The organism is Streptacidiphilus jiangxiensis (assembly GCF_900109465.1).
Lineage (GTDB): Bacteria > Actinomycetota > Actinomycetes > Streptomycetales > Streptomycetaceae > Streptacidiphilus > Streptacidiphilus jiangxiensis.
In genome coordinates, this window is sequence record NZ_FOAZ01000016.1 from 67,299 (window position 1) to 256,139 (window position 188,841).

Annotated in this window: 182 protein-coding genes and 3 pseudogenes (1 of these 185 cut by a window edge); 96 read left to right on the top strand and 89 right to left on the bottom strand. The window is 72.9% G+C overall.

All coding sequences use genetic code 11. The annotated features are described in order from the left end of the window. The 3 genes from BMY61_RS44340 to BMY61_RS46485 form a co-directional block, all read left to right on the top strand. Positions 1-1,818, top strand: partial view of an amino acid adenylation domain-containing protein gene (locus BMY61_RS44340; RefSeq protein WP_052438535.1) — the end only. 11,742 nt of this gene lie to the left of the window's left edge; only the last 1,818 of its 13,560 coding nucleotides appear in the window; the start codon falls outside the window, past its left edge; its stop codon occupies positions 1,816-1,818. A 175-nt stretch (positions 1,819-1,993) separates the two neighbouring features. Further along, positions 1,994-4,768: a SpoIIE family protein phosphatase gene (locus BMY61_RS27400; RefSeq protein ID WP_042445020.1), complete on the top strand. Its 2,775-nt coding sequence runs from the start codon at positions 1,994-1,996 to the stop codon at positions 4,766-4,768. A gap of 166 nt (positions 4,769-4,934) precedes the next feature. Then, the gene (locus BMY61_RS46485; protein ID WP_177240391.1) at positions 4,935-5,108 is read left to right on the top strand and encodes a hypothetical protein; all 174 of its coding nucleotides are present in this window, start codon (positions 4,935-4,937) and stop codon (positions 5,106-5,108) included. 78 nt (positions 5,109-5,186) lie between these two features. On the opposite strand, the gene BMY61_RS27405 is transcribed toward BMY61_RS46485, so the two are convergent. From BMY61_RS27405 to BMY61_RS27410, 3 genes are all read right to left on the bottom strand, one after another. Continuing rightward, positions 5,187-5,453, bottom strand: coding sequence for a hypothetical protein (locus BMY61_RS27405; RefSeq protein WP_042445018.1), 267 nt, complete (start codon positions 5,451-5,453; stop codon positions 5,187-5,189). Position 5,454: 1 nt separating this feature from the next. After that, a complete protein-coding gene (locus BMY61_RS46490) occupies positions 5,455-5,610 on the bottom strand; it encodes a hypothetical protein (protein ID WP_161791224.1) in 156 nt (51 codons plus the stop codon). A gap of 141 nt (positions 5,611-5,751) precedes the next feature. After that, positions 5,752-6,447, bottom strand: coding sequence for a GAF domain-containing protein (locus tag BMY61_RS27410; protein WP_042445016.1), 696 nt, complete (start codon positions 6,445-6,447; stop codon positions 5,752-5,754). Between the two features lie 286 nt (positions 6,448-6,733). Here BMY61_RS27410 and BMY61_RS27415 point away from each other — a divergent pair, with 286 nt between their 5' ends. The 3 genes from BMY61_RS27415 to BMY61_RS27425 all read left to right on the top strand — a co-directional run bounded on the left by BMY61_RS27415 (position 6,734) and on the right by BMY61_RS27425 (position 12,756). After that, the gene (locus BMY61_RS27415) at positions 6,734-8,638 is read left to right on the top strand and encodes an APC family permease (RefSeq protein ID WP_042445014.1); all 1,905 of its coding nucleotides are present in this window, start codon (positions 6,734-6,736) and stop codon (positions 8,636-8,638) included. Positions 8,639-8,807: 169 nt separating this feature from the next. Continuing rightward, positions 8,808-9,623 (top strand): ATP-binding protein, encoded by an 816-nt coding sequence (locus tag BMY61_RS27420; protein ID WP_052438534.1) that lies wholly within the window; start codon positions 8,808-8,810, stop codon positions 9,621-9,623. Positions 9,624-9,732: 109 nt separating this feature from the next. Next, positions 9,733-12,756 (top strand): ATP-binding protein, encoded by a 3,024-nt coding sequence (locus BMY61_RS27425; protein ID WP_236655939.1) that lies wholly within the window; start codon positions 9,733-9,735, stop codon positions 12,754-12,756. 45 nt (positions 12,757-12,801) lie between these two features. Here the strand turns inward: BMY61_RS27425 and BMY61_RS27430 are convergent, their stop codons facing one another. After that, entirely contained in the window at positions 12,802-13,302 is a 501-nt protein-coding gene (locus tag BMY61_RS27430; protein WP_042445013.1) for a VOC family protein, read from the bottom strand. A gap of 237 nt (positions 13,303-13,539) precedes the next feature. Between BMY61_RS27430 and BMY61_RS27435 the strand changes: the two genes are divergently transcribed. Further along, complete coding sequence (locus tag BMY61_RS27435) at positions 13,540-15,246, top strand: aspartate:alanine exchanger family transporter (RefSeq protein WP_042445011.1); 1,707 nt, start codon at positions 13,540-13,542, stop codon at positions 15,244-15,246. A 19-nt stretch (positions 15,247-15,265) separates the two neighbouring features. On the opposite strand, the gene BMY61_RS27440 is transcribed toward BMY61_RS27435, so the two are convergent. The 3 genes from BMY61_RS27440 to BMY61_RS46495 form a co-directional block, all read right to left on the bottom strand. Further along, positions 15,266-16,126: a hypothetical protein gene (locus tag BMY61_RS27440; RefSeq protein ID WP_143094540.1), complete on the bottom strand. Its 861-nt coding sequence runs from the start codon at positions 16,124-16,126 to the stop codon at positions 15,266-15,268. A gap of 328 nt (positions 16,127-16,454) precedes the next feature. Further along, on the bottom strand, positions 16,455-16,802 hold the full coding sequence (locus tag BMY61_RS27445) for a hypothetical protein (protein WP_042445005.1): 348 nt from the start codon (positions 16,800-16,802) through the stop codon (positions 16,455-16,457). A 25-nt stretch (positions 16,803-16,827) separates the two neighbouring features. Further along, the gene (locus tag BMY61_RS46495) at positions 16,828-16,995 is read right to left on the bottom strand and encodes a hypothetical protein (protein WP_161791223.1); all 168 of its coding nucleotides are present in this window, start codon (positions 16,993-16,995) and stop codon (positions 16,828-16,830) included. A 275-nt stretch (positions 16,996-17,270) separates the two neighbouring features. Here BMY61_RS46495 and BMY61_RS27455 point away from each other — a divergent pair, with 275 nt between their 5' ends. Then, complete coding sequence (locus tag BMY61_RS27455) at positions 17,271-18,806, top strand: PucR family transcriptional regulator (protein WP_042445001.1); 1,536 nt, start codon at positions 17,271-17,273, stop codon at positions 18,804-18,806. A gap of 40 nt (positions 18,807-18,846) precedes the next feature. On the opposite strand, the gene BMY61_RS27460 is transcribed toward BMY61_RS27455, so the two are convergent. The 3 genes from BMY61_RS27460 to BMY61_RS47930 form a co-directional block, all read right to left on the bottom strand. Then, positions 18,847-19,911 (bottom strand): hypothetical protein, encoded by a 1,065-nt coding sequence (locus BMY61_RS27460; RefSeq protein ID WP_042445000.1) that lies wholly within the window; start codon positions 19,909-19,911, stop codon positions 18,847-18,849. 102 nt (positions 19,912-20,013) lie between these two features. Then, positions 20,014-20,163: a hypothetical protein gene (locus BMY61_RS45285; protein WP_177240392.1), complete on the bottom strand. Its 150-nt coding sequence runs from the start codon at positions 20,161-20,163 to the stop codon at positions 20,014-20,016. A 184-nt stretch (positions 20,164-20,347) separates the two neighbouring features. Continuing rightward, positions 20,348-22,180, bottom strand: a complete 1,833-nt coding sequence (locus BMY61_RS47930; protein WP_052438533.1) for a carbohydrate binding domain-containing protein — start codon at positions 22,178-22,180, stop codon at positions 20,348-20,350. A gap of 230 nt (positions 22,181-22,410) precedes the next feature. Here BMY61_RS47930 and BMY61_RS27470 point away from each other — a divergent pair, with 230 nt between their 5' ends. After that, complete coding sequence (locus BMY61_RS27470) at positions 22,411-23,109, top strand: SDR family oxidoreductase (protein ID WP_042444998.1); 699 nt, start codon at positions 22,411-22,413, stop codon at positions 23,107-23,109. Positions 23,110-23,187: 78 nt separating this feature from the next. Here the strand turns inward: BMY61_RS27470 and BMY61_RS27475 are convergent, their stop codons facing one another. From BMY61_RS27475 to BMY61_RS27485, 3 genes are all read right to left on the bottom strand, one after another. After that, entirely contained in the window at positions 23,188-23,970 is a 783-nt protein-coding gene (locus tag BMY61_RS27475; RefSeq protein ID WP_042444996.1) for an alpha-ketoglutarate-dependent dioxygenase AlkB, read from the bottom strand. Next, on the bottom strand, positions 23,951-25,180 hold the full coding sequence (locus BMY61_RS27480; RefSeq protein ID WP_042444994.1) for a hypothetical protein: 1,230 nt from the start codon (positions 25,178-25,180) through the stop codon (positions 23,951-23,953). The genes BMY61_RS27475 and BMY61_RS27480 overlap by 20 nt, the downstream gene beginning before the upstream one ends. 110 nt (positions 25,181-25,290) lie before the next feature. Then, positions 25,291-25,788, bottom strand: a complete 498-nt coding sequence (locus tag BMY61_RS27485; RefSeq protein ID WP_042444993.1) for a hypothetical protein — start codon at positions 25,786-25,788, stop codon at positions 25,291-25,293. Between the two features lie 208 nt (positions 25,789-25,996). On the opposite strand from BMY61_RS27485, the gene BMY61_RS27490 reads away from it, so the two are divergent. Continuing rightward, positions 25,997-26,485 carry a hypothetical protein gene (locus BMY61_RS27490; protein WP_169791847.1) on the top strand — a complete coding sequence of 163 codons (489 nt, stop codon included), beginning with the start codon at positions 25,997-25,999 and terminating at the stop codon, positions 26,483-26,485. Between the two features lie 372 nt (positions 26,486-26,857). On the opposite strand, the gene BMY61_RS46505 is transcribed toward BMY61_RS27490, so the two are convergent. Continuing rightward, positions 26,858-26,986, bottom strand: coding sequence for a S1 domain-containing protein (locus BMY61_RS46505; RefSeq protein ID WP_161791222.1), 129 nt, complete (start codon positions 26,984-26,986; stop codon positions 26,858-26,860). Positions 26,987-27,522: 536 nt separating this feature from the next. Here BMY61_RS46505 and BMY61_RS27505 point away from each other — a divergent pair. Continuing rightward, complete coding sequence (locus tag BMY61_RS27505) at positions 27,523-28,779, top strand: DUF2716 domain-containing protein (RefSeq protein ID WP_042444989.1); 1,257 nt, start codon at positions 27,523-27,525, stop codon at positions 28,777-28,779. Positions 28,780-28,790: 11 nt separating this feature from the next. On the opposite strand, the gene BMY61_RS27510 is transcribed toward BMY61_RS27505, so the two are convergent. The 3 genes from BMY61_RS27510 to BMY61_RS27520 form a co-directional block, all read right to left on the bottom strand. Beyond that, positions 28,791-30,194: an RICIN domain-containing protein gene (locus BMY61_RS27510; protein ID WP_042444987.1), complete on the bottom strand. Its 1,404-nt coding sequence runs from the start codon at positions 30,192-30,194 to the stop codon at positions 28,791-28,793. A 176-nt stretch (positions 30,195-30,370) separates the two neighbouring features. Beyond that, positions 30,371-33,019 carry a rifamycin-inactivating phosphotransferase gene (gene rph, locus BMY61_RS27515; RefSeq protein ID WP_042444985.1) on the bottom strand — a complete coding sequence of 883 codons (2,649 nt, stop codon included), beginning with the start codon at positions 33,017-33,019 and terminating at the stop codon, positions 30,371-30,373. A 158-nt stretch (positions 33,020-33,177) separates the two neighbouring features. Then, positions 33,178-37,200: a glycoside hydrolase family 3 C-terminal domain-containing protein gene (locus BMY61_RS27520; protein WP_075004089.1), complete on the bottom strand. Its 4,023-nt coding sequence runs from the start codon at positions 37,198-37,200 to the stop codon at positions 33,178-33,180. 247 nt (positions 37,201-37,447) lie between these two features. Between BMY61_RS27520 and BMY61_RS46510 the strand changes: the two genes are divergently transcribed. Next, positions 37,448-37,948 carry a hypothetical protein gene (locus tag BMY61_RS46510; RefSeq protein ID WP_052438531.1) on the top strand — a complete coding sequence of 167 codons (501 nt, stop codon included), beginning with the start codon at positions 37,448-37,450 and terminating at the stop codon, positions 37,946-37,948. A gap of 49 nt (positions 37,949-37,997) precedes the next feature. Continuing rightward, positions 37,998-38,276: a DUF7336 domain-containing protein gene (locus BMY61_RS27530; protein WP_042444984.1), complete on the top strand. Its 279-nt coding sequence runs from the start codon at positions 37,998-38,000 to the stop codon at positions 38,274-38,276. A 109-nt stretch (positions 38,277-38,385) separates the two neighbouring features. Here the strand turns inward: BMY61_RS27530 and BMY61_RS47935 are convergent. Both BMY61_RS47935 and BMY61_RS27535 read right to left on the bottom strand, forming a co-directional pair. Further along, a pseudogene (locus BMY61_RS47935) lies at positions 38,386-38,550 on the bottom strand (helix-turn-helix domain-containing protein); the annotation flags it as partial. Positions 38,551-38,625: 75 nt separating this feature from the next. Further along, the gene (locus BMY61_RS27535; RefSeq protein ID WP_042444982.1) at positions 38,626-39,345 is read right to left on the bottom strand and encodes a G1 family glutamic endopeptidase; all 720 of its coding nucleotides are present in this window, start codon (positions 39,343-39,345) and stop codon (positions 38,626-38,628) included. A 281-nt stretch (positions 39,346-39,626) separates the two neighbouring features. Between BMY61_RS27535 and BMY61_RS27540 the strand changes: the two genes are divergently transcribed. Together BMY61_RS27540 and BMY61_RS27545 are read left to right on the top strand one after the other, a co-directional pair. After that, positions 39,627-41,090, top strand: coding sequence for a recombinase family protein (locus tag BMY61_RS27540; protein ID WP_161791221.1), 1,464 nt, complete (start codon positions 39,627-39,629; stop codon positions 41,088-41,090). Between the two features lie 370 nt (positions 41,091-41,460). After that, complete coding sequence (locus BMY61_RS27545) at positions 41,461-42,693, top strand: S53 family peptidase (RefSeq protein WP_075004090.1); 1,233 nt, start codon at positions 41,461-41,463, stop codon at positions 42,691-42,693. 91 nt (positions 42,694-42,784) lie between these two features. Here the strand turns inward: BMY61_RS27545 and BMY61_RS27550 are convergent, their stop codons facing one another. After that, complete coding sequence (locus BMY61_RS27550) at positions 42,785-43,765, bottom strand: ArsR/SmtB family transcription factor (protein WP_042451540.1); 981 nt, start codon at positions 43,763-43,765, stop codon at positions 42,785-42,787. 83 nt (positions 43,766-43,848) lie between these two features. Between BMY61_RS27550 and BMY61_RS27555 the strand changes: the two genes are divergently transcribed. From BMY61_RS27555 to BMY61_RS45315, 3 genes are read left to right on the top strand one after another with little or no spacing between them, the layout of a single operon-like run. Further along, the gene (locus BMY61_RS27555; protein WP_143094542.1) at positions 43,849-44,631 is read left to right on the top strand and encodes an alpha/beta hydrolase; all 783 of its coding nucleotides are present in this window, start codon (positions 43,849-43,851) and stop codon (positions 44,629-44,631) included. Then, positions 44,628-45,428, top strand: a complete 801-nt coding sequence (locus BMY61_RS45310) for an alpha/beta hydrolase (protein ID WP_042451539.1) — start codon at positions 44,628-44,630, stop codon at positions 45,426-45,428. Before BMY61_RS27555 ends, BMY61_RS45310 begins: the two co-directional genes overlap by 4 nt. Positions 45,429-45,454: 26 nt before the next feature. Beyond that, entirely contained in the window at positions 45,455-46,009 is a 555-nt protein-coding gene (locus tag BMY61_RS45315; RefSeq protein ID WP_042451537.1) for a hypothetical protein, read from the top strand. A 29-nt stretch (positions 46,010-46,038) separates the two neighbouring features. Here BMY61_RS45315 and BMY61_RS27570 read toward each other — a convergent pair whose 3' ends face one another. Continuing rightward, positions 46,039-47,022, bottom strand: coding sequence for an ArsR/SmtB family transcription factor (locus tag BMY61_RS27570; protein ID WP_042451536.1), 984 nt, complete (start codon positions 47,020-47,022; stop codon positions 46,039-46,041). Positions 47,023-47,142: 120 nt separating this feature from the next. On the opposite strand from BMY61_RS27570, the gene BMY61_RS27575 reads away from it, so the two are divergent. Next, positions 47,143-48,444 (top strand): MFS transporter, encoded by a 1,302-nt coding sequence (locus tag BMY61_RS27575; RefSeq protein ID WP_042451535.1) that lies wholly within the window; start codon positions 47,143-47,145, stop codon positions 48,442-48,444. Positions 48,445-48,489: 45 nt separating this feature from the next. Next, positions 48,490-49,035, top strand: a complete 546-nt coding sequence (locus BMY61_RS27580; RefSeq protein WP_042451653.1) for a hypothetical protein — start codon at positions 48,490-48,492, stop codon at positions 49,033-49,035. On the opposite strand, the gene BMY61_RS27585 is transcribed toward BMY61_RS27580, so the two are convergent. The 5 genes from BMY61_RS27585 to BMY61_RS27605 form a co-directional block, all read right to left on the bottom strand. Next, positions 49,022-51,307: a GNAT family N-acetyltransferase gene (locus BMY61_RS27585; RefSeq protein ID WP_075004091.1), complete on the bottom strand. Its 2,286-nt coding sequence runs from the start codon at positions 51,305-51,307 to the stop codon at positions 49,022-49,024. The genes BMY61_RS27580 and BMY61_RS27585 overlap by 14 nt on opposite strands. Beyond that, positions 51,304-52,584 carry a lysine N(6)-hydroxylase/L-ornithine N(5)-oxygenase family protein gene (locus tag BMY61_RS27590; protein ID WP_042451534.1) on the bottom strand — a complete coding sequence of 427 codons (1,281 nt, stop codon included), beginning with the start codon at positions 52,582-52,584 and terminating at the stop codon, positions 51,304-51,306. The genes BMY61_RS27585 and BMY61_RS27590 overlap by 4 nt, the downstream gene beginning before the upstream one ends. A gap of 10 nt (positions 52,585-52,594) precedes the next feature. Continuing rightward, positions 52,595-54,043, bottom strand: coding sequence for a pyridoxal phosphate-dependent decarboxylase family protein (locus tag BMY61_RS27595; protein WP_042451533.1), 1,449 nt, complete (start codon positions 54,041-54,043; stop codon positions 52,595-52,597). Between the two features lie 152 nt (positions 54,044-54,195). After that, positions 54,196-55,014, bottom strand: a complete 819-nt coding sequence (locus BMY61_RS27600; protein WP_042451532.1) for a siderophore-interacting protein — start codon at positions 55,012-55,014, stop codon at positions 54,196-54,198. Beyond that, positions 55,014-56,048 carry an ABC transporter substrate-binding protein gene (locus BMY61_RS27605; RefSeq protein WP_042451531.1) on the bottom strand — a complete coding sequence of 345 codons (1,035 nt, stop codon included), beginning with the start codon at positions 56,046-56,048 and terminating at the stop codon, positions 55,014-55,016. Before BMY61_RS27605 ends, BMY61_RS27600 begins: the two co-directional genes overlap by 1 nt. A 226-nt stretch (positions 56,049-56,274) precedes the next feature. On the opposite strand from BMY61_RS27605, the gene BMY61_RS27610 reads away from it, so the two are divergent. Next, on the top strand, positions 56,275-57,318 hold the full coding sequence (locus BMY61_RS27610; RefSeq protein ID WP_082015229.1) for a FecCD family ABC transporter permease: 1,044 nt from the start codon (positions 56,275-56,277) through the stop codon (positions 57,316-57,318). Then, a complete protein-coding gene (locus BMY61_RS27615) occupies positions 57,315-58,424 on the top strand; it encodes a FecCD family ABC transporter permease (protein WP_082015228.1) in 1,110 nt (369 codons plus the stop codon). Before BMY61_RS27610 ends, BMY61_RS27615 begins: the two co-directional genes overlap by 4 nt. Here BMY61_RS27615 and BMY61_RS27620 read toward each other — a convergent pair. Next, on the bottom strand, positions 58,396-59,277 hold the full coding sequence (locus BMY61_RS27620) for an ABC transporter ATP-binding protein (protein ID WP_052438961.1): 882 nt from the start codon (positions 59,275-59,277) through the stop codon (positions 58,396-58,398). The two genes, BMY61_RS27615 and BMY61_RS27620, sit on opposite strands and share 29 nt — an antisense overlap. A 33-nt stretch (positions 59,278-59,310) precedes the next feature. Continuing rightward, positions 59,311-59,904, bottom strand: coding sequence for a transglutaminase-like domain-containing protein (locus BMY61_RS27625; protein WP_042451530.1), 594 nt, complete (start codon positions 59,902-59,904; stop codon positions 59,311-59,313). A 133-nt stretch (positions 59,905-60,037) separates the two neighbouring features. Here BMY61_RS27625 and BMY61_RS27630 point away from each other — a divergent pair, with 133 nt between their 5' ends. Further along, entirely contained in the window at positions 60,038-60,676 is a 639-nt protein-coding gene (locus BMY61_RS27630) for a class I SAM-dependent methyltransferase (protein WP_042451529.1), read from the top strand. A gap of 59 nt (positions 60,677-60,735) precedes the next feature. Then, entirely contained in the window at positions 60,736-61,962 is a 1,227-nt protein-coding gene (locus tag BMY61_RS27635) for a saccharopine dehydrogenase family protein (protein ID WP_042451644.1), read from the top strand. A 117-nt stretch (positions 61,963-62,079) separates the two neighbouring features. On the opposite strand, the gene BMY61_RS27640 is transcribed toward BMY61_RS27635, so the two are convergent. Then, positions 62,080-62,892 carry a L,D-transpeptidase family protein gene (locus BMY61_RS27640; RefSeq protein WP_042451528.1) on the bottom strand — a complete coding sequence of 271 codons (813 nt, stop codon included), beginning with the start codon at positions 62,890-62,892 and terminating at the stop codon, positions 62,080-62,082. A gap of 137 nt (positions 62,893-63,029) precedes the next feature. Here BMY61_RS27640 and BMY61_RS27645 point away from each other — a divergent pair, with 137 nt between their 5' ends. Then, entirely contained in the window at positions 63,030-63,803 is a 774-nt protein-coding gene (locus BMY61_RS27645) for an SDR family oxidoreductase (RefSeq protein WP_042451527.1), read from the top strand. Positions 63,804-63,827: 24 nt separating this feature from the next. On the opposite strand, the gene BMY61_RS27650 is transcribed toward BMY61_RS27645, so the two are convergent. The 3 genes from BMY61_RS27650 to BMY61_RS27660 form a co-directional block, all read right to left on the bottom strand. Further along, the gene (locus BMY61_RS27650; protein WP_042451526.1) at positions 63,828-64,373 is read right to left on the bottom strand and encodes an isochorismatase family protein; all 546 of its coding nucleotides are present in this window, start codon (positions 64,371-64,373) and stop codon (positions 63,828-63,830) included. A 29-nt stretch (positions 64,374-64,402) separates the two neighbouring features. Continuing rightward, the gene (locus BMY61_RS27655) at positions 64,403-65,749 is read right to left on the bottom strand and encodes an MFS transporter (protein WP_236656165.1); all 1,347 of its coding nucleotides are present in this window, start codon (positions 65,747-65,749) and stop codon (positions 64,403-64,405) included. Between the two features lie 299 nt (positions 65,750-66,048). Then, positions 66,049-66,519 (bottom strand): MarR family winged helix-turn-helix transcriptional regulator, encoded by a 471-nt coding sequence (locus BMY61_RS27660; protein ID WP_042451525.1) that lies wholly within the window; start codon positions 66,517-66,519, stop codon positions 66,049-66,051. Between the two features lie 130 nt (positions 66,520-66,649). Here BMY61_RS27660 and BMY61_RS27665 point away from each other — a divergent pair, with 130 nt between their 5' ends. Next, on the top strand, positions 66,650-67,750 hold the full coding sequence (locus BMY61_RS27665; protein ID WP_042451524.1) for a calcium:cation antiporter: 1,101 nt from the start codon (positions 66,650-66,652) through the stop codon (positions 67,748-67,750). Positions 67,751-67,987: 237 nt separating this feature from the next. Here the strand turns inward: BMY61_RS27665 and idi are convergent, their stop codons facing one another. Continuing rightward, entirely contained in the window at positions 67,988-68,554 is a 567-nt protein-coding gene (gene idi, locus BMY61_RS27670) for an isopentenyl-diphosphate Delta-isomerase (RefSeq protein WP_042451520.1), read from the bottom strand. A 193-nt stretch (positions 68,555-68,747) separates the two neighbouring features. Between idi and BMY61_RS27675 the strand changes: the two genes are divergently transcribed. From BMY61_RS27675 to BMY61_RS27690, 4 genes are read left to right on the top strand one after another with little or no spacing between them, the layout of a single operon-like run. Next, positions 68,748-69,503 carry a phosphocholine cytidylyltransferase family protein gene (locus BMY61_RS27675; protein ID WP_042451518.1) on the top strand — a complete coding sequence of 252 codons (756 nt, stop codon included), beginning with the start codon at positions 68,748-68,750 and terminating at the stop codon, positions 69,501-69,503. Beyond that, entirely contained in the window at positions 69,491-70,552 is a 1,062-nt protein-coding gene (locus BMY61_RS27680; RefSeq protein ID WP_042451517.1) for an iron-containing alcohol dehydrogenase family protein, read from the top strand. Before BMY61_RS27675 ends, BMY61_RS27680 begins: the two co-directional genes overlap by 13 nt. A gap of 13 nt (positions 70,553-70,565) precedes the next feature. After that, positions 70,566-71,354, top strand: coding sequence for a CDP-alcohol phosphatidyltransferase family protein (locus BMY61_RS27685; protein WP_042451515.1), 789 nt, complete (start codon positions 70,566-70,568; stop codon positions 71,352-71,354). 5 nt (positions 71,355-71,359) lie between these two features. Further along, complete coding sequence (locus BMY61_RS27690; RefSeq protein WP_174514521.1) at positions 71,360-72,247, top strand: glycosyltransferase family 2 protein; 888 nt, start codon at positions 71,360-71,362, stop codon at positions 72,245-72,247. A gap of 12 nt (positions 72,248-72,259) precedes the next feature. Here the strand turns inward: BMY61_RS27690 and BMY61_RS27695 are convergent, their stop codons facing one another. The 3 genes from BMY61_RS27695 to BMY61_RS27705 form a co-directional block, all read right to left on the bottom strand. Beyond that, entirely contained in the window at positions 72,260-73,537 is a 1,278-nt protein-coding gene (locus tag BMY61_RS27695; RefSeq protein ID WP_082015225.1) for an MFS transporter, read from the bottom strand. A gap of 189 nt (positions 73,538-73,726) precedes the next feature. Continuing rightward, positions 73,727-74,485, bottom strand: a complete 759-nt coding sequence (locus BMY61_RS27700) for an SDR family NAD(P)-dependent oxidoreductase (protein ID WP_042451514.1) — start codon at positions 74,483-74,485, stop codon at positions 73,727-73,729. Between the two features lie 37 nt (positions 74,486-74,522). Continuing rightward, entirely contained in the window at positions 74,523-74,906 is a 384-nt protein-coding gene (locus tag BMY61_RS27705; RefSeq protein ID WP_052438960.1) for a nuclear transport factor 2 family protein, read from the bottom strand. 100 nt (positions 74,907-75,006) lie between these two features. Here BMY61_RS27705 and BMY61_RS27710 point away from each other — a divergent pair, with 100 nt between their 5' ends. From BMY61_RS27710 to BMY61_RS27720, 3 genes are all read left to right on the top strand, one after another. Further along, entirely contained in the window at positions 75,007-75,495 is a 489-nt protein-coding gene (locus BMY61_RS27710) for a MarR family winged helix-turn-helix transcriptional regulator (protein ID WP_042451512.1), read from the top strand. A 134-nt stretch (positions 75,496-75,629) separates the two neighbouring features. Continuing rightward, positions 75,630-76,010, top strand: coding sequence for an ArsR/SmtB family transcription factor (locus BMY61_RS27715; RefSeq protein ID WP_042451510.1), 381 nt, complete (start codon positions 75,630-75,632; stop codon positions 76,008-76,010). Beyond that, entirely contained in the window at positions 76,007-76,501 is a 495-nt protein-coding gene (locus BMY61_RS27720) for an SRPBCC family protein (protein ID WP_042451508.1), read from the top strand. The genes BMY61_RS27715 and BMY61_RS27720 overlap by 4 nt, the downstream gene beginning before the upstream one ends. A 30-nt stretch (positions 76,502-76,531) precedes the next feature. Here the strand turns inward: BMY61_RS27720 and BMY61_RS47155 are convergent, their stop codons facing one another. From BMY61_RS47155 to BMY61_RS27740, 4 genes are all read right to left on the bottom strand, one after another. Then, positions 76,532-77,497, bottom strand: a complete 966-nt coding sequence (locus tag BMY61_RS47155) for a glycine betaine ABC transporter substrate-binding protein (RefSeq protein ID WP_052438959.1) — start codon at positions 77,495-77,497, stop codon at positions 76,532-76,534. A gap of 76 nt (positions 77,498-77,573) precedes the next feature. After that, positions 77,574-78,371, bottom strand: a complete 798-nt coding sequence (locus BMY61_RS27730; protein ID WP_063773310.1) for an ABC transporter permease — start codon at positions 78,369-78,371, stop codon at positions 77,574-77,576. Continuing rightward, complete coding sequence (locus BMY61_RS27735; protein WP_218162003.1) at positions 78,368-79,063, bottom strand: ABC transporter permease; 696 nt, start codon at positions 79,061-79,063, stop codon at positions 78,368-78,370. The genes BMY61_RS27730 and BMY61_RS27735 overlap by 4 nt, the downstream gene beginning before the upstream one ends. Further along, the gene (locus tag BMY61_RS27740; RefSeq protein WP_042451506.1) at positions 79,063-80,208 is read right to left on the bottom strand and encodes an ABC transporter ATP-binding protein; all 1,146 of its coding nucleotides are present in this window, start codon (positions 80,206-80,208) and stop codon (positions 79,063-79,065) included. The genes BMY61_RS27735 and BMY61_RS27740 overlap by 1 nt, the downstream gene beginning before the upstream one ends. Positions 80,209-80,510: 302 nt before the next feature. On the opposite strand from BMY61_RS27740, the gene BMY61_RS27745 reads away from it, so the two are divergent. From BMY61_RS27745 to BMY61_RS27755, 3 genes are read left to right on the top strand one after another with little or no spacing between them, the layout of a single operon-like run. Continuing rightward, positions 80,511-81,170: a hypothetical protein gene (locus BMY61_RS27745; protein ID WP_042451625.1), complete on the top strand. Its 660-nt coding sequence runs from the start codon at positions 80,511-80,513 to the stop codon at positions 81,168-81,170. A gap of 31 nt (positions 81,171-81,201) precedes the next feature. After that, positions 81,202-81,831, top strand: a complete 630-nt coding sequence (locus BMY61_RS27750; RefSeq protein WP_042451504.1) for a TetR/AcrR family transcriptional regulator — start codon at positions 81,202-81,204, stop codon at positions 81,829-81,831. A 2-nt stretch (positions 81,832-81,833) separates the two neighbouring features. Then, positions 81,834-82,364 (top strand): hypothetical protein, encoded by a 531-nt coding sequence (locus BMY61_RS27755; protein ID WP_042451503.1) that lies wholly within the window; start codon positions 81,834-81,836, stop codon positions 82,362-82,364. Here BMY61_RS27755 and BMY61_RS27760 read toward each other — a convergent pair. Then, positions 82,354-83,133, bottom strand: coding sequence for a class I SAM-dependent methyltransferase (locus BMY61_RS27760; protein ID WP_236656163.1), 780 nt, complete (start codon positions 83,131-83,133; stop codon positions 82,354-82,356). The two genes, BMY61_RS27755 and BMY61_RS27760, sit on opposite strands and share 11 nt — an antisense overlap. Before the next feature lie 68 nt (positions 83,134-83,201). On the opposite strand from BMY61_RS27760, the gene BMY61_RS27765 reads away from it, so the two are divergent. Next, positions 83,202-83,519, top strand: a complete 318-nt coding sequence (locus BMY61_RS27765; protein WP_201777601.1) for an HPr family phosphocarrier protein — start codon at positions 83,202-83,204, stop codon at positions 83,517-83,519. A 10-nt stretch (positions 83,520-83,529) separates the two neighbouring features. Here BMY61_RS27765 and BMY61_RS27770 read toward each other — a convergent pair whose 3' ends face one another. Beyond that, on the bottom strand, positions 83,530-84,753 hold the full coding sequence (locus BMY61_RS27770) for a serine hydrolase domain-containing protein (protein WP_042451499.1): 1,224 nt from the start codon (positions 84,751-84,753) through the stop codon (positions 83,530-83,532). A gap of 166 nt (positions 84,754-84,919) precedes the next feature. On the opposite strand from BMY61_RS27770, the gene BMY61_RS27775 reads away from it, so the two are divergent. The 3 genes from BMY61_RS27775 to BMY61_RS27785 all read left to right on the top strand — a co-directional run bounded on the left by BMY61_RS27775 (position 84,920) and on the right by BMY61_RS27785 (position 87,348). Continuing rightward, positions 84,920-85,945 (top strand): SMP-30/gluconolactonase/LRE family protein, encoded by a 1,026-nt coding sequence (locus BMY61_RS27775; RefSeq protein ID WP_082015222.1) that lies wholly within the window; start codon positions 84,920-84,922, stop codon positions 85,943-85,945. A gap of 99 nt (positions 85,946-86,044) precedes the next feature. Beyond that, positions 86,045-86,950: an ABC transporter permease gene (locus BMY61_RS27780; RefSeq protein WP_042451495.1), complete on the top strand. Its 906-nt coding sequence runs from the start codon at positions 86,045-86,047 to the stop codon at positions 86,948-86,950. Between the two features lie 26 nt (positions 86,951-86,976). Then, a complete protein-coding gene (locus tag BMY61_RS27785) occupies positions 86,977-87,348 on the top strand; it encodes a hypothetical protein (protein ID WP_143094543.1) in 372 nt (123 codons plus the stop codon). 20 nt (positions 87,349-87,368) lie between these two features. Here BMY61_RS27785 and BMY61_RS27790 read toward each other — a convergent pair whose 3' ends face one another. Further along, complete coding sequence (locus BMY61_RS27790) at positions 87,369-88,418, bottom strand: cytochrome c oxidase assembly protein (protein WP_052438957.1); 1,050 nt, start codon at positions 88,416-88,418, stop codon at positions 87,369-87,371. 141 nt (positions 88,419-88,559) lie between these two features. Here BMY61_RS27790 and BMY61_RS27795 point away from each other — a divergent pair, with 141 nt between their 5' ends. After that, complete coding sequence (locus BMY61_RS27795; protein ID WP_042451491.1) at positions 88,560-89,387, top strand: exodeoxyribonuclease III; 828 nt, start codon at positions 88,560-88,562, stop codon at positions 89,385-89,387. On the opposite strand, the gene BMY61_RS27800 is transcribed toward BMY61_RS27795, so the two are convergent. The 4 genes from BMY61_RS27800 to BMY61_RS27815 all read right to left on the bottom strand — a co-directional run bounded on the left by BMY61_RS27800 (position 89,312) and on the right by BMY61_RS27815 (position 93,150). Further along, complete coding sequence (locus BMY61_RS27800) at positions 89,312-90,022, bottom strand: lysoplasmalogenase (RefSeq protein ID WP_042451489.1); 711 nt, start codon at positions 90,020-90,022, stop codon at positions 89,312-89,314. The genes BMY61_RS27795 and BMY61_RS27800 overlap by 76 nt on opposite strands. Continuing rightward, positions 90,019-90,930, bottom strand: coding sequence for a sterol desaturase family protein (locus BMY61_RS27805; RefSeq protein ID WP_042451487.1), 912 nt, complete (start codon positions 90,928-90,930; stop codon positions 90,019-90,021). The genes BMY61_RS27800 and BMY61_RS27805 overlap by 4 nt, the downstream gene beginning before the upstream one ends. Positions 90,931-90,973: 43 nt before the next feature. Further along, positions 90,974-92,245, bottom strand: coding sequence for a choice-of-anchor A family protein (locus BMY61_RS27810; RefSeq protein WP_042451485.1), 1,272 nt, complete (start codon positions 92,243-92,245; stop codon positions 90,974-90,976). A 122-nt stretch (positions 92,246-92,367) separates the two neighbouring features. Then, positions 92,368-93,150, bottom strand: coding sequence for a hypothetical protein (locus BMY61_RS27815; RefSeq protein ID WP_143094544.1), 783 nt, complete (start codon positions 93,148-93,150; stop codon positions 92,368-92,370). Positions 93,151-93,326: 176 nt separating this feature from the next. Between BMY61_RS27815 and BMY61_RS27820 the strand changes: the two genes are divergently transcribed. Then, the gene (locus BMY61_RS27820; protein ID WP_042451480.1) at positions 93,327-93,854 is read left to right on the top strand and encodes a hypothetical protein; all 528 of its coding nucleotides are present in this window, start codon (positions 93,327-93,329) and stop codon (positions 93,852-93,854) included. Between the two features lie 71 nt (positions 93,855-93,925). Here BMY61_RS27820 and BMY61_RS27825 read toward each other — a convergent pair whose 3' ends face one another. The 5 genes from BMY61_RS27825 to BMY61_RS27845 all read right to left on the bottom strand — a co-directional run bounded on the left by BMY61_RS27825 (position 93,926) and on the right by BMY61_RS27845 (position 99,244). After that, positions 93,926-95,170: an amidohydrolase family protein gene (locus BMY61_RS27825; protein ID WP_236656161.1), complete on the bottom strand. Its 1,245-nt coding sequence runs from the start codon at positions 95,168-95,170 to the stop codon at positions 93,926-93,928. Then, a complete protein-coding gene (locus BMY61_RS27830; protein WP_042451479.1) occupies positions 95,167-96,477 on the bottom strand; it encodes an amidohydrolase family protein in 1,311 nt (436 codons plus the stop codon). The genes BMY61_RS27825 and BMY61_RS27830 overlap by 4 nt, the downstream gene beginning before the upstream one ends. Before the next feature lie 52 nt (positions 96,478-96,529). Continuing rightward, a complete protein-coding gene (locus BMY61_RS27835; RefSeq protein ID WP_042451477.1) occupies positions 96,530-97,420 on the bottom strand; it encodes an SDR family NAD(P)-dependent oxidoreductase in 891 nt (296 codons plus the stop codon). Positions 97,421-97,423: 3 nt separating this feature from the next. Then, a complete protein-coding gene (locus BMY61_RS27840) occupies positions 97,424-98,233 on the bottom strand; it encodes an acetoacetate decarboxylase family protein (protein WP_042451475.1) in 810 nt (269 codons plus the stop codon). Between the two features lie 84 nt (positions 98,234-98,317). Continuing rightward, on the bottom strand, positions 98,318-99,244 hold the full coding sequence (locus BMY61_RS27845; protein WP_075004092.1) for a DMT family transporter: 927 nt from the start codon (positions 99,242-99,244) through the stop codon (positions 98,318-98,320). Between BMY61_RS27845 and BMY61_RS27850 the strand changes: the two genes are divergently transcribed. Next, a complete protein-coding gene (locus tag BMY61_RS27850) occupies positions 99,243-100,673 on the top strand; it encodes an aminotransferase-like domain-containing protein (RefSeq protein WP_042451469.1) in 1,431 nt (476 codons plus the stop codon). The genes BMY61_RS27845 and BMY61_RS27850 overlap by 2 nt on opposite strands. Before the next feature lie 188 nt (positions 100,674-100,861). Here BMY61_RS27850 and BMY61_RS27855 read toward each other — a convergent pair whose 3' ends face one another. Then, positions 100,862-101,860: an alpha/beta hydrolase gene (locus BMY61_RS27855; protein ID WP_042451466.1), complete on the bottom strand. Its 999-nt coding sequence runs from the start codon at positions 101,858-101,860 to the stop codon at positions 100,862-100,864. Positions 101,861-102,082: 222 nt separating this feature from the next. Further along, complete coding sequence (locus tag BMY61_RS27860) at positions 102,083-102,754, bottom strand: NAD(P)-dependent oxidoreductase (protein ID WP_042451465.1); 672 nt, start codon at positions 102,752-102,754, stop codon at positions 102,083-102,085. A 107-nt stretch (positions 102,755-102,861) separates the two neighbouring features. On the opposite strand from BMY61_RS27860, the gene BMY61_RS27865 reads away from it, so the two are divergent. From BMY61_RS27865 to BMY61_RS27875, 3 genes are all read left to right on the top strand, one after another. Further along, positions 102,862-103,329, top strand: a complete 468-nt coding sequence (locus BMY61_RS27865) for a MarR family transcriptional regulator (RefSeq protein WP_042451463.1) — start codon at positions 102,862-102,864, stop codon at positions 103,327-103,329. A 115-nt stretch (positions 103,330-103,444) separates the two neighbouring features. Then, entirely contained in the window at positions 103,445-104,149 is a 705-nt protein-coding gene (locus BMY61_RS27870) for a TetR/AcrR family transcriptional regulator (protein WP_082015221.1), read from the top strand. Positions 104,150-104,154: 5 nt separating this feature from the next. Beyond that, complete coding sequence (locus BMY61_RS27875; RefSeq protein ID WP_042451614.1) at positions 104,155-104,604, top strand: pyridoxamine 5'-phosphate oxidase family protein; 450 nt, start codon at positions 104,155-104,157, stop codon at positions 104,602-104,604. Here BMY61_RS27875 and BMY61_RS27880 read toward each other — a convergent pair. Next, positions 104,570-105,382 (bottom strand): GntR family transcriptional regulator, encoded by an 813-nt coding sequence (locus BMY61_RS27880; RefSeq protein ID WP_425314714.1) that lies wholly within the window; start codon positions 105,380-105,382, stop codon positions 104,570-104,572. The two genes, BMY61_RS27875 and BMY61_RS27880, sit on opposite strands and share 35 nt — an antisense overlap. A gap of 209 nt (positions 105,383-105,591) precedes the next feature. On the opposite strand from BMY61_RS27880, the gene BMY61_RS27885 reads away from it, so the two are divergent. After that, complete coding sequence (locus BMY61_RS27885; protein ID WP_052438956.1) at positions 105,592-106,077, top strand: NUDIX domain-containing protein; 486 nt, start codon at positions 105,592-105,594, stop codon at positions 106,075-106,077. Positions 106,078-106,308: 231 nt separating this feature from the next. On the opposite strand, the pseudogene BMY61_RS47945 reads toward BMY61_RS27885, so the two are convergent. Further along, positions 106,309-106,446: pseudogene (locus tag BMY61_RS47945) on the bottom strand (ClpX C4-type zinc finger protein); the annotation flags it as partial. A gap of 229 nt (positions 106,447-106,675) precedes the next feature. Here BMY61_RS47945 and BMY61_RS27895 point away from each other — a divergent pair. Continuing rightward, complete coding sequence (locus tag BMY61_RS27895) at positions 106,676-107,509, top strand: SDR family NAD(P)-dependent oxidoreductase (protein WP_236656159.1); 834 nt, start codon at positions 106,676-106,678, stop codon at positions 107,507-107,509. 70 nt (positions 107,510-107,579) lie between these two features. Next, entirely contained in the window at positions 107,580-108,050 is a 471-nt protein-coding gene (locus BMY61_RS27900) for a MarR family winged helix-turn-helix transcriptional regulator (RefSeq protein WP_042451461.1), read from the top strand. Positions 108,051-108,060: 10 nt separating this feature from the next. On the opposite strand, the gene BMY61_RS27905 is transcribed toward BMY61_RS27900, so the two are convergent. The 3 genes from BMY61_RS27905 to BMY61_RS27915 all read right to left on the bottom strand — a co-directional run bounded on the left by BMY61_RS27905 (position 108,061) and on the right by BMY61_RS27915 (position 112,170). Further along, positions 108,061-108,657 (bottom strand): TetR/AcrR family transcriptional regulator, encoded by a 597-nt coding sequence (locus BMY61_RS27905; RefSeq protein ID WP_042451459.1) that lies wholly within the window; start codon positions 108,655-108,657, stop codon positions 108,061-108,063. Positions 108,658-109,007: 350 nt separating this feature from the next. Next, on the bottom strand, positions 109,008-110,636 hold the full coding sequence (locus BMY61_RS27910; protein ID WP_042451457.1) for an amidohydrolase: 1,629 nt from the start codon (positions 110,634-110,636) through the stop codon (positions 109,008-109,010). A 46-nt stretch (positions 110,637-110,682) separates the two neighbouring features. Further along, positions 110,683-112,170: an APC family permease gene (locus tag BMY61_RS27915; RefSeq protein ID WP_063773309.1), complete on the bottom strand. Its 1,488-nt coding sequence runs from the start codon at positions 112,168-112,170 to the stop codon at positions 110,683-110,685. Positions 112,171-112,320: 150 nt separating this feature from the next. On the opposite strand from BMY61_RS27915, the gene BMY61_RS27920 reads away from it, so the two are divergent. The 8 genes from BMY61_RS27920 to BMY61_RS27955 all read left to right on the top strand — a co-directional run bounded on the left by BMY61_RS27920 (position 112,321) and on the right by BMY61_RS27955 (position 120,418). Continuing rightward, positions 112,321-112,932 (top strand): TetR/AcrR family transcriptional regulator, encoded by a 612-nt coding sequence (locus BMY61_RS27920; protein WP_042451453.1) that lies wholly within the window; start codon positions 112,321-112,323, stop codon positions 112,930-112,932. A 132-nt stretch (positions 112,933-113,064) separates the two neighbouring features. Continuing rightward, the gene (locus tag BMY61_RS27925; RefSeq protein ID WP_042451451.1) at positions 113,065-114,237 is read left to right on the top strand and encodes a hypothetical protein; all 1,173 of its coding nucleotides are present in this window, start codon (positions 113,065-113,067) and stop codon (positions 114,235-114,237) included. Beyond that, positions 114,230-114,454 (top strand): hypothetical protein, encoded by a 225-nt coding sequence (locus BMY61_RS27930; RefSeq protein ID WP_042451449.1) that lies wholly within the window; start codon positions 114,230-114,232, stop codon positions 114,452-114,454. The genes BMY61_RS27925 and BMY61_RS27930 overlap by 8 nt, the downstream gene beginning before the upstream one ends. Then, complete coding sequence (locus tag BMY61_RS27935) at positions 114,451-115,128, top strand: hypothetical protein (protein WP_042451447.1); 678 nt, start codon at positions 114,451-114,453, stop codon at positions 115,126-115,128. Before BMY61_RS27930 ends, BMY61_RS27935 begins: the two co-directional genes overlap by 4 nt. 39 nt (positions 115,129-115,167) lie before the next feature. Then, positions 115,168-116,079, top strand: a complete 912-nt coding sequence (locus BMY61_RS27940) for an Lrp/AsnC family transcriptional regulator (protein WP_042451445.1) — start codon at positions 115,168-115,170, stop codon at positions 116,077-116,079. A 159-nt stretch (positions 116,080-116,238) separates the two neighbouring features. Then, the gene (locus BMY61_RS27945; protein ID WP_042451443.1) at positions 116,239-117,702 is read left to right on the top strand and encodes an APC family permease; all 1,464 of its coding nucleotides are present in this window, start codon (positions 116,239-116,241) and stop codon (positions 117,700-117,702) included. After that, positions 117,699-119,363 carry an amidohydrolase gene (locus tag BMY61_RS27950; RefSeq protein ID WP_042451441.1) on the top strand — a complete coding sequence of 555 codons (1,665 nt, stop codon included), beginning with the start codon at positions 117,699-117,701 and terminating at the stop codon, positions 119,361-119,363. The genes BMY61_RS27945 and BMY61_RS27950 overlap by 4 nt, the downstream gene beginning before the upstream one ends. 140 nt (positions 119,364-119,503) lie before the next feature. Next, positions 119,504-120,418, top strand: a complete 915-nt coding sequence (locus BMY61_RS27955; RefSeq protein WP_201777600.1) for an oxidoreductase — start codon at positions 119,504-119,506, stop codon at positions 120,416-120,418. A 66-nt stretch (positions 120,419-120,484) separates the two neighbouring features. On the opposite strand, the gene BMY61_RS27960 is transcribed toward BMY61_RS27955, so the two are convergent. The 4 genes from BMY61_RS27960 to BMY61_RS27975 all read right to left on the bottom strand — a co-directional run bounded on the left by BMY61_RS27960 (position 120,485) and on the right by BMY61_RS27975 (position 124,213). After that, positions 120,485-121,750: an MFS transporter gene (locus BMY61_RS27960; protein ID WP_236656157.1), complete on the bottom strand. Its 1,266-nt coding sequence runs from the start codon at positions 121,748-121,750 to the stop codon at positions 120,485-120,487. Next, on the bottom strand, positions 121,747-122,334 hold the full coding sequence (locus BMY61_RS27965) for an ArsR/SmtB family transcription factor (RefSeq protein ID WP_042451438.1): 588 nt from the start codon (positions 122,332-122,334) through the stop codon (positions 121,747-121,749). The genes BMY61_RS27960 and BMY61_RS27965 overlap by 4 nt, the downstream gene beginning before the upstream one ends. Before the next feature lie 80 nt (positions 122,335-122,414). Then, complete coding sequence (locus BMY61_RS27970; RefSeq protein WP_042451436.1) at positions 122,415-122,933, bottom strand: mycothiol transferase; 519 nt, start codon at positions 122,931-122,933, stop codon at positions 122,415-122,417. Further along, the gene (locus BMY61_RS27975) at positions 122,930-124,213 is read right to left on the bottom strand and encodes an MFS transporter (protein ID WP_063773308.1); all 1,284 of its coding nucleotides are present in this window, start codon (positions 124,211-124,213) and stop codon (positions 122,930-122,932) included. Before BMY61_RS27975 ends, BMY61_RS27970 begins: the two co-directional genes overlap by 4 nt. A gap of 97 nt (positions 124,214-124,310) precedes the next feature. Between BMY61_RS27975 and BMY61_RS27980 the strand changes: the two genes are divergently transcribed. Next, the gene (locus BMY61_RS27980; protein ID WP_042451434.1) at positions 124,311-124,856 is read left to right on the top strand and encodes a CGNR zinc finger domain-containing protein; all 546 of its coding nucleotides are present in this window, start codon (positions 124,311-124,313) and stop codon (positions 124,854-124,856) included. Between the two features lie 88 nt (positions 124,857-124,944). On the opposite strand, the gene BMY61_RS27985 is transcribed toward BMY61_RS27980, so the two are convergent. Continuing rightward, on the bottom strand, positions 124,945-126,528 hold the full coding sequence (locus BMY61_RS27985) for an MFS transporter (RefSeq protein ID WP_042451432.1): 1,584 nt from the start codon (positions 126,526-126,528) through the stop codon (positions 124,945-124,947). Between the two features lie 136 nt (positions 126,529-126,664). Between BMY61_RS27985 and BMY61_RS27990 the strand changes: the two genes are divergently transcribed. After that, positions 126,665-127,039: a DUF488 domain-containing protein gene (locus BMY61_RS27990; protein ID WP_042451430.1), complete on the top strand. Its 375-nt coding sequence runs from the start codon at positions 126,665-126,667 to the stop codon at positions 127,037-127,039. A gap of 135 nt (positions 127,040-127,174) precedes the next feature. On the opposite strand, the gene BMY61_RS27995 is transcribed toward BMY61_RS27990, so the two are convergent. Beyond that, positions 127,175-128,449: an MFS transporter gene (locus tag BMY61_RS27995; RefSeq protein WP_052438955.1), complete on the bottom strand. Its 1,275-nt coding sequence runs from the start codon at positions 128,447-128,449 to the stop codon at positions 127,175-127,177. A gap of 71 nt (positions 128,450-128,520) precedes the next feature. On the opposite strand from BMY61_RS27995, the gene BMY61_RS28000 reads away from it, so the two are divergent. Further along, positions 128,521-129,504 (top strand): ArsR/SmtB family transcription factor, encoded by a 984-nt coding sequence (locus BMY61_RS28000; RefSeq protein ID WP_201777599.1) that lies wholly within the window; start codon positions 128,521-128,523, stop codon positions 129,502-129,504. Positions 129,505-129,539: 35 nt separating this feature from the next. Here the strand turns inward: BMY61_RS28000 and BMY61_RS28005 are convergent, their stop codons facing one another. Next, complete coding sequence (locus BMY61_RS28005) at positions 129,540-130,382, bottom strand: ATP-grasp domain-containing protein (protein WP_042451429.1); 843 nt, start codon at positions 130,380-130,382, stop codon at positions 129,540-129,542. 106 nt (positions 130,383-130,488) lie between these two features. Between BMY61_RS28005 and BMY61_RS28010 the strand changes: the two genes are divergently transcribed. After that, positions 130,489-132,024 carry an FAD-dependent monooxygenase gene (locus BMY61_RS28010; RefSeq protein ID WP_042451427.1) on the top strand — a complete coding sequence of 512 codons (1,536 nt, stop codon included), beginning with the start codon at positions 130,489-130,491 and terminating at the stop codon, positions 132,022-132,024. Between the two features lie 7 nt (positions 132,025-132,031). Here BMY61_RS28010 and nadE read toward each other — a convergent pair whose 3' ends face one another. Further along, complete coding sequence (gene nadE, locus BMY61_RS28015) at positions 132,032-132,862, bottom strand: ammonia-dependent NAD(+) synthetase (RefSeq protein WP_042451425.1); 831 nt, start codon at positions 132,860-132,862, stop codon at positions 132,032-132,034. A 182-nt stretch (positions 132,863-133,044) separates the two neighbouring features. On the opposite strand from nadE, the gene BMY61_RS28020 reads away from it, so the two are divergent. Further along, a complete protein-coding gene (locus tag BMY61_RS28020; protein ID WP_052438954.1) occupies positions 133,045-133,593 on the top strand; it encodes an LURP-one-related/scramblase family protein in 549 nt (182 codons plus the stop codon). A 227-nt stretch (positions 133,594-133,820) separates the two neighbouring features. On the opposite strand, the gene BMY61_RS28025 is transcribed toward BMY61_RS28020, so the two are convergent. The 3 genes from BMY61_RS28025 to ligD form a co-directional block, all read right to left on the bottom strand. Continuing rightward, positions 133,821-135,479 (bottom strand): NAD-dependent malic enzyme, encoded by a 1,659-nt coding sequence (locus BMY61_RS28025; protein WP_042451423.1) that lies wholly within the window; start codon positions 135,477-135,479, stop codon positions 133,821-133,823. Positions 135,480-135,571: 92 nt separating this feature from the next. After that, positions 135,572-136,348 carry a nitroreductase gene (locus BMY61_RS28030; protein WP_063773307.1) on the bottom strand — a complete coding sequence of 259 codons (777 nt, stop codon included), beginning with the start codon at positions 136,346-136,348 and terminating at the stop codon, positions 135,572-135,574. A 116-nt stretch (positions 136,349-136,464) separates the two neighbouring features. Next, positions 136,465-137,490 (bottom strand): non-homologous end-joining DNA ligase, encoded by a 1,026-nt coding sequence (gene ligD, locus BMY61_RS28035; protein ID WP_042451593.1) that lies wholly within the window; start codon positions 137,488-137,490, stop codon positions 136,465-136,467. Positions 137,491-137,576: 86 nt separating this feature from the next. Here ligD and BMY61_RS28040 point away from each other — a divergent pair, with 86 nt between their 5' ends. Further along, positions 137,577-138,641 carry an ATP-dependent DNA ligase gene (locus BMY61_RS28040; RefSeq protein WP_042451421.1) on the top strand — a complete coding sequence of 355 codons (1,065 nt, stop codon included), beginning with the start codon at positions 137,577-137,579 and terminating at the stop codon, positions 138,639-138,641. On the opposite strand, the gene BMY61_RS28045 is transcribed toward BMY61_RS28040, so the two are convergent. Further along, entirely contained in the window at positions 138,608-139,999 is a 1,392-nt protein-coding gene (locus BMY61_RS28045) for an MFS transporter (protein WP_052438953.1), read from the bottom strand. The two genes, BMY61_RS28040 and BMY61_RS28045, sit on opposite strands and share 34 nt — an antisense overlap. A gap of 108 nt (positions 140,000-140,107) precedes the next feature. Between BMY61_RS28045 and BMY61_RS28050 the strand changes: the two genes are divergently transcribed. Then, positions 140,108-140,539 carry a protein-tyrosine phosphatase family protein gene (locus tag BMY61_RS28050; protein WP_042451420.1) on the top strand — a complete coding sequence of 144 codons (432 nt, stop codon included), beginning with the start codon at positions 140,108-140,110 and terminating at the stop codon, positions 140,537-140,539. Here the strand turns inward: BMY61_RS28050 and BMY61_RS28055 are convergent, their stop codons facing one another. Continuing rightward, positions 140,540-142,897: an ArnT family glycosyltransferase gene (locus BMY61_RS28055; protein ID WP_082015218.1), complete on the bottom strand. Its 2,358-nt coding sequence runs from the start codon at positions 142,895-142,897 to the stop codon at positions 140,540-140,542. It abuts the gene before it with no gap. 294 nt (positions 142,898-143,191) lie between these two features. On the opposite strand from BMY61_RS28055, the gene thrS reads away from it, so the two are divergent. The 4 genes from thrS (at position 143,192) to BMY61_RS28075 (ending at position 147,674) form a co-directional block, all read left to right on the top strand. Further along, positions 143,192-144,427 carry a threonine--tRNA ligase gene (gene thrS, locus BMY61_RS28060; RefSeq protein ID WP_042451418.1) on the top strand — a complete coding sequence of 412 codons (1,236 nt, stop codon included), beginning with the start codon at positions 143,192-143,194 and terminating at the stop codon, positions 144,425-144,427. 269 nt (positions 144,428-144,696) lie between these two features. Beyond that, complete coding sequence (locus tag BMY61_RS28065) at positions 144,697-145,668, top strand: serine protein kinase RIO (RefSeq protein WP_042451416.1); 972 nt, start codon at positions 144,697-144,699, stop codon at positions 145,666-145,668. Between the two features lie 136 nt (positions 145,669-145,804). Further along, positions 145,805-146,605, top strand: a complete 801-nt coding sequence (locus tag BMY61_RS28070; RefSeq protein WP_042451414.1) for a hypothetical protein — start codon at positions 145,805-145,807, stop codon at positions 146,603-146,605. A 79-nt stretch (positions 146,606-146,684) separates the two neighbouring features. Then, positions 146,685-147,674 carry a hypothetical protein gene (locus BMY61_RS28075; RefSeq protein WP_218162004.1) on the top strand — a complete coding sequence of 330 codons (990 nt, stop codon included), beginning with the start codon at positions 146,685-146,687 and terminating at the stop codon, positions 147,672-147,674. Between the two features lie 17 nt (positions 147,675-147,691). Here the strand turns inward: BMY61_RS28075 and BMY61_RS28080 are convergent, their stop codons facing one another. After that, positions 147,692-148,219: a histidine kinase gene (locus BMY61_RS28080; protein ID WP_143094546.1), complete on the bottom strand. Its 528-nt coding sequence runs from the start codon at positions 148,217-148,219 to the stop codon at positions 147,692-147,694. Between the two features lie 8 nt (positions 148,220-148,227). Further along, positions 148,228-148,530, bottom strand: a complete 303-nt coding sequence (locus BMY61_RS46515; RefSeq protein ID WP_174514520.1) for a hypothetical protein — start codon at positions 148,528-148,530, stop codon at positions 148,228-148,230. Positions 148,531-148,726: 196 nt separating this feature from the next. On the opposite strand from BMY61_RS46515, the gene BMY61_RS28090 reads away from it, so the two are divergent. Further along, the gene (locus tag BMY61_RS28090; RefSeq protein WP_042451411.1) at positions 148,727-149,173 is read left to right on the top strand and encodes a nitroreductase family deazaflavin-dependent oxidoreductase; all 447 of its coding nucleotides are present in this window, start codon (positions 148,727-148,729) and stop codon (positions 149,171-149,173) included. A gap of 20 nt (positions 149,174-149,193) precedes the next feature. Here the strand turns inward: BMY61_RS28090 and BMY61_RS28095 are convergent, their stop codons facing one another. Next, on the bottom strand, positions 149,194-149,793 hold the full coding sequence (locus BMY61_RS28095) for a hypothetical protein (protein WP_042451409.1): 600 nt from the start codon (positions 149,791-149,793) through the stop codon (positions 149,194-149,196). Between the two features lie 114 nt (positions 149,794-149,907). On the opposite strand from BMY61_RS28095, the gene BMY61_RS28100 reads away from it, so the two are divergent. Beyond that, positions 149,908-150,264 carry an MmcQ/YjbR family DNA-binding protein gene (locus BMY61_RS28100; RefSeq protein WP_042451584.1) on the top strand — a complete coding sequence of 119 codons (357 nt, stop codon included), beginning with the start codon at positions 149,908-149,910 and terminating at the stop codon, positions 150,262-150,264. Here the strand turns inward: BMY61_RS28100 and BMY61_RS28105 are convergent. Next, positions 150,251-151,690 carry an outer membrane protein assembly factor BamB family protein gene (locus tag BMY61_RS28105; RefSeq protein WP_161791291.1) on the bottom strand — a complete coding sequence of 480 codons (1,440 nt, stop codon included), beginning with the start codon at positions 151,688-151,690 and terminating at the stop codon, positions 150,251-150,253. The two genes, BMY61_RS28100 and BMY61_RS28105, sit on opposite strands and share 14 nt — an antisense overlap. Before the next feature lie 87 nt (positions 151,691-151,777). On the opposite strand from BMY61_RS28105, the gene BMY61_RS28110 reads away from it, so the two are divergent. Next, entirely contained in the window at positions 151,778-152,923 is a 1,146-nt protein-coding gene (locus BMY61_RS28110) for an alpha/beta hydrolase (protein WP_042451407.1), read from the top strand. 12 nt (positions 152,924-152,935) lie between these two features. Here BMY61_RS28110 and BMY61_RS28115 read toward each other — a convergent pair whose 3' ends face one another. After that, positions 152,936-153,433 carry an adenosine-specific kinase gene (locus tag BMY61_RS28115; protein ID WP_201777598.1) on the bottom strand — a complete coding sequence of 166 codons (498 nt, stop codon included), beginning with the start codon at positions 153,431-153,433 and terminating at the stop codon, positions 152,936-152,938. Positions 153,434-153,727: 294 nt separating this feature from the next. Between BMY61_RS28115 and trpS the strand changes: the two genes are divergently transcribed. The 3 genes and pseudogenes from trpS to BMY61_RS28130 form a co-directional block, all read left to right on the top strand. After that, positions 153,728-154,762, top strand: coding sequence for a tryptophan--tRNA ligase (trpS, locus tag BMY61_RS28120; RefSeq protein WP_042451404.1), 1,035 nt, complete (start codon positions 153,728-153,730; stop codon positions 154,760-154,762). Positions 154,763-154,979: 217 nt separating this feature from the next. Continuing rightward, on the top strand, positions 154,980-155,567 hold the full coding sequence (locus tag BMY61_RS28125) for a hypothetical protein (RefSeq protein ID WP_143094548.1): 588 nt from the start codon (positions 154,980-154,982) through the stop codon (positions 155,565-155,567). Positions 155,568-155,775: 208 nt separating this feature from the next. Then, positions 155,776-156,622, top strand: a pseudogene (locus tag BMY61_RS28130) (protein kinase domain-containing protein); the annotation flags it as partial. 224 nt (positions 156,623-156,846) lie between these two features. Here the strand turns inward: BMY61_RS28130 and ggt are convergent. Then, on the bottom strand, positions 156,847-158,682 hold the full coding sequence (gene ggt, locus BMY61_RS28135; protein WP_042451400.1) for a gamma-glutamyltransferase: 1,836 nt from the start codon (positions 158,680-158,682) through the stop codon (positions 156,847-156,849). 421 nt (positions 158,683-159,103) lie between these two features. Between ggt and BMY61_RS28140 the strand changes: the two genes are divergently transcribed. Continuing rightward, positions 159,104-159,919: a PP2C family protein-serine/threonine phosphatase gene (locus tag BMY61_RS28140; RefSeq protein ID WP_042451398.1), complete on the top strand. Its 816-nt coding sequence runs from the start codon at positions 159,104-159,106 to the stop codon at positions 159,917-159,919. Between the two features lie 257 nt (positions 159,920-160,176). Continuing rightward, positions 160,177-161,172: an MASE1 domain-containing protein gene (locus BMY61_RS28145; protein WP_042451396.1), complete on the top strand. Its 996-nt coding sequence runs from the start codon at positions 160,177-160,179 to the stop codon at positions 161,170-161,172. Positions 161,173-161,180: 8 nt separating this feature from the next. Here the strand turns inward: BMY61_RS28145 and BMY61_RS28150 are convergent, their stop codons facing one another. Beyond that, complete coding sequence (locus BMY61_RS28150) at positions 161,181-161,717, bottom strand: NUDIX hydrolase family protein (RefSeq protein ID WP_042451394.1); 537 nt, start codon at positions 161,715-161,717, stop codon at positions 161,181-161,183. 163 nt (positions 161,718-161,880) lie between these two features. On the opposite strand from BMY61_RS28150, the gene BMY61_RS28155 reads away from it, so the two are divergent. From BMY61_RS28155 to BMY61_RS28210, 12 genes are all read left to right on the top strand, one after another. After that, the gene (locus BMY61_RS28155; RefSeq protein WP_042451392.1) at positions 161,881-162,489 is read left to right on the top strand and encodes a TetR/AcrR family transcriptional regulator; all 609 of its coding nucleotides are present in this window, start codon (positions 161,881-161,883) and stop codon (positions 162,487-162,489) included. Between the two features lie 198 nt (positions 162,490-162,687). Continuing rightward, positions 162,688-163,374, top strand: coding sequence for a signal peptidase I (lepB, locus tag BMY61_RS28160; RefSeq protein WP_236656155.1), 687 nt, complete (start codon positions 162,688-162,690; stop codon positions 163,372-163,374). A gap of 94 nt (positions 163,375-163,468) precedes the next feature. Then, positions 163,469-164,176 carry a cholesterol esterase gene (locus BMY61_RS28165; RefSeq protein WP_174514519.1) on the top strand — a complete coding sequence of 236 codons (708 nt, stop codon included), beginning with the start codon at positions 163,469-163,471 and terminating at the stop codon, positions 164,174-164,176. 106 nt (positions 164,177-164,282) lie between these two features. Continuing rightward, a complete protein-coding gene (locus BMY61_RS28170; RefSeq protein ID WP_236656148.1) occupies positions 164,283-164,810 on the top strand; it encodes a DUF6114 domain-containing protein in 528 nt (175 codons plus the stop codon). Then, positions 164,807-165,574 (top strand): DUF6230 family protein, encoded by a 768-nt coding sequence (locus BMY61_RS28175; RefSeq protein WP_042451390.1) that lies wholly within the window; start codon positions 164,807-164,809, stop codon positions 165,572-165,574. The genes BMY61_RS28170 and BMY61_RS28175 overlap by 4 nt, the downstream gene beginning before the upstream one ends. Continuing rightward, complete coding sequence (locus BMY61_RS28180) at positions 165,568-165,987, top strand: DUF6114 domain-containing protein (RefSeq protein WP_236656146.1); 420 nt, start codon at positions 165,568-165,570, stop codon at positions 165,985-165,987. The genes BMY61_RS28175 and BMY61_RS28180 overlap by 7 nt, the downstream gene beginning before the upstream one ends. Next, positions 165,984-166,619, top strand: a complete 636-nt coding sequence (locus tag BMY61_RS28185; RefSeq protein ID WP_042451388.1) for a hypothetical protein — start codon at positions 165,984-165,986, stop codon at positions 166,617-166,619. Before BMY61_RS28180 ends, BMY61_RS28185 begins: the two co-directional genes overlap by 4 nt. Further along, entirely contained in the window at positions 166,616-167,302 is a 687-nt protein-coding gene (locus BMY61_RS28190; protein WP_042451385.1) for a DUF6230 family protein, read from the top strand. Before BMY61_RS28185 ends, BMY61_RS28190 begins: the two co-directional genes overlap by 4 nt. Positions 167,303-167,423: 121 nt before the next feature. Further along, complete coding sequence (locus BMY61_RS28195; RefSeq protein ID WP_075004094.1) at positions 167,424-168,497, top strand: helix-turn-helix domain-containing protein; 1,074 nt, start codon at positions 167,424-167,426, stop codon at positions 168,495-168,497. Positions 168,498-168,619: 122 nt separating this feature from the next. Next, positions 168,620-168,997, top strand: a complete 378-nt coding sequence (locus tag BMY61_RS28200) for a hypothetical protein (RefSeq protein ID WP_042451381.1) — start codon at positions 168,620-168,622, stop codon at positions 168,995-168,997. Positions 168,998-169,113: 116 nt separating this feature from the next. After that, complete coding sequence (locus BMY61_RS28205; RefSeq protein ID WP_042451380.1) at positions 169,114-169,653, top strand: hypothetical protein; 540 nt, start codon at positions 169,114-169,116, stop codon at positions 169,651-169,653. 9 nt (positions 169,654-169,662) lie between these two features. Next, entirely contained in the window at positions 169,663-170,010 is a 348-nt protein-coding gene (locus BMY61_RS28210) for a DUF6204 family protein (protein ID WP_042451378.1), read from the top strand. Positions 170,011-170,029: 19 nt separating this feature from the next. Here the strand turns inward: BMY61_RS28210 and BMY61_RS28215 are convergent, their stop codons facing one another. Further along, the gene (locus BMY61_RS28215) at positions 170,030-170,581 is read right to left on the bottom strand and encodes a GNAT family N-acetyltransferase (protein WP_042451376.1); all 552 of its coding nucleotides are present in this window, start codon (positions 170,579-170,581) and stop codon (positions 170,030-170,032) included. A 9-nt stretch (positions 170,582-170,590) separates the two neighbouring features. Further along, positions 170,591-171,250: a carbonic anhydrase gene (locus BMY61_RS28220; RefSeq protein WP_042451374.1), complete on the bottom strand. Its 660-nt coding sequence runs from the start codon at positions 171,248-171,250 to the stop codon at positions 170,591-170,593. A gap of 98 nt (positions 171,251-171,348) precedes the next feature. On the opposite strand from BMY61_RS28220, the gene BMY61_RS28225 reads away from it, so the two are divergent. Continuing rightward, positions 171,349-171,834 (top strand): peroxiredoxin, encoded by a 486-nt coding sequence (locus BMY61_RS28225; RefSeq protein WP_042451372.1) that lies wholly within the window; start codon positions 171,349-171,351, stop codon positions 171,832-171,834. Here BMY61_RS28225 and BMY61_RS28230 read toward each other — a convergent pair. Further along, positions 171,818-172,627 (bottom strand): hypothetical protein, encoded by an 810-nt coding sequence (locus BMY61_RS28230; RefSeq protein ID WP_042451370.1) that lies wholly within the window; start codon positions 172,625-172,627, stop codon positions 171,818-171,820. The two genes, BMY61_RS28225 and BMY61_RS28230, sit on opposite strands and share 17 nt — an antisense overlap. After that, positions 172,624-173,544: a hypothetical protein gene (locus tag BMY61_RS28235; RefSeq protein ID WP_143094550.1), complete on the bottom strand. Its 921-nt coding sequence runs from the start codon at positions 173,542-173,544 to the stop codon at positions 172,624-172,626. The genes BMY61_RS28230 and BMY61_RS28235 overlap by 4 nt, the downstream gene beginning before the upstream one ends. 209 nt (positions 173,545-173,753) lie before the next feature. Between BMY61_RS28235 and BMY61_RS28240 the strand changes: the two genes are divergently transcribed. Further along, on the top strand, positions 173,754-174,764 hold the full coding sequence (locus BMY61_RS28240; RefSeq protein WP_052438951.1) for a hypothetical protein: 1,011 nt from the start codon (positions 173,754-173,756) through the stop codon (positions 174,762-174,764). Between the two features lie 190 nt (positions 174,765-174,954). Continuing rightward, on the top strand, positions 174,955-175,956 hold the full coding sequence (locus BMY61_RS46520) for a hypothetical protein (protein WP_161791290.1): 1,002 nt from the start codon (positions 174,955-174,957) through the stop codon (positions 175,954-175,956). A 61-nt stretch (positions 175,957-176,017) separates the two neighbouring features. Here the strand turns inward: BMY61_RS46520 and BMY61_RS28250 are convergent, their stop codons facing one another. The 4 genes from BMY61_RS28250 to BMY61_RS28265 all read right to left on the bottom strand — a co-directional run bounded on the left by BMY61_RS28250 (position 176,018) and on the right by BMY61_RS28265 (position 179,824). Continuing rightward, entirely contained in the window at positions 176,018-177,523 is a 1,506-nt protein-coding gene (locus BMY61_RS28250; protein ID WP_201777597.1) for a UbiD family decarboxylase, read from the bottom strand. 63 nt (positions 177,524-177,586) lie between these two features. Further along, on the bottom strand, positions 177,587-178,069 hold the full coding sequence (locus BMY61_RS28255) for a hypothetical protein (protein ID WP_042451365.1): 483 nt from the start codon (positions 178,067-178,069) through the stop codon (positions 177,587-177,589). A gap of 175 nt (positions 178,070-178,244) precedes the next feature. Further along, positions 178,245-178,913 carry an SCO2400 family protein gene (locus BMY61_RS45330; protein WP_042451363.1) on the bottom strand — a complete coding sequence of 223 codons (669 nt, stop codon included), beginning with the start codon at positions 178,911-178,913 and terminating at the stop codon, positions 178,245-178,247. A 131-nt stretch (positions 178,914-179,044) separates the two neighbouring features. Next, positions 179,045-179,824, bottom strand: coding sequence for an AraC family transcriptional regulator (locus tag BMY61_RS28265; protein ID WP_236656136.1), 780 nt, complete (start codon positions 179,822-179,824; stop codon positions 179,045-179,047). Between the two features lie 55 nt (positions 179,825-179,879). Between BMY61_RS28265 and BMY61_RS28270 the strand changes: the two genes are divergently transcribed. After that, on the top strand, positions 179,880-181,067 hold the full coding sequence (locus tag BMY61_RS28270) for an MFS transporter (protein ID WP_042451562.1): 1,188 nt from the start codon (positions 179,880-179,882) through the stop codon (positions 181,065-181,067). Here BMY61_RS28270 and BMY61_RS28275 read toward each other — a convergent pair. Further along, positions 181,058-181,486, bottom strand: a complete 429-nt coding sequence (locus BMY61_RS28275; RefSeq protein ID WP_042451361.1) for a large conductance mechanosensitive channel protein MscL — start codon at positions 181,484-181,486, stop codon at positions 181,058-181,060. The genes BMY61_RS28270 and BMY61_RS28275 overlap by 10 nt on opposite strands. A 32-nt stretch (positions 181,487-181,518) precedes the next feature. Beyond that, positions 181,519-183,924: a LuxR C-terminal-related transcriptional regulator gene (locus BMY61_RS28280; protein ID WP_042451360.1), complete on the bottom strand. Its 2,406-nt coding sequence runs from the start codon at positions 183,922-183,924 to the stop codon at positions 181,519-181,521. Between the two features lie 394 nt (positions 183,925-184,318). Between BMY61_RS28280 and BMY61_RS28285 the strand changes: the two genes are divergently transcribed. From BMY61_RS28285 to BMY61_RS28300, 4 genes are all read left to right on the top strand, one after another. Continuing rightward, the gene (locus tag BMY61_RS28285; protein WP_075004096.1) at positions 184,319-186,502 is read left to right on the top strand and encodes an ATP-binding protein; all 2,184 of its coding nucleotides are present in this window, start codon (positions 184,319-184,321) and stop codon (positions 186,500-186,502) included. 21 nt (positions 186,503-186,523) lie between these two features. Further along, positions 186,524-186,736, top strand: a complete 213-nt coding sequence (locus BMY61_RS28290) for a PTS glucitol/sorbitol transporter subunit IIA family protein (RefSeq protein WP_042451356.1) — start codon at positions 186,524-186,526, stop codon at positions 186,734-186,736. Positions 186,737-186,818: 82 nt separating this feature from the next. After that, the gene (locus BMY61_RS28295) at positions 186,819-187,418 is read left to right on the top strand and encodes a DUF1707 SHOCT-like domain-containing protein (protein WP_236656134.1); all 600 of its coding nucleotides are present in this window, start codon (positions 186,819-186,821) and stop codon (positions 187,416-187,418) included. 128 nt (positions 187,419-187,546) lie between these two features. Next, positions 187,547-188,737, top strand: a complete 1,191-nt coding sequence (locus BMY61_RS28300; protein WP_143094551.1) for a hypothetical protein — start codon at positions 187,547-187,549, stop codon at positions 188,735-188,737. The last annotated feature ends 104 nt before the right edge of the window (positions 188,738-188,841 follow it).

Here is a 188,841-nt window from a genome sequence, read left to right on the forward strand (position 1 = left end):
GGACTGTTCTCCCTGGTCGCCGAGGAGGACCCGAGCTGCCTGCGCGGCGTCGCGCAGGTCTGGACGGGCGGCGACGTCGTCTCGCCCGTCGCGGTCGGCCAGGTGCTGGCGGCCTGCCCCGGCACCGTGGTCGTCAACGGCTACGGCCCCACCGAGACCACGACCTTCGCGGCCACCCACGCCGTCACCGACGCCCCCTCGGGCGCGCTGCCGATCGGCCGCCCCCTGGACGACATGCGCGCCTACGTCCTCGACGCGGGCCTGCGCCCGGTGCCCGCAGGCTGCGTCGGCGAGCTCTACCTCTCCGGCGCCGGCGTCGCCCGCGGCTACGCGCAGCGGCCGGGCCTGACGGCCGAGCGGTTCGTCGCGGACCCGTACGGGCTGGCGGGGGAGCGCATGTACCGCACCGGCGACCTGGCACGCCGATCCACCGACGGCCTGCTGGAGTACGCGGGCCGCGCCGACACGCAGGTCAAGCTGCGCGGCTTCCGGATCGAGCCGGGCGAGATCGAGGCCGTCCTCGCCGCCCACCCGGCCGTCGGCCGGGCGGCGGTCGTCGTCCGCGAGGACACCCCGGGGGTCAAGCGCCTCGTGGGCTACCTCGTCCCGGCGGGGGAACTCGACACGGTCGAGCTCCGTGCACACCTCACCGAGCGGCTGCCCGAGTACATGGTCCCCTCCGCGCTCGTGGTGCTGGACGTGCTCCCGCTGACCGGCAACGGCAAGCTGGACCGTCGCGCGCTGCCCGTCCCCGAGACGCCCGTCGGGTCCGGCCGTGAGCCGAGCAGCCCGCAGGAAGAGGTGCTGGCGACGCTGTTCGCGGAGGTGCTCGGCCTGCCCCGGGTCGGCGTGGACGACAGCTTCTTCGAGCTCGGTGGCCACTCCCTGCTGGCCACCCGCCTGGTCGGCCGCATCCGCGCGAGCCTCGGGGAGGAGCTCGCCCTGCGTGACGTGTTCGAGGCACCCAGCGTGGCGGCGCTCGCCGAGCGGTTGGCGACCGGCGCCGAGCTGGGGGAGAAGTTCGCGGAGCTGATGCCCCTGCGCCGCGACGGCGGCCTCCCGCCGCTCTTCTGCGTCCACGCCGGCTACGGTGTCGGACTCGGCTACAGCCGGTTCCTGCCCTACCTCCCGGACCGGCCCGTCTACGCCCTGCAGGCGCGCAGCCTCACCCGCACCGACGGCCTGCCCGCCACCGTCGAGGAGATGGCGGCCGACTACGTCGCCGACATCCGCGAGGTCCAGCCGCGCGGCCCCTACCACCTGCTCGGCCACTCCTTCGGCGGCCTGGTCGTGCAGGCGATGGCCACCGCACTGGAGGCAGCGGGCGAGGAGGTCTCCCTGCTCGCCGTCCTCGACGCCTACCCCTACGCCGACTACACGGTCAAGGGCACCGAACGCGACGAGCAGGAGACCCTCGCGGTCTTCCTGCAGATGTTCCAGGCCTCCGGCGCCACACCGGACGGCACCCCCGACGGGGCTCCGCTCACCCGCGAGGGGGTCATCCAGTCCCTGGTCGAGAGCTCCTTCAACTCCTTCTCGGCGCAGGACCTCCTCGCCATGGGCGAGGCCTGGGAGCGCCACGTGGCGATGATGCGCACCTTCGAGCCGGCCCGCTTCACCGGCGACGTGCTCTTCTTCACCGCCCTGCGTCGGCGTCCGGAGGGCACGCCCTCCTCCTCGGCCTGGTCGGCCCACGTGGACGGCACCATCACCGACATCCCCGTCGACGCCACCCACCACGGTCTGATGGACCCGCAGTCCGTCCCCGTGATCGCCCAGGCCCTGCGCGATCACCTCGCCGACAGGGGCCGCGACTGACAGCCACCGAGTGGTCCGCAGCCGGGCGTGTCCGGCTGCGGACCGCTGAAGCTCCGAGCCTCCCGGCGCCGCGCACGCTTCTGCGGGCCTTGTGCGGGCCACGAACCCGCAGCCGATGCGATCCGCCGCGGCGGCCCGGTGGCCCCTGGGAACGCGGCAGTGTTTCATAGGGCGTATGGCCCGGTTCCGGGGCCGACCCCCGGCCTCCACGGGCCCCGGTCCCAGCGGTGGGCAGCCGAGGGACAGGGTCCGCCTGCGCCCGGGGCGGGATCAGGAGAGCGACGGGCGCGCCTACCGCCGATCTCGACCTGAGTCGCGTCGCCGGGCGCTCCTCGGCATGCGCAGTGTCGCCGGGCAGGTCTTCGTCCTGCAGGTCGTGATCATCCTGCTGCTGGTGGTGGCCGCGGGCGTCGAGGTCTTCGTCCAGGCGCGGGAGGACGCGACCAGCGAGGCCCGCAACCGGTCCCTGGCGGTCGCCCAGACCTTCGCCAACTCGCCCGGGATCGTCGCCGCGATGCAGTCCGCGCACCCGACCGCGCTTCTCCAGCCGCGCGCCGAGGCCACCCGGCTGGCCACCGGCGTCGACTTCGTCGTGGTCACCGACGACCACGGGATCCGCTACACCCACCCCATCCCCAACCGGATCGGCAAGAAGTTCGTCGGTGACATCGGCCCGGCCCTCGCCGGGCAGACGGTCACCGAGACCATCCACGGCACCATCGGCCCGCTGGTCCAGGCGATCGTCCCGGTCTTCGACAGTCACCACAAAGTGATCGGCGCGGTCTCCGCCGGCATCACCATCAACCAGATCAGCAGCACCTCGCAGCGCCGCCTGCCCGTCGTCCTCGCCGCCGGGGGGATCGCGCTCGCGCTCGCCACCTTCGGCACCTGGCTGGTCGTGCGGCGACTCAGACGTCAGACCCACGGGCTCGGCCCGGTGGAGATGACGCGCATGTACGAGCACCACGACGCCGTCCTGCACGCCGTGCGGGAGGGCGTGATCATCATCGGTGACGGCGGCCGGGTGCTGCTCGCCAACGACGAGGCGTGCCGGCTGCTGGAACTGCCGCTCGGCGACCACGACGGCCGGCTCGTCACGGACCTGGGCCTGGACCAGCGGCTGACGGACCTGCTCGCCGGCGGACAGGCCGTCACCGACGAGGTCGTCAGCGCCGGTGAGCGCCTGCTCGTGGTCAACGTCCGTACCACCGAGGGCGCCGGAGGGCCGACCGGTGTCGTCGCCACGCTGCGCGACTCCACCGAACTGCGCGTCCTGTCCGGCAAGGCCGACCAGGCCCGCAAGCGACTCAAGCTGCTCTACGAGGCCAGTGCCGCCATCGGCACCACCCTGGACGTCACCCGCACCGCCGAGGAGCTGACCGGGGCGGTCGTCCCGCGGTTCGCGGACTTCGCCAGCGTGGACCTGGCCGAGTCGCTGCTGCACGGCGACGAGCCCGTTCCCAGCCAGGTGGTGGACCTGCGCCGTACGGCGCTGCACGGCATCCGGCCCGACTCGCCGCTCTTCCCCGTCGGGACCTCGATCCCGGTGGCGCCCGGCACACCCCATGCCCGCGCCCTGGACGGGCACCCGGTCCTCGACGCGGACCTGACCGCGCCGCAGTCCCACTGGCGCCGGACCCGCCCCGCCTGGGCCGACCGGCTCGTCGGGCAGGGCATCCACTCGCTGATCACCGTGCCGCTGCTGGCCCGCGGCACCCTGCTGGGCGTGGCGCACTTCTACCGGACAGCCACGCACGAGGCGTTCGACTCCGATGACCTGTCGCTCGCCGAGGAGCTCGCGGCCCGCGCCGCGGTGTGCATCGACAACGCCCGCCGCTTCACCCGCGAACACGGCTTGGCGGTCACCCTGCAGCACAGCCTGCTGCCCGGCGGCCTGCCCGAGCAGAGCGCCCTGGACGTGGCCTACCGCTACCTGCCCGCCCACGCGGGGGTCGGCGGCGACTGGTTCGACGTGATCCCGCTGCCCGGCGCGAGGGTCGCCCTGGTGGTCGGCGACGTCGTCGGCCACGGGCTGCACGCCGCGGCCACCATGGGCCGCCTGCGCACGGCGGTCCACAACTTCTCGACCCTGGACGTGCCCCCGGACGAGTTGCTCGGCCACCTCGACGTCCTGGTCAACCAGATCGACCTGGACCGTGCGGCCACCGACGGCGAGATGTCCATCACCGGCGCGACCTGCCTGTACGCGATCTACGACCCCGTCTCACGGACGTGCACCATGGCGCGGGCGGGGCATCTGCCCCCGGCGGTCGTCCGACCGGACGGCTCGGTCGACTTCCCCGACCTGCCCGCCGGGCCTCCGCTCGGCCTGGTCGGCCTGCCCTTCGAGACGACGGAGGTGGAGGTGCCCGAGGGCAGTCGACTGGTGCTCTACACCGACGGCCTGGTGGAGGACCGGACCAGGGACATCGATGTCGGCCTCGACCGGCTGCGAGCCACCCTGGCCAGGTCCCCGGGCACTCCGGAGGAGACCTGTCAGGCGGTCCTCGACGCGCTGCTGCCCGCCCACCCCACCGACGACATCGCCCTGCTGGTGGCCCGGACCCGGGTGCTGCCGGCCGACCGGGTCGCCACCTGGGAGTTCCCGCCCGACCCGGCCGCGGTGGCGCCGGTGCGAGCCCAGGTGACCGAGCGTCTGACGGCCTGGGGGCTGGACGACCTGGCCTTCGCGACCGAGCTGATCATCAGCGAGCTCGTCACCAACGCGATCCGCTACGCGACCGGACCGTTCCGGGTGCGGCTGCTGTGCGACCGCGTCCTCACCTGCGAGGTCTGCGACGGCAGCAGCACCTCGCCGCACCTGCGCTACGCGGCCACCACCGACGAGGGCGGCCGCGGGCTGTTCCTGGTCGCCCAGCTCTCCGAGCGCTGGGGAACCCGCTACAGCCCTGACGGCAAGGTGATCTGGGCCGAACAGGCCCTCCCGTGACGCGGGCACGGGACACCCCGCGCCCCTGCTCACAGGTGCACGGCTGACAGCTGCGGTGTGGTCCCGACAGCGGAATGGAACCTTCCGGCGAGCCGGGGAGTCATGGTTGGTGGACGGGTTGTCCTCACCTGGACGGGGGCCGGTTGTGAGAGTACGTGTCTGGAGTTTGCGCCGCCCACTGGCGGCACTGCTGCTGGCCGGAGCGGCGACCGCCGCGATCGTCGGCGTCGCCCACCACTTCGAGCCCGGTCCGGACCACACGGGCGGCCTCCAGCGGCCGGCCGCGGTCCAGGGCTTCACGCACGTCCAGCAGACCGACCCGGACTACAGCGGAGGCTGACCCTCTGTCAACGCGGCCCGGGTCGCGCTGTCGCGCAGCACGCGCCCGCGACATCGACCGGGGCATCGGACCGCCCGCCTACAGGAGCTTGGTCCGTTGCGTCGAGCCGCCCTTGGCCGGCGCTTTCCCTGCGCGCCGCGGTCGGCGGGGACGCGGTGGGGCCGCGCCCTCGGCGAGGTTGATGCCGGACCGCGCGGCGTTGTCGGCGCAGTGCTCAGGCTGGCACTTCGAGCAGAACACCTGGGACGCCGGCCCCGTCGGGTACTGCATCGACGTGGGCGGCAGGTAGTGGGCGCCGCAGTCCTGGCACAGGTAGATCGGCCTGGCGATGTCGTCGTCGTTCATGTCAGGCGATCCTTCCCGAGCCACCGCAGCTGCTGCAGGGACTGAAGTAGCGGTGTTCCTTGGCGACGATCCTGCCCTCGGGGTCGGCCTCGTAGGTGTACTCGATCTTCTCGGTGCCGCCTTGACCGCCACACGAGGTGCAGGGCCTGTCGCTCATCGGAACCTCCGAAGGTGAGGTTCCGTCCACGCTACCGGGCACGGACGCGACCCTGCAGTCACTCGGACGGGTTCATGCCGCATCCGTCGCATCGGAGCGCCACAGGCCGGGGCCCGCGCGGCGACGGCGGGGCACGTCAGGCTAGGACGGGGGCACCTTGGGAAGCAGCCGGGCCAGGGTGTCGCCGACGAACCGGCCGTAGATCCGCATGAGGTGCAGGTCCCGTTCGGAGCGCTCGCGTGCCCAGGAGGTGTGCGTCGACACGACGCCGATCAGCCGGCCGTCGCCGTCGACCACCGGCGTGGACTGGACGGCGCGGATTCCGGCGGCGCGGAAGACCGCCCAGTGCGGCTCCAGCAGCGGCTCCTCCCGGACGTCGCCGACGACCGTCTGGGTGCCGTTCACCGCGGCCCGGCCGCACACCGAGCCGTCGTCGCGCACGAGGGCGAAGTGCTCCAGGAACCCGGGACTCAAGCCGCTCTGGGCGACCAGGACCAGCGACCCGTCACGCGGGTCCACGATCTGGACGTTGGCGAACTCGGCCGACATGAGCGTCATCGAGTCGTCGAGGACGTGGTGCAGGGCGGTCGGCAGGCGCGTCGCCTCGTGCAGCGCCGCCACGGCGGCCCGCAGGGTCCGGGCCCCGGCGAGCTGCTCACCGTGGTGGTCCACGAGTCCGGGGAGCGGATCGGGGGTGCGTGCGATCGCGCTGGCGGAGGTCAGCGACCCGTATGGGGCCGTGGCCTGGTAGGGGGCTGTCACGTAGTGCAACGGCTCCGCCAGGTACTGGCTTCGGCTCATGAACACGCGGACCACGCACCATCGGTCATCGGTCATCGGTCGCGGGCTACCTCTCGTGGGGCCAGACTACGTCCGCGACGGGACCCCCGCGAGGGCTGATCCACCACCGGGGCCGCGCGGCCGCCGCACCGTGAACCGGGGCCGCCTGCCTCCCAGGCCGCCCGCTCGGCGGCGTCGAGCAGGACAGGACTGGCGGTGCTTCGTACGCTCGCAGTGGGCGCGATGCGCGCCGGCCCTGACGCGGGAGGTGCCTTTCGTGGCTGCCGGATCCACCGGGCCCGCGGCTCGGCACGAGGAGCGCAGCGCCCGGCTGCGGGCATGGATGCTGGAAGGCCTGTCCGACATGGCCAAGCACCAGCAGGGTGCGGACGCCGCGCCGGAGCCGGCCCACAAGGGCGCCCGGTGGTGGCGGGTCATGTGTCTCACCGGCGTCGACTACTTCTCCACCCTCGGTTACCAGCCGGGCATCGCCGCGCTGGCTGCAGGCCTGCTCTCGCCGGTGGCCACCGTCGTCCTGGTCGTGGTGACGTTGGCAGGCGCCCTTCCGGTCTACCGGCGGGTGGCGGTGGAGAGCCCGCACGGCGAGGGCTCGATCGCCATGCTGGAGCGGCTGCTGTCGTTCTGGCAGGGCAAGCTCTTCGTGCTGGTCCTGCTGGGCTTCGCGGCGACCGACTTCCTGATCACCATTACCCTGTCGGCGGCGGACGGGGCCGCCCACCTCGTGGAGAACCCGCACCTGACCAGCACCCTGCACGGTCGGCAGGTGCTGATCACGCTCATCCTGGTGGCCCTGCTCGGCGCGGTCTTCCTCAAGGGGTTCACCGAGGCCATCGGCGCCGCCGTGGTCCTCGTCGGTGTCTACCTCGCCCTCAACGTGGTGGTCGTGATCACCGGACTGGTGAAGATCTTCCAGGCTCCGCACGTGGTCACCGACTGGTCGCACGCCCTGACCACCTCGCACGGCAACGTGGCGGCCATGATCGGCTTCTCGCTGCTGGTCTTCCCCAAACTGGCCCTGGGCCTGTCCGGCTTCGAGACCGGCGTCGCGGTCATGCCGCACATCGAGGGCCACCCGGACGACACCGAGGAGCGGCCGGCCGGGCGGATCCGCGGCACCAGGAAGCTGCTGACGACCGCGGCGGTCATCATGAGCGTCTTCCTGATCGCCACCGCCTTCATCACCACGCTGCTCATCCCGCAGCAGGACTTCCAGAACGGCGGCCCCGCCAACGGCCGCGCGCTCGCCTACCTGGCCCACGAGTACCTGGGCTCGGCCTTCGGCACCGTCTACGACTTCTCCACGATCCTGATTCTCTGGTTCGCCGGGGCCTCGGCCATGGCGGGCCTGCTCAACCTCATGCCCCGCTACCTGCCCCGCTACGGCATGGCCCCGCACTGGGCCCGGGCGGTCCGTCCGATGGTGCTGGTGTTCACGCTGATCGCGTTCCTGGTCACCTGGCTCTTCGACGCCAACGTGGACAAGCAGGGCGGCGCCTACGCCACCGGTGTCCTGGTGCTGATCACCTCCGCCGCGGTCGCCGTCACCATTGCGGCCCGCAAGGCGGGGCAGCGCAACTGGACCATCGGTTTCGGCGTCATCGCCGCCGTCTTCGTCTACACCACCGTCGTCAACGTGATCGAACGCCCGGACGGGGTGAAGATCGGTGCCTGCTTCATCGCCGGGATCATCCTGATCTCCGCGCTGTCCCGGCTCAGCCGCGCCTTCGAGCTGCGGGTCACCCAGGTCAGCATGGATCCGCTGGCCGAGCGCTTCGTCCAGGACATGGCCCACCGCACCATCCGGCTCATCGCGCACGAGCCCGCCCGGCACGACCTGGCCGAGTACCAGCAGAAGCTGCGCGAGGCCCGCCTGAACAACAACATCCCGGAGGAGGACGACGTCGTCTTCGTCGAGGTGACGGTGCTGGACCCCTCCGACTTCGAGAGCGAGGTGCGGGTCCGCGGCGAGGTGATGTGCGGACGCTTCCGGGTGCTCTCCCTGGAGAGCGCCTCCATCCCCAACTCACTCGCCGCGCTGCTGCTGCACATCCGGGACGCGACGGGCCGCAAGCCGCACATCTACTTCGGCTGGACCGAGGGCAACCCGGTCAGCCAGTTCCTGAAGTTCTTCCTGTTCGGTCAGGGAGAGGTGGCCCCGGTGACCCGCGAGGTGCTGCGCGAGGCCGAACCTGACCGTACCCGCCGCCCCCGCGTCCATGTCGGTTGACGCCTGGGCCGGCCCGCACCCGGGCCACCCGCACCCACGTGTCCGGATTGTGGCTCTTTTAATCAGGTATCCGTAGCTTGACCGACCCGTATTGTGCGCGCGGGGCTCCGCGCCGACTGTGGGGACAGAGGCCGTATTCCCCAGCATTCCCCAGCTCAGGAGCCCCTGCATGGACCCCACGCTCGCTCCCGGCCCGCGCCGCGCCGCACCCGGCGGCGCCTGCCGGCTCGCGTCCACCCACGTCCTGCCGGCCACGGCCGCGTCCGTGCCCGTGCTGCGGCGCCTCGCCCAGCGCACGGCCCGGCGCTGGCAGCTCCCGGACGACACGTGCGAGGCGCTCGCCCTCATCGTCACCGAGCTCGCCACCAACGCGGTGCGCCACAGCGGCAGCCCCGACGTGAGGCTGCTGCTGTGTCTCGCCGAGGGCGGGCTGACGGTGCAGGTCCGGGACTCCGGTGTCTGGCGCGCGCGGGCGGTGGCGTCGGACGCCGCGCGGCGCGGCGAGGACCTGGCCTGTGGCGGTCGCGGCCTGGTGCTGGTCGAGGCCTGTGCGGTCAACTGCGACGTGCGCACGACGGCCGAGGGCACCACGGTGACGGCCGAGCTGATCGTCGCCCTCCCGGGCCAGGCCGTCCACGCCGCACGGGCCGAGTCGGCCTGCGCGGTGGCCGGGCCGGCCGAGCTGACCGCGCCGACCGGGCTGACCGAACCGGCCGGGCTGGCCGAGCTGACCAGGCTGACGGAGCTGACCAGGCCGACCGAGCTGAGCGGGCCGACCGGGCTGACCAGGCCGACCGAGCTGACCGGGCCGACCAGGCTTGCCGAGCTGACCGGGCCGGCTGGGCCCGTCGGGGCGTGGTCGCCATCTCCGTGCCTGCCGTCGCTGCCGCCCCTGCTGTCCCTGCCCTCCCGTCCCGCAAGGCCCGGCCTCTCCTCCCCGCGGCACCGCACCGCGTGCACGTCCCCGGCCTTGGGGCCTGTCTGACGCTCCTTGCCCGCACCGACCTGGAGGACCCCGGCAACGCCCGAGCGCGGCGGCCGTTTGCAGCCGCCCGTGGGCGGATCTAGCGTGGTCAGCCAGGGAAGGTGATCGCGTGGCACGTGTGCTCGACCAGGGCGCCGCGGCCGGGGGCGGTGGCTTCGCGTTCGTCGGGCGGGAGCGGGAGCTGGGCCTGCTGCTCGCCGCGGTCCGCACCCCGCCCGCAGTCGTGCTGGTCGAGGGCGAGGCCGGGATCGGCAAGTCCCGCCTGGTCCACGAGGCCGTCACCCGGCTCACCGCGGAGGGCCGACCGGTCCTGACCGGCTTCTGCCACCCGTTGCGGGAGCCCTTCCCGTACGGGCCGGTCGTGGACGCGCTGCGCCGGGCCGGACCGTGGCTCCCCGCCGACGGTGTCGCGCCGACCGCCGGCGCCCTGGCGCCGCTCCTGCCCGACCTGGCCGACCGGCTGCCGCCGCCCCCGCCGCGCCCGGAGGGCGCCCAGACCCGCAGGCACCAGCTGGTTCAGGCCGTGCACTCGTTCCTGGCCGCCCTGGGGCCCTCCGTCCTGCTCGTCGAGGACCTGCACTGGGCCGACGAGGCCACCCGCGAACTGCTGCTCCTGCTCGCGCGTGACCTGCCCGACCAGCTCGCCGTCGTGCTGACCTACCGGGCCGAGGACCTCGCCCCCGACACCCCCGTCCTCGGCGCGGCCTATCGGTGGCCGCCCGGCACCAACGGCACCGTGATCCGGCTCCGGCCGCTGTCCCGGCACGACGTCGGGGAGCTCGCGTCGGCCGCCCTCGGCTCGTTCGCCAGTACCGAGCTCGGTGCGGTCCTGTACGAGCGCAGCCAGGGTCTGCCGCTGGTGGCCGAGGAGGATCTGCTCACCCTGCGCGAACACGGCCCGCAGCTCGCCCTCGGCGACGCGCGGGCCGAGCTGGAACGGGCGGGCGTGCCCCGCGGGCTGCGCGAGGCCGTGACCGAGCGACTGGCCGCGCTCTCCGCGTCGGGGGCCGCCGTCGTCGACGCGGCCGCCGTGCTGGCCGTTCCGGCGCCGGAGCCGCTGCTGACCCGGCTCGCGGGCCTGGACCCCGACGAGGGCGCCGACGGGCTGGTCGAGGCCCTGCAAGTAGCCGTGCTCGGGGAGACCCCGGGCGGCTGCTACGTCTTCCGCCACACCCTGGCCCAGCAGGTCGCCTACTGGCACGTCCCGGGCCCGCACCGCGCGCGGCTGCACCTGCGGGCCGTCGAGGAACTGGAGCGGGAGATTCCCGTGCCGCTGGTGCAGATCGCCCACCACACCTTGGCCTCAGGCGATCGCGCGGGGTGGTTCCGGCGCGCCGAGCAGGCCGTGGACCAGGCCATCGCCCTGGGCGACACGGGCACGGCGGCCGGACTGCTGCATCAAATCCTTGAGCAGCTCAGCCTCGAGCAGCTCAGCGTGGACCAGCTCGGCCCGGCACACGACAGCACGGAGCCGATCGGCACGGAGCGGATCGGCACGGAGCGGATCGGCACGGAGCCGATCGGGACCAGTACCCCGGGCGCCGCACACCCGCCCCCCGACGGCGACCTGCGGTCGCGTGCCGCGCTCGCGCTGGCCCGGATCGCCGTCAACGGAGCCGACCACACCCGCAACGCCGCCGTCCTGCGCCGCATCCTCGCCGACCCGCAGCTCGCGACCGCCACCCGTGGTGAGATCCGGCTTGCCCTGGGCCTGCTGATGGTCAACCACGCCGGAGACCGTGGCGGCTACCACGAGCTCGAACACTGCGTCGACGAGCTGATCGAGGAGCGCCCCGAGCGCGCCGCCCGGGCGATGGTCGCGCTGGCCATGGACGAGCGCAACGGCGCCGCGTCGCACGGCCCCGCCTGGCTGCAGCGGGCCGAACAGACCGTGGCACGCGCGGGGGACCGGGCCACAGGGGCGGCGGTACGCGCGACCAGGCTCACCCTGCTGGCCCGCGACGGCAGCACGGACGTCTGGGGGCAACTGGACGCCCTTCCCCGCGAGTCGCCGGACCTCGAGGTGCTGCGGCAGACCACCCGCGCGCTGTACAACGTCGGCGAACTCGCCGTCGATCTCGGCCACGACCAGCGCGGTGCCGATCTGCTGCACGAGAGCAGGGAGCTGGCCCACCGCGCCTCGATCCCGCACCTGGAGTGCTACAGCAGGATCGCGCTGCTGCGGCTGGAAGCCCTGGCGGGACACTGGGACGGGCTGGAGGAACGCTTCGCGGCCCTCGGGGCGGAGTTCCCGGAGATCGCGATGTTCGGCGAGGAACAGGCCCTCGTCTTCGGCCTGTTGGCGACCGCCCGCGGTCGGCGCGCGCACGCGCTGGAGCAGTTCACCGCCGCCGCGACCTCCGGGGCGCGCGGCTCACAGGTGACGGTGGAACTGCGGGCCCTGGCGGGGCAGGCCGAACTGCGGCTGCTCCAGCGGGCCCCGCGCGATGCCTGGGCACTGGCGGCTCCGGCGGTGGACCTGCTGCGCGAGTCCGCCGCGTGGGCGAGGGCGACCGGGCTCGTCCCCGTCGCCGTCGAGGCGGCGCTCGGGTGCGGCGAGGACCAGGCTGCTGCGCGGCTCGTCGCCGACGTCGAGCGAGAGCTCGCCCACCGCGACGCTCCGGGAGCGCGCGCCGAACTGGCGTGCGCCCGCGGGCTGCTGGCGCTGGCCGGAGAGCGGGGCCGGCCGGGCCGGGCCGCGGAGGAGTTCGAGCGGGGACGGCACGCCTGGCAGGCCGTGGGCCGTCCCTACGACGCCGCCCGCGCGGCCGAACGCTGCGCGGGCGCGCTCGGGGCCGACCGCCCGGAGGACGCGACCGCGCAGGTCGCCGCCGCCCTGGACACCTACGACGCCCTCGGTGCCACCGCCGACGCGGCCCGTTGCCGACAGACACTGCGCGACCTGGGCGTCCAGCGCCCCGCCGGGCGCGGCCGTCGCGGTTACGGCGGCGCGCTCTCGCCGCGCGAGCGGCAGGTCGCCGAGCTGCTGGCCACCGGCGCCACGAACCAGGACATCGCCGAAGCCCTGTTCCTGTCGCCGCGCACGGTGGAGCAGCATGTCGCCAGCGTCCTGAAGAAGCTCGGCACCACGCGCAAGGCCGTCGGCGACGTCCTCACCGCCACGGACGGCTGACAGCGGACGGCTGACCGGCCGGCCCGAAAGCGGGCCCGGGCGACCTCAGGTGGCGGAGCCGGCCGCGGCCCCGGTGGCCAGGTCGGCACCCCAGCGGGCGAGGTCCGCCTCCAGGTCCAGGGCCCGCATCTTCGCCGACTCGTCATCGGTCGACCAGTCCTCGCGCGGCACGCGCCACATCACCTCGAACTCGTTGCCGTCCGGGTCCTTGGCGTAGAAGGACTTGGAGACGTGGTGGTCGGTGGCGCCGACCAACGCGCCGCGCCGGCTGAGCTCCCGGCCGATCTCGGCGAGCTCGCCCAGCGTGCCGACCTCCCAGGCCAGGTGGTACAGGCCGACCCGGCCCTGCTGCGGGCCCGGCGCGCCGGCGCCGATCGCGAACAGGCCGAGGTCGTGGTCGTTGAGCGACTCCTGGGAGCTGAGGAAGGCGGCCCGCCCGGGGATCTCGACGTCGACCTTGAAGCCCAGCACCTCGGTGTAGAACGCGACCGAGGTCGCGACGTCGCGGATGTACAGAACCGCGTGGTTGAGGCGGCGTACCGGCATGGGGCTCTCCTAGCGAGCTCGAACCCGAACAGAACTGCTTCGACGATAGCCAATGATTCGAATTTGAACAAATGCGCTCGGGGCCGCCGAACGGGCGCAAAGACCCCGGTGCCCGGCCCTGTCTGCGCCGCCGGTCGACGGCGCGGTCGTATCTTCACCGCCTGAGGGCGGTTCGGCCGGGGGAGCGCGACGCTCGCACGCCGGCGAGGCAGCGTGAGCAGGAGGCGGAGCGGCGGCATGGACTGGCTACGGACCCACCTGTTCCAGCCCTACCCGGAGCTGCTGGTCTTCCTCACCGTCGCACTCGGCTTCCTCCTGGGCCGCATCCGGATCCGCGGCTTCGCGGTCGGCGCGGTGACCGGGTGCCTGGTCGCCGGACTCGTGATCGGCTCGCAGGCGAAGGTCGAGATCACCGGCCCGGTCCGCTCCGTCTTCTTCCTGATGTTCCTGTTCGCACTCGGCTACGACGTGGGCCCCCGGTTCTTCCGCTCCCTGCGCAAGGACGCCTTCCCCCAGGTGCTGCTCACCCTGGTCGTGTGCGTCTCGGGACTCGTGGTGTGCTGGGCCTTCGCCTCCCTGCTGGGGTACGGGCCGGGCCTCTCGGCGGGCATGCTCGGCGGCGCGCTGACACAGTCCGCCGTGATCGGCGTCGCCGCGGGCGCCATCGCGCACCTGCCGCACCTGACCACGGCCGCCGCCCAGGAGCAGTCCCATCTCGTCGCCGTCGCGTACGCCGTCACCTACCCCCTGGGCACCGTCCTGCCCGCGCTGCTCCTGGCCGGCGCCCTGCCCCGGCTGCTCCGCCGCGACCTGGCAGCCGACAGCGCCGTCCTCGCCGCCGATCTCGACGAGGCCGCCGACACCACCGACCCCGATGCGGGCTCCGGCTACTACCAACACGTCCTGCGCGCCTACGACATCGACGTCGAGGCCTTCGCCGGCCAGACGATCGGGGACTTCGAACAGGCTCAGCGCGCCCTGGACCGGCGCATCTACATCACCAAGGTCCGCCGCGACGGGAGCGTCCTCGACCACCACCGCACCACCGTGCTGCGACTCGGCGACACCGTCGCGGTCAGCGCGGTCCGCTCCGACCTCGTCGCCTTCGACGCCCGCACCCACATCGGCATGGAGTCCGACGACGTCGAACTGCTCGGCTACCGCACCGAGACCCTGCACGTGGTCGTCACCGGACACCATGCCGACGGCGCCACCATCGACAGCCTGCGCCACGAGGACTACATGAGCGCGGTGTTCATCGACTCCCACCACCGCGCCGGGGTCGAACTGCGGATGACCCGCGACAACCACGTCGAACGCGGCGACACCCTGGTCCTGACGGGCCGCCAGGACCTCGTCGAGAAGGCCGCCGCCCACCTGGGCAAGCCCGTGCCCACCAGCTTCGCGACCGACGTGGCGTGGATGGCCGCCGGTCTCTTCCTCGGCGGCCTGATCGGCATCCCGGCCCTGACCGAGGGCGGCGCGCCGCTGTCGCTGTCCACGTCCACCGGAGTGCTGGTCGCGGGACTGGTCTTCGGCTACGTGCGAAGCAAGCGCCCCACCTACGGCAACCTGCCCTCCGCCGCGCAGTGGCTGCTCGGCACGCTGGGGCTGTGCATGTTCATCACCATCGTGGGACTGAACGCGGGCCCCAGCTTCGTCGGCGGGCTGCAGCAGGCCGGCTGGCAGCTGCTCGTGTTCGGGGCCCTCGCGACCGTGCTACCCCTGGTCATCGGCTTCGGCTTCGGCCACTTCGTGCAGCGTCTCCCGCTTCCCCTGCTCCTCGGCGCCCTCGCGGGCGCCCAGACCACGACCGCCGCCATCGGCGCACTCAACGAGCGCGCCCGCAGCCAACTGCCGTCCCTCGGCTGCACCGTCCCCTACGCCCTCGGCAACGTCCTGCTCACCGTGTGGGGATCGGTCATCGTCCTGCTGAGCCACTGACGCACAGGTCGCACGGGGGTCACTGCGACAGGGCGGGCATGGCGTCGTCGCCCACGGCGTGCGCCGTGTGCAGCACCGTCTCCAGGCCTGCCGCGTCGTCCGGGTGGCAGAGGTCGTCGGTCAGCAGGAGCAGGAGCCCGTTGCGCTGTTGCACCAGGGCGCATCCGGTGCCGTCCCCGGCCGAGGACCACAGGCCGTTGCCCTGGTCGCCGCACTGGGAGTACGTGAGTTCCTGATCGTCGGCGCGGGCCTGGAGCAGGAAGGCGCAAGGACTCAGTGCCCCGGCCGCCCGGACCTCCAGCGCGTCGAAGTCGGTACCGACCGGGGAGCCGTCGTCGTACGCCACGCTCAGCGTGCCGGCGCGGTAGCGGGCCTCGTCCGGTTGCAGCCCCGGCCAGTCCACGAGGATCATCAGCCGCCGCGGAGGTTCTGCGAACGAGCGCGGCGCTGTTGCGTCCGTAACCTGCAGTCCCAGCCGGTTCAGCGGCACCCACGCTGCGGCCAGGGCCAGTACCAGCACGGTGGCCGCCGTGCGCGTCCTGCGCCCGGGCAGCGCCAGCGCGCTGACGGCACCCAGGGTGAGTCCGGTGCTCAGCCACGACAGGCAGAGGACTGCGAAGCTGCCCGCCGTCACGGGTGTCACCAGCCAGAGCAGGCAGCCGAAACCCGTCAGCGCGGCAGCCAGCAGTTGCAGCGTGCGTCCACCCAGGCCGGTGGCCTGCTGCGCCTGCCGGGCCGCGATCCCGTCGCGGAACCACAGCCAGGCGACGCCCACGGCCGGTCCGAGCACCACTGCGGTCGCGCCGGCACGGCCCAGCAGGTGGCCGAGTACCGCCACCGCCACGACGAACAGCGGGCCGGTGGACAGTTCGACTGCCACCCACCGGGCCACCCAGGCTGCCCGCGGCCGAGCGAGGAACCAGTCGACCAGCCCCCGCCCCCACACGCGCTCCGGCTTGTCCGACGCCACCCGCCGTCGCATGACCACCCCCGTGCCCACTGTCCCCGTCGGTACCGGCAGGATCGTACGGCTGGGACAGCCTCTCGACGCAACGGCACTGGTGCCGGGGTCTAATGGTGGTCAATCAGGACCGACAGCACCAACTGACCGGCTGCCGTCCGCGGAGCCCGGAAGAAGACGGCCGGACGCCCTGGTTGTTCGCGGCCAGTGCGCTGGCCAGCCCGCCCGGGGCGTGCCCGATCCACTGTCAGACCTGTTGGGGCGACGGTGAAGCCGCCGTCACCAGGACGGCGAGCAGGGTGGCGCCCCGCAGGCCGTCGTTGATGAGGTTCAGGCCTTCCCCCGACGGCAGCGTCGTGATGCTTCCGGGGGTGACGGTCCGCATCCCGTACGGGTGCGACGCCTCGACCGTGCCGCTGACCCCGACGAGGAGCAGCTCCGCGTCCGTGGGAACGGGATCCCGGACGGTGGAGCGTGCCGGTACGTGGAGGCGGACGGCGGCGAGCCGGGGGAACGGGCCGGCTTCCGGGGCGAGGCGTGGAACCGTCGTGGTTCCGTGGGAGGGGTGGGTGGTGGCGATGGCAGGGGCGAGCATGTCTGTCCTTGTCCGAGGGGGTGGGTCAGTGGTGCAGGGCGCTCCTGGCCTGCCACTGGTCCCAGGTGAGGTTCCACTCGGCGTACCCCTTGCCGGGTCCGCCGTAGGGGGTGGTCGCGTCCTTGCCCTGGACGGTGAAGAGGTCACCGAGCCGGGCATGGTCGAACAGCCAGGCGGCGTCGGAGTCGTTCATTCCGACGCAGCCGCCGCCGGAGTTGCGCACGCCTGTCGGCGGCGGCCCAGGGCGCGGCGTGCAGGTAGCCGCCGGAGTCGGTGAACCGCATGCCCGAGTGGACGGTCTCATCCCACTCGCCTGCTTTCCCTCAGGTTCGGCCGCCGTGGCCACGCTGGTCCGGTCCCAGAGCCCAGAGTAGGAAGATCCGGGAAGACCTCGGGTGTGCGTCGCGCACATCCCGGCTCCACACCATGTGCAAGGCGCACAGCCCCAGGCGGACGTAGGCTCGTGTCATGGCGCCCACGCTGCGGGAACTGCTCGACCACCCCCGGCTCGGCCTCACGCTGCTCGTCGCCGGGGAAGGACTGGACCGGACGGTTCGCTGGGTCCACGCCAGCGACCTCGCCGACCCGACCCCGTTCCTGGAACCCGGTCTGGTCCTGCTCACGACGTGGCTGCTGCCGCGCGACGAGGCGGCCACCGACGCCTACGTCGCCGCCCTGCGCGCGGCCGGCCTGGTCGGGCTCGGCTTCGGCTACGACGCTACCCCGCGCCAGCCGGGCTGCCCGCCCGCCCTGGTTGCGGCGGCCCGCCGCCACGGCATGCCGCTGTTCGAGGTGCCGGTGGCGACGCCGTTCATCGCGGTGATGCGCGCCGTCGCCGACGCGGTCGCCGCCCAGGAGCACGCCCGCGCGCGGGAGCTGCAGCGCGCGGCGCAGGAACTGACCCGGGCCGCCGCCGCGGACGACGGAGCACGCCGCGTCGTCATGCGCCTGGCCCGCGCGGTCGACGGCTGGGCCGTCCTGGTCAGCCCCGCCGGCCGCGCCGTGCACGCCTCCCCGCATCAGGCCGTGCGGCGCCTGCCCGCCCTGGCCGACGACATCGCCCGGCTCGTGCGAGGCGGCCCGCACTCCTCGGCCTCGCTCGGCGTCGACGGCTCCCCGGTCCTGCTCCAGACGCTCGGCATCGACCGCGTCCGGGGCCTGCTTGCCGTCGGACGCGGCACGGCGTCGCTTCCGGGCGCCGAGACGTTCGACCCGCAGGCACGCGCGATCGTCGACACGGCCGCTTCCTTGCTGACGATCCGGCTGGAACGCTCCCGAGCCCAGTACGCCGCCGAGCGCGCGGTCCACGACGCGGTCCTCGCCCTCGCGCTGGCCGGCCGCGTGACCGAGGCCGCCACCGTGTTCGAGCGCCTCGGTGAGCAACTGCCCGCCGGGCCCCTCCGCCTGCACCTGGTGGCGGGGCCGCCGGAGGGCCACGACGCCCTCATCCGCGCCGTCGCGGCCGCCGCCGCCCAGAGCCGCGAGGTCCAGCTCTCGGCCGGGACGGCGGACGGGCACCTGGCCGTGATCGCCCCGGCTGAAGGCGCCCTGGAAGCGGCGCTGCCCGCACTCGCCGCCCAGGCCGACGCCGCCGTGGGCAGCTCGGCGGCGCATGACGACGACGGCCTGCAACCGGCCATCGAGGAGGCGCGGCAGGCACTCGACGCCGCCCACGGCAGCACGCCCGGACCGCCCCGGCGCCACGTCCGCTTCGACGACCTCACGCGCGGCCGCCTGCTGGGCCTGCTCGGCCAGGATCGCCTGCGCACTTGGGCCGACCACGTCCTTGCCCCGCTCGGCGACGCCGACCGGGAGACCCTGCGCGCCTGGCTGGCGCACTCGACCTCCGTGCAGGAGACGGCCACCACCCTGGGCGTCCACCGCAACACCGTGCGCCAGCGACTTGAGCGCATTCGGGAGCTGCTCGACGGAGACCTCGACGACCCCGTCCAGCGTGCCGAACTCCTCCTGGCCCTGCACACGCCTCCGGCCTCCTCCGGCTGAAACCCCGACCCGCGGGGGCAGGGGCGGGACCGGCCGGCCGTCAGGCGGGCGCGGCCGCCCAGCGGGTGAGCGTCCCGGTCGTCCCGGCGTAGGTCAGCCACGTGCCGTCGCCCAGCGGCCGCACGCAGCCGTCGACCGCGGCTCCGGGATAGGTGATCTCCCCGCGTATCTCCAAGGTCCTGGCGTCGAGCAGCCAGTGCCGGGGCTGCCTGCGACCGCGATCGGTCGAGGCGGCGATGACCGTCGCGGCGTCGACGAAGCCGCAGACCCAGGACCACTGGACGCGCTCCGCGTCCTCGTCGGCCGGCGCCTCACGCCTCGCCAGCACGCTCCCGTCGAGGGCGTGCAGCCGGACGTCCCAGCCGTCGTGGTGGACCGTGAGGAAGCCGGGGTGGGCCGGGTGGACGTCCATCAGGATGCGGTCCATCCCCTCGTTCAGATCCCAACCGGTCAGCTGCTCGCCGTCCCAACGAGCCCAGTGCAGCAGGATCCCGTCCTGACCCATGCCGATCTCCAGGCCCATGTGGACACCGTCGGGGTGCGACATCTGATGCGATCCGGCGGCCGCGCTCTCCAGCGGCAGCCGGGCCAACTCCCGGCCGTCGCGCGCGTCCAGCACGACCCAGACCTCCTGCCACTCTCCGGGCTCCGGTTCCACCACCACGTGGGCCCAGACCAGGCTGCCGTCGTCCGAGACCCGGCAGGACCCGTGCTCGGAACCCCGGCAGACCTGCTGCTCCTCGCCCGTGTGCGGATGGCCGAGCTCCGGCCCCCAACAGGCGTGCCGGTACTCCCACAGAGCCTGACCGTCCAGGCCGACCGCCCGCACCGCGCGCTGGCCGGAGAACACCGCGACATCCCCTGCGGGACTCACCGAGTGGACCCCGTGGCACCAGCCCGGCCAGGGCAGCGGGAACGTCGCGATCGGCGCGCGCTCACCCGCGAGCAGCTCGTCGAGGTCGTAGACCTCCAGTTCGTGCCCGTGCTCCAGCAGGGCGCGGCGCACGCCACGGGCCCCGGCCCGGCTCTCGTACCCGGACCCGTTGACGAGCGCGGCGCCGCCCGGGAGGTGCAGCGAGGCGCGGAGCTGTGCGGTCAGCGACATGGCCAGAACCTAGCGGACCGCACTGACAACGCGTGGGCGCGGTTCGCGGCCCGTGGGCCGTGGGCCTCACTGCGCGGTCGGACGGGAGGGCCGGTTCCCCGTTCACGCCCCGCCGGTGTAGCCCTCCTGACGGGGTGCCGGAAGACGTCGCCGCCCGCGCTTGCGCACGGGGTGGCGGCCCACCAGTCGCTCCCACTCCGGATCCGGGATGCCGGGCACGGTGCGGCCGAGCGAAGCCCAGGTCGCGGCCACCGCGTTGAACAACGGTGTGTCGCCGGGCCGCCCACCACTGCGTGCAGGCGGCGGAATCGGTTCCGCAGGAGTCACGCCCATTCCAACGAGGTACGGGCCCGGGCGGCACCGCCGCTCACCCGGTCGGGCGAGCGGAGGGGGACGGATGCGCGCCGGGCGCCCGTCGCCCCTCCGGCCGGTGGTCTCAGCAGCCCTGGGTGTTGATCTGCGCGTTGTAGGCGTCGAGGTCCCAGGGGTAGCCCTTGGCGTTCGGCCCGTCGGAGGACGGGTCGCCGGCGTCGTCGACGACGACGCCGCTCTGACTGGCGGCGTAGCTGACGTAGCCGTGGTGCAGCTTGTAGATCAGATCCTCCGTGCCGACCTGGTACTGGCCCGCCGCCGTCGCGCCGGAGCAGGCGAAGTCGCCCAGCGCGGTCATGGCCAGGCGGGTTCCGGTGACGTTCATCCAGCCCTCGAAGACGTAGAGGGCGGAGCTGCGCAGGCCGCCGGAGTCGGTCGAGTCGAACTCGTGGCCCATTCCGAGGCGCCCCTGCTCGGGGCTGGTGCTGTTGTCGGCGATGTGGGCGGTGACGGCCGCGCCGTTGGAGGTGCCGGTGACGGTGCTGGTGGCGGTCTGGTCGAAGGTGTCGGCGGCCTCCTGGTTCCAGATGCCCATCAGGTCCGTGGCCGGGTGGCCCTTCCACACGAAGGGGCGCTGGACGGCGGCGTCGGCGGCGGCGCCGACGGCCGCGTAGCAGGTGCCCGCGTTGGTGAGGCCTGCGGCGTCGAGTTGGCTGGTCTCGGTGGTGTCGGCGAAGGCGGCGAGCATCCGGGTCCAGGTGTCCGCGCCGAAGTACTGGACGGCGGCGACCTCCACGGAGACGTAGCCGTCCTCGTAGTTGGGGTTGTTGGTCTTGGCGAAGTTGCCGTAGCCGCAGATGCCGGAGGAGAAGTTGCTCGCGTCGTTGTAGGCGTAGTTGCCCGCGTAGCCCATGGCCGCCTCCAGGAGGGTGACCTTGTCCTGCTCGGCGGCGGTGAGCTCGGTCCAGGCCGGCCCGTTCTTCACCAGCAGCAGCGCCTGGGCGACCAGGGCGTGCGACCAGCCCTCCAGGCCGCCGTCGGCGTCGGGTTCCTTGCCGCCGGAGACGAGGTTGCGCACCTGCGCGAGCAGCGCGCTGTCGACGGTGGTGCCGTTGGTGGCCTTCGTGCCGGGTGCCTGCTTGTCGACCAGGGCCAGGTACTGCAGTGCGGCGGCTTCGCCGATGACGGTGGGGTTGGTTCCCGGGCGCGGCACCGAGGAGCTCGGTGCGGCGAACGCGATGAGCGGCTCGGCGACGGCCGCGTCGATCCGGGGCTGCTGGAACGCGCCGGAGCCGCCCGTCGCGGTGGTGGTCGGCGTGGGGGAGGGCGACGCACTGCTCGAGGGCGAGGCCGAGGGCGAGGCCGAAGGGCTCGCGGACGTTGTCGGCGTGGGCGAGGGGGAGGGGGAGACCGTGACGCTGGAGGAGGGGCTCGGGCCGCTGGTGGCGGTCAGTGACAGGTCGTCCGCATGGTAACTGCCCTGTGCGTACCAGCCGTGCACCCAGACCTGCACGCTGGTGGTGGCGGGGCCGGTGGTGAACGTGGTGGACAGCGGTGACCAGCTGGACGCGGCGGGAGTCCAGGTGCTGGTGTCCTTGGTACCGGATCCGGTGACCCCGAGGTAGACGTAGGAGCCTTCGACGAAGCCGGTGAGGCTGTATCCGGTGTTCGGCGTCACCGTCACGGTCTGCGTGCACTGGGCGGTGCTGCTCGCGGAGGCGGCTCCGGTGAGCGCGTAGGTGCCGGAGTGGACCGGCGCGGTGACCACGCTGCCGAGTCCGGAGTCGCAGCTCCAGCCGGTCAGGTCGCCGGTCTCGAAGCCGGGGTTGGTCAACAGGTCGACGCTCGCGGCCGACGCGGGCAGGCCGCTCAGGGCGGCGGCGAGGAGGGCGCAGGTCGCGCCTGCCGCGGCGACGAGTGCGGCGGCGCGGCGTGGAGCGGAGGTGGCTGGGGGCAAGACGATCTCCTCGTGCGTGGGGACACAGGGATGCCGTGGGACGGACCGCCGCGCGCGGACGCGCACGGCGGTACCGCGATTGGCCTAGACCACACATCCTGTCGGTGGCACCGCCGTCATCGCAATGCCCAGGGCCCAGTCACGTGTCGTGCGCACCACGGCACTTGGGAGTCACCCGCAAGCTCCGCAGGACGCCGTCCCGATGATCAGCCGTAGTAGCATCGGGCCCCATGGAACGCGTCACGTTGATCACCGGGGGATCGAGCGGCATCGGTGCGGCCACGGCCAGGGCGCTGCTCGAACAGGGTGACCTGGTGGCGGTCACCGGTCGCGACGCCGGCCGCCTGGCTGCCTTTGCCGCCTCCGTCGACGCCGGGGAACGGCTGCTGACGATCGCCGGAGACGCCGCCGACGAGAACGACGTCGCGTCGGCCGTGCGTCAGGTCGCCGAGCGGTGGGGCCGGCTGGACACGGTGATCGCCAACGCCGGCTACTCGCTGCCCGGCACCCTGGAGGACCACGACCCCCAGGCGATGCGTGCCATGATCCTGACGAACGTCCTCGGCCCGGCCTTGCTGGTACGCGAGGCGCTGCCGCACCTGCGCGAGTCCAAGGGCCGGATCGTGGTCATCGGTTCGGTCGCGGGCATCAGGAACACGCCGGGGAACCTGTACTCCGTCACCAAGTGGGCCGCGCACGCGTTGGTCGAGAACGTCCGGCAGCTGGTGGCCAAGGACAGCGTCGGCGTCACGCTGGTCGCGCCGGGCGTGGTGGACACCCCGTTCTGGAACGAGCGCGGCGGCACGCCCGAGGCCACGCCGACGCTGACCGCCGAGCAGATCGCCACTGTGATCGTCTTCGCCGTCAACCAGCCCGAGGGCGTGGACGTGAACCAGCTCGTCGTGCGCCCCTCCGGCCAGTTCGGCTGACAAGGCCCGGAATGGCGGGATGTGCAACCGGCCGGTCCGTGCCGCCTCCCGCATGCACACCGACCGCCTGGCCCTGGGCTACGACTCGTCGGAAACCGCGAGGAGATCGCTCCCGCTGAGGGTGTACGTCAACGGAGGGTAGGCGAAGTCGGTTTCACTGTTCTCGCGACGCCGCAGTCGGTAGAACTCCTGCCGCTGCTCCTCGTCGGCCGCCACGAGGCGTGCGCCATCGGCGAGGAGGGCGTGTCCCTCGCGGAAACGGAGGAAGGTCTTCGAGGTGCGGAACGTGACGCCCAGCCATTCGTTGTCCACTGCGGGGACGGGCTTTTCCAGCACGATTCTGTGCCTCAGCCGCCGGTTCGACGCGACGGAGAACGCGACCACACCGTGGTGGAGGAGGGGGATCTCGACCCTCTCGCCCTCGGAAGTCTTCGATTCGACCACGAGTTTCCTCGGCGGTTCCGCCTCGGGATTCCGGTAGCAGGAGAAGACGGCGATGAACGACTCCTCGGCCAGATCCAGGGCCTGGTCGGAATGGGCGCCCATCGTCGTGTACGCGTTCGTGTAACGCTCGACGAGAGCGTTGTTGAAGGCGACCGAGATTCCCGCACGCTCCTGGATCCGCTGCGCCAGCCGCTCGTGCACCTCCCGGAAAGGCTGCGTCGGGTGCCGGTACTGCGTGGTCGTGCGCACGAGGGGCACGCCCCACCTCTCGTCGACCGCGGCCAGGACCGCGCCCTGCCGACCCTTTCCGACCTCCTCCCAGCGGGCCGCATCCGAGAGTTCCGCGAAGAGATCCCGCTCGGTCGGCAGGCTGAACGAAAGGATCTCGTCCGAGATGCTAGATCCGAGGGGCAACATAGTCTCCCGTGTTCATGCTGAAGAGGATTTCGTCGCCGTAGTCGATGACGGCGGAGGTCCGGTTCTCCTCTGCGTACAACCTGCGCAGCTCGTCCATACCGGCCGGCGTGGGCGGCTCCAGCCTCCGCAGTTCACTGCCCGCCTTGAGGAACGTGCCGCCGTTCCGGTGCACGGCTTCGGCGTTCGAGCAGCGCACCACATAGCCCAGTCGGGTCGGCAGCAACTCGGCGTCCAGCATCGAGGAGCGGATTTCGTGGGCGTACAGGCGGTTGGTGGACAGCGGCATGAAGAAGACCGAACCGGGATGGAGCGTCACCGTGAACTGCGCGGGGAGTGTGACGCCGTCGCCCGTCGCGATCGGCTCCTTGAGGCGGAAGTGGAGCTTGGTCATCCCGCTGACACCCTTGACGCCGTGGTCGAAGCCGTCCGCAGTCAGGGGCTCCAGTTCGCCGAGCCCGTCGTAGAAGGTGCAGAAGGCCATGATGCCGTTGGCCGGCATGTCCTTGGTCTTGTCGGCATGGGCCGAGATCTTCGCCTTCGACTGCTTGCGCTCCGGCGTGGCCGGGGTGTTGTGGTAGATCTGCGCGAGGACGTGGTTCAGCGGCGCCTGGTCCCGGAAGACGGCGGCGGCCTCGCGGTTCAGGTCCTCGACGATGTGCGTGTCCGTCGGGCCGAAGCCTTCCGTCGGCCCGGAGAAGTTCGTGGAGCACCGCAGCAGGCGGAAATGCAGTTCGTCACCGCTCCGCGTGACGGGGGTCAGATAGATTCCGCTGCGATGGGCCGTTCCGGGCTTGGTGGATTCCGTGAGCGACTGGAACGTGTGCTCGGCACGGATACGCTCGAAGAAATCAGAGTCCAGTCCGAAGAAGCGCGGGTAGTACACGCCGACGCCGTGCACACCGCGGGGGACCCGGCCGAGCGGGACGGGGGTCCAGGGTTCGTCGACGTTCTCGCGGTAGCCGTGCGACAGCTCCCGGATGACGAACACGCGGGCAGCCGCGTGCAGTTGGCGTTCACTGACTCCGGACACGTCGCCGGACAGGTACACGGTCCTGTGCGCGAGGTCGAGCGAACCGGAGGCGAGGTCCTGCGGCGTGACGACGGCCCCGAAGAAGTCCCTGACCACGTCGTGGTCCTGCAGCGCCGAAGGTGCCACCAGAACGGCGCCGTCGTGGTCGAGGCAGGCCTCCGTCGCCCCCGTTGTGTGCATCAGAGTGTGCCTGCCATTCGAAGGGGACGGACCGCCGGGCATCGATGCTCCCACGTTGATCGACAGCGGGCAACGACGTTCCGCCGCAGCGACACTGCAGCCGGCCACGGTCACTCCGGAGGTTCGGCCAGTTGATCCGCGCAGTGCCCGCGGACTGTCGCCCGCAGGTCTTCCACGCTGGCGCCCCATCCGCCCTGCCACTCGTCGTCGAGGCCGTACAGCCGGCCGAGTGGGAGGTCCAGGATCTCGGAGGCGTAGTCCTGGCTGATGACGATCTCCTCGGCCTGCTGTACGACCGCGCGTTCGTCGAGCCGGCCCGCCAGGCACTCCGCGGCCATGTGCTGGAAGACCGTCGTCACGGCTGCGAGCGGTTCCGGGAGGGCGCCCACGCCCATCTCGGCCAGGACAGCGGGCACCAGGTCGTGGAGGGCACGGGTGTCACGGCCGTTGAGCCCGGCCATCTCACGCAGCGCCTCGCCGTCGTGGCCGGCGGCCAACCACTGGGCCGCCCACCACGGGGTGCGTGCGGAAACCCGGCCGAGCACGAAGTGAGCGGCGACCACGTACGGCGCCGGCGCGCGGGCGCCGGGCGGGTCGTCAGCAGTCATCGGCGCTCGCGTCCGGCGTAGCTGATCAGTTCTCCCACCGGGTGAGCGTACCGTTCGAGCCCCTCACCGGACTCAGACCTCGCCTCTGTCGGCTGTGATCAAGCCGCTATCAGCTGGCGCTTGAGCCGCTAAGTTGGCACGTTGATCTCTGACGTTGCGTGTGGCCGAGCAGCGGACGCGGAGACAAGTCAGAGCTAGGGGTGGGTGCATGAAGGCGGATGGGGTGCGGGAGCGCTGGGAACTTCGGTCGGACGTGGGCGTGGGGCCGCTGCTCTTCGGCATGTCTCCGGCCGAGGTTGCGGAGGCCTTGCGGGTATCCGAGCCGCGTGTACGGGTTGGTGGCCCGTATGCGCAGGAAGACTTTGCAGACGGGATCAAGGCGTTCTACGACGTGAGCCGGCTTGCGTGCGTCGCGCTGGACGCGGTCATCGGTCCTCAGGTCTTCCTCGCCGGCCTCCCGCTTGCTGGAAGCGACTGGGGGCAGACCCAACAGTCTCTTCTGGACCATGCTGGGGAGCATGGCAACTGCATCTTGTTCACCGGTGACGGCTCGTACTCCCTGACCGATCTCGGGATTCTTATCCGGGCACAGCGGGTTGGGGATGCGTGGCTTACGCGTCCACTCTTCGTGAAGGAAGAGTGGCTGGACTCGCAGTACTACCGAGACCATCTCCCGCTGGAGCGTGTCACAGACTGACCGCTTGACTTGCCCTCTTGACCGGCCTAGGCCTTCAGGTGGCCACGAGGTGCCGGTAGCAGATGAACGCGGCAGCTATGGCTACGAAGCTGAGGAAGTGCTCGGACTTGCGCTCGTAGCGGCGGTGGAGCCGTCGGCATCCGGTCAGCCAGGAAGCGGTCCGCTCGACCACCCCCGGTGCCGGCCCAACGGGCCGGCGGGCTCGATCCCGCGGCGGGCCCGAATATCCCGCAATACCACTGATGCCGAGCACGTCAGCGCAGGACCGATGCGCAAGGCCGGAAGCGCATGCCTGAAGTGATGGGTGGCGCCGCCGACATGGGCGACGCCAGCATGAGCGCCACCGGGCGAGGGCCGTCTCTGCTGGTGGCGTCAGATGCGGACGATGTCGGAAGCCTGCGGACCCTTGTAGCCCTGCTCGACGTTGAAGGTGACGGTCTTTTCCTCGACGAGCTTGCCGTAGCCGTTGGCCGTCCGGTTGCGTAGTCGGCCTAGGCTCACCAGCAGAGGCCACAGGCGGGCCCACCGTTCGGGGTCGTGTGCGCGCCGGCCTCGGATGCCGTGCTCAGCCCGATGCCAGCTGCGAGCGCGAACGCTGCGAGCACCATTGCCATCTTCTTCATGCTGTTCCCCCATTCAGAGGAGCTAACTCAGCGCTCTGTCGGCCATGTCCCCTCTCTTGATACCTCGTTGCTCAGGGCGTGGGGAAGGGGACCCGAGAGCGCCATCCTGGTCGACGCCTCCTGGCCGGAGTTGGTGCGCCGACTCACCAGCGACGCCAGTCTGAAGCTCGTTGTGCAGGATCCCGCGATTGCCGCCCTGCGTGCCGCGTCCACGCGGCCGTCGGGTGCGGACGATGTCATGGTCGGTTCGTGGCCTCCACGAGGGTGAGTCGCCGCCGGCAGACCAGGGCACATCCGATGCTGAGCAGGGGTTCGTCAATCTGACGCCCGGTGGGATCCAACCACGCCATTGATCATCTTGTCGGAGGCCCTTAACCAGTGGCTTCGCGGGAACCGCACTGCTTGAATGCCGCGGTGGCCTTGGACGTGGGGGAACTGCTGGCAGCGCACGACCAGAGCCTTCGCGGCCCCGTTGCGGCGCATCCTCGGCTCGGCACCGTGGTCGAGCGGATCGGACCGCTGACCCTCACGCACTACGGCACCCACGGCACCGTCGACCACCCCGCCCTGGACGACCAGGCCTCGGCCGCGCACTTGGCCGCACAGGTGCAGCAGCGCGCGGCCGCGCGTGTGGAGCCGGTGGAATGGCGCGTCTTCGCCCACGACGCAGGAGCCTCGCAGTTGACGGCCGCGCTCGACGCGGCGGGTTTCATCGCTGGATGGAAGCGCAGCGTCCTGGTCGGCGCCGTCGCGGAGTTGGACTTCCCCCAGCCGCCGCCGGACTGGAAAGTCGAATCGGTCAGGTGGGAGGAGCCGCAGGCGCAGCACGCGCTCGACCTCTCCGCACGCTCCGGGCCCCATTGCGTTCCCCTGTCGGACTGGCACGCGATGCGCTCGAACCCCTCCTGGGACATAGACATCCGTGTGCTGACCCATCGCGGAAAGGCTGCTGCGGCCAGCTGGCTGGAGACCGTCCAGGGCACCGCGTTCGCTGCGGTCGGGGGCCTGACCGCCTCGTCTCCCGAGCTGCTGGCCGAGTCGCCCTTGCGCCGGTTCCAGCCGCCGACGAAGAGATTCCTGGTCGCCGAGGCCGACGGGCACCTGCGCAGCGCCCTCGTGGCCGTCGGGTTTCGGGACGTCACCACGGTCCGGTCCCACCACTGGACCCCTCCGGGCGAGCCCGCTGCGACCCCGCCGGCGAGACACTCCCTCGGAGACGCGGAGTTCCGACGGAGAGCACGTCGCTGTGAGGCCCGCGTCGGCTTCGACTACGCCGGCGGGAGCGGACGGTACGTCGCGCCGCTCGACTCGCGCCGCTGGTTCTACGGCATGCTGGACCGCGGCACTCCGGCGCTTGCCGCAGCCGAGCAGGCCATCCAGGGCGGCCTGCGTGCGTGCGTCCGGCCCGGCGAATGGGTCTACCAGTACCGTCCCTATCTCAACGGCTGGGAGTTCGACCCGCACCGGGTCGGCGGCCCGGGACAGCCGCACTGGCCGGGGAGCGCCATCGCCGACGGCGAGTTCCAGTTCCTCGCCACCGCGGACGCCCGCCTCGGCACGTTCGCCCACTACGCGGAACAAGTCCTCGTCGTCTTCGGGGACGACCTCGTCGAGCAGGTCGCGAACGACCTGGACCACCTGTTCGGTGGCGGCGTCTGGAGCTTCGGTTGAGCACTCGGGACTTACTCGGTCCGGAAGTCCTGGTTGGTGCCGGTGCCGGTTTTGCAGGTCCACTGGTCGAAGGTGGCGCCGGCGGTGGTGACGGCGCCGGTCTGGTCCAGGCACAGGCCGCTGTTCTGGTTCTTGAACTGCCAGGTGCCGTCGGCTTGTTGGACGGGCAGCCAGAGGCCGTTGGCGGTGCCGTTCTGGGTGTACTGGATGATGGCGGCGCCGTTGGTGGTGGAGGCGGACTGGACGACGAGGTCCTTGCCGCTGTTCTGGTCCTGCAGCTCCCCGTAGCCGCCGGAGACGGGCAGGAACTGGAGCTCCTGGCTGGTCTGGCCGCTCGTGGCACAGGAGTTCTGCTCGATCGCGGCGCCGTTGGAGGTGGAGGCGCCCGCGACGTCGACGCACAGGCCGCTGTGCTGCACCACCAAACGGTGGTACCCGGACGGGAAGGAACCTCCACCGCCTCCGCCCGTGCTGCCGCCGGTGATCTTGTTGAAGATCTTGGAGTAGGCGTAACCGGTGCCCTTGTCGTACCCGTCGACCTCCCAGAAGGCCAACTCCTGCACCCCGTGGGCGGCAGCGAACGACTCCAGCGTGCTCGCGTCGGACTGGCTGAAGACCTCGTTGTCGTCGTTCTGTCCGGCGATCGGGGTGAGCCCGAGCATGCCCCAGGCCCCGCTGCCCGAGATCCCGAAGATCGACTCCAGCTGCGGGACGCTGCCGTTGGCCGCCGACTCCGCGTCGTTCAGCGCGTTCTCACCGTTGCCGAAGTCCATCGTCATGATGTTGACGAGATTGACCTTCACGCCGGCCTTGACGGCGCCGGTCAGCATCGAGGTGACGTCGGACTCCATGCCGGTGGGGTCGACCGGCACGGTGAAGTCGATCTGCACGGCCGGGTTCGCGGCCTGCAGCTGGGCGAGGGCCTGGTCGCGTCGCTGGTCGGAGGCGGTGTCGTCGAGCACGGAGCCTTCGATGTCGAAGTCCAGGCGGGTGACGTGGTACGTGCTGACGACCTTGGCGTAGGCGGCCTCGAGACTGGAGACCGAGGTACAGGTCTGAGCCAGCTCGCCGCCCGAGGCTCCGCCGAAGGAGGGGATCACGTTCCCGCCGGCTGCCTGCAGGGCCGAGACCTGGGAGGTGAAGGCGTTCATCGCGTCGTTGTTGTCCTCCCACATCGGAGTGCAGCCCGACTGCGGGGTGAGGAAGGCCAGCGAGTAGAGCGCCGTGCCCGTCGCGTTCTTGTCGGCCGCCATGTCGCCCGCGTCGGCCGCGCTGATCTGCAGGTAGGGGGCGGAGTAGTGCGCGGGGAAGGCGGGCGCGGCGGCGTGTGCCGGCGCGGCGAGGACAGTGGCCGATGCCGCGGGCAGCACGGTGGAGGCGGCGAGAACCAGGAGCTTGCGGACGCCGTGGGGCATGCGTGGACCTCCGGACGGACGAAGGGGGACGGGTGGGGCCAGGCCTGGCGCAGGATGACGGAATCCAGTTAGTAATGCTTCCTAACTGGATTCCGCATTCAGGAAAGTAGAGACCTGGCCCGTGCCCGTCAAGAGGTTCGCGCCCCGGACCTTCGCGGGAACTGTCGCGCCGTCAACTACTCCGCCAGGATCACGACGTACCCGTCGGTCCCGTGCACCCGGATCCGCTGCCCGTCCCGGATCAGCCGGGTGGCGCCGTCCACACCCACGACGGCGGGCAGGCCGTACTCGCGGGCGATGACCGCACCGTGCGTCATCAGGCCGCCGACCTCCGTCACCAGTCCCGCGGCGCCGACGAACAGCGGCGACCAGCTGGGGTCCGTGAAGGGCGTGACCAGGATGTCGCCCGCCTCCAGATCGGCCTGCGCCATGTCCAGGACGACGCGGGCCCGCCCCTCGACCGTCCCGGCGGAGACCGCGAGGCCGGTCAACGCGCCCGCCGGCACGTCGTCGCGGCGGTACGACCCGGACAGGGCCACGCCGTCCGAGGTGAGCACCCGCGGCGGGGTGAGCGCGTGCTGGGCCCGGAACGCGTCCCTGCGCTGCCGCACCAGCGCGCCGTCGAGCGTGCGCGCGTCGACCACGACGTCGCGCAGCTCCTGGTAGGTGAGGTAGAACGCGTCCTCCCGCTCGGCGAGCACACCCGCCCGGACGAGGCGGTCGGCCTCCCTCAACAGGGCCTGCTTGTAGGCGAAGTAGCGGCGGACGATGCCGTACTTCGGGTACTCCCGGTACCCGGCGAAGGCCCGGACCTGGTCGATCATCCGCTTGGTCTCGTCGGCCTTCCGCTCCCCGTCGGGCAGGGCCCGCAAGCGGGTGAGAACGTCCTGCTCCTTCTCCTGCGCCCGCTGCCGTCCTTGCTCGAAACGCCGTGCGGCGGCGCCCGGTTCGAAGTTCCTGACGTTGTCGAGGATCACGGGGACGAGGGCCGCGGGGCGCTCGCTCCATCGCGGCCGGGTGATGTCGATCTCGCCCACGCAGCGCATGCCGTACCGGTCGAGGTAGGCCTCGACGGCGTCGCGCGCCTCGGTCCCGCCCGCGAGCTTCGGCAGCTCCTCCAAGAAGTCCTCCGTCTCGACGCCCTGCAGGAACGCCACCACCTCGGGGTGCCGCCGGACCACGTCCGCGACGTCCAGCAACGCGAGACCCATCTCGGAGGTGACGTTGTCCGGGGCGGAGAGCGTGAGGGTGTCGACCGCGTTCCTCTCGCTGAGCCACTCCTGCAGGCGGTCGCCCAGCCACCAGGCGGCCTGCATGCCCGCCATGATCGCCTGAAGGTTCTGCGGCTCACCGAGGACCCGCTTGTGCTCCGCGAACGCCTCCTCCAGGAAGTCGAACAACGCGAGGCCGGTCTCTGTCGCGATGGCGCCTTCCAGTGCGGCGATCGACGCCTCGCTGCGCGTGATCAGCTCGGCGACCAGGCCCGGATCGACCTCGGCCGGCACGGACGGCGGAGAATCCGGAGCCGGCACGGGCGGCACGGGCGGCGCGGACGGCGGGGACGCCGGAGCCGGCGGGGCCGGGGGAGTGGGGATGAAGTCCCCGTCGAGCACGGTCTCCAGCGCGTCCCGGACCAGCGGATCGCCCCGGCCCATCAGGTCCAGCAGGGCGTTTCGGCTCGCGGGCGAGGCCAGACGCGCGGTGGCGTCGACGAAGAGCCGCCCGCCCGCCTCGTGCATCGGCACCATCGCGGTCAGCTGCCACATCGACAGACCCAGCGGCCGCATCGGGTCGGTCATCATCTGCTGGTGCCCGACGGAGACGTAGACGCGGTTCTGCCCGTCGGGGTTATCCGGGACAGGGAACAGGGTCGTGACCGGTCGGCTCTGCACGATCCGGAAGTCGTCGTCGACCAGACACCACTCGATGTCCTGCGGGCGGCCGAAGTGCGCCTCGATCCGGCGTCCGAGCCGGACGAGCCGCAGGACCTGCCCGTCCGTCAGCGCCGGCTGCTCCTGCAGCCGCGCCTCCACGGGCACCTCGCGCGTTCCGCCGCCCGGCAGGGCGTGCAGGGCACGCTGTTTGACGGCGACGGTCCGGCCCACGACCTCGTCCCCGCGCACCCTGAAGACGTCCGGATTCACCAGGCCGGAGACCAGCGCCTCGCCGAGACCGAAGCCGGCGTCGACGGTGGCGGCCTTCCGGTCGCCCGTCACCGGGTCGGCCGTGAACAGGATGCCGGACACCTCGGGGACGACCATGCGCTGGACGACCACGGCCATGCGCACCGTGCGGTCGTCGATGCCGTTGCGCCGCCGGTAGGTCACGGCCCGATCGGTGAACAGCGACGCCCAGCACCGGCTGACGTGCCGCAGGACCTCCGCCGGCCCCACGACGTTCAGGTACGTGTCCTGCTGGCCGGCGAAGGAGGCGGTCGGCAGGTCCTCCGCGGTGGCACTGGACCGCACGGCGCAGGCGGCCCCCTCACCGAGCCGGGCGAGCCCGTCTGCGATCGCCGCGGCGACGCCGCCGGGGACGGCGACCTCCTCGACGGCCCGCCGCAGCTGCGCGCTCAGCGTCCGGATCGTCTGCCGGTCGTCCGGGTCGACCAGGGCCAAGCGGTCGAGGAGGGCTTCCAGCGACGGCGCCTGCGCCGCGACGAGCCGGAAGGCGTCGGTGGTCACGCAGAAGCCGTCCGGCACCCGGACACCCTCGATCCGCGCCAGCTCACCCAACTGGGCGGCCTTGCCCCCGACAAGGGCGACCTGGGCACCGTCGACCTCGTGAAGACCCACCACGTACCGCTCATGCTGCTGGCCGAGCACGTTCTGCCCTCTTTCCTGCGGATTGCGACGTAGGCTGCCGATTCTCCGCCGAGACCGGGGCCTTGTGGCAAGCCCCCCGCCGTGCTATACGGTAAGAGTGGCGGGGGGTTGCCACGGATCATGCCGCCGACGCCGCTACGGCGCCGCCGGTGCGGTGGTCATTGCACCACCGACCAGACGAAGGTGGCCGACCCCGAGGCTCCTTCCGCATCCGTCGCCGTCACGGTCACCGTGTAGGTGCCCAGCGTGCTGCCGCTGCCCGAGACGGTGCCGTTCGACGCGATGGTGATCCCCGGCGGCAGCCCGGTCGCGGTGAACGTGAGGGCCGCCTGCGTGCCGGCCGAGTCCACGGCCTGCATCGGGAACGAGACCGCCGCCCCCTTCGGGCTGCTGTACCCGAACGGGTTGACCACGCCCACCGTCTCCGCGCCCGGAACGCCCGAGTTCGGCGTCACGTTCGCGCTGACGGCGGTGTTCGCCAGGGAGACCCCGGCGTAGGAGGCGCCCGCGGCGACCTGGCCGGTCAGTGTGTGGGCCAGGCTCGTCGTGCCGGACATCGGAAGGCTCGCGGACGAGTCCCCGACCTTGATCGAGTACGTGCCGGCCTGGGCCTCCCACTGGTTGTCCGCCGACGACCACGACGCCAGGTCGTGGACGGCCAGCGGGAAGCTGACGGTCGTGCTCTGCCCCGGGTTGAGCATGACCCGCTGGAAGCCCCGCAACTGCTCCGGCGGGTCCTGCCCGGCGGCCGGGTCACCGACGTACATCTGCGCCACGTCCGCGCCCGCCACCGAACCGGTGTTGGTGACCGTCGCGGTCACCGTGGCCCTCCCGTCCGCGTCGAACCCGCCCACGGAGAGGTTGGAGAAGGCGAAGGTCGTGTAGGACAACCCGAAGCCGAACGGGAACGCCGGGGTGATGTTCTGGGACTGGTACCACCGGTACCCGATGTCGACCCCCTCGCTGTACACCGTGCCGGTGGCGGTGCCCGGCCACTGCGCGGTCGTCTGCGCCGGGACCTGGCCGAGGCTGCTCGGGAACGTCACCGGCAGTTTGCCCGAGGGGTTCACGGTGCCGAACAGCAGCGCCGCGACGGCCGCCCCCGTCTCCTGCCCGCCGTACCAGTTCTCGAACACCCCGGCCACCGAGCCCAGCCACGGCATGGTCACCGGAGAACCGCTGTTGATCACCACGATCGTGTTCGGGTTCACCGCGGCCACGTCCGCGATCATCGTCTCGTCCGCGCTGGACAGGTCGAGCGTGGTGAGATCGGACTCCTCGCCCTCCGGCGCGCTGACGTAGACCACCGCGTCCGTCGCGGCCTGCGCCGCCGCGACCGCCTGCGGGATGTCGGTGGTGCCGTTGTCGTCGCCCGGTGTGTAGGTGACCTTGACGTTGGGTCCGACCGCCTTCTGGATGCCCGTCAGCGGCCACACCGCGTTCGTGCTGTCGACCCCGCCGCTGCCGCCCCCGGCGATCTCGACGGCCGCGCCGCCGTCCGTGCCGAGCACCGCGACCGACTCGTTGCCGTTGGGGTTGAGCGGCAGCAGGCCGTTGTTCTTCAGCATCACGGTGCCTTCCTCACCGAGCTGCAGCGCGGTCTGCTGGTGCGCCGCGGTGGTGACGGTCGCCGACAGCGAGCCGCTCGCCGGGTTGTCGAAGAGCCCGAACGCGAACATCTGCGTCAGGATCCGGGCGACCACGGAGTTCAGCGTCGCCTGGTTCAACGTGCCGGCCGTCAAGGCGGCGGAGACGTCGCTCGAGTCCGAGAACGGCATCGCGATGTCCATCCCGCCCTCGGCGTCCGCCACCGCGTTCCCGGCAGCGCCCCAGTCGGACACGACGAACCCGCCGTAGTCCGCCTGCTCGTCGAGGCCGCGCTCGAGCATTGCGGCGTTGGCGCAGGACGGCGCGCCGTTGACCACGGCGTAGGAGCACATCATCGAGGCCGGCGCGGACCCGGCGACGGCGGTGCGGAACGGAGCCAGGTACAGCTCCTCCAGCGCCTGCTGACCCACCGTCTCGTTGTTCTGGCCGTTCGGGTACTGCTCCTGGTCGTAGGCGGCGACGTGCTTGACGTCCGCCATCACGCCCTGGCCCTGCAGGCCGTTCACCTCGGCCGAGGTGATCTGGCCGGCCAGGTAGGGGTCCTCTCCGTAGGTCTCGTAGGTACGGCCCCAGCGTGGGTCCCGCACCAGGTTGGTGGTCGGGCCGAGGGAGATGTTGACGCCCTTGCCCGCGAACTCGGCGCCCTTCGCCGCGCCCTCCTGCTGGATCAGGGCCCGGTCCCAGGTCGCGGCGGCGTTCTCGCCGTCGGGGAACGCGGTCACACCGCCGTTGCCGTCGCCGACCCCGGACGGCCCGTCCTCCATGTTCAACGGCGGGATGCAGAGATTGGGGATGCCGCCGACCTGGCCGATGTAGGTCGTGCTGCCGTCGCCCGAGGCGAGGGTGACCTCCTCGGACTGGTCCATCGTGTTCAGCACCTGCTGCACCCGCTGGGCGACCGGCGCGGTGGAGCCGACCCACGGGCACACGCCGTTGCCGCCGTTGCCGTTGCCGCCGGTGACCGGCGCGACGGTGGTCAGGCCGTAGACGTCGAGCTCGAACAGGGAGTAGCCGAACTGTGTTCCGCGCGCCGTGCCGTCCATGCGGACGTAGCGGTCGGTCACGGAGGCGGGGATGGTCTGACTCCCGCCGGTGCCGGTCGTGGTGGAGTAGATCGTGTTCCAGGTCGAGCCGTCGTCGGACACCTGGATCTGGAAGGCCTTGCCGTACGCGGCCTCCCACAGCAGGCCCACGCTGCAGATCTGCTGCGGGGAGCCGAGGTCGACCTCCAGCCACTGCGGGTCACTGGCCGCGCTGGACCAGCGGGTGCCGGGGTTGCCGTCGGTGGCGTCGGCGGCGGGGTAGTCGGTGGCGTCCTGGGTGGACGAGGCGGTGGTGGGCTGGTCCAGGGCCAGGTCCTGGGTGCCGCAGTACTCGGTCGGCCCGCCGCCTCCGCTGCCGCCTCCGCCTCCGCTGCTGCCTCCTTGGGTGAAGGCCATGAAGTGGAAGTTCCAGCCGTTGGAGTCCTGGTCGAGGGTGAGTGTCTGCTGTCCGGCGGGGAGGGTGAGGGTGGCGGTGACGGTGGTCCAGGTCTGGTAGCCGCCGGTGTCGGGGACGGCGACCGGGCCGGTGAGGTTCGTGCCGGAGGCGTTGGCGAGGTGCAGCGCGTCCGTGATCGCGTAGGGCGAGGACACCCGGAAACTCGCGGTGTACGTACCGGCGGTGGCGACGTTGACGGTGTACTTGAACCACTGGCCGGGCGTCTCCCAGCCCATGTCGTAGGCGCCGCCGGGCGGGGCGGTGTCGCTGGTGTCGGCGGTGGTCTCCAGGTCCACGCCGTCGGTGCGGTAGTTGTTGGCGGTGCCGTTGGCGGCGGTGACGTCGTAGGCGACGTTCGCTCCGCCGGTGTCGTAGTTCGCGGCCTGGACCGTGCCGGGCACGGCGGCCGCCGTGCCGCCGAACGGTGCGCTGCCGGACGAGCCGCCGCCGCCTCCGCCGGAGCCCTGGGTGAACGCCATGGCGTGGAAGTTCCAGCCGTTGGAGTCCTGGTCGAGGGTGAGTGTCTGCTGTCCGGCCGGGAGGGTGAGGGTGGCGGTGACCGTCGTCCAGGTCTCGTAGCCGCCGGTGTTGGGGACAGCGACCGGGCCGGTGAGGTTCGTGCCGGAGGCGTCGGCGAGGTGCAGCGCGTCGGTGATCCCGTAGGGCGACGACACCCGGAAGGCGACGCTGTAGCTGCCGGCGGTGGCGACGTCGACGGTGTACTTGAACCACTGGCCGGGCGTCTCCCAGCCCATGTCGTAGGCGCCGCCGGGCGGTGTGGTGTCGGTGGTGTCGGCGGTCGTCTCGAGATCGACGCCGTCGGTGCGGTAGTTGTTGGCGGTGCCGTTGGCGGCGGTGACGTCGTAGGCGACGTTCGGGCCGCCGGTGTCGTAGTTGGCCGCCTGGACCGTGCCGGGCACGGCGGCTGCCGTGCCGCCGAACGGCGCGCTGCCGGCGGCGTAGGCGGAGGTGTGCGCCCCGACGAGCGACAGCGCGAGCAGGCCCACGAGGGCGAGCAGCGCCCTGAGCGTGGGCCGGTGGCGGGTCGATCCTGATCGGCCGCGTGCACCTGGGCGCGCGAGAGGAGCCCTCATGGCATCACAAACCCTTCCTGACAGGTGATTTGCGGGGTCCCGAGTTCCAAGAGAGCGCTCTCTCGAAGGAGAGGTGTAAGCCAGCGGCTCGGACATGTCAAGGTTTCGCGCGGAGTCGCCCGCCCCGGGGTTCCCGGGACGGAGCGTGTTCCCTAGGCTTTCGGGCATGGACAACGGGGGAGACACTGCGGTTCGCAGCGGGAGTTTGGGGCCTGTCGCCCACCGGGCTCGATGGGTTGCCGGCGGATTGGCCCTGCAGTTCGCGGGCATCGGAGGGCCGCTCGCCTACGTGGCGACGAAGGTCAAGCACGAGGATGTGGGCGGGCTGATCACGGTGGCTACCGTGCGCCTCGCGTGGCACGAGTCCTTGCATGCCAGAGCGGGGATCGCGCTGCTGGCGGCCGGCACCGCACTGTTCGTGGTGGGCTCGGTGCTGTTGGCGCGGCCCTTCGTCCGGCGGAAGGTGACGCTGCTGCTGGCCGTCCCGGCCGCGGCGCTGGTCGGCGGGCTGGTGATGGGCGCTGCGGCGTTGCTCGTCGTGGTGGTGGTCCTCGCCGCACTGGGCAACTCGTCCGGATCCGGCGGAGGGTCGAGCGGCGGCTCCGGTGGCGGCGGCTCCGGTGGCGGCGGCTCCGGCGGGCACAACTCCGGTGGCGGAGGAGGCACCGCCTCCGCCCTGTCCGGTCTGAACGTGAACGTCGGGGGCGGGGGGAAGCAGCAGCAACAGGACCCGGAAACAGCACGCTAGTGCTCCGATCGGGAACGTTCACCGGTCGGGCCCGGGGTAGCCTGCGCCCGTGAAGGTCTATCCCCTCTGGCACGTCAGCCACCAGAACGAAGCCGGCCCCGACGACGAGACGATTCACCTCGACGATGGGGGGGTGTTCATCGACGAGCAGGATGGGGACGACGTCAAGCTGCTGGGCATCTACTCCTCTGAGGCCGCGGCCGAAGAGCGGCTGCATCGCGCGCGCCTTCTACCGGGCTTCGCCGACGAGCCAGACTGCTTCCAGATCGGAGAGTACGACCTCGATGAGGACCACTGGAACGAGGGCTTCGTCCGAGTGCCGCTCTAGGTCTGCAGGTGAGCGCCGCTGCTGAGGCAGGCGTTTCACGCTGCTTCGGTGAGCTTCCGCCCTCCCCAGCGCAGGCCCTGTTCGCTGCGGATAGGGTCCGGACAAGCCAGCCGATCTCGTTGAACCGGTGGATCACGTCGCGGATCGTGTCCTCGTCGGCCTGCATCAGCTGGGCGATCACCGGGAACCAGTTCCCGCCGGCCGAGGCCGGCAGCATCATCGCGCGCGGGAACCGCACCGAACTGGTGCTGCCCCGGCGCACGATCTGGTGCAGCGTCTGCGGGACGGCGAGGTCGGCGGCACCCTTCCGAGCGGGCCGGAAGGGTGCCGCCGGAACGCGTTCGCGCCACTACTCGTGCAGGAAGGTGTCCGTGAAGCTGGTGCCGCTGGAGCCGAGCGCGCTCGTGTGGGCCTCGGTGACGCCGCCCGAGCTCGGGTCCAGCGCGGACGGGCTGAACGAGCCGAGCGACTTGCCGTTGACCGTCGCCGAACTGAAGCTCAGCGTCCCGAAGTTGGGGTAGGAGCCGGTCGGCGACTCGATGATGACCTCCGCGCTGGCGCGGCTCGCGCTCAGGGACTTGGTCGTGGTGTACGTCCAGTTCCGCGTGGTGTTGTGCAGCGTCAGCTTGTAGCTGCGGCTGCCGGCGTAGGTCACCGAGGCGGTGATCACGTCGCCGGTCGACACCGGGTAGGTGCTGAGGCTGAGGTAGACGGGGTTCGCCGGGTACATCTCGTACCAGGCCTGGTCCACGGGGCTGCCGCTGGAGCAGTCGGTCGCGACGCCGGTCTGCTCCACCGTCGAGGTGCCGTAGCCGTCGATGCCGACCCAGGGGGCGTACAGGTCGTTGGTGGAGTTGCACGTCGCCTTCGGCTCGGTCCAGGTGGCCGAGACCGAGGTGAAGCCGCTACCCGTGGCGGCGTAGCCGCCCCAGTTGTAGCCGTTGAGGTTGAAGTGGTGCAGGGGGCGGAACGCGAGTCCCTGAGCGGCCGCCGCGGTGACCGGTGCGACGGGGGCGGCGAGGCTTGCCGCCGCCGCCAGGGTGGCGGCACGTATCAGGAATTTGCGCATGCTGGCTCCTTCGTGAGTGACGATCAGGAGGCTCGTACGCCTGCCGCCGTGTGGGCGGCGGTGCAGAGTCTGCCGATTGTCATGTCACCTAACAAGAGGGCGTGCGCTGTGAAGTGTTCAGCCGGGGGCCACTTCCACCCCGGCGCGTGGTGCAAACTCCGCGTCAACTGTGTTTCTGCTGTGGAGTCAACCCTCAGAGCTTGACTCAGAAGAAACTCAGAGGAACGATCGGTTCCTCCGCTCGGAGCGCCGGGAGCGGTGCGAGAACGGGGGTGGCACAGGTGCGGAACCACGTCCTGCTCGGTCCTGACGCGTCGTCGTCCCGGGAGGGCGCGCTCTACTGCCGGGTGGCGCACCGTCGCTCCCCGGATCAGCTGGGTGTCGACCAGCGGGAAGCCGCCGGCCGGCTGACGGCCGAGGAGCACGGGGTGCGTCTCGCCGCGCGGCGGGTCTTCGTCGATCCGCTCTCGACCGCGTGGTCGCGCGAGGGCCTGCGTCCCACCTGGCAGGCCCTGCTCGCCGCGGTCGAGCACGAGGGCGTCGGTGCGCTCGTGCTCTTCGACGCGCCCGAGCTGCAGCGCCATCACCCGTGGGACTTCGCGCAGTTGCTGACGTTGGCCGAGCGTCGTGGTCTGCGGCTGCTCGACCCCACCGGGGCCTGGGATCTCGATGATGCGAGCGTCCGCCGCTGCCTGGCCGACCGGACCGAGCGAGAGTGCCGCAACCGGGAGGCAGCCGCCGCCCGGCGCCGATCCCGTGATGCCGAGATCGCCGGTGCGGGGCGCCCGCACGGGGGAGGGCGGCGCGCCTACGGCTACGTCGCCGGGACGTACGACCTGATCCCGTTCGAAGCCTCGGTCGTCGAGCAGATCTTCCGGTGGTTCATCGAGGGGCGCTCGCTCACCGGCATCGCCGCGGAGCTGAACCTGCTGCAGGCCGAGACGGCCTACGGCACTTCGTGGTCCGCCACCGGCGTGGCACGGATCGTCGACGCGCCGCGGTACGCGGGGTTGCGTGTGGTGCGCGGGCAGGCGGCGCGCGCGGCCGACGGCTCCTACGCGTTCGGGGACTGGAAGCCCTGTGTCGCCGTGGAGATCTGGGAGGCGGCCCGGGCGCTGCGGCGGGCCCAGGCCGAGCACTCCGCCACCGCTTCCCGCCGGCGGCCCGAGAGCCGGTACTACCCGCTGACGGGCCTGGTGCAGTGCGCCCGCTGCGGGCGCGGCATGGTCGGGTCGATGGTGGACGGATTCGCGACGTACGCCTGCACCGGCAACAACCTGGTCGGAGCCGACCGTTGCTCGCGGCACGTCGCCGCGGACCGGCTGGAGGAGTTGGTGGACCTCCGGGTCGTCCGGCGTCTGGAGCGATGGGATCCCGACGATGCGGGCCGTCCCGGACGCCCGCCGACCGTCGCCGTCCTGGACGAGGAGGCCGCAAGCCGCCGTGCTGCCGACCAGCGGCAGTTGGCGCGACTCCGGGCCATGGCGGACCCGCCCGCCGCGGAGGTGGCGCGGCTGGTCGCGAGCATCCGGGAGGTCAACCGCTCGGTGGTGATCCGGGCCGGGGACGCGCTGGAGGACCTGGTGACCGGTCGCCGTGCGAGCGCCGGTTGGCGGCGGATCTCCCTGGCCCGGCGCAGCGAGGTGCGCCGCTTCCTGATCGCGCGGATCCGTATCGGTCCGGTCGTGGGTCCCCGCAGCGTGTTCGATCCCGGTCGTGTCGAGATCGTGCCCAACGCCTGGTGACTGACCGACGCTCACGCGGCCAAGAAGTTCCGCGAGTGGGGCCGGGTGGCTCCGACCTGCCCTCAGCAGCGGGATTTACGTCGCGGTAACGAACCGGAGGGCTCCTTCCTCTGAAAATCCTCTGAGCGCTCATTGACGCGCCGTCGGCCCCACTGCTTCTCTGTTTGCTGCAAGCACACCCCACCTTGTGGTGACATGCCGTCCCCGCTCCGCTTCGCGCCGGTCTGTGGCGAAGTGCGGGGATTGCGTTGGCATGCCCACAACACTGCACGGGCGCGGCCATGCTCCTCCGTCCACTGCGTTCCCTTCCGCAGTCGCCCACCGGCCCACCGGCCGACGGGTGTTGACCAAGAGAGGACCCAGGATCCCCATGGGCACCGCCCACCTGTCGCGACCCCGTGTCGCTGCCGCCGCACTGGCGGCCGGAGCACTGATCGGCGCGATGACCGCCGCCACCCCGGCGATCGCCGCCGCCCAGACCGTCCACGTCAAGCACCTGTGCGCCGCCCCGGCGCACACGGGGACGATGTCCTGCCTGGCACTCGCGCGGACCGACGTCGTCGAGCCGCACGCCCTGACCGCGAACGCGATCACACCGAACGCGACGCCGTCGGGGTACGGCCCCACCGACCTGCTCAGCGCCTACGCCCTCCCCGCCAACGGCGGCGCGGGGCAGACCGTCGCGATCGTGGACGCGCAGGACGACCCGAACGCCGAGGCCGACCTCGCCACCTACCGCAGCCAGTACGGCCTGCCGGCCTGCACCACCGCCAACGGCTGCTTCCAGAAGGTCGACCAGACCGGCGGCACCAACTACCCGAGCGCCGACTCGGGTTGGGCGGGGGAGATCTCCCTCGACCTCGACATGGTCTCCGCCGTCGCTCCCAACGCCAACATCATCCTGGTCGAGGCGTCCTCCGCGAACATGAGCGACCTGGGCACCGCCGTCAACGAGGCCGTCTCGCTGGGCGCCAAGTACGTCTCCAACAGCTACGGCGGCTCCGAGGACTCCAGCGACCTCACCTCCGACGACAGTTACTTCAACCACCCGGGCGTCGCGGTCACCGTCTCGGCCGGCGACTCCGCCTACGGTGCCGAGTACCCGGCGTCCTCGCAGTACGTCACCGCCGTCGGCGGCACCTCGCTCACCAAGGACTCCAGCAGCCGCGGGTGGAGCGAGAGCGTCTGGTCCACCTCCAGCACCGAGGGCACCGGCTCCGGCTGCTCCGCCTACGACCCCAAGCCCAGCTGGCAGACCGACACCGGCTGCTCCAACCGCACCGTCGCCGACGTCTCCGCCGTCGCCGACCCGGCCACCGGCGTCGCCGTCTACGACAGCTACGGCGCTTCCGGCTGGCAGGTCTACGGCGGCACCAGCGCCTCCTCGCCCATCATCGCCGCCGTCTACGCCGACGCCGGTACCCCCGGCAGCAGCGACTACCCCGCGCAGTACCCCTACCAGCACACCTCGGCGCTCAACGACGTCACCAGCGGCAGCAACGGCAGCTGCGACCCGGCCTACCTCTGCACCGCGGGGGTCGGTTACGACGGTCCGACGGGCCTCGGCACCCCGAACGGCCTGACGGCCTTCACTGCGGGCTGACTCCCCATCCCTCGGTGAACCCCGGGGCGGACGGACCGCGGCCCCACCCGCGGCTCGTCCGCCCTTTCGGCGTTGCCGCCATGACGCCAGGTCAGCCCGTCGGCTCCTGGTCGGGTGTGTCGTGGCCGGCCAGCAGGGAGCCCAACGGTGTGCGGGCGTGCAGCACTTCACGGCCGTCGCGGACGGAGCTGACCAGGCCGGCCGCGCGCAGCGCGGTCGCGTGCACGGACGCCGAGCCGATGCTGATCCCGAGCCCGCGTGCCATCGTGCTGGTGCTGAGCGGCTCGCCCAGCAGTCGCAGTGCGCGTGCCCTGGTGGTGCCCAGGACCGGCGCCAGGGTGTCCCCGCCCGGCTCCGCGGCAGAGACCGGCAGCCCGGGGCCCGCCGGATAGACGAACAGGACCGGCCGTCCCGGCAGGTCCGCGACCAGCGGCACGGCGGTCCAGTGGAAGGTCGGCAGCAGGATCACGCCCCGGCCCTCGGCGTGCACCTCCCGGCGGTAGGTGGCGGGGCACTCCCAGGCGCCCTCGACGAAGCGTGACCCCGGCACCAGCGCGAGCAGCGCGGCGGCGACACCGTGCTCGGCCGAGGTGAGCGCGTAACGCGAGAACTCCGCGCGATGCCAGGTGGCCGTCGTCGGCCACCCCCGGGCGAGCACCGTCTCGTAGGCGTCGCCCAACGCCCGGCACAGCAGGCGCCACGCCCGCTCGTCCCCGTCCAGCAGCCCGCGCACCCACGGCGGGGGCGCGATCCCGCGGTCGGCGCGGACCCGCTCCACGCCCGCTCGGACGAGCTCCGGCGGCGTGGCGCGCACCTCCTGCAGGCCCTCGTCCAGCCCGGTGCTGACCGGGTCCAGGAACGGCGGGCCGAGGTGGCCGGAGACGAGGTCCCACAGCGGGCGCGTGGTCGCGGGCAGGGTCCGGTGCAGACCGCGGCGCCACCGACCGAAGAAGGCGTCGCTGTCGGTGCGTCGCAGCATCATCAGCGAGAGCTTCAACTCGACCAGCGGCGCGGGCTGTGGCGCGAAGCGGGTCCGGGCCAGGTCGTCCGCGGTCAGACGCAGTCTCAGCACCGCACGCCACCGTCCCGTGTCCGAGGTTTCGGCTCCGTCCAAAACTATCGCCGCTGCGGTGGCGGCCGCGCCAGTCTCGGTCCATGTCCACCAAGCTTTCCTCCCTTGCCCGTTGTGCGCTCGCGGGGTGCGTCGTGCTGCTCTTCGGGTGCGCGGCGGGGACGGTCGGCTCGACGCCCAGGGCGCCGACCGCTTCACGGCTTCCTTGCGGCGCGACGGCGTCGCCCGGCGCGGCGGCGGTGCGCGCGCTCACTTTGCGCACGGCCGACGGGGTGCGGCTCGCGGCACTGGAGGCCGGGAGCGGTCCGCGGGGTGTCGTGCTCGTCCCGGAGTCGGGCGGCCGGGGCAAGTGCGGCTGGCTTCCGTACGCCGGGGTGCTGGCCGGACTCGGCTACCGGGTGCTGCTCTTCGACGGTCGGTGCCAGGGGGAGAGCGACTGCCCGGCCTCGGGCGGCGACCCCGACGCCGACGTGGCCGCCGCCCTCGCGGCGCTGCGCCGCGCCGGTGCCACCCGCGAGGCGCTCCTCGGGGCCTCGGCCGGCGGCGCCGAGGCGCTCTCCTTCGCCGCGCGTCCCTTCCCCGGCCTGCGCGCCGTCGCCGCGCTCTCCCCGGACGAGCTGGACCGTCCCCTGCATGTCGCCTCCGCGGTGCGCCTGCCGGTCTGGACGGCGGTCGCCCAGGACGACCCCTTCGTGGCCGTCCCCGACCTGCGCCGCCTGCTCGCCGCGCTCGGCACCCCCGCTCCGCTCCGCTCGCTGACGGTCCTGCCGCCCGGCTCCGGCCACGGCTGGGACCTGCTCACCGACCCGGCGCCCCGGTCGCTGCGCACCGCCCTCGCCGCCTTCCTCGCCAGGAGCCTTCGATGACGCTTCATGGACGTGCCGCCGCTGCCCTGTCGGCGCTGACCGTGCTGGCCGGCACCGCGCTCCTCGCCTCCTGCGCCGCCTCCGGCACGGCGTCGTCGCCGAGCTCACCACCGGTGTCGGTGTCGGCGGCCTCCGACGCGCTCGACGGATGCGTCATGCCGGGGGCCGTCGGTCCGGGTGTCCCGATCGCGACGATCACGGTGCGCGGCCCGCAGTCCTCGGTGATCCCCGTGGCGGTGCTCGGGACGGGGCCGCGCACCGTGGTGCTGTCCAACCAGAGCGACCGCTTCCTGTGCGCGTGGCTGCCGTTGGTCCGGCGGCTCACCGGGGAGGGCTACCGCGTGGTGCTCTGGGACTACGCGGGTGAGCCGCCCGTGGACGAGTTGCGGGCCGTGGTCGCGGCGGTCCGCGGCGGCGGCGCGGGCCCGGTGGTGCTCATGGGCGCGTCGAAGGGAGCGAAGACATCCATCGTCGCGGCGGCCGGACTGCGGCCGGCGGTCGCCGGGGTGGTCTCGCTCTCCGCCGAGCAGACGCTCGCGCCGGACGTCGTCGTGGCCCCCTACGTCCCCGAGCTGCCTTGTCCGTTGCTGCTGCTCACCGCGGTGAACGACGGCTACGGATCGGCTGCGGCGGCCGAGACGTTCCGTGCCGAGGCCAGGCCGGGCACGGTCCGGCTGGTCAGCGTGCCCGGGGATGCCCACGGGGTGGACCTGCTCGCCGGGCCCACGGCCAAGGCCTCGTTGACGGCGGTGGACGCGTTCCTGGCACGGGTGCCGGGGCCCGGGCAGAGAAGTTAGGTAAGCCTAAGCTAATATCTCCTCCCGTGAGTGCTGCCAGTCATCTTCAGGCCCGTCCCGCCGACCGCCGCCAGCAGACCCTGTGGCGGATCGCCGCCGTCTGCCTGGGCTGGTACGCCGTCATCCTGGCCTCGGTGCACACGCATCCCGGGTTCGGGGTGCGAGAGGTTGCGCTCGGCGTGCACCTGGTCAGTCTCACCCTCGGGTTCGGGGCGGTGCTGGCCGTGGACGGGCTCGGGCTGGCCGTGCTGGCCGGTCGAGCCCGGGTCGGCGCGCTGCTCGCGTTCTCCGCGCGGGCCGAACGGCTGATCTGGACCGGCTTCGTGGGGCTCGCCCTGTCCGGGATCGCATTGCGGCCGGACTTCGCCAGCGGGTGGACCGACGCCAACCTCGTCGCCGCCCTGGTCGCCGCCGTCAACGGGGTGCTCGCGCAGGCGCTGCGCAGCGGTGTTCCGGACGTCGAACGCCTCTCGGGGTGGCGGGAGTTGCCCGCGCCGCTGCTGTGGCGGGCAGGCGCGGCGGCGCTGGTCTCGCAGGCGGCGTGGTGGACGTCGATCCTGATCGGCGCCCTGACCGGCTGAGCGTGGCCGGGGCGGTCGCGCGCGCAGTCTCAGTCGCCCTCGTCGTCGAAGAGCGACTCCGCCGCCGGGGTCCGCAGGTACAGCACGCTGCGGCCCACCCGGGTGGCCGTCGTCAGCCGCGCCGCGTGGAGGGCCTTGAGGTGGTGGGAGACCGTCGCTGCGGGCATGCCGGTGCGCACGGACAGCTCCGTGGTGGAGTGCGGCGACCCCAACTCGGCCAGCAGCACCGCCCGTGAGCGGCCGAGGACGCGGACGAGTCCGTCCGGCGCGGCGGTCGGGCCGCTCTCCCACAGGCAGCCGACTCCGCGCGCCGGATATCTCAGCCCCGGCTGGCGCGGCGGGTTGGTCTGCGAGAAGCACTCCGGCCAGACGAACACCGACGGGATCAGCACCAGCCCCAGCCCGGCGTCGAGGGTGCGGTCGCCGTGGACGCTCCTGTGCGCCACCCGCAGCAGGCCGTTCTCCCACCTCACCATCGGATGCAGATCGCCGAAGAGCGCCCCGGCGCCGTCGTCGGCCATCAGTCGGGCCCGTCGCAGGATCTCGCCGTCCAGCAGTCGGCGCATGCGCGGCCAGTGGGGGGCGACCGCGACCGCGTGGTAGGCGCGGATCTCGTCGGCGAGTCGGGTCAGCCCGGCGGCCGGGTCGCGATGGAACTCCACGACGGCGGGCTCCCACGGGGCGACGATGCGCTCCAGATCCGTGCGTACGGCCGTCGGGGGCAGCGCCGTCAGCGCTGCCAACTCCTCCTCCAGGTCGGGGCTTCCGGACTCTGGCACGGGGGTCAGCAGGTCGGGGATGTACGAGGCGGGCGTCCGGACCAGCGCCGACAGCAGCTCGAAGGGGACCTCGCGCTCGGCCAGCAGGCGGCGTGTGCGCCGCGCCCACGGCAGGTGGACCGCGCGCGAGCCCGGGTCCTTCAGTGCGCGCAGGCTGCTCACCGTCTCGCCCAGGGGCGAGTAGGCGAACCGGATGCGGGCCAGGTCCTGGGCCGAGAACTGCAGCGTCAGCAACGCGTCCCCTCCCCGGCGCGGCCGTCGATTCCATCACCGTGGAATCTCTGGGCACGGACCCTACCCGCGCCGAGACTCGTCCGCGAACCCGAATCCCCTCGCCCGAAAGGGTCCTCACGCATGTCCACCCTGATCGCCGCGGAGCGGCGCGCCCGTGTCCCGCTGCGGGACCGGTTCGGCCTGCCGGACACCCGCGGCAACCGCCCGCTCCTCGGTGCCGCCACCATCGACAGCCTCGGTACCGGACTCGTGCTCGCCTTCGTGGTGGTCTACTTCGCGACGACCACCACCCTCCCGCTCGCCGAGGTCGGCGCCGCCCTCACCCTGGCCCGGCTGCTCGCCTCGCCCACGGCCGTCGTGGTCGGCCCGCTGATCGACCGGTTCGGCGCCCGACGCGTCGCCCTCGCCGGCAACGCCGTCTCGGCGGTGGCGTACGCGGGCTTCCTGGTCGTCGGCAGCCGATTCTGGGAGATCGTGCCGGTCGCCTGGGCGGCCCAGGTCGGCGCGGTCACCTACTGGACGTCCAGCACCGGGCTCGTGGCGCTCGCGGCGCGGCCCGACGGCCGACCGCGGTGGTTCGCGCTGCTCCACACCCTGCGCAACGCGGGCCTCGCGGCGGGCGGCGCACTCGGCGCGTTCGCCGTGGGCGCGGGCGGGGTGACGGGTCTGCGGGCGGCGGTGCTCGCCAATGCCGTGAGCTACGTCATCGCCGCGCTGCTGCTCGCGCGCTGGCGCCCGGCCGACGCGTCGCCCCTCAGGCGGGACGCGGGGCAGCGCTCCGGTCGGAGCGGCGGCAGGAGCACCGAACGCGACGCGGGGCCGGACGTCGCCGCCGCGGGCTACCGCAGGGTGCTCCGCGACCGCCGCTACCTGCTGCTGATCGCCGTCAACCTCACCCTCGTCCTCCCCTCGCTCGTGCTGTCGCTGCTGCTCGCGGTCTTCGTGACGCAGGGTCTGCACCGGCCGGCCTGGATCGCAGGGGCGCTCCTGGTGGCGAACGGTGCGCAGGTGGTGCTGACACAGACATGGGTGACCGGGCGCCTCGCTCGTCACCGTTCGAGCCGGGTGGTGGCCTGGGGTGCGGCGCTCTACGCACTGGCCTTCGCCGTCTTCGCGATGCTGCCGGGCGCGCCCGGGTGGGCGGTGGTCGTCGGCCTGGTCGTGGCGGGCGGTGTCTACAACCTCGCCGAGACGGTGGCGACGCCGTTCCAGGAGGAGCTGAGCGTGGCCCTGGCCCCCGCCGACCTGCGGGGACGCTACCTGGCGGTCTACCAGCTGTCCTGGACCGCCGGGCAGACGGCGGCCCCGGCCCTGTTCACGCTGCTGGCCGCGCACGGCGCGGCGCTGCCCTGGCTCTTCCTGGTCCTCCTCTGCGGGGTCTCGGTCCTGCTGCTCGGGCGCCTCGCCCGCGCGCACCGGTGAGACTCGGAGTTGAACGCGTTCAAAAACAGGTCCATGATGATCCCCATGAACCAAGGGGAGCGCCTTCGGCGCGCACGGGTGTGGATCGTCCTGTTCATGGCCGGGCTGGTGCTGGCCGGGCTCACCGCCTTTCCGCTCGTCACCGAGTCAGGCTGGCTGGTGTGGTGGGCGAGCGACCGCGGCTCACCGCTCTCGGGGCTCGCGGGACACCTCCCCGGCGCCGTCGACTGGGTCCGCCACGTGCACACCGGCCTGGTCGCCACCCGGCGCGACTACCCGTTCCTCGCCTACGGCACGGACTGGCTGGCCTTCGCGCACCTGGTCATCGCCGTGGCGTTCGTCGGGCCGCTGCGCGATCCGGTCCGCAACGTCTGGGTGCTGGAGTTCGGGCTGATCGCCTGCGCCGCGATCATCCCGCTCGCGTCCGTCTGCGGCCCGCTGCGCGGGCTGCCGCTGTGGTGGCTGCCGATCGACATGTCCTTCGGCGTCCTCGGCGCCGTACCGCTCTGGCTGGCACGGCGCCACATCAAGGCGGTCGAACGGGAGGAGCTTGCCCTGCGTACGGCTCCGGCCGTGGTCAGTGCCGCGTGATGGGATTGGGCAGTGTCCCGGCGAACTGCAGGGCGCCGGCCGGGTCGGTCAGGTCCACCATCTGCCGGTTGTTCCGCAGTTGCAGCCGGTTGAGACAGGAGAGCGCGAACCGCTCGGCGAAGAGGTCCAGCGCGGCGAACCGGTCGGCCAGCTCGGGGTGGGCGCGCGCGTAGTCGCGCAGGACGCGGGCCACCACCGCCCAGAAGACGTCCTGGTGCACGGTGCCGGCGGCGTGCAGCTCGGCGGAGAGGAACCGCAGGAAGCAGTCGAACACGTCCGTGTGCACCGAGAGCGCCCACTGCTCGCGCGGCACCTCGGCGCGGATCCGGGCCACCTGCGGCGGCAGGGGCGTCGCCGGGTCCAGCACGGCGATCTCCTCGGCTATGTCCTTGAAGAAGACCCGCAGGGGCGCGCCGTCGCGGTCCAGCACCAGGATCACGTTCTCGCCGTGCGGCATGAAGGTGAGCCCGTACGCGCACAGGGCGTGGACGACGGGGACGAGGTAGGCGGTGAGGTAGCGGTTCAGCCACTCCTCGGGGGTCAGGCCCGAGGAGGTGACCAGGGCGGCCGCGAGCGGGGCGCCGTCCCGGTCGGTGTGCAGCAGTGCGGCCATCGTCGCCGCCCGCTCGCCCTCGGCGAGCAGCGGCAGCGGGCTCTCCCGCCACAGGGCCGCGAGCTGCTTCTGCTGCGGCGTGCCCTTGGGGTACTGCGGGTGCCGGTACCCCACGGCCGCGTGCTCGCGCAGGATCGAGAACCCGCAGCCGGTCAGCGTCGCGTCGGCGGCGACGAGATCGGCGAGCCAGTCGTTGATGGCGGGGGTGTGCTCCATGTAGTCGGCCGACAGACCGCGGGTGAAGCCCATGTTGAGCACGGACAGCGCGGTCTTCACGTACGGGCGGTCCGGCGCGGCGGAGTTGAAGAAGGTGCGGATCGACTGCTGGGCCAGGTGGCTGTCCCGCCCTCCGGCCCGGCCCTCGCCGAGCAGCACGACCCGCCCGGCCGCGATCTCGTCCGCGTAGGAGACGACGAGCCTGTTGTGCCACTGCCACGGGTGGACGGGGATCGCCACGTATCCGGCCAGCTCCGCCGGGATCCGGGGCGCGCCCAGCGCTCGGACGTCCACGTCGCGCCCGAGCGCGTGCACCGCGTGGTCCGGGTGGACGGCCACCCACAGCAGTCGCACCGGCGCGCCCGCCTCCGGCGCGTAGCGCAGCTGGTCCACGGCGTCGAAGCCGAGCCGGCCGCTGTTGGCGACGAAGCAGGGGTGGCCCTCCGTCATGCCCGCCTCGATCGACTGGAAGTCCGCGGCGGCCAGCTCCGTCGCGCTCACCTCGGGCAGGGAGAGCTTGAAGGCCAGCGCGGCGAGCGTGCTGGTGATCTCCTCCAGGTACACCGGCAGCACCTCGTCCGAGAGCCCGAGGCTGCGCCGCAGCTCCAGCACCAGTCCGGCCGCGTCGGGCGGCAGCTCCACGCCGTCCGAGGCCCGCAGGCGCACGATGGTGTCCGGGTCGATCCGCCAGTGGTCCAGCGCCAGCAGGTCCGCCCGGAACCGGTAGGCCACCGAATCGTCGTCGCTCGCGCAACCGAACCAGCCACCGCTGTCGGGCAACGGCACGGGTGTGATCAGGCGCTCGTGGGCGAACTCCGCCAGCGCCTTGCGCACCAGGTGCCGGTTGGCGCGTCCCCACAGCTCCGGCGTCAGGTGCGCGAGCGGCTCGCGCTCGCGGGCCCCGCTCGCCGCGCGGAACTGCTCGCGCGTGCAGGTGCTGAGCAGCGCCCGCTTGCCCGTCCGCGGCAGCGTCACCACGCCCACCGGCCGGAAGCCGACGGCGGCGTTCAGCGCGTGGACGGCGTGGTTGCGCACGTCGGGCTCGACCACGACCCGGCGCACCGCCGGGTCGGCGAAGAGCTGCCGCAGCACCGCGGTGATCGCGGCGCGGGTGAAGCCGGCCACGGGCCGCTCGGTCGGGGCCGTCAGGACGTGCATGCCGACGTCTCCGGCGGTCGTCCGGTGCACGGCGCCGACCTCGTCCTCGGCGGGGTCGTAGCGCTCCATCAGCACCGTCGGTTCGCCGCGGTAGCAGCCGATCCAGGCGTCGAGCTTCGTGTACTGCTCGCGGACCTGCGCCACGGTGGCGTCCTGCATCAGCCAGAAGACGGCCTTGGGGTCGGTCACCCAGCCGTGCAGCAGCGCGGCGTCGGCGTCCGGGTCGACGGGGCGGAAGGTGAACTCGTCGGCGAGGGCGGCGGTCGGGGCCGGGGAGTGGTTCATGCGGCGGAGAACTCCTGGAAGGCGATGCGGCGCTCGATCGGGTAGACCTCGCGCCCGGTGAGGGTGCGGAGCAGGACGGAGTTGCGGTGGGCGCCCATGCCCAGGTCCGGATCGGAGAGGCTGTGGGTGTGCAGGGCGGCGTTCTGCACGAGGATCTCGCCGCACCCGGCCGCGTCCGCGGACCAGTCGCGGCGCACCGCGAGCCGCCCCTGCTCGTCGCGGGCGAGTCGGTCCGCGATCGGGTCGAGGAAGGCGGGCTCCCGGTAGCGGTAGCCGGTGGCCAGGACCAGCGCGTCGGTGCGCAGCGTGTGCGTGACGTCCTGCTCGCGCTGGTGCAGCGTCAGTTCGTACTGCTCGGCGCCCTCGTCGTAACGGGCGGCGGTGAGCGCGGTGTTGGTCAGCAGCCGCGTCGGGACGGGGCCGCGCAGCGACTTGACGTAGAGCAGTTCGTGGACGGCGTTGACGGTGTCGGCGCTGATGCCCTTGTAGAGGGCCTTCTGCGCGGTGCCCAACCGGTCGCGGACGGGAGCGGGCAGGGCGTGGAAGTAGTCCATGTACTCCGGAGAGGTCAGCTCCAGCGTCAGCTTGGTGTACTCCAGCGGGAAGAAGCGCGGCGAGCGGGTCGCCCAGACCAGCTCGTAGCCGTGCCGGTCGATGTCGCCGAGCAGGTCCAGGTAGATCTCGGCGGCGCTCTGCCCGCTGCCGACGACGGTGATCCGGTCGCGCTTGCGCAGTTCCTCGGCGTGGTCGAGGTAGCGGGAGCTGTGCAACGCGGGCCCGCCGACCCCGTCGAGCGCGGCCGGCACATGCGGCGGCGTGCCCGTGCCGAGGACCAGGCGCCGCGCCCGGTACGTCTCGCCGTTCGCGCACCGGACCACGTAGGCCTCGGCGTCGGCCTCGTGGGTCACGGACGTCACCTCCCGGCCGAACCGCACCGAGCGCAGGCGGGAGGCGGCCCAGCGGCAGTAGTCGACGTACTCGCTGCGCAGCGGGAAGAAGTTCTCACGGATGTAGAAGGAGTACAGACGCCCCTGCTGCTTCAAGTAGTTGAGGAACGAGTAGGGCGAGGCCGGGTCGGCCAGGGTCACCAGGTCGGCGAGGAAGGGCGTCTGCAGGCTGGCCTGCTCCAGCATCATGCCGGGGTGCCAGTCGAACTCCTGCTTGCGCTCCAGGAAGACGCCGTCGAGGTCGGTGAGGGGCTCCGCGAGGCAGGCCAGCCCGAGGTTGAAGGGGCCGAGGCCGATGGCGACGAAGTCGTGGGTCCTGCGGTCGGTCATCAAAGGCTCCTCAGGCCGCCCGGTCGGCGGCGAGGTAGGCGGTGGCATGGCCGTCGAGCAGGTCCAGGACGGCCGCCAGGTCCGCGACGGTGGTGGCGGGGTTGAGCAGCGTGAACTTCAGGAAGTGCCGCCCGTCCACGACCGTCCCCGCGACCACGGCCGCGCCGCTCGCCGCGAGCGCCTCCCGGGCGTGCAGGTTGGCCGCGTCGATCAGTGCCGCGTCGCGGGGCGCGCGCGGGGGAGTCCATCGGAAGACGAGCGTGCTGAGCTGCGGCTCGACCACGACGTGGAACCGCTCGTCGCCGACCAGCAGGCTGTGCCCCTCGGCGGCGCGGTCCAGCACCGAGTCGAAGAGCTCGCCCACTCCGTCCGCGCCCACCACGCGCAGGGTGAGCCAGAGCTTCAGTGCGTCGAAGCGGCGCGTGGTCTGCAGGCTCCCGTCGACCTGGTTGGGGATGCCGCGCTCGGCCATCCGCCGGGGGTTGAGGTAGTCGGCGTGGTGTCCCGCGTGCCGCAGCGTGCGCGCGTCACGGACCAGCACGGCGCTCGAACTGACGGGCTGGAAGAAGGACTTGTGGAAGTCGACGGTGACCGAGTCGGCCTGCTCGATGCCAGCGAGCCGTGTGCGCCGGGTCGGCGAGACCAACAGGCCGCAGCCGTAGGCGGCGTCGACGTGCAGCCACACGCCGTGCCGCGCACACGTCTCCGCGATCGCGGGCAGCGGGTCGATGCTGCCGAAGTCGGTGGTCCCGGCGGTGGCGACGACGGCCATCGGCAACTCGCCCGCCCGTCGGCAGCGCTCCAACGCCCGCTCCAGCGCGGCCGGTTCCATCCGGCGCCGGTCGTCGGTGGCGACCGGCACCACGGCGTCGGCAGCGAGCCCGAGCAGCCGCGCGGACTTCACGACACTGAAGTGCGCGGCGTCGGAGGCGAAGATCCGCAGCCGAGGGCCCCCGCTCCGGTCCGCTCCCACGGCCTCCTCGCGGGCCAGCAGCAGGGCCTGCAGGTTGGACTGCGTGCCGCCGCTGGTGAACACCCCGTCCGCGTCCGGCCCCAGGCCGATCCGCGCGGCGGTCCACTCGATCAGACGCCGCTCGATGAGGGTGCCTCCGGCGCTCTGGTCCCAGGTGTCGAGGGAGGAGTTGACCGCGGTGAGGACGGTCTCGCCCAGCAGGGCGGGCAGCAGCACCGGGCAGTTGAGATGAGCCAGGTAACGGGGGTGGTGGAACCAGACGGCGTCGCGCAGGTAGAGCCGCGACAGCTCGTCGAGCGCGGCCCGGGTGTCCGCGAGCGGCGCGTCCAGATCGACGGCGCCGACCTCACGGGCGAGGGCGTGCGGCGTGACGCCGGTGAACGGTCGCTGCGCGGCGGCGACATGGCGTGCGACGAGGTCCGAGCCGTCACGTACGAGCTGCCGGTAGGTGTCGACGGAGGCGGAGTTGAGCAGGTGGGACTGCATGGGATCCTTCCTGTGGTTGCACCACCAGGGGCGCGGGGAACTGCGCGAACAACCCCCCTGTGTGGATGGCCCTGCGCGTTCGGTGAATCAGGTGTGCGGGTGGCTTGTCGCGCAGTTCCTCGCGGCCCTGAGGTCGCTGCAACTGAACGACTTCACGCAACTTCGGTGAGGAGGTCCTCCTCTGACGCGCCACGCCTCCAGTAGCCGGTGAAGGTCACCTGCGAGCGCTCGAACCCCCGCTCGCGCAGCAGGTGGCGCCGCAGGTCCCGCACGCAGCCCGCCTCGCCGGCCAGCCAGGCGTACGGTGTTCCCGCCGGCAGCCCCTGCGTGGTGACGACCGCGCCCGGCAAGCCGCCGCGGGCCACCCAGCGCACCGTGAGGTCCGCGCTCTGCGAGACCAGCTCCTGCCGGTCCCGCTCGAAGGGGACCTCGATCCAGGCCCGCACCGGCAGCTCGGGATGCGCCGCGCCGAGCCAGGACACGATGCCCGCGACGGCCGGGAGTGCCGTCAGATCGGCGGCCAGCAGCACCCATCGGGTGCCCTGCGGTGGGCGGAAGTCGATGCCCGCGTTGTCGGGGTCCGTCGGGCCGAGCGCGACCACGTGGTCGCCGGGCGCGGCGGTCGCCGCCCAGCGGCCGGCGGGGCCGGTGCCGTCGTGGAGGGCGAAGTCGACGGCGAGTTCGCCGGGGCGCTGGGCGCGGACGGTGTAGGAGCGCATCACCGCGCGTCGGGACGGCTCCATGTGGCGCCACTCGGCGTACCAGTCGGGGCCGGCCCAGGTCGGGACGAGCGGCGCGGGCTCCCCTGGCTGCGGCAGGAACAGCTTGAAGCGCTGGTCGCGACCGCCGGAGCGGAAGCGGTCGACGTCGGGGCCGCCGAGGACGACGCGGCGCATCGAAGGCCCGAGGGTCTGCGTGCGCAGCACCCGCAGGTCGAGGAAGTCCCAGCCGGAGGCGGACGCGGCGGCCATCAGGCGACCTTCCGGGCCCGGTCCAGCGCGGCGGCCAGCTGCTCGACCAGCGGCGCGCAACCGGCGTAGGAGAACCGGACCTCGCTCAGCCAGGGGACGACCTGACCGGCCTTGACGGCGGGGAGCTGCTGCCAGGTGGGCTTGCCGGTCAGGTCCTTGGCCTGCAGGGCCGAGCTGCGGCTGTCGAGCAGGATCAGGTCGGCGCCGTACTTGTCGGCGTTCTCCCAGCTGAGCGACTCGAAGAAGCCGCCCTTGACCTGCTTCGGCGCGATCAGCTCGACGCCGAGGCTGCGGTAGTAGGAGAGATCGGGGTAGACGGAGGGATCGGAGACGTACAGCAGGTCGGCGCCGGCGGAGGCGGCCAGCACCTTCAGGCCACCGCGGGCCTTGGCCGTGCGGCGCAGCGTCTCCACGGCCTGCTGGAAGCGTTGCTTGGCGGAGACGACGGACGCGGCGCGCAGGTCCGCGCCCAGCAGCCCGGCCAACTGCTCGTGGCGGGCCAGCGGTTCGGGCAGCTGGACCTTGGCGATGGTGATCCCCGCGGTGGGGGCGAGCGCGGCGATCTTGTCCTTGCTCGCGTCCGGGACGTACCAGAGCTGGCCGGGCAGCCACATGTCGGTGACCAGCAGCTGCGGGCGCAGCGCGGCGTACTTCTCCAGGTCGAACTCGCCCCAGGCGTTGCCGAGGACGGTCAGCCTGCCGACGTCGAGCCGTCCTGCCATCGGGTCGGCCTTGCCGTCGGCGAGCCTGGTCGGCCCGAAGACGCCGACGATCCGGTCCGTCGCGCCGAAGTCGTGGAGGGCGGCGGCGGTGCCGGTGTAGGCGACGACGCGGGTGGGGGCCTGGGGGAGGGCGACGGTGGTGCCGCGATCGTCGGTGAAGCGCCAGGGTCCGGTGGTGGTGGAGCCGGACGACTTGGCGTCCGCGCTCGCGGATCCGGACCGGGAGGAGGAGCCGCAGGCGGCGAGGAGCGCGCCGAGGCCGGCGACGCCGCCGGCGGCGAGCAGGGAACGGCGGGAGGGATGAACGGGCATGGCGCTGAACGCTTTCGTGAGGACGCTCTCGTGAACGAAGGCGGGAGCAGGAGGGAGACGCCGGAGGGAACGCCGGAGGGAACGCCGGAGGGAACGCCGGAGGGCGCGGGGCGGCCGGATGCCGACGGGGCGGCCACCCGGACTCAAGGTCAACTTAGGGTAGCCTAACCTAAGTTTCCGAGCCGTTGTCCAGTCGGCCGCAGAACACCCCGGAGGCCCTTCGCCCATGACCGCCCTGACCGCTGATCCGCCCTCACCCCGACTGCGCGGCGTCCGGCCGGCCGCTCGCGCACGTCGACCCCTCCGCCTGCCGATCCTCGCTGCGGTCCTGCTCCTGGCAGCCCTCGCGCTCTCCCTCGCCCTCGGCGCCAAGCCCCTCTCCCCGGGCGCCGTCTGGCAGGGCCTCACCGACCCGGCCGCCCCCTCCTACGACGTGGTCCACGGCATGCGGCTGCCACGCACCCTTCTCGGGCTGCTGGCCGGAGCGGCCCTCGGTCTCGCGGGCGGCGTGATGCGCGCGCTGACCCGCAACCCGCTGGCCGACCCCGGCCTGCTCGGCGTCAACGCCGGTGCCTCGGCCGCCGTCGTCACCGCCTCGGCCCTGCTCGGGCTCTCCGGCTTCGGGGAGGCCGTCTGGTTCGCCTTCGCCGGAGCCGCTGTCGTCGCCGTGCTGGTCCACGCCGTCGGCGGCGGACGCACGGCCACGCCCACACGGCTCGTCCTCGCCGGAACGGCCGTCAACGCCGCCCTGTACTCCTACGTGAGCGCCGTCGAGCTGCTCGACACCGACGCACTGGACCGGATGCGCTTCTGGACCGTCGGCTCGCTCGCCTCGGCGCGGCTGGGCACCGTCGCGGCGATGGCCCCGTTCGTCCTCGTCGGCCTGGTCCTGGCCCTCGTCCTCGCCCGCCCGCTGGGCGCGCTGGCGCTCGGCGAGGACTCCGCCCGCGCTCTCGGATCCCGCCTTCCCGCGACCCGGGTCGGTGCGACCGTCGCCATCACCCTGCTGTGCGGCGCCGCGACCGCCGCCTGCGGACCGCTGGTCTTCGTCGGCCTGCTCACCCCGCACCTGGTCGCCCGCCTGAGCGGCCCCGACCCGCGCCGCTCCCTCCCCTACTGCGCCGTGTTCGGCCCGGTGCTGCTGCTGGGCGCCGACGTCCTCGGCCGCCTCGTCGCCCGTCCCGGCGAGCTCCAAGTAGGCGTCGTCACCGCCGTGGCCGGCGGCGCGCTGCTGCTGGTGCTGGTGAGCCGACGAGGTGACGCCGCATGAGCCGCACGCGCACCCTGACGACGCCGAAGGCGGCCGGCACCGGACGCCCGGAGGTGGGACGTCCGGACGTGGGGCGTTCGGAGGTGGGGCGTTCGGCGGTGGACCGGTCCGCGCGTCGCGCGCGCCTGGTCACCCTCCTGCTGCTGCTCGCCGTCCTCGTCGTCGCCGTCCTCGCCCTCGCCTTCGGCGGGGATCTCGCCCTCGCTCCGGCGGACGTGGTCCGCGCGCTTGTCGACCCGGGCGCCGCGACCGCCGATCCGGCCACGTACTTCGTCGTCCAGGAGTTGCGCCTGCCGCGGGTGGTCACCGGACTGCTCGCGGGCGCGGCCCTCGCGCTGTCCGGCGCCGTGTTCCAGGCGCTGCTGCGCAATCCGCTCGGCAGTCCCGACGTGCTCGGCTTCACCCAGGGCGCCGCGACCGGCGCGCTCACCGCCATCGTGCTGCTCGGTGGCGGCGCGACGGTCGTGCCCACCGGCGCCGTGGTGGGGTCGCTGGCCGCCGGGGGAGTGGTGCTGCTGCTCGCCCGGGGTGGGCGACAGCAGTTGGTCCTGGTCGGCGTCGCCCTCGGCGCGGTGCTGACCGGCGTCAACGGCTACCTGCTGACCCGTGGCCAACTGACCGACGCCGCCCGCGCGGTGCTCTGGCTCACCGGCAGCCTCGACGGCAGCGACTGGCGCGGGGCGGCGACGGTCGGTCTCGCGCTCGCGCTGCTGGGGCCGCTCGTCGTGCTCGGGCACGGTCGCGCGCTGCGCCTGCTCGAACTCGGCGACGACGCCGCAACCGCCCTCGGGGTCCCGGTCGCCCGGAGTCGGCGGGTGCTGCTGGTCAGCGCGTTGCTGCTCGCGGCCGCGGCGGCGGCCGCCTGCGGGCCGGTGGCGTTCGTGGCGCTCACGGCACCGCAGGTGGCCCGTCGGCTTACCCGCGCTCCGGGGCCGAACCTGCTGCCCGCGACGGTGACGGGGGCGCTGCTGCTCGTCGCAGCGGACTGGGCCGCACAGCGGACGGTGCCCGGCCACCAGCTGCCGGTCGGCGTGGTGACCGGCCTGCTGGGCGGCGGATACCTGGTCCGGCTGCTGGTCAAGGAGTGCCGGTCGGCGACGGTGTGACGGCCTGTGCGACGACCTCGCCGGACCGGGTGGCGGGCGCGGCGAGAGCCGCGCCGCCGTGCCGGGCGGCGGGGACGACCAGGGGCGTGCCGGTCTCCGGGTCGGGCACGACCCGGCACTCCACCTCGAACACCTCCGCCACCAGTTCGGCGCTCAGCACCTCCCGCGGCGTCCCGGCCGCCACCAGGCGGCCCGCACGCAGCACCACCAGGTGGTCGGCGTAGCGGGCGGCCTGGCCGAGGTCGTGCAGCACCATCACGACGGTCCGGTCCGAGGTGCGCTGGAGACGGACCACCAGATCGAGCACGTCCAGCTGGTGCCGCAGGTCGAGGAAGGTGGTCGGCTCGTCGAGCAGCAGCAGGTCGGTCTCCTGCGCGAGCGCCAGCGCGATCCACGCGCGCTGGCGCTGGCCGCCGCTCAGGCGGTCCACGAGCCGTTCGCGGAGCGCGGCCGTCCCGGTGGCGGCCAGTGCGCGTTCCACGGCGTCCTGGTCGACGGCGCTCCAGGCTCCGAAGAGCCCCTGGTGCGGATGCCGGCCCAGTCGGACCAGGCCCTCCACCGTGATCCCCTCCGGCGCCACGGGCTGCTGCGGCAGCAGCCCGAGCCGGCGGGCCACCTCGCGTGAGGGCAGGCGGTGCAGGTCCTGTCCGTCCAGCAGGACGGACCCGGCCGCCGGCCTCAGCAGCCGCGCGAGCCCGCGCAGCAGCGTCGACTTGCCGCAACCGTTGGGCCCGACGATGGCCGTGACGGCGCCGCGCGGCAGCGCGAGATCGAGGTCGGCGACGACGGGCGCGGACCGGGTGCGGGAACGCTCCCGCTCGTAGGCGAGGTGAAGGGAACGGGTCTCAAGCATACGATCAACTTAGGGTTGCCTAACCTAAGTATGTCAAGCCAGGGGAGAGGTCTCCTGCCCGGGCAGCTCGCTCGGCAGGTAGCCGTACCCCGACTCCCCGGGCACCGCCGTGGCGAGCGCCTCGGCCAGTTCCGCCGGCGGCGCGGCGTAGACGCCGGGGTAGTCGCACTCGCCCAGCTCCGGCCTGACCGGCCAGGCCAGCCGCTCCTGCTCCAGGTCGTAACGGGCGTCCACGCCCTCGCAGTTGCCCCGGGCGTCCAGGCGGGACCAGCGGCCGTCCAGGTGCGCCGCGATCAGGCCGTGCAGGACGAATCCGCCCTCACCGTCCTCCAGCCGCTGGTAGCACAGGCCGGTCGGCACGCCCTGCGCCCGCAGCAGCGCCGCCAGCAGATGGGACTTGGCATGGCAGATCCCGTTCCGCGCCGCCAGCACCTCCGAGGCGCGGAACGCTCCGCTCCAGAAGCCCGCGTCGGCGGAGTGGAGCACCTGGTCGCGGACGTGGAGGAAGGCCGCCTCCGGGGTGGCCAGCTCGGCGGCCAGCTGCTGCACTGGGGGGTGCCGATGGTCGATCACCTCGTCCGCGGCGAGGTAGGCGGCGAGGTCGTCGGTCACGGGTTGAAGGATCATGCGCCCCACGGTCGCGCGCTCGTCCGTCGCCTCGCGCGGAATTCCACACCCTGGACAGCGGTGCCGCCCGGTTGTCGGAGGTGGCTGATAGGACGGTGGCATCGGCAGGGTCGAGACCACCGGGAGGTACTCCGTGGGCGCCGGCGAACGCGAGGAGGAGGCGCGGCGTGCGTACGACGCCGTCGCCGGGACGTACGCCGCCACCGTTCCCGAGCGCTTCGCCCAGGACGTCCGGGGGCGGTCGATGGTGGCGGCCTTCGCCGAGCTGGTGGCGCGGGGCGGCGCCGGTCCGGTCGCCGATCTCGGCTGCGGACCGGGCCATGTGACGGCATTTCTCCAGACTTTGGGGGTGCCGGCGTACGGGGTCGACATCTCCGCGCTGACGGTCGCGGGTGCCCGGCGCGCGCACCCGAGGCTCCGGTTCGAGGTGGGGTCGCTGGCCGCCCTGGATGCCGCCGACGGGTCGCTGGGCGGGGTGCTGTCCTGGTGGTCGCTGCTGCACACGCCGCCGGTCGAGCGGCCCGCCGTCTTCGGCGAGTGGCACCGCGCGCTCGCCCCGGGTGGGTACGTCCTGCTCGGCTTCCATGTCGGCGAGGGGCAGTCGCAGGTACGGGCCGCCTACGGGCACGAGGACGTCGACTACGTCATCGAGCTGATACGGCCCGAGGAGCTCATCGCCGAGCTGGCGGTGGCGGGTTTCGCGCGTGAGGCGCTGCTGCTCCTGCCCGGGGTCCGCCGCGAGCAGGCCTGCCTCCTCGTCCGGAAGGCCTGACGGCACGGCATGGAGACGGCTCCTGTTACCAGCGGGTAGCGCGCGCTACAGTGGCGCGCATGGTGTCTGAGCGTGCGTCGGAACGTCCTTACGACCTGGTCCTCTTCGGAGCCACCGGCTTCACCGGGGGCCTGACCGCGGAGTATCTCGCCGCCCAGGCGCCCGAGGGCTGCCGCTGGGCCGTCGCCGGTCGCAACCGGGCCAAGCTGGAGGAGCTGCGCGAGCGGCTCGGCAAGCCGGAGCTGCCGCTGCTCGTCGCCGACAGCGCCGACCCGGCCGCGCTCGCCGAGGTGGCCCGCTCCGCGCGGGTCGTCATCTCCACCGTCGGCCCCTACGTCCGCTACGGAGAGCCGCTCGTCGCGGCCTGCGCCGAGGCGGGCACGGACTACGTCGACCTCACCGGCGAGCCCGAGTTCGTCGACACCATGTACACCCGCCACCACGCGCGCGCCGTGGCCACCGGGGCACGACTGCTGCACGCCTGCGGCTTCGATTCGGTTCCGCACGACCTCGGCGTCCTCCACACCGTCCGTGAGCTCGCCCGCGTCACCGGCCGGGAGCAGCTCGACGGCCCCGTGACGATCGAGGGTTACGTGCGCGTGGCGGGCACGTTCTCCGGCGGCACCTTCGCCTCCACGCTGACGGCCTTCTCGCGCCCCGCGCAGATGGCCCAGGCCGCGAAGGCCCGGCGGGCGGTGGAGGAGCGGCCGGCCGGACGCAGGGTGCACGGAGTGATGCTGGGCCCGCGCTGGTCCAAGGACGCCCACGCGTGGGTCGTGCCGCTGCCCGCGATCGACCAGCAGATCATCCTGCGCAGCGCCGCTGCCCTGCCGCAGTACGGGCCGGACTTCCGCTACGGCCACTACGCCGCCGTCAAGCGCCTCCCGATCGCGCTCGCCGGCATCGCGGGCGTCGCCGGGATCGCCGTCGGCGCCCAGATCCCGCCGCTGCGCCGCAAGCTGGAGGAGCTGCGCCCGTCCGGCGCCGGTCCGGACGCGGCGCAGCGCGCCCGCAGCTGGTTCACCGTCAGGTTCAGCGGCGAGGCCGGAGGCCACCACGTCTGGACCGAGGTCTCCGGCGGCGACCCGGGCTACGGCGAGACGGCCAAGATGCTGGCCGAGACCGCTCTCTGCCTCGCCTACGACGACCTGCCGAAGGCGGCCGGCCAGCTCACCACGGCCGCCGCCTGCGGCCCGGCGCTCATCGACCGCCTCCAGGCGGCGGGCATCAGCTTCCGCGTCCTCGACGCCCGCCCGGCCCAGGCACCAGGCCACTTCACCGGCTGACGCCGGGCAGGGCAACGCGGTCCGACCGGTCCGACCTGGCCGCCCCGCCGTCCGGCGGTCGCGGCGTCGGCGGGCCCGGCCGCAGCCGCCGCCCCGGCGGAGCCGAGCGCCCGCGCGTCAGCCGATGGCGATGACCGGGTGGGCGGCCGGGTTGATCCACTGCAGGATGTGCGTCAGCACGCTCGCCGGCACGGCCACGCAGCCCGCCGTCGGGCCCGCCGAGGCGTTGAGGTCGTGCAGGAAGATGCCCGCCCCGCGGCCCGGGACGGCCGGGTGCATGTTGAAGTCGATGACCAGCGCGTTGTGGTACGGGATCGGGTAGTTGGCCAGGTGCTCGCTGCCCCGGTCGCCCGCCTCGGTCAGCGGGAAGCCCGGGTTGGTGCCGGGGCGGACCGCACGCAGCGTGTTGTAGTACGGCGACTGGGGGTCCTCGACCCACCAGTCCGCCGAGGTGACGCGGTGGTACGGCATCCGCGTCCCGCGCGGTGCCGGGCCGTTGCCGAAGCCTCGGGTGATCGTGTACGTGCCGGTGGGCGTGGTGTAGGTGCCCTGGCGGCGGGTCGCGCCGTTCGCCAGCCCGTGGGCGCCGATCCGCGCGGCCGTGGTGGAGAAGACGCGCTGCCAGCCGACCGGGTTCAGCTGCCAGGCCGTCACCACGGCGTAGCTGCCGTGCGCCTGCACGGTGATCACCTGGTGGGCGTTCCCGATCCGGACCGGGACGGGGAAGTGCGGAGTGGCCATGTGCGTCACCACCAGTGTGGTTGCCGACGTGCCGGAGGCCCCGGACGTCCCCGCGGTCGACGCCTGGGCGGAGGCCGGTGCCAGGAGCGACGCCGCGGCGGCGGCCGCGCCGAGGAGTGCGGCAGCGCGCGTGCGGTTCAGGACGGACGTGCGGGGCTCGGCGTGACGGCCGTGGGACGCGTGCGACATGGCGGCTGGGCCCTCCTGATGCGGCATCACTGTTCGAATCTCGCACAGCCTATGGTCTGGGTCACGCCCCCGCCATGCGAGTGGCACGCCGCTTCCGTGTCCGGAAGCGGTAGCGTGTGATCAACGGGAGGAGCTGCATGGCGCAGGCGTTCAACGCGGAGGAACAGCGGCCGACGGGGCGTATCGCCCTGGTCACGGGGGCCGGTTCGGGGATCGGGCGGGTCACCGCACGGGCGCTGGGACGCGCGGGCTGGACGGTCGTGCTGACCGGTCGCCGCGAGGACGCGCTCCAGGAGACCGCGGCCGAGATCGCGCACGCCTGGGTGGTCCCTGCCGACGTCACCGACGAGGAGGCCCTGGCCGCGCTCTTCGACCAGCTCACCGCCCGCTACGGGCGCCTGGACCTGCTCTTCAACAACGCGGGCTCGTTCGGCACGCCCGCGCCCGCGGCGGAGCTGCCGGCGGAGCGCTGGCGGTCGATCGTCGACGTCAACCTGACGGGCGCCTTCCTCGTCGCCCAGCATGCCTTCGCCCTGATGCGGGACCAGGACCCGGCGGGCGGCCGCATCATCAACAACGGCTCCATCTCCGCCCAGGTCCCGCGCCCCAACAGCGTGGCCTACACCGCGACCAAGCACGCGATGACGGGCCTGACCAAGTCCCTCGCGCTGGAGGGCCGGGCCCACCGCATCGCGGTGGGCCAGATCGACATCGGCAACGCCGCCACGGAGATGACGGAGCGGATGACCCAGGGCATCCTCCAGGCGGACGGCCGCATCGCGGTCGAGCCGGTGATGGACGCCGTGCACGTCGCCTCGACGGTCGTCCACATCGCGTCCCTGCCATTGGACGTGAACGTGCCCTTCATGACGATCATGGCCACCGGGATGCCCTTCCTCGGGCGCGGCTGACCCCCGTCGTGCGGGTCTCCTCGCTCAGCCCAGAAGGGCGAGGAGCTCCGCGGTCGTGCCGGTCTCGCCCAGCTTCGGGAAGACGCGCGAGACGCTGTGGTCGTGCGCGACCGGGTCGCGGTCCGCGACGGCGTCGGTGGCGACGGTGACGTTGTAGCCGTGCTCGTGCGCGGCGCGCGCCGTCGACTCGACGCCCGCACTGGTCGCGATACCGGTGATGACGACCTGCGTGACGCCGCGCTCGCGCAGCGCCGCGTCGAGGCCGGTCCGGTGGAACGCGCCCCAGGTCTGCTTGGTGACCAGGACGTCGCCCTCGGCGACCGGCAGGACCAGCTCGGCCCAGTCGGCCGGGAGCTCGCCCAGCGAACGGTTGAGCTCGGTGCGGCCCGGGGCGCCGCCGGTGACGTTGACGTGGACCACGGGCAGTCCGCGCTCGCGGAACGCCGTCGCCAGCTTGTCGGAGTTGGCCAGGACCTCGTCCGCGCCGAGCTCGGCGGCGAGGGCGACGATGCCCTTCTGCAGGTCGATCATGATCAGGGCGGTGTTCTGGTCGAGCGTGGTGGCGGTCATGCGAGGGGAACCTTCCATCAGGTGAATGATCAACGGCCCGCGCGCAACGCGCGGTCCGCGGCGGTGAAGAGCAGAAGAGCGGCGCAGAGCAGGCTCATGACGAGGGCGATGCCGTGCAGGCCGACGTCGGTCGCGCGGCTGCCGTAGAGCAGGGCGAGCACCGAGGACGACAGGATCGCGCCCAGGTAGATCGAGGTGCGCTGCAGCCCCGCCGCCGAGCCGGTGCCGTCCGCCGGCGCCTGGGCGTAGACGGCGGCCTGGTTGCAGCTGGAGGCGAGGCCCTGGCCGACGCCGAAGAGCGTGCTGGCCAGCACCAACACCGCGATCGGCGTGTGCGCGTCCAGGACCAGCAGCAGTGCGGACCCGGCGCCGAGCAGCAAGGTGAGCACGACGAGCGGCACCCGCAGGGTCTTCGTGCGTGCGCCCAGCAGCGAGAAGACGGCGGCGGTCACCGACATCGGCAGCGCGATCAGGCCCGCGTGGAACGAGCTGAGGCCGTGCGACTCCTGCAGCCACTGCGAGAAGCCGTAGAGCATGCAGTAGAGCACCAGGTAGGTGAGCCCGCTGCGGACGAAGGTGCGGGTCAGCCCCGGGCTGCGGCCCAGCAGGCGCAGGTCCAGGAACGGCCGGTCGGCCCGGAGCTCCCAGGCGACCAGGGCCGAGCCGAGGAGCGCCACGAGCACCAGCAGCAGCCAGTCGGGGTGAGCCAGGTTCATCAGGAAGAGCATCGTCGTGGCGATCGTCGCCGCGAAGAGCAGCAGACCCGGCGGGTCCAGATCCACCCGGCCCCGGTCGGCGGCACGCGGCGGGTCCGCCGGCGCCCAGCGCCAGGCCAGTGCCAGGCCGATCAAGGCGGCCGGGATGTTCACGGCGAAGACGGCCCGCCAGCCGAGGGTGGCGGCGAGCGCGCCGCCGAGCACCGGGCCGACGGCGGCGCTCGCCAGCGAGGCGAGCGAGAGCCGCCCGAGTACGGGACGCGGTGCCTCCACGCCCACCCGGCGCGACTCGGCGCGCAGCATCGCCATCGCCGAGGGGTAGGCGGCGGACGTCCCGACGCCCAGCAGCACGCGTGAGGCGATCAGCCACCCGAACGCCGGCGCGAGGGCGCCGACCAGCCCGGCGGCGAGGACCACCACGAGCCCACCGAGGAACACCTTGCGCGGACCGACCAGGTCCGCGAGGCGGCCCATGGTCGGCTGGCCGACGGCGCTCGCCAGATAGAGGCTCGCCACCAGCCACGCCGTCTGCGCGACGCCGACACCGAAGGCGTGCCCGACCGCGACGAGCGCGGTGGCGATCATCGTCGAGTTGATCGGGTTGAGGGCCACGCCGAGGAGCAGCGGCGCCATCATCGTGCCGCTGAAGGGCTTGCGCACGGGTGGCACGCCGGGCTGCGGGCGGGGTGCGTCCAGCGGAAGCCGTGAGGCCGGGGCGCCGGGTGCGCCGTGTGCCTGGGAGGGGGCCTCGCCGCTGATCGGCCCGCCAGGCCCGCCACTGAAGGGCTTGCGCACGGTTGGCACGCCGGGCTGCGGGCGGGGTGCGTCCAGCGGAAGCCGTGAGGCCGGGGCGCCGGGTGCGCCGTGTGCCTGGGAGGGGGCCTCACCGCTGATCGGCCCGACAGGCCCGCCGCTGACTCGCCCGCCGGTTGTCCGCCCGCCGCTGATCCGCTTGCCGGTCATTTGGTGGCCACCGCCGGAGCGGGCGTGCTCTCCGTTCCCGCGAGCGCCCGCAGGACCGGGAGTGCGGCGGCGAGGGCGTCGCGCTGGGCCGGGTCGAGGTCCCCGGCGATGGCGGTCGTGAGCCAGTCCTGCTTGGCCCGCAGGATGCCCGCGATGGTGTCCACGCCCTGCGCGGAGAGTTCGACGAGCACCTGGCGGCCGTCCGTCGGGTGGGGCGTGCGGGCGATCAGACCGCGCTCCTCTAGCGCGCCGAGGGTCATCCGCATCGACTGCGGCCGCACGAACTCCGCCCGGGCCAGGTCCGCGGTGGTCGCCGGGCCTTCGCGCAGCAGGCGCGCCGCGACGGACCGCTGCGAGGCGGTCAGCTCCGTGCCCGCCGTCGCCGCGCGGGCGCGGCGGGTGAGGAGGCCGAGCACGGCGTGCAGCTCGACCGCGAGCTCGGCGGGGGAGGACTCGATCGGTGGCATAACTCAACCGTAGGAGGTTGACAGGGCATATTGCAAGTTTGCCTGTTGAGTTTGGCTGTCGATCCGTCGTGGAGGGTGGGCGCGGCCCGTCGTGCCGGGCAGAAGGTCCGACTATGGCAAGCTCATAGCCATGAGTGATCGTTTGCGCCGTATTGCCCGACAATGGACCACTTTCATCCCGGCGCTCGCATTGCTCCTGCTCGTCGCCACCTGGGGACGCTCGATCCCCGCCGTGCTCGTCGGCGTCGTCGCCGTGTTCCTGGCCGCCGCGGTGCTGGCCGCCGTCCACCACGCCGAGGTGATCGCCCACCGGGTCGGCGAGCCGTTCGGCTCCCTCGTCCTCGCCGTCGCCGTCACGGCGATCGAGGTGGCCCTCATCGTCACGCTGATGGCGGGCGGCCCGGAGAAGAACGCGACGCTCGCGCGGGACACCGTCTTCGCCGCCGTCATGATCACCTGCAACGGGATCGTCGGCGTCTGCCTGCTGGTGACCTCGCTGCGGCACCGCATCGCGGTCTACAACAGCGAGGGCACCGGAGCAGCCCTGGCGACGGTCGCCACCCTCGCCACGCTGAGCCTGGTGCTGCCGAGCTTCACCACCAGCACACCCGGCCCGCAGTTCAACACCACCCAGCTGACCTTCGCGGCGGTGGCTTCCGTCGGCCTCTACGCCCTTTTCGTGCTGACCCAGACGGTCCGCCACCGCGACTACTTCCTGCCACTGACCCGCGCCGGCGAGGTGATCGAAGGGGACGACCACGCCGATCCGCCCACCGCGCGCCAGGCGCTGGTCAGTCTCGGGCTGCTGGGCGTCGCCCTGGTCGCGGTCGTGGGCCTGGCCAAGGTGGAGTCCCCGACGATCGAGAAGGGCGTCGCGGCGGCCGGCCTGCCGTCCTCCGTCGTCGGCGTGGTGATCGCCCTGCTGGTGCTCCTGCCGGAGACGATCGCGGCGGTCCGTGCTGCGCGCCGCGACCGCGTCCAGACCAGCCTCAACCTGGCGCTGGGCTCGGCGATGGCCAGCATCGGGCTCACCATCCCGGCGGTCGCCATCGCCTCGGTTTTCCTGAGCGGCCCGTTGGTCCTGGGGCTCGACCCCACACACATGGTGCTGCTGGCCCTGACGATGATCGTCGGCACACTGACCGTCGTCCCGGGCCGCTCCACGCCACTACAGGGTGGCGTTCACCTTTCCATCTTGGCGGCCTACCTGGTGCTGGCGGCCAACCCGTGAAGACCGCAGGGGCGCGAGGCTCTGCTGATGTGCGGCTCCGCCGCGTGGGCGCGACAATCCCCCAGCCTTCGGCCGGGGGTGCCCCCCATGTCGGTGGTTGCCCGCGCAGTTCCCCGCGCCCTTGGAGGCTCCGTCGTTTCGAGCCTCATCAAATCGATTGCCCCCGCAGGGCCCCAGCGCGAACACTGGAGACGCGCGCCGGGCGGAATCGGGGGATCGCCCGGCGCGCGAAACGGGCTACCAGCCCGCGTTCGGGAACGTCGCGCGGATCGTCGGGAGCGCGGCATCCAGCACGGTGCCGAACCAGACCGAGAACGGCTTGGCCGCGCGCAGCGCGGCGAGCTCGGCCGCAGTGACGAACGCGGTGTCCGCGACCTCGTCCGGGTTCGGGGTGAACGCCGGCGCGGCCACCCCCACGAACAGGTGGTTGTACTCCTTCTCCACCAGTCCGGACGCCTCGTCGGGCAGGTCGTACGTCACGGTCCCGGCCTGCTCCATGCGAACCGGCGCCGCGCCCAGCTCCTCCGCCGTGCGGCGCGCGGCCGCGACGAAGGGGGGCTCCTCGGGGTAGGGGTGTCCGCAGCAGGTGTTCGACCACACGCCGGGGGAGTGGTACTTGCTGAGCGCGCGCTGCTGCAGGAGCATCCGACCCTCGGAGTCGAACAGGAAAACGGAGAAGGCGCGGTGCAGCCGGCCGGGGGCCTGGTGCGCCGAGAGCTTCTCGGCCGTGCCGATCGTCCGGCCCTGCTCGTCGACCAGTTCGAGCAGGATCTCGGTCGTCGTCGTCACGGTTGTGGTGGTCATGAAGCACCTTTCGCGTCGGTCGCGCCATCTGGGGACAGTCACGGCCTCATCTCTGGCCAGGTACAGTCTGCCCCAAAAGGCCCCCGGATCTGCCTCGGCTTGTCCGGCGGCGCCACGGTCCGCAATGATGATCGGCACGATGGGGTGGGGGTGAACCCGTCGTGAACGAGACACCAGAACCTGGAGAATCCACATGATCGGCCTTGTCCCGGCCGCAGGCGCAGGCAGCCGCCTCCGTCCCTACACCGACACCCTGCCCAAGGCGCTGGTGCCGGTGGACGACGAGCGGACCATCCTCGACATCACCCTGCGCAACTTCGCCGAGGTGGAGATGCGCGACGTGGCGATCATCGTGGGCTACTGCGCCGACGCGATCCGCGAGCGCAAGACCGCGCTGGAGAAGCGCCACGGCGTCACGCTCCACCTGGTGGACAACCCCAAGGCCGAGACCTGGAACAACTGCTACACCGTGTGGTGCGCGCGCGACCTCTTCAAGGAGGGCGTGATCCTCGCCAACAGCGACACCATCCACCCGGCCTCGGTCGAGCGGACCCTGCTGGAGGCCAACGCCAAGCTCACCGCCGCCGGTCAGCAGCCGGGCGTGCTGCTCGCCCTCGACACGGTCAAGAAGCTGGCCGACGAGGAGATGAAGGTCACGGTCGACCCCGAGAAGGGCGCCCGCCGCATCACCAAGCTGATGGACCCGGCCGACGCGACCGGCGAGTACATCGGCGTCACCCTGATCAACCCGTCCGCCGCCGACGCCCTGGCCTCCGCCCTGCAGGCCACCTTCGAGCGCGACCCGCAGCTGTACTACGAGGACGGCTACCAGGAGATGATCGACCGCGGCCTGCGGATCGACGTCCAGCCGATCGGCCAGGTCGACTGGGTCGAGGTCGACAACCACGAGGACCTCGCCCGCGGCCGGGAGCTCGCGTGCCGGTACTGACCCGTCTGGTCCCCTCGCCGCTGGTGGTCGACGTGCGCTCCGGCGCGCTCGACCACCTCGGCGAGGTGCTGGCCAACCCCGGCATCGCCTCCACCGGCCGGATCGCCGTGGCCGTCAGCAACGGCTCCGGCGCCACCCTGCGGCAGCGCCTCGCGCCCCAGCTGCCCGGCGCGGCCTGGTTCACCGTCGAGGACGGCACGCTCGACGCCGCGGTCAAGCTGGCCGACCAGATCAAGGGCGGCCACTACGACGCGGTCGTCGGTCTCGGCGGCGGCAAGATCATCGATGTGGCGAAGTACGCCGCGGCACGTGTCGGACTGCCGGTCGTCGCGGTCGCGACCAACCTTGCGCACGACGGACTGTGCTCGCCGGTCTCCACGCTCGACAACGACGCGGGCCGCGGCTCCTACGGGGTGCCCAGCCCGATCGCGATGATCGTCGACCTGGACGTGATCCGGCAGGCGCCCGCCCGCTATGTCGCCGCGGGCATCGGCGACGCCGTCTCCAACATCTCCTGCATCGCCGACTGGGAACTGTCCCAGCGCGAGACGGGTGAGGCCGTGGACGGACTGGCCGCGGCGATGTCCCGCACCGCGGGCGAGACCATCCTGCGCCACCCCGGCACCATCGCCGACAACGACTTCCTCGTGGCGCTCGCCGAGGCGCTGGTGCTCACCGGCATCTCGATGAACGTGGCCGGCAGCAGTCGCCCCGCGAGCGGTGCGTGCCACGAGATCAATCACGCGCTCGACATCCTCTACCCCGAGCGCAAGGGGCAGCACGGCGAGCAGTGCGGCCTCGGCGCCGCCTTCGCCACCTACCTGCGCGGCGACCTGCCGGTGGCCGGTCAGATGGTCGCGGCGCTGCGGCGGCACGGGTTGCCGGTGACGGCGGACCAGATCGGCTTCTCCGAGGAGGAGTTCGGCAAGGCCGTGCAGTTCGCCCCGCAGACCCGGCCGGGCCGCTACACCATCCTGGAACACCTCGATCTCAGCCCCTCCGCCATCCGGGACGCGTACTCCTCCTATGTCAAAGACGTCTGCTCCTGAGCGGGACGGTGCCATGAAAGCCGGCAAGCCCACCCTCGCGGAGTTCCGTGCCGTCGCCCACCCGGAGGGCCTGCTCGACCGGCGCTCCGGCGAGCACTGGGCCGGCCGCCTCTACATGCGGCGGATCTCCTCCCGGATCACCCGGCACCTGGTGAACGCGCCCGTCACGCCGAACCAGCTGACCTGGCTGATGATGGTCGCCGGCGTGCTGGCGGGCGCCGCCCTGCTGATCCCCGGGCTCTGGGGCGCGATCCTCGGCGCGCTGCTGATCCAGGTCTATCTGGGCCTGGACTGCGTGGACGGCGAGCTCGCCCGCTGGCGCAAACAGACCTCCACGACCGGCGTCTACCTGGACCGCATCGGCCACTACCTCTCCGAGGCGGCCCTGCTGACCGGCTTCGGCCTGCGTGCCGCGGACCTGTTCCAGCAGCAGGGCGCCCGCGCCTGGCTCTGGGCCTTCCTGGGCACCCTGGCCGCGCTCGGCGCCATCCTGATCAAGGCCGAGACCGACCTGGTCGACGTCGCCCGGATCCGCCGCGGCCTCGCGGCCGTCGAGGACTCCGCATCGGTGCCGCGCGCAGCTGGCGTCGCCAAGGCGCGGAAGATGGCCTCGGCGCTCAAGTTCCACCGGCTCATCGGCGGAGTCGAGGCCTCGCTGGTGATCCTCGCGGCCGGCATCGCCGACGCCGTCCACGGCGACCTGTTCTTCACCCGCCTCGCGGTGGTCGTGCTTGCGGCGATCGCGCTGCTGCAGACCGCACTGCACCTGCTCAGCATCGTCCTCTCCAGCCGGCTCAAGTGAGTGAGATGTCAGAACCGAAAGAACTGAAGCTCGGCGCGGTCGTCATCACCCAGGGCACCCGCCCGGTGGAGTTGAAGGCGCTGCTCGACTCCGTCGCCGCACAGCACGGCCCGGCCGTCGAGGTCGCCGTCGTCGCCAACGGCGCTCCACTGCCGGAGCTCCCGGCGGGCGTGCGGGGCGTCGCCGTGCCCGAGAACCTCGGCATCCCCGGCGGGCGCAACGTCGGCATCGACCTGTTCGGGCCCGACGGCCGCGACGTCGACGTCGTGCTCTTCCTCGACGACGACGGCCTGCTGCCGCTGACGGACTCCGCGGAGAAGCTCCGGGAGATCTTCGCGGCCCACCCGAAGCTCGGCATCGTCTCCTTCCGCATCGCCGACGAGGAAGGGCTGACCCAGCGTCGCCACGTTCCGCGCCTGCGCGCCGCGGACCCGATGCGAGCCGGTCAGGTGACCACGTTCCTCGGCGGCGCGAGCGCGGTCCGCTCGGAGGTCTTCGCGACGGCCGGTCAGCTGCCGGCGGAGTTCTTCTACGGCCACGAGGAGACCGACCTCGCCTGGCGCGCGTTGGACGCGGGCTGGGAGATCGTCTACCTGCCGGACGTGGTGCTGCGTCACCCGCGCACGCTGCCCTCGCGGCACGCCACCTACAACCACAACATCGCCCGCAACCGCGTCTGGCTCGCCCGGCGCAACCTGCCCGCGGTGCTGGTCCCCGTCTACCTCGGCGTCTGGTTCCTGCTCACGGTGGCGCGCCGGCCCTCCGGCGAGGCGCTGCGTGCCTGGCTCGGCGGCTTCGCCGCCGGCTGGCGGGAGCCCGCCGGCCCGCGCCGCCCGATGCGCTGGTCCACGGTGTGGCGCATGACCAGGCTGGGCCGCCCCCCGGTCATCTGATCCGACGTCGCCCTACCTCGGCCGTGCCGGGCCCTGCGCGGGCCTGGCACGGCCGAGGCGGTGGCCTGTTCCGGCCGAGGCCTCGACGTCGGCGGAGGTGCCGGCGGAGGTGCTGGTGATGTCGCGCATGCGGCCGTAGGCGTACACACAGCCGGCCAGCGCGACGTCGGAGAGCAGCATGAAGCCGATCGAGTAGGAGTGCTGGGCGCTGTAGACGGCCCCCATCACCAGCGGCGGCAGGAAGCCGCCGAGGCCGCCCATCGCCCCGACGATGCCCGTGACGCTGCCGACCTGCGAGACCGGCGTGACCCGGGCGACCAGGGCGAAGACGGCGCCGCTGGCCGCCCCGAGACCGCCGGCCATGAGCAGCAGGACGACGGTGGCGCCCGGCGTCAGCCGAGGGTCGAAGGCCTGCACGATCGCGAGGAGCGCGACGGCGCCCAGCGCCCAGGCGGTGACCACCGCCGGGTGCACGCGGTCGGCGAGCCAGCCGCCGATCGGGCGGAGCACCACCGTGACCAGGGCGAAGCCGGCGGCCTTGGTGCCGGCTTCGGTGGCGCCGAGGTGGTACCAGGTCTTGAGGTACGTAGGCAGGTAGACCCCGAACGCGACGATCCCGCCGAAGCCGATCGCGTACAGCGCGGACAGTTCCCAGGTGACCCGCAGCCGTCCGGCCCGGGCCAGGCGGGCGGTCAACGGGGCCGAGGGGATCGGCCGGTCGGGTCGGTCCCGCAGGAGCGCGTAGGCGAGCACGGCGAACACTGCCAGGGCGATGGCGAGGATCAAGAACGGCAGGTCGTGGCCGTGCTTGTAGATCCGGGGCGTCAGGTACCCGGACAGCGCCACGCCGCCCATGCCCATGCCGAACACACCGAGCGCCGCCCCGCGCCGGCCCGCCGGGAACCAGGAGTTGACCAGCGGCACGCCGATGGCGAAGGTGGTGCCGCCCAGGCCGAGCAGGAAGCCGACGGCGACCAGCGTCGGATACGAGCCCTTCGCGGGGATGATCAGCAGCACCGGGACAATGGTGAGGGCGCTGACCAGGGGGAACATCAGCCGGGCGCCGAAACGGTCGGTCAGGGCGCCCACCGGCACCCGGCCCAGGGAACCCACGAGTACCGGGACCGCGACCAGCACCGACTGGGCGAAGTCGGTCATGTGCAGCGTCTCGTCGAAGCTGCCCGCCAGCGGAGCGATCAGATCCCACGCCCAGAACGTCAGCGTGAACCCGACCGTGGCCACCGCGAGGTTCAGCCACGCCGCGGCGGGTGGACGTTCGGGGTCGGTCATGGCGCTCCTCTTCGACGCACGGTCACGTCTTTGATGATCAGCGCCCGGGGTGACCCCCGCACCCGGAGGCCACCCCCGGGTGTGCTGCATGCCAGGCCGCCATCGACCGGCCCCGGTGCTCCCCGCTCAGTGCCGTCGCGAGATCTCACGGCGTCAGCGGCGGCTCACGGGGCCGACCCAGGATCGGCCTCAGGCCAGGACGGAACCGCCGGCCACGTCCAGGACCACGCCGCTGATCCAGGACGCGGACTCGGCTGCGAGGAAGAGAGCGGCCTGTGCGACGTCCTCCGGGGTGCCGAGGCGGCGGACGGGGTGGGCGTCCACCAGGGTGCGCTGGACCTCGGCCGGTATCTGGCGCATGTTGCGCTCCGTCAGGATCGTCTCCGGCGCGAGGCAGTTGACCCGCACGCCGTGGGGGCCGGCCTGAAGGGCGAGGCCCTGGGTGAGCAGCTCGACGCCGGCCTTGGCCGCCGCGTAGCCGAAGGGGGTCTGCGCCGTCGGGCGGCGGGCCGCCGCGGAGGAGAGCGTGACGATGCTGCCGTGTCCGCGGGCCTTCATGCCGGGCAGGAAGCTCTTGACCGTCAAAAAGGTGCTGGTGAGATTGGCGTCCAGGCCGGCCCGCCAGCCCTCCTCGGTGATCTCCTCGATGGGCCCGGGGCGCACCGGGTTGCCCCCGGCGTTGGTCACCAGCACGTCGACGGGCCCGAAGCTCTCCTCGACGCGTAGGCGCAGTGCCTCGATCTCCTCGAAGCGCGTGAGGTCGGCCGTCAGCGCCAGCACCTCGCCTCCGGCGGCGGAGATCTTCGCCCGGACGGACTCCAGGGCCTCGACGTCGCGCCCGTGCAGGACGACGCGCGCTCCCTCGGCAGCGAACAGTTCGGCGATGCCGGCGCCGATGCCGCGGGAGCTGCCGGTGACCAGGGCGACGCGGTTCTGAAGAGCGTTCATGGTGGTTCTCCCTTTACTGGGTCGGTACGGACAACGTTCAGGACGCGGCAGCAGGAGCCGCCGGCGGCGTGCGCAGGCTCAGGTGGGCGCCGAGCAGACGCCACTGGGGACCGCCGGTGAGTATCAGCGTCACCCGGAACGATCCGTCCGTCGGGCGGCCCTGGTAGCTGCCGGACTGCACCTGTGTGCCGATGACCACGGCGGTGCCCGTGACCTCCCGGATGTCGAAATCCGATGTGAAGGCGAACTCGGAGTAGTGCAGGCCGTCGGCGAAGCGCCGCAGCCACTGCTCGCGGTCGAGCACGAAGCCGAACGGGCCCACGCCGCGGAACTCCTGGTGCAGCAGGCCGTCGAGTGCGGCGGCGTCACCGCTGCGCTCGGCTGCCGCCCAGGCGGTGAGCCGCTCCATCAGGGCGCTCATGATGTGCCTCCTTGGGTCGGGACCCTCTCCGGAAAACATAGACCTCGAACCCTTCGATGTCAAAGGGTTAGGTGTCTATGAATCCTGGTACGCTCCCGGCATGCAGACGCCGCAGCCCACACCCCCCACGGGCCCGCCGGTCGGGCCGCCGACGCGCCCGCCGACGGGGCTCGCGCTGGGCCGGGCCGCCCGCGTGGTGAGCCGCGCCTTCGACGAGGCCCTGGAGCAGGCCGGCGGCTCGCTGCCGGTCTGGCTGATCCTGCTCAACCTGAAGATCGGGCGCCCCGGCACCCAACGCGAGCTGGCGCAGGCGGTGGGCCTGCGCGAGGCCACCCTCACCCACCACCTGAACGCCCTCGACAAACGCGGTCTGATCTCACGTCAGCGCGATCCGGACAACCGCCGCATCCACGTGGTGACCCTCACCGAGGAGGGTGAGGCCGCGTTCCTGCGGATGCGCGAGGCGTCCATGGCCTTCGATGCGCGGCTCAACGACGGCCTCACCGACGTCGAGCGCGCCCTGCTGACCGATCTGCTGCGCCGCCTGACGGCCAACGTCGCCACCGAGGGGGAGCCTCCGGTCGAGTGACCGCGGCCGGGTCCCGGATGCCCCTCGTGGCCGCGACGCCTGACCTGCATTGTCAACCGATTGGTTGACAATGCCGAGGAGCGGCGTAACGTTGTTCTCAACCAATCGGTTGAGAAGGAACCTGGAGGGCAGCGGTGGCCGAGGACCAGCTCTCGCGGGCGTTCACCGCGCTCGCCGACCCGACCAGGCGGGACATCGTCGCCCGGCTGTCGCTCGGCGACGCCACGCCCGGCCAGCTGGCCGAACCCTTCGCCATGTCGCTCCAGGCGGTCTCCAAGCACCTCAAGGTGCTGGAGGAGGCCGGCTTGATCAGCCGGACCCGCGACGCACAACGCCGCCCGTGCCATCTGGAGACGGCCGTGCTCGACGAGATGACCGCCTGGGTCGACCGCTACCGGCGCAACGCCGAGGAGCGGTTCCGCCGTCTGGACGCCGTCCTGGCGGCCCTGGCCGAGGACGAAGAGCAGGATCAGGAAGAGACAGCTCAACAGGACGAAGGAGTTGCATCATCATGACCACCGAGCGTCCGGTCCACGAGACCGCCATCGAGGCCGACCCGCAGCTGCCGACCATCCGCATCACCCGCGAGTTCGACGCGCCCGTCGCGGAGGTCTACCGGGCCTGGATCGAGCCCGAGCTGGTCGGCCAGTGGCTGGGCCCGAAGGACCTCTCCACCAAGTTCGACCACTGGGACCTGCGCACCGGCGGCAGCTACCGCTACCGGCAGCTGCGCGACGGCGAGGAGATCGCCGCCTTCTACGGTTCCTTCCACGAGGTGCGCCCGGAGCGGCGCCTCGTCCAGACCTTCACCTACGAGGGCTACCCGGACGGCGTCGCCCTCGACACCGCCACCTTCGAGGACCTCGGCGGCGGCCGTACCCGGGTCACCATCCTCTCGCTCGTCGACTCGCTGGTCGCCCGCGACATGATCCTGGCCAGCGGCATGGATCGCGGTGTGACCGAGGGCTTCGAGAAGCTCGACGCGCTGCTCGCCACCCTCGGCTGACCGTCCTTCCGTGGTTGCGCCGGTGCCCGCTCAGCCGTTCTTGGCCAGGTCGGCGATCGAGGTCAGGTGGTACTTGTCCGCCGTGGCCTTGGTGACCACGATCGCGTCCTTGTCCTGTGCGGAGGACTGGTCCAGCACGGTGAGCGGCGCCGGCACGACCTTCTGCAGCGCCGCGTAGACGTCGGCCGAGGAGACCGCGGTCGCCTTGGGGTCGAAGTACTGCAGCAGCACGCCGCTGTACTCCGGGATCAGGTCGATCGAGCCGTCCTTCAGGCCCGGAATGTACGTCTCGCGGCTGCCGATGTTCAGGCGCGTGGTGACCGTCGCACCCTGGTCGCGCAGCGCCTCGGCGTAGATCTCGGCGAGCAGCACGTTCTCCTGGAAGTTCGCCGACCCGATCTTGACGGACACTCCCTGGGCCGCCGTGCCGTGCTTGGCGAGGCCCACCTGGGTGAGCCAGCCCTGGGCGACGGCGGCCGGATCCTGCTTGTCGGTGATGACGTGGACGTTCAGGGTCGTGAGGGTGCTGGTGTCCAGCGTGTCCGAGACCGCCTTCAGGGTGGAGGTGACCCCCGGGGTCGCCTTCGCCTTGTTGATGAGCGGCAGCACGTTCTGTGCGGCGTAGAGGTTCTTCGGATCCTGCAGCACGACGAAGCCGTCCGCCTGGATCGACGGGTCGGTGGTGAAGATGTCGCCCGCGTCGATCTGACCGTTCTTCAGCGCGTTGACGGTCAGTGGACCGCCGGCGTCCAGGGTCTTGTAGGAGCCGAACGTCACGCCGTAGACCCGCTCGAGACCGGGGATGCCGTCGGGTCGGGTCTTGAACTCCGGCGAGCCGCCGAGCACCAGCTTCGCGGCGATGGTCGAGCCGCCGCCCGAGGGGGAGGCGCCGCCGCTCGTGGAGAGTCCGTTGGCGCCACTGCTGCCACTGCTGCCGCAGGCGGCCAGCGCCACCGCGCAGGCTGCGACGAGCGCGGAGGTGAGGGCCTTCTTCATGCTTTCTCCTGGTGAGTGAGGGATCCGGTGCAGGATCCGGTGAGTGGCGGGAGCGTCCGAGGGAACAGGGGCGGCCTCAGGCCGTGTGGGGGCTGGGCGGGGTCTCGGCGGTGACCGGCGGGCCATCCGCCGCGCCGCCGCCCTCGCCCCGCAGGTCGCCGCCGCCCGGCCCGTCCGCCGCCTCCGAGGTGCGACCGCGTGGAAAGCGGCCGGAGACGCCACGCGAGACCGTGTAGCGCTGGGCGAGCGCCAGCACGAGGTCGGCGGCGACCGCGAGCAGCGCGACCAGCACCGCCCCCGCGTTGCGCTCGGCGTAGTTCTGGCTGGCCTGGCCGTCGTAGACGAACCGGCCGAGTCCGCCGAGGCCCAGATAGGCGGCGACCGTGGCGGTCGCGATGACCTGGAGCGTCGCACTGCGCAGGCCGGAGAAGACGAGCGGCAGCGCGTTGGGCAGTTCGACCCGGCGCACCACCTGGCTGCCGCGCATGCCCATCGCGGCCGCGGCGTCCCGCACGTCCGGCGCCACGTTCTCGACGCCGGAGACCGTCCCGGCCAGGATCGGCGGGATCGCCAGCAGCACCAGCACGATCTCCGTCGGCAGCAGGTAGACGGTGTCGCCCTTCCCGTGGATGTGTGGCGCGAGCATCACGTACAGCAGGATCAGCAGGCCGACGACGGGCAGCGCGCGCATCGCGTTGGCGACGGTGACCAGCCACCGCCCGCGGCCGGTGTGCCCGATGAGCAGGCCGACGGGCAGCGCCAGCGCGACGGCGATCACCAGCGCGATGATCGAGTACTGCAGGTGCGCGCGGAGCTGGTCGAGGATGCCGCCGGGTGCCGTCCAGTTGCCGGGGTCGTTGAGCCACTGGATCACGAGCCGCTCACCGCCCGGCGCCAGGGGGTGGCGAGCCAGGTGGCGCCGACCACGAACAGGTCGAACGCCAGCGCCAGCAGCACGCACAGCACGATGCCGAGGGTGATCGGCGGGTAGTACGGACTGCCGACGGAGAGCTGGAAGCCGGTGGTGAAGAGCTGCCCGAGGTTGGGGACACCGATGGTCCCGGCGACCGCCACCAGACTCACGTTGGCCACGACCGCGACCCGGACGCCGGCCGCGATCACCGGCACCGCGAGCGGCAGCTCCACCTTGAGCAGCCGTTGACGTCGGGTCAGCCCCATCGCCGTCGCGGCCTGCGCGACGTCCGCCGACACCGCACCCAGCCCGTCGGCCACGACGCGGACCAGCAGGGCGACGGTGTAGACGGTGAGGGCGACCGCCACGTTGATCGGGTCGAGGATCTGGGTGCCGATGATGGACGGGATGGAGACGAACAGGGCGATCGAGGGGATGGTGTACAGCAGCCCTGCCGCGGTGACCAGCGGCGGGTAGGCCCACCGGTAGCGGTGCGCCAGCCAGCCCAGCGGCAGCGCGACCAGCAGGCCCACGACCACCGGGACCGCGGAGAGCCAGGCGTGGTAGCCCAGCCAGTTCAGTACCTCGTCCTGGTGCTGGCGGAAGTAGTCGAACATGCCGAACGGGGAGGAGTCGACGGCGAGCAGACGCATCACGACTCCCCACCCTGGGTCGAACGCTCGCCGGCCGCGCGTTGCTGTTCGATCCGGGCCAGGACCTCGGACGCGGTCACCGTGCCGAGCAGGCGGCCCGAGTCGTCGACGATCACGCCCCGGCCGCTGGGGGAGGAGAGCGCGGCGTCGAGTGCCTCGCGCAGTGTGGCGTTCTCCGAGGCGAGCGTGCCGCCCAGGTTGAGCTGCGCCTCCGTGACCGGCTCGGCGGGGGTGGACGGCGGCGGGTCCGCGTCGGCCTCGGCGCGCAGCCAGCCCTGGGGGCGCTGCGCCGCGTCCGTCACCAGCACCCAGCCGCCCTCGGCGGCGTCGCGTGCCTCGCCCGACGCGGCGCCGAGGGCGATCACCTGCTCCTGACGGACCGGCAGCCGGCCGGCCCCGGCGAAGCCGAGCGCCCGGTAGCCGCGGTCGCGTCCGACGAAGCCGGCGACGAAGGTGTCGGCGGGCTCCGAGAGCAGCTCGGCGGGCGGCGCCAGCTGCGCCAGCCTGCCCCCCACCTGCAGCACCGCGACCTGGTCGCCGAGCTTGATGGCCTCGTCGATGTCGTGGGTGACGAAGACGATCGTCTTGCCGAGCTCGCCCTGCAGGTTCAGGAACTCGTTCTGCAGCTGCGCCCGCACCACCGGGTCGACGGCGCTGAACGGCTCGTCCATCAGCATCACCGGCGGGTCCGCCGCGAGCGCGCGGGCGACACCGACGCGCTGCTGCTGTCCGCCGGAGAGCTGGGCCGGGTAGCGCTTGGCGAAGTGCGGCGGCAGCCCGACCCGCTCCATCAGTTCCAACGCCCGGCGCCGCGCCCGTTTCCTGTCGTGGCCGAGCAGCTCGGGCACGGTGGTGATGTTGTCCAGGACGGTCCGGTGCGGGAAGAGCCCGGCATGCTGGATGACATAGCCGATGCCGCGGCGCAGCTGGTGGGTGGGGACGGTGGCGGTGTCGCGGTCGTCCAGCCAGATGCGGCCGTCGGTCGGCTCGATCATCCGGTTGATCATGCGCAGGCTGGTGGTCTTGCCGCAGCCCGACGGCCCGACCAGGACGGTGATCGCGCCGGACGGGGCGACCAGGTCGAGTCGGTCGACGGCGACGGTGCCGTCGGGGTACTTCTTACTGACGGACTCGAACCGGATCACGAGGCCGCGACCCCCCTTTCGGCCGGAGACAGGTGCGGACACCATCGAACTGTCCGCGACGGCGCGGGGGCGGGCGACGCGCTCGAAGGCGTAGGCCGAACGGGTGAAGCAAAGGGCCGAAAATCGAGTGAGCGTGGCGTTCGGTGTGCGGCAGGACGACGCCGCGTGGATCCACCCCACCTGCCAGGTCGCCTTCTCCGTCGCCGCGAACCCCTCCCTCCCCGGCTCCGTGATGCGCGCCCGCCTGGGGTGAGGCGGCGGCCGGCCGGGGCGCTGTCAGTGGGGACGTGTTCAATGCCGTCATGACCGTTCACGACCTGGTGACCGCCCTCCCCGAACCCGACGTCCTGCGTGCGCGCTGTCAGGCGCTCGCGCTCCTCGACGTCGTGATCGACGGCTACGCCGAGACGTACGACTTCGTCCCGGAGTGGGGCGGCTCCGGCGTGCAGGTGGCCACGATGGACAACGGCTCGGGGGATCTGTTCCGCATAGCCTTCGATCCGGCCGGGGTCTTCCTCTACGGCTTCGACCACGAGTGCGCCGCCACTCCGTGGCGCGACTGGCCACGCGCCCACTGGCCGGGCCTGCTCGACGGTCTGCCGGCCTCGCTGGCCCACTATCCCGCCGAGCCGGCGTTCCGCTTCGAGGACTTCTTCGACGCGACGGTCTGCGTGTGGCGTGAGGCGGGAGCACCCGCATGGCAGTGCGGGCCGGTGACGTTCGAGCCGGGTGAGACCGACGGCGCCGACTGGCTCTTCGAGCTGCTCGTCGACGGCGGCACGGATGCCGCCTGCTCGTACGTCGAGGACTACTACGAGCGCCCGGCCGACAGAGCCGCGGTTTCCGCGCTGCTGGCGCGAGCGCCGCTGACCCGGGCGACGGTCGGCGCGCTCAACCCGGAGGCGGACTTCGAGGCCGTGGCGGCGCGGGCGCGTGCGCTCGGGTACGAGACGGTGAACTGACGGGTACGGGGCGCGGCGGTAGATTTCGCGGGTGGAAACCGAGCGAGTGCGGACGCTGCCGCGTGGACATCACCACCTGAGCCGGGAGGAGGTCGGCGCGGCGCAGCGGGCGCGGCTGTTGGCGGCGATGGTGGCCGTGGTGGCCGAGCAGGGGTACGGCGTGGCGACGGTCGGTGCCGTGCTCAAGCGGGCGCGGATCTCCCGGCAGACGTTCTACGAGCACTTCGCCAACAAGGAGGAGTGCTTTCTCGCGGCGTTCGACCATTCCGCCGACCTGTTCATCGCGCGCATCGAGGCTGCGTTCGGTGCGGTGGACGATCCGGTGCTGGTGCGGCTGGAGCGCGTCATGGACGCCTACCTCGGTGTGCTGGAGGCGTCTCCCGCCTCGGCGCGGGTGTTCCTGATCGAGGTCTACGGCGCGGGCTACGGCGCGGTGGAGCGGCGGATGGCGCGTCAGGAGCGGTTCGCGATGCTCGTGGCGGACGCCATCGAGGCGGGTGGCCAGTGGCGGTCCGGCCTGGAGCCGCGCTTCATCGGGCGCACGATCCTCGGCGCGGTGAGCGCCCTGGTGACGGCCCGGATCGAGGCCGACGACATCGCCGGCCTGACCGACCTGCGCCCCTCGATCTCGGAGTTCGTCCGAGCCCTGCTGGAGCCCTGACCGTGCATCTGGGCATCTCCGGTTTCGAACCGGTCTACGAGGTGGGACTCGACGCGGTCCGGCGAGCGCACGGCTCACGCCTGGCCGCCCTCGTCGGGCGCCGACTGACGGGCTTCGCCGTGGTCCGCTTCGTGGAGGACGGGGACTGGTACGCCGACTGCCCCGTGGTGCTCGACTTCGACGGCGTCCGGGTGGAGATCTGCCACTCCCAGCTCGACCTGCTCTCGATCGGCTGGGACACGATCGACGTCGCAGCCGGCCTCGTCGGGTGGGAGTGGTTCGAGCTCACGCCCGAGTGGTCCCGCTGCGACGCTCGCCTCGAGCCTTTCGTCGGGCGGGAATTGCGTGAGACGACGCTGCTCGACTGGCGCCCGGCCGATCGTCGTGACCTGGCTGCCGGGACGGTGGCGGTGGAGTTCGCCTTCGGCGACGAGGAAGGCGACGGCTTCAGAATCCTCAACGGCCTGGACGAGAACCGCATCGAGACCGGGGTCGCCCCGCCGGAGTACGTGCGTCACCCGCTCACACGCTGACCTCCGGTCGGCGACGGGCGAGGTGGGCGGTGATGTCGGCGGCGATCTCGACGGTCGCGGGCAGGGCCCGGGTGATGGCGGCGAAGGCCTGGTGGCGGGTCGGTTCCGGCAGTTGGAGGTAGGCCGAGACCGTCGAGAGGTAACCGACGTAGTCGGCCGCGCTCATCGTCAGCCGCCGCTCGATGACGGACTGCCGCACGTCGGTGAACAGGTCGGAGTGCTGCAGCTCGGTGCCCGGCCACTGCATCTCCGCCTCGGGGGCGGTGCCGTCGGGGGAGGGGATGTCGTCGCTCTCCAGGTAGGGCGCCCGGGCTGCACGGACCGACTCCTCGACCGCCGGGTCGGCGAGTTGGACCGGGCCGCCGAAGCAGGCGACCACCCCGTCGGGTTCCAGGAGGGCGGCCACCCGGGCCCAGCGCTCCTCCGGGCGGGTCCAGTGCAGGGACGCCGCCGCGTAGACCACGTCGTAGGTGCGGCCGGGCTGCAGGTCCTCGAACGCGGCCTGCACGGTCCTCACGTGCGCGGGCACCGCCTTGCTCAGCTCGGCGAGCATCGCGGCGTCGGGATCCGTCGCCGTGACCTCGACGCCGTGCGCGGCGAAGAGGCGGGTGGCCTTGCCGGTCCCCGCGCCGATCTCCAGGGCGGTGCGGACGCGGCGGCCCGCGAAGGTCAGCACCAGCTCGACGAGCTCGTCGGGGTAGCCGGGCCGGAACTCCTCGTAGGCGTGGGCGATCGCGCCGAAGCTCAGGGCTCTTGTCGAAGCGGACATGCCGATCATCCTGGCACGACGCGGAAGTTGTACAGTCCGTCGCGAGCGAGCCGTACCGAGGAGCCCCGATGATCCTGCCCGACGCCACCGCTGCCGTGACCGCGCGCACCACCGTCGGCACCGCCTCCGGCCTGCACGCGCGCCCTGCCTCGGTGTTCGTGCAGGCCGTGGTGCGCCACCCGCACGCGGTCCGGATCGCCCGGCCGGGCGAGGAGCCGGTGGACGGCCGCAGTCTGCTCGCGGTCATGTCACTGGCGGCCACGTACGGCGAGGAGCTCGAACTGACCGTCGAGGAGGACCCGGCCGACGCCGAGCGGGCCCGGGCCGTCCTCGACGAGCTCGCGGCGCTGATGCGACAGGACCTCGAGGCCGCCGCTGCCGGATGAGCCGGAGGAGTCAGACCAGCGGCTGGTTCGGCACCAGCAGGTGGGAGAGGTCCTTGGCGATGTTGTTGCCTGGGTTCTGCACGCTCTGGTCGGTCTTGGGCGAGTAGGTGACGGACACGGCGATCGACAGGTCCTCGGAGGGCAGGTAGGCCATGACCGCCGCGTAGCCGGAGAAGGAGGGGTTCTGCACGACCCAGCCGTTCACCACCAGGACGGAGACGCCGTAGTGCACCTGTTCGGTCTGCGGCAGGCAGACCCCCGGCGGGCACTTCTTGGTCGGCGTGCCCAGCCCGATCGTGCCGGGGTCGAGCAGCGTCTTGTAGCTCTTGCGGCTGATGGTCCGCCCGGACCCGATGCCGGCGCCCGCGCGGGCGAGATCGCAGATGTTCTGGGTGATGACGGCGCCCGGCGCCGTCGTCCAAGACGGGTTCCAGAACGTCGACTCCTCGTACTTCCCGCGCTCGGAGGTGAAAGCGTGCAGCACGGGAGTGGGGATGTCGGGGGTGTAGCTGTTCGAGGTCGCGTGCAGCCCCAGCGGACGGTAGATGCGCTGCTCCAGCAGGCGGTCGAGCCGGGTGTGGGTGATCCGCTCCAGCGCCGCGCCGAGCAGCACGAAGTTGCCGTGCGAGTAGCTGAAGTTGGTGCCGGGCTTGTAGAGCAGGTCGTGCAGATGGGCGTAGGCGAGGACGTCCTTCGCCGTCCAATGCCTGAACGGGTGGGCCTCCAGCTCGTTCACGAACGCCGGGTTGGTCACGTAGTCGTGGTAGCCGGAGGTGGTGTCGGCCAGCTCCCGCAGCGTGATCTCCTTCGCGTGCGGGATCTCGGGCAGCCAGCGCGAGATGCGGTCGTCCAGGCTCACCCGCTTCTCGTCGACGAGCTGCAGCAGGATCGTGCCCATGAAGGCGATGCCCACCGACCCGACTCGGAACTGCATGTCGGGTCGGGCGGGCACCCCGGTCATCGACGGCCCCACCGCGCCCGTCCACACGTCGCGACCGTGCTGGGTGACCCGGCCGACGACGGCCCGCAGCTTCAGCTCGCGCCGGTCCCGCTCGATCACGTCGAGGATCGCCTTCGCCCTGCCGCCGGTGGGGGTCGGCGAGGCGGCACAGTCGTGACCGTGCGACATCGAGGCCGTCGCGACGGTCGCGGACGCGGCGGTGCCGGCCAGCGCCGGAGCGGAGGAGAGCAGCAGGGTGGCGGCGCAGAGCAGTGCGGTTCGCTTGTGAGTCATGGATCACCATGTCCACACCAGGGTCCCGATCTCCGGCAGGACACCCCGGCATGCACTCCGACGGCGCACACCGCAGGGGCTCGCACCGGACCCGCCCGCGCGGCATGATGTGGCCCGAGCACCGATCCTTCCGTCCTCCGTCCTCCGTCCCCGGCAAGGGGGAAGCATGTCCCGGCAGAGCCTCCGACCACAGGTGTGGACACCGCCGCCGCGCGGTGGCCGGGCACGGGTGTGGAAGCGGTACCGCTCACTTCCCGAGCTGACGCTCGTTCCGCTCTCCGGGCTCGGCCCGGAGGACGTCGTGGTGGACGGGGCCGGACGGGTCCTGTGCGGTGTCGCCGACGGACGCCTGCTGCGACTCAGCCCCGACGGCCGCGAGGCCGTCACCCTCGCCGACATCGCTCCGGGCCGCCCCGCCGGGCTGGAGGTGCTGCCCGACGGGCGCGTCCTGGTCTGCGACGCCCGCCTCGGGCGGCTGCTGCGCGTCGACCCCGACACCGGCGCCGTCGAGACCCTCGCCTCGAGCGCGGGCGGCGAGCCGCTGCGCCTGGTCAGCAACGTCGTCGCCACCGCCGACGGGACGGTGTACTTCACCGAGTCCAGTCGCCGGTTCACCATCGACGACTGGCGGGCCGACATCCTCGAGCACTCCGGCACCGGCCGGTTGCTGCGCCTGCGCGCCGAGGACGAGGGCGGCGAGCCCGAGGTCCTGTTGGACGGGCTGCAGTTCGCCAACGGTCTCGCCGTCGGCCCGGACGGCTCCTATCTGGCGATCGCCGAGACCGGCAGTTACCGCGTCATCCGCTACCTGCTCACCGGGGAGCGCGCCGGAACCAGCGAGCCCTTCGTCGACCTGCCGGGCTTCCCCGACAACCTCGGCGCCGGCACGCACGGCCTGCTGTGGATCGCGATGGTCGCGCCCCGCGACCCCCTTCTGGACCGCCTGCACCGCAGCCACCCGCTCGCGCGTCAGGCCCTGTGGCGCGTCCCGCAGGGGCTCCTGCCCGGGCCCAAGCCCACTGTCTGGGTGATGGCCGTCGACACCGCCGGCCGCGTCGTCCATGACCTGCAGGGCCCGAGCGCGGCCTTCCGCGCGGTCACCGGAGTCGCCGAGCACGACGGCCGGCTCTGGCTCGGCACCCTCACCGAACCCGCCCTCGCCTCCCTCGACCTGGCCGCCGTCCGGATCTGACCGGCCGCGCGGTAGCGGCGGCGCGGCGGACCACCCGTCAGGGTGAGCCCACGCGCGTTGCCGCGCGCGGGGCCGGGGGCGGCGTGAGACCGTCGTGGGGTGACCGACGCCGTTGTCGATGTGACGGAACGCGCGGACGAGGGCCTCACCCCCGCCGAGCTCGCGGCCAAGTACGGCCTGACCCTGAGCGGTCGCCGCCCCCCGCTGTCCCAGTACACCGCGCAGCTGTGGGCCCGTCGTCACTTCATGCTGGCCTTCGCCACCGCCCGCCTGACGGCGAACTACAGCTCCGCCCGCCTCGGCCAGATCTGGCAGGTGATGACGCCGCTGCTGAACGCGGCCGTCTACTACCTGGTCTTCGGCCTGCTGCTGCAGCAGAACCGGGGTATCCCCAACTACATCGCCTACCTCTGCACCGGCATCTTCACCTTCCAGTTCACCCAGTCCGCGGTGCTGGCGGGGACCCGCTCGATCTCCGGCAACCTCGGCCTGATCCGCGCACTGCACTTCCCGCGCGCGTGCCTGCCGGTCTCCATGACGATCCTCCAGCTGCAGGAGCTGCTGGTGTCGATGTCGGTGCTGGGGGCGATCATCCTGCTGACCGGCGAGCCGTTGACGGCCAAGTGGCTGCTCATCATCCCGTCGCTGTTCCTGCAGACGGTCTTCAACGCGGGACTGGCGATGCTGCTGGCGCGCTGGGGCTCCAAGACGACGGACCTCGCCCAGCTGATGCCGTTCATCATCCGCACCTGGATGTACATGTCCGGGGTCTTCTGGAGCGTCCAGTCCCTCAGCGCGCACATCCCCGCGTCGATCCGGACCCTTCTCTACCTCAACCCGGCGCTGATCTTCAACGAGCTGATGCGCTACGCCCTGATGGCCTCGGTCCCGGCGAGCAGCCTGAGCCCCCACATCTGGGCGACCGCCCTGGGCTGGGCGGTGGTCGCCGGTGGCTTCGGGTACGTGCACTTCTGGCGGGCCGAGGAGCAGTACGGCCGCGGCTGATCGCTCCCCTCCGGTATCGTGCACGCGTGCGAACCGAGGGAGTGCGCGACGCGCTGCGGGCGACGGCGGCGATCTTCGCTTTCGTGGTCCAGGCAGTTGCCCTGTTCGCGATCACGAGCGCCGTGGTGGAGGCGTCGAACGTCTCCCCCGGCGACTGCGGCTACGACGGCACCTGCACCGAGAACGGCGTCTTCGAGGCGGTGATCCGGGTCGAACTCGCGGTGCCCGCTGCGGAGCTCGCGCTCGGCCTGTTCTGGTGGGCGCTTCCGCTGTGGCGGCGCCGACTGGCGCCGGGGGTCGACGAGTGGTGGGACCTCGTGGCGGTGCGGCTGCCCCGGATCTTCATCGCGACCGGCCTGTTCTCCCTGCTCGTCCTCGCCGTCTCGCTGCTGCGCTGAGCCCGCCGAAAGCTCGCCGACTACTCCTGCTCCCGGGCGCCGTAGCGGTGGGCGAGGTTGGGGTCGTCGAGCCACCAGGGGCGCATCATCTCCGGGTCGTCGTCCGTCGCCGTCGCCGTCGCGGTCGCGACGGAGCCGGGAGTGGCCACGGTGGCCTTGGCGGCGGCGGCCTCCTCCCGCTGGCGGGCGATCTGGGCGTCGATCGCGGCGTCGACCTCCGCGGTCTCCGCGCGGCCCTTGACCATCCAGCGGCGGACCAGCGCGGCGATGAAGGGCAGGCCCGCCATGTCGCCGAGAGCCCACAGGGTGCAGCCGCCCCAGACCTGGTCCTCGCGGATCGTCGGGCCCCAGGGACGGCCCAGTGCGGTGTAGTAGTGCTCGGCGATCGTCGTGTGTCCGTAGACGATGAGGATGCCCAGGCCGGCGTCGAAGATGACCTCGGCCATGGTGATGAACAAGCCGACCATCTGCGGGTACTCGTGAGCGACCGGGTCGACCTGCAGACGGGGCCAGAAGTAGGCGAGGCCCAGCGCCACCAGCACGACGTGCAGGCCGATGTTCCAGCTCTGGTCGGTCAGCGTGTGCTCGTACCAGGGGGTGAAGTAGAGCAGCCACGGCGGCAGCATCAGCAGGGCCGTCGAGATCGCCGGGAACATCAGGATCTTCGACGGCCAGCTGCGCAGCACCCGCATCAGGCGTGCGCGGCCGCGCTCGCTGACCGACTCCGCGACCAGCGAGACCGGCGCGCCCATGCCCAGCAGCAGCGGCACGATCATCAGCAGGGTGACGACCTGCGCCGCCCGGTCCGTGAACAGGATCCGCTCGTAGACGCCGACACCGGACATGGTGACCCACGCCCACAGGGCCAGGCCGCCGAACCAGGCGGCGCTGCGCCCGGGGGACCAGCTGCCGCCCTTGCCGCGCACGCGGACCAGCCCCAGCGCGTAGAGCGCGCCGAGCACCACGCAGAGCGCGAGGACGACCGGTTCGAGCTGCCAGCTCGTGAACAGGTCCGACCACTGCCAGGCCGGCGGGCCGCTGTACCCCGCCGCGAGCGTCGTTCCCGTCATGGTCCTCGCCTGCCTCAGTACCGTGCGTCCGCCTACGTAGCGCAGACCATCATGACGGACGGGGGACGAAGCGGACGCACCGACCCCCCGATGCGGTGGAGCTACGGCTCGCTGTCGGTGGCGGGCGGTAGGTTGGGGCGCATGACGGTTCGCATCGCCACCTGGAACATCAACTCCGTGAACGCCCGGCTCGAGAAGCTGTTGGAGTGGCTCCGCTCCGCGCAGCCGGACGTGCTGTGCCTGCAGGAGCTGAAGTCCACCACGGACGCCTTCCCCTTCGAGGCCGTCCGCGAGCTCGGGTACGAGACCGCCGCGCACGGCACGGGCCGGTGGAACGGCGTGGCGATCCTCTCCAGGATCGGCATCGAGGACGTGGTGCGGGATCTGCCGGGCCAGCCCGGCTACCTCGACCCGGCCGCCGCCGCGGAGGCGACGCTCGTCCCGGCCGAGCCGGAGCTCGAACCCCGCGCCGTCGCGGCGACGTGCGGTCCGGTCCGGGTCTGGTCGGTCTACGTACCCAACGGGCGCGAGGTCGACCACGCCCACTACGCCTACAAGCTGAAGTGGCTCTCCACCCTGCGCGACGCGGTGGTCGCGGACGCGGCGGGGGAGCGACCCTTCGCCGTGCTCGGCGATTTCAACATCGCGCCGACGGACGCGGACGTGTGGGACGTGTCGAAGTTCGAGGGCGCCACGCACGTGACGCCCGCCGAGCGGGCCACACTGGCGGATCTGCAGGCGGTGGGCCTGGCGGACGTGTTCCCGCGCCCGCTCAAGTACGACCACCCCTACACCTACTGGGACTACCGCGGGCTGAGCTTCCCGAAGAACTACGGGATAAGGATCGACCTGGTCTACGGCAACAAGCCGTTCACCGAGGCCGTCTCCGACTCCTACGTGGACCGCGAGGCCCGCAAGGGCAAGGGCACGTCCGACCACGCCCCGGTCGTGGTGGACCTCGCGCTCTGAGACCCGCTCACGGCCCCCGTCGCCAGCAGGTACTGGCCGACGAGGTAGGTGAGCATGATCCAGAAGTCGGCGGCGGGCAGCTGCGGCCAGTGGGCGAGTCCCGTGGCGATCAGCGAGTCCGAGAGCAGGAACAGCGCGCCGCCGACCCCGGTCACCGAGTTCGTTGCTGCCGAGGTGGCGGCGGTGCCGGCCAGCAGCAGGCTGTAGCAGGCGACGGGGATGCGCAGGCCGGCGGGCAGGTCCGGCCAGAGCAGGGTGATCAACGCCGCCCAGACGAGGGCGTAGCCGCCGAGCGCGAGCCCGGCCCGGCGGGTGAGCGGCCGCAGGGCGCCCGCGCGGGTGAAGAGCGTGATGTAGCAGACGTGCGCGGCGGCGAAGCCGCCCATGCCGACGAGGAACCAGGCGCCGCCGAAGAGCAGCGCGGTGTCACCGACACAGGAGGCGATCAGCGCGCCGAGCAGCAGCCGCGGCGCGCGCCGCGGCAGCACGGCGAACGCGAGCGTGGGCATCAGCAGCGGCTTGAGCACGTCCTGGGCCAGGTGCAGGCCGAGCAGGGTGAGGACGAGGTAGACCGCCGAGAGCGCCAGGTAGCCGAGCAGGCGTCGGTCGGCGGTAGGGGTGGGGCTGCTGCTCACGCGGTGGCCTCGGCCTTCGGGGTGGTGACGGGTGTGGCGGTGACTGCTTCGACGGCGACTGCTTCGACGCTCGTGGCGGAGGCGGGCGCCCAGCCCGGCCCCCGGAGAAGGTAGCCGAACCGCTCACGCCAGCCGTGCGCGGAGGCCAGGTCACGGCCGATCGAGGCGTACTCGTGGGTGGCGACCCGGAGCGGGTTGTAGGTGGTGATGTTCTTCGTCAGCCCGTAGACCGGCCGCTCCGTCTCGGCGGTGAAGGTGCGGAAGAGCCGGTCCCAGACGATGAGGATGCCGCCGAAGTTGCGGTCCAGGTAGCCGCCCTGCGAGGCGTGGTGGACGCGGTGGTGCGAGGGCGTGTTGAACACGGCCTCCACTGGTCGCCCGAGCCGGTCGATCCGTTCGGTGTGGATCCAGAACTGGTAGACCAGGCTGATCGAGCCGCAGAAGGCGACGGCGGCGGGGGAGATGCCCAGCAGCACCATCGGCAGGTAGAACACGCCGAAGCTGAGGTCCGTCCACGGCTGCCGCAGGGCTGTGGAGAGGTTGTAGTGCCGGCTGGAGTGGTGCACCACGTGCTGCGCCCACAGCAGCCGCACCCGGTGGTTGCTCCGGTGCGACCAGTAGTAGCAGAAGTCCTGGAGCAGCAGCATCAGCGGCACCGTCGTCCAGTGCACGCCGATCCGCAGCGGGGTGAGCGCGTAGACGGCGTTGTAGAGGAGGACGGTCGGGATCTTCCAGAGCAGGTTGGTGAAGAGGCTGCCGAGCCCCATGCCGAGGCTGGTCGCGGTGTCCTTGCCGGCGTAGCCGACCTCCTCCTCGTCCGGATGGACCAGGAAGGAGATCAGCTCGACGACCGTGAGCAGGATGAACGCGGGGATCGACCAGAGCACGGGGTCGGGCAGCTTCGGCATGGCCCGCAGCGTAGAGCTGCGGGAACGCGCTGGCTAGATCCCGTTACCGGGACGTAGCGCCCTGCTTGCGGCGGCGGGTCACCGCGACGGTGCCGGCACCGAGCGCGATGACGGCCGCGCCCGCGCCCAGCAGCGCGGTGGTGTCGTCCCCGCCGCCGGTGTGGGCGAGCGAGCCGCCCGTCGTGCCGCCGCTGCTCCCGCCGGTCGAACCGCCCGTGGAGCCGCCGGTCGAACCGCCGGTGGTGGTGCCGGCGGAGTGGGACGGCGTCGGGGTCGGCGTGCCGGGGTGGGACGGTGACGGTGCGGGGGAGTGCGAGGGGGAGCCGGGGGTCGTCGAGGTCGGCGGGACGCAGCCGGTGTAGCTGAAGTGGTGGGTCTCCGCCCCTCCCGCACTGGTCAGTGAGGCGGCGACGACTTCGCCGTTCTGGTTGCCGCTGCCCAGGTGAACGGCCGCGTTCGGTGCGAGCAGGCTGCCCGGCCAGGCCGTCCCGTCCCGCTTGACGACGGTGGTGGCGTCGGGGAGGTTCCACAGCAGCCCGCCGCGGATGCCCGCGAGCGCGGCGTCCGGCTCGGTGTAGTCCTCCTCCTGCCAGCCGCCGGTGGTCGGGTCCTTGAGGAAGAAGGCGCTGGTCTGTCCGGCGTTCATGTCGTACGCCGCACCGGTCACGTTGACCACGGTGCTGGAGCCGGCCGGTACGGCGATCCGGATCTCGTGCGCGCCCTGGAGCTGCTGGGCGCTCAGGGTGAACACGTTGAGCCGGGCGGCGGTGCCGGTCAGGGTGAGCACGGTGTTGCCACCGTCCTGGCCGAGCGCGGCGACGCCGTTGGCGGGCAGCGCGGCCAGCGACGCGGAGGTGGCCCGCAGCGCGGCGAAGGCTTGGCCGAAGTCGATCGGAGCGGCGCCCTGGGTGGCCTGCCCGCCACCGTTCATCCACAGGTGGCCGCTGCCCTGGAGTGCCCCGTAGACGGCGTTGCCGTGCTCGACCTCGACGTTCGCGCCGCCCAGCTGCAGGGTGCCGCCGACGACGAGCGCGGCGCCGCCGGGCAGCGCGGCGGCCTGAGCGGCGGTCAGCTTGGCGCCGAGGCTGAAGCCGTGGGTGAAGTCGGCGTTGCCGCCGACGGCGACGGCACCTTCGGCGTCGGCGGTGCGCTGTGAGTCGCCCGCGACGAACTCGGTGTATCCGGCGGCGACCCCGAACGGGTTCGTGCAGGAAGTGCTGGTACTGGTGCTGGCGATCGCGGCCACCGGGGTGATCAGGGCGGCGAGGGTGAGGGAGCCGCCGAGCACGAGGGCGGCGGAAGCGGTGTGGCGCATGCGCGTGATGCTGTCGGCGACTCCCGGGCACGGGCAACGGCCATGTCGGACTTGCCCGACATGGCCGCTGCTTCTTGTGCGCGATTTAAGGATCGCTTAGGGGGACGACGTGAAGATCATCTTCACAGGGCTGCGCACTCGCCCAGCTTGGTGCCGTTGACCGCGTTCGGGATGTGCGGTCCGTCGCCGAACTGCGCGGCCGGACTGTTGTTGTAGCACCCCAGGTCGCCGTTGGCACGGTTGGCCGCGACCTCGTTCCCGTCCGGATCGGCGGTCCTGTCGTCGGAGATGAGGATGTTCGTGCCGACGTGGTTGCGTTCCATGCCCATCCAGCAGGAACGCAGCCCGCTCGACGTGATGTAGCCGCCGACCGTGTTGTCCTCGAACGCGTCGTAGGCCGGCGTCGTGCCCAGCCTGGCGATGCCCTTCACCAGCGAGGACGGGTCGGTGCAGCTGAGGCCCGGCCCGTCGTTGAGCGTGGTGATGTCGCCCTTGACGGTGTCGCTGTGGAGGATCACCGCGGTGGAGTGATCGCTGTTGATGTTGCCGTCGACCTCGTCCATGGTCGGCGTCGTGCACTTGGTCTCGGTGTTGCAGCCGAGGCCGAGGACGGCGCCACGCCCGACCTGGAGGTTGCCCTTGACGTGCACGCTCGCGGTGGTGACGGCGTCGAGGGTCGAGCCCGCGGTGACGTAGAGCTGGGTCTCGACAGTGACACTTGCGCCATCAGGCACCTGGCAGGTGCCGTGGACGACGACCTCGTAGTAGTCGCCGGAGGCCAGCGTGCCGCCGCTGCACTGCGTGACGGTGCGGTGGGTGGCGTGGGCAGCGGGCACGCCCGCGAAGGCGAGGGCGGAGATGGTGGCGACGGCCACCGGAGCAGCGCGAAGAATGCTACGGAACAACGTCGTTCTCCTCGGAAGGCCCCCCAGCTTGACTGACGCCAGTCACGCTAGGTGGGCCCTCCCGGGGTCGCCAGGCGGGGCCACCTGTTCGTGACTCTCCGTGACGGTCCGACGGGTCGGGATTGTCAGTGCCGCCTGGCAGGATCGGAATCCACCGATGGACGGGGGAGGTCGACGTGAGGGTTCTGGTCAGCGGCGAGGTGCACGTGAACTACGGCCAGATCTACGTGGAGAGCGACGAGGACGGCGACGGTACGGACCTGCACGACGCCTTCACCGGCCAGGGCGGCGTCGGGCTCTGCGGGGGCGGGCAGGCGGGCGCGCTGTTCCTGATCACCGGCCTCCACACCGGGAGCGTCGGTTTCACCGTCGAGTCGCACGACAGCCCGCCGCCGCTGGACGAAGCCTGGGAGGAGGTCGTCGAGGTCCCGTTCCGGCCGCTGTCGGAGAAGACGGTGCTGGTGGAGTGGGGCGGTGGCACCTGCCGGGAGCTGGGCCTGACGATACGTGACTACCGGGCGCGGTACTGCGCCATCGGCATGGAGGCCGGGCGGGAGCTGGACACCCGGGTGGCCGGAGAGCCCCAGGCCGACCGCTACCTGCTGCAGTTCTGGCCGGCACCGCCCGAGCCCGCCCGGGTGGTCAGGCAGTCCGGCGACACGGCCGCCTACTGGCACGACTTCGCGGGCGGGCTGACCGCCTGACAGGTTCGTGAGCCGTCGGTCCGGGTGTGGGAACGCCGAGACGGCATTCCCACACCGGTGGTGAGGTGTCATCACCAGACCCGCACCGAGGCCCCCTTCGCGAAGACCGGGCTCGTCGCCCCCGGGGGCACCTCCGTCAGCGGCTGGGCCACCTCGTCGACGAGCGGGCCGACCTTGGTCGCCACGGCGTCCAGCGCGTCGAGGTCGAAGCCGTAGACGCGCGCGGCGTTGCCGCCCACCATCGCGGCGACCTCCTCGAACGGCACGCCCGCGAAGGACGTACGCAGTGCCTCGGTCGTGAACGGATAGGTCCCCTCGTCGTGGGGGAAGTCGCTGCCCCACATGATCTTGTCGAGGCCGATCTGGTCCCGCATCGGCACCTCGTGCGCGCGCATGAAGCTCGCGCCCACGAAGCAGTTCCGCTCCCACGCCGCGCGCGGGCCGTCGCCCATCAACTCCGCCAGCCCCACGCCGAACTTGGACTCCGCAGTCGCCGCCCGCGTCGCCGCGCCGACCAGGCGCCGGTGGTAGTACTCCAGCATGTCCAGCACGCCCGGGATCCAGCCGGACCCCTGCTCGGTCAGGACCAGCTTCAAGGCGGGGTGCCGGTGGAAGACGCCCGCGAAGGCAAGGTGCCACAACGCCCGGTGGGAGAACCACGTCGTCTCCACCATGAACACCGCCCGCGCGGCCGGCTCCTCGCCCAGCTGCGGACTGGCGGAGCCCGCATGGTGGTTGACGGGTACGTCCAGCTCCGCGCAGACCGCCCACAGCGGCTCGTACACCTCGGACCACAGCTCCGGCACCGACGACCCCGGCGGCACGCCCGGCAGCACCAGACCGCCCGTCAACCCCGACGCGTGGCAGCGTCGTACCTCGGCGACGGCCGCGTCCACGTCGTTCAGCAGGATCTGGAACGTCCCCGCGCGGCGGCCCTGCGCCTTCGCGCAGAAGTCCGCCATCCAGCGGTTGTGCGCCTGCAGGCCGGCCCAGCGCAGCTCGAACTCCGCTGCGGTCGGCTGCACGGCCGTCAGCGACGCGCTCGGGAAGAACGGCGGCACCGTGTTGGGGAAGACCACCTCGGCGACGATCCCGTCCTGCTCCAGCTCCGCCAGCCGGCGGTCGGAGTCCCAGTTGCGGGTGGCCTCCGGTGCCATCAGGTCGGTGAACGGGTTGACGTAGTCGGCGGCCCACGCGTCGAACGCCTCGTGGTACCGCTGCGGCAGGTAGGGGCGGTAGTCCAGCAGGTCCGCACCGGCATGGCAGTCGGCGGAGACGACGGTGTACCGCTCCGGTCCGTCCAGGCGTCGGGTCACAGTGTCCGTCCTTCCGTGGGCGCGGCCGTCCCCAGGAACGGGAAGTCGTGGCCCGTCAGCCAGTGGCGGCCGACCTCGCGGGCCGGCGCCCAGGCCGCCTCGACGGCCGACTGGTCCTCCGGCTGCCCGAGATCTGCCGGACGCGGCCCGATCCGCTCCGCGATGGGCGTCAGCTTCGCGGTGTCGAAGCCGAAGACCTCCGCGCAGTTCAGCCCGAGCATGCGGCGCGTCTCGTCGATCGGGATGTCGTGGAAGGTGGTGCGCATCCACTGTCGCGTGTTGGGCCAGGTGCCCTCGGGGTGCGGGTAGTCGCTGCCCCAGCAGATCGTGCCGACGCCGATCTCGTAACGGTGCGCGAGCTCGCGGCGCTTGGTGTTGGTGGCGGCGATGAAGCAGTTACGGTCCACGTAGGCGCTCGGCGCCATGGTCAGCTCGCTGAACGGCGAGAGCTTCTTGCCGCCGTGAGCGCCGAGGTAGAGCCGGTCCATGAACCACAGCAGGTTCGGCAGCCACCAGCAGCCGGACTCGGCGACCCCGAACCGCAGGCCCGGGAACCGCTCGAACACCCCCGACCAGAGCAGGAACCACAGCGGCCGGGCCGGCCAGAACGTCACCTCGGTCACGTAGATGCCCAGGTGGTCCCCGTACTCGTGGCGCGGCGCGGCCCCGGAGTGGGTGACGATCGGCATCCGCAGTTCCTCGCAGACGGCCCACACGGGGTCGTAGCGACGGTCGTGGTACGGCGCCTTGTCCACCCACATCGAGGGGATCATCACCGCCCCGAGCCCGTCCGCGTGCGCGCGCCGCACCTCGGCGACGACGAGTCCCGGCTCCGCCGTGATCGGCAGCAGGGCGACGCCGCAGCGCCGCTCCGGGCTGCCGCCGGCGCGGATGAAGTCCGCGAGCCACCGGTTGTGCGCGCGGGCTCCCGCCATGCCGAGCACGGGATCCTGATCGCCGCTCAGGCCGAGGCCCACACCGAAAGGCGCGGCGGTGCGCGAGTCGACCGCGTCGGCATCCGGGAACACGACCTCGGCGGCGACCCCGTCCCCGTCGAGCTCCTTGTCCCGCTGGGCGGCGTCCCAGCCGCCGCGCAGGCCCTCCTCGTGCTCCTCGAACCACTTCTGCGCGAACGCCTCGTTCCTCACCCCGAGCCGCGTCGCCTCCTCCCGCCGCGCCTGCGCCTGCGCGAGGAACTCGTCGAACGCACGGTGCTGCGCGGCCTCCAGGTAGGGGCGGTACTCCTCGGTCGGCAGGCCGGCGTGGCAGTCGGAGGAGATGACGAGGTACGGATCTTCGTAGGACATGGGGATACCTCCTTCCAAAGGGTTCGTTGCACTCCCCTCAGGGGAGTGCAACTCAGTCGTCGCCGAGAATGAACCGTTCCAGGTAGCCCGGGTTCTGTCGGTCCAGCATCGACTGCGAGCGTGCCCGGATCTGGCGGTCGCTGTGCTCGCTCGCCGGCAGCAGCCAGAAGCGGTCGGCGCGGATGCCCTCGGCCACGAAGTCCGCGACCTCCTCCACCGGCGTGAACTCGATCTTCTGCCCGGCCGCCTCCATCGCCGCCTCCCACTGCGCCAGCGACCGGTACGGCGTGCGGCGTGGCCGCTCCTTCGCGAAGCGGTCGGGGCGGTTGCGGTGGGACTCCCACAGTCCGGTGCGCAGCATGTGGGGGCCGGGGAAGAGGACCGACGCGCCGATCGACGCGCCCTCGGCGCGCAGGTGGGCGTAGAGGGACTCGGTCATGGTGACCACCGCCGCCTTGGTGACCGCGTAGACCGACGCGGTCGGCAGCGGGGCGATGCCGCCGTCGCCGGAGGAGGTGTTGACGACGTGTCCGGGCTCGCCGGCCGCCAGCATGCGCGGCAGGAACGCCTGGACGCCGTGGAAGACGCCCCACACGTTGACCGCGAAGGCCCACTTCCAGTCGTTGGGCTCGTGCTCCCACATGCGCCCTTCGGCGCCCGAGCCGACGCCCGCGTTGTTGCACAGCACGTGGACCGCGCCGAACGCGCCGTACGCCGCGTCCGCCAGCGCCTCGACACTGTCGCGCTCGGAGACGTCCGTGACGTGGCCGATCGCCTCCGCGCCGCTCTCGCGCAGGCCCGCGACGGCCTTGTCGAGCGCGGTCTCCTCGACGTCCGCCAGGACGATCCGCAGGCCGTCGGCGGCGAAGCGTCGGGCCATCGCGAGGCCGATGCCGCTGGCCGCGCCGGTGACGACGGCGACCTGGCCCTCCCTCAGCTCCATAGCTCACGCCTCCCCGGACTGGGGAGGCAGCGGCACGGAGTCCAGCACCTGCGCCGGGTCGTCGTAGCGCTGGTGGACGAACGGCAGCAGCGCCTCCGCGCTGACGCGTTCGACCACGCGGCCGCGCTGGTCGGAGGTCTTCTCGCCGATGGTGATCTCCAGCAGGCGCCGTACCGGCAGGTCCGCGACGGGGTCGAACGCGGACTCGCGCAGGATCACCTCGCCGTCGACCGCCTCCAGCTTCCGCACGCGCTCGACCCGGGTGCAGTGGACCAGGACCGGGTCGAGGTCGAAGCCGTCGCCGTCCACCGCGGGCAGGAACTTGAAGTAGAAGTCGACCTTCTCGGCCGGCGCAGGGGGCTCCAGCTCGCCGCTCACCCGGCCGTGGACCTCGACGAAGTCGATGCCGTGGCGGCCCAGGCGGGCGGTGACCGCGTCCCCGTCGCGGGCGACCGCGACCTCCCCGAGCTTCTTCGGCTCGCCGAAGACCTCGCGGCCGCCGATCAGGGCGCGCTCGGTGGTCATCGGCATGACCAGCGGGTACCAGCCGGACTGCGCGCCGTGCTGCGCGGCCACGGCGAACGAGCCCGCGCCGAGTGGGCTGCCGAAGATGTCGACCTGGCTGATGTTGACCCGGACCAGCGGCCGGTCGGCCGGCTTGAGGGGCGCCGGCAGTACCTGGGCGACGGCGTCCGGGTCGCTCTCCCAGACGGCCACCACCCCGGTGGACCAGATGTCCGGCAGGACCGAACGGGCCTGCTTCGCCGCGCGGATCTCGTCCTCGGTGCGCGGGCCGTAGCGTACGCGTGCCATGGCGGTGCCGTCCCTTCGCTCGCTCTGTAACGGTGTTACTTACTACTCCGAACCGCGCGAAGGGTGAAGAGGTTTGACGATGATTCAGTACCGGTGCGCGGCCCGCTGGGTGGCCGCGATGCAGGCGAGCACGAGCAGCGCGGCGACGGGGGCGGCCGCGGGGATGGTCTCGTGCAGCAGCACGGCCGCCCAGAACAGGTTGAGCAGCGGCTGCGCGAGCTGGATCTGCGCGGCGCGCTGCACGCCGATCAGGGCCATGCCCCGGTACCAGGGGATGTAGCTGACGAACTGCGAGGCGCCCAGGAACAGCACCCCGGACAGCGCCGTCGCGCCGAGCCGCACCGGTTCGTGGCCCAGGGCCGTCCATGCCAGCGTCGCGGTGACGGGCAGCACGGCGACCAGGGCCCACCCGATCACCTGCCAGCCCGGGAGCTCGCGTGCGAGTCGGCCACCCTCGGCGTAGCCGGCCGAGCAGAGCAGCAGGGCGGCGAACAGGTAGAGGTCGGCGCCGCTGGGGGCGCCGCCGTGCTCCAGCAGCGTGAAGGTGACGACCGTGGCCGCGCCCGCGACCGCCGCGAGCCAGAACGCGCGGGGCTGGCGGCCGCGGGTGCGCACGGCCGAGTAGCAGGAGGTCGCCAGCGGCATCAGCCCGATGACGACGGCGGAGTGGGCGGTCGTCGCCGTCTGCAGAGCCAGGGTGGTCAGGGCCGGGAAGCCGACGACGCAGCCGAGTCCGACCGTCAGCAGCCCGGCCCAGTGCCGGCGTTCGGGCACCCGCACCCGCCGCAGTGCGAGGCAGAGGCCGGCGATCAGCGCGGCGATCGCGCCGCGCAGGCCCACGGTGCTCCACAGGCCGAAGCCGCGCAGGGACCACTCCGTGGCGGCGAAGGAGAGCGAGAAGAGGCCGACGCCAGACCCGGCCAGCAGCATCCCGCGACCGCCGCGGGCGGGGGTGTGGACGCTGCCGACTGCTATCGGATGGCGGAGAGTAGCGCTACCATGTGTCTTCATGAACGACGGTAGCAGTGTTGCTGATCTGGTGGAAACTCTTCGTCGGGAGTGGGAGCGCTACCCCACCGGTGAGAAGCTGCCGTCCTCCCGTGCGCTGATGGAGCGCCATCGGGTCAGCCCCGTCACCGTCTCCCGGGTCATCTCCGCCCTGGTCGCCGAGGGCCTGGTGGTCAGCCGCCCCGGCGCCGGTGTCTTCCGGGCCGAGCGGCGAGTCCCGCGTGCGATCGCCGGTGACGTGTCGTGGCAGGAGGTCACGCTCGGCGCGCACGACGCGCAGGCCGCGCCGCGCGCGGAGGCGAGTGGGCTGCTGGCCACGCTGACCGTGCCGCCCGCCGACGTCGTCGACCTCGGGGGCGGCTACCCGCATCCCTCGCTGCTTCCCGAGCGCGCCCTCGCCGACGCCCTCGCCCGGGCGGCCCGCCGCCCGGATGCGTGGGGGCGGCCGCCGGTGGAGGGACTGACGGAGCTGCGTTCCTGGTTCGCTCGCGAGATCGGCGGTCCGGACGGGAGCGTGACCGCGGCGGACGTCCTGATCACCGCGGGCGGGCAGGCCGCGCTCACCGCGGCGCTGCGTGCGCTCGCCCCCGCGGGTGCACCCGTGCTCGTCGAGTCGCCGACCTACCCGGGCGTCCTCGGCGTCGCCCGCGCCGCGGGCCTGCGGCCCTTCCCCGTGCCCGTCGACGGCGACGGCCTGCGCACCGACCTGCTCGCCGACGCCTTCGCCGTGACCGGCGCGCGGCTGCTCGTGTGCCAGCCGCTCTTCCACAACCCCACCGGCGCGACGCTCACGCCCGACCGCCGCGCGGAGGTGCTGCGGCTGGCTCGCGCGGCCGGCGCGTTCGTCGTCGAGGACGACTACGCCCGACTGCTCGCCCACGCCGACGCGCCCGCACTGCCGAGGCCGCTGGCGGCGGACGACCCCGACGGGGTCGTCGTGCACGTCCGCTCGCTGACCAAGGCCGCGTCCCCCAGCCTGCGCATCGCCGCGGTGACGGCGCGCGGCCCGGCGTTCGAGCGGCTGCGCGCGACGCAGGTGGTGGACAGCTTCTTCGTGCCGCGCCCGCTCCAGGAGGCCACCCTCGCCCTGGTCTCCTCCCCGGCCTGGCCGCGCCACCTGCGCGCGCTCGCCGCCGCCCTCCAGGAGCGCCGGGTCACGCTCGGCGCGGCCCTCGCCCGCCACCTGCCGGACCTCCCAACCGCACGGCTCGCCCCCGGCGGCTACCTCGCCTGGCTCCGCCTGCCACCGGGCACGAACGAGTCCACCCTGGCCGCTGCGGCCTTCCGCGCGGGCGTCGAGGTCACCCCGGGCGCCCCGTACTTCGCCGCAGAACCCCCGGCCCCCCACCTGCGTCTCACCCACGCGGCCGCCGGCACCGCGACCCAACTGGCGGAGGGTGTCGCCCGTTTGGCATCGGCCTGGCCGGCCTGAGGCCCCCTTGCCGGGTGAGGTGCCCGGGCCTGCTCGTAGGTGTCTCGGCGCGGGCCGGGCCCGGCTCTGGTTCGGGGCTCGGCTTCGGCCGGAGCCGACGGGTGGGGGCGCGCCTGCCCGGGCTCGGGTCTGCCGGGGGGCGTTCTGGCGTGGCCCCGGGACCCCGGACCGTTCCTCCCGCCGCGGGCTCAGGTCGCGAGGGTGCGGCGTAGCCAGTCGGTGCGCGCGGCGAGCGCCCTGCGGCTGATGATCGCGCTGGGCGCGTAGGTGTCGAAGCCGTGGCAGGCGCCCGGCCAGACGTGGAGTTCCGCGTCGCCGCCCGCGCGCCAGAGGGCGTCGGCGTAGGCGACGGTCTCGTCGCGGAAGGTCTCCGCCGAGCCGACCTCGACGTAGGCGCGGGGGAGGCCGGAGAGATCCGTGGCGCGGGCGGGCGCCGCGTAGGGGGAGACGTCGGAGCGGCCGTGGCGATCGCCCAGCAGGGCCAGCCACGCGGTCGCGTTGGAGGTGCGGTCCCAGGTGTCGTGGCCGTCCATCTGGCGCGCGGAGAAGCTGTCGTTGCGGTCGTCCAGCATAGGGCTCAGCAGCAGCTGGCCGATCGGCACGGGGCCGCCGCGGTCGCGGGTCAGCAGGGCGAGCCCGGCGGTGAGGCCGGCGCCTGCGCTCTTGCCGCCGAGGACGATGCGGTCCGCGTCCACGCCGAGCGTGGCCGTGTGTTCGGCCAGCCAGGTGAGGCCCGCGTAGCAGTCCTCCACCGGCCCGAGATGCCGCGCCTCGGGCGCGAGCCGGTACTCGACCGACACGACCGCGATCCCCAGCGGCGCCGCCCACTCGCGCAGCAGCCGGGGCAGCACGGACCAGGCGTTGCCCGAGATCATGCCGCCACCGTGCAGGTAGTACAGGACCGGCAGCACGCCGGTCAGCCCGGTCGGCCGGGCTGCGACCAGGGTGACCTCCCGGCCGTCGGCCGGGGCACGCAGCTCCGCCACCTCGAACCGGCCGTCGGCGCGCAGCTCGCCGAGCGTCGGTCGCGGTCGCGCCGCCGCGTCCCGCTCCTGCCAGGCGGCGAGATGCTCCGGCGTGAGCGACTCCGCCCCGACCGTCACTCCCGCCGTGGCGAGCGCGGCCGCCAACTCCGGGTCGAGCCTGGGCGCCTGTCGCGCCGCCCGATCTTCCGCTCCCAGCACCACGACCGGTTCCCCTCCCACGGGCCGCCGGGCGGCGTCCCCCGAGGACAGCTTGCCCGTCCCGGAGAACCGCCCGGCGCGGGGGCGTTCGGTGGGTGCGGTGGCAGACGGTCGCGCCGGCCCGGCGTGATCGACGACGCCGACCACCGCGCGCCCGAGGGGGCAGGCGAGCAGGCGTCGGTGCTGATCGCGGCGCGTCGGCGGGCGGGCCTGCCGCTGGCCGCTTCAGTACGCCAGGGCCATCACGGCGTGCCCGGACTCGGGCATCGTGAGGCTGCGGAGCATCAGGTCCGCCACGTCCGCCCGGGAGATCTTCGTGCCGCCGCGCAGGTTCTGGCCGTAGGCGGTGCGGTAGGCGCCGGTGAGCGGCTTGTCGGTGAGCTGGGGCGGGCGGATGATCGTCCAGTCGAGGCGGCTGGCGCGGACCTCGTCCTCCATCGTCGCCAGGTCGGCGTAGTGATCCCGCAGGACGCGCTTGACCATGGGGTTGAGCACGTGGCGCATGACGAAGCCGTCGCCCTCGTCGTAGCGCGGCGGGTTGGGGCGGGCCGGAGAGGCGACGGTGCCGATCGGCGCGGCGCTGACGACGACGAGGCGCTTGGTGCCGACGGCGTCCATGGCCTCGATCAGGGCGCGGGTGCCGCGGGTGGCGACGCCGTAGTCGGTCTTGGTGCGGGCGCCGAGCCCGGACAGGACGGCGTCCGCGCCCTGGACGGCGCTGCGCAGGGCCTCCGACTGGCCGTTGACGTCGGACAGGTCGACGGCGACGGCCTTCACGTCGACGTCCAGGCGGGACGGGTTGCGGACCACCGCGGTGACCTCGTGTCCCGCGGCGAGCGACTGGGCGAGGAGCTGGCGGCCGATGCCGCCGGTGGCCGCGACGATGGTGAGCTTCATGGATTTCCCCTGCCGACGTGTGATGTGCTGCGGGTAAAGTTCCTTTGTAAGCCGTACTCTATGAGAACCGTAACATACGGATTCCAAAGTATCCAGGGGAGATCGCGATGCAGAGCGAGGCACGCCGTGACGGGCGGCGCGAGGTCCGCGAGGGGCTCCGGGAGCTAGGGGTCCAGCTCGCCCAGCTCAACCGTCGGGTCGGTGGACGGCTCGGCATGCGGGACGCCGACCTGGACTGTCTGGACCTGATCGGTCGGATCGGCCCGATCGGCGCGGGCCCGCTGGCCAGGGCGGCCGGCCTGCACCCGGCCACGCTCACCGGCGTCCTCGACCGGCTGGAGCGCGCGGGCTGGATCGTCCGCGAACGCGACACCGAGGACCGCCGCGCGGTCCGCATCCGCGCGCTGCCCGAGCGCGGCAAGGAGGTCCTGGCGCAGTTCGCCGGTATGAACGGCGCGGTGCAGGAGATCTGCTCCCGCTACGACGAGGAGCAGCTCGCCGTCATCACCGACTTCCTCGGCCGCGTCGCCGAGGCCGGCCGCGTCGAGGGCATCGCCCTGGACGCACGCGGCTGACAAGCGGACGCGCCACTGTCATCTTCAGCTCCCCAGGGCACAATTGGCTCTCCATCGGCTTCTCGCGGGCCGGGGGTCACGACGACGCACGGCGAGCGGGCGGGAGGCGGGCGGGATGCCGGTGAGGGACGGACTCAGCCGGGACGCGGTGCTCGATGCCGCGGCCGAGCTCGTCCGGGCCAACGGGCCCGGCGCGCTGACGATGCGTCGGCTGGCGGCGGAGCTCGGCTGCGCGGTCACGGGGATCTACTGGCACGTCGGCAACCGCGAGGCCCTGCTCGACGAGCTGGTCGCGCGGACGGTCAGGGAGATGGGCGAGATCCGCGCCGAGGGCCGGACGCCCGCGCAGCGGGCCGAGTCCGTCGCGCACGCGCTGCGCCGCAAACTGCGCGCGCGACCGCACCTGATCGCCCTCGTCCACGAGCGGGGGCTGACCGAGGTGATGATGCTCCCCGCGCAGCGCGCCCTGGTCCACGAGGCCCACGCGGCGGGCCTGCGCGGCGCGGCGGCCGCGGAGGCGGTGCGTGCGCTGCAGTTCCAGGTCGTGGGCTTCGTCTTGGTCGAGCGCAACCGCGAGCGCGCGCCCGCGCAGCACCCCGGCGAGCCGGACCTGTGGACCGCCGAGACCGCCGAGCAGGACCCGGAGCTGGCCTCCGCCTTCGCCGCCGCTCCCGACCTCGACACACTCTTCCGCGCCACGGTCCGCGGCCTGGTCGCCGCCCTGTGGCACCGACCGACCGGGGCAGCCGAGTCGGGCGGGACCGTCGGAGTCGCCGACACCGTTGGGGCCGACTACCTGTCCCCGAACGGGGCAGGATGATCGGCATGACCACGCCCGGGTTCGACGTCGACTCCTTCCTGCACCAGCCCCTGACCGCGCGCCTGGCGACCAACGGGCCCACCGTCCGCCCCGTCTGGTTCCTGTGGGAGGACGACGCCTTCTGGGTACTGACGGGCCCGTGGGCCCGGCTCCTCGCACGGGTCCGGGCCGATCCGCAGGTCGCGATCGTCGTGGACGAGTGCGACGTCGACACCGGCCGGGTCCGGCAGGTGATCGGCCGCGGCCGCGCGGAGCTCCTGCCGTTCGACGTGGCGCGCGGCCGGCGCAAGCTGGTCCGCTACCTCGGCCCGGACGAGTCGCGCTGGGACCGCCGCTTCCTCGACTACCTGCACGACGACCCGGCCGAGCGCGGCCAGCTCTGGCTGCGTCTGGAACCCGCGACCCTGACCGTGGACGACCTCAGCTACGAGATCCCGGCGGCTCCTCGACCGTGAGGTGGGCGGTGAAGCTGAAGCGGTCGCCCCGGTAGAGCGAGCGCACGCACTCGACCGGGCGCCCGTCGCGGTCCCGGGTGACCCGGTTCAGCAGCAGCATCGGCAGCGCCGGCGTGGTACCGACCAGCTGCACCTCGCGCGGGGAGGCCAGGACGGTCTCGATCCGCTCGTCCGCGTCGGCGAAGACCACGCCCGCCGCGTGCAGGTATGCGTAGAGGGAGGTGCGCGGGTCGAACTCGGCGGCCAGGGCCGGGAACCGCTCCGCGGACAGGTAGGTGCTCTCCAGGCCGACCCGCTCGTCGTCGGCCAGCAGCACGCGTTCCAGGTGGAACACGGGCGCCCCGACCGCGACCTGCAGCCCTGCCGCGAGCGCCTCGTCGGCGGCGATGCGTTCGAACACCACCAGCTCGCGCCCCGGGTTGCGGCCCTGACGGCGCACGCCCTCGGTGTAGCTCGCCAGGATCAGCGGCTGCACCATCTTCGGTCCGGCGGCCACCGTCGACCGCCCGCTGCGCCGCACCCGCCCCTCGAGCCGCAACTCGCGGATCGCCTGGCGCACCGTCATCCGCGACACGCCGAACCGCTCCGCGAACTCCCGCTCGGTCGGCAGCGGCGTGCCCTGGCCCAGCTCGTCCAGGACGGCGTCGATCTTCTGCTTGACCTGGAAGTACTTGGGTGGCCGGCCGTGCTCCGGCACCCCGGCCCGCACCGCGGCCAGCGTCGCGGGTGGTGCGCCGGGCGACGTGACGGACGGCGGTTCGACGGGCAGACTGCTCACGGCCGCGAGCCTAGCGCCTGCGGGCGGACCCGACGGTCAGCCCGTCCACCCGCGCGCCCGGCGCTCTCCCGGACGCGGTGCGCGCCGTCGGCGAGCCTCCGCACCACGCATCCCGGCGGGTGACCTGTCGCCGAGCCGCCGTCCACGCCCGGAGCCGGCATCGATACTGGGGTCTGCCCGACACGCCCACGGCCGGGAGGCACGTCTCGATGCTGGCACCGGAGGTCTTCGCCGCACGCCTGCCCCGGCACGTCATGTCGGCCTGCGTGCTGGTGACCGACCCGGCCGACCGGATCCTCATGCTGCACCAGGCACACGGCTATCCGGGGCATCCGCCGTGGTGGCAGCTGCCCGGTGGGCTCGCCGATCTCGACGAGAAGCCGCACCAGACGGCCCTGCGGGAGGCGTACGAGGAGAGCGGCATCGAGCTGCCCGCGGCGCCGCGGCTGCGGGTCGTCGACTACCGCTCGTCCGTGGACGGCTGGCCGCCCGTGATCGACTTCTGCTTCGACGCCGGGCGGGTGCCGACGGACACGCCGGTCGTGCTCAGCGCGGAGCACGACCGGGCCGCGTGGCGCTCCCACGCCGAGTGGCAGCCGCACCTTCAGCCCGACCAGCGCGACTGGTTCGCGTCCGTGTGGCGCGCCCGGACCGCCGGGGTCGTGCTCCACCTCAACGACGGCCGGGAGCTGTGAGGATCACTCCTCGCCGGAGAACCGCTCCCACGCCGACTGCCGGGTGACGCCGAGCGACTCCCCGATGCGGAGCCAGGTGACGCCGCGCCGACGCAGCTCCTGCACCCAGGCGCGCAGGTCCGCCTCCGCCTGGTCGATGTGCGAGGCGACGCGCGGGATGTGACCGAGCATCTCCTCGTCCGACAGTGCCGCCCAGACGGGCTTCGGCGCGCCGGACGGGCCTGGACTGCCGTCGATGATCGACGCGGCCAGAGCCACGCACTCGTTGCAGATGTAGACACCGGCGCCCGCCACGAGCTTGGCGACCTGCGCGTCGGGCTTGCCGCAGAAGGAACAGCTCGCGGTCGCGGCAGCGGAGGGCTCGGTCAGGGTCGCGGCGGGCGTCCCGATGGGGGCTGCCTCCGGCTGTGCCGTCATGGTGGTGGACCCTTCTCTTCGGTCAGGGTGACCCTGACAGCGTACGGCGTCAGGGGTGGCCTGACAACGATCCGGCACCCGCGTCAATGACCGGCGTCGGCGACCACCCCCGCGCCGCCGCATCGCCCACGCGCCCGCGTCGTTGAAGCAGGGGACGACACGAGCGCGAGGGAGCGGTGCGGTGACGGTGGCGGAACCGCTGGTGGAGCTGGCAGGGCGGTCGTGTCTGGTGACCGGCGCGGCCAGCGGGATCGGGCGGGCGACGGCGGAGCTGTTCGTGCGGATGGGCGCACACGTCGTGGGCTCGGACCTGGACGAGACCGGGTTGCAGCGGCTGGTCGGCCGCCTGGCCGACGAGGGCGCGCCGGGACGGCTCGTGCCGGTCGTCGGCGACGTCTCCGTCCCGGCGGACGGCCGCCGGATGGTCGACGCGGTGGTGGAGAGGTTCGGGCGGCTGGACGTGGCGGTCGCCAACGCCGGGATCCTGCCGCTCTCCGACGTGCTGGAGACGGGCCCGGAGGAGTGGGACCGGGTGATGGCCGTTGACGGCCGCGGCATGTTCCTGACCTGCAAGTACGCGATCGAGGCCATGCTCTCGAACGGCGGCGGGGAGGCCGACGGCGAAGGGGGACGCGGGCCGGACGGGCGCGCCCGCGGCGCGATCGTCTGCGTCTCCTCCATCTCCGGGCTGGCCGGGCAGGCCCGGCAGGCCGCCTACGGCCCGGCGAAGTTCGTCGCTTCCGGCCTGACGATGCATCTGGCCGTCGAGTGGGCGCCCCGTGGCATCCGCGTCAACGCGGTCGCGCCCGGCACGATCACGACCGAGCGGGTCCGCGCCCTGCGCGACGAGCCCGGCGGGCCCGCCTACCTGGAGGAGATGGCCAAGGCCCATCCCCTCGGCCGGCTCGGCCGCCCGGAGGAGGTGGCCCGCGCCATCGCCTTCCTCGCCTCGGACGCCGCCTCGTTCGTCACCGGCGTGGTGCTCCCCGTCGACGGCGGCTACCTGGCTCGCTGACCGCGGCGCCCCTCCCTGGTCCGGTCTTGACATACTGACCTGCAGGGACGAGGAATCGGAGACGGGCGCGATGGACAAGCCGGGGACGCCGGGCAGGCCCACGGAACTGATCGAGTACGAGATGATGGTGCTCGGCCGCCACGTGCACATGGGCGCGCCCAGCAAGCGCACCAGCGCGAACCTGGAGCGCAGCGCGTACATCCTGCTCAGCCGCCTCCAGGGCCAGGGGCCCATGTCCATCGGCCAGCTGAGCGAGGCCTTCGGCCTCAACGCCTCCACGCTGAACCGCCAGACCGCCGCGCTGGTCACCGCGGGCCTGGCCGAACGCATCCCGGACATGGACGGCGGCATGGCCCGCAAGTTCCGGATCACCGCCGAGGGCACCCGGCGCCTCGACGAGGCACGCGCCGAACTCGTCTCCGGCCTCGACAAGGTCCTTGCCGGCTGGTCGCCGGAGGACGCCTCCGCCTTCGCCGACTACCTCAAGCGCTTCAACGCCTCCATCGAACACATCGACGGCCGACCCTGGCCCCGCCCCTGAGCGGTTCCGCTCAGGCCGCCGGGTAGGCGACGCGGGTGGTGATCAGGGCGATGCGGGCGGCCGACTGCTCGGGGGCGCCGTGGGGTTGGACGATGTGGCTGACGGTGAGGCGGACGATCGTCTCCACCGCGAGGCTGCGGGAGTGGGCGTCCACCTCGGGCCAGGCGGTTTCGGCGTAGGCGTCGAGGAGAGCGGTGGCCACGTCGAAGACAGGTTCCTGGCGGATGGTCAGGTAGCTGAGCAGCCCCTCGTCGGTGCCGCCTCGGGCGGCCGTGAGGACCGCTTTGACCAGGGAGTTGTCGGCGGCCTGGCGCAGTACGAAGGTCACGCCCGCGGTTGCGGCGGGCAGTAGGCCCTCGGGGTGGGCGTCGAGTTCGGCGACGATGCCGGTCATGAAGCGGTCGACCTCGCGGGCGACCAGGGCGTCGGCGATGGCCTCCTTGGTGCCGAACTCGTTGTAGACGGTCTGCCGACTCACGCCGGCCTCGCGGGCGAGGCCGGCGATGCCGAGTTTGCTCCAGCCGACTGCCGCCACCTGGGCGTAGGCAGCGTCGAGCACCTGCTCGCGGAGCAGGGCGCGGGCGGCCTGTTGGTATCGCGTCGTCATCGTGGCCTTCACTGTAGTGCCGCGTGCGCCCCACCCTGGCGGGCAGCGGGGCAGCGGGGAGCGCAACGCGCTTGCCCGCGTGCCCCGCCGAGCACGCCCCGGGGTGCCGCGCTCGCGCGACCGGCCGTGCGCGCGCCCGAGCGCGTTGCGCGCCAGCCCCGACCGGCCTGGGCTGACCCGTCGCGCTCGACCCGTCCGGGCGGACCCGCCGCGTCCGACCCGTCCGGGCTGACCAGCCGCGCCCGGCTCCGGCTGGGCCTGACCCGCCGTGCTCGGCGCGCGGCCCGGGCGGAGCCGGGGGAGTGCGGGGCCAGCGTCGTTCGGCCGCGCCTGCGCGTGCGGCTGCGCGCTCAGCGCAGGCGGTGTGTGACCACGCCGTTCGACATCGTCAACGGCACCGGCGACTGCGCGAGTTCGTCCGGGTCGGCGGTCAGCGGGTCGAGGGCGAGGGCGGTCAGGTCCGCGCGCAGGCCGGGGGCGATGCGTCCGGCGGTGTCCGCCTCGCCCGCGGCGAGGGCCGCGTGGGTGGTGAAGCCCTCCAGGGCCATGAGCGGGGTGAGGGCCTGGTCGGGGGCGACCGGCGGGGTGTCGGTGCCCGCGTGGCGGCGCAGCTGCGCGTAGGAGAGGACGCCGCGTGCGTCGTAGTGGGCGATCGGCCAGTCCGAGCCGAGGGCCAGGACCGCGCCCGCGTCGCGCAGACTGCGGCAGATCCAGGCGCGCCCGGCGCGTTCGGTGCCGAGCCGCAGCGACCACTGGTCGGTGTGGTCGGCGCGTGTGTACGCGGAGTGCGTGGGCTGCATCGAGGCGATCACGCCGAGCTCGCGGAAGCGGGCGGCCTGGGCGTGCGGGAGGGTCTCGATGTGCTCGACGCGGTGCCGCATCCGCCCGTTCGGGCCGAGCGCGGCGACGGTGTCGAGGACGTGGCGCACGCCCGCGTCGCCGATCGCGTGGGTCGCGGTGCGTACGCCGGCGGCGTGCAGCTGGTGGACGGCCTCGCTGTAGGCGGCCGGGTCGAGCCAGAAGCTGTCACGGCTCTGGCCGTGGCAGTCCGGGTGCTCCAGCCACGCGGTGCCGCCCTCGACGGTGCCGTCCATGAAGAACTTCACGCCGCCGACCAGCCAGTTGCGGCCCGCCTCGCGCTGCAGCGCGACGAGCTCGGCGAGCCCGTCCTTGTCGGTGCCGGGCATGCACCACGGGGCGAGGCGCAGCCGTAGCGGCAGCGCCTGCTCGGCCTCGACGCCGCGCAGCAACTCCAGCACGTCGCCGCCCGCGTCCATGACGTGGGCGCCGGTCAGGCCGGTCGCGGCCATGCCGGAGAGCAGCGCGAGCAGCGCCTCGCGACGCTCGGCGAGGGGGCGGCGCGGCATGACGGCGACGACCAGGTCCATCGCGGCGGGCTCGATCAGGTGGCCGGTCGGGGTGCCGTCCGGCTCGCAGGCGATCAGCGCGCGCTGCGCGAACGCGCGTGGGCCGTCGACGCCGGCCAGGCGCAGTGCCGCGCCGCTCGCCAGGGCCGAGTGGCCGTCGTAGAGGCGGACGAAGGCGGGGGTGTCCGGGCCGAGCACGGCCTCCAGGTGCTCACGGTGGACGGGCCGACCGCCGAACACGTTGTGGTCGAGGCCCCAGCCGATCACCCACCCGTCCGTGCGCGGCGCGGTGGTCAGCGCGGCGCGTAGGCCGTCCAGGTCGCGGACGGCGGTGAGGTCGGCGCCGCTCGCCAGGTCCAGGCCGAGGACGGGGTGGCTGTGACCGTCGGTCAACCCGGGGACCAGGGTGGCCTCGCCGAGGTCGATCACCTCGGTGGCGTTCCCGCGCCACGCCCGCGCGTCGGCCGCGTCGCCGACGGCCGTGATCAGCCCGTTCCTGACGGCGACGGCACCGACCGGTGCGGCGCCGGGCGAGAGCGTGTGGATCCGGGAGGCGAGCACGATCGTGTCCGGTGCGGCGGAGGAGGGGCGGACGGAGGGTGCGGAGGACAACGGTGTCTCCTTCGAGCGGGAAGCGGAGAGGGGTGGACGCAGGCGGTCAGGACGTGGCGACGGGCGCTGCGGCGTCGGTCTCGGCGTCGGCTTCCGCGTCGGGCGCGGACTCCGACGCGGGCTCCGCGGCGAACCGCGCGTACACGCCGGGCCGGGAGGCGCGGACCCGCAGCGCGTAGCCGAGACCCGCCGCGAACGCGCACGGGACGAGCAGGATCAGCGTCAGGTTCACGGCGTCGGACGCGCCGGTCAGCAGGCCGATGTTGGCGACGACCAGCCACAGCGCGGCGCCCAGCAGCAGCGTGGCCACGGCGGGGGCGACGACGGTGCGCAGCACACCCTCGCCGTGGGCGACCCGGCGGAAGTAGAGCGGCACCGCCACGGCGGCGAGCAACTGGAGTGCGACCAGGGCGAGCATGCCGGGGGTGTTCACCCACAGCAGCAACTGCGTGTACGGGTCGGCCCCGGCGGCGGCGAAGGCGACGACGACCACCACGGCCAGCACCGTCTGCGCGACGCCCGCGACGTAGGGGGAGCGGTGCCGGGGGTGGATCCGGCCGAGGGCGGCGGGCAACACGCCCTCCTCGGCCATGGCCAGTCCGTAGCGGTTGGTCGCGTTGTGGAAGGCCAGCAGCGAGGCCAGCAGGCTGGTGACGATGAGGACGTGCATCGCGTCGGCCGCCCAGGGACCGACGTAGCTGCCGATCGCGGAGAAGAAGAGCCCCGTCGGGTCCTTGGCGGCGGCCGCGACGACCTCCTTGTCGCCGTAGGCCTGGATGATGGTCCACACGATGAAGGCGTAGAACAGGCCGAGGAAGGCGACCGCGATGTAGGTGGCGCGCGGGATGGTCCGGGCGGGGTCCTTGGCCTCGCGGCGGTAGATGACGGTCGACTCGAAGCCGGTGAAGGCGGCGAAGGCCATCGCCAGTACGCCGGGCATGCCGCCCGCGCTGATCCTGCCCGGCGCGAAGGCGCCGAGGGAGAGGCCGTGGGCGCCGCCCTTGGCCAGCACGGCGACCGCCAGCAGCACCAGGATCGCGGTCTCCGCGAGCAGCAGGACACCGAGGACCTTGGCGCCGAAGTCGATCGAGCGGTAGCCGCCGAACCAGATCACGGCGACACCGACCAGGGCGAGCACGGGCCAGGGGATGTTCCAGCCGACGAGCGACTGCAGGGTGTCGTGCGTGGCCGAGCCGAGCAGGCCGTAGACGCCGATGTTCATGGCGAGGTAGCCGAGCAGGGCGAGCAGCGCCGCGCCGAAGCCGGCCGGGCGGCCCAGACCGCGGGTGATGTAGGCGTAGAAGCCGCCGCCGTGGCGCACGTGCCGGCTCATGGTGGTGAAGCCGACGGCGAAGACGGCGAGTGTGACGCCGGCGGCGAGGTACGCGGCCGGTGCGCCGATGCCGCCGACCAGCAGGGCCAGCGGGGCGACCCCGGCCATGACCGTGAGCGGCGCGGCCGCGGAGACGACGAAGAAGGCGATGTCGGCGGTGCCGAGCGTGCCCCGGCGCAGTGTGGGTGTGGCGTCGGTCATCGGGTGGTGCCTGCCTTTCTGCGGCGACAGCCAAAAACCTAAAGGTTGATGGTTTCGGCACCTTAGACCGCGCGGCTACCCTCTGGGAAGACCCGAATTCGAGACCCGGATTCGCGCCCGAATTCCTCGATCACGCGGAGGGGATCCGCCATGGGGCGCCCCAGCAAGGCCCTGCTCGACCGGCAGCGGATCGCCGCCACCGCCCTCGACCTCGTCGACGCCGAGGGCGACTTCAGCGTGCCCAAGATCGCCAGGCGGCTCGGGGTGCAAACGGCCTCCGTGTACCACCACGTCGAGGGCCGCGCCGGGATCGTCGAGCTGCTGCGCGTGCGCATCGCCGAGGACATCGACGCCGCCACGCTGGAGCTGCGCCCCTGGGACGCCGCGCTGGAGGCCTGGGCCCGCTCCTACCGCGCCGCCTTCGCCGCCCATCCGCGCGCCATCCCGCTGCTGACGACCTCCCAGATCGCCGCGCCCGAGGTGCTGGCCCAGTACGAACGCGGGGTCGCCACGCTGCTGGAGGCGGGCTTCGCCCTGGAGTCCGTGATGCCGGTGATCACCGCTCTGGAGAACCTCGTGCTCGGCTCCGCGCTGGACCTCGCCGCCCCCGAGGTCATGTGGGAGCTCGCCCCGGACGGCTCCACGCCCCTGCTGGCCCGGGCCCTCGCCGCCGCCCCGGGTCCGGGCCGGGCCGACCAGGCCTTCGAACTGGCCCTGGGGGCCTTCATGGCCCACGTCCGGGGGCTCCTGCGGGAGGGCTGAAGAGACCCCTGCCGGCGGGCGGTCCGCGCGGCGCGGATAGGCTGGCGTTGATCTGAATATCCGTCAAAGGGGGAGGATATGGACGGCTTCCGCGCACCGTCGGCTACGGATTTCACGTCCTATGCCAGTCTGATGGGGCTCCAGGGAGACCACCTGAACCAGCTGGACCAGTGGTGCTCAGGGCAGTGCGCCAATGCCCAGGGCCTCGGCGAGGGACTGCTCGCCCCGGTGCAGCCGGTCGTGCCGATGGTCGCGCAGTACCTCGGGGACAAGCTGCAACAGGGCACTCGGGGCATGCACCTGGTGGTCGACAAGATCCACCGCACCAGCGCGGACTACCAGCGCACCGACCAGAGCACGGCGGCCGACCTGCGGTCGCTCTATCCCGCCGCCTACGGGGGTTTCCCCGACATCGGTGAGCTGCCGGGGGCCGGCGCTCTCGGAGACTTCCGGGACGAGGACGTCTCCCTCACGCCGCCGCAGGACAGCGCCTCGGATGACACGACCAAGGCCGTCCACGAGATGCTCATGGGCCCGTTCCACACGGCCGGAGTCCGGGCCGCCGACCACGTCTTCCAGTGGCTCACCGGGCAGAGCCTGGTCGACCTGCTGATGAAGCCGCTCTTCGGCGACTTCGGCCGGCTCAAGTACCTCTCCGAGGTCTACGACCAGCTCGGAGACGGCTGCTACACCGTCACGGGCACCATACGGAAGGGCTCGTGGAAGCTCGGCGGGGAGTGGCAGGGCGACACCGCCACGGCGTTCGACCAGTACCTCTTCCTGTGGAGCATGGGCGTCGGCGGGGTGGGTGACGCGGCCAAGATCGCCTCGAAGGCGTTCCACGACGGCTACGACGTCATCTGCGGTCTGGTGGCCGCCGCCCTGCGGGGGATCGGCTGGATGCTGGACACCTCCATCAAGGCCCTCTCCGACTGGGCCGCGAAGGCTCTGGAGGGTGATGCGGTGATCGAGGCCGTCGGCCTCGGCCCGGAGGACCCCTTCGCTGACATCGTGGCCGGCGTCTTCACGGCGGCCGTCGGCCTCTACGAGGCGTACCAGATCGTCACGCAGATCATCAACGACATCGGGAAGATCGAGGCGATCTACCGTGCGATCGTCGAGGCCGTCCACAAGATCCAGGACGACGTGCACAAGGTGATGGCCTTCCTGAGCAAGGGCTTGCAGATCCCGAGCATCGGTAGCCTGATCGACGACGTGGAGCAGCGAGGCTTCGAGTTCGAGAAGAACGGGTTCTGGTCCCCGGAGCTGGGAGCGGCGCGGATGGAGATGATGCCGAGTGCGTGACGAGCAGACCGAGGCCGAGCAGCGTCGTGACGCGGTGCTGGAACGGGTCGGCCAGGAGTTGCTGGCCGGGCGCAGCCCGCGCCAGGCCCAGCTGGCGGACGGCATCTACCGGCGACTGAAGGACGGCGCCCGGGTGGAGGACGTCAGGAACCTCATCGACGATCTGAGCCGCGTCGCCACGGACGACTTCCGCCGACGCGCTCGGGAGGGGAAGTGACAGGGGAGGCGCAGATCCTGCGGGAGCTACGGGAGTTCACCGTCACCCATGACGTCGGCCGGGAGCACTCGACGTACTGGGTGCGGGTGGGCGGGCACGCCGACCCGGTGGTGTTCCTGCACAAGGACGTCCCGGTCCACGTCGAGGTCCGCCCCTACCACGCGGCTCCGGCGGGCGAGCCCGGTCGGCTGCTCGGTTACGTGAAGCTGGGCAAGGCCTGGGACGCGCAGCAGGTGGAGATCGGCTCGGTGCAGCTGGGCAAGCGGCGCACGGACATCCACCGTGCCCCGGTCACCCAGCACGGACTCGGCACGCTCACCCCGCGGCTCGAGGGCGTGGGAGCCGTGGTGCACAAGGTGGCCAAGGTGGTGGAGTGGTCCGACCTCGGACTGTTGTCCGCGCGCCAGATGGAGGCGATGGCCTCCGTCCACGTGCGCTGCCAGGGCAGCACCTCGCTCGGCTTCGAACTGACCCGCCGCGCGGGGACCACGGGCGTCTTCGATGTGGTGGTGCACGATCCGAACCTCTCCCGGCTGCTGGTGCTCGCCTACCTCGACCGCTTCAACGTCTCCGCGTTCGATGCCCGCCGGGCCGGCATCGGGCTGACCACCAACCCGTTCCGGGCTGTCGGTGAGCGGCGCCGGATGGCGGAGGAGCGGCGGCAGCAGGGATAGTGCCACTGGACGACCGCTCGAACGACCCCGGAGAACCGCATGCTCGACGCCACCGACGCCGCCCTGGTCGCCGCGCTGCAGCGCGACGGGCGGGCGAGTTTCCAGGAGCTGGCAGCCGAGGTCGGGGTGTCGCGGGAGGCCGCGCGGGCGCGGGTGCAGCGGCTGTTGGACCGGCGGGAGGTGCGGATCGTCGGCATCGTCGCACCCGACGTGCTGGGCCTGGGCGCGCTCGCGCACGTCTCGGTCGAGGTGGTCGGTGACAGCACCGCCGCCGCGCGGGCGCTGGCCGGGCGGGACGCCGTCATGTTCCTCTCCCGCACCGCCGGCCGGCGCCAGCTGGTCGCGGACGTGCGGGCCCGCGACGCGGTCGCGCTCGACGACGAACTGACCGCGATCCGGGGCGTGCCCGCGGTGCGGGGGATCGAGGTGTTCCGCTGTGTGGAGCTGGTCAAGGACGCCTACTCCTCGGCGCGGCCGGAGCTGCCGCCCCGCCCGCACTCCGCGCCCGACCCGGACGAGCGCGACCGCGCCCTGCTCGCGCTGCTCCAGCGCGACGGGCGGACGAGCTACACCGAGCTGGCCGAGCGGGTCGGTCTCTCGCAGGCGGCCACTCGGGCCCGGGTGCTGCGGCTGATCGAGACAGGGGCGGTGCACGTGACGGGGCTGGTGGCCTCGGCCGCGGTCGGGGTGCGGGAGGCCGCCGGCATCGGGCTCGGCGTCGACGGCTCCGCCGCGCCGGTCGCCCGGGCCGCCGCCGCGATCGACGGCGTCAACTTCGTCATGACCGGGCACGGCCGCTTCGACGTGGTCTGCGGCGTGGACGCCCCCGACCGGTCCCGGCTGCTGGCGATCCTGGACCGGCTGCGGGCCACGTCGGGCGTGGTGCGCTCCGAGAGCTGGGTCCACCTGGAGATCGCCAAGGAGGACTACGCCCACATTTCGCCGGTCTGACGGGCCATTCCATGGCCCTGGTGGCCATTAGCAAGTGATCGGCCGAAATCAGTGCCGCTGACCTGCAATTCCATGTCTTGGACACCTTGACGCCATCTTTTCGCCTGCCCTGTAATGGCCGGACCACCCCGTCCGCGTCCAGCAGAGAGCCCGATACGGATGACGTCCCCCACCCACGAGACCCACGAGCTGCCCAGATCGCTCGGCGTCTTCGGCGCGGTCATGCTGACGCTCTCCTGCGTCACCCCCGCCTCGTCCCTCTTCATCGTCGTCCCGCCGCTGCTGATGACCCTCGGCAGCGGGACGGTCCAGGCCCTGGTCATCGCCGCCGTCCTCTCGCTCGGCGTCGGCCTGTGCTACGCCGAACTCGGCACCCTGGTGCCGAGCGCCGGCGGCGAGTACTCGATCGTCGGGCAGTTGCTCGGCCGGATGACCGGCTGGCTGGTCTTCGTCATCTCGATCGTGTCGCTGGTCGTGATCCCGCCGATCATCGCGCTCGGCACCTCCGACTACATCGGCTCGATCGTCCACGTCGACGCCCGCTACGCCGGCGCCGTGGTGATGCTGATCGCGGTCTGCGTCGGCGTCCTGGACATCAAGTCCAACGCCCTGATCACCGGCATCTTCCTCGGCATCGAGGTGCTGGCGGCCGGACTCGTCAGCGTCCTCGGCTTCGCCCACGCCAAGCAGCCGCTGTCGACGCTGCTGCACGCCGGTGTCCCCGACGGCCACGGTCACACCTCACCGCTGACCGTGGCCCTGCTCGTCTCCGGCCTCGCCGTCGCGCTCTTCACCTACAACGGCTTCGGCACCGCGATCTACCTCTCCGAGGACCTGATCGACCCGCGCCGCTCCGTGGCCCGCACCGTGCTGTGGTCGCTGCTGGCGGGGGTCGTTGTCATCACCGTCCCGGTGACCGCGATCTGCCTGGGCGTCAGCTCGCCCGACCAGCTGGCGGCCGGAGACCTCGTCGCGATCGTCGACTCGTGGGCCGGCACCGGCGTCGGCACCTTCGTCAGCCTCTGCATCGCGGCCGCGATCCTCAACGCCGTCATCGTCATGGTGCTGCAGAACGGCCGCGTGCTGTTCGCCTCGGCCCGCGACCGCACCTGGCCCGACCCGGTCAACCGCGCCCTCGGCCGGATCCACCCGCGCTGGGGCTCGCCCTGGGTGGCCACCCTCGGCATCGGACTGCCCGGCGTCGTGCTCGCGCTCGCCGTCGACATCAACCAGCTGCTCGGCTTCACCGGTGTCGTGGTCGCCGTCATCTACCTGCTCCTCGGCGTGGCCGCGCTCACCGCGCGCACCCGCCGTCACCGCGCCACTCGCGCCTGGCGGATGCCGCTGTGGCCGGTCGCGCCCGTCGTCACCGTCCTGTCGCTGGCCTACGTGCTGACGCAGCAGACCGCGCACGATCTGATCATCACCGGCGTCGTGCTCGCCGTGGGGGCCGCCTACTGGCTCTGCTACCTGCGCCCGCGCACCGCCACCCACTGGCAGCTCAGCCTGCCCGCCGACGAGCGCGAAGCCGAGCCCGTCGCCGGCGTGGCCGCCGAACCCGTCACCGCGAGCACCGCACGCACCGCAAGCACTGCAAGCACTGCAAGCACGGAGATCCTGTGAACCGCCCCGCCGACCTGATCGTCCACAACGCCCACGTCCACACCGTCGACCCCGACCTCCCGCGCGCCGAGGCCGTCGCCGTCCGCGACGGCGAGATCGTCTGGGTCGGTGACGCGGACGGCTGGACCGCGTGGCAGGGCCCCGCCACCGAGGTCGTCGACGCCCGCGGCCGCCTGCTGCTGCCCGGCTTCATCGACGCGCACAACCACGTCCGCCTCGGCTCGGACGCCGCCTGCGTCCAACTCGCCGGAGCCCGCAGCCTGGAGGAGATCGGCGCGCGGATCACGGCCTGGCTGGCGCAGCACCCGGACGCCGACTGGGTCGAGGCCGAGGCCTTCGACTACTCCGCGATCCCGGACGGCCGGATGCCCACCGCCGCCGACCTCGACGCGTTCACCGGCGACCGCCCCGCGCTCGTGCTGAGCTACGACGTGCACACCGCCTGGCTCAACACCGCCGCACTGCGCCGCCTCGGCATCGACGCGGCCACCGTTCAGACGGCCTACGGCACCGTGCAGAAGCACCCGGAGACCGGCGAACCCACCGGCTTCCTCACCGACTTCGCCGTCCGCGGCCTCTCCCGCGCCGGCCACCGCGCGCTGCGCGAGGCGGGGGTGCCCTGGGCCCACCCGGACCGTCAGTACCAACGGCTCTGCGGCAGCCTCGACATGGCGGCCGCCTACGGCATCACGACCGTCGTCGAGCCGCAGAACTCCCTCGACGACCTGGAGCTGTTCGAGCGGGCCTCCGCCGAGGGGCGGCTGCGTTCGCGGCTCGTCGCCGCACTGTTCCACCCGCGCGGCACCACCGAGGCGGACCTGGCCGAGTTCGCCGAGGCCGCGCAGCGCTTCGACGGCGACCGCATTCGGGTCGGTCCGCTCAAGCTCTACATCGACGACGTCGTCGAGCCGCACACCGCCGCCCTGCTGGAGCCCTACGCCGGCCACGCCCACCACCGCGGCGAGACCTTCTACCCGCCGGCCGAGTTCGCCACGACCGTCGCCGCGCTGGACGCGGCGGGCTTCCAGCTCTTCGTCCACGCCACCGGCGACCGCGGCATCCGCACCGTCCTCGACGCTTTCGAGCACGCCCGCACGGTCAACGGCCCGCACGACGCCCGCCACCAGGTCGTCCACGTCGAGTGCCTGGACCCCGCCGACACCCCGCGCTTCGCGCAGCTCGACGTCGTCGCCTGCATGCAGCCGCGGCACTGCGCGCCGGACATCGCCGGCCCCGGACAGGACTGGGCGGAGGCCGTCGGCAAGGAACGGTGGACCAAGGCCTGGCCGATGCGCACGCTGCACGCGTCCGGCGCGCGTCTGGCCTTCTCCAGCGACTGGAACGTCGCCGAGATGGACCCGATGGTGGGCCTGTTCACCGCCGTCACCCGCGAGGGCCTGACCGGCGGCCCCGCCTGGATGCCCGAGGAGACCGTCGACCTGGCCACCGCGATCCACGGCTACACGATGGGCAGCGCCTGGGCCAACCATCTCGACCGGCGGCTCGGCTCGATCACCGTCGGCAAGCAGGCCGATCTCGTCCTGCTCTCCCGGGACCTCTTCGCGATCGAGGACCCGCGCGAGATCCTCGACACCGTGGTCGACCTGTCGACCGTGGGCGGCCAGATCGTCGTCGGCCAGATCGTGGCGCGCCGCCCCTGACCCCCACACCAGATCCAACTGCGGGGACGACTCGATCGTTCCCGTTCCGGATGTGATGTTCCACCAGCCCCGCCGCCCTGGTGCCACCCCATGTGACCTGCGCATACTCCTCGTCGGACGAACCGACGTGAGGGGACGCAGTGGGGGACGCAGTGGTCGCGGCGACGACGGCAGCAGCAGCGGCGGGGACGTGGAAGCTGGGGGATCTGGTGGTCAACCGCATCGGCTACGGCACGATGCGCCTGACCGGCAACGGCATGATGGGCAACTCCGACGGCGCGCCCGTCGACCGCGACGGCGCCGTGCGGCTGCTGCGCGACGCGGTCGAACAGGGCGTCAACCACATCGACACCGCCTCCTTCTACTTCTCGGCGCTGCGCTCCGCGAACGAGCTCGTCAACCGGGCACTCTCGTCGCGCTACGACGAGCTGGTGGTGGTCACCAAGGTCGGCCCGGGCCGCGACCCGTCCGGCCAGTGGACCGACACCGCCCGTCCGGACCAGTTGCGCGGCCAGGTCGAGGAGAACCTGCGTCAGCTCGGCCGCGACCACCTGGACGTGGTGAACCTGCGCCGCAACGGTCCGACGACGGACGATGTCACCGAGCACTTCGGTGCACTGGCCGAGCTGCAGCAGGCCGGCCTGATCCGGCACCTCGGGATCTCGGCCGTGCGTCCGGAGCATCTGGCCCAGGCACAGCAGATCGCCCCGGTGGTGTGCGTCCAGAACGCCTACAGCCTCGACCGGCGCACCGCCGACAACAACGGGCTGACGGAGCTGTGCCGGGAGCAGGGGATCGCCTTCGTCCCGTTCTTCGCGGTCTCCGGCCTCAAGCGCGAAGCGGCGGCCGGGGACGAGCTGGACGCCCGCGTCCTGCAGGTGGCCGGCGCCCACGGCGTGACGCCCGCCCAGGTGCGCCTGGCCTGGACCCTGCACCAGGGCCCGAACGTCCTGGCCATCCCCGGCACCACCAACCCGAAGCACCTCGCCGAGAACATCGCCGCAGGCGCGCTGCGCCTGACCGACGAGGACCTGGCCGTGCTCGACCGGGCCTGACGCCTCACACCTGACGCCTCAGCCTCACGCCCCAGCGCACCCGCTCACCCGCCCGCCCGGTCGCCGTCAGACGGTGACCGGGACGGCGGCGTCCTCCCGAGCCGCCGCCTCGGCGAGTGCCGCGTCGATGCGGCTGTTGCTGGTGAAGCGCGCCGCGACGACCACCATCACGCCCAGCACCGCCGCGCCGAAGAGGAACGGGGCCCGCAGCCCGGCCACCGTGGCCAGCCAGCCGCCGAACAGGGCGCCGGCCGGGCCCGCGCTGCGCGACAGCAGGCGGGAGGCGGCGGTGACCCGCCCCATCAGCTCGTCCGGGACGATCGCCTGACGGGTGGAGCCGCCGAGCACCATCGTGGCGCCCATGGCGGCGCCCAGCACGGCGAATCCGGCGCCCGCCACGACGGCGTTCGGGGCCAGCCCGATGCCGAGAAGCGCCACCGCCTCCACGGCCGCCGTCAGGGTGAGCGTGCCGCCGGTGCCGAAGCGGTCCGAGAGCCACCCCGCGAGCGCTGTCCCCGAGAGGCCGCCCACCGCCTCGGCGGTGAGGAAGACACCGTAGAGGGCGGCGCCCAGGTGCAGGGTGTCGTGCACGTACAGGGCCAGCACCGCGCCGACGCCGAGGAAGGCGAAGTTGCCGACGGCCGGACGCAGCGCCAGCCCCAGCAGCAGACGGTGTCGCAGCAGGTAGAGCGCGCCCTCGCGGGCGTCCGCCAGCACGGAGGTGCGGGAGGCCCGCGGCTTGGCCGGGGTCGGCGGCAGCGAACGGATCATCAGCGCGCTGAACAGGAACGTCGCGGCTTCGACCGCGAGTGGTACCGAGCGTCCGAGCGCGAAGAGCAGGCCGCCGGCGGGCGGGCCCACGAAGCCCTCCAGTGCCTGGCCGGTGCCCTGGAGCCGGGAGTTGGCCCGCTGCAGCGTCTCCGGATCCCGCCCGAGGAGGGTGGGGAGATAGGCCCCGGAGGCGCTGTCGAAGAAGATCTGGCCGACCCCGAGCAGGAACGCGGTCGCGCACAGCACGGCGATGTTCGCCCCACCGGCGGCCGCCACCAGGGCGAAGACGCCGATCAGGGCGAACCGGGCACTGTCCGTCACCCACAGCACCCGGCGCCGGTCCCAGCGGTCCACCAGCGCGCCGCCGATCAGGCCGAGGAAGAGCCAGGGCAGCAGTGCGCAGGCCTCGACGGTGCTGAACACCATCGGATCGTGCGTCAGCCCGAGGGCCAGCAGCGGGAGTGCGGTGTAGTAGATGCCGTCGCCGAGCGCGGAGACGCCGGAGGCGGCCCAGATGCGGTGGAACTCGGACGGCAGGGGAGCCTTCGTGCGTATCGTCACTCGCCGCCACTTTCGCTGTCAGTGCTGCCCGGCCGGTCCTCGGCGGCCGCACGCTCCGCGGCCAGCGGGTCGTTGGGCCGGTAGAAGGCCAGGAGCAGGTCGGCCGCGGGCTCGGCGGGGTCGCTGGCGGCGGCCAGCTCCTCGGCCAACGCCCGGACCTTGACCTTGAATGCGTCGAACGCGGAGACGCTGAGCCGGGCGTGCTTGAGGTGCACGAGACGCTGGTCCACGTTCGGCGAGGCCTCCATGTCCGCCAGCGCGTGGCGCACCAGGTGCTCGGTCGAGCCGTCGCCCGCCGAGGGGAGCCGGATCGCCTTGGCGGCGATGGCGTAGTACCGCTCGGTCACCCCGCGCACCTGGCGGGTCTCCACGACGTGGACCAGGCCGGCCTTGGCCAGCACCTTGACGTGGTGGTTCGAGCTGCCCTTGGCGATGCCGAGACGTTCGGCGATCTGGGTGATGGTCGCCGGGCCGTCGCGCAGGACGCGCAGGACCCGGTGGCGGGCGAGGCTGCCGACGGCCTTCAGCTGTTCGTCGGTCCGGACGTCGAAGACGTCCTCGGGGGGTTCTTGTTGATCAACCACGGCACAATGGTCAAGGAGTCTTGACCGACAGTCAAGAGATTTTGACCATTCGTCGCGCGGGTTGCTCCGGGCCGCGCCCGCTAGGCCCCGGATCGCTCCAACAGGCCACGCACGTAGGCGGCCTGACCCGCATGCTGGAGATCGTCCGAGACCACGCTGACCAGCCGTACGGCCGCCGTGACCGGCGGGTCCCAGCGGGTGTCCACGACCCGGTCGAGGTGGTGGATCCCGGGGCCGCGCAGGAAGACGAGGGTGCGCTCGTGCACGTCGTCGTGGTAGCCGAGCAGCAGCTCCGGGCCGATCCCGTGCACCGCGGCGACCTGGCGCGCGGTGTGCGCGTAGCCGGTGGCCTCGGGTGCGAACGGCAGCCCGAACCGCTGGTGCCAGCCGTCCTCGGTCCAGGCCTGTTGACGCTCCGCCAGGTCGCTGACGTGGTCGTCCTGGATCCGGGTCAGGTGCCACACCAGCCAGGCGATCGAGTTGGCCGCGTCGTCCGGCTGGAAGGCCAGCTGTTCGGGCGAGAGGCCGGCGACGGTCTCGTGGACGATCTCACGGACCCTGTCGAAGGAGTCGCCGAGCAGCTCGGTCGCGATGGTCAAGGCTCTCTCCCGTCCACCAGGCCGTCCCCCGAAGCGACCATAGCCCGCGCCTCGCCCACCCGCGCGGGCAGCGGCGCCGGTGCGGCCGTCGGCGGGACGTCCCGGGTGACCCGAAGGTGGACCGCGGCCAGCACCACGCAGAGCCCGGCGGAGGACGACCACAGCAGGCCCGCGCCCGCGCGGGCCAGCAGTTGCGTGCCGACCAGCGGTGCGAGCGTGGCCGCCACGCCCCAGCTGGAGCCGAAGACGGCGAGGTAGCGGCCGCTGCCGCCGGGTGGCGCGAGGTCGGCCACGAGCGCGTAGGCGCGTCCCATCACCAGCAGGTCGCCCACGCTCCAGACGGCGGAGGCGACCGCGAGCGCCGGCAGCGACCGTCCGACCGCGTAACCGAGCAGCCCGGCGGCGAGCAGCAGGTGGGCGAGCGCCAGGGCGACGGGGGTGGTCAGCCGCGTCAGCCAGGGGAGTCGGACGAGGGGCTGGGCCAGCACTGCGGCGGCCGCGGCGGCCGTGAACAGCAGCCCGGCGTCGGCGGCGGGCCGGCCCTGGCGGGCGAGGGCGAGCGGCAGCGTCATCACGGTGAGCTGGTTGACCAGCGCGTAGGCGGAACCGGTGGCGAGCAGGGTGCGCAGCGCCCGGTCCCGCAGCGGGCGCACGTCCTGCTGCGGTCGCGCGTCCTGCCGCGGCGTCGGCGCGGGCGAGGCGGGTGCGCGCGTCGCCGGCCGGTCGTGGGGCAGGGCGAGGCGGACGAACAACGCGCACAGCAGGCACGTCCCGGCGTCGGCGACGAAGAGCAGCCGCAGGTCCCAGTGCCCGAGCAGTGCGGCGAGCAGCCCCGCGCCGATCGCTCCCGCGGCCAGTGCCCCGCTGAACAGGCTGAACGCGCGCACTCGCTGTGACGGCGGGACGGACTCGCTGATGATCGCTTGGCTGGGCGGCTCGTACAGCTCGAAGGCCAGGCCCAGCAGGACGGCCCCGGCCACCGCCCAGCCCAGCGAGGCCGAGGCGGCGAGCGCCAGTTGGGCCAGGGCGCAGCCGCACAGCCCGAGCGCGATGGTGGCCCGCGGACCGATCCGGTCGGCGAGCCGGCCGCCGGCCAGTCGGGAGGGGATCGTCGCGAGCCCGAACGCGGCCGTGACCAGCCCGGCCGTGGCCAGGCCCGCCCCGTGGACGGCGCAGACCAGCGCTGTCAGGAACGGGAGCGAGAAGGCGCCGAGGCGGTTGACGACGCGCGCGAGCAGGAGCAGCCGCACCGTGCGGGGGAGTGGTTCGGCGGCCGTCACGGCGGCATCCTCCCGGTCACTGGTGAATCGGATAATGTCAGTGACGATGACCGTAGGTCGGAGAGAGGTAACTGGTCAAGTGTTGTTCGACAGTCACATGAGTGCCCTGCTGGACGCCTCCGTCGCGCTCGTCAACGCCCTCACCGACGGCGAGGCGCGCGGGCGTGAGTACGCCGCGCCCGAGGGGGTGGAGCGCGTCGGCGCGGTCCGGGTGGTCCTGAACGCCGGGCCGGATCTCGATGCCCCGGCCGCCGATCGACTCGCTGCCACCGCCGGCGAACTGCGCACCGTCTTCGAGGCCGTGGCCGCCGACCGGCTCGACGACGCCGCGCGTGCACTCAACGCCCTGCTGCGCGACACCGGCGCCCGGCCTCAGCTCGACCGGGCCCCCGGCGAACCGTGGCAGGTGCACTTCCACGGCGCCGACGACTCCTACGCCGTCGGCTGGAGCGCCGGCTGCGCCACCGGCCTGGCCATGGCCGTCGGCGGCGACTACGCCGGTCGCCTCGGCGTCTGCGCGGCCCCGCGCTGCGACCGCGTGTACGTGGACACCTCGCGCAACGCCGGTCGCCAGTTCTGCTCGACGGCCTGCCAGAACCGGGTCAAGGCGGCCGCATTCCGCGCCCGCCGCACGGACGGCTGACCGAACCCGGATCGCTGTGCGGCTGAGCGCCACAACGCGGACGGGGGCGTGGGGCAGAAGCCCCACGCCCCCGTCCGGGTGTCGCCGATCAGGCGGCGGCGTCGCCCACCGACTCCGGCTCGGCCGCCGCGTCGGTCTCCGAGGCCGGCTGGACGCCGCCCTTCAGGCCCAGTAGCGCGACCACCGCGGCCAGCGCCATCAGGCCGGACATGATGTAGAAGACGTACTGCACGCCGTGCGCGAAGTCCTGCCGGATAAAGGTCGGGATGTCCGCGAGCGAGCCGCTGCCGCTGCCGAAGCTGCTGCTGGAGCCGCCACCGGCCTTCGCGCCGGCCGAGGCGGCGGCCGCGTGGGCCTGCGGGTCGGCCGCGACCCGGTTCTGGAACACCGAGATCATCACCGTGCCGAGCACGGCGAAGCTGAGGCTCGACGCGTAGTTGCGGACCGTCTGGGTGATGCCCGTCGCCTCGCCGTACGAGACGCTGGAGGCGCGGTTGATCGCGTCGGTGTTGGACGGGCCGACCATCATGCCCATGCCCGCGCCGGAGATGATGATGGGCCAGGTCAGCTGGCTCATGTCCAGCGAGGTGACCTTGCTCGCCCACAGGTAGAAGCCGACGGCGGCGATCACCGAGCCCATGAAGACCGGGCGCTTGGCGCCGACCTTGTCCAGCAGCCGGCCGCCGATCTGGGAGGTGACCATGAAGCCGACGAAGAAGTACAGCAGCGTCACGCCGGACTTCTGGGTGTTCTGTCCCAGCGACACCGCTGCGTACTCGCTGGCGAAGAAGAACATGGGGAGGAAGACGGCCATCGAGATGGCCAGGATCACGCACTGCACCGTGAAGGCCCGGTTGCTGAAGATCGCCACGTCGATCAGCGGCGCCTGGCGCCCGCGTTCGTAGCGGTAGAAGATCACCAGCAGGACCGCGCCCGCCGCGATCGACAGGCCGATCAGCGGGTTGTGCCAGCCCCACACCTTGGACTGCTGGAAGCCGAAGACGCTCAGTGCCACACCGAAGGCGATCAGCAGCAGGCCGGTCCAGTCGATCGGCGCCGGGCGGTAGCGGGTCGTGGGCTTCGAGATCGCGATCAGCAGCAGCGCGACCAGGGCCACCGGGATGTTGACCCAGAAGATGCCGCGCCAGGTCCACTCCGTCAGATAGCCGCCCAGCACCGGGCCGACGGCCGTCAGGCCGCCCGCGATGCCGAAGAACAGCGCGAGGGCGCGACCGCGCGAGCGCAGGTCGTAGGTGTTGACGACGATCGCCAGGGCGGCCGGGTACATCAGCGCGCCGCCGAGGCCCTGCACGGCGCGGAAGGTGATGATCCAGGCCTGGGCGAGGGAGCCGGTCGGCGTCAGACCGCACAGGGCCGACGCGCCGGCGAAGACGATGACACCGATGACGGCCATCCGGGTGTGCCCGAGCGTGTCGGACAGACGCCCGCCGAGGGCGAAGAAGGCGGCCATGGCCAGCAGGTAGGCGTTGACCGCCCACTGCACGCCGGTGCCGCTCAGGTTCAGTTCGTGCTGGATCGTCGGAGCGGCGATCGAGACGATGGTCTGGTCGATGAAGGTCATCGCCACGGCGCAGATCATGGCGGCGAGGACAAGGCCCTTGCGTCCGCCCGTGGATGATCCTGCGTCGGATGTGAAGCCGGTGGCAGTCATGCCGTTCAGTTCCCCCTGGATGATTCGTGTGGCGCGCAGACCCTAGCACCCGGGTCATACCCGCGGGGAGCGCGCGGGCGCAGGCTTGCGGGCGTGGCGGCGTGCTGACACGTGCCGTCCGCGCGAGACTTCCCCCATGAGCCCCACCGCGCACCCCGGTGTCCGGATCCGCCGCGTCTACGACCCACCGGACCCGGAGGACGGCGCCCGCGTCCTCGTCGACCGGCTGTGGCCGCGCGGACTGTCCAAGGAGGCGGCGGAACTGGACGACTGGCCCAAGGCGGTCACCCCGTCGACGGAGCTGCGCCGCTGGTACCACGCCACGGACGAGGGGGACGCCGCGTATGCGGAGTTCCGCGAGCGCTACCTCGCGGAGCTCGCCGAGCCCGAGCCCGCCGCCGCCCTCGACGCGCTCCGCGCCCGCGCCGCGGCCGGTCCGGTCACCCTGCTGACGGCCTCCAAGCACCCGGACCACAGCCACGCGTCGGTCCTGCTGGAACGCCTGCGCTGACGGACGGGCCCGTCCCGGGCGGTTCACACGCCTGAGGTGTCGCTCCGCGCCCGACAGGACCGGGGCGGCTGTGCCGGGTTCACATGCTCAGGCGCGCGGCGCGTGCTCACACCGCCATGCGGCACGCCGCTCGGTTCACGCGGCGAGCTCCTGGCGCCGGGCCCAGCGGACGGTCGGGGCCATCGCCAGGCCGCCCACGGTGAACAGGGTTGCCAGTAGGGCCCAGCCGAGGATGCCGTGCCCGACGACCAGCCAGGCGACGACCGCCGGGCCGAGCATCATCGCCGCTGCCTGGCCCGTGTTGAAGACACCCTGGTACGCGCCGTGGGCGCCCTCCGGAGCGAGCGCGTAGCTCAGGGCCCAGCCGCCGGCCTGGCTCACCACCTCGCCCAGCGCCTGCAGGCCGACGCCCGCCGCGAGCACCACCGCGGCGACCCAACCGGGCAGGCCGTGCGCGAGTGCGAGGACCGCGCAGGAGCCGGCCAGCAGCAGGCCGCCGCGTCCGCAGGCCCGTGCGGCCGTGCCGACGCGCTCCGTGCCGTGCGTCGCCCGAACCTGGAGCAGCACCACCAGCACGGTGTTCACGAGCATCGAGCCGGACACCATCCACCGCGGAGCCGACGTCTCGCGCACCAGCCAGAGCGGCACACCCACCTCGATCATCGAGAACTGAAGGCACAACAGGCCGTTGAGCGCCGTGACTGCGAGGAACGGCAGGTTGCGCAGGGCCGGGTTGGGCCCGGCGGCCTCGGCCGCCGCGCGGTCCGCACGCTTCGGGGGCGAGGGAAGCACCACTGCGAACAGGGCGATCACCACGAGGTAGGAGAAGGCGTCCGCGAGGATCGCCACGCTGTAGGCGGCGCGGGTGTCGGCCTGCAGGGCGAGCGCCGCCAGGCAGGTGCCGACGCCGATGCCGACGTTGGTGACGGACCGGAGGTAGGCCCGTCCCTCGACGCGCTTCTCGGGCGGCAGCACCTCCGCGTACAGGGCGTTGCGTACGGCCCCGGAGCCGCGGTCGGCGGTGGCGACCAGGCAGGCCAGCACCACCAGGACGGGGAACGAGCCGACCAGCGTGTAGCTCGCGGTGCCGACGGCCTCGACGGCGATCAGAGCGATCAGCACCGGCTTGGATCCGTACCGGTCCGCGGCGCGTCCGGCGGGCACGCCGGCGAGCACCCCGCACAGGCCCGCGGCGGTCAGCGCCAGGCCGACCCGACCCGCGCCGAAGCCGAGAACCCGGGTGAAGAACAGAACCGTCAGCGTCATGGACAGGCCGTTGCCGAGCGTGTTCACCAGGGTGATCCCGGCCAGGCGGCGGACCAGGCGGTCCTCGTGCAGCAGCCGGGGCCGGCGGGGTGGGCGGAGGCGACGCGGCGTCCGGGTCGACGCTTCGACAGTGGTGGTGGTCATGTGGGGATCAGACCGTGCACCGAGGGTCCGCCGGAACTGATTTAGGCTGGGCCTCAAAGACGGGGGTTCACGTGCACCGGTTCCGGCTCGGCCTGGAGGATCTGGCCGCCGCTTCGTTCGCCTGCTCGCCGATGCAGGAGGCCGTGCTGAGCCTGCGGTTGTGGTCGCATCCGGGCGTCTACGTCCACCAGACCCGCTGGTTCGAGCGGATGCGGCCCGACTTCGAGCGGCTCGACACCCGGCTCCTGCGCGCGTTGGTCGCGAGCAACCGCTTCATGCCGGACTTCCTGACGCCGCGCCCCACCACCCCGTTCCCCGACTTTCACGCCCAGCTCGCCGTCGTGCGCGCGTTCCCGCCGGAACGGCTGCACGCCGAGCTCGCGGCCGCGCACCTGCCGCACGACCGGGTGATCCCGCAGGTCCTGGTCGACGGGCTGGACGACCCGGCCGCCCTGCTGACCCGGATCACCGACGCGATCGAGGAGTACTGGGAGCGCTGTCTGGCCCCCGAGTGGTGGCCGCGCGCCCGGTCCGTGCTCCACGCCGACATGGTCCACCGCTCGCGGACCCTCGCCGAACGCGGCGCCGCCGCGCTCTTCACCGACCTGGACGGCCGCATCAGCTGGGCCGACGGCGATCTGACGATCCGCAGGGACTGGGGCAACGGCGACGCGGACATCGTCGTGGACGGCCGCGGCCTGATGTTCCTGCCGACCTTCTTCGCCCGCGGCGCGATCACCGCCATCGACGACGGCTACCCGCCGGTGATCAGCTATCCCGCCCGCGGCCAGGCGACGATGGACGGCGGCACCTTGCCGCCGCCGACCCCGCACGCGCTCGAACTCCTCGTCGGCGCGCCCAAGGCGCGGCTCCTCGCGCTGCTCGCCGAACCGACCTCCACCACCGAGCTGGCCCGCCGCCTGGAGGTCACCCCGGGCGCGGTCAGCCACCACCTCGCGGTCCTCGCCTCGACCCGCCTGGTGACCCGCGCCCGCCACGGCCGCATGGTCCTGTATGCCCGCAGCCCCCTCGGCGACGCCCTCTGCCAGGGGTGAGGCTGTCAGGACCGAGACTCTCGCGACTGTGGCTGTCAGGACTGAGGCGCGTCCGCCAGGAAACGGCGCAGCGAGTCCGTCATGGCAGCCACGAAGTCCTCGCGGGTGCGGTCCGGGAGGAGGTCGAGGGAGAGGTAGGGATTGAGGTCCTCCAACTCGACCAGCAGCAGCTCGCCTTCCTGCGTGCGGCAGGCGTCCACCCGCTGGATGCCGTGCCGCAGCGTGTTCCACTCCACGAACCGGCGGGCGAAGGCGAGATCGGCCTCGCTCGCCTCGTAGGGCTCCAGGACCCAGCGCCGCTCGGGGTCGGGAGCGTGCAGCGCGTACTGGAACGCGTCTTCCACGAAGTAGAAGGAGACCTCGTAGCGGAAGTCGATCCGCGGCTGGACCAGGATCCCGCCGTAGTCGAGACCGTCCAGCTCCTCCGGCGGCACGAAGGCGAGGCCGATGGAGTCGGCGCCCACCTTCGGCTTGACCGCGTAGCTCGCGGCGGCGGGCAGCAGCGGCAGGTCCTCGCGCCGGTCCACGGTGGGGATGACGGGGTGGCCGGCGGCCGTCAGGTCCAGCAGGTACTGCTTGCCGGCCATGTCACCGCGCCCGCAGAGCGGGTTGTAGACACGGGTGCCGCGTTCGGCGGCGCGCGCCCGGAAGGCGTCGTACTGCGCCTGGTAGTGCAGCACCGGCCCGCTGTTGCGGACCACCACCGCGTCGAAGCCGTCCATCAGCGCCGCCGCGTCCAGGGGATGGCACAGGGCCAGGTCGAAGCTCTCGCGCAGCCGGGACGTCAGGAAGACGTCCTCGTCGCCGTAGCGCCGACCCCGCGCCGGGTAGGCGAGATCGGTGACGAACAGGAGGCTCGGGCGGTCAGGAACGTGCATTCGACCGAGTGTAGAGGGCGGCGCGAACGAGCACGGAGGAGGGCGATCCCACTACCCTCACACACGCTCAGGTCGAGTTGAGAACAGAAAAGGTGGGGTTCACAGCATGAGTGACCCGATTCTCGTTGTCGGCGCAGGTCCCGTCGGGCTCGCGGTGGCGGGCGAACTGGCCCGTCGGGATGTCCCGGTCCGCGTCGTGGACGTCCTCGCGGCGCCCACCACCGAGTCGCGGGCGATCGTCGTGCACGCCCGTACGCTCGAGATGCTCGAACGGGTCGGCGTGCTGGACGAGATCGTCGACTCCGGCATCAAGGCCACCGGCGTCGAGATGCACGCGTCCGGGCGCACCATCGCCCGCGTCGAGCTCGACATCGTCGACAGCCCGTACCCCTACTCGGTGGTCACCGCGCAGACCGAGACCGAGCGCATCCTGCGCGAGAACCTGGCCAAGCACGGGGTCCAGGTGGAGCGGGGCCTCACCCTGGTCGCGCTGGAGCAGGACGACAGCGGCGTCCGCGCCACCCTGCGCGACGCCGACGGCCGGGAGGAGACCGTCGCGGCCTCCTGGCTGGTCGGCGCGGACGGCGCGCACAGCGCGGTGCGGCACCTGATCGGCTCCGCGCTGCAGGGCTCGTTCCACGGCGAGCGCTTCCTGATGGGCGACGTGCACGCCGGGCACGACTTCGATCCGCGCTCGATGTACACCTTCTTCTCCGCGCACGACGGCCCGCTGATGGTCTTCCCGATGAAGGGCGACCGGATGCGGCTGATCGCCCAGATCCCCACCGCGTCCACGGACGAGGCGAGCCAGGAGTGGCTGCAGCGGATCACCGACGAGCGGGCCGCCGGTCGGATCCGGATCCACGACGCGCTCTGGCTGACCTGCTTCGAGATCCGCCACGCCCAGGTGCCGCAGTACCGGTCCGGGCGGGTCTTCCTGGCGGGCGACGCGGCGCACATCCACAGCCCGGCCGGTGGCCAGGGCATGAACACCGGCCTCCAGGACGCCTTCAACCTGGGCTGGAAGCTCGCCGCCGCCCACGCGGGGACGGCGTCCGAGACGCTGCTCGACAGCTACCACGCCGAGCGTCACCCGGTCGCGGCCCGCGTCATCGAGTTCAGCACCAGGCTCACCCACCTCAGCACGCTGGCCAACCCCCTCGCCCAGGGTCTGCGCAACGCGCTGCTGCACACGGCCACCGGCCTCGGTCCGGCTCGCCAGGCGCTGGCCGACGAGACGGAGGAGGTGCGGGTGGCGTACCACGACAGCCCGGCCGTCGTGCCCCCGGCGGCGCACGCCGACATCACCCCCGGCGACCACCTGCCCGACGTCGCGGGCACCGACCTGCGCCGGCTGCTGTCCGCCGAGACCGGGCCCGTGCTGGTGACTCTCGGCGGCCCCCACGCGCTGCCGGCAGCGGTGCGGCTCCCCGGCGTGCGGCAGGTTCTGGTTGCCGCGACCAGCGCCCCCGTCGACGGCTTCGACGTCGTGGCGGCGGACCCCGAGGGACGTGCGGCGGCCCGCTTCGGGCTGGCGTCCGGCCGGATCCTGGTCCGGCCGGACGGATACGTCGGCGCGGTCGCCGTCGGGGACGACGACCGGCCGGTCACCGCCTACGCGGAGCTCACCAGCCTGGGGTAGCGCGGCGTCAGGGGGCGATCGGAAGCTGACGCTTGTGCTCGGTCAGGCGGTAGCGGTCCACGATCGTGCGGAAGACCCGGTCGCCCACCGGCTTGCCCTCCAGGAAGTCGTCGATGTCGTCGTAGGTCACGCCGAGCGCGTCCTCGTCGGCCTTGCCCGGGGCGAGGGTCTCCAGGTCGGCCGTGGGGACCTTCCAGACCAGCTCGGCCGGCGCGCCCAGCGTGTCCGCGACGGCGCGCACCCGGCGCTTGGTCAGGCCGGTCAGCGGGACCACGTCCGCGGCGCCGTCGCCGAACTTGGTGAAGAAGCCGGAGACCGCCTCGGCGGCGTGGTCGGTGCCGACGACCAGGCCGTTGTAGGCGCCGGCCACCGCGTACTGGGCGATCATGCGCTGGCGGGCCTTGATGTTGCCGTGCACGAAGTCCTGGTGGTGGGCGTCGCGGAAGGTCACACCACCGGCCAGCGAGGCCTCGAGCGCGGCGTCGCTCGCCGGCTTCACGTCGACGGTCAGCACCTCGTCGGCCCGGATGAAGGAGAGCGCGAGCTGGGCGTCGTGCTCGTCGCCCTGCACCCCGTAGGGCAGCCGCATCGCGTAGAACCGCGCCTCGTGTCCGGCGGCGCGCGCCCGCTCCACGGCCAGCTGGCACAGTCGGCCCGTCGTGGTGGAGTCGACGCCGCCGCTGATGCCGAGGACCAGGCAGCGCAGGCCGGTGGAGGTGAGCCGCTCGGTGAGGAAGGCCACCCGGCGCTCGATCTCCTGCTCGGCCTCGAAGACCTCGGCGACCTGGAGTTCCCGGGCGATCTCCTGCTGCACGGCTGCGGACGCCGACTCGCTCACATCTGCTCCTCGTTGCGGTTCCTGCTGGGCGATCTGTTGCACGCACCACCCTACTCACTGCCGTACACCGTCAGCGCGGCCGACCGGCGGCACTGAGCAGGCACGCTGCCCCCGGCCCGTGCGGATGCGGGGGCCGGGACGGGCCCATAGGCTCCCCCCAGCGAAGCGAGGAGGTACGAGGGATGTTCGAGGAGCGACGCGCCCGCCGCCACGCCAACCACGCCTTCGACCACGGGGAGGACGTCACCCGCTACCGGATGCAGCAGAAGATGTTCGCCATCGGCGACGACTACTGGATCGACGACGAGGCCGGCGACCACGTCTACAAGGTCGACGGCAAGGCGCTGCGGCTGCGCCACACCTACGCCATCAAGGACATGCAGGGACGCAGGGTCGCCACGGTGCAGGGGCGCCCCATGCGGATCAAGGAGTCGATGGAGATCGAGGACGGGGACGGCAACCGGATCGCCCTGGTGAAGAAGGCCCTGGTCAGTCCGGTTCACGACCGCTGGAAGGTGGAGCAGCCCGACCAGCCGGACCTGACCGTCCACGGCAACGTCGTCGAGCACGAGTACACCCTCGAACGCGACGGGATCAAGGTCGCCGAGGTGTCCAAGAAGTGGTTCCGGATGCGGGACACCTACGGCCTGACCATCGGCCCGGGCGTCGACCACGCCGCGGTGCTGGCCGCCGCCATCGCCATCGACTCCATGGCGCACCCCGGCGACTGACTGCCAAGGCCGCCGAGTCGACAAACCGGAGCGACGAGGTCGACCGGCTCCTGGAGACCCTCGGCCATGCGCAGCGGGAGGCCGTCGCGTATCCGCGTGCCGCCGTCCTGAGGGCCGACCCGAAGATCACCGAGCAGGTGACGTGGAACGCGCCGAGCTTCGGGGCCGGCCCGGGCCGGAGCGTTTCCGCTCCGAGCCTCGGGGCGTGCCTCCGCGCGGCCCGGCGTTCAGGCCTGGGCGTGGTGGTGAAGGTATTCGGCCCGCCAGCGGGTGGCCCTGACCGCGTCGTCGATCTCCTCGTCGCTCAGGTGCGGGGCGACGCCGTCGGTGACCGCGGCCCTGGCGACGGCGCGCGCGACGGCGGTCGCGGTGTCCGCCAGGTGCGCTCGCTCGGGGAGCAGGGAGGGGACCTGCGCGTGGGTGTCGACGCTCTCCGCGACGGCTTCGGCGGCGGCGGTCATCATCGCGTCCGTCACGCGGGTGGCGCGGACGGCGGTCACGGCCAGACCGATGCCGGGGAAGATGTAGACGTTGTTGCACTGCGCGACCGGCACCTCCCGCCCGCCGTAACGCGCCTGGGGGAACGGCGAACCGGTGGCGATCAGGGCGCGCCCGTCGGTCCAGTCCAGCAGGTCCTGCGGGGCGGCCTCGCTGCGGCTGGTCGGGTTGGACAGGGGCATGATGACAGGCCGGTCGCAGTGCGCGTGCATGGTGCGCACGATCTGCTCGGTGAACGCTCCGGTGGCGGTGGACAGGCCGACCAGGGCGGTGGGGCGCACGGCGGCGACGACGTCGGCCAGGCCGGCGGGGCCGGCCGTGGTGGAGGGCACGGCGTCCGCCGGTTGGGCCAGGCGCCGCTGGGCGGGGTCGAGATCGGTGCGGTCCTCGGTCAGCAGGCCTCGGATGTCGACCACGTGGATGCGCTCGCGGGCCGCCTGCTCGCTCAGGCCTGCCGCGGTCATGGCGCGCACGATCTGCTCGCACACCCCGACGCCCGCGGAGCCGGCGCCCAGCATGACCACGCGCTGCTCGGTCAGCTTGGTGCCGCTGGCGCGGCAGCCGGCGGTGAGCGCGGCCATGGCCACGGCCGCGGTGCCCTGGATGTCGTCGTTGAAGGTCAGCAGCCGGTCCCGGTAGCGCTCGAGGATCGGCAGCGCGTGCGGGGTGGCGAAATCCTCCCACTGCAGGAGCGTTCCGGGCAGCTCGGCCTCGACGGCGGTGACGAACTGCTCGATGAACGCGTGGTACTCCGCGTCGTCGATGCGCGGGTGGCGCCAGCCGAGGTACATCGGGTCGTCGAGCAGGTCCGCGTTGTCGGTGCCCACGTCCAGCACGATCGGCAGGGTCCTGGCGGGGTCGATCCCGCCCAGGGCGGTGTAGAGGGAGAGCTTGCCGATCGGGATGCCCATCCCGCCGATGCCCTGGTCGCCGATGCCGAGGATGCGCTGCCCGTCGGTCACCACGATCACGTCCACGTCGCGGTGCGGGCGGTTGCGCAGGATCTCGGTGAGGTGCTCGCGGTCGGGGTAGGCGACGAACAGTCCGCGCGGCCTCCGGTAGATCTGGCTGAAGTGCCGACAGGCCTCCGCGACGGTGGGGGTGTAGACGATCGGGAGCATCTCCTCGACGTGGTCGCGCAGCAGCCGGTAGAAGAGCGTCTCGTTGTTGTCCTGCAGCGCGCGCAGATTGATGTGCCGGGCCAGGTCGGTGGGCTGGTCGCCGTAGGCGGCGTAGGCACGCCGCACCTGCTGGTCCAGGGTCTCCACGGCGAAGGGCAGCAGACCGCGCAGTCCGAGCCGGGAGCGCTCCTCCTCGCCGAAGGCGGTGGAGTGGTTGAGGACCGCGTCCTCCAGGAGGTGCAAGCGGTCGGTGTCCCGAGGGCTCATGGCGTCGTTCCTTCCTGTCCCGCCACAGGGCGGTGTGGGCGCGGGCGGTCCACACGATTTCACACTCGACGACGCTCCATGGCTCGCTCTCGTCAGCGTGGCGAGGGCGAGGGCGAGGGCGAGGGCGAGGCGACGCGGTGACGGGTCGTGGCGTCCGCGGCGCCGCCCGTGTGCCAGGTGACGGCGTTGCCGGGCTGTTCGCGGGTGGTGCGGAACGAGTTGACGGGGTGGTCGGTGTCGGGGTGGCCGAAGGAGATGGCGGCCACCACGCGCCGGTTGTCCGGGATGGCGAAGTGGGCGCGGAGGAAGTCCGAGTAGGAGGCGAGGGCCGCCTGGGGCGCGGCGGCCAGGCCGAGGCTGTGGGCGGCGAGGAGGAAGGTGTTGATGTAGAGGCCGCAGTCGACGGCGCCGTAGACGCCGAGGTCGGCCTCGGTGGTGATGATCGCGACGTGCGGCGCGTCGAACAACTCGAAGTTCCGCATCATCTGGCGCAGCGTCCGTTCCTGGTCGCCCTTCGCGATGCCGAGACTGTCGTACAACTGGAAGCCGCACTCGCGTCGGCGCTGCCGGTGGACCCCGGTGTACCGGGTGGGGAAGGGGAAGTCGGGGGCGGCCGGGTGGCTCTGGACATGGGCCGTCAGCTTGGTGCGCAGCTCCTCGGTCGCGGCGCCTTCGGTGAGGTGCACGTGCCAGGGCTGGGTGTTGCACCAGGAGGGCGTGCGCTGGGCCAGTTCCAGCAGTCGTTCGATGGTGCCGCGGGGGACCGGGTCGGGCCGGAACTGACGGCAGGTGAACCTGTCGGCGAGGATCCGGCCGAGCGCTTCGTGCAGCTCGGTGCTGGACTCGGGGTGGGCACTGGTCGGGCTCAAGGACGGCCTCCCAAGGCGGGTACGGTCTCGTTTCGAGACCGCATGCTAAGCCGCGTCTGCCGGCGTCGGCCGCTCCAACGCCTTCCAGAGCGTTCCCGAGCGCGCTCGGGACTTCCTCATTCTGGGTGAGCAGCGTCTGCTTCGTCGGTGTCGTGGCGGGCGCGGCTGGGTTGGACGCGCTTCGGTTCGCCCGGCATCTTCGGGTACTCCGGCGGGTAGGGCATGTCGCCCAGGCCGCGTTCGTCGATGTCCTGCTGGTGCAGCGCCAGGGCGGCGGTGAGGTCATGGCGTTCGGCGTCCATCTCCGCGTGGACGTCGCCCAGTTCCGCGTAGCGGGCGGGCATGGTGGTGAGGTCGAAGAGGTCCGGGCGGACCTGGTCGACCTCGTCCCAGTGCAGTGGTGCCGAGACGGGAGCGTTCGGGAACGGGCGGATGGAGTACGCCGAGGCGATGGTGCGGTCGCGGGCCGTCTGGTTGAAGTCGACGAAGATGCGCTCGCCGCGCTCCTCCTTCCACCAGGCGGTGGTGACCCGGTCCGGCATGCGGCGCTCCAGCTCCCGCCCGATCGCGATGACCGCGTGGCGGACCTCGACGAAGTCCCATCTCGGCTTGATCGGGACGAAGACGTGGAGGCCGCGGCCGCCGGAGGTCTTGGGCCAGCCGACGAGCCCCAGCTCGGTGAGGATCTTCCGCAGTTCCAGGGCGGCGCGGGCCGCGTCGGCGAAGTCGGTGCCGGGCTGCGGGTCGAGGTCGATGCGGAGTTCGTCCGGGTGGTCGGTGTCGGCGCTGCGGACCGGCCAGGGGTGGAACGTCAGAGTGCCGCGGTTGACCGCCCACAGGACGGCCGCCTCCTCGGTCGGGCACATCTCGTCGGCGGGCCGGCCGCTCGGGAACGCCACCCGGGCGCTGGGGATCCAGTCGGGCAGGTCGCGCGGGATCCGCTTCTGGTAGAAGGCCTCGCCGCCGATCCCGTCGACGAAGCGCTGCAGCGTGGTGGGCCGGTCGCGGACCGCGCGCAGCGCGCCCGGTGCGACGGCCTCGAAGTAGCGTGCCACGTCGAGCTTGGTGAAGCCGGTGTCAGGGAAGTAGACCTTGCTCGGGTTGGTGACGCGCACCACGCGCCCGCCGATCTCCAGCTCCATCGCTTCGCCCATGCAGCTCACCGTAGGACGTGCCCGGCGGGCCCGCCCGTCGGGCGCCGGGGCGCCGGGCGCCGCAGAATCGGGGCATGGACCTGCCCGTGATGCCGCCCGTCAAGCCGATGCTCGCGAAGTCCGTCGCCAAGATCCCGGCCGGGATGCTCTACGAGGCCAAATGGGACGGCTTCCGCGCGGTGATCCACCGGGACGGGGCGCAGACCGTCATCGGCAGTCGCACCGGCAAGCCGCTCACCCGGTACTTCCCGGAGGTGGTCACCCAACTGGAGGCGCAGCTGCCGCAGCGGTGCGTCGTGGACGGAGAGATCATCCTGGTCCGTCACGACCACCTGGACTTCGACGCCCTGACCGAGCGGATCCACCCGGCGGACTCGCGCGTCCGGTTGCTCGCCGAGCAGACGCCGGCCTCCTTCGTCGCCTTCGACCTGCTCGCCCTCGACGAGCGCAGCCTGATGGCGGAGCCGCAACGGGACCGCCGGGCGGCGCTGGAGGAGGTCTTCGCCGCCGTCGCGCCGCCGCTGTACCTGGCGCCCGCCACGTTGGACGCCGCGGAGGCCCAGCGCTGGTTCGAGCAGTTCGAGGGAGCTGGGCTGGACGGCGTCATCGCCAAGCCGCTGGACGCCGTCTACGCGCCGGACCAGCGGGTGATGTTCAAGATCAAGCACGAGCGCACCGCAGACTGCGTCGTCGCCGGCTACCGCGAGCACAAGAGCGGCCCGATTGTCGGCTCGCTGCTGCTCGGCCTCTACGACGACACCGGACGCCTGCAGCACGTGGGTGTCTGCGCCTCGTTCCCGATGAAGAGGCGCGCCGAACTGGTCGAGGAGCTCGCGCCGCTGCGGATGGCGCCCGGCGACGGCCACCCGTGGGCGGAGTGGGCCGACGAGGAGGCGCAGGCGAGTTCACGGATGCCCGGCGCGACCAGCCGCTGGACCGGCACCAAGGATCTCTCCTGGGTGCCGCTCCGGCCGGAGCGGGTCATCGAGGTCGCCTACGACCACATGCAGGGCGACCGCTTCCGGCACACCACGCAGTTCCGCCGCTGGCGCCCGGACCGGGAGCCGGCCGGCTGCACGTACGGGCAGCTGGACGAGCCGGTCCGCTACGACTTGGCGCAGATCCTCGGATCGGCCTGAGTCTCGGCCTCGGCCTGGGCGACGGCCCCGGCGGCGGGCGACGGGGCCGACGCGGCCGACACGTCATCCGACGCCGCGACAGCGGCTCGCGCCTGAACCGATGCCGTGACGTCGGCCGAGGCGACGACGGCCGCTGCGCCGTCGGACCGCGCGTGTGCGCCGGAGAAGCGCTCGTGGGCCAGCGCGAGTGCTGCCAGCGCCGTGCCGATGACACCCGCGACGGCGAAGCCCCACACGGCCGAGAAGTGGTCGATGACCGATCCGGCCAGCGGCGCGCCGAGTGATCCGCCCAGCGTCAGCGCCGCCGCCTGCAGGCCCATCGCCTGCCCGCGCGCGGAGGCCGGGACGGCCCCGCTGATCGCCTCGGCGGTCGACGCGATGGTCGGCGCGCAGACGAATCCGGCGGGGACCAGCGCCAGGCAGGTCCACTGCCAGCCCAGGGCGCCGACGATCCCGACCGGGATGGTGCCGAGCCCGAGCAGCAGCATCAGCACCGGCAGGCGGCGCGGCCGGGCCGTCGACCCGTGCCAGAAGCCGCCGACCAGGGAGGCAGCGCACCAGGCGATGATCGTGACACCCGCCCACTGCGTCTCGCCGTGCTGGCGAAGGCTCGCCACCACGGAGACCTCGGTGCCCGACAGGGTCAGGTTCGCGGCGGTGCACATGGCCAGGACCAGGATCAGTCCCGGGTTCAGCCAGGTGCCGCGCGGCAGCTTCGCGGGCGCCTGCGTGCGCGGGTCGGTGGCGTCGGTGCCGAGGGGCACCGGATGGCGGGTCAGGATCCGCCCCAGCGGCCACATGCCGACGACCGCGCCGAGGGTCAGCGCGGCGATCGCGTACATCGACGGGGTGGCGGTGTGAACGCCGGTCACCGCGATCACGGCGACGGCGGGGCCGACCATGTACGCGAGCTCGACGATCATCGAGTCCAGGGCGAAGGCCTGCCGTCGCAGCCCGCCCGGCACGTGAGCGGCGACCGCCTGTCGGATCACCGGGAAGACGGGCACCGACACCAGCCCGCCGAGGAACGTCGCCCCGACCAGCAGCGGATACGAGAGCGAAGGCGCGATCACCCAGTAGAGGGACTCGGCGACGCCCGTCACGACCAGCACCGGCCGCAGGCCGTGCCGGTCCACCATGCGTCCGGCGACGGGGGAGCCGAGGGCGAACCCGAGGGTCAGCGCCATCGCGACGACACCGGCGGCGCCGTAGCCGCGATGCTGGTCGAGGACGACATGCAGCGTCAGCAGCATGCCCTTGGCGGTACCCGGGATGCGGGTGAGAAGCGCGACGGCGAACAGAGCTCGGCTGCCCTGGATGGCGAAGACGGACCGGTAAGGGCCGAACAGACGGTTCATGGATTATCCCTCCGCCCGGGATCATTGCAGATTGCACCGCCTTCGCGCCTTCGGATATCGAGGCCAGGCGCCGGCACCGGCGCCTGGCCCGGCCGATACGCTGGCCCGATGCCGCTGACCTGGGACCTCGACACCCCTGGCCTGCTGACGCTGCCGTCCGGCCGGACCGTGCGGGGCAGGGGGCTGCGCGACCCCCTCCCCGCCGGTCCGCCGCCGGACTTCGGCCTGTACCTCCAGGGCGAGCAGCCGCCGGCGACCGCCTGGGAACAGACCTGGCTGCGTTGGCCGGACTTCCGGCTGCCCGCCGACAAGGACGCCGCCGCCCGTTCCCTGCGCGACGCCTGGACACGGGCGGCTGCGTCCCGGGTCGAGGTCGCCTGCACCGCCGGACGGGGGAGGACCGGGACGGCACTGGCGTGCCTCGCGGTCCTGGACGGCGTGCCGCCGCAGGAGGCCGTCGCCTACGTGCGCGCCCACTACTCCCGGCACGCCGTCGAGACGCCCTGGCAACGCCGTTACGTGGAGCGCTTCACGGCGTGATCACGCGTCGCCGCCGCAGAGGTAGAGCGACTGCGCGGACGCGCCGCGGCTGAATCCTCCGCCGAGTCCTCCGCCGAAGGCGCCGAGGTCGGGTGCGGTCGAGGAGGCAGCGGCCGTGCCGCCGTAGGCGGCCGGAGGAACGACGGCGCAGGCCTGTCGCACCCAGCTCTGGACCGCACCGCCGCCCTGCGACTGCCCGGCGGCCGCGCCCACGCCACCACCGCCCATGCCGCCACCGAGCAGGACGAAGCGCAGCTGGTGCGTGGAGACGAGCTGTCGGAACCGAGCAAGCGTCGGGCTCGGCACCGCTCCGGTGAAGCCGCCCATCGGCATCACCTCCTTGCCCGTGGCCAGGATGAACGGCGAGGCCGTGCTCCAGCTGGACGTCGCCATCAGGTAGCTCGCCCCGCCGTCGTGGGCGGAGACGTAGTCGAACAGCCTCTGCTGCGAGGCCGTCAGCGTCGTCGAGCCGGTGAACCCGTCGAACGCGCCACCGCCGCCACCCCCGGCGGCGCCGGTGCGACCCGTGCCGTGACGGCCGCCCCCGAACGCGGCGTACCCGCCGCCGGAGCCGAAGCCGGACCCACCGCCGGAGCCGAACCCGCCGCCGAAGCCGTGGCGGCCCTCTCGCTGGGCCCCGCCCCCGAACGCCGCGGCGAGGCCGCCGCCACGGGCCGTCGGGCCGACCGAGCCCATCATCGACGCCATGCCGCCACCCGAACCGCCGCCCAGGACCGAGACGGCCCACGCGGCGGGAGTCACGACGACGGCCAGGAGACCGGCCGCCACACCGACGGCCGCGAGACGCGGTCGTGCCAGGCGCGGCACCCGCCCCACCGCGAGCAGCGCGGCGGCGACCGCGGCCGCCGCGACGGAGAGCGGCACCGCCCACGGGCGGAACGTCGGGAACGGATGTGCCAGCCACGCCGCCCAGGCCGCCGTGGCGGCGACGGCCACCGGGAGGACGACGGCCCCGCGGCCGCCCGCGCGGTAGGCGCGCCACATCGCGACCAGACCCGCGCCGCTCGTCGCGGCCAGCGCGGTGGCGATCACGCCCATGTAGTAGGTGTGGCCGCCGACGCTGCCCGCGCTGAAGGCGAGGAAGAAGACGGCCAGCCAGGTGCCCCACATCAGGTAGCCGGCGCGGAGCCGGTCGGTGCGCGGACGCCGACCGCGCCACAGGATGCCGAAGACCAGGGAGAGCGCGGCGAGCGGGTAGAGCCAGCCCGTCTGCGAGGCGACGGCGGAGCCGAACATCTTGCCCCAGCCGCCGTCACTCCCCCCACCGCCGCCGAGCACGGCGGCCCGCGCCGCCAGCGCCTGCGCCGACGCGGCACCTGAGCCGGCACCGGAGCCGGTCCCCGCCGCGCCACCCGTGCCCGCCGCGCCGGCCGAGGCCGAGGTCCCGCCGAGGCCGTGCCGGGAGCCGCCCCCGCCCCCGCCACCGCGGACGGCCTGGATGCTGCCGGTGTCGGAGGCGTCCACGCCCACCGACGAGAAGCGGTTCAGGAAGTTGTAGCCCACCACCATGCTGTAGGCGGAGTTGTCCGTGGTGCCGTCCACGTACGGTCGGTCCTTCGCCGGGGTCAGCGTCACCAGCGCGATCCAGGACGCCGAGACGGCCAGCATGACCGCCCCGGCCACGGCGAGGTGCGCGAGGCGGCGGCGCAGCGGCGCGGGCGCGGCGAGCAGGTAGACCAGGGCGAGGGCGGGAAGCACGGCCCACGCCTCCAGCATCTTGGTCTGGAACGCCAGACCCACCCAGATGCCGGCGGCGAGCAGGGTCCGCAGCCGGCCGGTCGTGGCGGCCCGCTGGGCAGCCTCCGCCGCGCAGATCAGCAGCAGGGTGAAGGCGGGGTCCTCGACCGAGGTGCGGAACAGGCCCGCCACCACCGGCGTCAGTGCGAACAGCCCGCAGGCGAGCAACGCGGCGTTGGCGCCGGCCCACTGACGCACCGCCTTGTACAGCACCAGCACCGCCAACACGCCCTCGACGGCCTGCGGCAACGCCACCGACCAGGCGTGGAACCCGAAGATCCGGGCGGAGAGCGCCTGCGGCCACACGAAGCCGGGCAGCTTGTCGAGGGTGATGGTGCTCGCGGGGTCGAACGAGCCGAAGACGAAGGCCTTCCAGCTCTCCGAGCCACTGCGCGCGGCGTTCGCGTAGAAGCCGTGGAACGAGGCCTGGTCGATCCGCCAGAAGAACAGCAGCGCTGCCAACGCCGTGACGGCGAGCAGGGCGGGCCGTGCGTAGCGGGGTTGGTCGGCAGGGGACCGCCACGGACGGTAGCGGCCTGCACGTCGGACGTTCGGAGAATCCGCAGGCGTGGTGAGGACGCCGGTGACACTTGGAGCCATAGCGATGACAGTGGGTGACAAACCTGTGAAAACGCTCCCTCGAGCTGCGACGCGCCGTCACTCTTAACCAGTTCTGCCGAGCGTCTTGCCAGGGACACATAAATCCCGTGCACACGCACGGTCGTCCTGCTAGCGTCCCAGTCATGCAGATCGCAGCCGTACCCACGACGACGCCGGATCCCGTCCCGGCGCGCTGACAGCTGCTTGCAGTCCTCCAAGCCCCGGGCGAGCGCCCGGGGCTTTCGTCATGCGGTCACTCGTCCGGTCCTCCCGACCCGTCCCGAGGTGACCGCCATGAACGACCAGCGCAGCAACGACCACCGCAAGCTCGGCCGTGAGCTCGGGCTCTTCGACACCGACCCGCTGATCGGGGCGGGCCTGCCCTACTGGCTCCCCGACGGCGCCGTCATCCGCCACGAACTGGAGGAGTACGTCCGCGACCTGGAGCGGCGCTCCGGCTACCGGCACGTCTACTCGCCGGTGCTGGGCAAGCGCGAGCTGTACGAGCGCTCCGGGCACTGGGCCCACTACCGCGAGGACATGTTCCCGCCGATGCGGCTCGGCGCCGAGGAGGTGGTGCTCCGCCCGAGCCTGTGCCCGCACCACGCCGTGATGTACCGCTCCCGGGCCCGCAGCTACCGCGAACTGCCGCTGCGCCTGGCCGAGCTCGGCGGCATGTACCGGTCCGAACTCTCCGGCGTGCTGGGCGGCCTGACCCGGGTGCGGGCGATCCAGCTGAACGACGGCCACGTCTTCTGCACCCTCGACCAGGTGGCGGAGGAGGCCGCGAGGGCGCTGGCGCTGATCCGGGAGGCGCACCGCGTGCTCGGCATCGAGCCGGTGCGGTACCGGCTCTCGCTGCCCGGTGCGGGCGGCAAGTACGTGGCCGCTCCGGAGCTGTGGGAGCGGTCGGCCAAGCTGCTCACCGAGGTGCTGGACGGGTCCGGCCTGCCCTACGAGGCCCAGGAGGGCGAGGCCGCCTTCTACGGCCCCAAGATCGACGTGCAGATCGCCGACGGTGCCGGACGCGAGGCGACCCTCTCCACCGTCCAGGTCGACTTCCACCAACCCGAGCAGTTCGAGCTGGAGTACATCGGCGCGGACGGGGCCCGGCACCGGCCGGTGATGGTCCATCGGGCGATCATCGGCAGCGTGGAGCGGGCCGTCGCGCACCTGATCGAGCTCTACGGCGGGGCGTTCCCGGCGTGGCTCGCGCCGGTGCAGGTGGCCCTGCTGCCGCTGTCGGCCGGGGAGGACGCGGCGGTGGCGGAGCTGGCCGACCGCTGTCTGGAGCTCGGTCTGCGGGCCCAGGTGCTCGGCCCCGAGCAGGGCACCCTCGGGGCCCGGGTGCGCGCCGCCCGCCTGGTTCCGTACCAGGTGGTGGTCGGCGCCCGGGAGGCGGCGCAGGGCCTGGTCGCCCCACGCCTGCGCGACGGCTCCCGGCCCGCGCCGCTGCCGGTGGCGGACTTCCTGGCGCGGGTGGCGGCGGGCGTCGCCGCGCGCGAGCGCGAGCCGCGGCTCGACGGATGAGGTGCGATTAATTCGGTTGCGTGGCCCGGGCAGGCGGCTAGAGTTGGCGCGTTGCCGCAAGCCCGGGCCACGGCTGTGCCGTATGTCGCCAGCGTGTGTCTGCCCGGCCGGGATGAGAGTGGAGGTGAGCCGCAGGATGGTTGCCGTGACGACACGGCGCGCCTTCGTCTGCGCGCCAGAAGCCTCCCTCTGTCACCTGCTCGCCGGCTGAGCCTGGCGTCCCCTTCGTGGACGCCCTCCGGCGGGCCCTCCCGCTGGAGACTCCTCCCTTGCGCAAGCGATTCGCCGACAGCGACTCCTTCGTCCGTATCACCCCCAAGGGTGGCCGTCGTGGCCGCCGTTCCGACCTCGCCGACGACGCCTTCGACCACCCGGCCTTCCAGTGGTTCCCCGAGGGCGACGACGAGGCCGACTACTCCGACGAGGCCTCCGCGTCCGCCGTCGGCGCCGACACCCCGCCCCAGGGCGACCGCTGGTCCACCTGGGACCGGTCCACCCCCACCGAGAAGGGCCCCGAGCCGCGACCCGACTGGGTGGTGACCGAACTCGGAGCGGTCGACACCGAGTTGGGCATCGTGAAGACCGGCAAGGAGGCCGACGTCTTCCTGGTCGAGCGCGCCGTCCCGGGCACCGACCGGCGCACCCTGATGGCGGCCAAGCGCTACCGCGACGGTCACCACCGGCTCTTCCATCGCGACTCGGGCTATCTGGAGGGCCGCAGCCACAAGGAGTCCCGGGTCAGCCGGGCCATGTCCAAGCGGAGCGAATTCGGCAAGCAGGCCATCGCCGGCCAGTGGGCGGGGGCCGAGTTCGCCGCGCTCTCCCGGCTCTGGCTGGCCGGCGCGGCCGTGCCCTACCCGGTCCAGATCGTCGGTACCGAGATCCTGATGGAGTTCGTCGGCGACGAGTCGGGCGCCGCCGCGCCGCGACTGGCGCAGGTGCGGCCCGAGGATGCGGACCTGGACGACCTGTGGAGCCAACTCGGTCACAGCCTCTCGCTGTTGGCCCGTGACGGCTACGCCCACGGCGACCTGTCCGCCTACAACATCCTGGTCCACCAGGGCCGACTCGTGATCATCGACGTGCCGCAGATCGTCGACGTCATCGCCAACCCGCGCGGCCGGTCCTTCCTGGAACGCGACGTGCGCAACGTCGGCGCCTGGTTCGTCGCGCGCGGCCTGCCCGAGCACCGGGTGGAGGAACTGACGGCCGAACTGGCCTTCGACGCGCGGCTGGATTGAAGCGGGGGAGAGTAGCAGGCCCGTCGGGTCTCTGCGGGGAGTTTGCCAGACCCCCCGCAGAGACCTCACCGCAGGTGCGACGGTGACGAAAGGTCCGGAATCCACCGGTCCGTGCGCGTCGTCGTTCGGAGGAGCCGTGAGGTACTGCCCGACCTGCCGCCGCTACGTCAACGGCGCGTACTCCTGCGCCGGTTGCGGCATCGAGGCGACGAAGCTGCCCTACGTCGGCCCCGACGAGCCGTTGACGCGGCGACAGCCGGCGCTGCCGTTGTTCGCGGAGCGCGCCTCCGCTCCCTCCCTTCCCTCCCTCCTGTCGGCAGGCTCAGCGTCGACGGGGGCCGTTCCGATCGCGCCCGCGTCGCCCGAGCCGCCACGGCGGGTGGCCGCACCGCACGCCGTGGTGCCGCTCTCACGCCGCTCGCGTGCGGGGCGGCTCGCCCCGGCCCTGCTGGTCGCGGGGCTCGGCGTTGCCGGGCTGTGCGCGGTGACGGGCAGCGCGGCGCCCGGCGGCGCGGCCGCCGCACAGGGTTCGGCGCCGCTGAGCGCGCCCACGGTGGACGGCCTCGGCGCGGGCGGCGGTTCCGGTGGCGGCGTGGGCGCCACACCGACCAGCCTGGCGGGCATGTCGACGCCGACCGGCGCCCCGTCGGCGCAACCCTCGGGCGCCGGTGACACCGTCGGTGTCGCCGCCGTCGAACCGGCTCCGACCACCTGGACGACGGGCGCCTCGTCGGCGTTCACGCCGCTGCTGCCCGTGGCCGCCACCAGCGCGGCGCCCGGCACCCAGGCCCCGAGCCCGCCGATCACGACGCCGTCCTCGACCGCGCCCGGTGCGGCGGGCGGCTCCCCGACCACCCGCTCCGGCCCGACCCCGGCCCCGGCGGTGACCCCGGGTCCGTCCTGCGTCATCGACCTGCTCGGCCTCTGCGTGCGGTGAGTCCGTGCGGTGCGTGCGTGCGGCGAGCCCCGGTGCCGGATCGGCGTCGCTGTCGGACCCTGCCCCTACCCTGTCCGGCATGGAGGGCGATGCGATGAGCGGGAGCGCCGGCAGCCGACAACCGGTCTCGTCGCCGGTGCGCGAGTGGCTCCTCGACGGTGATCCGGCGATCCGCTGGCAGGTCCTGCGCGATCTCCTCGGCGCCCCCGAGGACGTGGTGGCGGCGGAACGCGCACGGGTGGCCGCCGAGGGCTGGGGCGCCCGCCTGCTGGCGGCTCGCGACGAGGACGGCCAGTGGATGGGCGGGGCGTACTTCCCCGGCCGCGGCGAGCCGCCGGACGACGGCGGCCAGCCGTGGACCGCGACGCTGCCGGCGCTGATGGAGCTCCACGCGTTCGGCCTCGACCCGACCGACGACACCGCCCGCGCGATGGTCGCGCTCGTCGCCGCGAACTGCCGTTGGGAGTACAACGACGAGCCGTTCTTCGACGGCGAGGTCGAGCCGTGCATCAACGGCCGCCTGGTGACTCTGGGTTCCTACTTCGGCGTCGACGTCGACGGCGTCGTCGCCCGGCTCCTCGCCGACCGGCTCGACGACGGCGGCTGGAACTGCTGGGCCGAGGAGGGTGCCGTCGTCTCGTCGTTCGACTCGACGATCTGCGTCCTCGAGGGCCTGCTCGCGTACGAGGCGGCGACGGGAGGCTCCCCGGAGGTGGCTGCCGCCCTGCGTGGTGGGGAGCGGTACCTGCTCGACCGCGCCCTGTTCCGCCGTCGGAGCACGGGCGAGGTGCCGGTCGACGCCTGGCTGAGGTTCTCCTTCCCCACCCGGTGGCACTACGACGTCCTGCGCGGCCTGGAGTACTTCCGCGCGGCCGACGTCCGCGATCCGCGGCTCGGCGAGGCGGTCGAGCTGGTTCGTTCCCGCCGTCGGGCCGACGGCACCTGGCCGCTGGAGAACACCCATGCCGGGGAGGTCCACTTCGCCCTGGAGGACGGAGACGGCCGCCCGAGCCGGTGGAACACCCTGCGGGCGGCCCGGGTTCTCTCCTGGTGGGACGGCCCTGCCTGAGGCCTCGTCCCGGATGCTCAGGAGGAGCCCGTGTCGGCCTCGGTCTCGCCCTCGGCCTTGGCGCGGAGCTCCTCCAGCCACTGCGCGGCCTCGGCGGCCGGGACGCGTTCCAGCTTCGCACCGTGACGCTCGGCGATCGCGTCGACGGAGCGCGGGTCGGACTCCACCATCTCCGCCACCAGCAGGCAGCTGTTCGGATCCACCCACGCGGCCAGGCCGACCAGGGTGTCCGTGCCCTGTTCGGCCTGCGTGCCGTCGGCCAGGACGCCGAGGCCGGCGCCGAGCCCGATGCCGACCGCGACGGCCAGCGGACCGATGAACAGCCCGAGGACCGTGCCGACGGTGCCGAAGCCCACCATCGCGCCGCCCGCGCCCGGATCGTAGTCCTCCGGGACGGTGACCTTGCCGTCGGCGCCCCGCTCCATCAGCGCCGCGCGGGAGACCGTCGGCAGTTCCTTCACCTCCGCGAAGGCGGCGTCGGCAGCGGCGCGGTCGGCGAGGGTGAACAGCAGCACCTTGTCGTCGTGCGCCATGTCCGAGGACATGTCCCGCATCATGCGCCGCTCCCCTCGCCGGTCCCACCCTCGGAGCCCTCGGAGCCCTCGGAGCCCTCGGAGCCCCCGGGGCGCTCGGCGCGCTCCTGCGCCTCCCACGCCTCCTCGTTCTCCTGCACCTTCTCCAGTGCGTGCGAGGCCTCCTCCTGGGTCGCGAACGGACCGAGGAGGAACCGGGCCGGGCACACGTGCCCCTGTTCCGGGCGGTGGTGGCGCAGGCAGAAGTACCAGGGTTCCGGCTTGCCGAGCTGGGCCTCGTCGAGGTCCTCGCGCAGCTCGTCACCGGCGTCCGGCCAGCTCACCTCAGGTCACCTCCGCGCAGACACCCCGCGCCGCGGACGCGACCGGGTCCAGGGCCTGTCCGACAGGCCGTCGCCACCATGATCCGCCCGGACCACCCGCCGCGCGCGTTCACCGCCGCCGTTCGGTGCGGAGGCGGGGGCCAGGTGGAATCATGGGAGGCGTCGAACATCACCGAGAGCGATGGGACGGATACGCATGCCGCTGAAGGGTGAGTACGAGCCGAGCCCGACGGACTGGGTGCGGGCCCAGGTCGAGACCTACGAGTCGTCCGGGGGGACGGAGGGCACGAGCCTGCGCGGCATGCCCGTGGTCCTGCTGACCTCCGTCGGCGTGAAGAGCGGAAAGCTGCGCAAGACCCCGTTGATGCGGGTCGAGCACGACGGGCGCTACGCCGTGGTCGCCTCCCAGGGTGGCGCCCCGAAGCACCCCGTCTGGTACTTCAACCTCAAGGCCGACCCGCGCGTCGAGCTCCAGGACGGGCCGGTGCGGCAGGACATGACGGCCCGGGAGGTCACCGGCGAGGAGAAGGCGCAGTGGTGGCAGTGGGCGGTCGCCGCGTACCCGGACTACGCCGACTACCAGCGGCGGACCGACCGCGAGATCCCGCTCTTCGTCCTGGAGCCGGCGCCGTCCGCCCATTGATCACTGCCCGCCGGGGCTGATCACTTGGACCAGGTGACCACGAAGTCCGCGTTGTTGGTGTTCGCGATGTTGGTCACCTGGACCGTTCCCTTCGCGCCCTGGTAGGCGCCGGTGCCACCGGTGATCTTGAAGTTCATCGTCGGAGCCTGCGAGGAGAAGTCCTGGACGGAGTTGTCGGCGAGCAACATGCCCTGGCTCGTCGCGATCTGCGCCGAGCAGGTCGCCGTCGCCGGCGCCTTGGTGAACAGGCAGAACAGGTGGTCGGTGGCGGAGATCTCCGAGGAGTGGCTGGTGTGGTCGCCGAGGTAGTCGTTGTCCGTCGCCACCGCGTAGTCGCCGACGTTGGGCGGGGTGCTCGGGTTGGTGACCGGTTGACCGTTGGACGTCTGCAGGCCGCTGAAGGTGTTGACGCCGTAGAACTTCCAGGTCGTGCTGGCCATGGAGCCGGAGGCGCCGCTGCCGGGCGACATGCTGCCCGAGGGCATCGTCATCGGTGGCGGCCCGGAGGGGCTGGCTGAGCCGGAGTCGGCGGGCACGGCGCCGGCGGCTCCGGTCGTCACCGCCAGCAGTCCCGCGGCGAGCGCGGCTGCGGCGGCCAGGAAACGCGCATGCGTACTCATCAGGTCCTCCCGAGTGCGGGGAACCCCTCGCACCATTCTCTTCGCTCCCGAATGAGGTCGCACACGCAGCAGGAGGTGGTGGTGCTGTCATAGTTCGAGGCGGAGGTGGTCGCGATGGAGCGGTCGGAGCTGCTGGCCTACTGCCTGGGCAAGCCCGGCGCCTGGCAGGACGAGCCGTGGGAGGGCGACGTGGTCGCCAAGCTCGGCGACAAGGTGTTCGCCTTCCTCGGCTCGCCCGGCGGCACCAGCGTCGGCCTCAAGTGCGGACCGGACCGCGACACCGCCGACGAGTGGCTGAGGCGCTACCCGGGCGCCGTCACCGCCAGCGCCTACGTCGGACGTTACGGCTGGAACACCCTCGCGCTCGACGGCGCCGTCCCCGACGACGAACTGCTCGCCGCCGTGGACGACTCCTACGACGCGATCCTCGCCAAACTGCCCAGGCGCCTGCGGCCCGTCACGCCCCCGTGAACGCGGTGACGCCGGCCAGGGTGCCGATCAGCAGGCGGTCACCGCTCAGCACCGGCGAGGCGAAGTGCGGCAGCGCCCCTGTCGCCAGTCGGGCCAGCACGCGCCCGCTCGCCTGGTCGATCACCAGCAGCGTGCCCGCGCCGTAGTCCGGCTCCCACACCGCGCCGCCGCCCAGCACCGGCGAGCCTCCCGCCCGCAGCGCGACGTGCCAGCCGGGGCGCGGCACGCCGTCCAGGCCCACGTCGACGCGGAGCAGTTCGCCCGGGCAGGGCACGAACACCGTCCGCGCGCGCACCGCCGCCGAGCCGAACGCCCCGCACAGGCGCGCCTGGGCCTGTTCGCCGCCGACGCCGCTGCGGCGCAGCCGGGTGTCCAGGCCGAGGGTGTAGCCGGTGCCGCGCTTGCCGACGGCGAGCACGTCGTCGCCGACCAGCGCGGGGGTGAGCGAGCCGAGATCGAGGTCCTCGGCGTTGTCCTGGGCCCAGGTCGTGGGCGCGAACGCGCCGGTGACGGTGAGTCGGCCGGGGGAGAGCGCCACAACGGAGTCGGAGCCGTCCCAGGCGCCGTGCGTGGCCGCGCCGTTGCCGACGGAGACCAGCACCCGCCCGTCCGGGGTGACGACCGGGCCGCCCGGCGCCCAGATGCCGCCCTGGCGGCTCGTCGGGACGCTGTACTGGACAAGCGGTCCGGCGCCCGTCGCCGGGACGGAGACGACGGAACCGACATAGTTCCCGCAGTCGCCCTCCAGGCCGCCGTAGGTGACCAGGACCCGTCCGTCGACGGCGGCCAGCGCACCGCGCTGCTGGTGCGCCAGGCGGTCCCCGCGCGGCGGCTCGGCCTCGCGGCGCACCCGGACGGCGCCCGTCGCCGGATCGAGTCCGACCAGCACGTGCCGGCCACCGTTCAGCTCCGCCACCGCGAACACCAGCCCGGTGGTGGGCTCGTAGACGGGTGTGCCGGTGATCCCGAGCGGGTCGATCCCGCCGCAGGGCAGCGCGGACAGCGGCTCCGGCGTGCCGAGCGAGGTGTGCCAGCGGACCCGGCCGGTGGCCGGGTCCAGGCCGTAGACGCTGTCGTGCTCGGTCGCGGCGACGACCGTGCCGCGCACGATCAGCGGCTGACCGTAGACCGCCCCGTCCAACGCCGCCCGCCAGGCCTGGCGCAGGCCGGCAGACGCCGGGGCGGCAACCGGGACGCCGGGAGCCGGGACGCCGGGGACGTCGCCGGAGCGCTGCGGGTCGTGATGGTAGGTCAGCCAGTCGCCCGGCAGTGTGGGGCCGGGGCGGGCCGCGCCGGGCGCGAGGGTGAGCTCGGGCACGGGGGAGGCCCGGTGCGAGGCGCCCGTCGACGCGCCGGTGCACCCGGAGACGAGCAGCGCGACGCAGACGACCAGGCTTCGGACGGCGCGGGGGAGGCGGCGGCTCACGCCATCAGTGTGGGCCGCGCACCGGGGAGGGTGCAGCAGCGGCGCGCACCTGTGACGCGGGTGGGCCCGCTGGTGCACTCTGGAGGCATGGGGCTGACCGGGAGCGGGCTGCTGATCCTCGCGGTGGTGCTGAGCGTGCTGGCGGTCGGCGCGACGCTGTGGCTCTGGCCGCGCCTGGCCGGACGCGGCTGGCGGGCCATGACCGGGCGCGTCCTCGCCCTCGGCGTCACCCAGGTGCTGCTGCTGTGCACGCTCGGTATCTGGGCCAACGACTACTTCTCCTTCTACAGCAGCTGGCACGACCTGCTCGGCGTCGGCGGGGGACCGGTTGCCGTCCAGGCCTCCGTGCCGGGCGCCGGCAGCAGGCCCGGTGCGCACGGCGCGGTCGAGATGCTCGGGCAGGAGACCATCGGTTCCGACGGCATCGGCCTGCGCCCGCCCGCCCAGGTGGGCCGCCTGGACCGGGTCCGCATCCCCGGCCACGTCACCGGCCTCACCACCGACGGCTACGTCTACCTGCCGCCGCAGTACTTCCAGCCGGCCTACGCCAAGGACCGGTTCCCGGTGATCGTGGTGACCACCGGCTTTCCCGGCGACGCCAAGAACCTCGTCACCAAGCTCCAGTACCCCTCGATCGAGCTGCAGCTGATCCAGGAGGGCAAGGTCCGCCCGATGGTGCAGGTGCTGATGCGTCCCTCCCCGTCGATGCCGCGCGACAGCGAGTGCGAGGACATCCCGAACGGCCCGCAGGCGGAGACCTACTTCACCGCCGACGTGCCGCTGGACGTCGAGGGCTCCTACCGGGTGCGCACCGACGCCGTCGGCTGGGGCGCGATCGGCGACTCGACGGGCGGCTACTGCTCGCTCAAGCTCGCCATGCGCAACCCCTCGGTCTACACCGCGGCGGCCGCCCTCTCCGGTTACTTCAAGGCCGCCCAGGACATCACCACCGGCGACCTCTTCGGCGGCAGCCAACTGCGCCGCAACGAGGCCGACCTGGTCTGGCGTCTGCAGCACCTGCCGGCCCCGCCGGTCGCGCTGATGCTGGCGACCAGCCGCGAGGACGGGGCCTCCTACACCCAGGCCCAGGCCTTCGCCGCCCTCGTCCGCCCGCCGACCGTCGTCGCCGAGGCGACGGTCCCCACGGGCGGCCACAACTTCACCACCTGGGTCCGCCTGCTCCCGGCCTCCCTCGGGTTCCTCAGTGCGCACCTGGCGCCGCCCGCGCCCTGAGACGGCAGGCGGTCAGAGCTTGTAGCCGATGGCGCGCAGCAGTTGCCTGCGGGCCGTCGCGTCGTCCTCGGTCTCCTCGCCGAGCGGCGGTGCGCCGTCCACGACGCCGACGACGCCGCGACCGGCGCCGGTCACCGCCACGAGGACCTGCACCGGGTTGGCCGTGGCACAGAAGATCCCGCAGACCTCCGGGACGGCCTTGATCGCGTTCAGCACGTTCACCGGGTAGCCCTCGCGGACGAAGACGACGAAGGAGTGGCCCGCGCCGATCGCCGTGGCGTTGGCGACGGCGAGGGAGACGAGCTCGGGGTCGTTGCCGGAGCGGCGGACCAGTCGGGGGCCCGAGGCCTCGCAGAAGGCCAGGCCGAAGCGCAGGTGCGGGCCGGTGCCGACGAGGGCCTCGTGCAGGTCCTCCACGGTCTTGACGAAGTGGGACTGCCCGATGATCACGTTGAGGTCCTCGGGCTTGTCGACGGCGACGGCCTCGATGGACACCGTTTCAGCTGCCATACGGCCAAGCCTGCGGGCGACGGACGACGCGCGCACGTCGGGACCTTCGATCCGGCCAGGTGCGGCGCCGGGGCGGCTATGCTTGCCCTCATGAAGCTTTCCTCGTGCCTGAACTGGTGGCGCTCCTCCTAGGAGCGGCCCCCTCTCGCACGCACGCCTCGAAGGGCCGTTCGCACGGACGGCCCTTCGGCGTCTCCCGGCACGGTCCGGGGGTGGATGCGCCGGGCGACCGCCCGTCGTCGCGGTCCGGTCCCACAGACCCGCATCCACCACCCCGACCCGGGAGAGCACCTCATGAACGCCACCAGCACCGATGCCGGCACCGGCACCGGCACCGGCACCGGCACCCGCATCCTGACCGGTGACCGCCCGACCGGCCGTCTCCACGTCGGCCACTACTTCGGCAGCCTGGAGAACCGCGTCCGGCTCCAGAACGAGGGCGCCGAGCTCCACGTCGTGATCGCCGACTACCAGGTGCTCACCGACCGCGACATCGCTGCGAACCTGCCCGGGTACGTCGAGGAACTGCTCCTGGACTACCTCGCCGTCGGCATCGACCCGGAACGGGCTGTGATCTTCACCCACAGCTCGGTCCCCGCGCTGAACCAGCTGCTGCTGCCGTTCCTCAGCCTCGTCTCCGTCGCCGAGCTGCAACGCAACCCCACCGTCAAGGACGAGATCAAGCACTCCAGCCAGGCCGCCGTCTCCGGGCTGATGTTCACCTACCCCGTCCACCAGGCCGCCGACATCCTCTTCTGCAAGGCGAACACCGTCCCCGTCGGCCGCGACCAGCTGCCGCACCTGGAGGTCACCCGGACCGTCGCCCGGCGTTTCAACGAGCGCTACGCCCCGCCCGGCGCGCCGGTCTTCCCCGAACCGGAGGCGCTGCTCTCCGCCGCGCCGCTGCTGCTCGGCACCGACGGCGGCAAGATGAGCAAGAGCCGCGGCAACGCGATCCAGCTGGCCGCCGACGCGGACGAGACCGCCCGGCTGATCCGGGGCGCGAAGACCGACACCGAGCGCCGCATCAGCTACGAGCCCGAGCGCCGGCCGGAGGTCTCCTCCCTGGTCCTGCTGGCGGCCCTGTGCCTGGAGCGCGACCCGGTCGAGGTCGCCGACGAGATCGGCGGGGGCGGTGCCGCCGCGCTCAAACAGCTCGTCACCACCGCCGTCAACGACCGCTTCGCGCCCGTCCGTGCCCGCCGCGCGGAACTCGCGCGCGACCGCGGCCACCTGCGGGAGGTGCTGGGCCGTGGCAACAAGCAGGCCAATGCGGTCGCCGACGCCACGCTGGAGGAGGTGCGGGCGGTGATGGACTGCGTCTACTGAGCCGTGTCCAGACGTGTACCGTGTGTGACGAAAGTGGCGAAAAGTGACCCACGGTAAGCCTGTGACCTGCAGTGACGCCTGGTGGGGGGATGCGCAAAGGTTTGGCAAGGTGCGTCCCCCACATGGCCTTCCGGGGTGGTTCGCACACAGCCGTCCCGGGGACGCTGGTCGGGCAGGCGGGACTCCGCCTCATGTCGCACAGCACTGGAGAAGGACCGTGGCACGCGCAATCTCGCTGATATCGAGCCCCGAGGAGTCCACGGTGGAGACCGTGGGCGGGGCGGCCGGGGGGTCCACCGGGCGGGAGGCGGTCATGCCCGCCGAGCCCGAAGCCGACCGCGTGCCCGACTGGGCCGCAGCGCTCGTCCACAGCGCGGTCGCCAACCGTCCGGTCGCCGACGTGGCCCGGCTGTTCGCCCTCCTCGACGCGGACGGCGAGAACGCCTGGCCCAGCCCCGCCAGCGAGGTCGCGGCCGGCCGGCCGTTGGAGGAGCTCACTGTCCTCCTCTCCGCGCTGCGCGGTCCGCAGATGACGCGTGGCCGCGACATACTCCGCGTCGCGGTGGTGACTCGTCCCGTCCCCGAGGTCGTCCAGCTTGTCCATGCGCTCGGCGGCCCGAACTCGCCCGTGGTGGAGCAGGCGCTGCAGCTGGCCGCGATCGCGCGCCCCGTGGACGACGTCGTGGCGCTGGCCCGCGCGCTGCAGGGCGTGGTCCTGGAGCGGCCCGCGCCCCCCGCTGCCGAACCGACCCCTGAACCGGAACCCCCTGCGGAGAAGCGCCGCAAGTCCCGCTGGTCGAGCTGACCCGCGCGCGCCCGGTCGCGCGCTCCGGCGCGAGCGCCCCCGTGCGGACGTCGTCCCTGGTGGCCACGGCCGCATCATGGGTCCGGACCGGGGCGTTCCGCGGGCCCCGGAGGCGGTACCGTGTTCGAGCCAAGGTCACGGTGGGTGGGAGAGGGCGGCGTGTTGCCGCCCGGTGGCCGGCGGTCCGGTGATGGAGAGGGTTGGGAGCATGCTGGAAGCGCGTCGCCTCGGCGGCCGGTACGAGCTGGGCAGCGTCCTCGGGCGCGGCGGCATGGCCGAGGTCCACGTCGCGCACGACGTGCGGCTCGACCGCGTCGTGGCCGTCAAGACGCTGCGGGCCGACATGGCCCGCGACGCCGTCTCGCAGGCCCGCTTCCGGCGGGAGGCGCAGTCCGCGGCCTCGCTCAACCACCCGGCCATCGTCGCCGTCTACGACACCGGCGAGGACTACCTCGACGGCATCTCGCTGCCGTACATCGTGATGGAGATGGTCGAGGGCTCGACCCTGCTCGCGCTGACCCAGTCGGGACGCCGGCTGATGCCCGAGCGCGCGCTGGAGATGACGTCAGGCATCCTGCAGGCGCTGGAGTACTCGCACCGCAACGGCATCGTCCACCGGGACATGAAGCCCGCCAACGTCATGCTGAACCGTCAGGGCCAGGTGAAGGTCATGGACTTCGGCATCGCCCGCGCCATGGGCGACGCCGGGATGACCATGACCGCGACCTCGGCCGTGATCGGCACCGCGCAGTACCTCTCGCCGGAGCAGGCGCGCGGCGAACAGGTCGACGCGCGCACCGACCTGTACTCCACCGGCTGCCTGCTCTACGAGCTGCTGGCGCTGCGGCCGCCCTTCGTCGGCGACTCGCCCATCGCGGTGGCCTACCAGCACGTCCAGGACGTGCCGCAGCCGCCGTCCGTCTTCGACCCGCAGATCCACCCGGACATCGACGCGATCGTGATGCGGGCGCTGGTCAAGGACCGCGACCAGCGCTACCAGACGGCCGACGAGATGCGCGCGGACATCGAGCGCGTGCTGGCGGGCGAGCCGCTGGGCGCGGGCCGGGCGATGGCCCCGCCGGTTCCCGAGCGGCGCGACGACTACGCCCGGCCGGCCGCTCCGGCGCCGCGCCCGTCCGGTCCCACCGCCACGACGCCGCGCCCGAAGGCGGCCCTCGCGGACCGCCCCAACTACGGCAAGCTGGCCCTGCTCGGCGGGGTGACGCTGGTGCTGAGCACGCTCATCACCTACCTCCTGATGAGCTGACCGGCCCGCGCGTCACTCGTCCGGGTCGACGACCGCGGCCGCGCCGCCGCCTCGGCGCACGGGCTCGGCGGCCGCCTGGAGGCGCCCGTCCGGGAGCAGTTGGATGCCGGTGGCCGCGCCGATCTCGGGGTTGAGCGTGAACATCTCCCCGAGCGCGGTCAGGCCCGCGTCGTCCACGCTGCCGAGGAAGGCCGGTTCGGCCTCGGTCTTCGCCAGGTTGCGCTGACTGATCCGCGGGACGGCGATGGCCTGCTCCAGGCTGAGCCCCCGGTCCACGTGCTCGGTCAGGACCTGCAGGACCGTGGTGATGATGCTCGCGCCGCCGGGGGAGCCGACGGCGAAGTCGAACCGGCCGTCCTTCAGCACGATCGTCGGCGACATCGACGAGCGCGGGCGCTTGCCCGGGCCGGGGAGGTTCGGGTCCGGCACGCCCGCGACCGCCGGGGTGAAGTCGAAGTCCGTCAGCTCGTTGTTCAGCAGGAACCCGCGCCCCGGCACGGTCATCGCGCTGCCGCCGGTCTGTTCGATCGTCAGCGTGTAGGAGACGACGTTCCCCCAGCGGTCGGCGACCGTCAGGTGCGTCGTGTGGGTGCCCTCGGGCGTCGTCGGGGCGGGCGTGCCGGCGTTGACGCAGCCGCCGGAGGGGTGCACCGGGTCGCCGGGGGCGAGTGGACTGGTCAGGCTGGAGTCCGGCCGGATCAGGCAGGCGCGGGAGTCGGCGAACCGCTGCGAGAGCAGTGCCTGCGTGGGCACGTCGACGAAGCGCGGGTCGCCGACCCAGCGGTTGCGGTCCGCGAAGGCGATCCGGCTCGCCTCCAGGTAGTCGTGCAGGTACTGCACCTGGGAGGCGTGGGCCAGGTCGAAGTGGCCGAGGATGTTCAGCGCCTCGCCCGTGGTGGTGCCGCCGCTGGAGGAGGGCGCGATGCCGTACACGTCCAGGCCCCGGTAGTCGACCTCGGTCGGCGCCTGCGCGCGCACGTCGTAGGCGGCCAGGTCGGCCGGCGTCATCGCACCGGAGCGGGCGTACCAGCCGGACGCCGGGTCGACCTGCGGGTGCTGTACGACCTGGGTGATGTCCCGTCCGATGTCGCCCCGGTACAGGGCGCCGACCCCCTTGTGCTCCAACTCGCGGTAGGTGGCCGCCAGATCGGGATTGCGGAAGACGCTGCCGACGGCGGGCGGCTGCCCGCCCGGCAGGAACAGGGCGGCGGTGGCGGGGAAGTAGGAGAAGCGTGTCTGGTTCTGCGCGGTCTGGTCGTGGAAGGTCTGGTCGACGACGAAGCCGTGGTCGGCGAGTTGCTCGGCGGGGTGCAACGACTGGGCGAGTGAGCGCGTGCCCCAGCGGTCCAGTGCCCGCTGCCAGGTGAGCAGCGAGCCCGGGACGCCGACGGAGCGGCCGCTGTCGACGGCCGTCCAGAAGCCCAGCGGCTGTCCGTTCTCGACGAAGAGGTTCTGGTCGGCGGTGCTCGGGGCGGTCTCGCGGCCGTCGAGGGTGAACACCTTGTGCCGGCGGGCGTCGTAGTAGACGAAGTAGCCCCCGCCGCCGATCCCGGAGGAGAACGGCTCGGTCACGCCGAGCGCGGCCGCGGTCGCCACGGCCGCGTCGACGGCGTTGCCGCCGTGCCGCAGGACGGAGATGCCGATGTCGGTCGCCTCGGCCGACACGCTCGCGACGGCGCCGCCGGTGCCGGTCGCCTCCGGCTGCTTGGGGGCCGGGACGGCCGTCGGGACGGCGGAGGCGGCGGGGGTGGCGCCCGCGGTGGGTGCGAGGGCGAAGGCGGTCAGCGCGGCGGCGAGGAGCAAGGGGGGTGTGAGACGCGCGGTGCGCCGGAGTCGACGGGAATTCATCCAGGCCTCCGATCGGGCGAGTTGAGCGTCCATTGGGACACGGCTGGCCCAGTCATGACAAGGCGGCGTCACTCTCCGGTGGAAACCGTCCGGATCCGCTCGACGGTCGCGACCGGCGGAGGCGAACCGCGGGTGGGAGGCGTCGACGGCCCAGCCGGGTGCGCCGTGGCTGGTGCGTTCGGCCCGGCGGGTGGCCGCGCGCGGACGGTGAGGGCCGGCCGGGGGCCGGCCGGACTGCTGCCCGCCCCGGTGCTGCCGCCCTCGGCTTCGGGGAGATGTGGTGATGATCTTCACAATTCCGTCCCGTGAGCCGGAACTGCCGATTCCTCCTGGATGCGGGCGATCAGAGGACAATAGGATTCAGTGCGCCACAGAGGCATGCCCGGAAGGTCCCCGGCCCCGACGTCGAACGGAGCGGTCCATGGTCCGACGCCGCCCACCGGCGTCAGCGAGCTCGGACGAGCTGCTGAACACGCTCGGTCGGCTGACCGCGCAGGCCCTGGAACGGGTGGAGTCGCAGAAGGCCCGCGTCGAGCTTGCCGCGGCGCTCCAGCGCGACCTTCTCCCCTCCGCGCTCCCGCAGGCCGCGGGCCTGCGCACGGCCGCGAGGTACGCGCCCGCGCGTCACGGCCTGGACATCGGCGGCGACTGGTACGACGGCTTCGTGCTGCCCGGCGGCGTGCTCGGCTTCTCCGTCGGCGACGTCCAGGGCCACGACGTGGAGGCCGCGGCGTTCATGGGGCAGGTCCGCATCGCGCTGCGCGCGCTGGCGACCGTCACCCCCGACCCCGGCGAGGTCCTCGGCCGCGCGAACGACCTGTTGGTCACGATGGACGGCGACCTCTTCGCCACCTGCAGCTTCCTGCGTTACGACCCCGCGAGCGGCGAGCTCGCGATGGCCCGCGCGGGCCACGTCCCCGCGGTCTGGGCCACCTCCGACGGCGCATCCGGCGTCGACGCCGAGCCGGGCGGCCTGCCGCTGGGCATCCAGGGCGGCGAGCCCTACCCCGTCTCCCACCGCCGCCTCACCGGCTCCGGTGCGTTCGTCGTGGTGACGGACGGCGTCGTCGAGGGACCGTCCTTCTCGATCGACGAGGGGCTCGACCACATCGGCACGCTGATCCGCGCGGGGGCGTCGGGCGAGCCCGCGGAACTGGCCGCGGACCTCATCCACGTCGCGGAACTCACCGGCCACCGCGACGACGCAGCGGTCCTCGTCCTGAGGCACGACCGGTGACGGTTCGCTCCCGCAGGTAGTTGCGGCCCTCCGGGGCGCGGGGCTCTGCTGATGTGCGGCTCCGCCGCCTGGGCGCGACAAGCCACCCGGATGCGGATGGTCCTCGACGGGCAGGGCCGTCCGCACGCCGGTGGTTCCCCGCGCTCCTGGACAGTGCAACGTCCCACCCCTGGATCGTGGCGCGTCGCCGTGTGATGATCGCGACTGCGGGCGTGTCACGCCTACGCGTGTGGTCGCTGCGCCGGGAGAGTAGGGGCATGTCAGGTGAGGTGCGCGCGGGGGCGCCGCGGGCGTGGGTGGCGGCGCTCCTGTGGATTGTGGTCGTTGCCGGGGTCTACTACGGCAGCGGGCGGCTCGGGCTGCTCGCGCAGATCGTGGTGGGGGGTGTGCGGGTCACGCCGCTGTGGCCGCCGACGGGGGTCGCGGTAGCGGCCCTGCTGCTGCTCGGACTGCGGGTGTGGCCGGGCATCGCGATCGGTCAGGCGCTGGTGGTGCTGTCGATCTCGCACTGGCATCCCAGCTGGGCCGGGCTCGGCATCGTCGTGGGCGCGACCGTCGCACCTGTGCTGGCGTGGCTGCTGCTGCGCAGTCTGCGGTTCCGGCCGCAGCTGGACCGGCTGCGGGACGGGGTCTCGCTGGTCTTCGCCGCGCTCGCGTCCATGCTGGTGAGCGCGAGCGTCTCCACGTTGATCCTGCTGGCCGAGGGCGTCCTCCCGGCGGGGAACTACTGGGAGGCCTGGGCGGCCTGGTGGACGGGCGACGCGATGGGGGTCCTGGTGATCACCCCGCTGGTCCTGGCCGGCCGGTACGTGCGGTTGCCCGCCGACGCGCCGGTGCTGCGCTGGGCGGAGCTGATGGCGCTGCTGGGTGCCACCCTCGGGGTGATGGTGCTGGCGACGCACAGCTCGCTGTCGGTGCTGTTCCTGGTCTTCCCGCTGGTCATCTGGGCCGCGATCCGGTTCCAGGTGCCGGGCGCGGCGCCGATCGTGCTGATGATCTCGGTGCTCGCGGTGGTCGCCGCGATCAGACACGAGGGGCCGTTCGCGCACCACGGCGTGGCCGCGACCATGTTCGTGCTGCAGGCCCTCAACGGTTCCGCCGCGCTGACCGCGCTGCTGCTCGCCGCGGTGATCACCGAGCGGGACAACACGCACCGGATGATCGCGGAGGCCTGCGCGGGCCTCGCCGAGGTCGTCGCCCGGCTCGCCCCCGACGAGGTCGCGGACCGCTGGCCGGGGGCGAAGGACGACTGACGCCGGGCTCAGACCGCGCAGCCGGCGTGGGCGAGGGCCTGCTTGAGCAGGATGCCCTGGCCGCCGGGCATGTCCTGCTGGACCAGCTCGGAGACGGCCTCCTCGGGGCTGAACCAGACCAGGTCCAGTGCGTCCTGGCGCGGACGGCAATCGCCGGCGACCGGGACGACGTAGGCGAGGGCCACGGCGTGCTGGCGCGGGTCGTGGTACGGGGTGATGCCGGGGGTGGGGAAGTACTCGGCGACGGTGAAGGGCTGCAGCGAGGCCGGGATGCGCGGCAGGGCGACGGGGCCGAGGTCCTTCTCCAGGTGGCGCAGCAGCGCGTCGCGGACCCGCTCGTGGTACTGGACCCGGCCGGAGACCAGGGTGCGGGTCACCACGCCGTCCGGCCCGATGCCCAACAAGAGCCCGACGTGTGTCACTTCACCGCCCTCGTCGACGCGCACCGGGACCGCGTTGACATAGAGGACGGGCAACTGGGCGCGGGCCGCCGACAGTTCGTCGGCGCCGAGCCAACCGGGCGTGGTCTGGGTGAAGTCGGCCATCCCGTGATCGTACTGTTCCCCGCGCGCCCGCGGCGGGAGGCCCGGCGGCATGGACGAACGGCATGGACGACCGGCATGGACGAACGGTGTGGGCGGCCGGCGTGGACGGCGGGTGTGGACCGGGACTGGGCAGGCGCGGCGTGATCAGTACACTGTCCGCACGATGGCAGGGTTCAGGCAGATGGTCCGTTCGATGGCGCGCGAGCGCATGCTCGACGCCGCCTACGCGTGCGTCCAGGAGGACGGGTGGGGCGGGCTGCGCCTCACCGAGGTCGCGCGGCGGGCCGAGTTCAGTCGGCAGACCGTCTACAACGAGTTCCGGTCCAAGGAGGCCCTTGGGCTCGCCCTGATCGAGCGCGGGTTGGAACGGTTCCTGGACGGGGTCCGGGAACGGATCGAGGGTGCGGAGTCGCTGGAGTCGGCGGCGCGCGCGGGCATCGAGTACGCCCTGCGGCTGGCCGCCGAGGACGCGTTGATCGCCTCGGTGCTCACCTCCGGGCGCGGGCACGACTCGGAGCTGCTGGTCTACCTGACCACCCGTTCCGAGCCGGTGTTCGACACCGCGACCACGACGCTGGAGCGGCACGCCGCCGAGGCCTGGCCCGACGTCGACGCGGAGTCGCGCAGCATGGCGGTCGAGGCCATCGTGCGCCTGACTGTCAGTCATGTGGTGCAGTCGGCGCACGACCCGGCTGAGAGCGCCGCACGGATCGCGGAGATCGTGGCCCGCATCGCCTACCCGGGCGCCCGCCCGACCGGCTCCACGGGCTGAGTCACCCGTCCCCACAGGTGCCCAACCCGTCGAGGACCCCTCAAGCCCGCCCTCGTACCTGCCCGCTGAGTGGACGTCACCCCGACTGCTGTCAGAAGTATGGACAGAAGCCCGTGAGTTGTCCACCATGCGATGCGCCGGGCCGCATGTGTCCCCGGCGTGCGCGGGAAGCCGCGCACTCCTGTGGTGGAGGCGCTCGTGGCCAGTTCGCTCACCCCGCACGTGACGGAAGCTCGACGGGCCGACGATCCGCCGCCGAAGCGGCGATGGGCGCTCCGGATCGTCGGCGCCCTCGCGGCCGCGCTCGCCGCGCTCCTCGCGCTGACGGTGGCCGCCGCGTTCGTGCTCTCCGTGCGCGTGGACGGGAGTTCGATGCTGCCGACGCTGCGCACGGGAGAGCGGCTGCTGCCGCAGCCGGGCAGCGGCGGTTCGGTGCAGCGGTTCGAGCTGGTGCTGCTGCAACGGCCGGGGCGGCCCGAGACGTTGGTCAAGCGCGTGATCGCGCTGCCGGGGGACCGGGTCGAGATCGTCTCGACGCCGGCGGACCCCTATCAGGTGCTGGTGCAGCCGGGCGGAAGCGGGCGCTGGTACCGGGTGCGGGTGGACGGCTGGGTGTCGCAGGCGCACCGGTCGAGCAGTTGCTGCGGCCCGGACGGGACGCGGTCGGACGGGCCGCGCGCGCAGACGGTGCCGCCCGGCGCGTTCTTCTACCTCGGCGACGATCCTGACGGCTCCTACGACTCCCGCGCCTACGGCTGGGGGCGGACCGACCTCGTGACGGCCCGGGTATGGCTGCGACTGTGGCCGTTCGCGGGGCCGTCCGTGCTGACGGGCGGCGCGCGCCTGGAGCGTGTCCAGCCGCCTGCCGGCACCTCCACTCGTTAGACATATTTGGCCTGACTGTCCAAGTTATTGACGGTCTATCGCAGTGACGTTAATTTCCTCGACAAGTAGCCGAAGAACGTCCAAGGAGGGCACTTTGAACAGTGAACCCAGAGGCGTGACGCGCTGGCGCAGATCCGCGCTGCTGGCGGTCCCCGCCGTCGGCGCGGTCGCCGGGATGACCGTCGCGATGGTCAGTGGGGCGCTCGCCGCGAACCTCTCGCTCAGCAGCGTGCCGTTCACCCTCACCTCCAACACGGTGGCGGCGCCCTCGGGCCTCGGCACCGTGTTGGACACGGTGACCACGGGCACCACCTCCACCGCCAGCGCGGAGGTGGGTCTGCCCAAGGCGGGCCTGGACGGCATCTGCATCCACGCGGTGCAGAGCGTCAACCTGCCGGTTGTCGGCACCGTCGGCACCTGGTCGCTGAACATCTCCTCGCCGGCGGCGGCCACCCCGCTCACCCCGGCGCAGCTGGCGGCGGGTCAGGGGCTGCAAGCCACCAACCTGATCCTCAACGCCCAGGCGATCAAGGCCGGTTCGGCCACCCTGAACGCCACGGCCACCACGCCGAACGTCATCGGCGCGGCCGCGGACGGCGCCGGGGTCAGGACCAGCGGCATCACCGACGGCACCGCGGGCCAGTTCGGCCTGGACGCGGGCGGCGGCGAGGCGGACCTGTCCAGCCTCAACGCCAACGCCAACGGCGCCACCCTCGGCGGCGCGATCACCCTGCCCAACATGAACATCGCCCTGGTCAACGGCGACACCGCCGGCAAGGGCGCCAACGGCGGCAACTGCTGATCCGGCACCCCCGGGAAACGGCGTGGACGAGGCCCCGGCTCTCGTCCACGCACCCCGGACCAGCGCCCCCGCCCCTCCCGGACCGCCTCACCTCTAGGGAATCCGCATGGCCGACGACGACCCCGCCGCACCGGCGGTCGAACCCGCAGCAGAGCACAACCCCGCGCCCGATCCCGAGGCGCCGCCGGCGCCCGGTTCGGTGCGGCGCGCCCGCCTCGCCTTCCGGCGGTGGCGGCGCACCCGCCCGTTCTGGGGCGCCCTGTGGGCTCTGTGGGGCGGGTTCGTGATCATGTACTTCCCGCTCGCGCCGCTCGGCCGGATCCTGCGCGTCGGCATCGGCGGCATCTACGGCATGGCCGCGGGCGCGCTCATCATGGGCCTCGCGCTGCTCCTGCTGCTGATGCCGAACCAGCGCCATGTGGCGGGCATCGTGATCGTCGTCGCGGGTACCGCGTCCTTCCCGCTCAGCAACCTCGGCGGGTTCTTCGTCGGGATGTTCTGTTCGATCCTCGGCGGCGTCATGGCCTTCGGCTGGATGCCCGCCAAGCCCCCGCGCACACGGCGCGGCCTGCGGCGGGTCCGGCCCGAGGAGCCCTCGCTCGCGGAGGCCGCCGCCGAGGGGGGCATGGCATGAGCGGCGCGGGACGCATCATGGGGCCGGGGCGCGCGGCCGGTCTCGCCCAGCGCGCCCTGGCCGGGTGGAACGGGCGCATGCGCGCCTCCGCCGCCGACGGCACCCGCCGCGGCACCCGCTGGGGACGCACCGCCCTGGTGGTGCTTCCGGCGGCGGCCGCGATCGCCTCCGTCGGTCAGGCGATGGCGCAGGGCGCGCTCGCCGCCTCGTTCAACGTCAACGGCTCCCCGTTCACGCTCACCTCCAACGGCGTGCAGGGCAGCGGTTTCGGCGCGATCCTGAACACCCCCTCCGTCGAGGGATCGTCCGGCACGGTCACCACCACGACCGGCATGGCCAGGGTCGGCTTCGCCCAGGCCGGGCTGGCGGGACTGTGCGGGATCGTGCACCAGAGCATCGCCGGACTGCCCTACTCCCTGTTGCTGACCGCCGGTCAGGCCGTCACCGCCACGCCGCCGTCGACGGTCACCACGGACATCAACGCCTCCGACCTCTACATCGAGGCCAACACCCTGAACGGCGCCACCACCACCCTGCAGAACGCCGTGCTGGGCCTGGCCGCCGACCAGGTGCTGGTCGACGGGAAGCAGTTGACCGGCTATCAGCCGGGCGGCTTCGGCCTCGGCTCGGACGGCGGCACCGGCGGCAGCTCGGTGACCCTCGCCGGGCTGAACGCCTCCGCCTACGACGCCGAGATCGCGGGCTCGCTCACCCTGCCGGGCCTGCAGATCCGCGTCCAGGCCGGAACGGCGACCTCGTGCTGAGGGCCGGGCCGGGCGCCGTCGCACGGGGATGGCGCTGGTTCACCGCCCTGCGCCGGACCCGGCCGTTCTGGGGTGGCGTCTGGATGGTCGCGGGCGGTTGGGAGATCCTCAAGTACTCCTTCGCGCCGCTGCAGATCGTGATCAGCCACGGCCTGAGCGGCGTCGGCGGCTACCTCACCGGCGGTGGGCTGATGCTCTGCGGGCTGATCCCGATCATCCGGCCCTCGCAGCGCCACACCTTCGGCATCCTCGGCATGGTGCTGGCCGTGGTCTCACTGATCGTCTCCAACCTCGGGGGCTTCCTGGTCGGCATGCTGCTCGGCGTCGTCGGCGGTGCGATGACCGTCGGCTGGGGGCCGAAGCCGGCGCGCCGCCCTTCCCGGCGCACCCGCCGTACGGCGGAGGGGGCATGAGGGCCGGGCGGCCGCGACGGAGCGGTGCCGCGGCCGTGGCGCTGTCGCTGCTCGGGGTGTGCCTGCTGCCCGGCTCCAGCGCGGCCGCGCGGCCGGGCAGGCACCTGGCCGCCGCGGTGCTGCCGGGCGAACCCACCCCGATGGGCGTGCCGTTCCTGCCGTCCAGCACGCCGCTGCACATCACCATCGCCGCCATGGTCGCCAACCAGATGACGGTGCAGAACAACGTCACCATCAGGCTGGCCGACGGCAGCACGGTGACGACCACGCGGTACACCTTCGTCAAACTGCAGATCAGCAGCAACATGGCGGTGACCCAGAGCGTCAACGGCTACACCCTGCACATCAACGTGCCGAGCAACGGCTCCCTCGGCGGCCTGGACACCGCGGGCAACGCCGAGACGACGGTGATGTGGGGCAACATCAGCAACATCTGCGTCACCGTCATCTTCCAGATCTGCGGCGTGCAGGGGCTGCTCAACGCCCTCGGCTCGATCATCCCGCTGACCGCCGGGGCACAGAACTTCGTCGGCGACATCTACGCGATCCAGACCACCGACGACCATGCCGCGCTCTCCTCCACGAACAATCCCGTGCACCTGCCCGGGAGCCTGGCGGTGTCCACGCCGTGAACGAGACCAGCCACGGCACCCGTTGGGGCCGCACCGCCGTTGCGGCGCTGCCCGCGCTCGTGTGCGCGGGCGGGATCGGCGCCGCCGTGGGCAGCGGGGCGCTCGCCGCGGGTCTCCAGGTCCAGGGCGGCAGCCTGGAGTTCGCCACCAGCAGCCTGTACGGGACGCAGTTCGGTGCCGCCGTCGTCGAGCAGGCGACCTCCTCGACCACCGCGGGCGGTGCCCCCGGCTCGGTCCACGTGCTGCGTCTCGGTTTCGCCGACGGCCTGCTCGACGGGCTGTGCCTGAGCCAGGAACAGACCATCGGCGGCCTGCCCTTCACGCTGACCATCACGCTCGGCGACAAGAACCCCGGCACCTGGGAGGTGCGGACGCAGAACACCGTGCTCGACCTCACCTCGGTCACCGGCACCCTGGACATGGACGGGCTGGTCGACCTGAACATCAACGGTCCCGACGTCACCACCGTGACCGACTCCACCGGCGCCTTCGTCCCCGACCCGCTGGGCAGTTCCGAGAACCGCTTCGGCATCCAGGCCCACTACGCCAAGTTCGACCAGGTCACCGGCACGGTCCAGGACATCCAGATCCCGGGCCTGCTGCAGACGCCGGCCATCGGCATCTCCGTCCAGCCGGGGAACGTCCCCTGCCCGACCCCGCCGGCGCCCACCGGCACACCCTGAGGGAGCGGTGGCGCCCGCACGAATTGCCCACCGATCCGTCACTTGTCCGGACGAGCCGGACACCCGCTCCCTAGACTGGCGGCAGCCCCGCGCACCGTGAGTGGAGGAGCCGTTGGACCCCGTGCCCTTCGCCGACTACCTGAAGCGCCTGCTGCAGAAGTCGGGGAAGCCTACCTACCGGCGGCTCGGTCATCAGATCGGCTACGGCCGCACGACCGTCTCGGACGCCTTCCAGGGGCGGCGCCTGCCGTCCTGGGACGTCACCGAGCCGCTGGTGCGCGCGCTGGGTGGCGACGTTGCGGAGGCCAGGCGGCTGTGGACCGAGTCCGGTGGCGGCGGCGTCGCGCCCCCGCCCCCGTGGCTCACCGACCCGGTGCTCCCGGTGCCCGCGCTCGTCCCCGGCGTCGGCCTCGCCCGCGCCGCCGCGCTGGCCGCGGCCGATCCGGGCGCGGCGCTCGGCGAGGGCTGGGAGGTGCTGCGCCTGTGCGCGGCCCAGCTCGCCCGCACGGTGGGCGCGTTGCCGCCGTCCGGGGCCGCGTCCGTGATCGACGCGTTCCGCCGGGCCGAGGTGGAGCGGCGCCTGCCGCCCGGTGCCTGTGCCACGGCCGACCGCCTGGCGCAGGTACGCGAGCAGCACCGTGACGGCAGTGCCTCCGTCGAGGTGGCGCTGCAGTTCGTGGTCTTCGCCTACCGGCTGGCCGGACTCGTCGGCGGCGCCGGACACAGCGCCCCTCGGCCCGACCGGGAGCCCGCGGACATCGTCACCCTCGCCGTCCTCGCCGAGGACTTCGGCTGGCGGCCGGACGACGAACACCTCGCCGACTACCGGGAGTTCCTGGCCACGCTGGTCTCCGCGCTGCAGGAGGTCGCCCCCGCCGACCGCGCGCTGCTGACCCGGCTGGTCCAGCACGGAAAAACGTTGCGCCTGGGGCTCGGCTCACCCACCTACGGCATGTCCGGCGCCGAGCTGCGCCAGGTGGTCGAGGTGCCGCCGGCCGAGCTGCCGACGCGCCTCGCGGCCTTGGAGCGGCAGGGGCTGATCGCCTGGCAGCGGCACCCCCAGCCGGCCCAGGAGTGGGTCTGGACCAGCAAGCGCGACGCCTACGCCGTGGACGGTCTGCGCGGCTTCTGCGCCGGACGCGGCCTCGACCTCGCCGTGCTGATCCGCGACGTGCGGCTCGACTGGCTGGGATGAGGGGCTGGGACGAGGGCTGGGACGAGGGGCTGACCGGGCAGCCTACAGGCGGGCGCCGCGCGTGCGTCCGTTTACCTGAATATTCGATCCTGTGACCGGCAGCTTGCTTAGAGTCACCGCACATGACCACCACCACTGACCAAGCCCTCGCCCGTGCCATGCGCATCGAGGGAGCGATCGGCGCCGCGCTCGTGGACTACAACAGCGGGCTGGCGCTCGGCACCATCGGCGGCGGGGCGGAACTCGACCTGAGCGCCGCCGCCGCGGGCAACACCGACGTGGTCCGCGCCAAGATGCGGACCATGGACATGCTGGGCCTCAAGGGCGAGATCGACGACATCCTGATCACCCTCACCGGCCAGTACCACGTCATCCGCCCGATGACCGCTCCAGGCACCGAGGGCCTCTTCTTCTACCTCGCCCTGGACCGGCAGAAGTCCAATCTCGCCATGGCCCGCCGCCAGCTCGAACAGGCGGAGAAGCTGCTCCGCGAGGTCTGACCCGCGCCCGACCGTGCCCGCGCCCGGCCAACCACGGATGGCCGGGCAACCGGGAGCCCGGGAGCGACGTCCTGATCTTCGTGGGGTGGGCGGCAACCGGGAACGCTGGGGGATCGATGATACGTCGGGACAGACGTCGGGACGGTGGGGCGCTGCCCGAACCGCGGCCGCACCACTACCGGTTCGCCCACCGGCTGCTGCCTTCGCTCACCCACCTCGACGCGGTCCCGCCCGCGCAGCTCGACACCGAGCTGCAGCGGCTGTGGGAGGAGTACGCCTCGCACTTCCCCGCCGAGCAGCGGCTGCCGGTCGACGGGCTGCACGGCAGCCTGGTCCGCGCCGGGCAGTACGGGCTGGTGCTCGTCGTCCTCCCCGCGCCCCGCGCGGCGGGCGAGGCCTTCGCCCTCGTCATGGCCCACCGCGCCGACGGCTCGGCGCCGCGGTGCTTCACCCTGGACTACGCCGTCGACCCGCTCACCGGCGAGCCCGGCGCGGTCCTGGGGGAGTGGGCGGACGGCGCCCACCTGCTGCGCCGGAGCGGCCTGACGGCCGACCCGCGCCCGTTCCTCCGGGCCGTCACCGCCCTGCTGAAGGCCGCCGAGTCGCCCGAGCCGCCCGCGGAAACCAGGTGGAGGGTGCCCTGGTCGCGCGGCTAGTGTCGGCACGTGAGCACACGTACCTTCCGCATCACCGTCCGCGGCGTCTTCGACGGGCTCAGCGCCGAGCAGCGCGCCGAGCTGGCCGCCAGGGCCGCCGAACACGACGTCCTGCACGCCGAGTTCACGCCCGAGGGGCAGATGACCTACGACATTGCCGCGCGGACGGCCTTCACCTTCCGCTTCCAGGACACCGGGGAGGCGGAGGAGGACATCCTGCTGTCGGAGATCCGCGCCGAGGACGCGGCCAAGGCCTGGCTCGCCTCCCGCGGCTACGGCCACCGCAACCTCCGCACCAGCTCCCAGGACCTCTCACAGGCCCCCCTCGCCAAGCGCCAGCGCCGCGCGGGCCTCTAGCCGGTCGCCACGGCACCAGCTAGTGCCGTGGCGGCGCCGCGTAACAGTGGACGGTGACCCTGCGGTCCGGGGCCCACTCGTCCTCGACGGTGGCCAGCAGGCTCCAGCCCGCGCGGCGGTACAGCTCTGCCGCGGCGGTGTCGGTGGACACCACGTCCAGCACCGGGTGCAGGCCGCGGCTGCGGGCTTCGTGGGTGGCCTGGGCCAGCAGCAGTGCGCCCAGGCCGTGGCCGCGCGCCGTCGGGGCGACGAACAGACGGCTGACCACGGCCGTCGCCCCGGGCGGCAGGCCGGTGCGGTGGCTCCACTCGCCTGGCGCCAGATCCCCGGTCGAGCTTCGGCACAGGCCGACCTGGCCCACCACCTCGCCGTCGAGCTCCGCGACCCAGGCGTCCAGCAGGGACGCCTGGGTCAGCCAGCGCACCGGATCGTCGGGCCAGTCCACCGGGTAGCCGTCGCCAGCGTGGACGTCACGCAGCACCCGCGCGCACACGGCCAGGTCGGACGCCTCCCGGCGACGGACACGGCGTCGTGCGGCCGGGGGTGCGAGGTCGGCGGCTCCGGCCGTCACGGCGGAGGCCTACGCCCGGCTGGCCGGGACCGGCCCGAAGGGGTGGCTCAGGCCGTGGGCGGAGACCGGGCGGGCGGCGCCGTCGGCGAGGGCGTAGGAGAGGCCGACGATCGCGGTGCGGCCGGCCTCCACCGCCTCGGCCAGTACCCGGGAACGGTCCAGCAGCAGGTCCACCGTCTGCTTTATGTGCTCCTTGACGATGTCGTCGCGCGACTCGATCCCGGCCGCGCGGGCCGCCAGCACGCTGGGGGTGACCCGCTCGATCACGTCGCGCACGTATCCGGGCGCGCCCGCGGCCCCGTCGAGGGCGTCGCAGGCCGCGCCGACCGCGCCGCACTGGTCGTGGCCGAGGACGACGACGAGCGGGGCGCCGAGGATGCTGACGCCGTACTCGATGCTGCCCAGCACCTCGGGGCCCATCACGTGGCCGGCGGTGCGGACGACGAAGAGGTCGCCCAGGCCGCGGTCGAAGATGATCTCGGCGGCGAGGCGGGAGTCGGAGCAGCCGAACAGCACCGCGAAGGGGCGCTGCGTGGGCACCGTCGCGGCGCGACGGGCTGCGTCCTGGTTGGGGTGCTCGGGTGATCCGTCGACGAAGCGTCGGTTACCGGCGAGCAGGGTCTCCAGGGCGTCGTCGGCGGTGGGGGCGTCCGTGATCGAATCCGTCATACCCGCAGCCTACGGCCCCCGCCTCGAGCATCGCTCGTCGGGCTTCTCACACTAGCCCCGCCTGCCGCCCGGGCTGCCCGGTGTGGTTCGCTGTGCGGATGGCGAAGAGTCCCGTGGTGGGCGCAACGGCGCCCGACTTCACACTGCCGGCGGTCCAGTTGGTGGACGGCGCGGCGGTCCGCAGTGAGTTGACCCTGTCGGAGCAGCGCGGACGTCCGCTCGTGCTCGCCTTCTACCCGGGCGACGACACCCCCGTCTGCACCAAGCAGTTGTGCTCCTACTCCTCGGGCCTGGAGGAGTTCACCGAGCTCGGCGCGACGGTGTGGGGCATCAGTACCCAGGACGTGGAGAGCCACGAGGCCTTCGCGCGCAAGCACGGCCTGCGGATGCCGCTGCTGGCCGACACCGGGCGCACGGCGGCGACGGCGTACGGGATCACGCTCGGCGCGATGGTCCGCCGTTCGGTGTTCGTCGTGGACGCGGAGGGCGTGCTGCGCTGGAAGCACGTGGCCGCGCTCGGGCTGACCTTCCGTGACGTGGCGACGCTGACCGAGCAGTTGGCGCTGCTCAACGAGGGGCGCTGACCGCGTCCTGCTCCGCCTTCGGGCGGCGGGTGACGCCCATCAGGGCCGCGACGGTGTCGCGCACGCCCCGGCCGCGCATGTCCTGCCGCACCAGGCGGGCGGCGTCGCCCGGATCGCGGGCGTAGGCGTGCAGGCGGCCCTCGCGCAGGGCCAGGACCAGGTCCGTGGTCGACTCGACCGTCTCGGCCGAGCCGACGGCGCTGTACGCGATCGCGGTCAGCAGCGCCGAGCGCGGGGCTGCCGCCAGCACCGCGTCCGGGTCGTCGCCCGGCGCGGGCTCGGCCCACTGGCCGCGCGGCAGCCAGTCGGCCAGCATCTGCAGGGTCTCCTCCAGGGAGTGCAGGGAGACCTCGTGGACGCCGAGCGTGTCGATGCGCACCAGCAGGCAGACGCGTTCGGGCTGCGGCAGTACCAGGGTGCGCCAGGGCTCGCCCGGCCCGGTCCCGGCGACGCGGGCGTCCAGCACCGTGCGGGCGCGCCGCTGGAACGCGACGGCGATGCCGAGGTCGCCGCGTACCTGGATCTGGTCCTCGCCCTTGCCGGCCACCAGCAGTTGCCGGGCCGCCAGCGAGCGGACCGCCTCGGCGAGGACCTCGTCGGAGGGGCGTGCCTCCAGGAAGTCCACGACGGCGTCGACGACCGTGAGCTCGGCGATGGTGTAGGCGCCGAGCGGCACCGCGCCGGTCTCCACCAGGTCGACCACGGCCGCCACCATGCCGTCGGGGACGGAGACCGCGCCCGGCAGGTCCCCCGGCGAGGGCGGCGAGGGTGGTGTCGTGTCGGCGTCGCTCATCGGTCGACCTCCTGCGGCGGCGTGCTGGTGGGCTGGGTGCCGATCCAGCGGGTGCCCGGCTGCGGCAGCTCGCCGGGGTGGAACAGCACCTGCGCGGCGGGTGGCAGCGGGGCCTCGCTGACCCACACCTGCGAGCTGCCGAACAGCCCCCGCCCGGCCCGGCCGTCCAGCGCTCGCCCGAGCTCGTCGGTCGGGTCCCTGGGCTCGGGCGGCGGGAAGCGCGCGGCCAGGTCGGCGGAGGCGGAGGTGACGTCGTCGGCCGCCTCGATACCGCGCAGTGCCTCGGTGAGGGTGCGGGAGATCTCGGGCCCCACGGCCATCGGCACCGACAGCGCGGGCGAGAGGTACATCGGGCGCCGCTCCGTCACCCGCGAGAGGCCCCACGGCCCGACGTTGCTGCGGGTGATCCGGTAGACGACGTAGTCCATCAGGTGCTTCAGGTCGTTCAGGCTGGGGAGCTTCTTCTTGCCGAACGCGGCGGGCGTCTTCTCCAACTGCATCCAGGTGCCGGTGGCGGTGCGCCCGTGGAGCTTCTCGCGGACCACCGGGCCGCGCATGCCGATGTCCGGGTAGCGCGACTTGTCCACGTCGCGGTGGTGCGAGGAGAGCCGGTGGTGGCTGACCTCGGGAAAACTCCACTGCTCGTACAGCTCCGGGTCGTCCACGAGGACGTGGCCGCCGCACAGCACGTCGTGCAACTGCTGCACCTGCAGGCCGTGCCGCTCCAGGTCGGTCATGATGACCGCCTCCTGGGGGCTGAGCCCGGTGGCCGCGGCGACCAGGCCCTTGCGGTAGACGTCGTTGCGCGCGGTCAGCTCGATCAGCAGCCGCATCCGCGTGCGCATCCGTTCGGCCTGGCGGGCCTGTTCCGCGCGTGCGGCGCGGCGCTTGCGACGACGTGCCTGTCCACCTGCCATATGACCCAGTACAACACCGGATCGGGCGCCTCGCCCGGACAGGCGCCGCCGCTCGGCGCGTCGGCTCGTGAAAGAAGGGTGTGATTACGGAGGGGGCCCGGGGCCGCGTCTTGACGCGTACAGGCTGACCCCGGAACCCTGTGGGCGATTCGTCCGGCAGCAGCCCGGCCCCGCGTGAGCGGGGCGTGGGCGGAGGGTGGGAGCGGAACGTGAACGAGCGCGCGGGCGTCACTCGGAGCCACCCCCGACGTACCGTCTCCACCGGCGCCGGGCAGGTGCCGACCCGGCGGCTCTCGCGCGCCCTGAACACGGCGCTGCGGACCGGACCGTTCGAAACGGCCCTGCAGCTGGCGATCACCGAGTCCGGGCTGAGCCTGGACAGCCTGCGCCGCCGTCTCGCCGCCGACGGCGTCCCGGTCGGGATCTCCACGCTCAGCTACTGGCAGCGTGGCCTGCGTCGGCCCGAACGCCCGGACTCGCTGCGTGCGGTCGGTGCGATCGAGCAGCTGTGCGGCCTGCCGCCCTCCGCGCTGGTCGCGCTGCTCGGCCCGCGCCGACCCCGTGGCCGCTTCGCCCGGCCCCGCCGGGGCGGCGGCGCCGCGCTCGACTTCGACCAGGTGATCGGGGCCGATCTGCTGGCCGCCATGCGCCTGTGCGACACCGACGTCACCGTCAACAGCCGCTACGAGCACGTGAGCGTCCACGGCGACCGCTGGCTGCGGGCCGACCGCTCCTGGTCGGTGGAGCAGATCCGGCGCATCGTCATCCCGCTGGAACCGGGCCTGGACCGGTTCGTCGCCATCAGCCTCCCCGACGCGGCGGGGGAGGGCCCGCCGACCGTGCACCCGCTGCACGGCTGCCGCCTCGGCCGGGTGCGTACCGACGCCGGCACCGGCCTGCAGGTCGCGGAGTTGCTCTTCGACACCCCGCTGCGGCCCGGCCAGCCCTACGCGTTCGACTACGAGTACCGCGCGGGCGAGGGCACCCAGGGCGCTGTCGGCTACCACTACGGCACCCGGCAACCGCTGCGGGAGCTGGTGCTGCGCGTGCACTTCGACGTCACCGGCCTACCGGTGCGCTGTTACCGCGTCGAGCGCGACCACTACGACGACGAGCCTGGCGACCTCCAGGAGTTGCGGCCCGGGCGCGGCGGTGTGGTGCAACTGGTGAGCCTCGACCGGGAGGCGGGTTTCGAGGGCTTCCGCTGGGAGTGGGACTGAACTGTGAAACCAGGAACGTTCACGTTCTGGCCTTCCGCCGGCTCGATGGACCGTCCCCTACGCGGGCAAGGGCACTCAGGGTTTTCACAGAGTTCTCCCAGCGGCCCGTGACCCCGTTGTCACCCCTCGCGGTGGAGTCCCAGCATGCTGCCTGACCGGAACTCAGGAGACGTAGCAGGGAGGACCCCTCGTGCGACCCACTCTCCGCGCCATCGGATTGACCGCCGCCACGGCCACCGCACTCGTGTCGGCGTCGCTGACGGTGCTGCCGGCCCACGCCGCCACCGCGGCGCAGTCGGCCACTCAGGCCGCCGCGGCGGCGCAGCCCGCCACCCGGACCGTCACGGTGCACCTGGACGGCAAGACGTTCCACGTCCAGCTGCACAAGCCGTCCGGCGTGGTCTGGATGCACGGCCACCACGCCAAGCGCGGCAGCACCGGCTCGACGGCCGACAGCAACTACACGGTCTACCCGCCCACCACCTCGACCGGCGGCCTGCAGTACGGCGGCGGCCCGCTGGAGACCTCGCCCACCGTCTACCTGGACTTCTGGGGCAGCCAGTGGGACAGCGACGCCAACGGCGTCCAGTCCTACATGCAGAACCTCTTCGGTGGCCTCGGTGCCTCCGGTGACACCTGGTCCACCGTCACCAGCCAGTACACCGACGGCAACGGCGCCTCGCCGACCTTCAACGGCGCGGTGCTGGGCGGCTCCTGGACCGACGACGGCTCCGCCGCGCCTGCCGCGCCCTCCCAGGCGGACATCGCCGCCGAGGCCGACAACGCCGCCGCGCACTTCGGCGTCTCCGGCCCGAACGTCGACATCTACGTGATGAGCCCGAGCGGCAGCCAGCCCGACGGCTTCCCGAACGCCGGCTTCTGCGCCTGGCACAACTGGGACGGCAACGTCGCCTACACCAACATGCCCTACGTCCTGGACGCCGGCAGCAGCTGCGGCGCCAACTCCGTGCAGAACCAGCTCGACGGCTTCAGCATCGTCGGCGGCCACGAGTACGCCGAGGCAGCCACCGACCCGGAGCCGTCCAGCGGCTACGTCGACTCCAACGGCGAGGAGATCGGCGACCTCTGCGCCTGGGACAACGATCAGACGGTCTCCCTCGCGACCGGCACGTTCGCGATGCAGCCGCTGTACTCCAACAAGGACAACGGCTGCGTCTTCTCGTCCCAGTGACGCGGTGACGCGGTGACTCGGGCCGTCGCGGGTCTCGCGGCGGCCCCAGTCACCGCCGGGATCAGCCGCTGAAGCCGTACTCCGTCCAGCTCTTCAGCACCCGCTCCTGGATCTCGGTCGGCCAGCCGTTCTCGAAGCTTCCCTTCACCGGACGTCGGCCGCCCGGGTAGAGGTCGGCCAGCAGGCAGTTATAGATCACCTTGCCGGCCCGGAAGGTGTGCGACTCCTCCGGCGAGAGGTAGACCGCGAGCTGCATGCTCAGCGCGGGCGGGAAGTGGAACTCGCCGCGGTCCACGTCCGGGTGGGAGCGGGTCGCGAACGCCCAGACCACCTGGCTCAGGTCGGTGATGTCGATGTCGTCCTCGACCAGCAGGATCTTCGGCGCGTTGACCGACGGCTTGCCCTGGAAGATCACCCCGGCGATCCGGTCGGCGAGCTCGTGCGACCCGAGGCCCGTGGTCTCGTGCCAGTCCTGGCGCACCGCGATGGTCAGCCAGTGCACCGCGGCCTCGAAGTTGTACCAGCACGAGGAGATCGGCAGGCCCGCCTCGCGCAGCTGGTAGAGGATCTCGGCGGCCGAGGTGGTGCCGATGACGGTGTGGTCCTCCTCGACCGGCGGACCGGCCGCGCAGACCGCCTGGATCGCCTGGTCGCGGTAGGTGATCGCCGAGACGTGGAAGACGGCCTTGGGCGTGGCCTCGGTGGCGTTGTAGCCGGGGAACTCGTTGAACGGGCCCTCCATCACCGTCTCGTCCAGCGCGATGTGACCCTCGATCACCATCTCGGCCGTCGCCGGCACCAGCAAGTCAACCGTCTCGGCCTTCACGACCTCGATGCCCTCGCCGAACAGCGCGCCCAGGTAGTGCGACTCGTCCGCGCCCTCGGGGATCGGCATCCCGCCGACGAACGGCAGGCCCGGCTCCACGCCGATGGCCAGCGCGATCGGCATCGGCTTGCCCTCCTCGGCCCACTTGGACCGGATGATCCCCAGGTGCTGCGGCGCGGGGATCAGGCAGGCCAGGGTGGACCGGTCGTGGATCATCATGCGGTTGATCGACCAGTTGGTCCACGAGCCGTCCGGGCTCTTGACGATGTTCATCCCGTACGTCTGGATGTAGCGGCCGCCGTCGTTGCCGTGGATCAGCGGCGTCGGGAAGGCGAACAGGTCGATGTCCTCGCCGGTCATCACGTTCTGCTTGCACGGCGCGTCCTCGCGGGCCACCTCGACCGGTGGGATCCCGGGCTTGGACCGCGCCGCCGCCAGCGCCTCGACGATCTCCTGTCCCGACGCGTTCGCGCCGAGCCCGACCGCCAGCGAGATCCGGGCCAGCGGGTTCGCCGAGCTGCTGAGCGCGCCCGGCGCGCCCAGCAGGCGGAAGCCGGTGTCGCGGTAGCCGGTCAGATGGGTGAACAGCGGAGCCGGGGCGACGAGGTCGTAGCAGCGTCGGATCACCGCTCCGGCCTCCAGGCTCCAGTCCACCTCCTTGTCGATCCGCTGGACGTCGCCGATCGTGTCGAGCTCCTCGATGAACTCGCGCAGGCTCTTGATGTGTCGCACCACTGCCACCCCGTTCCGCCTGTACCAGGCTTCGACTACCGGCAGCAGTAGATTCGATCATGTGAGCGTCCGTCAAGGCGCCTTTGCCGCAGTCCGGTTCATGCGCCAGGCGAGGACCAGGCCCAGTAGTGCGGTACCGGCCCCCACGGCCTCGGCGACCGCGGACGCGGTCTTCTCCGGGAACCAGATCGGCTCGTACATGTCCGGCAGCGGCCCCACCGCCCCCACCTGGACGTACCGGTACAGCAGGACCGCGGCCAGCCCGCCCGCCGCGACCAGGAAGGCGAAGAGCCATGCGGCCCGTCGTCGCCGGGCCACCAGGACGAGCAACGCGGCCAGCGCCGCGGCGGCCGCCTCGACGCGGAACAGCGTGCCCTGGCTCACGCTCGCCCGGATCGAGTCGTATGCGGGCGCGAGATCCGCGTGGACGTAGGCATCCACCGCCAACGCGGCGGCTGTCACCACGGCCAGCGCCCAGAGCAGCGCGGGTGCGGCACGCCGATGCTGCGCACGCCTCGCCGTGGGAGCCGCCGACGTCTCGTCCGTGACCGGCATGGGGACCACCTCCACCGCCCGGGAGTGCGGGAATGGGGCCGGGCGAGTGCTTCGCCTGGTCCTACGCACCTCGCGCCACGACGGTTCAGCCGACCCTCGGGTCAACGCGAACAGGAAGCCCAGGCGGTCCAGGCGGTCCAAGCGGTCCAAGCGGTCCAGAAAGTCCAGGAAGGCGTCAGCCGCACCAGAAGAGGATCGGGTGGCAGGTGGAGGACGGGGACGGCTTGGTGGAGGGGGTGCCGCCCGTCGTGCCGCCGTCCGTGCCCGAGCCGGCCGTGGAGGCGCCTCCCGTGGAGCCGGTGCCGCCGGAGGAGCCCGGTGCGGGGGAGCGGGACGCGGTCGGTCGGGCGGAGGCGGAGGCCGTCGCCGAGGCCGAGGCGGAGGGGTGCGGATGGTGGGTGGCCCGGCGGTGGTCGCCGGCGGAGCTGGCCGTGGGCGTGACGGACGGGACGGCGCCGTCCGGCGCGGTGGCCGAGGCGCCTCCGGCGGTCGAGCCCGCGTCGAGGGGTGGCGGGCCGGGGTTGCCGGAGACGTTGGCCATCGCCACGCCCGCCGCGGCGATCACCAGCACGCCGACGCCACCCAGCAGCACCCCGCGCCGCCGCTTCGCGGCCCGGCGGCGCTGCTGTTCCCGCTGCTCCGCGCGTCCACCCCGGCGCGACTCGTCCGCGCCCGGCTCGGTCGCGCGCAGTTCGCCCGGGTGCGAGTAGGCCACGGTGCGCGCGGCCTCGACGCCCGTCGCCTCGGTGGGCGGGACGGTCGGCAGGTCCGCGGCGGCGGTCCCGCAGCCGGGGCAGGAGTACGCGCCGTTGAGGTGGCGGCGACAGGTGGGGCAGAACTTCATGCGGTCTTCCGTGCAGATGAGCCCATTGATCGGTACCTGGCGAGCCTAGGAGCACGGTGACGGGGGTGACAGCTCGGACAGGTGAGGCTTCTGCGGAGAAATCGTGCAGGTAGGGCCCCTCGTGTTTGCCGTCAGGGCAGAGCGCGGTGACGGGACGGAGTGGTCCCGAACGCGGCACGGAACGCCTCGATGAAGGCGCTCGGGGTCGCGTAGCCGCAGGCCGTCGCCGTGGCGGTGACGCTGCGTCCGGAGGCCAGCTGGTCCAGGGCGTGGTGCAGGCGCAGCCGGGTGCGCCACTGCGGGAAGGTGAGGCCGGTCTCGGCGCGGAAGAGCCGGCTGAGGGTGCGCTCGCTCGCTCCGACCGCGGCGCCGAGCTCGCCCAGCGACCGGGCGTCGGCGGGATCGCGGTGCAGCAGCGCGGCGACCGCGCGCAGCCGGTCGTCCACCGGGGCGGGCAGGTGCGTCGACAACCGCTCGGCGTGGCCGAGCTGGTCGGCCGCGGCCTGCCGGAGCGTGGCGAGCTGCGCCTCGGTGGAGCCGAGGTCCGGCTCCGCGAGGGCGGCGACGAGCTCGTGCAGCAGCGGGGTGACCACCAGGACCGCGGGCTGTGCGGCGCCGACGGGGTCGATCTCGGCAGGGAACGAGAGGGAGCGCATCCGGGTGGGCGTCCGGGCCACGTGTGCGTGGTCGGTGAACGCGGGGATCCAGACCGCCCGCTGCGGCGGCACGACCCAGCTGCCCGCCGCGGTCTCCACCTGCAGGATGCCGCTGCCGGGGTGGATCAGCTGGTGCCGGTCGTGGTGGTGCCGCTCGATGCGCTCGTGCTGCGCCAGCTCGTCGAGGGTCGCGTCGGGAAGCTCCCGACGGGGGGTCGAGCGGCGCGAAGCAGGACTTTGGCGGTTCGACGACACAACAGGGCAGTTTATCGAAAGCCCGCACCCGCACGCGGCGGCCACGCTGGTGGCCATGACCACCACCGTCGCACCCGGAAACCCCGCCACGGCCGCGCCCTCGCCCTGGCGTCGCATGCGCGTGTGGGGCGCCGCCCACGCCGTCGACGACCTCTACCAGGGCCTCGTGCCGGCCGCCGTCCCCTACTTCGTCCTCGACCGCCACTACGGCTATCTCGCCGCGACCGGCCTCACCCTGGCCGCGACGCTCGGCAGCGCCGTCCCGCAGCCGTTCCTCGGCCTGGCCGTCGACCGGTTCCGGCTCCCCTGGCTGGCCGGTGCGGGGGTGGGCCTGGCCGGGCTCGGTCTCGCGCTGGCGGGACTGGTCGGGCCCTACCCGGCCGTGTGGTGCCTGGTCCTGCTCTCGGGTCTCGGGGTGGCGATGTTCCACCCGGCCGCGGGCAGGGCGGCCCGAGTGGACGCGGGCGACAGTGCGGCGGCGATGAGTGTCTTCGCGGCGGGTGGCAGCGTCGGCTTCTTCCTGGCGCCCGTGCTGGCCACGCCCGCGCTGGCGGCCTGGGGAGTCGGCGCGCTGGCCCTCTTCCTTCCGCCCGCAGCCCTGATGGCGTTCGTGCTCCTGGCTCGGGCCCGCCGTGCGCAGCTCGCGCCGCCCAGGGCCTCGGCCGCGCACGGCGCCGACCGCTGGGGCCCGTTCGCGGTGCTGACCGGCGTGGAGGTGCTGCGCTCGGTGGCCTTCTTCGGGCTCAGCACCTTTGTCGAGCTGTACTGGCTGCGTGACCTGCACGCCTCGCGTGCCCTGGCCGCCGCGGCGCTGACCTGCTTTCTCGCGGGCGGGGTGGCGGGCACGCTGACGGGCGGTCGGCTGGCCGACCGCTGGGGGATGGTCCGCACGATCCAGTGCGGCACGGCCCTGGTGCTGCCCTTCCTGGCCGCGCTGCTGCTGGTGCCGGGGGCCTGGCCGCCGCTGCTGTTCGCGCTGCTGACCGGCGCCGCGCTGAACCTGCCGTTCGCGGTGCTGGTCAAGCTCGGCCAGGACTACCTGCCGACCCGCCCCGGCACGGCGGCCGGGGTCACGCTGGGGCTCGCGGTCAGCGTCGGCGGGCTGATCGCCCCCGGCCTCGGCCTGATCGCCCAGGCTCACGGCCCCCGTGGCGCGCTGGTCGCGCTCTGCACGGTCCCGCCGGCGGCGTTGCTGCTGGGTCTGCTGCTGCCGGAGCCGCAGCCCTCGGGCCGTCAGGCCTGAGGCGGCTGGTCCGAGCCGCAGTAGCGGCACTTGCTCGCGGCCGCGGGGATGTCCTCGGACAGGCAGGCCGGGCAGGTCTTCGCCGGGGTCGGGTCGCCGAAGACCGTCACCCCGCGACGGGCCTGCACGTGCTTGTAGGGGATCACGATCAGCGCGTACACGACCGCCATGAACACCACGAAGTAGACGATCGCCGAGATGAAGGCGCCGAGGTTCAGGTAGGTGGCGACGTTGCCCGGCCGGCCGAGCTGCCAGCCGAGGCCGACCGCGCCTCTGCCCTGGATCCGGGTGATGATCGGGTTGATCACGAAGTCGGTGAACGCCTTGATGAGCGTGCTGAACGCCAGGGCCACGATCAGGCCGATGGCGACCACGACGACGTCGCCCCGCATCAGGAAGTTCTTGAATCCTCGCAACATGCACGGGGTCCTTCCCAATAAATCGGACGATCTCACTCCGATTCGCTCGAACGGAGCATCGGCCCACCGTTCGGCGGGGTGAGCGCGGCCGGGATCTGCGTGCGGGAGACGATCGCGAGCTTGGCGAGGATCCGCTCGACGTGGGTGTCCGCGGTGCGCTTGGACATCACCAGCCGCTCGGCGACCTCCCGATTGGAGAGCCCCTGCGCGACCAGCCCGGCCACCTCGCGCTCGCGCGGCGTCAGCGTCTCCGGCGACGCCGCGCCCGGCAGGACGAAGGCGCCCTTCGGCCGCGCGGCCGGGGTTCCGGCTGACGTTCCGGCGGAGGATCCGGGCGCGGTCCCCGCCGCGGGGGCGGACGGTGGGGCGGCGGGCAACGGCAGCTCCGCGTCGGCCCGCAGCGTCGCCAGGACCTGGGCGGACGTCAGCCGCGAGCCCGCCTGCTGCAGGCGGGCGAACTCCTGCGGGCCGAGCGCGGCGGCCACCAGCTCCGCCACGCGCTCCTGCTCGTCCAGCAGCGACGGCAGCATCGCCACCGGATCGCCGGACAACCGCCGGTTGTGCTCGGCGTAGCCCAGCAGCCAGGCCGCCTGGGTGTGGCGCCCGCGTCCCGCCGCGTGCCAGCCCAGGCCCAGGCAGGCCAGCGCGCCGATCAGCGCCTCGCCCACCTCGTCCGCCGCCGACAGGCCCTGGCGCAGCGACTCGACGCTCGCCTCGTGCTCGCCGGCCAGCCATTGGATGACGCCCTGCACGGTGAGCGTCGAGGCGCGGAACTGGCGGTCGCCGGAGCCCTCCAGGTGCCGCAGGCCCTCCGCGCACCACTGGAGCGCTCCGGCGGTGTCGCCGAGGACGGCCCGCAGCAGGGCGCCCTCGTAGTGGACGACGGCCATGCCGAGCCGGTCGTCGGCGGCCACGATCCGCGACCGGGCCGTGTCGAGCGCGGCCAGCCCCGCCTCGACCTCCCCGCACAGGGCCAGCAACGCGCCCTCGTACGCCTCGGCGAAGAGTGCGACCCGCGTCTCGCCCACCCGCTCGGCCACCTCCCGCGCCTGCGCGAACCGCTCGGGCGCGGCGCCCAGATCGGCGGTCCACATCGCGAACATGCCCGTCAGCAACCGGCCCCAGGCGCGCTCGGGGCAGTCGGCCGGGGCCAGTGCGAGGCCCTTCTCGATCCAGAAGCCGCCCTCGGACAGCGTCCCGGCCGCGCGCCACAGCGGTGACAGCTGGGTGGCCAGCCACAGGCCCTCCTGCTCGCGGCCCGGCGTCGCGTACGCGTAGCCGATCGCCGCGCGCAGGTCCGGCAGCTCGGCGCGGACGACGGCGTAGTGCGGGAGCTGGGCGGGCGTCAGCAGCTCGTCCCAGAAGCGGCGGCCCAGCTCCTGGAAGTGCGCGAAGTGCCGGGCCCGGACGGCCGCGTCGTCGTCCTGCTCGGCCAGGCGCTCCGCGCCGTACTCGCGGATGGTGTCCAGCAGGCGGTAGCGCGAGCCGTCCGGGCCGGTCCGCTGGACGACGGACTTGTCCACCAGCCCGATCAGCGGCTCGAGGAACCGCTCACGCCGCAGCTCGCCGCCGGTGCAGACCTCCTCGACGGCCGGGATGTCGAAGGATCCGGCGAAGACCGAGAGTCTGGCCCACAGCAACCGCTCGCGCGGTGTGCACAGGTCGTAGGACCAGTCGATGGCCGCGCGCAGCGTCTGGTGCCGGGACCTGGCGGTGCGTCGGCCGCCGGTGAGCACCTCGAAGCTGTGGTCCAGCCGCGCCGCGAACTCCGCGAGCGGTGCGGCGCGCAGCCGCATCGCGGCCAGCTCCAGGGCGAGCGGCATCCCGTCCAGGCGCTCCACCAGCGCCAGCAGCCGGCCCCGGTTGGCGTCGGTGACGGCGAACCGCGGATCGGCGGAGGCGGCCCGTTGGGCGAACAGTTCCAACGCGTCCTCGGGCGCGAAGGGCGCGAGGGCGAGGCAGCACTCGCCGGGGACGTCGAGCGGCTGGCGGCTGGTCGCCAGCACGCTGACCTCCGGCGCGCCCTGCAGCAGCAGTTCGCACAGCTCGGCGCAGGCGTCGAGCAGGTGCTCGCAGGTGTCCAGGACGAGCAGCAGCCGACGCCGGCTCAGGTGCTCGACCAGCGCGTCCGTCGGCGCCATCCCGGACTGCTCGGGCAGGCCGAGGGTGGCGGCCAGGGTGGTCGGCAGCAGCTCGGGGTCGCGCAGGGCGGAGAGGTCCGCCCACCAGACGCCGTCCGGCATCCGGGCCTGCCACGGCCGTGCCGCGCGTAGCGCGACCCTGCTCTTGCCGACGCCGCCCGGCCCCACCAGGGTGACCGCCCGGCTGCCGGCCAGGGCCCCCTGGACGGCGGCGACGTCGGCCTCGCGGGCGACGAAGCTGGTGAACTCCATCGGGAGCCGTCCCGGGCGGCGCGGTCCGTGACCGGTGTTGTGCATGGGCCGTGAGCGTACCTACGGACACCCGGTCGGAGGGTGTCCGTTCACCCGCGCCGGTGACGGATGACCGGAACCGTCCGGACCGGTTCCGGACAGGGACCGGTGTGGTGGCGCGTCCGACCGGCTCGGGGTGGTTCGTGTCCGGTCCGTGGCGTGGCGCGTCCGGATCGTACGGAGGCATCACTACGTACGTATTCGCTCTCCCGTTCGTACGGATCGCTGTCTCGCGTCATGCGTCGATGTCCCGCGACACCGCCCGCCCGATCCTCGCGTTGGATCAGCCGTGACGCGCGGAGACCGCCGCCCCGGAGGGGCCCGAAACGTTTCAGCGCGCACCCCCGCCGGCGTCGGCCCGCGGGGAAACGGGGAACGGGGGTCGAGAGGGATGACGAGGGTGACCTGGAACGGGACAGCGGGCACGGACGGGCCGTGGGCCGAGCCGTGCGCCGCGCGGCCGCTGATCGGGCGGGAGCGCGAGTCCGCGCTGCTGCACGGGCTGCTCAGCCGCCACCGGCTGGTGACGGTCACCGGACCGGTCGGGGTCGGCAAGAGCCTGCTGGCCGTGACCGCACTGCGCGCCCGCTCCCGGGTGACGGCGACCGCGCTGCTCCTCGTCCGCGTGCCGGAGCTCGCCGCCTTCGGGTCCGGCGCTCCGTGGCCGGGCGTTCCCGCTCCTGCCGCCGGTGGCGGCCGGACCGCCGCGCAGCGGCTCGTGGCGGCCGTGCTCGCGGTGCTCGGCGGCGAGGCCGAGCTCGACGCGGCCGGTGAGATCGGCGCCGCACTCGACGCGTTCACCGAGGCCGTCTCCGAGCCGGAGCACCGCGAGCCGGTGCTGCTGCTGGACGACGTGGACGCCGTCCAGGCGGGCGCGCTGCGGCTGGTGGCGCTGCTGCTGCGGCGCTGCCCGGTCCTGCGCGTGGTGGTGACGGCGCGGCGACCGCTCGGGCTCGGGGACGAGCGCGTGCTGCGGCTGGCGCCGCTGCCCGTGCGGTCCGGGCTCGGCGCGCCCGCGGTGCGGCTGTTGCTCGAACACGCGCGCACGGTCCGGCCCGGGCTGGTGCTCGACGCGGCGGCCTCGGCCGCCCTCGTGGAGATCTGCACGGCCCTGGACGGTCTGCCGCTGGCGCTCACCCACGCGGCGCGGCAGCTGGACAGCCTGGAGCCGGTCGAACTGGCGGAGCGGCTGCGCGAGCGCGGCCGACTCGGACTCGGCGACCCGGCGGCCGACCTCCCCCGGCACCGGACGTTGCGCCGGGCGCTGGGCACGGTGGAGGCGCAGTGCGACCCGCGCGACCGGATCGTCTGGAGCCGCGTCGGGATGTTCGCGGGGTCCTTCACCGAGGAGTCGGCCGCGGCCCTGTGCGCGGGCGGGGGCGTCGACGCGGAGCAGGTGCCGGCATGCCTGGTGCGGTTGGTCGCGGCCGGGGTGCTGGTCCCGCTGGGCGACCCCGCCGGGGTGCGCACCGCGCGGTTCGGGATGTCGCGGCTCGCGGCGGAGTTCGCCCGCGAGCGGCTGGCCGAGGCGGGCGGGACGACGGCGGCCTGGGACCGGTTGGCCCGGCACGTGGTCCGGATCGCCGCGACGGCCGGGAGCCTGTGGGACTGCGGCGCCCAGGCCCAGGCCGTCGAGCTGGTGCAGGACGAGCGGCCGAACCTGCTCGCGGTGCTGCGCCGACCCGCGGCGACGCCGGAGCAGGCGGACGCGCTGCTGCCGGCGGTGCTCGACCTGTGGTTCTGGTGGGTCCGGCACGATCCCGACGAGGGCCGCCGTCTGCTCGGCGCCCTGCTCGCACGCTGCTCGGGCGCGGAGGCGCTGGTGCACCGGGCGCAGTGGCTGGCGGTCTGGCTGGGTGCCCGCGTCGAGGTCGGGACCGTCGGTCTCGACCCGCTGGGCGCGGCCTGGGCCGCCGCGCTGCTGGCCGACGACCGGGCGGGTGTCGGCCGGATCGCCTTCGTCCAGGCCCTTGCGGCCTGGCGCGACGGCGATCCGGAAGCGGCGGTCCGGCTGCTGCGCGAGGCGGTGGAGCTGGTTCCCGGCTACGCCCCGGGCGGCCCGTCCGCCGCGACGGTCCTGGCGGTCCTCGCGTTGGTGGAGGCCGAACACGCGCCGCGCAGGGCCCGCCGGTCGGCCTGGCGCGCCATCACCTGGGCGGGCGGGAGCGGCGACGGCTGGTCCTGCCGGCTCGCCCGCCACGCCCTGGCGCTGCTCGACGCCCACGCCGGCCGCCCCGGCCCGGCCGCCCGCCGGGCCCGCCGGATGCTCGCCGTCCAACGACCGGACCTGCCGACCCCGCCCGGCACGGCCGCGCTGCGCCGTCTGGCCGAGGCGGTGGCCGCGCAGAACGTGGGCGTGCGGGAGGGTGAGGGCGTGGAGCCCTCGGCCGCCTCCCGCTCGCGACGAGCGGGCCGGGTGGACGCCCGAGACGCGGTGCCGCTCCCGCCGCCGCCCGGTCGTCCCGCGGCGGTTCGGTCGGAGGTCTGCGGTGCGCTGCGGGACGTCGCGGAGGAGCGGGTGGGCCTCCGGCCCGCCGAGCAGGGCCGGATCGGCGGGGCGCAGCGCGCGTCCCGGCGGAACTAGCGGACCGGAGGGAGCCCGACCATGGCCGCATCGCACCCTCCAGGAGGGCTGCCCGAGCTGTGCACCGCGCTGGCCCTGCACGTGGGGGACTGGCTGGAACTGGACGGCAAGCCCTGGCAGATCACGGATCTGCGGTTCCGCTGCGACGGCGGCCGGGTCGTGCACCTGGCCGGCCGCCCGCCGTTCACGATGGGTCCGCGCAGCGCCCTGCCCGTCTACCGCCACGACCGCTGAGTGGTCGGTCGCGTCGAGCGGTGGCCGCCGGGTCGGAACGCTTGGCAACGCGACTGTCGCGATATATCGTGAGCCTGTCGGGGTGTTGCCGGAGCGAGAGGGCGAGCGGATGCCTGGCGAGATCGTCACCGTCGGCGCGGCGGGGCTGAAGGCCGCGCACGTCGACCGCGACCATGCGATCGAGCGGCTGCGCGCTGCCGCGGCCGAGGGTCGGCTGACGTCGGAGGAGCTGGACGAGCGCGTCGAGGCGGCCCTGACCGCCCGCACCTTCGGGCAGCTGGCCGCACTGACGGCCGACCTGCCCGAGAGCGACGACGGCGTCGCGGTCATCCGCCAGGTCACCGGCAAGGTGCGCCGCGAGGGGGCCTGGGAGGTGCCGGCCGTGATGGACCTGCGGCCCGCCTGGTGCGACGTGACGTTGGACTTCACCCAGGCGCGCATCGTCCACCCGACGCTCCACCTCGCGCTGGACATGAAGGGCGGTGCGCTGCGCCTGATCACCAGGCCGGGCGTGGTCGTCGACGCGACCGCGCTCACGCTCCAGTTCGCCAAGACGAAGCTGCGCCCGGACGCGAGCCCCTCCCCGGCCGACCTGCGCGAGCCGCTGCTGCGGATCCGGCTCACCGGCGCCCTGCACTTCGGCAAGGTCGTCGTCCGCCCGGCGCGGCGCTTCGGTCGCTGACCCTCGTCACTCCGGGTCGACCTGAGGTGCCGACATGTCGGCTGACGGGGTGAATATCCGTCACCCGTCGTGATCTTGGCGGCGCGTCGCTCCCTTGACCGTTCAATCACCCCCGCAGGGTCGGGGACATGGACGGAACGAAGAGGAGTGTCGTGCCGAGGAACGGTCTGCTGCGGCGTTCGAGGGTCCGGATGGTCGCCGGCCTGGTGCTGGCGTCGGTCACCACGATGATGGCGGCGGCCGGTCCGGCCGCCGCTGCCTCCGGTGGGGACTACGGGCTCTGGGCCCTCGGTGGAGGCGGCGGCTCGGTCGCCTTCCCCGTGCGGGGTTTCCCGCAGGCCTCGTTCACCACGACGAGCACCAGCCCGTCCACCCCCAGCGGGTCGAGCACCTACCTGAACGACTCGACGCCGTTCGGTGCGGAGTTCGGCAGCTCCAGGAACCACGACTACCTGCTGGTGCGCACCGCGCGCGGAGGTGCGCCGTCGGCCACCACGGTCACCTTCGACTCCCCGGCACCGGCCGGGCGTTGGGGGTTCGCCCTCGGGGACATCGACGCCGACCGGGTCCGCATCGAGGCCGTCGACGAGAACGGCGTGGCGGTCAGCGGATCCGAGTTCGGCTGGCAGGGTGCCTTCAACTACTGCGCCTCGTCGCCCCGTCCGGGCAGCTGCACACGAGGGCCGTTCACCGACGAGCCGGTCTGGCACGCCGGCTCGCACACCCTGACCGGACACGTCGTGGACACGGACGGCGCGGCGGGCTGGTTCCGGCCCACGGTGCCGATCCGTTCGATCACCTTCGAGTTCTCGGTGCAGTCCGGCATCCCCGTCGGCCAGATCTGGATGGCGGCGCTACCCGGACCGGAGACCACGCCCTCGCCCAGCCCGTCGACGCCCACGGTGATCCGGCTGCCTGCCGAGCGGGTCGAGCTGCCGAGCGGGGCCTCCTCCGTGCCGATCCCGATCTCGCTGGTCGAGGGCCTGCCCGCGACGCACGTCGTGGTGGAGAAGCAGCCCGAGCACGGAACCGTCCACCTCCACGGCAGTGAGCTGGTCTACCACCCCGAGCCCGGCTGCCCGCGCGGCGGAGTCGACCGGCTCACCTACCGGGCCCACAACCGCAAGGGTCAGACGGCGACGCGCCGCGTGCGGATCGCCTACCAGGCGTGCGAGCCCCCGACCCTGGCCCCGACCGGCGCCGACCCGCACACCCTGCTGCCGCTCGCGCTCGGCGCGGCGGGCCTGCTCGGCGTCGGCGGCGCGCTGCTGGTCGTGGCCCGGCGCCGCAAGGACGCCGGGCACGCGGACAGCGAGTGAGCGTCAGGCGGTGACGGTCCAGCCGGGGACGGGGACGGCTTCGCGCAGGGCGCGGGTGTATTCGTGTTCGGGGGTGTCGAGGATGCGTTCGCAGTCGCCTTGTT

Bases quoted from the DNA above. Each gene is read 5' to 3' on its own strand.
- BMY61_RS27915 (WP_063773309.1), bottom strand. From the start codon at position 112,170: ATGACCGACGCCACACCCACACTGCGCCGGGGCACGCTCGGCACCGCC.
- BMY61_RS28170 (WP_236656148.1), top strand. From the start codon at position 164,283: ATGGCCGACGACGACCCCGCCGCACCGGCGGTCGAACCCGCAGCAGAG.
- BMY61_RS28155 (WP_042451392.1), top strand. From the start codon at position 161,881: ATGGCAGGGTTCAGGCAGATGGTCCGTTCGATGGCGCGCGAGCGCATG.
- BMY61_RS27535 (WP_042444982.1), bottom strand. From the start codon at position 39,345: ATGCGCAAATTCCTGATACGTGCCGCCACCCTGGCGGCGGCGGCAAGC.
- BMY61_RS27615 (WP_082015228.1), top strand. From the start codon at position 57,315: ATGAGCCGCACGCGCACCCTGACGACGCCGAAGGCGGCCGGCACCGGA.
- BMY61_RS46490 (WP_161791224.1), bottom strand. From the start codon at position 5,610: ATGAGCGACAGGCCCTGCACCTCGTGTGGCGGTCAAGGCGGCACCGAG.
- BMY61_RS28205 (WP_042451380.1), top strand. From the start codon at position 169,114: ATGATACGTCGGGACAGACGTCGGGACGGTGGGGCGCTGCCCGAACCG.
- BMY61_RS28055 (WP_082015218.1), bottom strand. From the start codon at position 142,897: ATGGCTCCAAGTGTCACCGGCGTCCTCACCACGCCTGCGGATTCTCCG.
- BMY61_RS27435 (WP_042445011.1), top strand. From the start codon at position 13,540: ATGGACTGGCTACGGACCCACCTGTTCCAGCCCTACCCGGAGCTGCTG.
- BMY61_RS45310 (WP_042451539.1), top strand. From the start codon at position 44,628: ATGACGCTTCATGGACGTGCCGCCGCTGCCCTGTCGGCGCTGACCGTG.
- BMY61_RS27840 (WP_042451475.1), bottom strand. From the start codon at position 98,233: ATGGCACGCGTACGCTACGGCCCGCGCACCGAGGACGAGATCCGCGCG.
- BMY61_RS27510 (WP_042444987.1), bottom strand. From the start codon at position 30,194: ATGCCCCACGGCGTCCGCAAGCTCCTGGTTCTCGCCGCCTCCACCGTG.
- BMY61_RS27810 (WP_042451485.1), bottom strand. From the start codon at position 92,245: ATGCGCCACACCGCTTCCGCCGCCCTCGTGCTCGGCGGCTCCCTCACC.
- BMY61_RS27995 (WP_052438955.1), bottom strand. From the start codon at position 128,449: ATGACCACCACCACTGTCGAAGCGTCGACCCGGACGCCGCGTCGCCTC.
- BMY61_RS28050 (WP_042451420.1), top strand. From the start codon at position 140,108: ATGCCGCTGACCTGGGACCTCGACACCCCTGGCCTGCTGACGCTGCCG.
- thrS (WP_042451418.1), top strand. From the start codon at position 143,192: ATGAACGACCAGCGCAGCAACGACCACCGCAAGCTCGGCCGTGAGCTC.
- BMY61_RS27860 (WP_042451465.1), bottom strand. From the start codon at position 102,754: ATGAAGCTCACCATCGTCGCGGCCACCGGCGGCATCGGCCGCCAGCTC.
- BMY61_RS27475 (WP_042444996.1), bottom strand. From the start codon at position 23,970: ATGTTGCCCCTCGGATCTAGCATCTCGGACGAGATCCTTTCGTTCAGC.
- BMY61_RS28290 (WP_042451356.1), top strand. From the start codon at position 186,524: ATGGCCGCATCGCACCCTCCAGGAGGGCTGCCCGAGCTGTGCACCGCG.
- BMY61_RS28080 (WP_143094546.1), bottom strand. From the start codon at position 148,219: ATGTCCTCGGACATGGCGCACGACGACAAGGTGCTGCTGTTCACCCTC.
- BMY61_RS27455 (WP_042445001.1), top strand. From the start codon at position 17,271: ATGGCGCCCACGCTGCGGGAACTGCTCGACCACCCCCGGCTCGGCCTC.
- BMY61_RS28075 (WP_218162004.1), top strand. From the start codon at position 146,685: ATGGAGGGCGATGCGATGAGCGGGAGCGCCGGCAGCCGACAACCGGTC.
- BMY61_RS27685 (WP_042451515.1), top strand. From the start codon at position 70,566: ATGAAAGCCGGCAAGCCCACCCTCGCGGAGTTCCGTGCCGTCGCCCAC.
- BMY61_RS27700 (WP_042451514.1), bottom strand. From the start codon at position 74,485: ATGAACGCTCTTCAGAACCGCGTCGCCCTGGTCACCGGCAGCTCCCGC.
- BMY61_RS27605 (WP_042451531.1), bottom strand. From the start codon at position 56,048: ATGCCCGTTCATCCCTCCCGCCGTTCCCTGCTCGCCGCCGGCGGCGTC.
- BMY61_RS27875 (WP_042451614.1), top strand. From the start codon at position 104,155: ATGACCACGCCCGGGTTCGACGTCGACTCCTTCCTGCACCAGCCCCTG.
- BMY61_RS27600 (WP_042451532.1), bottom strand. From the start codon at position 55,014: ATGGCCGCCGCGTCCGCCTCCGGCTGGGACTTCCTCGACCTGCGGGTG.
- BMY61_RS27985 (WP_042451432.1), bottom strand. From the start codon at position 126,528: ATGACTGCCACCGGCTTCACATCCGACGCAGGATCATCCACGGGCGGA.
- BMY61_RS27905 (WP_042451459.1), bottom strand. From the start codon at position 108,657: ATGACGACGCGATACCAACAGGCCGCCCGCGCCCTGCTCCGCGAGCAG.
- BMY61_RS27585 (WP_075004091.1), bottom strand. From the start codon at position 51,307: ATGAACCACTCCCCGGCCCCGACCGCCGCCCTCGCCGACGAGTTCACC.
- BMY61_RS46495 (WP_161791223.1), bottom strand. From the start codon at position 16,995: ATGAACGACTCCGACGCCGCCTGGCTGTTCGACCATGCCCGGCTCGGT.
- BMY61_RS27920 (WP_042451453.1), top strand. From the start codon at position 112,321: ATGGGGCGCCCCAGCAAGGCCCTGCTCGACCGGCAGCGGATCGCCGCC.
- BMY61_RS27520 (WP_075004089.1), bottom strand. From the start codon at position 37,200: ATGAGGGCTCCTCTCGCGCGCCCAGGTGCACGCGGCCGATCAGGATCG.
- BMY61_RS27480 (WP_042444994.1), bottom strand. From the start codon at position 25,180: ATGCACACAACGGGGGCGACGGAGGCCTGCCTCGACCACGACGGCGCC.
- BMY61_RS27470 (WP_042444998.1), top strand. From the start codon at position 22,411: ATGGAACGCGTCACGTTGATCACCGGGGGATCGAGCGGCATCGGTGCG.
- BMY61_RS27640 (WP_042451528.1), bottom strand. From the start codon at position 62,892: ATGTCGCACGCGTCCCACGGCCGTCACGCCGAGCCCCGCACGTCCGTC.
- BMY61_RS28025 (WP_042451423.1), bottom strand. From the start codon at position 135,479: ATGAGCCCTCGGGACACCGACCGCTTGCACCTCCTGGAGGACGCGGTC.
- BMY61_RS27445 (WP_042445005.1), bottom strand. From the start codon at position 16,802: ATGCTCGCCCCTGCCATCGCCACCACCCACCCCTCCCACGGAACCACG.
- BMY61_RS27420 (WP_052438534.1), top strand. From the start codon at position 8,808: ATGGACCCCACGCTCGCTCCCGGCCCGCGCCGCGCCGCACCCGGCGGC.
- BMY61_RS27885 (WP_052438956.1), top strand. From the start codon at position 105,592: ATGCTGGCACCGGAGGTCTTCGCCGCACGCCTGCCCCGGCACGTCATG.
- BMY61_RS27845 (WP_075004092.1), bottom strand. From the start codon at position 99,244: ATGAAGACACATGGTAGCGCTACTCTCCGCCATCCGATAGCAGTCGGC.
- BMY61_RS27645 (WP_042451527.1), top strand. From the start codon at position 63,030: ATGGCGCAGGCGTTCAACGCGGAGGAACAGCGGCCGACGGGGCGTATC.
- BMY61_RS28150 (WP_042451394.1), bottom strand. From the start codon at position 161,717: ATGGCCGACTTCACCCAGACCACGCCCGGTTGGCTCGGCGCCGACGAA.
- BMY61_RS47155 (WP_052438959.1), bottom strand. From the start codon at position 77,497: ATGAAGAAGGCCCTCACCTCCGCGCTCGTCGCAGCCTGCGCGGTGGCG.
- BMY61_RS27850 (WP_042451469.1), top strand. From the start codon at position 99,243: ATGAACGACGGTAGCAGTGTTGCTGATCTGGTGGAAACTCTTCGTCGG.
- BMY61_RS27665 (WP_042451524.1), top strand. From the start codon at position 66,650: ATGAGTGATCGTTTGCGCCGTATTGCCCGACAATGGACCACTTTCATC.
- BMY61_RS27795 (WP_042451491.1), top strand. From the start codon at position 88,560: ATGACGGTTCGCATCGCCACCTGGAACATCAACTCCGTGAACGCCCGG.
- BMY61_RS28095 (WP_042451409.1), bottom strand. From the start codon at position 149,793: ATGAGTACGCATGCGCGTTTCCTGGCCGCCGCAGCCGCGCTCGCCGCG.
- BMY61_RS27735 (WP_218162003.1), bottom strand. From the start codon at position 79,063: ATGCGTCTGCTCGCCGTCGACTCCTCCCCGTTCGGCATGTTCGACTAC.
- BMY61_RS27415 (WP_042445014.1), top strand. From the start codon at position 6,734: ATGCTGGAAGGCCTGTCCGACATGGCCAAGCACCAGCAGGGTGCGGAC.
- BMY61_RS27590 (WP_042451534.1), bottom strand. From the start codon at position 52,584: ATGACCGACCGCAGGACCCACGACTTCGTCGCCATCGGCCTCGGCCCC.
- BMY61_RS28045 (WP_052438953.1), bottom strand. From the start codon at position 139,999: ATGAACCGTCTGTTCGGCCCTTACCGGTCCGTCTTCGCCATCCAGGGC.
- BMY61_RS27705 (WP_052438960.1), bottom strand. From the start codon at position 74,906: ATGAGCGCCCTGATGGAGCGGCTCACCGCCTGGGCGGCAGCCGAGCGC.
- BMY61_RS27695 (WP_082015225.1), bottom strand. From the start codon at position 73,537: ATGACCGACCCCGAACGTCCACCCGCCGCGGCGTGGCTGAACCTCGCG.
- BMY61_RS28235 (WP_143094550.1), bottom strand. From the start codon at position 173,544: ATGGCAGGTGGACAGGCACGTCGTCGCAAGCGCCGCGCCGCACGCGCG.
- BMY61_RS27635 (WP_042451644.1), top strand. From the start codon at position 60,736: ATGGTGTCTGAGCGTGCGTCGGAACGTCCTTACGACCTGGTCCTCTTC.
- BMY61_RS28300 (WP_143094551.1), top strand. From the start codon at position 187,547: ATGGACGGAACGAAGAGGAGTGTCGTGCCGAGGAACGGTCTGCTGCGG.
- BMY61_RS28255 (WP_042451365.1), bottom strand. From the start codon at position 178,069: ATGCCGGTCACGGACGAGACGTCGGCGGCTCCCACGGCGAGGCGTGCG.
- BMY61_RS27710 (WP_042451512.1), top strand. From the start codon at position 75,007: ATGCAGACGCCGCAGCCCACACCCCCCACGGGCCCGCCGGTCGGGCCG.
- BMY61_RS28010 (WP_042451427.1), top strand. From the start codon at position 130,489: ATGAGTGACCCGATTCTCGTTGTCGGCGCAGGTCCCGTCGGGCTCGCG.
- BMY61_RS27575 (WP_042451535.1), top strand. From the start codon at position 47,143: ATGTCCACCCTGATCGCCGCGGAGCGGCGCGCCCGTGTCCCGCTGCGG.
- BMY61_RS28145 (WP_042451396.1), top strand. From the start codon at position 160,177: ATGTCAGGTGAGGTGCGCGCGGGGGCGCCGCGGGCGTGGGTGGCGGCG.
- BMY61_RS27675 (WP_042451518.1), top strand. From the start codon at position 68,748: ATGATCGGCCTTGTCCCGGCCGCAGGCGCAGGCAGCCGCCTCCGTCCC.
- BMY61_RS27990 (WP_042451430.1), top strand. From the start codon at position 126,665: ATGAGCCCCACCGCGCACCCCGGTGTCCGGATCCGCCGCGTCTACGAC.
- BMY61_RS27460 (WP_042445000.1), bottom strand. From the start codon at position 19,911: ATGTCGCTGACCGCACAGCTCCGCGCCTCGCTGCACCTCCCGGGCGGC.
- BMY61_RS27485 (WP_042444993.1), bottom strand. From the start codon at position 25,788: ATGACTGCTGACGACCCGCCCGGCGCCCGCGCGCCGGCGCCGTACGTG.
- BMY61_RS27580 (WP_042451653.1), top strand. From the start codon at position 48,490: ATGAACCAAGGGGAGCGCCTTCGGCGCGCACGGGTGTGGATCGTCCTG.
- BMY61_RS27410 (WP_042445016.1), bottom strand. From the start codon at position 6,447: ATGACCGATGACCGATGGTGCGTGGTCCGCGTGTTCATGAGCCGAAGC.
- idi (WP_042451520.1), bottom strand. From the start codon at position 68,554: ATGACCACCACAACCGTGACGACGACGACCGAGATCCTGCTCGAACTG.
- BMY61_RS27595 (WP_042451533.1), bottom strand. From the start codon at position 54,043: ATGCAGTCCCACCTGCTCAACTCCGCCTCCGTCGACACCTACCGGCAG.
- BMY61_RS28220 (WP_042451374.1), bottom strand. From the start codon at position 171,250: ATGACGGATTCGATCACGGACGCCCCCACCGCCGACGACGCCCTGGAG.
- BMY61_RS27870 (WP_082015221.1), top strand. From the start codon at position 103,445: ATGCCGGTGAGGGACGGACTCAGCCGGGACGCGGTGCTCGATGCCGCG.
- BMY61_RS28005 (WP_042451429.1), bottom strand. From the start codon at position 130,382: ATGCACGTTCCTGACCGCCCGAGCCTCCTGTTCGTCACCGATCTCGCC.
- BMY61_RS28110 (WP_042451407.1), top strand. From the start codon at position 151,778: ATGGGGCTGACCGGGAGCGGGCTGCTGATCCTCGCGGTGGTGCTGAGC.
- BMY61_RS27760 (WP_236656163.1), bottom strand. From the start codon at position 83,133: ATGTCCGCTTCGACAAGAGCCCTGAGCTTCGGCGCGATCGCCCACGCC.
- BMY61_RS27805 (WP_042451487.1), bottom strand. From the start codon at position 90,930: ATGCCGAAGCTGCCCGACCCCGTGCTCTGGTCGATCCCCGCGTTCATC.
- BMY61_RS27400 (WP_042445020.1), top strand. From the start codon at position 1,994: ATGGCCCGGTTCCGGGGCCGACCCCCGGCCTCCACGGGCCCCGGTCCC.
- BMY61_RS27660 (WP_042451525.1), bottom strand. From the start codon at position 66,519: ATGCCACCGATCGAGTCCTCCCCCGCCGAGCTCGCGGTCGAGCTGCAC.
- BMY61_RS27765 (WP_201777601.1), top strand. From the start codon at position 83,202: ATGATCCTGCCCGACGCCACCGCTGCCGTGACCGCGCGCACCACCGTC.
- BMY61_RS27900 (WP_042451461.1), top strand. From the start codon at position 107,580: ATGGACAAGCCGGGGACGCCGGGCAGGCCCACGGAACTGATCGAGTAC.
- BMY61_RS27690 (WP_174514521.1), top strand. From the start codon at position 71,360: ATGTCAGAACCGAAAGAACTGAAGCTCGGCGCGGTCGTCATCACCCAG.
- BMY61_RS28100 (WP_042451584.1), top strand. From the start codon at position 149,908: ATGGAGCGGTCGGAGCTGCTGGCCTACTGCCTGGGCAAGCCCGGCGCC.
- BMY61_RS27835 (WP_042451477.1), bottom strand. From the start codon at position 97,420: ATGGAGCTGAGGGAGGGCCAGGTCGCCGTCGTCACCGGCGCGGCCAGC.
- BMY61_RS28270 (WP_042451562.1), top strand. From the start codon at position 179,880: ATGACCACCACCGTCGCACCCGGAAACCCCGCCACGGCCGCGCCCTCG.
- BMY61_RS28225 (WP_042451372.1), top strand. From the start codon at position 171,349: ATGGCGAAGAGTCCCGTGGTGGGCGCAACGGCGCCCGACTTCACACTG.
- trpS (WP_042451404.1), top strand. From the start codon at position 153,728: ATGAACGCCACCAGCACCGATGCCGGCACCGGCACCGGCACCGGCACC.
- BMY61_RS28280 (WP_042451360.1), bottom strand. From the start codon at position 183,924: ATGCACAACACCGGTCACGGACCGCGCCGCCCGGGACGGCTCCCGATG.
- BMY61_RS27830 (WP_042451479.1), bottom strand. From the start codon at position 96,477: ATGTCCTACGAAGATCCGTACCTCGTCATCTCCTCCGACTGCCACGCC.
- BMY61_RS27490 (WP_169791847.1), top strand. From the start codon at position 25,997: ATGAAGGCGGATGGGGTGCGGGAGCGCTGGGAACTTCGGTCGGACGTG.
- BMY61_RS28175 (WP_042451390.1), top strand. From the start codon at position 164,807: ATGAGCGGCGCGGGACGCATCATGGGGCCGGGGCGCGCGGCCGGTCTC.
- BMY61_RS27790 (WP_052438957.1), bottom strand. From the start codon at position 88,418: ATGACGGGAACGACGCTCGCGGCGGGGTACAGCGGCCCGCCGGCCTGG.
- BMY61_RS27555 (WP_143094542.1), top strand. From the start codon at position 43,849: ATGTCCACCAAGCTTTCCTCCCTTGCCCGTTGTGCGCTCGCGGGGTGC.
- BMY61_RS28040 (WP_042451421.1), top strand. From the start codon at position 137,577: ATGGACCTGCCCGTGATGCCGCCCGTCAAGCCGATGCTCGCGAAGTCC.
- BMY61_RS27945 (WP_042451443.1), top strand. From the start codon at position 116,239: ATGACGTCCCCCACCCACGAGACCCACGAGCTGCCCAGATCGCTCGGC.
- BMY61_RS27610 (WP_082015229.1), top strand. From the start codon at position 56,275: ATGACCGCCCTGACCGCTGATCCGCCCTCACCCCGACTGCGCGGCGTC.
- BMY61_RS28140 (WP_042451398.1), top strand. From the start codon at position 159,104: ATGGTCCGACGCCGCCCACCGGCGTCAGCGAGCTCGGACGAGCTGCTG.
- BMY61_RS28090 (WP_042451411.1), top strand. From the start codon at position 148,727: ATGCCGCTGAAGGGTGAGTACGAGCCGAGCCCGACGGACTGGGTGCGG.
- BMY61_RS28230 (WP_042451370.1), bottom strand. From the start codon at position 172,627: ATGAGCGACGCCGACACGACACCACCCTCGCCGCCCTCGCCGGGGGAC.
- BMY61_RS27775 (WP_082015222.1), top strand. From the start codon at position 84,920: ATGTCCCGGCAGAGCCTCCGACCACAGGTGTGGACACCGCCGCCGCGC.
- BMY61_RS27745 (WP_042451625.1), top strand. From the start codon at position 80,511: ATGACCGTTCACGACCTGGTGACCGCCCTCCCCGAACCCGACGTCCTG.
- BMY61_RS28115 (WP_201777598.1), bottom strand. From the start codon at position 153,433: ATGGCAGCTGAAACGGTGTCCATCGAGGCCGTCGCCGTCGACAAGCCC.
- BMY61_RS45330 (WP_042451363.1), bottom strand. From the start codon at position 178,913: ATGAAGTTCTGCCCCACCTGTCGCCGCCACCTCAACGGCGCGTACTCC.
- ggt (WP_042451400.1), bottom strand. From the start codon at position 158,682: ATGAATTCCCGTCGACTCCGGCGCACCGCGCGTCTCACACCCCCCTTG.
- BMY61_RS27625 (WP_042451530.1), bottom strand. From the start codon at position 59,904: ATGATCCTTCAACCCGTGACCGACGACCTCGCCGCCTACCTCGCCGCG.
- BMY61_RS27770 (WP_042451499.1), bottom strand. From the start codon at position 84,753: ATGACTCACAAGCGAACCGCACTGCTCTGCGCCGCCACCCTGCTGCTC.
- BMY61_RS27925 (WP_042451451.1), top strand. From the start codon at position 113,065: ATGGGGCTCCAGGGAGACCACCTGAACCAGCTGGACCAGTGGTGCTCA.
- BMY61_RS27940 (WP_042451445.1), top strand. From the start codon at position 115,168: ATGCTCGACGCCACCGACGCCGCCCTGGTCGCCGCGCTGCAGCGCGAC.
- ligD (WP_042451593.1), bottom strand. From the start codon at position 137,490: ATGGAGCTGGAGATCGGCGGGCGCGTGGTGCGCGTCACCAACCCGAGC.
- BMY61_RS27650 (WP_042451526.1), bottom strand. From the start codon at position 64,373: ATGACCGCCACCACGCTCGACCAGAACACCGCCCTGATCATGATCGAC.
- BMY61_RS27865 (WP_042451463.1), top strand. From the start codon at position 102,862: ATGCAGAGCGAGGCACGCCGTGACGGGCGGCGCGAGGTCCGCGAGGGG.
- BMY61_RS27430 (WP_042445013.1), bottom strand. From the start codon at position 13,302: ATGCCGGTACGCCGCCTCAACCACGCGGTTCTGTACATCCGCGACGTC.
- BMY61_RS28200 (WP_042451381.1), top strand. From the start codon at position 168,620: ATGACCACCACCACTGACCAAGCCCTCGCCCGTGCCATGCGCATCGAG.
- BMY61_RS27720 (WP_042451508.1), top strand. From the start codon at position 76,007: ATGACCACCGAGCGTCCGGTCCACGAGACCGCCATCGAGGCCGACCCG.
- BMY61_RS28020 (WP_052438954.1), top strand. From the start codon at position 133,045: ATGTTCGAGGAGCGACGCGCCCGCCGCCACGCCAACCACGCCTTCGAC.
- BMY61_RS27405 (WP_042445018.1), bottom strand. From the start codon at position 5,453: ATGAACGACGACGACATCGCCAGGCCGATCTACCTGTGCCAGGACTGC.
- BMY61_RS27620 (WP_052438961.1), bottom strand. From the start codon at position 59,277: ATGCTTGAGACCCGTTCCCTTCACCTCGCCTACGAGCGGGAGCGTTCC.
- BMY61_RS27545 (WP_075004090.1), top strand. From the start codon at position 41,461: ATGGGCACCGCCCACCTGTCGCGACCCCGTGTCGCTGCCGCCGCACTG.
- BMY61_RS28275 (WP_042451361.1), bottom strand. From the start codon at position 181,486: ATGTTGCGAGGATTCAAGAACTTCCTGATGCGGGGCGACGTCGTCGTG.
- BMY61_RS28185 (WP_042451388.1), top strand. From the start codon at position 165,984: ATGAGGGCCGGGCGGCCGCGACGGAGCGGTGCCGCGGCCGTGGCGCTG.
- BMY61_RS27980 (WP_042451434.1), top strand. From the start codon at position 124,311: ATGAGTGCCCTGCTGGACGCCTCCGTCGCGCTCGTCAACGCCCTCACC.